Here is a 213,363-nt window from a genome sequence, read left to right on the forward strand (position 1 = left end):
TCTTTTGAAGAAAATTTAGCCATAAAAAATGCACCTCCAATTGTTAATTATGTGTCTAACAATTGGGGTGCACTTCAGTTTAATAGGAGTCTTTTTGTAAAAGTCCACGTTGCTTTTCACAAATTATGCTTTTTTTCCTGCTTCAATTTCTAAAGATTCTTCATGCCACCAAAGTGTTTCTTCCGGATCCTCTTTAGCGATTTGGCGTGCTTCTTTTTTCGATTCTACTGTAGGATATGAACCTTTTAGCGCACGTCCTGATGTTGTAACGAATAGTACACTAAATACGACTAATCCAATTATACTTACACCTGCTAAATAAAATGCTGGTGCGAGCGGATTACCGGTTGCATGAACTAAGTATGAACATACGAGCGGTGTTGTTCCACCGAATATAGATACAGAAATATTAAAGGAGATCGAGAGTGCTCGATAACGTACATCGGTGAAAAAGAGTGATGGTAATAACGAAGGTAGTGTTCCTTCATACACACTTAGGAAGAAACCTAATACGAAAATACCTGCAAATATAGCTGCAATATGTCCGTTACCTATTAGTAAAAATGCTGGAATTGCAAATACGCTTAAACCAAGTAAACCAATTTGCACGACGCGTTTATTACCAATTTTATCACTTAATTTACCGAAATAAAGTGCCAATGGAATCATAAGTGCCATCGTAATCGAAATAATTAATAAGCCAGTTGTTTCTTTGACTTTAAGTACTTGAGTTAAATAAGAAGGAATATACGAAAGAATCATATAATTCGTAATATTAAAGAAGGCGACAATTACTGTGCTTAATAAGAAGTCTTTTTTGTGATATTTAATAATATCCATAAATGAAAATTGTTCATTGTCTTCAGATTCTTCTTGTGCTTTTTCCATCTCTTCAAAGATGGGAGATTCATCTAAATGACGGCGTAAATATAAACCGACCAAGCCTATTGGTGCAGCTATTAAGAAAGGAATACGCCAGCCCCAGCTGAGCATTTGCTCATCTGTTAACAATAACGTTAAAATGGTAACAATTACCGAAGCAGCAATGTAACCTGAGAGTGTTCCAATTTCAAGACCACTACCGAGTATACCACGCTTTTTATCTGGAGAAGATTCTGCGATATAAACCATTGCTCCTGAATATTCGCCGCCTGTAGAGAAGCCTTGAATCATTCGGGCAACTAAAAGTAGTATTGGTGCCCATACACCAATTTGTTCATAGGTTGGTAGTAATGCGATGAATAATGTAGAAAGTGCCATTAAAATAATAGTAGTACTTAATACGATTTTTCGGCCATACTTATCTCCTATTCTACCAAAGAATACACCTCCGATTGGTCGAACGAGAAAGGCCGCTGCAAATGTACCAAATGTAAGTACAAGCTGCAAACCACTATTATTAACACCTGAGAAGAATAATTGACTTAAAATTACCGCTAAATACGCGTATAATCCGAAGTCAAACCACTCCATTGCATTCCCTATACCAGTAGCAACCACTGCTTTCCTGGCTTGTTTAGGATTGACAATATTAACGTCTTGAGGTTCAAAATTTAAATCAGTATTTTGTTGCATATAATAAAACAGCTCCTTGTTTAATTTAACTTCTTTAAGCACACCTTCTCTTATTGAATAAAATTAATTCGAAGCACTTAAGGAAAATTAATGTCTCCTTATCTGTTATTATTGTTTCACATAATTAATTATTTGTCCAATGAGATGCTCTCTATGTTAAGTAATTTACTATTTTAAAAAGCTGAAGAAGGCGCTAAAATAGCGCCTTCTTCAGCTTTTTATATTTTTTTATATTTTTTTAAATACTTGCTGTAGCTGCTATGCTATGAACACAGGAAATAAACTCATAAGTGAATGCGTCAATTTCCTCTTTCGTAATAATATACGGCGGAAGTAATCGAATAATATTCCCTTGTGTTACATCGACTAACATTCCTTTATTCATTAACTCAATCTGTAATTTCTTCACATTTTCATTCGTGTCATTCACACTTATCCCAAACATCATCCCCGCATGACGCACTTCCTGAATATAATAAGAATTTTCTTTCTGAATGTCTTGCAGTTTATCATTCAAATATAGTGACGTTTCATAAGCTTCTTGCATTAACCCATCATCAAGTAATGTATTTAATACCGTTAAACCTAAAGCTGTTCCCATTGATGAATGAGCAAATGTTGTGCCATGATCTCCTGGTGAAAATACATCGCATAGCTTTTCACCTACAATAATTCCCCCTAGCGGTATCCCTCCTCCTGCGCCTTTACCAATTTGAATAATATCCGGTGTAATATTAGAATTTTGATAAGCGAACAATTTCCCCGTTCTACCCATACCACTTTGTACTTCATCAACGATAAGCAGCACATTATACTTATCACAAAGATGTTGAATACCATATAAATATTCACTTGATAAAGGATATATCCCGCCACTTCCTAATACAGGCTCTAACATAATTGCAATAGGCTTTTTATTTAAAATTGTTTCTTCTAATTGCTCTATATTCTCACGCTCTACTTCGTATACAGGAATAGATGTTTTAGGGAAACTTTGATATACATTTTCTTGTCTCGTAAAATGAAGTGCCCCTAACGTTCGCCCGTGGAAACTACCTTTGAGCACAACGACACCTTCTCGCTCTTCATTCGTAATAAATCTATATTTATCAATTAATTTCAACGTTGTTTCTGTCGCTTCCGTACCAGAGTTTGTAAAAAATACTTTGCCGTTTTTTAAAGAGTACTCAACTAATTTCTTTGCATATTCAATCGCAACTGGGTTTAAAAAGTGAAATGGAAGATGCAACGATTTCGTAACTTGCTCCATTGTCGTTTGCACAATTTTAGGATGATTGTATCCTAATACGTTTACTCCTACGCCAGAAAACATATCTAAATACTCTTTTCCATTCACATCATACAGTTGACAACCTTCTCCTCTTTCTATTGCAACCTCCGTACGGCAATACGTAGGCATCATATATTCTTTATCTAATTGAAACCAATCCGACATGTTCATTTCCTCCTAGTTATTTTTACCATTTTTTTAATGACCATTATCTATAAAGTTATTTATCAATTAATTTTTAAGATTAAAATTTTAATAGTGTGTTTTCTCTTTCCGATATTCATTTTTCCATAATTTCTTCTATTTCAACAGGTCCACTCTATATGCGTTTTTTTCATCTAGCGGTATGTTACTACTTTGAACTTTGTATGTAATACATAATCAAGGCTATAGAATCATATTTAGTAACAATCGAAGAAAAAATTTGGAGGCTATATCGATGAATGAAAAATATAATAAAAAGAGGCAACCCTTATTAGGAGAAGACCTTAATCAAAATCGAGAACTTAATGAACAAGCTACACTTCACTCTCAAACAGTCGGTTCACGTGGACCTGTTCTCAAGCAAGATAGTGTACTGCATGAAACGTTACAAGAATTTATACATGAAAAAATTGTAGAAAGACCTGTTCATGTAAAAGGTTTTGGGGCATTCGGTTATTTTCAAACGATCTATCCGATGTTTGAACATACAAAGCTAAGTTTTTTACAACATTCTAATGAGAAAGTTCCTGTTATGGTACGGTTTTCGTTAGCTGTTAGTACGAAAGGAACACCAGATACTTCTAGAAATGTACGCGGCTTTTCCACAAAATTTTATACAAAAGAAGGCGTTTTCGATCTTTTATGTAATCACATTCCTGTCTTTTCCGTTCGTGATCCGATGCATTTCCCTGAAACGATTAAAGCGTTGTTGCCTTCACCTAAAAATAACTTAATAGATCCGGATAGATTTTGGAATTTTGTCGCTAAAGCACCCGAATCCATTCATTTTGTTGTCCGTTTATACTCTAATGTCGGTACGGTAAAAAGTCTTCGTCACATCCCAGGACATAGTGTAAATACATACGTTTGGAGAAATGCTGAAGGCAATCGAAAGTACGTAAAGTATCATTGGTATCCTTTTGAAGGTGTACAATTCATTACTAGTAAGGAAGCTACTAAACTAGCTGCTGAAAATCCAGATTATAGTGGGAAAGATTTATATGATGCAATTGAGGCTGGTAAATCAGTGGAGTATGGTTTATATGTCCAGCTCATGGATCCAAAAGATGAAGTACATCTTTCTTATGATCCGCTAGATGATACAAAAGTATGGGATGAAAAGATGTACCCTCTTATACCAGTCGGTAAAATGGTATTAAATAAAAACCCTGAAAATTATATGGAACAAGTAGAAAAAGTCGCCTTCTCCCCTTCTAATTTACTAGATGGTGCAGAACTATCTGATGATAAAATGTTGCAAGGGCGTGCTAACATTTATAGCGATTCTCAAAGAAGAAGAATTGGACCCGAATTTCGAAAATTAGCGATTAACCAACAGCAAAATTGGACACCTGCTAATCAAATAACAAGCGGTGATGGAAGGTATGTTGAAGGTAAACTTGAAAGAGCTCCTATAACGAAACAGGATGACTTTACGCAGGCTGGTGAATTTTATACGAAGTTACAGCCGATAGAAAAAGAATATCTTGCTGAAAACTTAGCTAATGATTTGAAAGGTATATCTGATGATATTAAAAAGTTGGTTATGGGATATTTCGATAAGGTATCAACTAATTTGAAAGCAAGCATTGAGGCTAAAATGAAAGAGCATTAAGAAGATGAATTCATACATGGTTTACGAGCAGAAATTCAAATTTATATGCATTGTTTTCTTTTCAAAACCAAGTGAAGTTATGAAAATTAAAAAAATCTAAAATACATATACCCCCGTTCTCAAATTAAAACGGGGTATATGTAAAGTAGTTTAATATTTAATATTACATGCTTTACTTCGCTAAAAAATACAACTAGCAGTCTCTTAAACTAGCTATAGTAAACTATTTTACTTCCACTGTATAATTCCCTGTTCCTCCGCCATATTTATATACACTTAAATAATATTTTCCTGGCTTCGCATTATAATTTCCAAGCAATTTGTTTCCATCACGCTTTGTTGCGTAAGTTACGTAATTGTTTAGATCTGATTCAGAATATAATACCCAGTTTAGTCCAAGATTTTGTTCGTTCGTAACAGAAATCTGTAAATCTTTTTGATCCTTTACATCGATAACAAATTTATCTCCCTGATCTTGATCACTTAAGTTTCCTCTTAATAACGTATTTAAAAATAGTGGATTGGCTGTTTCAAATGAATTATTCGGCTCTTTTTCTACAGCCGTACCTTCTTCCGTATTTACTCCGCTAAACACAACATCATATTCAAATTGTCCAGCATGATTAACACGGTAATTTATAAAATAAGCAGTCAATGTTTTATATCCAGTCCACTCTTTTCCTGAAATACGTTTCAACATATCATTTGTTGCTTCATTCATTACTTTCCAATCCTCAATCTCTCCTTTTGCTGAACTTCCAGTATATGTCCCCTGTAGTGTAAATGTATTAAAGAATTGTGATTTATTCTTTGTTACTTTCACATCTTTTAATTTCGCTTCATTCGTAATATCTGAAGTAATGTCCGAAAGCGATTTTGGATCATGCTGCGCTAAGTACTCATCTGATACTTGTGGGATTGTATACTTATCGCGATTATCTATAAGCATTTGCATATAAGATTGATATTCTTCATTTAAGTTATTATCTTTGCTTAATGCAGAACGGTATGCGTCGTAACTTGAAAAATCATTTGCACGAATTAAATCATGCACTTTATCGAACATTTCAGGACGTTTATTATACATATATGATTGCAATGCAAACGAATAGTTATAAAAATCCCACGTTCCATATTTCGCATTTAATGTTTGTGATGCTGTATAACGTTTTGCAGGATCATTAGATAACCCACCAATTATACTTTTTCGCGGTACTACACTATTTAATCGCGTTGAACCTGCAAAGAACTCTGCATTTCCTTCTTCAAACCATGTTAAACGTTCATTTTGATACATTTCCCCTTGGCCCCATAATCCCTGAACCTCGTACCTTCCTTGTAAGTAGTGTGTAAATTCATGGCGGAACAATTCTTCCAAACTATAAATACTTTGCTCTGGTGTACGTTCATATGTAAAGAAAGTTCCCGTTCCTTCAATGTACATTCCACCATTATTCGTTTCATATCCGTACAGTTGACGATTAAATTGATACTCATCTGGACTATTATAAATAACCATCGTTAGCACATCATCCGCATGTCCATTTTCAAGTGGTTTATCGCTACCAACTGTACGATAAAATTGAGAACGTACTTCTTTCGCTGCCCAGTATAGTCGCTTAATTTTCTCTTCACTAACCTTATCCCCAGCTTTAAAGACAATTGCTCCATCATCAAACGTATATGTTTTCGGTAAATATTTCTTTTTACCATCGTCTCGAATTTGATCTAAATTTATTGTTTTTCCGTTCGCATCTACTCCTCCGTAATTTGTAGTAATTTGTTCTGCCGCAACAAAGTATTGCTCTCCTAAATATGGATAAATTCGCATTGCGTCTGTAACAACTTGCTGTCCTTTTGTCGGCGTACTATGAAGCTTGCCCAATCGGCCAGCATAGTAAATTCCGTTATTAATTAACCATCCATTTTTATCTGTTACAGTACCAATTAGTGCGAAACGACTTACTTCATTAATAAAGTTATCGATATTTCGATACCACATCGTATCTTTCGGCTCTTTTCCAGTCGTGTACATATCCGTCTGAATATCAAAATCAATTCCCTTCATCAACTCATATATTGCGTCTCCTTTTGTTCGGTCTTCAATGAAAGTTGCAAGATTATCGTTATATTGTTTAAAAATTTCACCTGCATATAAAACCGTTTCAACATCAGCCGATGCATTTCCAATTAATTTTCCATATGATGAAATAACTTTATTTTGTTCCGATGTACCAAGTTTGAAATTTGGATTTTTTGCAATTGTTTTTAAAGCCGGTAAACATTTATCATGGTAGCTACGCTCATTTAGTTTGCTTAATTCATCATGGTAAAAACCTAAATAAAATGCTGCACGTAGAGCTTCTACTAATGTTTCAATCCCTTTTGAATCATCTTTCGTATAAGCTTGTCCTTGTTCTGCTAGTTTATTAATAATCGCTTGCATTCGACTATCATCTTGATAGAATTTAAGACTATCACTATTAAACTGAAATAATTCTGGAATTTGATACCATTTAATTGTCACAAGAAGATCAGTTAATTGTTTGTTATTTAATTGATTTAACTCAGCCATCGAATACTTTTTTTCTTCAGCTAACGGTTTAATATTATCGGTTGGTGCTAGTGGACGCTGCGATAAATCCGCTAATTTTAACCGTTTTGTAAAAGATGCATTTTCTTGTACTTTTGAAGGATGCGCCAATTCATCAACAGATTTCTGTATTCCTACCGGCTCCATTTGTAATACGTTCTTCACATTTTTCTCTTTTGTCTCTGCTTGAATTTGCAAACCATTACATGTTATTGTCACTAGTCCAACACCAAGAATCCACTTAGAAATTTTCGAATATTTAACCATACCATTGCCCCCTAATAATTTAAAAGAAAATTCTGAATTTTAAAATCAAAAAAACCACTTATTTGTATGTATTTACAGTTCCGCTATAAATACAACTATGATCAATAATGCAATAGTAGCTTGTTTTATACTATTACGAGTACAGATTCCTTACATACAATCTCCCTTCCTTACATGTAATACATGCAAAAACTGTGCCAATCATATTTCTTATGAATAGCCAACATTCTTTTATAAATACTGTAGAATAAAATATACATAGGTGGTTCGACAATGTATAAATCATTTGACACAAAATCTAATTTTTATGAAGAACAAGTTCATTGAATGTTATAAGTTCATTAGCAAGTACATAATTTTCAACTAACAATATCGCAAATTTTTAAATCTCTCAAAAAAGGTAAACAAACATATTCCATAAAGCTAATATGTTTGTTTACCTTTTCCGATTTCAAATCAACAGCAAGATATCGTTGAATAAAAGCAGCATTAATACGTATTTTGTTATTCATTTCTCTTTTTCATATAATCTTTTTCACATTGTAACGGTTTGAATTTCACTTTTTTCCCTTTCTTCTTTTTCGTTTTTATAACGAGCCATTCCCCTTTTTCAACGTCTAGTTTTAGGCGTTTCATTACATTGATATTATCGTTTTCTTTATAAAGTAAAAATGCCTCTTGCGCCCTTACAAATAAGCTCGGCTGCTCGCTAAATCCACCACTATCATAAATTTTAGTTAGCGAATTATAATAAGAATCATTTTCCTTTCCACCATACATCAAATGGGCAGCCTCCAAATCTCTTTTACTTACTTCCCAAAAACTATGTTCATCAATATTTAAATTAAATGTGGATTTAATGTCCTGTATTATATTCTTCACATACTTTTCATCTCGAATTTTCCTTTCTTCGAGACAATCCGAAGATAACCTTGGTGTATCTGATTGGGAATGTACAACGTGTTGTATCGATACACACAGAATAAATATGCTTAAAATGTAAAATATTTTTTTCATATTTACATATCACCTCAAATGATTTAGATACTATATTATTTGAGGCTTACAATATTCTTATGCTAATAATAAGAAAGATCCTATAAAATAAAATTTTTATAGGATCTTTCCTTTTAATATTGCTTTATCAAATTCACGGGCTGGGCAACTACCTTACTACTTTTCACATCATATAATCCTATAGGTGTTACTCGTATAAACGGCAAGTGCGTCGCAGAAAAGAACAAAATGGTAAATGCTGGATCATCATACACGTAGCCACGCTCTTGTAGTAATTTCACCATCTTTTTCTCTTCCTGTATTAATTCACTCATTTTTAAATCGGACATAATCCCGAGCAACGGTAATGCAATTTCGTGTAACACTTCATTGTTTTCTGCTATGACCATTCCACCACCGAGCTCTTTTACTCTACGAAAAGCTGTAAGCATATCTTCTTTCCTTTTTCCGATAAGAATAATGTCACCTGTACCAGAATAAGAACTTGCAAGACCTCCTAATTCATTTACAAAACCTTTCACAACTGTATTCACTCGCCAAGTACCATCGCGGGCAATCATCATTAGGAAACATTCATCATGTTCCATGGAAAGTTCATCACAGTCTAAGTCGATTTCGCTAACATATGGTTTTGTTATAACATTGTTTAACAAGTGTATACCCGTTTTATTAGAAAAAATCATATGTTCTTTTTCTATAGACCAGTCTAATGATAATGGGGTTACTTTAAATTCACTCCAGTTTATATGTAATGATTTATTTTTGTTTACTCCGTCACGCTTCACCCATTTTCCCTTTGCAATTACACTAATTGGCACCGGATTTTCTTTACTTTCCAAAATATTAATATTGGCGATTCTCCCTGTCGCAATGGAGCCATGTAAATGCTCCATATTATAATAACGAGCAATGTTATAACTTGCCATATGGTAAGCATCTATTGCCGGAATTCCTTGCTCAATCGCTATTTCTATCAATCTATTCGTCATTCCGTTTTCATAAAATGACGGATGTGAACCATCTGTTGTAAAAATGAATCTATCAAATTGCTTAACACCTAATTCTAGTAATTCTTTCAATAAAACTTTTAAATCTGGACGAATCGAAGAATTTCTAAGAGAAACAGTGTAGCCTTGCAAAAGGCGCGTGAAAGCTTCCTGTCCTGTCATCGCTTCATGATCACAATCTGTACCTAACAGTTTTAACTTCGCTAAAGTCGTTTCAGATGCCCCCGGAAAATGTCCTTCTACTTTTTTCTGTAACCGCTTCGTTTCCTGCACCCAATTTAACATTTCATCATCGCCATGTAATAGTTTCGGCCATGCTGTTAACTCGCCGCCTTGAAGAACTGCGTCATGCTTTAGCCACTCTATTATTTCTTCACTATTAAATAAAGATTCCCCATTTTGCAGCTCAGTTTGCCCATCAAAACGACACCACCAATACATACTTGCCGGAACCTTTTTAAATTCATCTAATAAACGAAATGCTTCTTCACGTTGTAATGTGAAAAATAAAGTTAAATTATCATTAATAAAAGTTGTCGTCCCAAATTGCATCGCATGATTCGCTAACGTCTCTGGATTATACAATTGATATGGATGCACATGCGGTTCGATGTAACTAGGAACTATATGCTTTCCATCGCAATCAATCACTTCACATTCACTTAGTTGCTCTGGCAATTTTTCTCCTACATATACAATGCGGTCATCATAGATCCAAATATTCGCTTTCATCCACTCACGCATATACGAATTTAAATATGTTGCATTCCTTAATAAAATGTGTGGACTTCTTTTACTATCTAATACTTCAACATGTTCTCGTAATTGCTTGTTAGTCCATTTAAAATGATTTTGTTCCATTGTATTCAACTCCAAATCAACTCATAATTATTTTGATTAAAACGAGAAATATTTAACTAACTAAAGTATTTTCTATGCATAACTCCCCTATTGATGCCCCTATACCCTTCATTATATGGAATGATTCCAAAAATAACAATTTTCAGAATCATACACATATCTCTTTTATCCAAAATAAAAAGAATGTCATGTAACTGACATCCTTTTTATTTTTATCGTAAGCTATACGATTGATTTTCACTTTGAAATACACTTGATGCCCTATCATAAATGCTACTACTGTCCATAGTTGCGCATTTTACAAAGTACCTCTTTTATATACAACTATAACAAAATTCCATTCATTTTCTTTTCATTTATTTATTAAATTCAATTTGCATCATTTTATTAAACTGCGAAACAATATCGACCTCATCTAAAGAGTTAATACTGACAGCCAATGTATGTTTACCACCAATTACTCCGCCAGCAAAAGTTGTAAATCCGGGAATTCCTCCTCCGTGACCCCAAACTGAAACACTGTTTGGAAGTTTAGTCTCATAGATTCCAAGACCATACCCATCACCAACCGCTTTTCCTTCTACAGGAACTGTAGTAAGCATTTCTTTTAGCTCTCGTTCCTTCAATAACTTACCACTGAGTAAAGATGAAAAGAATTTATTTAAATCATCCGCATTAGAAATCATATCTCCAGCTGAATTAGCTAAACTCGGATTATAATACGTAATGTCTTTCAACTCGCTCGTTCCTTCGGTTTTCACATACCCACGAGCATGATTCTTTCCTGGGATGACAGGTGAATTACCTGGTAAAAACGTATTTGACAAGTCCAAAGGTTCAATAATTCGCTTTTCGATTTCTTCCGCATAACTATTACCAGTTATTTTTTCAATAAGCATTCCTAGTATTACGTATCCTGTGTTTGAATACGACCAGCCTTTACCTGGCGAAAAATCCGGAGGCAGCGCAAGTCCTATTTTCACTATTTCTTCTGCTGTATACGTTTTTTTCGAATTCATTATGTCAGCATCTTTTGACTTCAAATATTCAGCTATACCACTTGTATGATTCAAAAGTTGGCGTATCGTAATTTGATTACCATCATACCCATTTCCTTGAATGAGGCCCGGTAGCCACTTTTCAATTGAATCGTCAAGTTGTACGCGATTTTCTCCAACTAATTGCAGAACAGTCGTGGCAGTAAAAGTTTTCGTCACACTACCAATCCGAAAGCGATAATCTGATTTCACCGGTTTCTTTGTACTTAGATCTGCTACGCCAGCAGTATAACTACTCGTTTTTCCGTTGTTAGACGCCTTAGCTAATATTCCTACAGCACCAAGCTGTACTGTTTCCTGCATTACTTGTTTCCAGCCATTACGATTCTTTTGATCATGTACTTGTGACGAACTAGAAATATTTTGAGTTGACTCTGCAGTCACAGTAAAACCAGGTGTGAATAGAGCAGTACCCGCTAATAAAACTGCAAAACTTGCTAACTTAATTGAATTACATTTTTTCATAAGGCTTTCTCTCCTCCATTAATATCGGATTGATTCAAGCTATACTTTCATCCTATATGATAAATCTCTCTTTTTTCTTATCCATTCCTTACGAAATACTTACGTTTAAATTTAAATACGGTAAACTGAGGAAGAGTTATGCATGCAAATAAAAAGAGAACATGTTTTCATTTTTTATGTAAACATGTTCTCTTAAACATTTAAAATTCTATATCAACTTTTCATCCTATTCTTTACACAACTAATTTATATTCCTTTTTACCAGCCCGCACTAGCATTCATACCATTTCCAATAATAGAAAGTAATAGCGGCCATAATACTGGTCCCAATGTAAGAAATACATTTAGAAGTATGAGCATTCTATATCCACCGGTGAAATTATGATTTTTACGATTAACAAATACGAGACTAACTAATGATATTATGGTCGTTAAAAATAACACTAACATTACCAACCAATACCACACCATTAAACTGAGACTCCACGGTGTTAATAGCTCGTGTATGATACAAAACGAGATTCCTAATACAGAAAAACTAAAACTAGTCACCGCTGTTTTTATAAGCCATTTATTTATTTTTTTATCGTATGTATTTTTACAATATAAATCTATTAAAGTATATAAAGATAAATATGCCATTAATACACCTATCCAAGACAATAACCAGTCTCCGTCCCCTTTGAATAATACGTACAGTAACCAACACATACCTACTGCAGAAAAAACAAAGGAAATAAGTATGCTTTTTAATACCGATTTCATTACATTTTCACACCCTTAAAAAACTTAAAAATTAATTATAATTTATAAAAATTAAATATAGGTTAACATGTAATGAAGTATAAGTAAATAAAGTTAATTTTGTTTACCTATTTGAATACGGTTTCATATAAGAAAATAATTCATATTAATCAAATTTCCATATAAAAAAGAAAAGGTGGATATTTATGTATCCACCTTCCCATCTCCCTCTACCCACTTCATTATTTCTTCCACATCTAAATCCGTATAAGTCTTTTCACCATAACGAACAGACTCATATAACGAGATAATATCCCTTGTTCTACAAATTCTTTTTAACCATTGTTGCATCGTTTCATAGGACCTTCTCTGTTCATGAAATGGTAATGTTCTTTCCCATTCAACTAACGTTTTTCTTATCTTATCTGTCGGTAACGGCTGTTCTAACTGATGCCTCACTTTCTCGTTCTTTTCGGTTCTTACAGTATTTTCTTTTGTTACCGTTTGTTTCTCTTGTTCTATTTCTGATTTCGTTAACTTTTTCCTAACTGATTTATAAAGAAAATATATAATTATTACTGCAATAACTACATAAAAAGCTACAGTAATCCATGAATTTGAAAGTACTGAGAATATGGCTCCCCATGAACTTTTCCTTTCGAACTCTTTCATTTTTTTACCCGTTGTTGTTCTTATCCCTTTATCTCCTACTTTTTTATCTTCAATAGGTGTCCCATACTCTTCAATATTTTCATAGTTTATTGTTTCTTTATAATTTTTTTCAGATTTTTTCTCACTAAAAAAACGCTCTTTCACTATGCCTTGTACATGCACAACACCTTGCGATAACGCTATCGCACTAATCGAAAAGAAAAGTATAATTATTACTTTTACACTCCAAAACTTCACTTTCGTATGCTGCTTTTTATTCAACATGACATAAGCCCTTTCTTATTCTTTAATTACAATCCATTTATTCGTTCTACTATATTTCTTTGGTGAAGTACCAAGAATTAAAGGAACCGCATCCAATTCCTTAAGACGAAAGCCAGCAGTGTAAAAATAAGAAGACGATACAGGCGTATCTTGGTCCGATATTGAGGCAAGTACCTTTAATATATTTTGCAAATGTTTCCGATTATCCCCATTTTTTATATGTAGCAAACCATTATCTTTTACACTATTAATCCATACTTCAAATGAACAGTTTTGTATGAGAAGCTGTTTACATATGCCCGCCGTTAATTCAATTAGTTCCTCTGTATCATTTCGCAAAGAAACGCCACTTTTATTTTGTAAGTTGAGATAAATTGCATATTTATCTGACTGTGTTCGTTCGTATTTTTTGGCTGTTATCGTCCCTGTTTTCGCGGTTGCACTCCAGTGGATGGAACGAAAATCTTCATTTTCATAAAACTTTACTCCCATTACTTTCGTTTCATCATATAAGGGTGAAGACATCGCTTTTCGAAATCCTCGTGACCATTCTTGTAATTCAGGAACTTGTATTTTCGGAACAGCTGGTAAGACTAAATACGACGGCGTATCAACTTGTTTATATGTTATATGGTTCGTTATAAATCCAAAGAGATCAGTAATAACAATTTCAACTTCTTCCCATTTCGCGATGCCTCTTTTTAACGCTACAGCTTGCAAATCAAATGAAACTGACTCCTTTCCTTTTAAATTAAAATTCATATAATAATTTGAACCTATACTATGATTTTTGTTTATTTCATCATGATTCCAAGTTAGCTTATTTTCACATTTAAATCGAAATACGATATTAAGAATAGGAAATATCGACTTGTTTGAAATTTTCATTTTGCACATATTCGTTTCACCTATAAAAACGTTCGAATTCCCTTGACTGTATTCCCATTCAACACGAGATACTTTACGTATATATACATGCATAGCACCTATTAAAATTACATATAAAAATACGAGAGATAAAAACAGTAGATTACTTGAAAATACACTTAAAATAACGGCTACAACTGACATAACCCCCATTACGAAAGGCTCCGCTAAAGGTGTATACACAAGCTGTTGATTCATCGTACATTCTCCACTGGCACACTAATCGTATGAAGAATTTCTTTCATAATTTGTTCTTTCGTCGTTTTCATCTCTCCCTCAATCGTTAACGTTAAACGATGAGCACAAACTGATGCAGCGAGCGTCTTAATATCATCTGGCGTACAGTACTCTCTTTCATTTAATATTGCCCGTGCTTGAATCGCCCTCATAAATGCCAACGTTCCCCGAGGGCTTACACCAATTTCAATTAACTCATGGTTACGAGTTGCTTCAATAATTTCAAGGAGATAATCTTGCACATCATTCCCTACTAACACTTCTCTTGCACGCTTTTGCATCGTAATAATTTCTTCACTTGAAATAATAGAATGTAACGTTTCTAACGGATCATTCATTTGAAACCGATTCATCATTTCCTTTTCTGCTTCTCTCGTAGGATAACCTTGACGAATCGTAAGTAAAAAACGATCTAGCTGAGCATCAGGTAAAGGAAATGTACCAGCCGATTCAAGAGGATTTTGCGTTGCAATTACTAAAAAAGGTTCTGGTAATGAATGTGTCTGCTTCGCAATTGTAACAGTACGCTCTTCCATAACTTCAAGTAACGAAGATTGTGTTCTCGGTACAGCCCGATTAATTTCATCCACTAATACGATATTTGCAAAAATAGGACCTAACCTCGTTTTAAATTCCGATTCCTTCACATCAAAATATTCAAGACCAATAACATCTCCAGGTAAAGTATCCGCTGTGAATTGAATTCTTTGGAACTTAGCGTCCACACTTTTAGCCAAACTTTTCGCTAATGTTGTTTTCCCCGTCCCAGGTACATCCTCTAATAAAATGTGCCCTCTTGCTATAAGAGCTATAGCTACCAGTTCAATCGATTCATCTTTTCCTATAATAACTTTCGAAATATTATTAGTAATCTTCTTTAATGTACTCATATAGTATCTACCACCTTTTAATTATCTAAAAATTAAGAATATTTTTTCCGAATTATAACATGTAATTCAAATATGAAATAGAGTGAAAATGAATCTTTTATTTTTTCTTCATTGCACGCAAAAAAGCACCTATTGTCGTATATTGACAATGAGGTGCTTAACTCACGTAATTTTCATATTGGGTATTTAACACCTTATATACATTCACTATCTTTCTATTTCACTCCAAATATCAATATCACTTTCATTTAAAATCGATTTAATTTCGTCTTTCTCAAAAACTACTAAATAATTATAAGGTAAAGCTAGTACTTGAATAATTGCAGGTTTCATTTTTAATAATTCGTAGGCGTATATGGTCTCTAATTCTCCTGATACTTCTTCATTGATAGGACCTATATACCAACCCGAATCATCTTCATCACAACCACTAGATCTTTGTAAATAAAACTCTTCTTGTTGCAACACGTCTTTCGCTATCACAATCTTATCATTAAATTTTATTAATTCCCCCTCCATATTTAATCGGCGTAAGCAATATGATTGCTCAAGTTGTACCCATAATGCAATCGTTAAGTCTTCCGTCTTATCTTTAAAAGGATTTTTAGTATAATCCCGGGTAATAATTTGATAATACTCTTCATACTTATATAAACTATAAACAGACCATCCAATTTGTATTGAAAATCCATCTATTAATTTATCTTCTACTTTAGATAATAAATTAAATAGTGTTTCTACATGAAAAATTAAAGGTTCTTCTACTTTAGCTTTTATATTTTTATTACCTATATTTTTGATTATTGTTTTCAAATAAATGTTCTCCACTTCTATTGAATTTGCTCACTCAATCTACATTCCTCAACTTGCCTTATATAGACTTTCGTTATAAACAACAATAATATTTCTAATATTAAAACTCTTCTCCCCACACTACTGTATTTCCTATTTCTAACTCGACATAATATTCTCGACCTTCAATTGGATTTTCTCCATTCCAACTACCTTTTCTATGTCGTGCCAACTACTACGTTAAAACTTACGAATTTGTACGAGTTCATTAGTTTAATATACATTCCATCTGTTTATATTCATCCCCCAGTAAAATATCATCTTGCCTAAGCTCGTACTTCTTTTTCTTTTCTATCATTGTACATAGTACTCTATAATGGTTCAACCATCATAGAGTACTGACTTTCAAACACCCTTTCACTTTTTTATTCCACTTAAAGACTCTCTTTTTCACTCTTCATCATCATAAGCATCTCCAAGTGATTCAAGTTCACTCTTTAGCCAATACCAATATTGTCCATTGTTCTTAATAAGTTTTTCAAGTAATTCAGTGAATGAAGTTGCGATAACTTGCGTCTCCCCAACTATTCCATGTCGATCAAAGAAACTATCATAACATCTACCTAATCTCTCTTCACTAAGATCTATTGTTAAATATTCACCCTTACCATCATTGCATATAATATACCAATTTGATGAAATATCTTCTTCACATAACTCTCCTACAATTACGGGATTAGCCAAAATAAACTCCTCTGGGGTAACAATATGAATAGGATATTCCTCATTTTCAAATAAAGTTAGACCACCACAAAGACTATAAAATTCTTTTAAATCACCTGGTAGCATATGCTTATTCTTATCAATTATCGGTAATTCTGTAGGCTCCTGAACTCGACAATTAGGTAATGATTTTACTTTTTTAATCAACTGATTAATATTTCCCATCTAAATTACTCCCTAAAATTATATTGATTAAAGGCCCTATAATACTCTTGTCTAGCTAAACGTGGTACATTCGCAGCATCAAACATTTTTTCCGTCAATTCTTGTATTTCTTTTGGTGAAACAGATTTCCAATCTACTTTACCTCCAACCTTTTTCCCTGTTTTTTCAAAGAGTGATTGTCTATAAACAGCTTTAGTAGCATTGTGTTGCTCTTTAGTTAAAGCTAAAGTTGGAGTATTCGCCCCTCTACTAACATAATCAGGGACATTATGTTTAGCCCATACATCCATAACTCCATGATGATTTTCTAATGGTGAATTGCTTGGCCTATACGGTACTATATCGTATGGTTCTGAAGTCTTACCATCTTTAGACTTCGCAAACTTATAATAAGCTTCTATTAATTCGCCTTGGGGTATTTTGGTTACAATAGTTCCACCAACACTAGAGAATGCATAGGAAGCCTCTCTCTTAAATGATTGTAACATTTCAAGCGTTGGCTTCAATTCTTTTGCTAGTTTTACTGCATTAGCAAATGTACTTACTCCACTTGATGCTTTTGCTCCTTTTGCGATATGGCCTATTGAAGATTCAGCTAAACTCCGCTATATGTATATAAACGAATAATATGTTGATGAAGTTACTAACAATCAATTAGATATTATGGATATTTAGATAAAAAAATCCAGTGATAATTCATAATTCGTCTGCGTTTCAACCTCTCGTACATATTTCCTAATTAGTTCTGTATCAATCTTACTTCTAGCTCACTGGATCCATTACCAACATTACCCTTATACCTACTTTAATACAAACTAAAAAATCCACAGTGTAAAAATTTATCACTGTGGATTCCAACATTTATTTTTCTTGGCAATGCACCATATCATAAGGGTAATATGAACTATCTTTCAAGGTTGAGTCATCTAATTTTAAAATTTTAGCGATTGCTCCACTTTCAAAACTCCAGTAACCACTATAAATGTCATGTTTATTTTCATGTGCATCGTACCATGCTTCCTCTAAATGTCCCTTATACCAATACTCCTTTATATATTTCTCTAAATTTTTTATAGAATTCTCTTGTGAAATTTTATTACTCTCAATTACTTCTTTTAATTTGAAATATGGATATTTTACATAAAACTCACTTTGCTCATAAAAATCTGATGGCTCACTATTTCTAAAAGCAATAAAATAATTAATCAAATAATCATTTAATCCTTCTTTCCTTACCATTGCTATTAGTCTATTAAATTCTTTATCTTCAACATTTAGCATTACTGCTATAGATATCATCCATAACATACGTATATATCCACTTTCTTTATTCCACACTTTTTCCATTATATTTATTACTTCAGGTAAAAAATCACGAATAGTTTGAATAGAACAACCCGCAGAGTACATTGCCCTTAATTTATTAAAATGATACCCTTGTAACGCTATATATCCATTCTTTACACCTTTATCATCTTTGCCTCTTTCCTCAATAACCTTTTCAACCAATAATAAAAACTTTTCTATTCTCTTTTCCTCATAATTGATAAATTTGTTAAAATATATATCATTTTTGATTTTATCCCTTAGCATAATTTCTTTTCCACCTTTTATACTTCAAGAATTTTCTTCACAATCGTTCCATCAGGCATAACTTGAATAACAATTCTTTGAACATTTTCTGGATTCAGCAACATCTCTTCCACAATTTGACCAATATCTTTCTCATCTTCACTTATCAAATCATAAACCTACATGAACACCTTCTTTATACAACCAACATAGGTCTGTTCCATAAGGAGCATCAAAAATTTCTAACATAACCGGGGCTATTTTTAATACAGAGTTTGCTCCTAAAACTTGAAAATTTGACAATTTTTATATATCGTGACAGTGACAACTACTATGTTAAAACTTACGAGTTTGTACGATTTCGTTAGTTCCATATACATTCCATGTGTTTATATTCATCGCCTGATAAAATGTCATCTTGCCTAAGCTCGTACTTCTTTTTCAATTCTATCATTGCACATAGTACTCCATGATGGTATTACCATCATGAGTCTTAACTTTTTAACAGCCTATTTTAAATCGCAACGTCTTGATAACCTACTTCAGTTACTTTTTCATTTAACAAACGAATCCCTAGCCCATTTTCTGTATCCCATGTACAATTAAATGTAATTCCAATATCCCGACCGTCAAAAATACCTGCATAGGGAACAACAATCCCATCTAAACTTATCATTTCTAATATTTCATTAGTTGTTTCAACTAATGGATAACTTTCATTTACTTCAATATCATAACCTAGTTCCTGACGCTCTTGTTTGTAATAGTCTAATACTGATTGCAAAAAGCTTTGTTGTAATTGTTCCCAATTTTGCATAAGTGAAGTATATGCTACATATTGTTCTTCATCAAACTTACCATCCTCATCACCTTTTACTATTAGCGCTATCTCGACTTCATGTCCAAAAAAGTTAATGCTAGTATCCTTAGACCACACAAAATCATATTCAAGCTCACCAAAAATCGCATCATTTATTTTCATCTTACTTCTCCTTTTTATTTATTAGCAAATTCTCCCGGCTCAAACGCACCTGCGTTTATCTCACCTACTCCACCAAGATGCCCAAATCTTTTATTTATCTCTGTCGGTACAAGTTGCATTATTTTCACATCATTTACTTCATGCCATGTTAATTGATTTTTTGTTCGATATTTGTCTATGTCTTTCGCGGTAATCCCACCAGGTTCCATTCCAAATTGGCGAGCTAGTTCAACTGAGTCATTTAGCTTATCTGCTAACTTTTGATCTGCTTGAGCAAAATTGTATGTCCTAGCTTATGTACCATAATTACCTTTTCCTCCAAGTATATAGTCAATTTCAATTTGAGCCTTTGATACTGGCGAAAAATCAGGCACTCCATTTTTATATTGAATACCTTTAATGCCAGCCTCATCTAATATACGTTTCAATTTGAGGCCTGGTGGTGGTTTAAGTGTACTTAAAGATTCTCCTCTGATTCCTTCAAATTCAACCTTCGAATTAACTGGTGAAGGTGTCTGATTATACCTTACTTCATAAGAACTAGCAAAATCAGTTTGTCTAAAAACAGGTGGAACTTCAGCCTCTCTATTACCCGTATCCGTACCACCATCTTTAGACTTCGCAAACTTATAATAAGCTTCTATCAATTCGCCTTGAGGTATTTTGGTTACGATAGTTCCACCAACACTAGAGAATGCATAGGAAGCATTTCTCTTAAATAATTGTAACATTTCAAGCGTAGGCTTAAATTCATTTGCTAGTTTTACTGCATTAGCAAATGTACTTACTCCACTTGATACTTTTGCACTGGCCTATTTTATTTAGTGCCTTATCATCCATTAATGAAGTAGCTATTTGCCTTGATCCAAGGAGAGATATAATATTTGTTATTCAAATCCATAAAAAGAAATCAGCACTTATGAATTGTGGTTTCTTTTAACAGATAACTATTTTCCTGTAAGGTTTGTCGCTATATTTGAATATTAATTTACTATCATATTTTTTTGATTCACACATGAAATTTCTCAAAGAATAAAACCTTTTAGTTTACTAAAAAACCTTGAAAGGCACATAGCCAATCAAGGTTAAATAACTACTCAACATTTACTGAAACAAATGTAGTTTCATCACTTGGAAAATCATCAGGAAATGCATTGCATATTAATTTCTTCGTTATTATTTGATATAAAAATTCTATCATCGTAAGTGAGTAAGTATAATTCTTTGGTGATCCCGATTTATATACCACAATTTTCCACTCATCGGGTTTTCCATCTGTTAACCAGTACAATTCGTCACCATTATCAGTGTATGCCCATGGAAGTATCCCCCCACTTGAAGGGTAAACATCATGTTTATAATATTGTGGAAAACTTTTCTTAGATTGTATATATGAATCCATTATTTCCTTCTGCCTACCAAGATAATTTACATTTTCATCGTTTACAAAAGGAGTTAATATCCACAAGAAATTGTCAATACCACCTGTACCATAAGTTTCAATAAATTTTACATAGTCTGTAGGCAGACCCGTACCAAGAATACCGAAAAAATTCCCCATTGTTCTTTATCCCCAGTTTTTTGGCATTGAAAAGCATACTATATAACTGCAATTGAAGCCTATGCGTATGTGAAATACGAGGTACAAAAAAGAATTCGCTTAAATAATAATTTTCAATTGAAATCAACAAAAGAGACCTCAAATGTGAAGTCTCTCTTGTTGATTATTTTCCATAAGTAACTCGCCATTTATTTGTTTATTTTAAGACAGATAACATGGTCCATTCAAATATCTATCCTAAAGAAAACTTTTTCTTCTACAAATTCTTTTCCTGTCGTCATAATCTAGTAGAATAGGTTCAATTAATTCTTATTAATTGCGATAAATTCACTAGGAATCTCATCTACCTCTTATTCTTGCAACCAATTTCGTGCCACTGATGAACACCCTTTACAGGTGTTAAAAACATAGAAAAACCTTGAAAAGCATATATGCCAATCAAGGTCTCAGTTTATATACCACCTATTATTTAGATATTCCACTTTCCCATACTCTTTTTCCGTCAGTTAAAAACACTGCACTTGGCGGATCATCATAGAGAGAAATTTCAACCAATGAACTTTTTTCTTGTATCAACCAATTATATACAATACCTTCGTTAGTAGAAGGTTGAGATAAAATATGATTTACTTGAAATGCTGTTGCATAATATTCTGCGTATGCGGGGTCATCATCATCTAATCCATTGTCTGTCTCATAAAATGTGTCTGTTTTGCCTATAATTCTCAACCCACTGTTCCACTCTAATATGATTTCTACACCTTCATGCTCTGTTAATGTTTTAAATAAAGAATCTGCTTCCATAGACATCCTCTTTCTTAATTTTATTCTGATGGTTTTGCTGGTACTATATGGGCACCATCTTTTCCATAATGTATCATTCCTCTACTAGTCTCTATATATTGTCCGGTCACAGTGTCATAGTATTTACCTATTGGTTTACCAAAGTCCACTCTTTCTTTATTTTTGGTAACAGTGGTTCCTTTTCCTGCAAACTTATCAAGCAATTCTTGCGCTATTTTATTATCGCCATAGAAAATGCTCTTATTTTTTCCATTTGCTAATTCTTGTTTATAGTTCGGTGTATCGGGAATATGCTTTTCTTGAGCTCCTGCTTTCACTTTTATTGGATAACCATTTACTTCACGGTATGGACCTTTAGGTACAGAATCTTTTCCATAAGAAGGTATTCGATTACTCGCACCCTTACCTCCACCAGAAGACTGGATTTTTTGAATAGTATCCTTAGCATTTTGAATCGATTTATTCCAAACAAATCCACCATGCGCAAAAAGACTAGCCCCAGCAGTTGTTGCAGCTATATCTAATGGAATAACAATTGGTGACGCTAACCCGCCAGTTCCTACTTCTGCCACGATAGTTAAGAAATTAGATCCGCCTATGAGCGAGATACCTTCAAACATTTCTACAATGGATCCGACTATTGATATAACATTTCCAGCCAACCTTCCAACTTGGTAAGTTGTCTTACTTTCTAATTTATCATTCTCATGTGGTTGTAGTCCAAAAAAGTTTTCTAGTGCTGCATCACCAGCACCTTGAAAAAATTCGATAACTCCATGCAAAAATGATTGCGCATAAATGGCTGTTTTTTCATGCCATGATCTATTGTCTTCCTGCTCTTGTAAGTTAAATTGTTGTTTTTGCAAAGTAATTTGTTTCATCTCGGTTTGTCGAGCTTGTTCTTCTATAATCCCCTGAATAGAACTCACCCAATCCATATTCAACCCTTGTGTACTAAACGTCCCACTCACAGGACTAAATCCTTTCCCACTTTGCACTTCAGCGAGTCCGGCTGTGATGCTAGCCGCTAATTGGAGAGCAGTGCTGTAGTTGTTGCTGGATGAATGTTCGAATTCTTGTAAACGCTCTAGTTTTTCTTCCAGTTTTTTTCTCATTGCACCTAATACCGTTACAATCGCACTTACTCCGGGCATTGGTGTAAGTACTTCTATTGCTTCTATACTTGTAATCGATTGATTAATTCCCCGTATTTGTTCTCTTATTTCTTGTTCAATCACATCTGTCGAAGCAACTTTCGCTTGGAACTCGTTTGGAAATGCTTCGTTTTGGCGAATTAATTCTTCACATAAGCATATGATTCCTTGCGCTAATGGCCGAAATGTTTGGACAAGGTAGGCTTTTGCACTACTGTATGTTTGTCCTTGTAGTACTGTATCTACCGCAAATGCATCAATAGATTGAATGGCTTGTTCCATACTTTCAATCGTAGCATTACATATAGCGTTCATACTTTGAGTTTGACTTTGTACTTCTCCCAAATACATGTTTAAACTCATGTATTGGCCTCCCTTTGTAGTTGCTGCTGTTCATAGGAAAGGTCGTTTTCTTTCTCACTGAGATGCCGTTTTTCTTTAAGCAACGTCTCTTTTTCAATTTCTAATTCGAATGTAAGTTTTCTTTCATACTGTCCGATTTCTTGCCGCATATTCGTAAAAAGGTGAAACACTTCTTTGTCGCCGTGCCAAGTTTCTAGTATTCGGTTAAATAAACGATTGCTTCTATTTTTCCATTCATGAAAACTAGCCTCTGCTCGTTCTTGATTTTGCAGCGCAATTCGGTTTTCATTTTGTTCTTCAAATATATTTCGTAATTTTTGATTACATTGACTGATTCTCTTTTCAATTTCTTGACTCATCTTTTCGCCCTACCTTTTCCCCTTTACGTAGGTTGTTACATTATTGAAAAGTCTTTTGAAGTCCTGTATCCATTTTCTCAAATTCATTTGCTACGGAATGGATATTATCAATTGTTTGTTGAAAAGCAGTACAAAATTGTTTCGTGATCTGTAAATTTTGTTGATTTGCTTCTTGTGCCTTGAAGTTCACAGATAGTGTAGTATGCGTTGCCTTATTTATAGAGCGACTAGTAGCACTTTGCATTCTATCTGAAGCATTTCTCATTTTCGTTGCAAGTTGCGTTGCCGTATGCAAATTACTTTGAAATTCTCCCATTACTTACTCCCCTCTACCTTTTATTTACAAGAAAATTATAACACGGAAAAATATCCCAATAAACCAAATGTTCGAATTTAACATACAATTCACCACAGTTACTGAGGATACGAGCAACACTTATCAATCAACATAACTGAGTCCAAAATGGATTCTACTTATACAAAAAAGATGACTTCAGCCATATGCTAAAGTCATCTTTTTCTACCTTATTATTTTACTAACTCTCCATTATAAGCTTTTATATCAAGAGGAGCAGTTAAAAATTGTGCTGCTTTACTAACGAAAGATGTGAAGTGTTCACTCGTATTATGGCTCGCAACTGCTGCTTCATCTTTCCATACTTCTACCATCGTATAAACACTTTCTTTTTCTGTATCTTTATATAAGTCATAAGATACATTTCCACTTTCTTCTCTTGAACCATGAATGAGTGGCTGAATTTCTTCTAAAAATGCTTGTTGTTTTGCTGGGTCTACTTGAAATATTGCGTGAATAATAATCATGGTGCTTCCCCTCTCATCTTTCACTTATTGAAGTTCTTTTATAAAATTATTTCCACTCTGCAACTTTTTCAATTGGAAGACGTACTGATTGGTAACCACTGTCTGCAGCTTTCCCGATTGAAATTAACATAACTGGTACGTAGCGTTCTTTATCTAGTCCAAATGCTTCTGCGATTTGGTCTTTTTCAAATCCACCAATTGGACAAGTGTCATAACCGTGCGCACGAGCTGCTAGCATAAATTGCATTGCTACAAGACCACCGTCAATTAATACCGTATCTTTCATTACTTCTGGTGTAACCATTGAGAAGTAAGCTGAAAGTTTTTTCATTTGGTCTTCTTTTACTTCTGCTGGCATTAAGCCACGCTCTACTGCTGTACCGTAAATTTCCTCTGCGTTATCAAAATTGTTTAAATCACCAAATAAAGCAATCATTGCTGAAGATGTTTCTACTTGAGATTGATTGAATTTCGCAAGTGGCGCAAGTGTTGCTTTCGCTTCGTCACTTTCAATCACTACGAATCTCCATGGTTGCATGTTTACTGAAGATGGTGCAAGTGTTGCTTCTGTAAGAATTTCTGTCATTTCTTCTTTGCTAATTTTCACTGAAGGGTCGTACTTACGAATTGAACGACGTCCTGTTAAAATTTCGTTAAAATCATTTGTTTTTACTGAGTTAGTCATAGTTGTATTCTCCCTTTTTTATAATTCTTTTATATTTTCTTGAATGTGATTTAACATATTTAAAAGATTATCGCGTTCTTCCTCACTTAATCCTTTAAATGCAGATGCTGCAAAACGTTCTTTTTCTTCTTGAAACGCCTGAATTTTATTTCGCCCCTCTTCAGTAAGAGAAACTAACGTAATTCTGTTATCATCTGGATTTTTACGTCTTACAATCATTTCATTGGCCTCAAGCTGCTTTAAATGCCTTGTTATCGCAGCATTATCAATATTCACTTCTTGCTGAAGTGCTTTTTGACTAATTTCACCTACTTCAAATAATTGAAGTATAAGCTCTAATCGAGACTGGCTCATACCCGTACACCCTTCAAATTTCGAACTTACTTCTTTATTTAGAAAGTGTAATTTATATAAAATAATCGCTTCTTTTGAGCATGAACTTGTCAAATTAACCCTCCTTTACAATCAAAATAAAAACATTTGATGTATCAATAGTTGATATGTCAATTAATATAATCTATATCGATTTAGAATGCAAGCATTTTGTTTTCATTTTATTTTTTCCAAATTAAGGCGCTTTGTAGCGTTACAAATAATGTTAATTGCACTATAATAGTAATAATTTAAATGACTGGAGAGTGATTGTAATGCGGCAATACACAAATAGAAATGAGGAAATGAAAATGGAAAATGAAATGAGGATATTCATAAATGACAACAATAAATATAGGGATTGTTGCGCACGTAGACGCTGGCAAGACGAGTTTGACTGAGCGTATTCTTTATGAAACGAATGTGATTAAAGAAATTGGCCGAGTAGATAGTGGTAATACACAAACTGACTCAATGGAATTAGAAAGACAACGCGGAATTACGATTAAAGCATCTGTCGTTTCTTTCTTTATTGATGATGTAAAAGTAAATGTCATTGATACACCTGGACACGCTGATTTTATCGCTGAAGTGGAGCGATCATTCCGCGTTCTAGACGGTGCGATTTTAGTTATCTCTGCCGTTGAAGGTGTGCAAGCACAAACAAAAATTTTAATGCGAACATTACAGAAACTAAACATACCGACAATTTTATTCGTTAATAAAATTGATCGTAGTGGAGCAAACACTGAAAAAGTTATGAAACAAATAAAAGAGGTTCTTTCAAATGAAGCATTCCCCTTCTATTCTGTTCTAAACGAAGGAACGAAAGAAGCCCGGATCATTGAATACAAATCATATGACGATTGTATGGAACTGTTAGCACCATTTAATGAATCATTACTTGAATCATATGTAAATAACGAAATAATACCGGACGCACTATTAAGAGAAAAACTAGAACAGCAAATACAGCAAGCAAATGTGTATCCAATCTTTTTCGGCTCAGCAATGACAGGTATAGGAGTAACTGAAATACTTGAAAAACTTCCTGCCCTAATGCCAGCTCTTACATCCGCACAAGAGGAACCATTATCCGGTGTTGTTTTTAAAATTGAACGTGAACCTTCTGGAGAAAAGGTTGCGTATATAAGAGTTTTTTCAGGTAGCTTACACGTTAGAAAATATGTTGATATACAGCGCGATGAGTCTCTACCACATAAAGAAAAGATTAAAAAAATGTGTATGTTTCATAGCGGAAATGCTGTTCAATCTACTATCGTTCCTAGCGGAGAATTTTGCAAAGTGTGGGGACTGAATGATATAAAAATTGGTGATATTATCGGTGAACGTACGGATTATATAAAAGATATTCACTTTGCCGAACCACAAATGGAAGCTTCCATTGACGCAGTACCAAAAGAACGAATTCATGATTTATACGCTGCACTTATGGAACTATGTGAAGAAGATCCACTTATTAAAGTGTGGAAAGATGATGTTCATAATGAACTATACATTCGCCTTTTCGGTGAGGTACAAAAAGAAGTAATTGAAACAACACTTTATGAGAAATATAATTTGCAGGTTACTTTTTCAAATACGCGAGTTGTATGTATCGAGAAACCAATTGGCGTAGGCAATTCTGTTGAAGTAATGGGTGAAAAAGAGAATCCATTTTACGCAACAATCGGTTTCAAAGTTGAACGTGGGAAGCATAACTCTGGCATAACGTACGACTTAGGTATTGAACTTGGATCACTACCTTTAGCATTTCATAAAGCGATTGAAGATACGGTATTTCAAACGTTAAAACAAGGTTTATACGGATGGGAAGTTACGGACATTATCGTCACGTTAACACATACTGGTTATGCAAGCCCTGTTACAACAGCGAGTGACTTTAGAAACTTAACACCGCTCGTTTTAATGGATGCTTTACAGCAAGCTGAAACATGTGTATTTGAGCCATTAAACGAATTTGAATTAACTGTACCGGAGCACGCAATTAGTACCGCGATGTATAAGCTCGCTGCCATTCCAGCGACTTTTGCAGAGCCTATATTGCATAATGATTCTTATCACTTAACTGGATCGTTACCTATTGCGAAAACAGAAAATTTTAAACGAATGCTCCATTCATTTACAGAAGGAGAAGGAATCTTTACAACGAAGCCAGCTGGTTTCACAATGCTTACGGCTCCCTTCCCTACTCGAAAACGCGTTGACTTTAATCCGCTGAATCGAAAGGATTATTTGCTTCATGTGTTGAAGGCTTATTAATCCAAACAACTAATAAGCGCCCTCTAGTATGATACTTTTCCTTACTAAAGGGCGCCTTTTTATATACAAACTTAAGGTAAAGCTGGTTCAAACTCTCCTGTAATTGTTTGAAATCCATTATTTCTCTCATATTCCTGTTTCCGCTCTAACCCGAATTTTTCTAAAATCGGGAGGTCATTTGTGGAAAATACATAACTAGTTTCAAACGCAACGTGTTCGTGCCATGCCCAGTTTGGTACAACAAAGAAGTCTCCTTTAGACCAATCGAAGCGAACACCATTAATAATTGTATATCCTGCCCCTTCATGCACATGGTAGATTGATGCATGTGTATGGCGATGTGCTTTTCCTCTGAATCCCTTCGGCAATTTTTGCATCCAAGCTGCAATCGTTGGACATGCTGTCTCACCGTTTGATGGATTTATATATTCAACAGCATAACCATCGTAAGCATCTGGCTCAAAACGACTTAATCCATTAAGCGCTGCTTCCGTTCCTGCCCATTTGTAGGAACTAAGAGGAGCTTTCTTTGTATATCGGTCCGAAACCGGTCGAACCATTCCACCCTCATAACGCTGAGCAGTATAATTATCTGGCACATTTGGCTGTTCAATTTTCTCTGGATACGGCTCAAAGAACGTACCACCGAGATAATAAATAGTCGGAATATCAAGGCAATCCATCCAAATCATCGGTTTGTCACCAGTGTGGCCATGTCCATGCCACAGTCCATTTGGAGTTGTTAAGAAGTCTCCTCGTTCCATGAAAATACGCTCTCCTTGCACAATTGAGTAAGCCCCTTCTCCTTCCATGACGAAACGTAACGCATTTTGAACGTGCCGATGTGACGGAGCAGTTTCTCCAGGTTGTATTAATTGAACCGCAGCATATAACGTTTGGGTAGTCGATGCCCATCCCCAAGGTTTTCTATAATTAAGTCCTGGATTTTGTAAATAGATGGCCCGGCGTTCTCCGCCACGATCTGGTGTAAATATTTGCGTCGCTTCTGTTAACTTTTTATGGAGTAATTCCGCTTTCCAAAGGTATGCTTGTGCATGAGGTTCTGGTGTATGCTTCATTAAATCTGGAATAGCGTTCCATAGCGGGCCTAGATGGTATTGTTCGATATCACGATTGAAATCTTGTACAAGATCACTTTCATAAAAAGTATTTTTTTCTGCCATTTTATTTTCCTCCTTTATCCTGGTTATACTTCGATACATTCCGCTCGATTTGTTTACAATGCTTTTCTGTATGTTCTACGATGAGGTGATTCACAATAAAGTTAATCGGTTTGTTTTCGAAACGAGGATTGCGACTTGGAGCTTGTATATGTAACTCTTCGTCAGTTAATGTATGAAGTACATTTTCAATCGTGATTGGTATAGAAGAAAGCTGCTCTATGACTTCTTCTACTGTTTTCCTATTTATATTCTCTTCTGAAACTGCTTGCAGGCGCACTTCATCTGTTAAGCCGCGGCCCCATAAGTTTTCATTACTTAATTTAATATTGCTTATTTCCTTTGCCCAATACGGAATTGCTTCTGCTACATGTGTAATAATTTGCATTACTGACCATTCATCTTTTGAAGGTTTCCAACGAATTATTTCCTCTGGTAACGACTTAACAATCGTTTTTATCTTATTGATTGAGTCGTAAATAGATTCGACCGCATAGATTTGCACGTTTTTCGTCATAGTACTGGCACCTCTACTGTTTGTCTTACTCTATTTTCAAGTACGCCTACTCGATCAATTTCAATTCGAACGATGTCTCCATCTTTAAGAAATACTTGCGGATTACGGGCAACACCTACCCCACCCGGTGTCCCAGTTAATATGACATCCCCTGGCTCTAATGTCATTAAACCGGATAAGAATGAAACGAGATATTGTACCGAAAATACTAGATTAGCAGTATTAGACTGTTGACGTTTTTCTCCATTCACTGTTAAGACAATGTTCAGTCCAGATGGATTCGTTAATTCATCTGAAGTAAGTAACCAAGGACCCATTGGAGCGCTACCTTCAACTGTTTTTCCTTGAAGCCATTGAATTGTACGACGCTGAATATCACGGTAAGTAATATCATTCACAATTGTGTAACCTGCTACATAATGAAGGGCGTCTTCTTCTGAAATATTCCGGGCACGCTTTCCGATTACGAAAGCAAATTCAGCTTCGTAATCTAGTTGTTCTGAAATGGGATAATACGGAATATCATCTTCTGGACCGACTACCGTATTCGCAAACTTCGCAAAGATGACCGGAAATGCAGGTAATTCGCGTTTCATTTCCAAAATATGTTCACGATAATTGTGACCTACACATATAATTTTTCCTGGCGCAGGTACTGGAGCTTCTATTTTTACTTCGCCTTCCTCAAATACCAACTTATCTTCATGTTTTTTCATAAGTGCATAAGCGATCGCATCTTTTGCTAGATTCATACTTTCTGTTCCGCCTTGTAAAAATCCATTCATATCCTTTGGTATATACGCCTCTGCAATTTGAGCAGCCCGAAGATTTCCTTCACTTATTAATTTCGCTTTAAAAGCAGCATGCAAATCAATCAATTTCCCATTTTCTAAAGCAGCAATTCTTGTATCTCCATTATGTGTAAAAGTAACAAGTTTCATATTACTCATCCTTTCCTATAAAACAAGTGAAATTCTACCTTCTCAAATAATCGAAAATGATAATAATGTATGACTTTCCGGCCCTACTCTTTGTTATAAAAGATAAAAAGTATTTCCTTCTGGTCCAAGTGGCACATGTCCCATTTCTATTAACTCTATAATTGGGAGACACACATTCTTTTCTTCAGCTAATTCAGCAGCACATGCAAGAACACTTACGTACATCGCATGCCCGACGAGAAATTTCACTATTTTTTCCTCTCCAAAAATTTCGAACGCTTCTTTATAAACACCATGAAAGATTGCTTCTGGTACTTCATCTACTACATCTACAAGAAGTTTTTCGTTACCAGCGCGCTCAATTTTTTCTTTCAATTGATCAGGCACTGCTGCTAGTGCCCCCCATAAATCGTTATCTTCAAATGAAATCCGCTCAATTTTTTCAATTAATTGTTTTCTTGAAATCCATTTGATTTCATATTCACTAATGTTTAGAGAACTCATAAATTGATCAATTTTCTTCTCAGCCTCTACATTTTGCTGTCCAATGTTACAATACCAGTTCATCGTCATTAACCGTTCAATCATTCCATTTGTAGAACGTGCATGTGAACCATACTTTTCTTCATTCATGAATTGAGACAAAGCCATTTCTTATCGCTCCTTTCATATTACCGATCTAACTTTTAATATTTCGTTGTCAGTTCAGGAGGTCCAAATTTCGGTCCGTACGGTCCCTCATCGAGCCACCTTCCAAGCCTTGGAACAATAGATACCATTGATGCTGCAATATCACGTTTCATGTTCATTCCAGGAGAGTTCCCCTGAAGGTGATGGAGTGCAGTAGTTGAAGCATCTCGGTTCCATTTAGCTGCAATTCGGCGTTCGTTTGCAGCTGCTTCAATCGCGTTTATCCGCTCTTCTTCAGAGTTAGATTGTAGTGCTTTCTCGATACCTCTCGCAGCAAGAACAGCATCTGGAATTCCAGAATTTAATCCACGTGCACCAAATGGGGCAAATAAATGCGCAGCTTCTCCAGCGAGAAGGATACGACGTTTTGCATCAGTAAATGAATTTGCCACTACTTGATGGAAACGATAAGAAGACACCCATGTAATCCTCTCCGCATATTTCGCATCCATTACTTTCGGCAACCATTTCTTAACACTTTCAATATTTGTATAATCATCTGGGTTATCTGACTCAAGCAATTGTAAATCCACACGCCATCCACCTTTAAACGGAACAAACATTACATTTCTTCCCTCCATAGCTGGATGTTGATAATAGAATATTCTTTCTAAAGGAAGTGGATTTGTTTCATCTTCTTTTACATCTACGACTATAAAAGTATCTGCTGTACGTGGACCTTCAAACGTTAATCCCGCTTGCTCTCTTACAATTGAACGTGCTCCATCACATCCAATTACATACTGCGCCTTTAAGATTTCGTCATTTGTGATTGTTACTTCTACTTCAGAGTCTGTAATGTGCAACTTCTTAACCGGGGCATCCCAAAGGAATTCCACGCCGGCTTTTATACATGCCTCATACATATGCTTTTCGATCTCATCTTGATGAAGAGCTGTGAAATGAGGCAAGCGGTTTGATTTAAGGTTTTCATCCTTACCATAATCTCGTACATATACTTCTTTTCCTTTATAAAACGTTCGTTTTACTGGCCAAATAATTCCGTTATGAGCAAGTGTAAAACCAAGACCTTCTGCAGTCTCCTCCAGTAATTTTAACGAAGCACTATGCAAATAAATTGCTCTACTTCCCGGACGTGGTCTTCCGAATGAATCTCCCTCTATTACTAATGTTGATATGCCCTTCTTTTGTAATGAAAGTCCTGCTACAAGCCCGACTGGTCCCGCCCCAACTACTATGGCATCATACTTTTTTTCTTTTCCCATCACTATCTCCCCCTTATTAACAATTACTCGTTACGGTATCCTTACTCGTACTTCTTAACTTTCTACAGTTTTTATCTCTGGCATCATCTTCTGCCGAATATATCCAGGTATCGGTTGCGCTTTCACTTTTTCTTTAAAAGAAGTCCATGCACGAGTTTCATAACCTTCTGCCACAACCTGTTCCCTTTTTACAAAAACATGCTGGATTGTAAAAACTTTATTATGCAATTCTTTTACAGTACTTTTCACAACTACTTGATCTTCAAAACGAAGAGGTGACTTAAATTGACATTTTGCTTCTAGTAATGGCAAACCAATTTGTTGTTCTTCGTAAAGTTCAACTGAAGGAAAGCCAATTTTTTTAAAATATTCATGAGTTGCTTCGTCCATCCATTTATAAAAGTTAGGATAGTACACAATGCCCGCAGCATCAGTATCTCCCCACCTTACTTGAAAAGCATACTCTTCCATTATGCCTTCGCCTCCTATCTATTAAACTGTTGGACTACTATTTGAAGATACTTGTTCTTTCAATTTCAATTTTTGAATTTTCCCACTTGCTGTGACAGGAAATTCCTCTGTAAAGATCACTTTCTCTGGTAGTTTATAAATTGCCATTTTCTCTTTAAGATAAAGTTTTATTTCTTCTTCGGAGCTTACTTCTCCATTTTTTAACCGTATGACCGCACATGCGACTTCTCCCAGTACTTTATCTGGAAGACCTACAACTGCTGCTTCTATTACTTTTGGATGTTTCATAATGACTGCTTCAATTTCTTGAGGATAAACGTTTAAGCCTCCTCTTATAATCATCTCTTTCTTTCGTCCTACGAACCTTAAATATCCTTGAGGATCGAGGGTACCTAAATCTCCTGAATAGTACCAACCTTCATTATCTAAAACTTGTTTTGTTTGTTCGGGCATATTGTAGTATCCTTTCATTACACCAAATCCTTTAACTGCTATCTCTCCCACTTCTCCAGGAGGAAGATCCACTCTATTTTCATCTACAATTTTCAATGTTACTCCTGGAATGGCCTTTCCAAGCGTTTCTGTTATATTCTGCTTTGTATCATCATACGAGGTCATCGTAATCGAAACCGTCTCAGTTATCCCAAATGATTGGCAAAGGTTAATGCCCATCCGTTCTCGAATCTCCGTCACTGTTTTTACTGATATAGGTGCTGCACCAACTAACCCGGCACGTAATGAAGATAAATCATATTTATCAAAGTCCTCTAACTCTAGTTCCTTTATAAACATAGTTGGTACACCTTTTTGGATAGTTACCTTTTCTTGTTCAATTAATTGTAAAGTTTCTCGCGGGTGGAATTTTTCTTGTAATATGATCCTTCCTCCCATCGCTACTGCGCAAAGCATATTAATTGCCATACCGAAAATATGAAATAGTGGTGCTGAAATAATGAATACATCCTTTTGTGTACAATACAGCTCTGTTCCTATCGTTCGTGCAGATTGTACAACGGCACGATGTGTAACCATTACACCTTTTGGAGTTCCCGTCGTCCCTGACGTATATAAAATACAAAACAAATCATCGTTCACATTTATATGAACTGGTTCAATATTCATTGTTTCCGTACGCATTAACTGCTCATATGAACAGTAATTTTCTTGCGAAAACCGTACTGTAATAACCTTTCGTGCCTTATTAAAAACTTTTTCAAATCCAAAATTCTTTTCAAATTCCCCTGAAGCTATTAATAGCTTTGGAGCTGAACTTTCCAATATATATTCAATTTCATATGATTTATATTTGGGATTAAATGGAACGATTATCGCTCCTAATTTCGCAGCTGCAAAATAGATAACTACTGTTTCGGACCAATTTGGTAGCGATACGGCGATACGGTCTGCTTTACCTACTCCTAGTCTCTTAAATGCCGTAGCTAAACAATCTACTTCCTGTTTCAATTGTTTGTATGTAATTCGCCTCGTTACGTCATATATTGCTTCTTTTTCACCGTAAGTTGCAGTAACCGTTTCTAACAGCTCATACACCGATAATAAGTTTTTATCCTTTTTCATTGTCTCACTCACTTTCTATCTTCTTACCAACTAGCCCGAATCTCTCATCACATACTGATAACATGAGAAACGATGTAGTTAAAACCAGGAAGGACTCTTCCTGGTTTTTTCTCTAGTACAACGCTTCCCAAATCGCTGCAATTCCTTGACCTCCGCCAATACAAACAGCCGATACTCCATATTTTTTATTTCTTCTTCTTAATTCATAAATTAAGGATAGAGAAATTCTCGTTCCACTCGCAGCAAGTGGATGGCCTATCGCAATTGCCCCACCATTTACATTTGCCTTATCAAGGTCGAATCCTAATTCTTTTTGACAAGCTAAGTACTGCGCAGAGAATGCTTCATTAATTTCAATCAAATCTAAGTCTTTTAAAGTTAAATTCGCTTTTTCTAATGCACTTTGAATTGCAGGAACCGGTCCGATTCCCATATACTTCGGTTCCACTCCAACAACAGCCCAAGAAACGAGCTTAGCAATCGGTTGTAATCCTCTATCCTTTGCAAAGTCACTAGATGCTAAAACAACTGCTGCTGCACCGTCCACCATGCCGCTTGCACTTCCAGGAGTCACTACACCATTCTCCACAAAGCGTGGCTTTAACTTTGCTAATTTTTCTAAACTCGTATGACGGATATGCTCATCTTCTTCAATTACCTGTTCTCCTTTTCTTCCTTTCACCGTTACAGGAACAATTTCTTCTTTTAAATACCCTTTCTCTCTTGCCAAAAGAGCGCGCTCATGACTAGAAAGTGCATGCTGATCTACTTCTTCTCTCGTTAAGTTATATTTTGCAGCCAAGTTTTCTGCTGTTTCTCCCATCGTACATTTTCCGTACGTATCATAAAGACCATCCCATAACCAATCTTCTATAGCTGGACCACCGAGTGGGCTTCCCCATCTCATTCCGGGTATTACGTGTGGCACTTGGCTCATATTCTCCGTTCCACCGGCAAGTACAACTTCTGCTTCTCCGCTTAATATATAACGAGCAGCCGTTAAAATAGATTCAACACCCGTTCCGCAAAGTCGATTGATCGTCAAAGCTGGGACATGAATAGGCGCTCCGGCTTTTAAACCAACATGCCTCGCCAATAAATGTGCGTCTTTACTAGATTGCTGAACGTTACCAAATACAACTTGATCAATATCTTCAACAGATATAGAAGCTTTTCGTATGGCTTCCTTAGCGGCAATTGCCCCTAATTCTCTTGCATTTACGCCTCGGAATGATCCCGAAATTTCAGTGAACGGAGTCCTCGCTCCCTCTAATAAAACAATTTCTTTCATATCCTTTTCACCTCATTATTTCCCTAAATAAACTGGTTTTCTCTTTTCAACGAATGCTTGTAATCCTTCTTTACGATCCTCTGTTGCGAAAGCATTTCCAAAACAAGTACTTTCAATGATTAAGCCTGTTTCAAGATCAGCATTACTTCCTACATTTACTGCCGTTTTTAACATTTGAAGTGCTACTGGTGGTTTTTTTGCCAATTTATATGCCCATTCCTTTGCAAACTCAAACAACTCTTCCGCAGGTACTACTTTGTTAACAATATGTAAATCGAAAGCACGCTCTGCATCAAACATATCTCCGAAGTAAAGTAATTCTTTCGCTATACCTTGGCCGACAATTTTTTGAAGACGCTGTGTACCCCCGCCTCCAGGAATAATTCCGAGCCCTACTTCTGGAAAGGCAAATTTTGCTTGATCCGTACAAATGCGTAAATCACATGCGAGTGCAAGTTCAAAACCACCACCAAGAGCTAATCCATTTATCGCAGCAATAACTGGTTTTGACATATTTTCAATTTTGCTAAATACTGTTCGTGAAGTTTTATTCATTTTGTTTACACCGACAAGATCAAGTGCTGCCATTTCATTAATATCAGCGCCAGCGACAAAAGCTTTCCTTCCGCTTCCTGTAAGAACAATTACTCGCACTTCTTCATTCGCCTCTAATTCGTCAAATAGACTGGAAAGTTCATGAAATACTTGTGTATTTAGTGGATTTACAGGTGGTCGATTAATCGTAACGATCGCAACTTTATTTTCAATTTCACAAATTAAAAACTCATAATTCATAACTTAATCCCCCATTCTTTATTCATAATCATAAAAACCTGCACCTGATTTTTTGCCGTGTCTACCTGCTCTAACTAGCTGTTTTAAAAGAAGCGGCGGAGCGTATTGATCATTATTTAGTTCTTCTTTGAAGTACTCCATCACGTGATACCCAATATCTACACCTGCAAAATCTTGTAGTGTAAATGGCCCCATCGGATAATTGAGGCCGAGTGTAACAGCCTTATCAATATCTTCTGCAGATGCAACCCCATCTTCAAGCAATTTAATTGCTTCAATAAATTGCGGAATCATAATTCGATTTACAATAAATCCAGGTGAATCTTTCTTTACCTCAACTGGTTCTTTCGAAAGTTTTTTAGATAACGCTTTCAATTCTTCGACTGTTTCATCACTCGTTTTATAGCCGCGAACAACTTCTACAAGTTTCATAAGTTGTGCAGGGTTAAAGAAATGCATACCTGCCACACGTTCTGGACGATTCGTTGCTGAAGCAATCTCTGTTATCGACATAGATGAAGTATTTGTTGCAAGTATAACCCCTTCAGGAACGATTCGATCAAGAGCTGCAAACACTTCCCTCTTCAAATCTAATTTTTCTAACACGGCTTCAATAACTACATCTGCATCCTTCATATCTTCTATAGTTGTAGTGAGCCGAATTCGGCCAAGCGCCTTTTCTTTATCTTCTTCCGTCATCTTTCCTCTCGTAACACTTTTAGTCATAAAACCATTCATACGTTGCATTGCATTATCTAAATAACGCTCTTCAATATCATGTAAAATAACTGTAAATCCATGTAATGCAGCTAAATTTGCAATGCCAGAACCCATAGATCCTGCACCGACAATGCCAATTGTTTGAATTGCCATTTTGCTACCTCCTCAAATAACTTTTTAAATGTTCTGTAAATAAATTATATCTATATCCAAAAAGTTTTTGTATATACACAGTGTAGGAAATACATATATTTCTTTCATACATTTTAATGGTATTCATTTCGGTTCAAACCGCTTCATTTTCCATTTAATGAGAAGTACAGTTATTTTTCATACAAAAAGTGCGCACTTCAAAAGAAATAATGTTTTCTTGAAGTACGCACTCTATGATGTGAATTTCGAAACTATATGTTATCGTTCTTTACCATTTGATGAAATAACTTCTTTATACCAATAGAAGCTCTGTTTCTTTATTCTTTTTAAATCTTTTAAATCGTCTTCATCACGATTTATATAAATAAAACCATATCTTTTTCTGAAACCTTGATGCGTAGAAATTAAATCGATTGCAGCCCAAGGACAATAACCAATTACATCTACTCCATCCGCAATTGCCAATTCCATCTGTTCAATATGTTTTTTCAAATAATCAATTCGGTAATGATCTTGTACGGATCCATCTTCATCTACTTTGTCGTAAGCACCTATCCCATTCTCTGTAATGATAATTGGTAAGTGATAACGATCATTCACTTCTCTTAATGTAACTCGGAAGCCGATTGGATCAATCTCCCAACCGAAATCGGTTAATTCTAGAAATTCATTATCGTCACCCATAAAGAATCCTTCTTCACCTACTTCAATTTGTTGATCACCAGCATCATCGATTACAAAGTTTTCATCATACTCACTAACAGTAATAGAAGAATAATAGTTAAAAGCTATATAATCTGGTTTTGAACTAGCTAGAATCTCCATATCTCCCTCTAGAATGACTGGTTCGATATTTTTGCTTTTCATGAAATTCCACGCTATATTATTATATCGTCCATATACAGCCATATCTAGATATAACCAATTACGAATTGCGTTACAATTTTGAGCTGCAATTATATCATTCGGCTTACATGTTTTCGGATACACATAACTAATATTTGGTGCTGGACCAATTTTCGCATCAGGTATCATCTTATGACATAAGTTTGTTACCTTTGCCTCCGCTAACAACATATGATGATTTTGCTGATATAGCTCTTTTTGAGATAATATTGATGTCCCAATCGCCTGTCCATGTAGGATCATCATGTTCTGTTCATTAATCGTTAACCAATTCTTTACTCGATCTCCAAAACGTTCAAAAAGGATTTCACAATACTGAGCAAAAGCATCGATGGTATCACGATTACTCCAGCCACCCTTTTTCTCTAATTCATACGGTAAATCAAAATGATACATCGTTATTAACGGTACGATATCATGCTTCAGCAATTCATCAATAAGATTGCTATAGAATGTAATACCTTTTTCGTTCACTTCTCCCGTACCATTTGGAAGAATACGAGTCCAAGCTATAGAAAAACGATAAACGTTTAATCCTAATTCTGCAAAAAGCTTTACATCTTCTTTAAAATGATGATAATGATCACTACAAACTTTAAAATCTGATGTACCTTCAGGAATAACTTTCACATCTTGAACAGAAAGGCCTTTTCCATCTTCATTATAGGCACCTTCTACTTGATAGGCGCTTGTCGAAGCGCCCCATAAAAAGTCTTTTTTAAATGTAGTATTGAGCATATTTACCTTTCCTTTTCAAAAATAGTATTGTTATCGTTTATTTCTACTAGTTTTGTTTCACTAAAAATGTTTCATAAACACTTATAAGCTCTTCTGCAATGATTTTAAATCCTTCTGCACTCATTAATTGATCTTCTGCATGCGCCAACAATAAGCTTACTTCTATTTTTTCACCAGCTGCTTCTTTACTAATCAATCCAGCATGTGCTCTATGGCCTTCAATAAAAGTTTCACTGCCTTCATTCATCAATTGTCTTGCTTGTTCAAAGTTACCCATTTTTGCTTCTTGAATTGCTTCAATATACGAAGATCGTGCGCTACCTACAGCTGATATAATTTGAAATACTACTAATTCATTTTGTTCCATAACGATTCTCCTAACATTTTTTTATTTTTATAGTCTTATAAATCGAGAATGCAATCAGTGAAGTCCATCCCCACTGATTACTATCCCGCCCAATCAAATTTGTGTGGAATAAATTATTATTGTTGTGATGCTGCTTGTTGTTCTGCCTCGTAAGCTTTCTTATCTCCCATTTTAAAGAACGGATAATATAATAGAATTTGAGAGACAATAATTAATACTGTCATGATGAATAGTAACCAACCACCAGAAATATAAGCTGCAAATGGTGCTGGTGTTACCCATGGTAATTCAATAAGTGGATTAAAGTTAGATAAAATCCCTGTAATGTTAAGGAATACGATACCAATTAATCCGCCTACTATTGAAGATGTTATTAATGGAATAAAGTAGATTGGATTTAGAACAAGCGGTAATCCAAAGACAATTGGCTCATTTATATTAAAGATATTTGGGACGATACCAATTTTTCCAAGTGATTTATATTGCTCTGATTTCGCAAATAATAGATTTATTGCTAATCCTAACGTATTTCCTGTTCCACCAATAACGACTGCAAAATGCATTAAAGTAAATGCTAAGTAAGGAATTTCTGAAAAAGGTGTTCCTGAAGCAAAAGCTGTAATAGCTGCCGTAAATAATGGAGCTGTCGCACTATACCATACATTTATGATTGGTGCTGGGTGTAAACCGAAGAACCAACATATATTCATGAATGTAAAGATAGCAATTACTGACCATACAGACGATCCAATGAATTTTACAGGTAACGCTATAACTTGACTTACAAAGTTAAAAATATTTTCATATGGCGTATAGCCAAATATTACTCTTATAAAGAAGATAAGTGTGAAAATGATGATTGAAATAAACACTGGATTAATTGCATCAGCTACCATAGGGGGTACTGATTCTGGCAATTTCACTCCAATATTTTTTCTTTTCAATGAACAATACAGTTTACTAGTGAAAACACCGACAAACATAGCAACGAATATGCCATCACTACCTAAGTACTGATTTAATATAGCAGGAATTTGTTCTTCTCCTACCTTAATAGACATTGGCATTAAGCATAAGAAACTGCCTAGCGCTATAACAGCAGCTGTCATTCCATTCATGCCTTCCTCTTTTGCATAGGAATAAGCGATAATGACAACCATATATACTGCTAACAAGCTTAATGTCGCACTAATCATGTCTTGCATATGCGTATATATACCAATTTGGATTAAAAATTCTTTCCACCCTTCAAATGGTAGATTACCTAAAATAGCAAATAATGTAACACCGATCGTAACAGGAATTGTCATCATCATCCCTGATGTAATCGCATTGACTACTTTGCTATTTCCGAGATAATTAGTTAGTGGTGTAATGATTCGTTCTAGTCCGTTTTTAGTCCCTTCTAACAGTTTCATAATTACCTCCAACATTTACATATTTTATTAAGTCTATTTTTTACCTTTTTCTACATAGCTCATATCATTTACAGATTGAACTTTATATTTCCCATCTTTATATACAACTTTTGAAACACTTGCATTTCCTAATCCTTCTTCAACCTCATTTAAAGATTCAGGAGATATTGAATATAATAGATCCATTAAAGATATACCATGTGATACAACAAGAACTTTACCGCCGCCATCTTCTGCTACTTCTTCTGCAATTTGATCAACTTCTTTTTTCATTCTCTTTGTAACTGTTTCAGTATCTTCAGCCTGTTTACTCGTATCAATCTTCGCTGTAGTTTTTTGCATAATATCAATGTCGAAATTATTCATAAATTCTTCATAGGTCATATTATTTGTTTGTGCAAGTTTTTCCCTGAACGTATGATTTAACTCCCCTTCAAACTCACCAAAACACACTTCACGTAACTTTTGACTTTGATTAATATTCATATCTTTATTTCCACTTTGATCTAACACAATTTTCGCTGTTTCTATTGCACGTCCACTATCGCTACTATATGCTTTATCAAACTTAGTCCCTTTCAAACCTTTTCCAAGGTATTCTGCTACTGCAACACCATCTTTCGTAAGTGGTGCATCCGCCCAACCTTGTACTCTATCCGTCGTATTTAACATCGTTTTTCCATGTCTTACTAAATAAAACTCAACTGGTTTTTCTTCTTTTTTCTCCTTCCCTTGTTCTGTTTTATTAGGTGAACAACCAAATAGAGAAACGGTCAAAGAAGCTATCAGGCAGAACGACAACATTTTTTTATTCATTATGAACTCTCCTTAAGGGCTTATGGGCTTATAAAAATATGCATACACCACATGAGTAACATAATATTTTTATAATAAAGATATTTAAAAATTATTTTGACTGATTAAACAACCAATTTATCATCTCTTTATCTTGCAAAGCTGGTACCCAAGAAAAGTGTCCCATTGGTTTAACGATTCCAGTTGGATATTCTGTATATTTAACAAAAGAACCACCTAGTTCTTTAATAGCTTGTACAGCATCTCTGCTATATCTCACATCAACTAGCGGATCATTTTCTGCATGGAAAACCCAAATCGGCATATCTTTAATATCCTTGAATACGGAATTATCTTGCAGCGGTTCATATTCACCAACAAGCGTATTTCCTGGCAAATCTCCTATTCCACAAATCGGAACAGCAGCTGCGAAAAGATTCGGGTTCTTCTTAATAACATTCCAAGTCCCAATTCCACCATTGGACATACCAACAACATATATGCGATTTTTATCAATATCATATTTATCGATAGTTTCTTTGAGTAAATTCAACATAGTAGTATAGTTAGGTTCCTCGGTCCAATACGCTGTAAGAGTTTCAGCTGCTTCAACCTGAGGAGCTAACACATAGGCAGGATTTTTCTTTTGCTGTTCTGGATTCGCCCACGCTACAGCGCCCTCATTTCCTACGACTTGCATATAGTTGTCATTTCCTCGTTCACCTGATCCATGTAAAAATAAGACTAATGGATATTTTTTGTTAGATTCTTTTTTAGGCTCAAAAAGTCTGTATTGCATTTTGCTTCCAGATGCATCTTGATATACCCCTTTTTTAAAATCATCTACAACAGGAGTAACTACTTTTGCAATTTTATTTTTCTGTTCGGATGCTTTAAAAGTTGTACCTTCTTTTGTTTTAATTTCTTTCGTAAGAGATAACTTATAATCTAAGTTATCTCTTGTACTTAAAAATTTTTCTTCATTAAACGTTGAGGTAGATGCATGTTTATCGCTTTCATCTAATTCGATCACGACGTATTGTCCGTCTTTTGAAGTCTCTGATACTTCAGCTTTATTATTTGTATACACTTTAGTTATTTTTCTATTTTGAGGTTTCCCATTCACTTCCACCTCAACTTCAAAACTATCTTTTGTTAATTTTGAGCTATCTATTGTATCTCCAAAATCACAAACGACGGTAGTCCCTACTTCTCCATACGGAAGAACATTCGTAATAAGTGTTATATCTGAATCTTTTAAAGCCTTATCTTTGCTTTCTGATGTACATCCTGACAGTACCAAACCACCTACCAGGCTCCCTACTACCATACATAAAATTGGAAATTCCCTTATCTTTTTCAGACGATGACCTCCCTCAGAATATGTACTTTTCAAAACTGACATAAATCGTGTAAGGCTCGTAAATCGTTCCCCATGTATAAACTATTAATCACCTAAAACCTTTTTCACTTGTTCAATTACTTTTTTCCCATCTAACATGCCATAAGCTGCCATATCAATCACTTCAATATGCTTCTCTGGCAATTGACTTTTCACATTATTTAATGCATATCGAACTTGTGGTCCTAATAAAATGATGTCTGCCGCTTGCCCAACATTTTTCGCTTCAGTTAATGCATAAGCATTAATTTCACAGTTATAATTCGCTGATTCTGCATATCCTCTCATTTTGTTCATTAACATACTTGTAGACATACCTGCATTACATAAAAGTACAATGTTTCTCATAATAAAAACCTCCAATATTTATTTTAAGTGCTTTGCATACTCTCTATTTATGCAAGCGCTTTCTTTATAAGTTCAATATAAACTATGGTCTAAGACTAGGGTCAATAGCTTAATTTAATCAATCCATTTATTATGTATAATTTGTATAAAGCTCAACTTCAATCAACGGGATTTTGTTCATTCCCCACTGATTATCAGCCCCTACCAATCGGGCGTTTACAGCCCACAAATAGCTGGATAAACCTAGCTAAACACCGTGTGAAAACTCTTTTGTTTCAAAAAAAATGCATGTAACTGTAGACTGTGTCTAACAATTACATGCATTTTTTTCATGTCCTTCTCTACTTCAAGTCACTTTGTACCGTTTGATTTAATAATAGGAATCATAATAATATAATGTTCAACTGTTTTGTCTTGACTCTTTGTTTCACAAACATATCGACATAAAACATCTCCGTTAAGAGCGTATCCCTGTTCCTGCATAATATGGAATGGTTCATCTAATATCAAAGATGATAACGGTTCATCCACATTTTTTTCATATAAATAATGCAAGCACTCTCCCATAGGTATTTGAATAACCGAATCATCCATAGGTAATTGACATTCTTTCACCTTTGATTCAGAGATTGCCATTACCCAGTAACTATTCTCTATATTTTTCATTTTATATTCTTCAAGTGGAATACATAATGCCGTGGAAACTGTTGGCAAGAAATTTAACCATGTCTTTAATAGAGGATTTACACATAACGTTCCTTCATTTAGATGAACATGTTTGAGAAAATAATAAGTCTCAGCTTGTTTTATAACCCATCTCCTATCTTCCCGCTTATATTCTTGTAATAAGTTCATAAATTCATTTATTTGCTTTGTTTCTAACTCTAACTGTTTTATCGCTTCATTTTTTTCAGCTATTTTATCATTACATTTTTTCATTATGTCATCATATTCTAAACCGTTAAAAACCGATCCAATTTCCTTAACATGAAATCCCATTTGTCTAAAGCTTCTAATTGCTAAAAATACTCCAAAATCCTCATATGTATAAAATCTAAAACCGTTATCTTTGTCTTTTTGTGGTTTTAGGAATCCTTTCTTTTCATAAAACCGTAAAGCATCTATTGAAACTCCAAATTCCTTTCCTACTTCTCCTATTTTATATTTCTTCATACCTATCACCTTCAAATCTATAATTCCTTTACATACTGATATAGTGTAACAAGTTTTGAAAAACAATTGTATAAAAATAAAAAGAGATTTCGTACAAAAGCAAAATCTCCTTTTATCAAATAGAACATCACTGAAAATATAAACTTCTATTACCCTACTACTTCTCCATACATATCATAAAGTTTGAGCGCCATCATTAAATTAAATCTCACTTCTGCATCATTTAAATCGACTGAAATGAGCAATTCAATTTTTTCTAACCTGTACAAAAGAGAACTTCTATGAATAAAAAGTTCTTCTGCAGCACTTTTTACATTTCCATTGTTTTGTAAGAATACATGTAATGTGTTATATAAATCAATATTCTTTCCTTCTGAATATTGAATTAGTGGACCAATTTGTTTCTTTACAAAAAGATCTACAGCGGTTGAATGGTTTAAATGATGTAAAATAGCATACGATCCAAGCCCTTCAAATAATGCAAATCCTTGTTTACGAAAGCGACTATCTAAAATATTTAAAGTCTGTATAGCTTGCTGATAACTAGTATAATAATCTTCCAACTGTTTTGTAACACCGCCAATCCCTAATAAAACACGACAACCTATAGGTGATGAGCCAATCCATTTCTTTATGCTATAAAACATCGATTCCCAAAATGTATCCGTGCCCTTTTTCTGAGTTTCAATTGGAACAATTAACAGTTGTTCATCATTATGGGATACTGCTAAAATGCCTGTCCCTAGTTCTGGAAGACGCGTCTTAATCAAATCCCATATAAGTGACTTTTTCGCTTGTTGTTCGAGTAGGTTTCCTTTCTTTAATTCGTTCTCATCGAGTGAAATTGATAATACCGCCACTCGATGTTTTTTGAAAAGATTCCATTGATATAAGTTAGCATATTGCAAAATATTATCTCGGTCCTCAATTTTTTCAGTTAATAATTTACTAATAAAGCTGTCTTTCATCTGTTCTTTCGTATCTAGAACGAGTTTTTGTTTAATAAACTGGATGGAGCATATATTTCGGGCTAAATCGACCGTTAATTGATCAAATTCATCCATCCCCCCATTCGCTCTTCGTACTGCTAAATATCCTAAAAAGTTACCGCCCCCATTAATAATCCAAAATGAAAAACAATAATCACTATTATTCGGATCATGAATTTGGAACGTATCAGTAAATCTTTTCTTTTTACGTTCTTCTCTTGTTAATTCAGCTAATTGTTCCGCTAAGCGACTATCCTTTTCATCATGAAATGCTATTGGTTGCATAAATCTATCAAAAATAAACACTGTATCTTGAAATAAACTACCGAGCATTGTTGTAATACCTTCAAAATTATTATCATCGACCGTTTCTTTTAATAAAGCTTGCTGATAATCTAATAGAAAATGAAGACGTTGCTTATGTTCTTTCTCACCATTATATAACCTTGCATTATCTAGTATGGTTGCTAAATGATTTGCAATCATTTCAAGTGATTTTGAATCTGCCTCCGTAAAAAACCCTTCGCATTCCTTTTCAATATGTAATACTCCAATTGGTTTCATATCAATAATGATTGGAGCAGTATACTGTTCACCACCAATCGTTTCAAAAAATGGAAAGTGTTCTTTTAATACATATTTATCCTCAACCATAATTTTGTATGGCTTTCTCATTTCTCCATATGCAGGTGCTTGAAAAACAAAACAGTTTTCAGTCTCGTTATATAAATAAACACATGCAAAATTCGAATTTGTTTCATTTCCGGCTTTAGAAGTTACCTCATAAACATGCTTTTCTAACGGAACATCTAACGACAGGTTTTTACTAATCCATCCAAAACCTTCAATCTTTTTCAACTGCGATTCTTTTTGTCTAGCCACAGCAATCGCCACTGCTATATCTCTTCCAAACTCTTCAAATGATATTTCCATATCTAAAAGTGGAACGTAACTTAAAAATGCAACAACACAAAAACCAAAATGCTGGATATCATCTTTTAATGGGACAGTGAACCAAGTCTCTACCCCAGCACTTTTCAATGTTTCAGATAGAAGACACACTTCTGGTAAATCTGCCGTTTGATCTGTCATGCTTTGATATTGTAGTTTGGAGGAACATTCATCAGAATGAAGTGGAAACGCTGAAGCTAAAGAAGTTAAATTACCACTCCAAGCTTTTGGTAAAAACTGTCCACCTTCATTAAAAATTACAGCGACGAAATCACAATGTAATTCTGCACAAAAGGAATGAGTTAAATACTGAAGCGCCTCTTCTTCCGTATCGATTTTAATAAGCTGGCGTGATGTATTTCGCAAATGATATTCTATTCTTTTCATTAATCTCTCTCTCTTATTACTAGACACGCCCCATCCCCCTTTCACCTTTTCTCTCTATTGTATAAGAAACGTTATACAAAAGAAAAGTAAATATTCTAACTATTAACTAAACAAATACGAATCCCGAAGAAATATATCCCCGGGATTGATTATTCACTATTTGGCTGTCGTTACATTGTTATTTCCACTAGCGATTTCTTTTTTCTCTTTATAATAAATTCCATGTTCTTCTTTAACAAATATCAATGTTATGCCACCAATTACAGCAGCAGTCGCAATTGCTGCAAAATTATATTGAGGCAATAAATGCATGGAAAGAAGAATACCTACCAAAGTTGGAGCTACCACACCTCCAAGACGCCCAAAAGCCATTGTACTTCCTACCGCTGTTGAGCGCATATTACTAGGATAATATTGAGAAACAAATGCATTTGACATATTTTGTAGTCCGACAGAAGAAGCACCAATGACTGAAATTAACAAAAATCCAATAAACATATTATTTACAAATCCGATGAGTGATAACGCAATTGCTCCACAGAAAAATAATGGGACAAGTACTTTTTTAAATCCGATTTTATCTACTATTGGACCGAATATGAGTGTTCCAATAATAGCTCCAATTTGCATGACAGCTGTAAATGTGAGACTTGATTTGAGATCGTATCCTGACTGCATCATAAGCCTTGGTAACCATGTACTCATAGAATAAATGAGTACGAAAGCACTAAAACATGAAATCCAAAACATAATTGTACTTACGGCGCGCTTCTCCTCAAATAATTTAACTACAGGAGATCCAGCTTCTTTAGTTGGTGATTTTATAAATTCAATTGTCACATCTTTACTTAATTGTGGATTTATCTTCGCTATTACTTTTTTAGCTTCTTCTATTTTTCCTTTCATTAATAGGAAACTAACAGACTCAGGAATACTTTTCATTAAAAACGGGATAAATAACAATGGAATTCCCGCTAACCAAAAAACAGGCTCCCATCCTGCTGTAGTAAGAAGGGAACGACTTGTAAGCGCCGCTGCCATTGCTCCAATTGAATATCCGCAAAAAACAAAAGATACGATAGCAGTTCGAGCTCGTTTCGGTGAGAATTCTGTTGCTATAGCAATTACATTCGGCATAACTCCACCAAGCCCTATACCTGCGATAACACGGAAAATCGCAAACACTACAGGACCGTTCGCAAAACCAGCTAAACAGGTAAATAGACTAAATAAGATTGTAGTTACTATTATGATATTTTTACGACCTATTTTATCAGCTAATAAACCAAAAAAAGCAGCTCCAATTGCTGTTCCTATAGCTGCATAACTACCAATTGCCCCTGCTGTAACATCTGTTATTCCCCACTCCTTAATGAGCGAAGGTACTGTTGCCCCATAAATAACAGCATCATATCCATCAAATGCAATTACGATAAATAACCAAAATATTAACCAAATATGCATGGAATGAATACGACTCTCGTCTATCACATTCATCGGGTTAATCGATTTCATCTTAATAGCCTCCTTATATGGGAATTTTCCCTTTCTTGTATTTCAATATCGGTAAACGCTTTCAATTGCCTCCTCTTAAGTTCCTAAAAATATTTCTGAATTTTCCGTATTTAAATTGTAATAACTACTATTAAAAATTGTTATCCGTTTTTTATAGGAAATAGAAAAGTAATATTCCTCTTTAATGCGGGCGTTGCTTCATAGGAATTAAAGCTTGAACATAAAAAAAGAGGCGCAATAAGCACCTCTTTTTCATGTATATTACTCATTCAAACTGTAATTGTTTCTTCCAGTTTTCCTATTATTTTCGCTATCGCTGTAATTGTATTTTCTGTTTCAAATTCGCCAACATTTACAGAATGATTTGCATTTTTAACAATAGCAATCTTTAAATTCGTTTTTTGTAACTGATCAATTTGCTCCGCATTGTATTGGTGATCTTTATCCCCAATTACTAAAAGCCCTTCGTGACGACTATGTAAAATAGAATCAAAAACGAAATCAAAAGTTAGTAAAGGTGTAAGTAGTACCATTTTTGACTGTGAAAATTCTTCTCTCTTCATTAAATCATTTGCAATTGGAATTGTTCCGAGTGACTTTCCTAAAAACATTGAATTGCTATATTGCCCACTTCTTAACACTTCAATTATTACGGGATTTATATCATCCATCATTACTTTCGTTATTTCTTCCATTGGTTTTTCCAATAATTGTCCATCGTAGGAATAATGAATATGTACTACATCTATTTTATTTTCAAGCATAAGCATCGTTGCATAATAAAATAACGGCTTGTCATAATTGTAGCCTGAACCTGAGAACATAAAACAGATTGCATTAGAAGCTTTTTCGATATGTGTGTAACGAATAACTTTATCATCTATATGTATCTCTTTTTTAGTCCCCTTCACTCTTTTCCCCTCCGAATACATTTACTTTTGTAAAACGATATGTTCTGTATGAACTGATACATCCTTTACTTTATCTTTTATAAACGCTGGCTGTAAGTTATATGCATGTAACTCTTCTACCGGCACCCACTTAAACATATATGTTCTATCCTCTTCATTCAGAATATATTGATCTGCCCCATTTGCAGGTAATTCTTTCAGCTCTACTTCATAGTAAAAACTAATTTCATGGAGCTTTCGCTCAGAAAGTGTAAAGAAATTTTCTACTGACCATATTAATCTCTTTACTTCAATTGGAACAGCTAGTTCTTCAGCAAGCTCTCGTTTTAACGCATCTTCACTATTTTCTAGCATTTTCACGCGTCCACCCGGTACGTACCAAAAATCTTCACCGTCACCTTGCAGAATGAGTATTTTATTATCATGTTTACAAATTGCTCCAACTCGGTAATTAAAACATGTTTCCTCTACTTTAAACGTAAGGTCCATCCCGAATTCCCCCTATTTATTAAATATCGAATTATTGCAAAACAATTATGTAATTACTGTAAAGATAAGGTTACTAAATTTATCCACTTCATTCAATCATTTTCGAATTTTCCAAACGCTTATTTTTCATCATTACAAGTGTATATACATATGTTACAATCACATTGCATACTAGAAAAATATGATGGGGGTACGAATGGAAACGTTATTAATCCAGCAAACTGAGAAATCAAATAAGTTTTGGAAAATCGTTGTGAAAGAAAGCGACTACGTTGTGTTTTACGGGAAAATTGGCACAGCTGGTAGCGTGAAAGCGAAAGAGTTTGAAACAGAAGAAGAGTGCATAAAAGAAGCTAACAAACTAGTTGCTTCCAAACGTAAAAAAGGATATACAGACCCGTGCCCTGGGGAAGATTATATAAAAGAAAAAACGATAACAGAAGAAGAATTTTGGGGGCTACTCGCTCGCGCTAAAACGAAAGGTGAAGACCAGGAAGAACAAATAGAATGGCTTACTTCTCATCTCTCTAAGCGTACAGTACATGAAATTGTTGCTTTTGATACACATATGCATCATATATTAAAAGCTTCCTATACATCTCGCTTATGGGCAGCAGCCTATATTATTTTAGGCGGTTGTTCGGATGATTGTTTTGATTATTTCCGCGGGTGGTTATTATATCAAGGAAAAGAAACTTACGAAGCGTGTATTGAAGATCCAGAACGGTTAATACATGTATTAGAAAATTTGAGTGAGTATGACGTACCAAACATTGAAGAACTTTCTCTATATTTCGGTTTCACTGTATATGCAGAAAAAACTGGAGATGAAGAAGATACTTACTTTACACTTTACCATGTACTAACTGATGAAAGAGCTCATAATGACGACATTGAATTCGACTGGGATCAAGATGACGAAGAAAGTCTGAAAAAGATGTTTCCTAAGCTGTGGGAACTGTACGGAGAAGAACCGATTGAGTGGTAGATTTACATACGAAAAACGCCTTGTTTTTTTAGTAACAAGGCGTTTTTTATTGATACTATGTTTAAATTGTTATCTTCCCACTCTCCCACCACTCCATAAAAGGCTTTAAAGAAGGAGCAATCCACGTTCTACTATCATTTTCATGATTCCACACATATATATCATCTCTTTGTACCATTCCATTCAAAATAGAATAGCCAAACAAATCACCATTTCCGCCATCAGCAAAAAATAATAAACAGTCAAAAGGCATATATAAATCTTTAAAATCCACTATATTTCTCATATTCATATTTTCAGTATTAATTTTTGAAGCAGACCATATAAAGTCCCCGTACTCACCTTCTATACCGTTTGTTTCCTGTAATAATTGATATAACTCATTAGGTAACTCCACGTGTAACCATTTTTGTATATCAGCAAGTTCATCCTTCGTTGCTGGGTTTTTCATACTTAAGTTTAAAGAAATACTTCGAATGATATTTTTCCACATAACCTTTTATCCTTCCTATAGTCCTTCATGTTCAATCAAGTTTATACCAATAATCAAATTGGGTATGTACTTGGATTATATATGTTATTATCTCTGGATCACTAGGTTGTTTTTCCTTCTTTTTATCTCTAATATCATATTCATTTACATAACGAGTATCTCCTATCTTATCTCGGTAATAATTCCCCTTTTCGGTTTCTACTACTGTACTATCATCTAAAAAATAGAGCTGAATTTCTACACCAGCCTCGTTAGAATTTGGATACTTTAACTTCCCTTTTTTTTGATAGAATGAGATTACTTCTGCCTTCGATTGCTTCGTTTCTATAACACGATTCGCTACTACTTCCCAATATCCGCCATTTGCTAATTCAATCCAATTCTTCTCATCTACTTCATAATCTTTAATTAGCTTACTATCCAAAGGCATCGGCAATTGAAAAAATTCAGAAGAAAAGGAATGAGAGATATACCACGTACTATTTCTTACGAGAATGACCGTTAGCAAGAGCATTATAACTGTTGAAATTATTGTCCTTTTTCTAACCTTTTTTAATTGACGTATCATATTTCTCTCCATTCCTATTATCTATAAAAACTATCCATTCCACTTTTCTAATAATTCTTTCTCCCTTTCAACTGAAATACCTGCCTTTAATCCCCTCTCTTTCATTTCATTCACCCAGTCATACACATCTGTAACAGTATCTTCTAATCTTCTAAAAGTAAGCCCTGCTTTAACAGCATTCTCAATACTAATAGAAAATCCACCTTTCCACGGCTTCGTTTCCCCTTCTAATGGAAAAGTTTCCGGAAGCCATAAAGGCATCTCTGTCCAAGGCTGTGCTTTATGTTCCTTCATAAATGATTCATCGACCCAAACGAATTCAGCATCACTATTCGTAACCCTTTTACACGTATTTAATAGCTCTTCCATCGTCAATTCATCATTTGGACCTGTTATATTGAATGTACCGGCTTTATTATTTTCTGCCATGTTTAGTCCAAAGCTTGCGACGTCTTTTATATCAACTAATTGCACTGGACGATCTTTTCTTCCTGGTACTAACACTTTCCCGCCCTTTGCTACACGCTGAACCCAGTATGGAAGGCGATCTGTATAATCAAACGTTCCCGAAAGAAGTCCTGCTCTTACATGTAAAACACGCCCCGGCCAATACTTCTCTGCTTCTTTTTCACATAATACCTTTAGCACACCATAATGCTCATAAGGCGATATTTCACCATTCTCTACAGCTTTTATCCGATCACTTGTTGGTTCAGGTTGTAATATATAGTCTTCTTTTATATGATGGGGAATCCAATCTTTATATACGGAAAGGCTTGAGATGAATATATATTGCTTTACATTATCTTGTAATACTTCGCCAACATTCCGAATATGGTGCGGAGAAAATCCACATGTATCTATGACAACGTCCCATTTTCGATTTTCTAAACTTGATACATCGTTATTTCTGTCACCGATTAACTTTTTCACTTCAGGAAATAGTTCTTTATTTGATCCGCGATTAAATAATGTAACTTCATGCCCTCTTTTCAACGCCTCTTCTACAAATGCTCTTCCTAAAAATCGTGTACCGCCTAGTATTAGAATTTTCATGGTTCTCCCCCATTCATGATTAAAAATCTATTCTTTTGTTTAACGATTTTTTGTTGTGAAAAGTTACGGGGGATAGTTTAATTGTTTTCTACAAGTTCAATATATGTAATTTCGACACTTTTCCTATTTTTAAAAGCAATAATATGAAAATATTAATTCTGTCGATTTCCATTTCATATATAATTAAAATATCGGATATTCGATTAACCACTTATACATACTTAGGCAGGTGAAAAATATTAATAAACACATAGTTTATCATTCAACATTATGTATTTATTTTCTCACATCACTTGTATATATCATCTTGCTGAACATAGAAAATGGTCGTAATTATTTGGGGTTTACAATGGTTCTTCCGCTTTTAGCAGTTATTTTATATCAAAAATTATTTAAGAAACAAAAAATAGTTCATACATTTGGAATTTCACGTCCAAAAATAAAAACACTAATTTTCTCCATATTATTTCCACTACTTCTAGGACTATGTCTCCATTTTTATTTTCATATTTATGATATAAAGTTCTTATATCATGATTGGAATGAATTAGGATTTCTCTTGCTCGTTGGTCTTACAATTGGATCTTTATCTGCATTATTAGAAGAAATTATATGGCGAGGGAATTTTCATTACTATTTACGAAAAAAATATTCATTCATGCAAACAGCTATTATTATAGCTTCGCTTTGGTCTTCATGGCATTTACCAGTAGCTATCTTTTATAAAAATTATGAGTTTCAGTTTGTAGGAATATTAAGTTATCTCTCTTTATTATTTATATTGTCTTTAATTTTGACGTACACGAGAGAATATGGTGGTTCTGCAATATCACCCGCAATTTTACATGGTATGTTTAATGTATTTTATTTAGCAGATGTAGCGCAAAACAAATGGGATGCCAGCCTAATAGAATTAATTAAATTTATAATACTAGCAATCATACTCGGCATGATGTATCTTATACATCACAAAGTTAGAAAATAGTTAAAAAGCAAAGAAAAAAGGTGTTTCCGCTTTTATTTGAAAGTACCTTTAATAGATTATGAAGTACTTCAACACCTTGCAATTATTTAAAAATCGTATAGGTGTTGAAGTTTTATAACCTTAGTTGTACAACTTTGTTATCACAACACTTTTTTCTATCATGAAAAACAAAGCAAATTTAACTAAACCCTTTAATTCTCATTTCCAAAATTAACCACATTAATCTTTTAAATAAGGAAGTATGCACTCTTTAATTAACTCCCATTTATCCACCGCATTTGGTATAACCTCAGAAGCAATCACCACTACCAATTCTCTCTCTGGAATACAACAAACCATATTCCCACCATCGCCCATTGCGCAGTATGAAAAGCTTCCATTTTCTTCTCGTAACCACCATAAGTACCCATATTGATTTGGATTCATCACCGTTGATTCTTTTACCCATGATTTTGAAATGATTCGCTTTTCATTATGAATGCCTTCGTTCAAATACAATTGTCCAAACTTAGCCATATCTTTAACTGTTAGCGTAAGTCCCCAGCCGCCCGTCGAAATACCATTTGGATCGTGAACCCATCCTTTTACATCTTTTCCGAATAAGTCATCGAATCCAAATGCTTTCATATTGTAGTTTGGAATTTCTCTCATACCGAGTAGCTGAAATAGCTGTTCATTCGCAAATTCACGCGCACTTTTCCCTGTTGCACTCGAAATAATTGCTGATAGTACATGTGCTCCTGCAGATGAATATTTAAAAGATCCAATTTCTCCGCCGTGCCCCATTCTATTAAGTGTATACTGTACCCAATTCTGTTGTGTACATAGTTCTTCTAACGGTTCCTGCCAATCTGTAAAAGGGTATGGTGCTGTCATTGTAAGTAGGTGTCGCACTGTTACTTCAGATGCCTTAAGTTTATATTCAGGGAAAAACTCTATTACTTTTTGATTAACGCTTTTTATATAGCCCTTACCTATACATATCCCAATTAGCGCAGAGATTATCGTTTTTGTGACAGATGCTACATGAAATGCATCATCTGGACCGTGGCCGTTATAATATTTTTCAAAAATAATGTTATCCTTCTGCACTACTAACATACCGTTTATATTTTTATAGTCTTCTTTTATCTTGTAATCCAACTCTTCAAAAGTTTTCATTATTCTTCCCCCTTAATCTATGATTAAAAAGGTTCGATCGGTACATATATATCCACTATATGTTTATGTTCTGGATGCTTTCTTGGATCATTTCTATACACTTCAAAAGGATACGAATCTCTCGGCTTATATCCGCTATTTGGGAGCCATTCGCCGTATAAAAAATCCCATGCACCTTTATATTCATTTTGACGTATTTCAAAATGGCCTACCGCATATTTTCCTGAAGGTATTACCATTATTCCAATATCACTCGTTCCTACTGCGGATTCATCGGGAATTGTTATACATAAACTTGTTCTTAAATGATAGTCCTCAGTAAATTCATGATGATCGTGGTAAATGGTTAATACTTTCGTATCCCCAAATATATGATAGTTTTGCTCCGTTGCATAACGAAATAATTTCTCTATCATTTTCGGAAAAGCTATAGCTAACTCTTCATATGTACCGATATGTCTTATGTATGCGACATTTCTATCGTCCGCTGTTACAATTTCAACATTTCCCCGAACCTTCTTACATTCATTGTATTGAGAAGGTTCACTTACGTCTTTGCAATTCTTGCTATTGTAGTTTCGATATTGAGACGGACTTACTCCGTAATAATTTTTAAATGTACGGGAGAAAACAGCTGAATCTGTGAACCCGAAGTGATACGCAATGTCTGTAATCGTCATATCCGGACGATATGTAATAAGGTGAGTTGCCCTTTCTAGTTTCAATCGGTTTACATACCGAGATAAAGGCTCATCTACTATCCCTTTAAAAATTCTATGAAAATGAAACTTTGAAAATCCTGCTACATTGGCTAACTCTTCAATTGAAAGTGAATCATTTATGTTTGATTCTATATAATCTTGCACTTTATATATGCGTCTTATGTACTCATTTCTACTTTGAGAACTCTCCATATCCTTGCCTCCTCACAACAAAAAGGCTAACTTCATGTTAGCCTACTTTATACATTTTTTAAAAATAAAACTCTACTCCCGCCATTCCCGTCATAATTTGTATGTACGGATACACCTTCTATTTCATCATCCCCAGCCTCAATTCGAAAGCCAATTTCTTGATGAAATTGTATCGATTTTTTATTAACTGGTGATGTGATTGCTTTTACAACTTTACGGTTATTTGTACGAGCAATATCAAAGAAATAAGAATACAATGTCGATGCAATTCCTCTTCTTCTATACTTCGGATTGACACCGATAAAATGAACGTACGCTTCCTCTTTATGCGTTTGTGAGAAGAATCCGCATAAGAAACCTAACGTTTCTCCCTCTTCTTCAATGATAAAACTCGTTTCTTGAAAGTGAATGAAGAACAATTTTGGCAACATATGAGCCATATCTCTCCCGCCCCACCAATCATTTAATACAGAATGAATCTTTACATAATCTTCCCCTTGAATGTTTCTTACTCGCATGTATTTCTCCCTCTCACTCACTTCATTTTTTCATATATTTTAATAACCGTTTCTACTAATAGAATGAATACCCAAATACCAGAAAATACAAGCACCGACTGGAATATCGATCCAAGTATCATAATACCAATCGCACCTGATATTGAAAATGATACGCCACCAAACCCTGGATCTTGTATAAGTGATCCAGCAGAAAAAGCTGTTATAATAGATACGATTAAATAAATAACACTCATTATTTTTAATATTTTTATAGAAAGATACGAAGTTTGTTCTTTCTCCACTTGTGATAATTCGATTTCCCCACTCGCAATTCCTTTTTGAAGACAATCTTCACACAAAAATTCTTCCTTAATTTTTTTACCACCATGTATTGTACCCGTTATTTCTTTACACCTTGAACATTTTCGATTTATCATTTTGATATCACTCCAATCACCAAGGATTATCTTAAATATAATTCAAAATTTACCTTATTATCCCTTTTATGTATTTTATAGAGAAAGATCGTGTTTTATGATTTCAAAACTCACATTTGGTTCTAAAAATCCCACCGTTCATTATGTATTACGGCCGAGTTGCTATGCGGTTATTTTTAACAATACTTGCTCAAAAATAGCTATCATCGAAAAAGGAGACCGTTATTTTTTACCAGGTGGCGGTATGGAAGGTAATGAAACAAAAGAAGAATGTTTGCATCGTGAAATACTAGAGGAATTAGGATGGGCAATTGAAATTGATCAATATATCGGTAATGCAGCGCGATATTTTTATGCAGAAAAAGAAGGGACATATTATTTAAACGATGGGTTCTTTTACATTGCGAACATAGTACATAAACAAACTGAAACCTCTGAAAAAGATCATGTTTTAAAGTGGTTACCTCCACTACTTGCTATAGAATATTTACTTCATGATCATCAAAATTGGGCTGTTGAACACGCGCTTTTAGTACGAAACAAAAAATGATCTCCTTCTATATGAAAGAGATCATTTTTTATTGTTAGCTTACCTTTTTTAAATTGAGAGCTGGCTTTTTGATTCCGCCTTTTTTTACAACATATAAACCCACAAAGATTATAAGTCCGCCAACGAGTTGCATCATATTGATTTGCTCTCCAATTGTTACAGCTGCAAAGATCACTGCGAATAATGGTACGAGATACATATAAACCATTACTTTCGTTGAACCGATTTGACTAATACCGACATACCACATTGCTAGTCCAAATATTGTCGCAAAGATGATTGAATATGCTAGTGAACCCCAGCTTGGCATGTCTACTGGCCACGTTAATGTGTTTACGTTGAATAAACAGTATATAACTAGTGGTACAATTCCAATTAAAGTAGACCATGACGTGACTCTCATTGCGGAGTATTTTGTAATAAGAGGTTGCGCTAATATTGGATACCATCCCCATGCAATTGCTGCGACTAATCCAATTATATTTCCGAGCCACGCATATTCGTAAGTAGCTCCTCCTGTATGCCCTGTTAATAAAACGAATGCTGCACCAATAAACGCTACTATTGAACCAATTTGTACTTTCATCGAAAAACGTTCTTGTTTGTGTAATACTGCTAATATCCCTGTAAAAATAGGTGACATCGCAATTAATAATGAGGCGTTCGTTGCTGAAGTATATTTCACAGATAACATAAACATCGTTTGATACATTGTCGTTCCAACGATGCCGACTGCTACTAATCGTAACCAATCTTTTCTTTCAATACGTAATGAGCGTTCCATAAAAAATGTAATAAGTAATAATACCGGTGATGCTACTAAAAATCGTAAACTATTAAATTGAATGGATGACATAAATGCCACGCCATACTTTCCAATTGTATAATTTGCTCCCCATACTAATGCTACTGATACTAGGAGCCATTCCATTTGCCATCGTTTCATCCGAATCTCCCCTTCCCTATTTAGCATAGTAAAATTGGCTGGATATAACACCGTCCAATTGGCTGTTTTTTTACCCAGCCAATTTGCTATACTTAATGTATTGAAAAGATACGGAGGCGTTTTTTATGGAATGGAAGCTAGATAACGACAGTAAAATCCCTATTTATCAGCAAGTTGTTGACTTTATTGAAAAACGTATTACATATGGAGAACTTCCTCCAGGTAGCTTCCTCCCTTCCGAACGGAAATTAGCTACACAGTTAAATGTAAACCGAAGTACAGTAACGACTGCTTATAATGAACTACGTGCTATGGGAATTGTAGAAAGTACAACTGGTAAAGGTACACGTGTAAGTACACATATGTGGGGTGTTTCTCCAACATTAACACCAAACTGGAGAAACTTCGTAGAAGGTGGTACGTTTTTACCAAACTTACCGTTACTTCGCCATATTCGGGCAGAAGTACAACAAAATGAAAATATTATAGATTTTGCAAACGGAGAACTCGGTTGTAATCTCTATCCTCATGATCAACTACAAGCGATTTTGCGAGAACAACCGTTAACGCATTCATTAAGTTACGATCACCCGCAAGGTTATCTCCCATTAAGACAAGCGGTAGTAAAATATATGAAGGAATATTTAAAAGTGGAAGCGACTGAACAATCCATTATGATTACATCCGGCGCTCAGCAAGCACTTCATCTTATCGTACAATGTTTATTAAATCCAGGTGATGCTGTTGCTTTCGAAAGTCCTTCACACTGTTATTCCCTGCCTCTATTCCAATCAGCAGGTATTCGTATTTTCCCATTACCTGTCGATGAACATGGGATTAATCCAGATGATGTACAGGAGTTATATAGAAAACACCGTATTAAAATGATCTTTTTAAATCCAAATTTCCAAAACCCTACGGGAACGATGCTTCATCCAAACCGTAGAAAAAAACTATTATCACTTTGCGCAGATTTACGAATTGCAATCGTTGAAGATGATCCATCCAGCTTGCTTACGTTAGAAAAGAAACAACCTTGCCCTACTTTGAAATCGATTGATGAAAATGGAACAGTCATTTATGTACATTCCTTATCAAAGATGATTGCACCAGGATTACGAGTCGGCTGGCTCGTCGCCCCGCAGTCTGTAGTAGAAAGGTTATCCGACGCAAGGCATCAAATGGAATTAGGTATGAGCATTTTCCCGCAGTGGCTTATGCAACAATTTTTCGAAACTGTACCATTTCAGTCTCATATCGTACCGTTACGAAAACAATTAGCGGAAAAAAGAGACGTTATCGTTCGCGCCTTAAATGAGCAACTTCACGACAAAATCTCTTTTTCAAACCCGACCGGCGGTATATACATATGGGGAAAATTAAACGAACCGATAAACGAAAAACAACTCATTATGCAAAGTTTAAAACAAGAAATCGCCTTTATGCCAGGCAGTATTTTCGGCGCGAAAGATGGTTATATTCGTTTATCTTATGGAAAAGTGAATATTAATCAAATTGAGGAAGGGATTTCTCGTTTACGTGAGGCTATTTTGGTTTGCGGGAAATAAAATAACTTTTTAATACATTTAAAACTTCTTTATTCATTAACTCCAGATAATAAGTTAGCAAAAAATAATGAAAAGAAGCTTCATTCCAAAATTAAATTATAAGAAAGCTCCTGATGATTGATACAGGGGGCTTTCTTTTCCAGATTTTTCGTTTTTCTCTATATTTCTTTCCTACTTCTAAGAATGATTCTTATAAATTGTAACTCATTATGATTAATTCACCTTTCCGCCCATCCTTAATAGTCCTCTTTCATATTCCTAACTACACATTTATTATAAATAGAGAAAATCAACTCTCCATTCTCACAATCTAGCTGTATACTTAATAAATACTATGGGATTTGAAGTTTTTATCTCCGCATTCTCACCCTCAAATATATATATTTGTTTATTTTCAATATCAATAAATGCCATAAGTCCATTCTCATTATATGCTTCTGAATATTCACCATCTATTTTTATTCTTTCAAAAGAAGAAAAAGAAGAATGTACTACTTGATATTCGGAAAGCTTCATCATTCGCTTTCCTTCCGGTACATGCACAATTTTCGGATCATCATCGGGTAAATATTCTAGTCCGATTTTATTCGGCGCAACGAAAATTAATAGATGCAATGGTTCCATTTCATTATTTTTATAGCCATGTATATGGTTCTTCCATCCAAACACTACCTCTCCTTTTGATGCACGAATTATTTTTTTATTTGAAATATAATAATCCAAATGACCTGACAACACAACGGCACAATCTTCTCCAAACGGATGGCTATGAGGTGGTATTCCTTCTTGCAATTGAAAAATCACTTCATACACCCAATACTTATCATCATTCGTTTTATAAATAAGATCATTTTTTGATATATTAATAGTTGTTTGTGATAAATCTAAACTCCTCATTCGGCCCTCCTGATTAATTTCAGACTTACTTATCTTTTGAAACCATTGCATAGAGCAGTAACATGAAATGATCCTCTAATTTAAAATACATTTTATTTATATATATTCAATCGCTATTTTATCCAAATAAACGCTATTAAAAATCAATCCGCAGAATGAAATTCAAATAAAACTTCCTAATACTTTCGTATTAAGAAATTTTCACATCACTACATATAACCACTTATTAAAATCTATAGTACATTCGTTATTTAGTTCGAAATATTCGTTTATCTTATAAAAATACATACGTATTAAATTGCGGAAGATATTACTCGTTTGACAAAACCTAATTCTACCATTATTATCAACACGAACCTATTTATAGGAGTGATAATAATGAAAATTTACGTTGATGCAGATGCTTGTCCTGTAAAAGATGTAATTATTTTTGAAGCTACGAATGCAGAAATCCCTGTAACCCTCGTTACTAGCTTTTCTCATTATTCTAATGCTAAGCAGCCAGCAGGTGTGGAAACAATTTATGTTGATTCCGGAGCAGATGCTGCGGATTACCGGATTATGCAGTTAGCAAAAAAAGAAGATTTAATCGTAACGCAAGATTACGGTCTTGCTTCGCTCGCTTTAGCAAAAGGCTGTATCGTTCTACACCATAAAGGTTACAAGTATACGAATGAAAACATTGACCAATTGTTACAAACACGTTATTTAAGTGCAATGGTTCGAAAAAGCGGCAAGCGCACAAAGGGGCCAAAACCATTTACAGCAGAAGATAAAGAGAAATTTAGAGAGCTCTTTAAAAGTATAATTTCACTTTAGAAATGAACCTTCTATTTGTAGGGAAAGCTTTGTAAAAAAAAGAAGAGAATATCAAAATGAACATTCTCTTCTTGGAGTTTACCCGTTTAAAATGATGGTAAATTATCTAAGTTATTTTCCTTTAGACCATCCGGTTCACTACGTATAATATCTCTACCATACTTATGAAATACGTCCACATGAGCTAGCTTTCCTGATTTTGCTTCATCAAGAGCAGTAATATAATCTAACTCTCTCCCGCTACTTGTTTTAAAGGCAATTAAATCCCCATCATCATTTTTACGAACGGCAACAATTTGTTCTGCTCCTGAATCAACTTCCTGAGCTACTTCTAATTGAGCTTGCTCTTCCCCTTGGTGTAAGTATTCATTATAAACTTTTTCAAAGTCTTTTTTATCCATAAAACTCACCTCCAACACATTTTATTAGTATGGTTGGGAAGTATTGGTTTTATGTAATTTGTTTTAAACTTAAGTGTTTTCAAATGAAAACATAGTCCCCTCACTATTTGATTGTAAAGTGTATTTTATATCGAACATCTTTGATATATCTTCAATATTTTTCAAACCGAGTCCCGTTCCTTTACTATTCATATCAAACCCAACCCCGTTATCTCTAAAGGAAACAATATCATTGTCTATGAGGATCTCAAGTTTTTTAGCTTGTGAATGTTTAAGGACATTTTGAAAAATGTTATCAAATAGCCTTTGAATCCATAACTCATTACTATTCCATGTCAACTCTTTATCTTGTGAATTATATACTAATTCAATTTTATGAATGCTATACAAATAGCTCCATTTTTTAATCATATTTTCTATTAAATTATGTATATTCACTTCATCATTCACAATATAAGTATTCTCTAAGGTCTCTGTAGATTGAATATTAAATTCGTTAGTTAAATCACTTATATATTGTATCTGCTCATACAGTGATTCAAGTACTGGCGCTTGTGCTTCGTATTCGCCTTCTAAATAATATAATTGTAATCTAACTGCAGTTAAGGGTGTATTAATATCATGCCGTAATTTATTTAATAGCTCTTTTTTTATTTGTTCCTGTTGTTGTAGTTCTAATTCTCGATAAGTTGTTCTTTCTATAAGCAGGTTTACTGACCTAATCAGTTCTCCCATCTCATCATCACTTTTGACATCTATTATATTAGGGATTTTTTTATCACTAGCTAAATCTCGAATCGTTTGATTTAATACATTAATTTTATTTAATAATGAGTTTATCGATTTTGAAAATACAAAAGCTAATACTAATAGTGATAATAAAAATATGATTAACATAGTAGGATATGCAAAGGATTCGTGAAAAGGAATGTTCTTATTTTTAGTTTTAAAGGCAACATTATAAATAACTGATACAAAAATACTAATCGACAACAATAACAGAGGTACGCTAACAATAGCGGAGAATAGTAGTAACTGATATTTTTTCTTTAAGTTCATTTCTTCATATAGGTATTTAGTCTATACCCTTCTCCATAAATATTTTGAATAATATCACCTGTTTTATCATCGATTTTGGCCCTAATTTTTTTTATATGTACGTTCATGATATTTTGATTTCTATCTTCAAGTTGCCATAAGTAATCAAAGAAATGTTCTTTTGTTAGAATTCTATCTCTATTTTCATATAAATAGAAGAATATTTTACGCTCAATTGCAGTAAAAGCAACTTCATCACGCAAACCATTTATGAAAACTCTTTTATATTCTGCATCTATAAATAAATGGTTAATTTGCGCGAAAGTACCATATTGATTATCTAACATTTTCTGAATCCTTAACAGCAACTCTCTAGGATCAAAAGGTTTTATCATGTATTCTTCTCCAATAGTCAAACCTTTTAGTTTACTATCCATATCATTCCTAGCTGATAGAAATATAATTGGAATATTTAGTCCTAGATTTTTTATTTTCTTTGTAATTTGATAACCATCTTCGCCTGGTAACATAACATCCATTATGACTAAATCTATGTCATGAATTACATCAAGAACTTTCCTTCCCTCTTTCTCCCAATACACATTATACTTCTCGCGTTGCAAAATTTTTTGTAATAAATCTCCTATAATCAAATCGTCTTCAACAATTAATATGTTATATACTTTCATTATGTATAGACCTTTCGTCGCTAAAATAACAATAGCTTAGTTCTTCACTACTTTATTATTAATAAAATCCATAGCAAATTTGTATATTTCATCAGGAGCGTATAAATAAATACTATGCGTACCTTCAATTATTTTTACATCAGCTATTAATAACTTGCTAGCAAACTCCTTATAATCTTCGTTTTTTTGCTTTGTATACTTCGAATCTTTATATTGCCTAGCAATCGCATCTATAAATAAAATAGGTGTTTCTTTTGGGATTGATAAGGAATTTGATTTTTTACCGTTATTGTAGCTTTGTAAAAGCTCTTGCTTCATATCATCATTAAAAGCCCTCTTGTATGTAAGCGCTTTATAAATATCTTTTTCCTGTTCGTTTAAAAAGGATTGCCTAATGACTTCAGGATTATAAGTGATAGAGGGAACTAATCTCTGAAAACCAATTTTCGTTAAAATATTTATTCCTTTTATTTTTAATGAATCAACCATGCCTATTTTATGAGTTACGTACTGTTTAGGTAAACCAATATCTAACGCAATAATCCCTTTTACTTCATTTGGATATTTTTGTGCCCAATAAATAGCCTCTATTCCCGATAGAGAGTGTGGTACTAAAATGTATGGTGGTTTATTTCCACTTCGAATAAGCGCTTCTCTCGTTTGTTCTAGTATCATATCAATATCTCTATCATCTTGAAAAACATCACTGTATCCATAACCAGCTCTCTCAATTACAGAAATCTTGTTTTCTTTTGAAAATTCACTATATAAGCCTTTCAATTCATACACAGGAGCGGCAATTCCAGATCCGGCCATAAATACAAACGTCTCCTCCCCGCTCCCCTCATAATAAACATTCACTTTTTTATTATTGAAATTAATAAGTTCACCTTTATTGTTCATTAATTTCGATTCCATTTTTAATTGATAGTTATGATATATGAATACAGCGCCAGTTCCAAGAAAAATCATACTAATACAAACAAAAAATATTATCTTTCCTATCTTCAATATTTTTTTCATTTAACACCCCTTTCAGCCTATACTGAAAGGGTACAATGTAAAAATAAAGTTCTAATAAATTTTTCAATATTAATATCTACTTATTTTTTCTAAGTATGGACCTTTTTAATACCTACGTGCTTCCTTTAAAGTCTCCAATATATCATCTGTAAAGGCAGTGCTTCCCTCTTTCTCTAAAGCTATGAAATATAAACTTCTTAAGAAAGCTCTAATATTTTGTACTAAAATAGCATGCTGCGGATGTCGGATGTCTTCAACAGTTGCTATACTATGTAACCAGTTGCTCCACTCTTCTTCAGTTAAAAGATTTTGGTTACGTAACGACATAATTGGTGCTACTAATCTCTCATCCTCAAAGTGAATGTATACGTAGTCATGTAAGCGTACCTTCTGACGAACGGCAGCTAGTATTGCATATGAGAACTCACGATTTTGGATTGTACGCGCTAAAGCATCGAGCGCATCTGCTGCATGTGCAGTAGAGTGTGCCCAGCCTTTTCCTTCTACGTAGCCTCTTACATCTTCTTCTAAATATACATATTCCAGCACTTGTTCTGCCACACTGTACAGTTGTTCTTCAGATAACAGTGGTTCTCTTTCATGAACAGATAAAATAAGTGGTGGAATTAATACGGAGAATGCTCGTTTAAAAACAGAGTCTGTTCCCTTTTCACCAATTTTATAAAATAAATAATCAGGGCTAATTGCTTGCAGCATTAATCCCCGTAATTCTTTTTGTCTAAACACATCATTTGTAATCCATTTGTGAAGCGTACTATATATCAAATCATCGCGCAGTTCAGCATCCTGTGATCCGATATAATCTAGCATCCACTGTGCATATGGATATGCATCTACGTCTTCTGGTACAGCATAATTGTTATTTTTAATTTGTAGTAGTTCTTCTTTTAGTTCTAGTACTTCATTCATTATATTTCTTGTCCCCTTTTTGCGTTTTTTATTGTCTTATCCCCTTTTATTTGCTTCATAAAATTAATTTAATTATAACAATAAACAAAAGACTATACATATATTTCTGATTATGTATTACGCTCTTTCATGAAATATAATTTCTGGATTTCCTAAATCACTATTCTGAAATATAACATCCGCACACTCTTTCGGATTATGCTCATCTATATACATTTTACAAGCTGCATGATACCTGTTCAAAAACATTTTCTCTGCTTCTTCATAACTTCCAAAAGCTTCAGTTTCCCACTTAGCACCACGTTTTCTCGCAATCTCAAAATCTGTATCTATAAAAATTGTATAATCAAATAGATGTTCAACGTCTTTTTTCAATAAAAATGTTCCATCTACTATTAACACCATATTTGGCGGGGCCACTAGCGGCGCGTTTTGTACAGGTAGGTCCGTTTTTAAATTATGAGAAATCGTTTCATACTGTAAATTCCCGTTAGGTCCTAAAGGCATTAATAATCTTTCTTTGAAAGCTGTATAATCGTGTGCATCTTCATAATACCCTCTTGCAGATTCTTTTCCTTTTGCATAACGAATCACTCTTGGATTATGAAAATCATCAATGCTGGCGCGTGTTACTGGTAATCCTCGTTTTTTTATTTCTTCCGCTAGTTCGTTTGCAAATGTTGTTTTTCCTGATGCTGTAATACCACTTACTCCAACTCTTATTGGATGAGTTAAGTTTAGCTTTAATATGTGATCTGCAATTTCTGTGATTCGTTGTTTTCGGTTCATGATATCTCCTCCTGCAATTTGTTTACATAACATAATTACGAGTAACAATTCATGTCACTTTTTTGTCGGTAAGTCGATATCCTTTCTCGAATCGTTGATATATGATGATTGGCTTACTTTCCCTTAAACCCTCGATACAAAGCAGTCCGTAACTCCTGTTTATATTCTTCAAGGTCTGGCATATCGAGTTCTTCTGCTAGCCTGATAGCTAATTCAATATCATACGGTACACGTACGAGTTGAATAGAAAAGCTTGCGGCTTCTTTTTCATTGTACGTTCCTTCAAAGATTAAATAGGATGCTTGTGTAATTTCAAGAGGATTTCCTACACTACCAGCGTTACATAACGTTTTCCCTCTGAAATTTTGAACGAACGCTTGGTGAACGTCACCATAGCAAACGACATCTGGTTTTCTTTCCCCTTCTATATTTTCCGTCAGATCACTATTTTCGAACATACTAATACGTTCTTCTCTTGAAGCGTGTGGTTGAATTCTTTCATATAAACTTCTCGGTGAAGCGTGAAACATACGAATGAGTTTTCCGCTCATAAAAAATTCGATCGAAAATGGTAAGCTTCTTAAATAGTCATTTTGTTCTTCTGATAATTGTTTTTGATGCCATTTTAATGCTTCAAATTCAGTCGGTTTTGTAATGAAATCATCCCAATTCCCCATTACAACGCCTTCGCATTCTTTACGAATGATTTCAATTACTTCGCTTGAATGAGGGCCTTTTCCTACTAAATCTCCAAGACAAATAATGCGCTCGATTCCTCTTAATTTAATATCTTTCAGCACAGATTCTAATGCCGGAATATTACCATGAATATCTGAAATTACCGCTATTTTATCCAAATGAATCCCTCCGTTATTTATTTTTCATTATATCCATATGATAGGATTGATACCATCTTGGAACATAGGACGAAAAATGATTATGTTCTTCTAAAATTCCATTTAGTCTTTCCTTCATATCATCTACTAGGTGCGGTGTGCTTCGGTTTGTCCAAACGATATCAGCTGGGAATGTCATTGCTGCATATAAGGAGTACAGCTGCCAAAAGTGAAGTGACGGTTCGCCTCCGCAATAACCGTGAACTTGTCCAACCGCAAATGGTTTGCTTATTCTTGTAGTAAAAATCGCTACATTATAAAAATCGTGTATTGGATCGCCAAAATCATATCCACCAAAATCGATAACGATAAACTCCTTGTTATGAATCATACTATTTGCTGGATGGAAATCATCGTGTAAAAGTGTGATTAGACGATTTTTTAATAAGTCTTTATGGTTTTCTACAAAGGTTAATACTGGCTTCAAATCCAGAAAATTCACCTCGTAGTCTGCTAGTGCCTCTATGTATCTTTCGTATTTATTCCATCTAAATGTTTCCCATTTATTACTTGCACTTTCTCTTTCAATTGAGTGAATTCTCCTTAATACTTCTCCTGCTTTTCTTCCTACATCATACTGTTCTTCCACCGATAACTTCCGTAAGCTCTCTTCACCATTTACTCCGTCAATCCATTCAAATACTTGAACACATTTATTTAATTCTTCAAGTTTTATAAAATGAATTAACTTGGGCGTTGGAATATGTAATAACTCTATTTGTTTCATATACGTATATTCTTCTAGTTTTCGTTCATAATTAGCAGAATCACACACTTTTACAAAATACGTTTCACGATTCTCTAGTTCAATTTTATATTTCTCCTCATGCGAAAAACCTTTTGTAATGGCTATACATTTTACAATACAGGGCCATTCTAGTTTTCTTTCTATCTCTCTTACTATTTCTTCCAAAACATCCCCTCTATTCATATATGTACAAACTACCTAACACTTCATACTCTCGTTTATTCTCCCCTTTAAACTCCACTGCAAAAGGATATTCACCATTCCTAATCAACTGTTCTTTCACTAGCCCTTCCCCAATCGGTTCACAAAACTGTACATGAATGTCACCAAACGCTACACTTTGGCACTCAGCATTCCATTTTTCATTTTTTGTGACTGAACTTGCAGTTAGCCCCATTACTTCTTTCCACTTTCGCACTGTGTCTCGAACATTTTTCACTGCATAATGGATCACTTCAATGTGTTGCACTTTGTTTTTATGTTCCGTGATCGTCCCTATGTTGCGTAAGTCGTTTCTTCTTTCTTCATCGGTTTCATTCCACTGTATAAAAAAAGGTAATCTCGGCCCGCTTTCTTCTTGCTTTACAAATAACATTTTCCATTCTAAAAGCCGGCCATCTTTTCTCATACGTTTCCCTTCAAATGGCCCTATCGTATGTAAGCCATGCTTACTAAACTTAACTGCTAGTTCTTCAATTGCATCTGTTCGAATTGCAATTTGTAGCATTCCTTCTCCATTTTGTAATTTCACCACCGTTTCTTGTACTAATGGATTTTCTGCTTCTTTCGCTTTTTCTTCATGCTGCACAGCTAAAAATTCTATGTATGATAAATCAAAATAACATAAACTATTCCAAGTTCCCCAAGTAGTATGCTCTCCGCCTAATACAGTATGAAATCCACGCTCTTGCATTTGTTTTGCTGCTTCCTCCGGTGTACAAGGCACTGCGTGAACAAGATGATCAAATCGTAACATGTCTTTCTCCCCTTTCTCTCCATCCTTTTATTGTATATTTTATTTTTCTTTCATTCAATTCAAAAAACTTAAAAACCTAGTTGATTTATATGATTAATATGTATTATAATGAAACAAATTTAATTATTGCTGATTGGAAAAACCAAAGGCACTTTTCTCATACGGGAAAAGTGCTTTTTTCATTTATTATTACAGGGGGATTATTTATGCAGAAATTAATTGTCTTTGCTATTATTGGATTTTTCGCTCAATTGATTGATGGGGCACTTGGAATGGCGTATGGGGTAACATCTACCTCACTATTATTAATGTTTGGTATTGCACCAGCTGTAGCATCCGCATCTGTTCACTTAGCTGAAGTCGTTACAACCGCAGCTTCTGGTGCATCGCACATCAAATTTGGAAACGTTGATAAATATACAGTTTCCAGATTAACATTACCCGGAGCAATTGGGGCATTTGTTGGGGCATGTTTTTTAAGTAATTTACCTGGCGATGTGATTAAACCGTACATTTCAATATTTTTATTCACTTTAGGCGTTTATATTTTATTACGATTCATTATTCAAAAACAAATTGTTACTTCCAAAAAGCGCATGTCTGCCAAACAACTTGTGCCACTCGGCTTATTCGCTGGATTCGTCGATTCAACTGGTGGCGGTGGCTGGGGTCCAATTACGACACCTGTACTGCTAGCAAGAGGAAATGAAGCTAGAAAAGTTATTGGATCTGTAGATACGAGTGAGTTTCCTGTTTCGCTCGCTGCAACAATTGGTTTCTTCATCTCACTTGGCTGGGAACAAGTAAGCTGGGTTTGGGTATTCGCCTTAATGCTTGGCGGTATTGTCGCAGCTCCAATTGCCGCATGGTTAGTACGTATCGTTCCACCTCATTTACTTGGGGTATTAGTTGGTGGCCTTATTATCTTTACGAATATTCGTACACTACTTACAACATTTAAAGTGGATCCAACTATTATTTCACTTTCTTACGTGGCAGTTGGTCTTGTCGTTATTATTTCTATTTTCATTGCTGTCCGTAATCATTCCAATCGTTCTAACGCATCAACAGGCGGCTATCCGAAAGATCAAAAACAAATGCTACCATAATGATAAAAAATACCGCTCGAACTATATCGAGCGGTATTTTTTATTTTTCTATTTTCCAATTAATCATCGTATCTGTTGTATCTACTCTCTTCATATGTAATTTCTCTAATACACGAATCGAACTACCATTTTCAAAGAGTGTCTCCGCAATAATTGTATCTACCTTTCCTGTCTGGAAAGCCCACTTTATTAATTCATCTACAGATTCTGTAGCATACCCTTTATTCCAATATTTCTCAATAAAACCGTAACCAATTTCTACTGTACGTTTCTCGTTCGGTTTCCCTTTAAATCCTATATCCCCTAGTACGATGTTATCTTCTTTTCGAATGACATACCACGCACCCCACGGTAATAAATCCTTATCTTGTTTTATATTTTCTACATGCCCTGCAATATGCGGGCCGCTATTGTATCCTTGATTCTTCGCAATCTGAACCCATTCTTCCGTACACGGGATAATATGTAATCTTTCTGTTTCTAATTTCATAACGATGTCCCCTTTTTAATTAAACAGTACTTCAATTTTACTACAAAAAGAAAGAATATTCACTCTTTTTATTTGCACATATGTTTTTTCTTTAGAACAAAATAAAAGAAGTGATACCCTTCAATCGTTATGTCGAATTATATTTTCTGAATTTTCTTTTAATTTTAAAGGGTTTTTCATTATTTTTTGCGAAACATTTGTATAACAATTTTTTCTTTGTTTATTGCTACATAATAGTAGGTTCGGGTGGAGTTATGCAAGCGTTTCCTATACAATAACCGATATTTTTTGACTTTTCCTAACAAAATTCCTTGCAATATATTCAGAAACTCATTACAATTGCCATATATTAAATATCTTAGCAATATATAAATCCTCATCAATCCGATGAGGTAGAGGTTGCGACTTTTAAAAGTAAAACGGACGAGACACAGAGAATGTCACTGACTCCGTTTGAAAGGAAAAGTTGCCGAAGTTTGTATTTCTTCTCTGGAAGTATGAGCTGGGGCTGTCTCCGAAAGGAACAGAACTGTCACGTTTACAAAATTACCGTGTAAACGTGGGGTGCTATCTTAACGGAAGGGTATGATGGGGTGGTTATTTGTGAAACGTTCCGCCTAATTCCTTTGGCGGTTTTTTGTATTTTTCTCCCCCGCTCCTTCCTAACCTACAAGAAAAGGAGTGTTGAACATGAATAGCGCAACAAATCAATCTACCTCTAAAACGCAAACTACACAAGGACAAGGTGAATTAAAACGCGGATTAAAATCTCGTCACCTTACGATGATTTCTCTCGGTGGTACAATCGGTACCGGACTATTTCTTGCCAGCGGTGGTGTAATCCATTCAGCTGGTCCTGGCGGTGCACTAATCGCATACGCCGCAATTGGAATTATGGTGTATTTCTTAATGACAAGCTTAGCTGAACTTGCAGCTTACATGCCTGTTACTGGATCTTTTAGCACGTATGCAACAAAATTTGTTGATCCATCACTTGGCTTTGCACTTGGATGGAACTATTGGTATAACTGGGCGATTACAATTGCGGCAGAACTAGCGGCCGTAACATTAATTATGAAATTTTGGTTCCCTGATACCCCTTCCCTCATTTGGAGTGGATTATGCTTAGCTATTATTTTTCTCTTAAACTATTTATCTGTTAAAGGTTTTGGTGAATCTGAATATTGGTTCGCACTTATTAAAGTAGTTACTATTATTATCTTCTTAGTTGTCGGCTTCATGATGATTTTTGGAATTATGGGCGGCGAATCTGTCGGCTTTAAAAACTTCACTGTTGCAGATGCTCCATTTAACGGCGGTATCATGGCAATTATCGGTGTATTTATGGCTGCTGGTTTCTCCTTCCAAGGAACTGAATTATTAGGTGTAGCTGCTGGTGAAACGTCTGATCCAGAACGCAATATCCCAAAAGCAATTCGTTCGATCTTTTGGCGCATTCTTTTATTCTATATCCTTGCAATTCTCGTTATCGGTTTATTAATTCCTTATACAACTGAAAGTCTTGCAGCAAGTGATGTTACAGTAAGTCCATTTACACTTGTATTTGAAAAAGCGGGCGTTGCCTTTGCTGCTTCTGTTATGAACGCTGTTATTTTAACGGCAGTTTTATCTGCTGGTAACTCTGGCATGTACGCATCAACTCGTATGCTTTGGGATTTAGCTCGTCAAGGAAAAGCACCGAAGTTTTTAGGCAAATTAGATAGCCGTGGTGTACCTGTTAACGCTCTAATCGCAACATCAGTAGTTGGTAGCGTCGCTTTCATCGCTTCTTTATTCGGTGACGGTGTTGTATATATTTGGTTATTAAACGCTTCTGGTATGTCTGGCTTTATCGCATGGGTTGGTATTGCAATTAGTCATTACCGCTTCCGTAAAGCATATATCGCACAAGGAAAAGATTTAAAAGACTTACCATATAGAGCAAAATGGTTCCCATTCGGTCCAATCTTCGCATTTACACTTTGCGTCATCGTAATTTTAGGACAAAACTACGGCGCATTTATGGGTGAATCAATCGATTGGAACGGCGTACTCGTTTCTTACATCGGTTTACCGCTCTTCTTAGTACTATGGTTAGGATATAAATTTACAAAGAAAACAAAAGTGATTCCACTTGATAAATGTGAACTAAAATAAAGTAGAGCGAGCAAACAATTTTGTTTGCTCGTTTTTTTTACAATTCTCTTTACTTCCCTATTTCTTTTGTTTTTGCAATAATAAAAGAAATAAAAATAAAGGTTGGGATACAATGAACATTCGTATTACTGATGAAGCAAAGGCAGCTATACATAGATTAGAACGTGAAGATAAAAAGATCATTCGCATTAGAGGAACAATGACAAACTCTTGTAGCATTTTCGTTGATGTTGATTTAGTTTGGGATACATACAATGCAGATGATATTGTATATGAGGATGAAATGCTTATTGTACAAATGGACTCATTCATGAAAGATTACACTGGTGATACAGTGAAACTTGATTATAAGACGACTGGTTTTAGTATTACGACTCCTAGTGAGACGTTAGTTTATGGATTGTCGATTAAAAAATAAAAATTATTTTCAACTGATCAATGAGGTGGAAAAATGGGTAAATACGTTCCATTAAAATTTTTATTTAATGATGAATTAGCAGAAAAAATGGCTGATTCTATTTGTAAACACGATTCTACTTTCTCTAAAAAAAACTTTATAGCCTCCGTAACATGTAAAGTTGAAGGTTTAGAGTTAAAGCAACGGATTGAAGTAATAGCAGATGAATTACACAATGCTTTACAAAAAGATTTTAATGAAGCAATACATATATTACTGAAAACATTGGGACCAGAAAATACAACAGAAGTAGGTACATTTACAAACGGCTATATGTACATGCCTATCGCAAAATACGTTGAAAAATATGGGCTTAACGATTTTGACTCCTCATTCCATGCAATGTATGAAATAACAAAAAGGAATACTGCTGAATATGCCATTCGGCCTTTTCTTGAAACGTACCATGAAGACACACTAAATATTTTACAACAGTGGATTCATGACGAAAACAGCCACATTAGGAGACTAATTTCTGAAGGTACAAGACCAAGACTTCCTTGGGCAAAAAAAACAGGAGCTCTAAAAGGTAACTTTAAGAACAATTTACAGCTTCTTGAACCATTAATGAATGACCCTTCTAAGTATGTTCAAAAATCTGTAGCCAATCATATTAACGATATTACGAAGGAAGATAAAGAACTCGTTTTTCAATGGTTGCAGCAATTACGTGATAAACAGCATCCTGTTAACCCTTGGATTATAAAACATGGGTTAAGAACGGTGATAAAAAATGGTACTTTACCAAAAGATTTTTATTTTTAAGTATTTTTAAATGAAAACGGCCAAAACAAAAACGCTTATGCTTCAAGAATGAAGTATAAGCGTTTTTTCTCTTTAAAACATTATCCCTGCCTTAAAATATTTTGAAACATTTCCGGTTTATTTTGTTTAAAACTCTCTATTATTTCTTTTCCAAATATCGTTATACTCTTCTCCCAAGGATGGCCTAAATACCCCCACTTAAAGTCTTTCTGAATAAAGAAATAGTAATCACCATTCGGAAATATTGGTATACGCCACTCATAAAATTCATTTCTTTCAAACTCTAAGTGTGGATTTACCCAATAACACTCATGTTGCCAATCTAGTGCCATCATATATTCATTCAATGCTGTATTCTCTTTGAAAACTTTTAATGCTTTTTCTTCAAGTTCATCATATACATTTAAATCTACCGATTCTCCAAAATAATGAGAGATGTCATATGTGATAAACGGTCCTGGTACTTTAAACGATGGAAATATTGAAACACTTGGTGAAAATTCATAGTCACTATATACTTTATCCCAAATTCGATCGTACTCTTTATCTGTAAACTCAATCCAATTTTTCATTAAATATCTACCTTCTCTTTATATTTCAAAGGAATTCCACTCAAAAATCCCGAATATATAAATAATCATTCTCGCAAGGAGCGAATTTATATGCATCTATTCGAACACGAAACGTAAATCCGTTTCACTTTTATAAGAGGTCCTCCTTTTTACTTTTCTCATCATATCATTCATTTACAAAATAGGAGGGTACAATTATGAAACGTGATCCATTATTTTTAACTTTATTAGACAGTGCAAATACAAATTTTAGCGGCTGGGATTTTTCTTTCATTTCAGAAACGGGTCGAATGAAAAGTGAGCCTTTATCGTGGTCGTACGGTAGCACTGCTTTCCAGCTTATACAACACGCAAAATCAATGCTAGATATGGGCACTGGCGGTGGAGAGCTTTTATCTATGTTACAACCGTTCCCGCCAACTATTTATGCTACTGAGGGCTACGCTCCAAACGTGCCAATTTCCCGAAAGAAATTAGAGCCTTTAGGGGTTATTGTTGTAGAAGTAAAGGATGATGATGCCCTACCGCTTCAAGATGCTCAATTTGATTTAATTGTGAACCAACATGAATCCTATGCTGCTTCTGAGGTAAACCGAATCCTTTCTCCTAATGGAATATTTCTTACACAACAAGCTGGTGGTCTTGATTGCGCAGAACTTAATAAGCAGTTTGGCACACCACTAAATAGCGAATTTGCAAGTTGGTCACTCGAAACTGCCTGTAATGAGCTAAAGGAAAATGGATTTACTATTTTAGATGCAAAGGAAGAATTCCCTCTTCAACGCTTTTATGATATTGGCGCTATCGTCTATTATTTAAAAGCGATTCCGTGGCAAATTCCTGATTTTACTGTCGAAAGGTATTATGAGGAATTATATCGCATACATGAGATTATGTTGCAAAAAGGCTATTTTGATGTGAAGCAACATCGCTTTATCATTAAAGCGATTCGCAACTAATCATGGAGCATACGAAAACAAAAAAGAGATGGATATGCCATCTCTTTTTTGTTTTAATTTAAGTAACGAAAGTTTGTGTTACAACTTTGGCTAATAAAGTATATTTTTTCAGCATGTAATCACCTAACATATATATTTTTTCAACTAAAGTATAAGTGTAGTTTTTCATCCTATCTTCTATTGAGAAACGAGTTGTTTTTCATATCGTTTGTTCGCATCATCTTCTGTCAAAAATGCAGTTGTGTAATTAATAATATTCCGGTTATCGTACGTGAATATATGCTCTAACATATTTTCTTCTGTTAATATTAGCGGTAAGTATTTTGGTAAATTACTAACTACACCTCTATTATTCTCATCTAATATCCATCCAATTTCCTTCCACTCTAATATACCTTCATCAGTACTTAACGGTGTATCCATTTGTACTCCCTCTGGCAAATCAGCAAGGAATACGTACATCCCTTCACTACCTCGAGGCTCGTCCTTACTTTTAAAAATCACATTCCCTTTATACGTTACACTTGGAAGACCTATGCCTGTTTCCTCAAGCGTTTCTCTAATTATTCCTTCATATGGCGTTTCATTATCTTCAATTTTTCCCCCAACACCATTCCACATTCCCATATTCGGCTTTTTATTTCTATTTAGTAAGAGTATTTTATTTCCTTTTCTAATGAAGCAAATTGTGTATGTATACATACTATCATTTCCTTTCAATTACACCTTCTTTTGTAAGCAATTGATTTTCCACATGAGTTATTTGGCTTATTTTCAAGTGAAAACACTCGCCTTACAATTCCTTATCACATAATATATAGTACAACTTTCATACGTAAATACTTTACGTCAAACGAAAGAATCCTTTTTAGAAAGGAGCATTTAAAATCGATACTACAAGCAGTGAATTTTTAAAACAGTATTACGACAGCCACGTTTGGTTAAAAGATACCTACTGGTTCGGTGTTCCCATCTGCAAACTTCCCTCTGATCTCTTTTTGTATCAAGAAATCATTTATGAATTAAAGCCCGATTTAATTATTGAATGCGGGACTTTTCATGGTGGTAGTGCACTGTATTTAGCTTCTATGTTAGATTTAATCGGAAAAGGTCACGTACTTACTATCGATATAACTCCGCAGCCAAATCGGCCATCACATAATCGGATTACGTATTTAACAGCATCTTCTGTTTCTGTGCAGGCCGTCCAAACAATAGTAAGTATGCGCAAACCTGATGATGTGATTTTAGTTATTTTAGATTCTGATCATAGTAAAGAACATGTATCAAAAGAACTCTTACTTTATAAATCTATTGTAACCACTGGTAGTTACATTATTGTAGAGGATACATGTATTAACGGAAATCCTCTCCTTCCAGATTGGGGCCCTGGCCCGATGGAAGCCGTGGAAGAGTTTTTAGCTAAAAATAACAATTTCATAATCGATGAATCTAAACATAAATTTTTCATATCTTTTAATCCAAAAGGTTTTTTAAAGAAAATAAAGTGAAACTTTAATAAGTGGGGCTTTATGAATTCCCCACTTATTCTATAATTTTCATTTTTGAAAAAGGATAATACACAAATTCTACTTTTCCTATCACGTTATCTTCTTCAATATATCCTAAGCCATTGCGACTATCCCTACTAAGTTCACGGTTATCTCCCATGACAAATAGCTTATTTGGTGGAATCTTTGTCTTTTGGAAATTGTAAAATACTTGTGTATTGTTGAATAAATCTTTATTTGTATACGGCTCTACTTGTTTTTTATCATTTACATATACAGTTCCATTCGTTATGTTAATTACGTCACCAGGTAGCCCTATTACCCTTTTCACATAATATTTCGATTCGTCCTCTTCTTTAATAATGACAATTTCCCCGTGCTGTATGTTAGAAAAATGTACTGCTGCTTTATTTACAAATACGTAGTCTTCTTCATTTAAAGTCGGCTGCATGGATTTCCCTTCTACCTTACATAACGTAAAAGAATGATAGGCTATTACCATAACAAGTATAAATAGTATGTACTTCCCCCAACCTCTCTTAATCTCCTCTTTCATATCCATTCCCACCTTATAAAATAACTCAAAAAATATATCACTGCACAATATATTCCTGTGCAGTGATATTATTTTTACTGGGCCTTGTTCGGCTGTTCTACCGGGACTGAATTTGCATTTGATCTTTTCGCTTTCAAGTCAAAATACGCATCCAAAATTTCTTTACCAATCGCGGAATTAACCCCTGATTTATCATTATTCACCCATGGTACAACAACTGAAAAAGCTACTTCCGGATCAGCATCATATGGCGCATAGCCGGCAAGAGTTAAATTATAACATTTTTTTCGGTTATAGTTCTCATCTCTTCCAATATCACTTTCTCCACCATATACCGTCTCAGCTGTTCCTGTTTTTCCAGCTGGTTTATACGGTAAGCCTTTAAACGTTCCTGTACCTGTTCCGTCAGCTTCTTGAAAAACTCTTCTAAACCCTTCTTTTACATGATTAATGTATGACGTGTCCATATCCACTCGATTTAAAACAACCGGTTCAATTGATCGAATAACTTTTCCGACATCCTCTGGGCGGTTTGGCTGCTCTCTAATTTCTTGCACAATTTGTGGTTTCATTCGGTAACCGCCATTTGCAATTGTTGAAATATATTGAGCAAGCTGTAGCGGTGTATATGTATCATATTGTCCAATTGCATAATCAAGTAAAAAGCCTGGTATATTATCAGTTCTACCCATTTGACCAATTGATTCATTTGGCAAGTCAATACCAGTCGATACACCTAAACCAAATTGTCTAAAATAGTAACGCATTTTATTAAATGTCTCTTGTTTAATATCTAACGGATTGTTTGGCACATAATTAATCCCCGCCATTTTTAATGCTGTATTAAACATATAAACGTTCGACGAAACTTGTAAAGCTCTTAAATCATCAATATCACCAAAATCTTTCCATGATTTTTTCGGCTTAGTACTTCCTTTAAAGTACATTGGCGCATCAAAGAAATGCGTAAACGGTTTAATCGCTTCTGCTTGGTATCCAGATAATAAAGTAGCCCCTTTCACAGTTGATCCTAACTCATAGGAACTTGTCATCGTCCCTAATGCGTAGTCTTCTATTTGCATCACGCCATCTTTATTTACAATTTTCTTTCCTGCCATTGATAAAATTTGACCGTTTTTCGGATTCATCATTACAACGAAAGCACGATCCATCATCGGTTCTGAAGAATGAAACGCTCGTAAATTTTTTTCAAGACTTTCCTCTACCTTTTTTTGCAAATCCATATCAACCGTTAACATTAAGTTATTTCCACTTTTTCCTTCAGTCACTTTTTCAGTCCGAATAATATTCCCTGCTTTATCTGTAATATTTCTAGATTGTTCTTTCATTCCATGTAATGCATCTTCGTATTGCTTTTCGATGTAACTCTTACCAATACGATCATTTCGGTTGTAATCACGAACTAAATAATACTCTAATTGTTCTCTTGGCAATCCCTCATTTTCATTAGAAACGCTACCAAGTATAGAACGAAGGATTTTATCATTTGGATATTCACGTTCCCAATCTACTGTCGTATCTACCCCCGGCAAGCTTGCTAATCTTTCACTAACGATTGCATATTCATTTTGACTTACATCTTTTTTAACGATTTGCGGCGTCATTTTATATCCCGTATTCATTTTACTTTTAATTGCTAATACTTCTAAATCATCTTTTGAAAGCTCCTTTAATTCTTCTTGTGTAATTCTCTCCCGACGCAACTCTTCTACTTTTTTATCTAATTCTTTCCCTTCTATTTCCTGCTTCCTAAATTTACTCTCATCTGCTTTCGTTACTTTTTCTGCAGCCCTTTTTTCATTTAACTGCATCCAAAAATCTTTTTTATCTGTCTCTGTTAACTTATCCATATCCTCTTGCGACATTTCAATTAGCCCTGCTAACTCTCTCGCTACTTTTAAAACTTCTTTCGAGTCTACTCCTTTCATTTTCGTATATGTAACGGTTCGTAGTGGTTTGTTATTTACAATTACTTTGCCTTCTCGATCAAACATTTTCCCTCTAGGAACAGGCGTACTCACCGTCACATCTTCCTTTTTATTCACTTCATTTCGATACGTTTCTCCATCAATGATTTGCACTTTACCTAGTTGAATAATAATAGCTGAAAATAAAAGAAAGACGATAAAAAATAGTACATTTAACCGAAATGGAATATGAGTCTTTTTCTTTTTCGGTTGTTTCTTTTTCTCCTTGTTCTGTCTCATTTCGCTCCCTCGCTTCATTCTATTAACTTCTACGCATAAATTGAAACTTTAAACAGAGTGGTCCTCTGTTTATTAGCCCACAACAATCGGGCTTTTACAAGCGGTTAATCTTCCACCTAATTTCTTCGCCTGTGCCGAATTTTTCAGATGGGAGTCTTACTGCTCGCAAATAACGGGATAACTCATTATGTATCAAATTTATTTATATGATATATATAGAATTTTATATTAGTTACAAAAGAAAGAAAAGATTTAATTTTCAGTTTTCGGATTTCGCATCCTATTTATTACCATTCCCCTTACAATACAATATCATGAATACAAAAAACTGAGGTAGATACATTGCACCTCAGTTTTTTTACGATAACTTATTTATTTGAAGATAACCCTTCAACAAATTCACCAATCTTTTGTCGAAAAACAAAATCAAAGTTATATTCCTGCCCTGTTAACTCTTCATTTACTAAAATGGTTGTTGCTCCAATTTCCCTCTTTGCAATTTCCGGGAAAGATGCGACAGGCTGTACTTTTAATGACGTTCCCATAACGAGAAACACATCTGTTTCATATAAACGTGTAATCGCATTTTGATATTGCGGCAGTGTATCTCCGTATAAAACAACATCTGGATTTAAAATGAAATTACACTTCTCGCAGCGCGGTACTTCATGATCAATCATATATTGTAAATCATAACCCGTTTTACACTTCGGACAATGTGCTGTTTGAAGTGTTCCGTGTAAATCAATGACATGTTTACTACCACCTAATTGATGTAAACCGTCGATATTTTGCGTTAAAATTGTTATATCTTTCCCTTGTTCTTCTAGCTCAGCTAAAAAGCGATGTCCACGATTAGCTTTATATTGATGAAACGTATTAATTTGAAATATTTCTTTATAATGCTTCCAAAACTCTTTCGGACTTCTGTTATAGTACCCTCTCGATAAGTACATCTCCACATTCGCATCAGCATACAACCCATTTGCTGAACGGAAATCTGGGATGCCACTTTCTGTACTGGCTCCTGCGCCTGTTAATACAGTAATTTTCTTCGCTTTTTCTAAAATTGAACGAACTTCTTCAAATTGCACAAAAATCACCTCTATGTATATTCCTATACTTATTATACCAGTTGTTTACAGGAGGTGTTGTACATTTCATTTTACTTAATGCGTCGCGCCCCCAATTTCTACAATATCTACTTCTACTTCCGTTGTTACCTCGATTGCCAACTCTATCCCTTTACTAATAGTAGAAAGTGACATACTCGGTTGCCCTGGATAGCTACTCGCTTGTTCTGGTAAGAACGGAATATGAATGAATCCGCCTTTTATTTGCATATCATATTTTTCTAGTTCATGCATAAGTCCATAGAATAAGTGATTACAAACGAATGTACCTGCCGTTTGTGAAACAGATGACGGTATGCCTTCTTCGCGAAGTTTTTTTACGATTGCTTTCATTGGGAGCGTGGACCAATAGGCAGCAGGTCCTTCCTCAACAACCGGTACATCCACCGGCTGATTCCCTTCATTGTCAGCAATTCTTGCATCATCAATATTAATTGCGACACGCTCTATCGTAATATCTGGTCTACCCCCAGCTTGTCCGATACATATAATCATTTCCGGCGACAGTTCTTCTATATATTCTTTTAAAACTTTTATTGATTTATGAAATACAGTTGGAACTTGTTTACTTATAATCTTGTATTCTCCAATTGTTTTTTCATGCAAACTTTTTGCGACTTCCCAAGCTGGATTGATACTTTCTCCGCCGAACGGATCGAACCCTGTTAATAATACTGTTTTCATCGTTTTCCCTCCTAATTAGAAACGATATACTAAGCCGTACATAATAAACATATTTATGATAAAGATTGAAAGCGCGATGGGTACTTGCGCTTTAATAACAGCATTTTTATCTTTTAACTCTAAAAGCATTGCTGGAACGATATTAAAGTTTGCTGCCATTGGCGTAAGCAGTGTTCCGCAATATCCAGCAAACATGCCGAGTGCGGCCATAATCGCTGGATTCCCGCCGTGCATTTGAACAATTAAAGGTAATCCGATTCCGCCAGTGATTACTGCAAACGCTGCGAATGCATTCCCCATTACAACTGTGAAAAGCATCATTCCTAAACAGTACGCCATAACAGCAACGAATGGATATTCTGTCGGTAACACTTTTCCAACTAAATCAGAAACGACTTGTCCAACACCAGACTTCGCAAAAATGCCGCCAAGTGCTGCTAACATTTGTGGTAAAATAACTGCCCAACCAACAGCTTGTAATAATCTACTTCCTTCTTGAACAGGCGTCGTTATTTTCGATTTTGTAATACGCATCGCCGCAACGAATGCGAGTAATGCTCCTAACGCTAATGCAACTAACGTTACTTTATCTGGATCTACAAGGGATACATTTCCCCATTTGATTTTCCCTAACGTTAACGTACCGATAATTGTAAAAATAGGAATTAAAAGTGCAGGCATGAAAATTTTATTTTTTAATTTCTCAGCATGTTTCACACGTTCTTGTACAGGTACTTCTTTCTCCTGAGATTTTGTTACTTTATTCAATGAAGCTAACACGACCATAGCGAGCACGATACACCCAACGTAAAACGAAGGTATTACATTTCCGAATAAAAATGTAACTGCGAATAATGCCCAAAATAAGCTAGAACCGAATCGGTTTGGATGTTCACGATCGAATGCGATACGCACAGCGATAAAGGCAACGATTATACCTAATACATAATAAATTGTATCCATAGTTATGATGTTCATCTTATATAGCCTCCTTCTCTTGTTTTCCTTCTGCCTTCATTGTTTTCGCTATATATTTATCAAACCTTCTGAATCTAATCCAACTTACGATTAGTGCGGATATTGCTGTTGGAATACCCCAAAGCGCCATATCCCATACTCCGACATGCATACCTACTGAATCGAAGAATCCTTTCATTAATAAAATCGCACCAGTTGCGATAAAAATATCTTCTCCGAAAAACCAAGCTGTATTTTCCGCAGCAGCTGCGTTTGCTTTAATCTTTTCTCTTAATTTTTCCGGAAGTTTACCGTATTTACCTTGTGCCGCTCCTTCTGCCATTGGTGCAACGAGCGGTCTTACTGTTTGCGCATGACCACCAATATTCAGCCCTAGTGCCGCTGATGATTCTCTTATTGTAAAATATGACATTAATACTCTTCCAGTTGTTGCCCCTTTTGATTTCGTTATAAGTGCTTCTGCTCTTTCTTTTAAACCATAACGCTCTAAAATTCCGATTACAGGTAAAGTTAGTATAATAGGCATAGACATATATCTATTTTCTATAAAAAATTTACCGAACATGCTGATGACGTCATAAAAACTTAATCCTGAAACCATACCAGTAACAATTCCTGCAACCATTACTACTAATAGTGTATTTAACCTAAATAGAAAGCCAACTGCAACAAGTAGTATCCCAATTAATTTAATCATTTCCAGCACTTCCCCTCATTTTTTATTTCGGTGCACATATAGAAACACCATTAAGTTCGAATGTTCTGTATATTCTCTCCGCAAATTGTACCGCTTTCTCTCCATCGCCATGCAAACAAATTGTTTGCGCCTGAACTGTTACTTTCTCTCCATTCACCGTTTCTACATATCCTTCTTTTACCATTTGAAGCACTTGTTTTATCGCTTCGCCTTCATCTGTTATAAGTGCATTTTTTTCTGTACGACTTGTTAATGTCCCATCTTGCTTATACGTACGATCAGCAAAAACTTCTTGCATGAATGTTACTTTATATTTTTCTGCAGCTTGTATAAACGCCTCGCTATTTGCTAATCCGTAAAGTAATAGATCCGGGTTCATATGAGAAATTGCCTTTACGATTGCATCTGCAATTGCTGGGTCAGTTGCCGCCATATTATATAGGGCACCGTGCGGTTTCACATGATGCATCTTCGCCCCTGCCGCTTTCACAAACCCGTCTAATGCACCAATTTGATATAAAACGTAATCATATACTTCACTTGCTGAAACATTCATGTTTCTTCTTCCAAATCCAATTAAATCAGGAAATCCAGGATGCGCCCCTATTGCTACGTTATGTTTCAAAGCTTTTTCAACTGTTTGACGCATAACGATCGGATCACCCGCATGAAAACCACAAGCAACATTTATAGAGGAAACGAACGGAAGAATCTCATCATCATTCCCCATTTTATAAGCTCCAAAACTTTCTCCTAGATCACAATTCAAATCGATTGTCGTCACGATATTTCCCTCCTACTCTCAGCTTCGTAAAGCGATGAACTTCTTTAATAGTTTCATATTTTCTTCCTGCTCTATGTACAATCGCTCCGCTTCTTCTATAGAAACTTTTTCAAAAGTTACATAGTCCCCTGGTTTCAGCTGGGCAAGCAGAGGTAAATCTACTGAAATGACATTTCCGATTCTCGGATAGCCACCTGTCGTTTGCCTATCTGCCATTAATATAATAGGCTGCCCACCATTTGGAACTTGAATGGTTCCAAATGTAACAGGACTTGATAGAATTTCTTGTTCTATTTCTCTATTTAAAACTTCCCCATCAAACCTATATCCCATGCGATCAGCATAATTGGACACTTTATACTCTTTCATAAAAAATGACTCTTTACTTTTTTCTGTAAACTGATTATATTCAAAATCTGTTATGACGCGAAGCGTAGGATGCTTCTTATATTTTGGTAAGACGTTATTTCGAATTGCCCATTTTGTTTTTATTCGCTCTTCCTTTTGTAAGTTCTGAATGAAACGACTCGCCATTTCTGCGTGCGTACCAATTTGAAAATAGTCACCCTTTTTGAGCATCCTTCCTTCAATCCCGCCAATAGCAGCTCGCATATATGTACTTTTACTTCCCATTGTATGATCAATATGAATACCACCAGCAAATGTTACATATGCTCTGCACCCACGTTTCGCTTTTCCAAAACAAAGCATGCTGCCTTCTTCTGCTAAAATAGGACGCCATAACGGAATTCGTTCTCCATTCAATAACGGTTCCAAATTCGCTCCGCCAATCGCGAGCAAAGTCGTTTTCTTTAGTAACAATTTAGGTCCCATTATCGTCATTTCTAAACCTGCTTCATTTTCTTCATTACCGACTAACATATTGATTAGCCTAAGTGCATTTTTATCCATCGCACCGCCAACTGGTACACCATACTGTTGATAATGAAATCGTCCTAAATCTTGGACTGTTGTAAGCATCCCCGCATGTAAAACCTCTACATCCATTCTTTAGCCCCCTCTAGCGATACGTATTCTTCCCTTGTTACCGGGATAAAACGTAAATACATACCACTTTGAATATAGGTAGGTGATTCTTCTCTTGGATTAAATAATGAAATCGGTGTTCGGCCGATAATATTCCATCCACCCGGTGTTTCAAGCGGATAAATACCTGTTTGCTTTCCACCAATCCCTACCGAACCAGGAGCAATTTGTAACCGTGGTGTTTCTTTTCTAGGTGTTTCTAATTGTTTTGATAATCCCCCTAAATATGGGAATCCTGGTGTGAAACCTAACATATACACAAAATATGTTGTTTCGCTATGTATACGAATAACATCCTCTACTTGCAAACCTTGATAATGTGCGACCTCTTCTAAATCCGGCCCATATTCGCCTCCGTAGCAAACTGGTATAGAAATATGTTTCACATTCTCGTTCACTTCTTCTTTATATGAATCACACAGCTCCTGTATATATTGGCAAACGTAATCATATGACCTTTCACTTCTCTCATTTTGCATCCATACTTCGTACAAATTATAATAAATTGCTAATGAAGTAAACGATGGCACACATTCAACCATTCCTGTAAATGGATGTTGTTTCAACGCTTGAAATAATCGCTGCACTTTTCCGTATATATCCATCCTAATTTCTTCACCAAACGTAACAATAATTGCTTGATCCCCTAACGCAGAAAATTTCATCCCATTCCCTCTTTCTATGCCAAAAAGCCGAGTTCTTTCGAAATGCGGTATGCTGTTTCTTTCACTTTCGCAGTAAAATATGAAATGTTACTTTCGCCATACTCAATTGCTAAACCTGAAATACTAATACCTGCTACAACCGTTCCATTATTTGCAAAAATCGGAGCTGCTATAGCCGCTGTATGATTTTCTAATTCAGAATAACTAATTGTGTAACCTTCCTTTTTCGCTAGTTGTAATACTTCTAGCAAATGTTCCTTATTCACGATTGTTCCATCCGCAAACTGTTTTAAATCGGTTTTCTCTACGTACTTCCTTTTCTCTTCCTCAGAAAAATAAGATAGTAAAATTCTCGGACATGCCCCCGCATAAAGAGGTGCTCTTCTTCCAACCGCTGTATAAACACGTACCGGCTGAACTCCTTCCATCTTTTCAACGTAAATTGCATCATTACCATCTTGAATAATTAAATTAACTGCCTGCCCTAAACTATCTCTAAGCTCTTTCATATATGGAATCGCAATATTTCTTACTGATAATCTTTGTGAAACAAGTTGCCCAAACCGTAAAAAAACGACTCCAAGGCGATATTTCCCCTTCTCATTTTTTTGTAAAAGCTCCATTTCTTCTAGCGAACCGATTAAACGATAAACAGATGTTTTCGGCATATTTGTAAGCTGAACCATCTCTGTTAAACTTAACTCTTCATGCTCATAAAATAACTCTAAAATATCCATTGTCTTCACTGCCGTTTTATTTATACTCATCCTATCTCCTTTTTGTTCCGAATTTCGGAACTTTAATTCCATTTTTCGAAACAAAGATATAATTTAAAATTATAAAATATTCTTTCAATTCTATCAATATTTTTTTCACGTACATAATCCGATATATTTTGTCCGCTATTAAAAAAACACAAATAATAAGTGATTTATATAAAATGAAAGGCTCTTGAATGATTGACAAAACTTTAACACGTGAAGAACGAACTATTAGAATAAAAGTTACAATAAAAAGTACGGAAGTTTAGATTTGAAATAAAATTTGATCACTTTTCATTAATAACACTGCTATAAAAGAAAATATAAAGAGCATGTTTGAATCAATTTTTGATCAAAACATGCTCTTCTCATAGTTATTCAAAGTATTCTTTTTTAACATGATTGATTGTTCCTTCGTTCAACTAACAAGTCTATTAGTTACATATTACTTATTTTTTAAAATCGTTCTTTTAGCTTTTTTAATAATTCTACTAGTTGATTTTATGTCAGTATCTTTTTCCCATTCTTCACACAGGTCCATTACCCAATCCGGTTTCGTTTTACTTGCATCATTTAACCAGTTTCCAACCGAATCTTGGACATATTTTGATGGATCTGATTTAAGTAAATTAAGAATAGGAAGTGCTTTTTCAGGTTCTTGTTTTAATATTTCAATATGTTTACTCCATACACCTCGAGGACGAATAGATTCTACAGAGAACCTACGAATATTCTCATCTTCACTTTTTGCCCATTCTACTAACAACTCCACACTTTTTTCTATATTCTGTGAAAGATCTTCTCTAATAGACATCCAAGCAATTTCTCGAACACCAAAATGATGATCCGCTGCAAAAGGTCGAATGTACGTTAATGTATCTTTTAATGTGTTATTTGATTTTTTATTCATAAACGCTGCCCAACATCGTACACTATCTGAAATATGATTAGATAATTTTAACAATACATCTTCCTTGTTTCCTTCATTCTCTTTGAGTATAATTTCATCCAATAAAGTTCCTGTTATTCGTATGACTTTCATTCCTGTTTCCACGTTCTGTTTTTCTAATTCAGCTACTATGCTTTCCAAACTATTCTTGAGTCCTATTAAAGGTAAGACATTTTTGAGTAGTTCAATATGATTTATAGCTAGCCATTCTGTTAGATTAACACTTTCTACTTTCCCTTGCTGTAGTAATTGTAAGACCTCTTTAGGAATTTCGTTTACTTTCCTGGCTCCTTTCCTGTTTAAGATAACTTCTGATTCTTTCGTTATCATTTAAATTCCCTCCTTGCAATACTATCTTCAAATAAACAGAGGCCATTTTGAAAAATAATAATCAAAATGACCTCTGTCTGTCTTTCTTAAATGAACATTCAGTTTCACAAAAAATGTGATTTAAATCCACCGGAAGAATATTTCTCCCATACTTTTTCTTTATAACGCTCTTACTTGTTTCAACGGCCAGAAAACAGCTTGTCCTTTTCCGACAATTTCATCTTCTGAAATAAAGCCAAACATGCGACCGTCCTTAGAAACTTCACGATTATCTCCTAAAACAAATACTTGGCCTTCTGGCACTTTCGTTTTTCCTGTGATTTGTTCTAACGTAAAGTCTGGAGTTAATACTCGGCCTACTGCTTTTTCTTTAAACTCTTTTAAATATGGTTCTTCCATCACTTTTCCGTTTACGTATAAAACATCGTTTTTATACTCAACTGTATCACCTGGTAAACCAATTACTCGTTTTACTAAGTCGTACCCTTCTTTTCCGTGGAAGACGATAACATCGAAGCGATCTAATCCACTTATACTATAACCAATCTTATTCACGAGAACGCGCTCATTATTTTCTAAAGTAGGCATCATTGATTCACCTTGCACTAAAGAAGGTGTAAATAAAACACCGCGAATAATTGCGATTAATACAAGGGTAAATCCTATCGTTTTAGCCCATGAGAATAATTCTTTCTTCGTATTTTCCTTCATCGTTTCTCCTCTTTCTTATGCAATTATTTTATTATTTCAACTAATTCTCGCACTAAACTTCGATCAATTTCAGAAAAACATGATTTACCTTCTCTTACCGCTGTACCGACATGAGCTTGCGAAATTCCAGTTTCATCTAATAACTGCTTTATATTTTCTTTCGTTACACCACTTCCAGCTACAAGTTGAATTTGACCATCGCTTACCTTTTGCATATCTTTAAGCACTGGAATATTATCTACTATATTTCCTTGTCCACCTGAAGTTAACACGTGAGTCACTTTATGGAATTCCTTTAAAGTTCTCATCGCTTCTACTAGGTTTTCTATATCATCTATCGCACGGTGATACGTTACATTTATTCCATCTACAACAGATAACAAATCTGCTAGCTTCTCTTTATCAACTTCTTTTTGTTCGTTTAATACGCCTAATACAACGCCTGCTGCACCTAACTTCTGCGCAACGCTAATGTCTTCTTTCATCATTTCAATTTCTTCTTCCGTATATGTAAAAGACTTCGCATGCGGACGAATCATAACGTGAATCGGTATATTTACTGCTTCTACCGCTTTTTTAATAAATGCATAACTCGGCGTTAATCCACCTTCTGTATAAGATGAAATTAATTCAATCCGCTTCCCACCCGCGCTTTCAATTCGTTTCACATCTTCTAAACATGTTGCAATAACCTCTAGCATGAGATAACCTCTTTTCGTGCTTTTTTCTTATTATACATTAGTAAAAATAAGAAGCCTAGCTTTCTCCTATAAAACTATAAAAAGAAGAATGAAAAGAAAGATTTTTTCAATTGATAACACTTATTTGTAATGTGCTATTTTTCATGAACAATACTACTAAAAAGAGAAAAAGATATACATCTTACAAAAAAACATTCCATTATCTCTCGTTCAGATGTATTATTTAGAATTGAGTTCTTCGAAGCTATTCAAGGGATGCTGCCTATTGCTATCAAGCTAATATTTTGGCGCATCCTCAAAACAAAAAATTGTACATCCTCATCTGGAGATGTCAATTTTCTCGCTTTGGAGTATTTGCTCTTCTTAGTTTGATGAGCATAGGGTAGCTCAGGAAAATACGAATTTACAACGTTAAAGAAATTCCAAAATTAAAAGCCTAATTTCTCAATATTAAAATTAAGGAATTTGGCTTTTTTGTCGCTCTGGAGAAGAGCCCTTTTATTGAATAATAAATTTCTTCAAATTGAGAGGAATGAGCATATAACGTTTTCACAGAGATGTTGCCTGAATCTCTTCCCTGCTTCTTCCCCGGCGACCAAGTGGTTCGGAGAGTCCTTTCGCTTGCATGTTATGTTATATGACGTACCCTACTTCTTAAAGTTACTTTCACACTACTATTCTGTTTCAATTTTCACTTCAGTAATATATTTCAGTAAAGTTTTTTTATAAAACGTCACTTTCTTATTTGTTACCGAGTTGTTCCGCCAAACCAATTAGAAGCCCTTCGGTTCCACGAATGTAACAGAGTCGATACGAGTCCTCGTACTGAACCACTTCGCCAACGAGCTGAGCACCACACTTAGTCGTGAGTCTGTATACCATTTCGTCAATGTCTTCAACAGTGAACATGACGCGTAAATAACCGAGGGCGTTTACAGGAGCAGTCCGGTGATCTGATATAGTAGGTGGGGTGAGAAATCGCGAAAGTTCAATTCGGCTGTGACCATCTGGCGTAACCATCATAGCAATCTCTACGCACTGGGAGCCCAGTCCGGTTACGCGACCAGCCCATTCACCTTCGACAGTAGCTCGCCCTTCGAGTTTCAAGCCAATCTCCTCGAAGAAAGAGATTGCGTCATCAAGAGATTCTACAACGATACTGACATTGTCCATTCTTAGTAATTTGTTCTTTTCCATAGTTTTATCTCCTTATGTGTAAACATTTATTATCTAATCATCTTCATAAATTATTCTATTAAAAGTTACAAATTCCTTCCCAACAAAAAACACCTTATCACCGTTTACATTCAAACTGGCATTACAATAAATATTTTTCATCCAGGAACATTCATCAAATCATGATAATCATTTATATGAAAACACTACATTTCAAACTAGGATGGCAAACAAATAAAAAGCACGTGTTCGATTACTAATCAAACACGTGCTTTCAAAACAACTATATTGTCCATAAACAATAACATTTAAATTCATAAGATCTACTCCTAAAACATCACGACCGAAATGCTGCATCCGCCAGTATAGACAATGTTGCATCATCCATCGGCGGATTGTGTAAACCCGCTCTGACATTTAAGTAATAACGATGAAGTGGATTTTTTTCTGATAAACTTTTTGCCCCTACGATACGCATTGCTTTATCTACTATAGATATCGCCGCATTTGTTACTGCGTATTTCACTGCCGCTAGTACTGCTTGTAGTGATAGTTTATCTTCTGCCTCATCGTACTTTTTCGCAATTTGATATAAAAAGACGCGAGCTTGCATAAGCTCAAGCTCTATTTCTCCAACTAATCTTCTAACACTCGGTAATAAACTAATAGAATGGTTTAAACTATTTGGCTTGTATGATTCCGCAAAATGAACTGCATAATTTCTTGCTGATTGTGCGATTCCTAAATAACATGCTGGTATATGTAGCAACCAGCCAATACCCTTTTGTTTCACTTTCCCGCCCAATACATTCGTAAAGAAGCGGTTTTCTATCTCCACATTTTGTAAGACAAGGTCGTGGCTAGCAGTTCCTCGCATCGCAACGCTATCCCATGTTTCTTCAATTGATACACCGAGCGTATTTCTTGGAATGACAAACTCACCAACTTCTTCTCGGCCTTCCATACTTGCTGAAATAATAAAATAATCAAGTACTGGTGCCATCGTTGTAAAAGTTTTCCTTCCATTTATAATCCACTTCTCGCCTTGTTGCACCGCGATTGTTTCTGGTTTACCACCACGCGTCGGACTTCCTGTTTTCGGTTCTGTTGCTGCCCGATTAAAGAGTGCACCATTACGCACTTCTTCGCAAAACCATTTGAACATTCCATCATTCCAAGAGCGATTTTCAGCTAGCTCTTTTACAATACCGATATGCCATCCAATCGATAATGCAGTAGCTCCACAGCCTTCTGCAATTTTCCCTTGAAATAAAACGAAGTCATATAAAGAAATCGCACTACCACCAAATTCCTTCGGTAACGTTAATTTCGTATATCCGATATCTTTTAAATTATTAATATTTTCATGCGGAAATGATCCTAACTCACTTAATTGATGCTCCCTTTCCATGAACTTCGGAATCAATTTATTTATTTGTTCAATAATGAAAGATTGTTCTTCTGTTTCAACAAATGAGAGTGCCATACTATAATCTCCTTTATCCCGCTATTTGCGGGCAGTAAAACTCCCACCTCAAAATTCAGGTGGAGCAAAGAAGTTCAGTGGGAGTCGGGCTGCCCGTAAATGCTCGATTCATAAACCGTTCATTTTGTCATTATGATTATATGAAGCTACCTCTCTATTGTTTCACTATTCCGATAAAAATACAATGTTTTTGGATTATAAGAAAAATCCCTATAGAAAAACAGGTCCTTTTCTTATATTAATCCCCCTTCAATGCCTTTAGCGGCAAAGAGGTTACATATCCGATATACGAGAATAATTCTTTAAAAAAGAATGGAATTTCTGTATCTAACGTTTTATATGCTGATGTTGGAGTCGGTGAAGCATATGCCTCAATGTTAATATGTTTTGCGATTCTCATTGCGCGTTTCATATGAAGTGGATCACTTACAATCGTGTATGAGTGTATTCCGTTCTCTATTCCAACTTCCTTCGCATTCTTTAAATTTTCTTCAGTGAAAAGGGATTTTGTTTCAATTAAAATATCCTCCTCTTTTACACCTTGTTTCAATGCATATACTCTAGCAGTGCGAGCTTCCTCAAGCTCTGCTTCAAACTTTGTACCACCTGTAAAAATAATTTTCTTAATGTTTCCGTTTTTATATAGAGAAATCGCGTGATTAATTCTTTCCTTAAATACAGGAGATGGTTTTCCGTTCCATGAAGCTGCTCCTAGCACGATACCAGCATCTGTCTTCACATCATCATCCGTTTTAAAGCGATAACTCCAAATATCGTAAGCTGCATAGCTCACATACAAAATAGCAGAACAAATCATTAATAAAAACACTTGAAAGATTCGTCTTTTTTTACTCTTCTTATTTTCTTTCATTTGTAATTGCCTCCGTACATCATCCATACTTCTATAAAAAAACATTTATATCAAATCGTTTTGTTTGAGTTTGTTTAAAAGAAGGTATTTTACTTATTATATATAAAAGGGTTTTCATTTAAAATTGAGGATTATCAATTCATTTTTCATTTGCGGTTTTCATTACAATTTTAATTCATTAGTTTATTACCATACAACTACATTGTAACGAATTTTTTCTCAGAAGGGAATGATGAAACAAAAGTAAATTAAATAAGTTAGTGTTTTGTAAGAAAAAAAGGTATATTATTCGCAAATTACGATCATATACCTTACAAAATACGAATTATAGCTTTTCTTTGTATAACTCTAATTTTTCTAACAATTCTCCTTTCACGCCTGACCATTCACTCGCAATAATACTGTACACAACTGCATCTCTCACATGACCGCTCGGCAATCTTCTTTCATTTCTTAGCACACCTTCTTTTACCGCGCCTAACCTTTCAATTGCTCGTTGTGCTTTTTCATTTCTTACATCCGTCTTAATTTGCACTCGTAGCATATGCAGTTTTTCAAAAGCATACTGGAGAAGCATATACTTACATTCTGTATTTATACTCGTACGTTGCACACTTGGATGGTACCACGTCTGCCCTAACTCCACTGTTTTATCTTCTACTGAAATATTATATAAACGTGTACTCCCTACAATCTTGTTCGTCTGTTGATCCACTACAGCGAAAGGGATTTGTGTACCCTTTCCATAACTCTTTATCGCTTTTTGAACATATTGCTGCATATCTTGAACAGTTTCCATTTTAGAGATTAAATACGCCCAAATTTGCCTATTTCCTTCTACAATCAAAAACAAAGTTTCGACATCACCACTATCCATTAACCGTAACTTCGCTCTTTCGTGAATGATTTCCATTTGTAAGCCCCCTTCTTTTGTTACTATAACATATGAATAAAAATGTCAAAATTTATATATAATGATTTTAACAACAAAAATCCTCGCTCACATAGAAAGCGAGGGTTTCCTATTAAAGCACCAAATAAGCAATCGGCGTAATAATAAGCAACGTTAATATGGTTCTCTGCACGTACAAAATAATAAGTTCAGATACTTTTAACGGAATATCTGTCGATAATATACAAGGGATTGAAGCGGAGAAAAACAAAATAGATGATACCGAAACAACCGCAATGACAAACTTTGTCACGAGCGGCGCACTTACAACTAATAATGATGGTAAAAACATTTCTGCAATACCAACTGATACCGCTTTAGCAGCTAAGTCTGCTTCTGGTAATTGTAAAACCCATGTAAATGGATAAAAAATATAACTGATCCAATCAAATATTGGCGTGAACTTCGCTAAGACGATACCAATTAACCCTACTGACATAATAGATGGTAAAATTCCCATCGTCATAATAAAACCGTCTTTTAAGTTCACTGCAATATTTTTCATAATGCTCGGTGCAGATTTTGATACTTCTAATGCATCTTCCCAAGCACGTTCTAACATTTTTTCCTTATAAACGGGCTCTGGGAACCCTTCTTTCGTAATATATGTATCGGGTTTTCTACTAAGAGGTGGGATTCTTACGGTGATAGCAGTCACGATGAATGTTACTACAAGTGTAGTCCAAAAATAAACATTCCATAAATGCATAATGTCTAATGTTTTTGCGATGATGATCATAAATGTTGCGGATACTGTAGAAAATCCTGTAGCGATAATGGCTGCTTCTTTTGTCGTATACTTTCCTTCTTTATATACACGGTTCGTAATTAATAAGGCTAGTGAATAACTTCCAACGAAGGAGGCAACCGCATCAATTGCCGATCGTCCCGGCGTATTCCATAAAGGTCTCATAATCGGACGGCAAAATGTACCGATAAATTCAAGCAACCCATATCCGACTAATAACGCTAAAAACGCCGAACCAATTGGAACGAGTAAACTTACCGATATAACTAGTTTCTCATACAAAAACGGCCCAACATCTGGTGCAAAAAACCAAGCTGGTCCCACTTTAAAACAATATAATACGCCAAAAACAACACCAACTACTTTTAAAATAGAAAAGCAAATGTCTACGATAGATGCATTCCATTTCTTCGTATAAAATGGATAAATCGCACCAATCACCATAACAAACAATGCATAATAAGGTACTACGCCAGGAACTGAAGTACGGATCCACGATACGATATGATCAATCATAATAGAAGAAGCTCCATTTATCGTAACAGGTACGAAAAACATAAACATCCCAACGAGACTAGCAAGTATAAACCGAAGAATCATACTCCTCTCTCGTCCTGTCTTAATTACATTACTTTTTAATTCAATTTCACTCAAAATTCGACACCTCCCATTATCTAAATATTCTGTATAATATAGTTTTATTCCTTCTTTTGATCTTGAATATTTAATCATATAAAAAAGCCTAATTTGAAACATTTAGATCAAATTAGGCTTTTTATATACTTTTTAGATATTCTCACTTAAAGCACAAAGTAGAGTTTAAAATCATTGCTCGAAGTACGAGTCTTTCTTACTATTCTTCAATATAAAACTCCCCATCTCAATCGCTAAATCTTCACTTTGAGGATAGACACCTACATTATCTCCATACGCGTGCCCTAAACCACGATAGAGAATCGTTTCAGTATCCACTCCTTGTTTCGTCAATTTAGCTGCATACGCTAAACATTCAATCATTAAAAAATCATGTTCTCCTACCGTAATAAATGTACTTGGATAATCTGAAGATACATCAACGTATGGACTTAAATACTTCGAATGAATGTCTTCCGTACCAAGTATTTCTGCCATCCCTCCGACCATTGCATGCATCATATTAAGCATTTTTTCTAATCCTTTTTTATATTTCGGAGCAATCTCATATTTATCTATACTCCAAGAATAAAACTCGTCTTCATAGTCACACATGTTAAGTGTAGGATACAGAAGTAATTGCCCTTTAACGAAGTTTCTACCATCTTCCATATCTCTCGTTGTACAATACTGTGTTAAGTTCCCTCCAGCACTATCACCCGCAACAAAAATATTATTCTTATCACCGCCGAATGCTTCAGCATTCTCATAAATCCATTTTAAAGTAGTGTAACAATCTGTATGTCCAGTTGGAAAAGGATGTTCTGGAGCTAATCGATAATCTATAGAAAAGGCTAATATATCTGTTTTTTCTACTATTAATTTCACAAGTTCTTCTACCACATCTGGTGATCCTGCCATAAATCCGCCACCATGAATAAAATATAAAATTGGCGCGTTTTCTCGTTTTGAAATACTATTATAAATCCTTATCGGAATGTCATATCCATCTTCCGCTTTAACCGTTTCATTCGTAATATTTATATTTTTCGTTACGATTGGAACGCTTTTAATACCATTAAACTGCTTTCTCATATTCTTTACCGATTTTTCAGAAGCGTCCATTTTCATCATATTTTTAGGCATAAACCTCATTATATTCATTTGAACCTTCATATCTTTATAAAGACGTGGATCCATTGCTCCCTTTTCATCGCAATCTGGTATGTTTTTCACTATTACTTCTGCGCCTTGTACATTGATGGTTTCTTGTTTTTCTTGAATCTTTTCTAATAAATCTAAGCTATATTTCCTAGACATTCACTATTCCCCCATCTCTTTTTTAACGCTTTCGTTTTCCGAAAAATTATATAACCGTATACCTTTCCATTTACTAAATAAAAATACGTTCCATGTACAAAATGTAACATGGAACGTATTTTTATTGTTGTTCATATTTGATTCAATTATTGTCATTTTTTGATATGATATTTTTTCTATACTGTAATGGTGTATCCCCATATTTCCCTTTAAACTGCGAAATGAATGACTTCACATTGGGAAATCCATGTTTCACTGCTATATCTTGTATAGAATTCGTACTGCTAATAATATCTTCATACGCTTTATGAAGCCTGTATCTCGTTAAAAAAGAGGTGAAATTTGATCCGAAAGATTTTTTGAACATCCGAGAAAAATGTTCCTCACTTACAAAAAAGTGTTTCGCTACATCTTTCATTTTAAGCTTTTCATCATAATATTCATACATATATGTAATTATCTCTTTTTGTTTATTTCCAAATTGAAAATCATTATCTTCTTTTTTTCTATCTTTACAGTGGCGCAATAGAATATAAACAATCTCATAAATTAAACTATTCATTTTTATATAACTTAACTCATCAAAATTTGTGACTAACTCCTTTAATTCATAAAATATTTGTTGGAGCTTTTCTTTCTGCACAAATGATGCTTGTAGAGTAAATCTATATTTATCAAAATCAGCATTTAGCTCTTTAAGAAATTCATACGAAACTATTAACATCATTACTGCACAACTTGCATTCTCAACTTTTTCAAATTCGTGCACATCTCCACTGTTTACAAAAATAAACTCGCCAGCTGATACTTTCTTTTTTTGCCCATTTACATACAAAGAAACGTCTCCATATATTACCAAACTAATTTCAATACTTCTATGCCAGTGTGGAGGGATATAGTAGTGAAAATCAGCCGGAAGTCTTGTGCTATCTATATATTCAACCATACCTGGAATTCTATCACGCAATTTTATCTCTTCATATTTCCCTTGCCTGACTTTCAATTATGTTCCCTCCTTTTTATTGCATAGTAAACGTCAAATAACTTCAATCAAAACTTGTGCTACACATTACTATTTTCATCTCATTTTATAATCATCCACAATCACTTGGATTACACGATATGCTTCCTCAGCTACTTTTTCATTACTATCTCTATTCGCATCATATGTAATTAACGCCTTCCAAAGCGTCCATCCTCTCGCTCTATCCCACGTTTCCTCATCCATCCTCAACACTTCTTTAAATACGTTTCTACTATTTTCATCAAAAAATGTCCATGCCATCGCCGCGTCACACGAAGGATCACCTACTCCTAGTATACCAAAATCAATTACGGCACAAAGCTTTCCATCTTTAACGAGTAAATTCCCTGGCGCAACATCTCCATGAATCCAAACTGGTGTGGGTTCCCATTTTGATTGGAGCGCTAAATCCCAAAGGTGCTTTAACAATGCCTCATCAAAAGCGTCTTTATTGTTTTCAATAGCTACTCTCGCTTCTTCATCGTATACAGATATAAACCCGCCTCGGTAAAAGTTATGCGCTCCAGCTATTGGTCCGTTACTAGAATCAATGGATTGCAATTCTAGTAGAAATGATCCTAAGTCCGCTGCGAATTCATGTAAGTCACGAACATTTTCTTTCGTAACTGCCTCTCCCTCTATCCACTTATTAATAGACCATGGCCACGGATACTCTTCCGACGGATGCCCTTTTGCAATTGGTGCAGAAATTGGTAAAGAAAGTTCCTTATTTAATATAGGAAGCCACTTGTTTTCTTTCTCTACTTGCGGTGCATATGCTGCATCACTTGGTAATCTAACACTCATCTGATCTCCTAAGTGAAACGTTCTATTATCATGTCCACTAAACTTTACAGGTTTCACTTCTAAATGTGCCCATTCAGGAAACTGTTTCTGTATTAACTTCTCAACTAAACTTACGTTAATTGGATTCATTTATTTTCTCCTTTTCTTTTGAAACTTACTAAGCCCATCCGTACTGCCCACATACTCAAAATCATTTTTCTTATAAAAATCATTCAACGTACGATTATGTCCCACACAATCTAACTTCAAGTACTCTTTATCACACTGTACATTTTCTTCTACCCACTGCAAAATCGATTCTCCTATTCCATTCCCCTTATACTTCCGTCTCACCGCAAATCTATGAATATATACTGAATCCGAAACTTCCTCTTTACCAAAAATATGTTCATCCCATTCATTTTGTTTAGGAGATGCTGTAATCGTACCAACAATTTCATCTTCTTTCATAACAATATACGTATATTTATTTCTTATACATTCTAATATTTCAGCTGTAGCCTCTCCTCCTAACAGATACTGCCATTGATCTACTTCTTTATGTTGTAACCACTCTGCTACTTCTCTTAATAGAGTAATAATGCTATCGCTCTCCTCTTCAGTAGCAGTTCGTATTGTATATCCTTTAACTGTATTTCTCTCCATATTGCCGTTCCCCTTTCAAATTACTACTATACTGACAAACGCGTTCTACCGTCATTTTCGTCTGTAACGTATTCAACATAAAAACCTTGATTCAGTGCGTTTTCATACATCAATTCAATCACTTTTTGATCTTTAGCGTAAATGTGTATATAATCACCGTCCGCTACTAATACGACTACTTCATACTTGCTCTCTGTGAACTCTTCATATGTTTCAATCTCTTCTAATACTTCTCCTTTTGGATACGCTTTTAAATCTGCAAAAATGAGATAATATATGTTGTCTTTTATTAATTTTTTCAATTCTAATCCACTCATTACCTTGTTATCTTCTGAAAATAATTCTGATCCTAATCCATCAGGTAATCTGAAATAAGATTCCTCATTTTCCACTCGCCAATCAAATAACGTAATATCGATCGGCTTTAACACTTTCCAAAGTAGATTATCATATTCATTTGGAATATCTACAATAATTCCTCTTTTCATTTATTTGCTCCTAGCTTATTTATTTTCGTTTTCATTTCATACATTATATACCAAATTCAACTACTATATTTTGTCGATACCTATGTAACTTGTATTTCACCGCGAAAAACCGTCCCACTACTTATGAAACGGTTTCTTTCTGCTTATATTTAGGTTTTTCATTCAATTGTTGCACTGCGCTTTAAAATAATTTCTAATATATTCATCACATCAGCCATCATTCTTTATATTTACTTCGTCTTCACAAAATAATATAAAAACCACACCGCATGGTTTTGTTCATCAGCAGCTATTCTGCGCAATAACTCTTTCAAATGTGCATCCGATGTTTCATCTGAAATTTCTAAGTAAAAATCTACTGTCTTCTGTTCATCTTGTATAGCGAATTCTAATCCTTGTAAGTACCTATTTGGACATTCTTCGGTAATCTGTGGTTTAGGCTGCCTGCCAGTTAAGTTCGTATAAATTTGGACAAAGTTTTGGAAATGCTTTATTTCATCATTACGAATTTCAAGAATCTGATTTCGTTCTACTTGATTTGGAGCCATGTTAGCTAACTTTGCGTAGCAGCTTATAGCGCTATATTCTCCGTTTATAGCTTTTTCAATATCACTTATCAACTTATCATTTTGCCTATACCAATCATGATAATTCGAATTATACATCGTATCCCCTCCATAATTTCGCATAACATTTTATGCACTTTGAAATAGTAGGAGCATGTATACAAAAAAATTACTGCAAACACGAATACTTCAATCACGTATAACATATTGTAAAACCCTATCTATCGCTGCTTAATTTCCTTAACGATTCCTAATGATTTCATCAAAAAACGCTTCACTACGAGTGAAACGTTTTTTATCTTTTAAGCATTCAATTCCATTTTATGTCCCTTTACTGCACTACGCTTCAATGCAGTTGCTAGTATAACAACCATACTTACCACACCAATCCAAACGAGCACAGTAACAGGTGTATTCCAGCTTACCCCTTTTCCGAAGAAGAAGATCTCCCTTAGTCCTTCGATCATAAATTTCATTGGTAACCAAGAATAAACCCAATCTTGATAAAATGGCGACAACATTTCAGGCGCTAATGATAATAACGGTGCCCCGAAGAATAGTAAGAGTGCGAATAAACCGATACCTTTTAGCCCAACTAATGAAAGTACCGCCGATATCATTAAGAAGAAGCTAAAAGATGTGATGGATAAGAACAACGCTGTATCCGTGAAATTCGAAATATTTAACCCTACCATCCCATCTGCAATCCACGTAAGGCCAAATCCAATTACAAGTGTCGCAACTGCTCCAGCTACTATTTGTTTTAGTTTTAATCCAAAGTTTTCTTTTCTTGTACGTACCGGCATTTTACTAATCGCAATAAAGATAATCGCTGCACTAGCTAAACTTGCAATCCATAACGGCTGGAATAATGCCATTGGTGAGTTACCGTTCGCACTATTTTTTCCGACCTCATTCACATTTTTCACGTTCTTTACAATAGGTGTTACTAATTTCGAAGCTTGATCTGTTGTTAAAGTAGCTCCCCTTGCTTTCAATCCATCTAATATTTGTGTACGGACATTGTTGTTTATATTATCCACTACACCATTTAATATTTGCCCTGCCATAGTTGATGCACCTGTATTCATTCCTTGATTAATTAATATTTCTACTTCTGGTGAAGATGGCTGCGGTGTTCGTAATGAAGCCTGTTTCATACTAAATTCTTTCGGAATGACGAATGCTGCATAATACTCTTGATTATTTAAACCTTTTTGAACTGCTTCCTTATTTTTCACTTCTACCCACTTCACCGCAGGTTCTTCATCTGATTTCGCTGTTTTTTTCACCGTATCAACAATTGTTTGCCCCATATTCATTTTCGGTTGATTTGGAACTTCTACACCTTGATCCTCATTTACAATTGCAATTGGCAAGTTTTTTGGCTTTGGTTGAACAGTTGGGAATAATGTTAATGAAAAAATAAAAACAACAAGTAGTACAATAACTGGTGCTAACAATAAAAGTTTGTTTTTAAACATTTTCTTTTCTCCTCCTTTAATTTTCGTTACAATAAATGAACAACGTGTTGTTTATTTATATTTTGAATTATATGTTTGAGCTAAATCTTATTCAATAATCAAAAATCGTGAATGTGTCGGTTATAAGACACTTTTTCTAAATGTGTTGAGTAAAATTAAGGAGGGACATGCTTTGCGTGATAGTAATTTAGATTTACGTGTTATTCGTACGAAAACGGCCATACGAAATGCACTAGTGGAGCTTATTGAAGAAAAAGGTTTTGACGCCATTACAGTAAAAGATATTACAACGAAAGCAAACATAAATCGCGGTACATTTTATGCGCACTATCAAGATAAATTTGATTTAATGACGAAATGCCAAGAAGAAATTATGCATGAGTTTTCTAGCATTTCCAAACAAAAATTCCCTGAAGTGATTGCCGATCTTGGCTCAAACCCTTCCCCAACGACGCCATTTGTACTTATCGCTTCTATTCTTGAATTTCTAAATGAAAATAGTGATTTTATGAAAGCTGTGTTAAGTCCAAAAGGAGATTTATCTTTCCAAACAAAACTGAAAGACTTTATGTGGAAAACACTATTTGAAGATACGAATGGGGCTCTTATTGATAAAGAGAGTTTGCTTGTTCCAAGCGAATACCTAACTTCTTATATGGCATCTGCTCATATAGGTGTCATTCAGCAATGGCTAAATAATGGCCAAAAAGAAACACCTAAGGAAATTGCTCGTATTTTATCAACTATCGCAGTTCACGGCCCGTTTTATGCGGCTGGTTTAAAGAAGTAAGCCAACCTGCATAGAAATATATTTTAATCAATCTGGACATCAACTAATTGCTTAATGAAATTTATGTTTCTATGAAAAAAGCTGTTGAAAGGAATCCCCTTCAACAGCTTCTCCATTATTAACGATATAAACGAACTGCACCTGCAGAATTATCATCTGCTTGTCCAACTACTTCAAATTTCAATCCAAACTTCGGTAATTTACGTCCTGCATCTGGGATTAAATCATTTATATACAATTTAGAATCATCAAACTTCGTTACACCTGGTAATCCTTTGTAATCATATGTTCCGCGTGTTGGAGATACAACTTTCCATGCTGGCGTCTGGTTAAAGGAGAATGCAGCATCTGCGATTTGGTATCGTGTACTACCTTGAACAGTTGGTTTGCCGTTTAGCGTTCCAACAATTGCCTCTGGGTGAGAGTCAACAACCCCTAAGAAACCTTCGCCTGGATGAATACCAACCCAATTATCTGTAAAGCTAGAGTCTGCATACCATACAACAAGACCTGTATTATACGGTACACCGCTGCTATATTTTAATGCTTGGTCAGCACCAGCGTAGTTTCTCCACTCTAAATAGTAGTTATGTTTCTTCTTATCAAAACCGTTTGCTACAACGAAACCATTTAATTTTAATTTCGATTCGCCTTCTGCATCATCAGAGAAGACAACATTTCCATCTACAGTTAATGTAGCGTTATCAAAAGTAAAACCGTTCGGTGCTAAGCCACCATCTGTAATGTATTCAAATACTAGTTTTACTTTTTGACCTTTAAATTTGCTTAAGTCATATGACTTATCTACCCATTTACCATCCGTTGTATCTAGACCATTTTTCACATTCTTTTCGCCAATTCGATCGACTAACGTTTTCTTATTATCCTCTGTTACTGCATATACTTCAAGGAAGTCATAATCTGTTTCAATTTCATACAATGACTTGTAATCAAACTTCGCCAGTGTTGCATTTGTTAAATCAAACACTGGTGTTTCTAATGTTGTATGAAGATTATCGCCTTTTGTACTATAGTAATATTTCTTACCGAATGCAGGCTGAATGCCTTTCACTTCTTTATCTGGTAAGTTAACGCGAATTAGACCCGGACGAGCTGATTTCGTTACACTTTGGTCTAAGTACGTTGCAAAACCGATACCACGATTTAATTTATCATAGTCTACCTCTACAATATTTGCCCAGTTTCCACCCATGTTCTTTTGAAAGAACTCTTTGTTTTGCGGAGAGAAACTCGGTGGCGTTGTACCTGCAATTTTACCAGCCCAGCTGCCGCCGCTCATAACAGACCAAGAGTTAATTGGCTCCCCTGCTCCTGAATACTTCGTATCATACTCATCCGGAAGGCCTAAATCATGACCAAATTCATGTGCGAATACACCAACTGCTCCGTCTTCTGGCTCAATTGTGTAATCGTACGCTGCCATTTTACCGCCCCAGTTATCAACTTTTGCTTTTGTTCCTTCAATTGGATATGGTGTTCCAAGGTGCCAACGATGCGACCAAATTGCATCATCACCTAGTCTACCACCGCCTCCATCTTGCCCAACTCCAGCGTGAATGACCATTAAGTGATCAATCAGACCATCTGGTTCATTTTTATTGCCATCACCATTATTGTCATATTGATCGTATTCGTCAAATTCAGATAAATCAATACCACTTTCTACAGCCGCATTTAATGCTTCTTTTACAAAATCACGAGGTCCTTTTGGTCCTTTATTATCATGGCCGCCATCTCCTGCATCTGCGCCATAATCTGCCGCATTACCAGGAACTGTCAACCACTTTGTTACTGTGCCATCTACTGTATAACTACCACCAGATTGCTCTTCATAATATTGTTTAAATGTTGGTACTTTTGAACCATCAAAGAGTGTAAATGGCTCATTACCAAATAACATTTTTTGATAATGTTCTGGATTAAAATCATTTGAATACATATAACCTGGTACTTGATCAATATTGTTATGCTTAAAGTCAGCAAACTCCACCAACAATACAAGCACTTTATCTTTACGGACATCACCATTATATTGTTTTTGCTTCGCTGAAGTAGTTGGTACTTTGCCGTTTAATCCCCCTTTAACCGGCTCTTGTCCAACTACCGGGCCACTAGCAGGTTGATCAGCTTTTTCTTTCGCATCTGCTTTTGCATCTTTCACTTTTTTCAAAAAGTCAAACGCTTCTCTCGAGACACTATCCCCTGTTGCTGGTTCTTTCCCAGCATTTTCGCCTTTTTTCTTCTCTACGTATTTTTCAACAGCTTTTAATGTGTCTTCTTTCGACGCAGAATTATTAATTACACCGCGTTTCTTGAGCGCATCTGCTAGACGGTCCTCTTGAATTAAATTTTCATCAATTGGACTTAAAGATCCTACATTAGACGGCGTTGCCGCATAAACAGATTGACTACCTACCCCAAATGTGCAACTAAGCACTGCTGCCGCCGCAAGCGTAGACAGCACTTTAAAAGGCTTTTTCTTCATCCCTATTCCTCCCCAATATTAAATACGTTATAACGCTTATATAATAATGAAAATTCAGACAATTTACAATATGTTGTCTGAATTTGTAATATTTTTGAAAATATTCTTTGTTTTAGATTGATGTACATTCTAATTCATCAATGTTCATGGTTGCTTCTTGCATGTGAATGAGTATCGTAGCATGTATGTCTCCTTCTACGACAGGGGCATTCAAAGAAATCCAATTCATATGCTCATTTTTATTTTAATTTTCAGTTTCAGATGGGTGATAGCAGCAAGCTTAAAATCATAAAAAAATCGTCCGCTATATTTAGTGGACGATTTTTTTATTTAAAATATAACTACACTATCTCAATATACCCTTCTGTTCCATGTACCCGAATTCGTTGCCCGTCTTTTATTCGTTTCGTAGCATTCTCTACCCCGACGACTGCTGGTAATCCATATTCACGCGCAATCACTGCCCCGTGTGTCATGAGTCCGCCAACTTCCGTAACTAACCCTTTTATAGACACAAACAATGGCGTCCAGCCAGGATCAGTAAATGCCGTAACTAATATATCTCCATCTTCTAAACTTGCATCTTCCATGTTTAAAATAACACGAGCTCTCCCTTCTACCACTCCAGAAGAAACAGGCAAACCTACTATTGCTTCGATAGGGAGATTTTCTCGTTTATATTTACCTATAATAATTTCACCATCAGAAGTAATAACACGCGGAGGCGTTAGTTTTTCATATAATTTGTACTCATTTTTTCGTTTATGAATAACCTTATAATCCAGTTTATTCGTGCGGACGACTTCGTGAAGTTCTTCAAAAGTAAGATAGTATATATCTTCTATTTCAGTAATAACGTTATTTCGCACGAGTTGCTCGGCTTCTTTTAGTAATGCCTGCTTATATATGAAATAGCGATTAATCATTCCGTATTTTGGGTATTCACGATAGCCAGCGAAATTCCGAATTATACTGATCATTCGCTTCGTCTCTTCTACTTTTTGTTTGCCATCTGCTAAATACTGCAATTTGTCTAATAACTCTTCTTCTCTTTTTAAAGCCTCCTGCAGCCCTTCTTCAAACTTCCGCTTACTAGCACCAGCTTCAAAATCTCTTATATTATTTAAAATCATCGGGATAATTGTAGTTGGTTTTTCACTCCAGCGCGTTTTCGTAATATCGATTTCGCCGCTGCATCTCATTCCGTATTTATTTAGAAACGCCCCGATTGCATCTCGAACTTTTTCCCCGTCTTTAAACTGAACTAGTTCATCTAAAAAGCTGTCATCTTCTATATGCTGTAAATACGCAATGACTTCTGGATACGGACGAATCACATCTGCGACATCCAATAATGCTAAACCCATTTCTGAAGTAATATTATTTTGTACAGATTGAGAAAGTGTGTCTGCTGCATTTTTTTCTCCTAGCCATTGCTCCATCTTTTCATTGATCCATGATAAAGCATTCATACCTGCCATAATGACAGCCATACTTTGCGGGTGAAATAATATTTTCTTTAATTGCTGAATATCTTCTAAAATAAAATCAAGTACATCTGATCCTGATTTCGTTTGAATACTTTGTTTTAACTCTTCTATCGATGCTTGACTGTTCTTGATTAAATCCGTAACGATTGCTGGGTCGTTTTCGATTTGTGGTTGCGAGCTTGCAGGTGGCATACTTTTACCAAGACTTTTTTCTTCTTCATCCGGTAACAATTTAATAAAATTATCTCGCTCTATTACAGTCATTAATGCATCTTTAATAAGCGGCTCTGATTCTCCTATTGTATTTAATAAAAATTCTCTACTAGCAGGTGAGGCCAATCTTTGTGCAACATCAACAAACAGCCTTCCCCCAGCTTGAAACCTCGGTCCAAAGGATGTTAACTGGAATAAAGACATTCCTAATGGCTTCAAAGGATCCGTCATCATTTGCTGGTGACCGACCGATACATACACATGATTTTCCTGATCATTCGCTTCTGGAATTGGATACAAAGTCGTTATCGGCCTACTTTGAACAATATAAAATGTATCATCAACTAAACACCATTCAATATCTTGCGGACAACCAAAATAAGCCTCAATCTGTCTTCCGATGCGTGCTAGTTGTAAAATTTGTTGTTCAATAAGTGTTTGAACTTTTTGCTGATTAGGAGCAATTTTCTTTGTCTCTGTTCCGCCTTCTTTTCGTCCATAGATGGCTAATTTTTTCGTTGCGATGACCTTTTCGACGATTTCGTCTTCTTTTACCTTATAATTATCGGCAGAAACCAATCCAGATACTAGCGCCTCGCCAAGTCCAAAGCTGGCATCGATTGATAACACCTTCCTATTAGAAGTAATCGGATCCGCAGTAAATAAAATCCCTGAAGCCACAGGGAAAACCATTTTTTGAACGACAACACATATAGAAACTTGATTATGATCAAAGCCGTTTTGCATTCGGTATATAACCGCTCGATCTGTAAATAAAGAAGCCCAACACTTTCTTACATGCTGCAAAACCGCTTCTTTTCCGATGATATTTAAATACGTATCTTGCTGACCAGCAAACGAGGCATACGGTAAATCTTCAGCAGTAGCACTAGAACGCACTGCATATGCATGTTCATTTCCAAAACGCGAGAGATAATGAGCTACTGATTCCACTACATCAACTGGAATTTCCACTGCCATAATGGCTTCTCTAATTTTCTTACTAATTTCACTAATTTGATCTCGGTCCTCAATTTTTAGTACGGCTAGTTGATTCAACAAATTATGAAACACTTCAGTTTGTTCGATGGCCTTTTCATACCCTACTGTTGTAACACAAAATCCTTCTGGCACTTGTATACCTTGAATGTTTGATAACTCCCCTAAATTCAATCCTTTTCCACCAACGAGAAAAAGCTGCGTTTTTTCTATTTCCTGAAAATCGAGAACGAAAGAACTCATTTAACATCTCTCCTTACTAGTCATGTGTTCTTGATTTTAGCAGTAGTAAATAAGAATAAACAGTCTATTTCGAACGTTAATTACATGATATAATTAAGTTAGGAAGAGATATAGAAAATAAAAATGGATTCACCTAAGCTGACTTACTATTATTGATTTAAGAAGCTTCTTATTAAAATATAAAGTTACTAAAAGAAAAAAGACAATCCAGACAGATTGATAATGTAAAAATATCTATTGAAATAAAAATAAGAACAGCCTTCTTCGTTGAATGGCTGTTCTTATTTTTGTTACCATTATTAAAAATTCAGGATAACACATCTAATTTTGCTCAAAGAAAGAATCCTATATTTAGGCTAATCCCTTCAAATAACTGTGTCGCACAGTTTACTTCGATTTTTCAATTCATTAGTTAGCAAAAAGGTTTTTATTTTAGTTAACTCTCTTTAACCTTCTATATAAATAAGCTCCTATCAACATTAATCCCCCACCAAAAACGGATAACCAATTCGTATCATGTCCTGTAGCAGGTAATATCTGTTCCTTCTTAACAATTTGTTTATTCAATGCGTTATTTTTAGTAATTTGCGAATTCACTCGATCTATTCCTTCTCCTTTTGGATCTGTCACTTCACTTTTTCGATCTGTCACTTCTCCTTTTGGTTCTGTCACTTCTCCTTTTGGTTCTGTCACTTCTCCTGATACTTTATCCACAACCTTTTGTATTACTGTACCAGTGTAAAAGATGCCTGTATCAGCAAATGGATCTTTTACTCCAAACTCATATGCTTTCTCACCTAACGTATTCCATGTAATTACACCATTATTGTAAGTGCCGCCATCACTTTTTAAACGGATTTTTGTAGAGATTTCACCGTCTTTTTCATAAATAGGTACTTTCACTTCTTTATGTACTTCTACGTCCTCTAAAAAGACTTTTTGATTTTGAATATTAATGTATGCTTGCTTACTTAATTCGATAACAGGTCTAACGTCACGAATTTCATTCGCTACAAGGCTTAAAAACGTTAGTTTTTTCAACTGACTAATTGGTGATAAATCAGAAATATAATTTGCCTCTAAATCAAGTTTTTGCAAGTTTACTAAATTTGATAATGGAGTAATATCCTTTAACTCATTATTAGGTACATCTAATACTTTAAGATGAGTCATTTTAGTAAGTGGTGTCACGTCTTCAATTTGATTTTTCCCAATCCATAATTCATCTAATTGATTCAATTGGTCAATGCCCGATACATCTTTAACCTTATTACGCGTTAATACTAAATCTTTTAAAGGTAATGCATATAACGGTGTAATATCTTCAACTTGATTACCCGCTAAAGTTAAGTATGTTACATTTTTTAACGAGCTTAATGGAGCAACGTTCGTAATTTTATTATTTGCTAAATTCAAGTAATCTAGTTGTCCCATTTTTGCTAATGCTGTTACATCTTCAATTTGATTGCCTGCTACATATAAACTTTTCACATTCTTCATTTCAGTTAGTGGTGCAACGTTCGTAATTTTATTATTACTTAAATCAAGAGATTCTAAATTATCCATTTTAATAAGCGGTGTTACATCTACAATTTCATTACCGCGCAAAGCTAAATGGTTCAATTGTTTTAAGTTCGCAAAGAACGACGGATCTGTTATCTTTGCATTAGCAACTGTTAAGGACTTTAAATTAGGCATATATTTCAATCCACTATAGTCGAGAATCTCATTCGTATTTAAAAATAAGTTTTTTACTTGTAATAACTCTTCTTTCGTAATTGGTGTATGTAAATCTTTTCTATTAAATACTTTTTTATTAACAAGTTCCCTTAATTTTTTGTCCGTTATCATATTTTGACTATCAATTTGATGATCTGTTTCCTTATCACCTGCATTAGAATTATCATCTGGTTTCTCAGTTTCTTTGTTATTTGCTGTCGGATCTGAAATTTCAAATTGAACTTGATATTTATGATCATATCCAATAGCAGGAATGAGAATATGCATTTGCATATTATATCTCTTTGAAAATTCTCCTATTTCAAACTGAATCACTTTCGTCCCATTTTTCCGCTTATCTTCTGACAATACTTTCACATCGTGAAATACACCTGGTTGATTTTTATCTTCTATTCTAAGATATTGGAAATAATCGCTATCTTGTACTGTTGCAGTAACAACTTTTTTCCCATTTTCAATCTTAACTTTGGGATCTTTTATGTATTGAGACACCATGGATGGCTCATCTTTTTGATCTTTATATATTTTGATTTCAACATTATATACACGATCTGTTACCATAACTCCTGCTTTATTTTCTGCTATTTTTTCCGCTGCTTGCACTGGGCTAGAATAAACAGCAAAAGGAATCGCTAATGTTGTAGCTACTACTAACGCTCTCATATTATTTTTTTTCAAAGCAATATCTCCCTTTATACAAATAAATTATCTCTCAAACAAATGACAATGATTTTCATTATCATTGTCAATGATATCTTTTCTTTTTATTTCTTGAAGCCCATACTCTTAATCGTATAACATACATTACTTTGTTCTAAAGCATTCGATGAGTTATTTCATTCCAGCCTTAATTTTTTCATAATTAGCCTCGGCGCATGCCAAAATTTTTCCTTCCGTTATAAAAATGCCGTTATTTTTTATTTTAGTGGAATTGATTATGGCTTTCCTCAAAAAAATAGTAGCAACTGCGACTTTAAAATCAATAAACTTTTAGTTTTACTTTATATAAGGTGATATATATTTGTTAAAGTCTCTCCTCTTATTCTAAAACCAAAATAATTGGCTTTTGTAATACTAAATCCCTTTTACCAAATCCCCACAAATGGATTTTCAAAATTAGGGAACTATAATGTGGTATTAAAATAACTTTAGGGGGATAACAAGTGGATAATGAAATGAATTATGGAAGTGATTACAAGTTTATTCCGGCAACTTCAATTGGAAGTGGTCATGGCATCGAGGTATTACCTGATTTATTTTGTTACACTACTCAAATCGTCAACATCTGCTTATTCGGAAGTCCGCAAGCAAATGATTTTGTTTTAGTAGATGCTGGAATGCCTAAATCTGCAGATGAAATTATCTCTGTCGCTGAAGATCGCTTTGGTGCAAATAGCCGCCCAAAAGCAATTATTTTAACTCATGGACATTTTGATCATGTTGGAGGAATAATTGAACTCGTCAAACATTGGGATGTTCCAGTCTATGCTCATCAAATGGAGATACCGTTCCTGACTGGGCAACAAAGCTACCCTGAACCAGATCCTACAGTTGAAGGTGGTATGATAGCGAAAATATCCCCTCTGTTCCCTAACGAACCAATCGATTTAGGGAATAACGTAAAAACGCTACCTGCTGATGGAACTGTTCCACATATGCCAGGGTTTAAATGGATTCATACACCAGGTCATACCCCTGGGCATATTTCGTTATTCCGCGAAAAAGACCGAATTTTAATTGCTGGCGATGCTTTTGTTACAGTGAAACAGGAATATCTATATAAGGTAATTACTCAGGAACAGGAAATAAGCGGTCCGCCTCGTTATTTAACAACAGACTGGACAGCTGCTAAAGAATCCGTCATTAAATTAGAAGAATTAAAGCCTCTGGTCGCTGTTACTGGACATGGGCTACCGATGTCAGGTGAAGTGCTATCAACAAACCTCAAAACACTCGTTCAAGAATTTGATAAAATTGCTGTACCTGATTACGGAAAATATGTGGACCGAAAGATGTATTAAACAAAGAAATATTTTGTATACTTTTCACATTCAAGAACTAAAATGTAATAAAAAATCAAAATCTTGTTCTTTGAAAAATTGCAACCTGTATATAGATGTTGACTCATCCTACCTTTGTGAATAAAACTCGATACTCTACAAATAATATCCGTAGTATAATCTGCTTCTTACCCAGGTTGTACTTCTTACCAGTAAAGAGCGGTCATTATAAATAACTGCTCTTTTTTAATTTTTTTACATAAAATTAGTTTCTTTATTCATACTATATTTAACCCATGAAATGGTTATACTCCTTAAATTCATGGATGTAACTTTCTCATTGCAGTTAGCTTTTGCTAACTGCTTTTTATTTATAATTCTTAAAACTTATACAACACTATATATCTTTAACCATGTACTAAAATTCATTTTTTTAAATGAGCTTCTAGTTTCATAAAAGATTTAATCCTCTTCAGTTAAATATTTAAGGCATCATAGCTAAAAGTAGTACCTATATAAATAAGATTTCAGATTTTCAAATTCTAATATTTTATAGTTGTAAATATTAAATATAAATTGAAAAAGAAATGTATGAAAAAGGAGAGGCCATATGCCTCTCCTCTATATCCATTCAACATATAAAATTAACGAGTAACCCCACCGCCAAGTTGTTGCTCAGCTAATGATACTAGACGTTTTGTAATTTCACCACCGACAGATCCGTTTGCACGAGCTGTTGCATCTGCACCAAGTTGTACACCAAATTCTTGAGCAATCTCATATTTCATTTGATCAAGAGCTTGTTCAGCGCCACGTACTAATAATTGATTGTTGCTTCCACTATTATTGTTTGACATGTTAATTCACCTCCTTCTTTCTTTAATATGTTAAATTACATGCCAAAATATATATCTAATTAACTGGTAATTATGACCACGTATTTGAAGGTATAATTCATGCACTTTTATCCAAAAATAGTAGTGTGTAGGAGACCGAAATGCAACATACGTGCCATGGGATATCATAAATATGCCTCCATCACAAAATGAAACGGGTTACGCTATATAAAAGCATAACCCGTTTTCAATGAAATATTTTATTCTATATACCTTTAAACAATGGAGGAAAATGATGAAACATATTGTTGCTTTATTAATTAAATATACAGCTATAACTGCAGTATTATTAATCATACTCGGTATTTTTCAAGATATTTCAATTCCTAGAATATTACTGATTTCTCTTCTTCTTACAGGAGCTGCCTATTTAATTGGAGATCTCTTTATTTTACCTAAATACGGAAATATGATTGCCACCATTGCAGATTTTGGCTTAACCTTCTTTGGAATTTGGTTGCTAACATCGTTGTTTACTGATTTAGATTCCACTCGTAACATTGGATTTTCTTCATTTATAGCCGCTTTAATTATTGGCGGAATAGAAGTTTTTTTCCACATTTATATGCAGAAGTTAGTACTGCATAAAGCCAATGAATTAAGAGAACATAATCCTATTCACCATGATAAATATGCTATGGAGATGTCAGATGAATATATAAATTCTTCCACAATAAATAAATCCAAACTTGAGGATAAATCTGGTAAACAAAAATAAAAAGTGGCGTTGGCCACTTTTTATTTTTGTTTATTAAGCTTGATCAGAATTTCTTACATGTAATGGCGGTGGAACTACCCAGCCTTTTTTCTTACTTAAACGTAGCAACGTTACACCTGCCTGCGCTTTTTTCATATGGAATTGTCCGAATAGCATGCCTACATCTTCTCGAAGACATTTTCCCATTACTTGACTACATGTCACAAGGCCAGCTGCTAACCCTGTAGAAACAGCAGCTGCAATTTCAACATCATTAATACGTGCTCCCGGAGGAATGTCTTCAATAGATGCAACTGGTCGTTCTGGAGGAGCAGGCGGTAAAGCGACCCCATTAACTTTTAAAAGCGCCTTTAATTCTTCTATTTCCGAATTCATATCATTTTCAATTAGGCTTTCTAAAAACTTCTTCAAGTCTTCATCACCTGTATGATTCATAAATACTTGATGACTTGCAATGGCACCTTGTGCAGCAAGAAGATAGCTCCAAATGTCAAATACCTCTCCGTAATGTAAAGGCTCATTTTGAGGATTTCCACTTAATATACCCATTTTTAAATTCCTCCCTTTCGAAAATATCATAATGAATATTGATTTCAATATTGAAATCAAATTTTTAAGTATGCTTTTTCCTGCAAAAGATTTTCTACTATGCATGGAAAACACCTTTCCAACACTGCGTGTTTATTGTTTAGGAAAGTAGTTTACAAATAAAATACCCAAAGATTATGAAAGAAAATTATCGATAATCTTTGAGTGAGAATCCACTTACTATAAGGGTTTATTTTTTATAAATATACAAAAGAAATTGATTTAAAGATTTGCTATATTTTTCACTAATTCACTTAGCGGTTAGCTCTACCACCAAGTTGTTGTTCAGCCATTGCTACTAAACGTTTTGTAATTTCACCACCAACAGATCCATTTGAACGAGCTGTTGCATCTGCACCAAGTTGTACACCAAACTCTTGTGCAATTTCATATTTCATTTGATCAAGAGCTTGTTCAGCTCCTCGAACTAATAATTCATTACGACTTCCACTATTACTGTTTGCCATATTTTCACCTCCGATGTTTTTAATATGCTACGAACTATGAAATAATAGTTATCCTTTTTATGGAAAGTAGATTATGTATAAATGTTGATTTTCTTCTTAAAATAGGACAAAAGACTTAAGAAAGAAAAGCTGCTATAACGTACTTTCATAACAACACTAGGTATAGACCGCCGTTTAATAAAGATTTCTGTTTTGCCAAAGGATAAATATACAGTATGTTTTGAGAAATGATTCAAAAGGAGATATGAAATTATGAAAGCTGTGACCTATCAAGGACCAAACCAAGTACAGGTTAAACAAGTTGATGATGCAAAATTAGAAAAAAAAGATGATATTATTGTAAAAATTACTTCAACCGCTATTTGTGGTTCTGATTTACATTTATATCAAGGTAACATGCCTTTACCTCCAGGATACATTATCGGCCATGAACCAATGGGAATCGTTGAAGAGGTCGGGCCAGATGTCACTAAAGTGAAAAAAGGCGATCGTGTTGTGATTCCCTTTAACGTTGCTTGTGGACATTGTTTCTATTGCCAACATGAAATGGAGAGCCAATGTGACAACTCCAATCCTCATTATGATTCTGGTGGATACTTTGGTTATACAGAAAAATTTGGTAACCATCCTGGTGGACAAGCTGAATATTTAAAAGTTCCTTTTGGAAATTTCACTCCATTTGTTATACCAGAATCCTGCGAACTTGAAGATGAATCCCTACTGTTTTTATCAGATGTTTTACCAACAGCCTATTGGAGTGTAATAAATGCAGGTGTCAAGCGAGGTGATACTGTTATCGTCCTCGGTTGTGGACCTGTTGGATTAATGACACAAAAATTTGCTTGGATGCAAGGCGCTAAGCGCGTAATCGCAGTCGATTACTTAGATTACCGAATAAATTATGCAAAAAAGATTAACAATGTTGAGGTGTTTGAGTTTACAAAATTTCCTGATATGGGAGAACATTTAAAGGAAATTACACATGGTGGTGCCGATGTAGTCATTGATTGCGTAGGAATGGATGGAAAAAAATCACCTTTAGAGTTTTTGGAACAAAAATTAAAATTACAAGGTGGAACCCTCGGCCCTATTCAAATCGCTACGAAAGCAGTAAGAAAATATGGAACGGTTCAAATGACAGGCGTTTATGGTGGCAACTATAATGCATTTCCACTCGGTGCATTTTGGGTTAGAAATATTAATCTTAAAATGGGACAAGCACCTGTCATTCATTTTATGCCAGAACTATTTGAAAAAATAACAAATAAAGAATTTGATCCAAAAGAGATTATTACACACAAAATTCCCCTTGAAGAAGCGAGCTATGGTTATCAGATTTTTAATAATCGTGAAGATGATTGTATTAAAGTCATTCTGAAGCCTTGAAGCTACAATTCATGATTCTTAATGAAAAGATAAGATTACATTTCGTAATCTTATCTTTTTTTATTAAATGCTAAGTATCTATCCCCCATTTTCATCTTACATCAAAAATAGTTATTTCCAAAAAACTTTGTATTTTGAGGTAATACTTTATTGGTAAAAAAATGAATTACAGTATTAAGTAACCAACTAACGGACACGATAACAATGTTAACTAACCTAAAAGAGGTGTACTTCATGTTTTATTATAAGGAAGAACTGATTAATATTATCAAGCCGGACAAGCCAGATCCAGCTGCCGCAAAAGTTTTACAAGAAATATTAGGTGGGCATTATGGCGAAATGCGTACAATGATGCAATACTTCTTCCAAAGTTCAAATTTCAGAGGGAAAGAGAAGCAATATCGTGATTTACTTCGAGGTGTTTTTTTAGAGGAAATAAGCCATGTAGAACTTGTACAACATACAATTAATCAACTATTAACTGGATCTGGTGAACCTACGCCAGGAAATGCTGGTGTTGACAACGCACCACTTGACGAAGCGGTTAAACATGCAAATCCTCACCACTTTATTGTAGGTGCTCAAAGTTCATTGCCTGTTGATGCAGCTGGCAACCCATGGAATGGATCTTGGGTATATAGTCCTGGAAACTTAATTAGCGATTTACTAGATAATGTCGTACTTGAATCTACAGGTGTACTTCAAAAAACTAGAATTTATGAAATGAGTTCAAATCAAACATTTAGAGAAACACTTGCATTTTTAATTGTGCGTGATAATGCACATCAAAATGCTTTCGCAAAAGCTTTAGAGACATTGGGTGTTGAATGGGGGAAACTCTTCCCTGTGCCGAACTATGATATTAATAAATACCCAGAGTGCAGAAAGTATGTAGACATGGGATTCCATAACGCACAATTTAATTTTAGCTTAGATCCAACAAGAATGGGAGAAATATTCCAAGGTGAATCACCAAGTAGAAACAAAGGAACATTAGCAGTAACTGACCCGCCAAAAGGTTTTCCTGTACCAGAACTTCCTGAAATGCCAAATGAGCATAGTCCTGGATTAAAAGATATGGGTCTTTGAGATAATTGTAACCAATTATTTATTAATAGTTGGTTACAAACCTTTACATAGATTCAAGTAAATTTGATTTTAAGAGGAGGATATTCATTTGAGTACAATAAATGATAAACTATCTATTTTTGCTTTAGGTGGTGTTAATGAAATTGGTAAAAATATGTATGTCATACAATATTCAGATGACATTGTAATCATTGATTGTGGTTCTAAGTTTCCCGACGAGAGTTTATTAGGCATAGATTTAATAATACCTGATGTTACATATTTACAAGAAAATAAAGATAAAATTAGAGGTTTAATTGTTACACATGGACACGAAGATCACATTGGAGGTATTCCGTATTTTTTAAAACAATTGAATGTACCAATTTATGCAACAAAATTAACCTTAGGCTTAATCGGCATTAAATTAAAAGAACATAAACTTCAAGATTCGACACAGTTAATTGTTATTGACTCTGAGTCTTTAATTGAGTTTGGACAGATAAACCTATCTTTTTTCAAAACAAATCATAGTATTCCCGATTGCCTCGGGATTGCTTTTCATACACCAGAAGGTACAGTAGTCCATACAGGTGATTTTAAATTTGATTTGACTCCCATAAACAATCAATATCCAGACATTCACAAAATGGCTAATATCGGAAGTAACGGGGTTTTAGCTCTCCTCTCAGAAAGTACGAATGCCGAACGTTCTGGATTTACTCCATCAGAACGGTTAGTAGGCGAAAAAATTGAAGAAACCTTTGTAAAGGCTCACAGAAAAGTTATTATATCTACCTTTGCTTCTAATGTGAATCGTGTCCAGCAAATAGTAGATGCCGCTTTAAAAACAAATAGAAAGCTTGCCCTCCTCGGAAGAAGTATGGTGAACGTAGTTTCTGTCGCCTTAGAACAAGGCTATTTGAATATACCTGAAGGAATGTTAATCGAAGCGAATGAGATTAATCAAATGGAACCCGAAAAAGTCGCTATACTTTGCACTGGTAGTCAAGGTGAACCTATGGCTGCCCTGTCTCGATTGTCTAGTGGCAACTATCGACAAGTTGATATTTTACCAGGTGACACAGTCATTTTGTCTGCATCCCCCATACCAGGAAATGAGCGTAATGTTTCACGTATTATAGATAACTTATTTCTATTAGGAGCAAATGTTATTTATGGATCTGGAAGTTCAACAGGAATGCACGTTTCTGGACATGCATATCAAGAGGAATTAAAATTGATGCTTACTTTAATGAAGCCTAAATACTTCATTCCCATACACGGTGAATTTAGAATGCTACATCATCACCGTCAATTGGCCGAATCCGTTGGTGTCAAGAAAGATAATATTTATGTTATCGGCAATGGAGATGTTGTTGATATTAAAAATCAAACCGCCATGCAAACTAGGCGTATACCTGCCGGTAATATATATGTAGATGGATTAGGTATTGGAGATGTTGGGAACGCCTTATTGCGCGATCGTAAACAACTTTCTGAAGATGGCATGCTTGTAATAGTTATCACCTTAAGTAAAACGGAAGAAAAAATAATTTCTGGCCCAGACACAATTTCTCGTGGGTTTGTATATGTTCGCGATTCAGAAGATTTCTTAAAGAAAATTAATCAATTAGTTGTGGAAACTATCAACACATTACAAAAAGCACATATTTACCAATGGAATGTTCTAAAAAGAGAAATAAGAGAAACACTTGGCCATTTTATATACTCACATACAAAAAGAAAGCCAATGATCCTTCCTATCATAATTGAAGTTTAAATTACTTATTTTCTTTAGTTATTAAGTATTGCCTTGATTATGTCTACTATTATTTAAAACGGCTTTTTCTAAATAAATATAGTACTACCTAACAGCTCGTATTCGTAATTTCAAGAAACCCTTTAACTTCTGGTAGTACTAATTCTATCGTTTAGAGAGTTCATCATTTTTCCACATTATCGTATCATCCTTAACGGTAATAAAGTGAAACTTTAATCAGTGGGGTTTTGTTCATCCCCCACTGATTATTAGCCTTCACCAATCGGGCGTTTACGGGATAAAAGCAGTAGGAAGTTAAGGATAAGATATTTTAGTATAAGTGTAGTACTGTAACTGACCTTTCTATGCAGTAGGCTAAAAAATAATCCTACTGCATAGAAACATACTTTAATTAATCTCAATTACATCAACAAACTTAAAAGTACGCTTAGTACTAAAAGCATCAGTACACACAATCACCTCTCTTAATGGATTAATATCAACTACTGTTATGTAATTTTTATATAAGTAGCCACCTTTATAATATGTAAGTAAAATCTCTTCCTCACCTAAATAGGAACATAACAACTTATTTTCAAGCACTTCTTTTGCATCCTCTGTTAAGATCGGACGCGTGACTTTCGTTTTCGCATGTATCATTTCTTTAATAACTGCGAATTGCTCTGGCATACTAGAGAACGGTTGCCACTTTACCATCCCTCTTCCTTTTGGCATATTAGCATTCTTCACGATTTATGTCCTCCTAATAATGTGTTTCTATATCTTGCTGTTGCGACGCTTGTGTAGGAAATCCCACGTAAAATACTGTTCTTACCAAACCGTGTTCGAATTTCATCCATAACTTTCGTTAATCGGATTTCTTTTTCCCTTTGTACAATGTTATCGAAAAGCGAAATTTGCTCTTCACCTTCATTAATAAGGTTTGTTAATGAGACACTTAACGATCTAATCGGTTCTCCTGTATAGCGCTCATATAAAAAATATGTACAAACATTGTACATATCCATCGTTACATTTGTTGCCCGATTTAACGTATGTGCCTTTTTTATTCCCCCTCCATATTCCTTGCTATACCCAATTGAAAAATGAATTGTTTGTGCATATTTCTTTTCTCTTCTCAACCTATAACAAACTTCTTCTATATGCTCTAATAAAATAACTACGAACTCTCCTATCGAATAATCCCGTAATAATATTTGGCTTTTCGCTATAGATGTTGTCGCTGGAACGTATTTCTCTGCTATTCTGCTAAAATCAATCCCGTTACTATGTAAATGTAATTCTTCCCCTATTACACCGAAAGATTGCTTTAAATATTTCAAAGGATACTGAGCTAATTCTCCAATTGTATGTATACCTTTTCGATTCAATTTCATTTCAGTTTTGTACGATATACCCCAAAATTTACTGAGTGGTCTAATACTCCATAACTTCTCGGGTATATCGTCATACGTCCAGTGCGCTATTCCATCTTTACTCTTTTTCGCTTCAATATCCATCGCTACTTTACTCAATAATAAATTAGGCCCTATACCAATCGTACTTTCAATCCGTGTACGTTCATATATTTCTCGCTTGAGCTTTAATGCGAATTCGCACGGATTACTCGCAAACAAATGAATACTTGCAGTCATATCCATGAAAAACTCATCGATACTATATTGATGAAAATCTTCCGGCGCAACATACTGCAAAGCCAAACTAGTTATGAAAGTTGAACATTTCATATACGTATGCATAATCGGATTTACAATAATAATATCTGGCCGCTTCGGTATTTCGTACAACCTTGCCATTTTCTTAATCCCTAACGCTTTTAATGGCGGTGTTGCTGCTAATACGATTGATCCACTCCGATTTACATCTCCTACGACAGCCAATTTTGTATAACGTGGATCCAGTCCTTTTTTAATACATGACACACTTGCATAGAAGCTACGAAGGTCTACACAAAGAATAATACGATTCGGTAAAAGAGAATAATCATACAAGGTTATCACCCCTAACAAGGAACACTTGTTCTTATTATATGCGAACTAACGTTCTTTTAAAAGGTATTTCTATGAAAATTTTGGTTAAAATAACCGTAATTTAATAATTTGTTTAAGAAAAACATAAGGAATTCCCTTCTATATTCATAAGAGGTTTTTTCTATACTTAAAAATATAAATAGATACAAGGAGAAACAACTGAATTCTTCGTGAATAAGCAAGGTATTTTAGAACCCATTCTTTTGTATTCAAAAAAGTCTTGTTTTTAAATAGATATGTTCATAGTAGCAATATACTTATATAAGAAAGACTTATTTCGAAAAAAATACTATTTAGCAGTACTTTTTATAGAAAATAAAATATTATTGGTTATTTTCTCACCGTTGTTTTTCTAGTTTTATCATTCAAATTTAGACACATATTTATCTAACCTACATAGACTAAAAGCGTATAATTACATACTTTATAGATTTTTTATAACAATATCTCGAACGGACTATCATGAATCATAAATTTAATAACTCGAATATACTAATCATTTTCGATTGAATTCTAAATATTTAAATAATATAACGTGCATTTCTTTTAAAATAAACATTAAATAAATTAAAATTACATCCTGTTTTTTGAATGTTGAAGAAAGATTGTTTATCTGTATTTCATCAATCAAATCTCTAATTACATAATTTTGTACGAGAAAGGGATTGAATTTATGCAAAATTTTAATTTCATTTGTGAACAATTTGCTACAATACTTAAAGGGAAAAGTAAAATAAGTCAAGGTGGTTGTTCGGTGTCTTTTCACCGCGATTTTAGGGTGCTTGTTCAAGGAAAACCGAGTACCTATGTAGTACCCGTCGGAGTAAGTTTTGAATCGTTGGATCAAAATGGTAATGCATTAAATTTAGGCGAAATCGCTATTCTACAAGAAGAGACTCCTGCATTTATGAAATCAATTGTACAACAAGGAATTATTGTAAGTGCTTTACATAATCACTGGCTTTACATGAATCCCTTAATTATGTATATTCATATCCAATCTGTAGAGCCTCCATTACATTTTGCACAAAAGTTAGCCAATTCTTTTTTGTCCTTAAGTAGCTATCCTATCGCCAATAATGAGGGGCAATAATTGGTGTTTAGGATATATTTATACATTACACTTTTCATATGTGTGAACATAATAAAATCATTTCACTTTTTACTCAAAAGAAAACAACTGCCTATCAAATTTTTAGATAGGCAATTGTTCAATCTATTAAAATAAAGTACCCTACTATTTTATAAAATACTATTCTCCAAACAAAAAATACAGATTTCCAATTCACTTTAGCCTTCTTATCTCATATATTCCCCTAAAGTTAGTTTTTCCTTGTATATTTTTTCAGCATCATCCCCTACATAGCGAATAATAAATCCTGCACGATGCGCATTTTCTTTCAGCCATTTCCCCTTCCTTCGTCTTAGCAAATGATAACTCTAGTTCATTATTTATACTTTTAACATCCATCGTTAAGCCGTTTGATGTTCGCTATGTCCCGTTTTTTCAAAAAAAGACTCCCTGTACGTCCAGGATATCGACTTTTGTTTATTTCATTTTTTTTCGGCACTCTGCATCTAGACGGTATACCCATTGGCCACAGTTAGACTATTTCAAATCAAAAAACTAGATTACCTGCACACTAAAAAGTATAGCGCACAGGTAATCTAGTTGTTTTTGAGATTAATAAAAAACTAATTTATTTTTTGAATTCTTCCATCAATAATAGACTGAATTGGTTCTTTTGATTTTTTTATATAATCTACTAGTGCTTCAAAATCGGTTGGTCCTGTTTCAGCATCTTTACCGTTTTTAAAGGATACAAATCCATCTCCACCTGAAGCTAGAAATGCGTTCGCAACGACGCTGTAAGTTTTAGAAGGAATGATTTCTTCTCCATTTGTTAAGCGAATACTTGTTACTTTTTCTCCATTAGGCTTATTCGCATCCCAAGTGTATTGGATCCCTGAAATTTGAAGCATTCTTGTTATGTCTTTTTGCCATTGTTGATTTAAAATATCACGAATGTCTTGACCTGTTAAATTTACCTTTATTAATTGATTTCCGAATGGTTGAATACCATATATCTCTCCCCATGTAATATCACCAGCATCTAAGTCATTACGAATACCACCAGGATTCATAAGTGCAATTTGGGATTGCATTGTTGTACGCTGGGCATCAGCAACTAAATTTCCAAGAGTAGATTCACCAGCCGTATTGAGTTTGCGATCTAGTGGAGCAATAGACTTACCTACAACTTCATTAACAAGAGGTGCGATTTTTGCTTGATATTTCTCCATCTTCTTCTTGATGTTTTTATCAGGCTCTATGCCTTCATGATAAGTTGTAACAATTTCTGCTTTTTTCTCAACAATATCTTGTGTCTTACGATCAATCTTTACATCAACATCAGCAAAAGCCATACCATAAGAATTTGCTTGTACGACAAGTTTATTATTGACAGTTCCATTTACATAGGTGTGGCTGTGCCCACCAAAAATAACATCGACTTCTGGATCAGTCTCATTTGCTAATCGGACGATATCACCATTTGTTACGCCGTTCCCATCTGTTGTACCTCCGTTATGTGCAAGAACAACGATAGATTTAACGCCTAGTTTTTTTAATTGCTTTACGGATTTGTTAATAGCTTCAACTTCATCTGTAATTTCTACATTCTTTAGCATAGTAGGCATAACAAGATTAGGAACATCCGTTGTTACGACTCCGATAAATCCAACAGGAACTCCTTGTACCTTTTTTATAGTGAATGGTGGTAAAAATAAACGACCGGTGGATTTATTATAGAAATTTGCAGCAACATATGGGAATTTTGCTCCTTTAAAATTTCCTGTTTTCTCATGGTATCCACCATAAATAAGGCGGTTCATTTCTTCAACACCTTCATCAAATTCATGATTTCCTATCGTTCCAACATCGAATTTCAAATCATTTAGAAATTCAATTGTAGGTTCGTCTTGTAATAATGCTGAAACAGGAGTACTTGCTCCAACAGCATCGCCAGCATGTACCTTTAATGTATTCGGATTTTGTTTTTCACGATCACGTAAATAAGCCCCTAAGTACTCGATTCCCCCTGCATCTTTATTGTTAATTTTTTTTACAGTGTCTAGTTGCCCATGAAAATCGTTAATACCGAGCATTTGCACATCTATGTAGCGGTTTTGTTCTGTACTTGCTTGGGCTGAAGGCGTAGCAAATACACTAGTAAAAGTAACTGTACTTAATGCTAAAGCAACTGGAATGATTTTTTTCAACATAAAATTTCTCTCCCCTAATTAAAATCTGACATAATACGATGTTATTTTAATATATTAAGAGGATTATTTCCACAAAAATTCTACCAATTATAAAAATTAATAAGATTTTATTGTTTTCTGACAAGATATTTCTTCCTCAAAAAAATGTACATTTCTTTGTTTTGAGGATTATTCAAAATATTATCTTGATAGTAATATAACAATACTTCTAAGAAATCTAAAAAACTCTAATCAATACATTTTAGCTGTTAAGAAGAATATTCAATCCAAAATTAATGGAGATTTATCAACCTAACATCTCAATATCACCATTAAAAAATGAATAGGAATTTCGTTATAGAAGATTTCTATTCTTTGAATTGATTACGGTGGTGCACTACTCCGCATTTAAAAAAGATGCTCCTGGATTTATCCAAGAGCATCTTTTTTTAGATTTATTTTTACTTGTTTATAATTTATCAATTAACAATTATATAGTTGTAATCAGTCATTTAAAAATAATAGGAGTGCTTCATTAAATTCTTTAGCATGAGTTGCATTTAGCCCATGTGGACCGCCCTGTATTAAAGCGAGTTTACTACCAGGAATGGCATCATATGTACGTTTTCCACTTAATTCAAAAGGTACAGTTGCATCAGAGTCACCGTGAATAATAAGAGTAGGTATATTAAACTTCTCCAGGTCTTTTCTAAAATCTGTCTTACTAAAGGCGGTAATACAATCAAGCGTTCCTTTAGGTGATGCACCGGCTGCAATATCCCAATTATATAAACGGAATGGTTCACTAACTAAATCTGTTCGATTACCAGCCGCGAAAAATCCCTTAGTAAATTCATCAAGAAATGCAAGGCGGTCATTTATCACACCACTTTTGAATGCTTCAATTGTTTCATCATCTAATGCCCCTTCAGGATGATCCTCTGATTTGTATAAATATGGAGGAACTGCTCCAGCAAAAACAGCCTTTTCAATACGATCTGTTCCATACGTACTAATATACCGGGCTACCTCGCCTCCACCCATAGAAAAACCAACAAGTGTGACATTTTGAAGCTCTAACTGTTCTAATAGTTGATGTAAATCAGAAGTAAAGGTATCATATTCATACCCTTCCCACGGCTGAGATGATTTTCCAAAACCTCGACGATCATATGTTATAACTCTGTATCCATCCTCAACAAGAGCGGGAACTTGATATTCCCAAGATCGACCGCTTAACGGCCAACCATGAATTAGTACAACTGGTTTTCCTGTGCCATGATCCTCATAATATATCTCAATTGGTGCTTGGTTTTCGGTTCCTACAGTAATTTTAGCCATGCTTCTACCTCCAAAAAATATTCTAATATGTATCCTTTTCTTCAATAATCCGGATGAATCTCATAACTTATTCATGCACGTTTATGTTGTGAACTCTAAGTATGAAACTCTATTGTTCCAATGCATTCATTTTCTCCTTTTGGAACAATCCCCCCTCTAATATCTTTTTCATCATAAAATACTTACTGAACATTACTCATATTCAATTGTAATAACAAAAATAGGTGACTATCAATATCGTTCTATCTATAGAATGTATAGGTAAAATCAATCTATTTTATAGTGAAAACAACTATAGTTACGACCTATACGAATTATAGATAATTTAGAATTGATTAACGAATCAGTTTTCAAATACTATAAATTTGTATAGCACTTCATGTTCTATGAATGCTGCTATAACTAATATTATTGGTCAGCTTAGTTATAAACGAATCGTAACAAACGAAGAAACTTATGATAGTATTCGACTATTTAACTTTTCTTCGATTACTTAATTTTTAGGAGGAATACATAATGACTGATCTCTATTCTCGTATTAACAAAGATGATGCTGTCGTGCTTTTAGTAGATCATCAAACTGGTCTTATGTCCGGACTAGTACGTGACTATGGTGTTGATGAATTTAAGAACAATGTTTTAGCTCTTGCTCACACTGCTAAGTTTTTTGATTTACCAGTTATTTTAACAACAAGTTTTGAAAACGGACCTAACGGACCTTTAATGCAAGAATTGGTTGATCTCTTTCCTCACGCACAAAAAATAGCTCGCCCTGGACAAATTAACGCATGGGATAATGATGATTTTGTAAAAGCAATCGAAGAAACTGGAAAGAAGCAACTTATCATCGCGGGCGTAGTTACGGACGTTTGTGTTACTTTCCCAGCACTTTCCGCTATAAAAGCTGGATATGAAGTATTTGCTGTTACTGATGCTTCGGGAACTTTCAGTAAACAAGTTGCAGATGCTGCAAATACTCGCATGGCACATAGTGGCGTGCAACTTATGAACTGGTTTAGCGTAGCTTGCGAATTACAACGCGATTGGCGCAACGATGTCGAAGGTTTTGGTAATTTGCTTGCTAGTAATCTTCCAGGCTATCAAAATATAATTGGAAGCTATATGGGCGCGCAGCGAGATCTTAGTAAACAAAATGCATAAATGTATTTCAAAGAAATGACTTTAAATCACTTTCAAAAAAATGGATAGTATACATTTAGTGCTGATTAAATCAGCACTCTCTTTTAAATTAAAAGGTATAGCAAAATTTTTTTTTACGATTACAGTTTTAATTGTTGAAAATATATTATTTTCAACAATTAAAAAAAGGAGCGTTTTATTATGAGTAATTTAGAATTGTTAAATCCAGAGAACAGTGCCTTAATTTTAATTGATTTTCAGCCTCAAATGACTTTTGGAGTTGCAAGTATTGATAGACAAACATTGATTAATAACGTTATGTTGCTTGCTAAATCAGCAAAAACTTTTAACGTACCTACTATTCTTACTACAGTTGAGACACGTAGCTTTTCTGGTTATTTTTGGCCACAAATTCTTGACATATTCCCAAACCATGAAATTATAGAACGCAGTTCAATGAACTCTTGGGAAGATCCAAAATTTGTTGAAGCAGTTAAAGCAACAGGTAGAAAGAAATTAATATTTGCAGCACTTTGGACTGAAGTTTGCCTTGCATTCCCTGTGCTTGAAGCAATGAAAGCTGGCTATGAGGTGTATGCAGTTGATGATGCTTCAGGTGGTACTAGTTTGACAGCACATAACGCTGCTATGCGCCGTGTAGAACAAGCTGGTGCAATTCCAGTGACAGCAATTCAAGTTTTACTTGAATACCAACGTGACTGGGCACACAAAGATACTTATGATGCTGTAATGGAGATTGTAAAGGAACACACTGGTGCTTATGGTCAAGGTGTAGAATACGCATATACTATGGTGCATGGTGCGCTTCCAAGCAGGAAAATATGAAACAAGAAGGAGTAGCTGTCGAAGAGACTTATACAGGGAACGCGATGGATGCTGCCGATCCAGTAACAACGATTGTTACATGGGAAATTCAACAGGGTAAAGAAAAACAGTTTGAAACATGGAGACACGAAATTGAAGCTGCCGCTACTAAATTCCCAGGACATTTAGGTGTAAATCTAATAGTCCCAAATAACGAATTCAGAGAGTATACTGTTATTTTTCGCTTTGATACGTATGAGCATCTACGTGCTTGGCAAGAATCAGATGTTCGCCGAGATTTGTTAAAAACGGCCGAACAATTTCAAGTTACTAATCCAAGTTATAAAACTGAAAGCAGTTTGGCTTATTGGTTTGTTACTCCGAAAACGCCAGTCCCACCTCAAAAATGGAAAATGTCTATCGTTACCCTTCTGGGTGTATGGCCTCTTAGCATGTTAGTTCCTAAATTGATAGGACCTATCATAAAACATATGAATCCTATTATGTCCGCTTTTTTTGTTTCTGTATGTATAGTGTCCTTGCTATCATGGGTAGTTATGCCGATTTTCGGTAAATTATTTCATCCATGGTTACAAAATAATAGGAAGTAGACGAGGTGTGAATATGAATTTACCTGATATGATCTTATATAACGGAAAAATTACTACCCTTGATCCCTCTCAACCTGAGGTATCTGCTATCGCCATAACTGATGGTTTAATAACTGCAATAGGTGGAGATGAGCTTCTTGATAGCGCCACAGAAAAAACAAAAAAAATAGACCTTAAAAGAAAAAGAGCTATTCCAGGTCTGAATGACTCTCATATACACGTTATTCGTGGCGGTCTTCATTATAATATGGAATTACGATGGGAAGGTGTGCCTTCAATTGCCATTGCTCTCGAAATGCTCAAAGAACAGGCAAGGCGTACACCTGCTCCTCAGTGGGTAAGAGTAGTTGGAGGTTGGTCTGAATTTCAATTTAAAGAGAGACGGATGCCAACTTTGGAAGAGATTAATGCTGTTTCTGAAGACACACCTGTCTTTGTGCTACATCTTTACGATAGAGCACTTGTAAATCGTGCAGGGCTGCGTGCACTGGGATACACAAAAGATACCCCAGACCCTCCAGGTTGTTTAATTGAACGGGATAAACGAGGTAATCCAACGGGCCTTTTAATTGCAAATCCTAACGCTTCTATTCTTTATTCAAGTTTGGGTAAAGCTCCAATACTTAATTTTGACGACCAGATTAATTCAACTCGCCATTTTATGCGCGAATTAAATAGATTAGGTATTACAAGTGCCATTGACGCAGGTGGCGGTTTCCAAAATTATCCTGATGACTACAAAGTTGTTGAACATTTAGCTGAGAAGGAACAATTAACTTTGCGTATTGCTTATAATCTATTTACACAAAATCCAAATCATGAATATGAAGACTTTGCTTCATGGGCAAAAATTGTTTCTCCAGGTCAAGGAAATGATAAGTATAAAATGAATGGTGCCGGAGAAATGTTAGTATTCTCGGCAGCCGATTTTGAAAAATTTCAAATGCCACAGCCCGAACTAGCTACGATGATGGAAGCTGACTTAAAGAAAGTAATTTCTCTATTGGTAGAAAACCGTTGGCCATTCCGTTTACATGCAACTTATGACGAGTCAATCACACGATTCTTAAATGTATTTGAGGAAGTCAACAAAGAAATTCCTTTTAATGGTCTACGATGGTGGTTTGACCATGCAGAAACAATCTCAGATCGTAGTATGGAACGTGTTAAGGCTTTAAATGGCGGTATTGCTATCCAAGACCGCATGGCTTTTCAAGGTGAATACTTTGTTAATTTATACGGAAAGGAAGCTGCAAAGCGTACTCCTCCGATTTATCGTATGTTAGACCTAGGTATACCTGTTGGCGCAGGTAGTGATGCAACTAGGGTTTCCAGCTATAACCCTTGGGTCGCTCTTTACTGGATGGTTGCCGGAAAAACCATTGGTGGTCTTTCGATATACGACGAAAAAAATAAACTTGATAGAAAAGTAGCCCTGGAATTATATTCAAAAGGAAGTGCGTGGTTCTCTGGTGATGAAGGTAAAAAGGGAATCCTTGCAGTAGGTCAATTTGCTGATATTGCTGTATTGTCTGCTGACTACTTTACTGTGCCAGAAGAAGAAATCAAGAACCTTGAATCATTACTCACTATTATGGGTGGGCAGGTTGTTTATGGAAATGATGAATTTAAAAGGCTATCACCTGAATTGCCGCCAGCATCACCTAATTGGTCACCGACGGGAGTTTATGGTTATGGTGGTGCTAACCTAGCCCACACTATACTTTCTCACGATGCCCATGATCACAAGTTACATAGTTGCAGTAACCCTCTCCATCAACACACTCATACCATAATAGGAAAAGATGGAACTAAATGGGGTATTGGTTGTACTTGCTTTGCTTTCTAAGTCAAAACCACCGGTATAATGCCCGGTGGTTTTCTTTATGCAATAAGAATATGTAAAAAGAAATAGCAGTATATCCCTAATGGAATCTATTACTATGCGATAAGACCGAAGAGTTAATTGATTAACTTGACTTGTTTTTAACAGCCTTCTCCCCTTAAGTAAAATTCCATGGTATTCCCTTTTGAAGCGACTACACCACACATATAAATCTACTTGCCCTTTAACTGTAATTTAGGTCTTATCCTAAGAATTATGTATCATTTTTAATTCCCACACTATAATCATTATTATTTCTATTATACTAATACTTTTTTAGGTTCATTTAACTTCTGCATAAAGATACGTGCTGCAAAACTTAAAAATTTATCATCAAAGTGAATAAGATTAATATCTTGACTTGGTGTTGGTTCAATAATACGAACTATGCTCAAAGTATCATTATTAACGAAGTTAACCAGTGAAAGAGGTATTATGGCAACCCCATGTCCATTGTATACAAGACTCAATAGAGAAATAGAAGATTTTGTTTCTATATTTGCTTCGGATAAAGATAACCCTAAACTCTCACAATATATTTTAATAGATTCACGACAACTACATGAAACCATTATTCTACTCAGTCCTACTAATTCTCGAAAAGAAACAAATGATGTTTCATTCAAAGGATGATTTTTTGGAATGGCAAGGACAAGCTCTTCGCTATACAAAAGGGTGCTTGTTAATGTGTCTGGAATTTGAGCACTACGCGTGATGCCTATATCAATATTTTTATCAACGATTTGATTTACAGCAACTTCAGATTCTATAATTTTTACTACGATGTTAGGATAATGTTGTTGAAACTTCATAATATAAGGTGTTAAATAAGTGAGATCCTCTAATAAACCTCCTATAGTAATTACCCCTCTTTTTACCCCCTTTAATTCAAAAATTTCATTATAAACGTCATCAAATTGTTGCATGATAAATTTTCCTTTATCAAATAGCAACTTACCCGCTTCTGTCATTTTGATACCTCTTCCAACTCGATGAAACAAGGGTGTATCAAGTTCACCTTCTAACACACGGATTTGTTGGCTTAAAGTCGGCTGTGAAATACCTAGAACTTCCGCAGCTTTAGTAAAACTATTATTATTACAAACTTGAATAAAATACTCTAAATGACGTAATTCCATTCTTGATACCCACTCTCCGCTTTATGAAAGATTTATAATGAAAAGGACGATATGTATACGTTAATATAACAACTTTATTCCCTACTGTACTGATTTAAATAATATGATTTATTGATTTTGTATTATAATACATTTACTACCACTTATTAATTTTTCCTCCTATTTATTTAATTTATATGTAATTAGGATATTACTAAACAGAAATAGCCTCTACAAACTTACAATTTCTGTGCGTAATATCCTAACTTTTTCAACCGTTTCATTATCATTTTTTTCTCAATATAGTCCAAACTACCAAATATTTGCCGAATCTCCTCTTTATGCTGAGGAAAAATAATATCATCGATTCAATACCTTCTGAAGTAATTGACGCATACATGACACGGCAGTCTTTAGGACATGGTTTTCACCTCTTCTTTTCCAACCTATTCACTACATACGTGATACTACTACTTGCAAGTAATGTTTTGTCTTCAAGTTTTTGTATAGGCTGATCGCCTTTACTGTATAATAGCTTAAGCACTGCAAATTCTGTTGGATTAAGTCCATAAATTTTTATATCCTTTTCAATACGTTTAGTGATTGACTGTAATTCCCTTGATAATATAACAAATAACTTTAAAGATAGGCTCTCATCGTTAATCACCCTCGTAATTACCAATCCTTTACAAGTTATCTTGAATTCGAGATTCATTATATTATCGTCAAAATATTATGTCAATCATTCATTTTAGCTTTATCAAGCCACTTATAATTTATTTCTCAACATAAGACATATGGAATTAGAAGAAAACAATTGTTACTATATAAGTATCTCAATTACGTTATTTCTTTTAAAGAGAGCTTGTTTTCTAACGCAAGTTCTCTTTTGTCGTATTCTAAATTGAATCGGGACAAATTTCAGATAATGATTCTGCCTATGTGTATGATATAGTTTTTAAACAAAGATTAGAGCCCTCCTACAAGAAGAAGAGCTCTAATCTTTCATATAAATATTCACCATTTTTATCATTGCGTGAACATCAAAACTTTAACTTGATGGGGATATGATACTACCTCAATTAATAAATATTCCTAACCATATATCTAGGTTAATATCTATCATATTTTTTATAAAAAGGATTAATTGGATTTAAAAAAAGATTTCTTTTTCTTTACTCGTAATAAATCACCTGTCCATCCTTTCAATCGCATATACAAATACATACCCACTGTTGTGAAAATAATAAATAAGAGAGCGATTAAATAGCTATATTTCCATTCTAGTTCAGGCATATATTTAAAATTCATCCCCCACAATGCTCCTAAGGCCGTCAAAGGCGTACTTACAGCAGTTAATACAGTAAGAGCTTTCATAATTTCATTCCCACGATGAGAAGAAACAACTTCTTGTAAATGAATCATCGTGTCTAATTCTTCTTGGTACTCTTTAACAAGTTGTAATCCACGCTCTAATTTTACGTGTGTTTGTTTATAACAAAGGGTGTTTGTTAGGTTTTCTAACCAAGCTTCTTTCAGGCCTTGTAACACTTCTTGTATTAAGCGAAACACATGTGTGTTCATAAATAATTCATGACGAATATGATAAATTCTTTCTAAAACTGCTATGTTATTATGATGATAAAAATCCCATAATACATTTCTGAAATTGTTTTCGAAATAGTCAACCTTTCTCAAGTAGTGAGATATAAACATTGATAAGATAGCACATAATCCTTCAGCGGAACTATTACAATTTTTTACACTAAAAGAGGAATTATGTATTAATTTTTGAAAATCCTCTTCCTCTTTTTCTTGGACCGTTATCAGTATTCCATGAGCTACGAAATAATGAAGAAAGTTTTGAATTTTGGCGTCCTTTTTATCTTGATCATATAAAAACGAACCATATACACAAGTTTGACTTGGTGATAACGTATAAACATATAATCCATTTTCACAAGGAGAACTTATTTTCTTTACAAATTGAGAGAAATAAGATGTTACATCACGAGGGATTATAGAAGAAAGTTTTTCAAGCTCACTAGTTTTCACATGATACCAACTCCATTTCGGCATTTTTATGCATTCCATATTATTCTTCCTTTCTGAATAGTTTTATGTTTGATCGAATCATATCCGTAATATGAAATTTGTATGTAGGTATTCATGTCTTGGAGGAAAAGTTTTTAGATCATCTAAATTACAAAATAAATGGCATAGGAGGTCTTATTCTTTTAAAAGGAAGACCCCCTATATATTAGCTATTTTTATTCTCAATTTTAAACATTTCCTCTATACAAGCACTTTTTATCCCGCTTTAATGGGCAGTAAGACCCCCGCCTCAAAATTCAGCGAAAGCAAAGAAGTTAGGTGGGGGTCGGGCTGCCCATAAAAGTCCGATTGGTGAGGGCTGATAATCAGTGGGGGATGAAGAACCCCCCCACTGATTAAAGTTTCACTTTATCTTTTCTTATAAAGAATTTATTATATGTGAAAAAGAAGCAACATAATTTGGCACGTCCATTCAACGAACTCCATTTCGGTCGTTATTATAATTTAGATTCATATGCAGATTGATTGGTGATGTCCTCAAATACTTGACTTCCAATAATATAGTATCCATGAAGTGCAGCCTCTTTCGAAGCGTCTACCATACGGAAAGAAGAAATTTCACCTTGCATTTTTTCAATTCGTTTTTTGTGGAGATCTACTATTCCTCCTGTCCAAATAATAGTATCGTACTGTTCTAACTTAAATTGTTCTTGTAATACACGCATGACGTCTTGGAAGTGTGCATCCAACTCTTTTTGAATCAAAGTATGAACCTGTTTTGTCTGAGGATTTTCTTCTCGACATTCATATCTTTTTTCTAATATTTTTGGCATGTCGTTAATATGCAAGTGATTACTTTCACCCCCATGATTCTGCATGATATTCTTAATATTTTTCAAAGGCTTGTTACATCCTAGTTCTGTCTCATAATGATTTAAAATGACATTCTGTTTCATATCTGTCATTTCTAATGTACGAAATCCACCATCAATAATTAAGATACGATCTCGTTCCTGAATGATTCCCTCTTTTAAGAAATAGGCATGTAAAGCGACTGGTTGCTGAAGAATCAAAGCATTTTCCACCGTAATATTAATAAATTTCCCATCAATTTGCACGGAAGTTTCTTTTTTTAGTGCACGTTGTAATTGCTCATGCTGACTACCAAAACAAGTAACGGGAAGCCCAGTAACAACTAAAGGTAACACGACATTTTCTTTATAATCCTTTGCAATGCAACCAAATATTTGTTGTTTAAACCGTTCGCTTTCATAATAATTTTCTATTTCTTCGTCAAATGGAGGAAGAAATGATGCGTCAGATTGATGTGCTTCATTTCCCATGTAGTATGCAAAGTCTAAGTCTATAAAACTTACCTTTGTTAAATCTTCACTTTCAGCATGATTAGGTACAGGGGCTAGTGTGGAAGCTTCACTCTTAATCGTCACCTCAGAATCTACATCCTGTCGATATGCCCGCTTGGTAAAACCAATTCCTACATCAATCGCATACAGAGATCTCATACTTTTTTCCTCACTTTCTCTTTTTAGAATTAAATCTAAGCACTCTCTTCTTTCCCTTCTTTCATATATTTCTTTTCATTTTTCGTTTTTTCTCCATCTATGTCCTTACTATTTTCATTTATTTCGTAATCCTTTTCATCTTTTTTCTTTTTGTTATTTTCGTTTTCTGTTAAATCTTTAATTGTAGAAATGACAACCGGTGTGGCTGTAAGCATTTGTGGTAATGTTTGTTTTGCAACATTAGCTGCAGTTACAGAGAATTGTTTACTTGTCTCAGTTACCTTCTCTAATGTTTCCTTTATGTTTCCTTCTTGTAGTTTGTCTTTTACGCTTTTTCCTGTTGTTTGTATAGCTTTCCGGTTTTCTTTTTTTAATAGGGAGACCATGACTCCGGTCGTAATCCCAATCACAGCATATTTAAATATCGTATGTTTCATTTTCCTCATCCTTCTCTACTTTTATTTTTTTCAATGCTACAACCTAAAATAATTACCTTACCTATTTATCAGATGTTGCAATCTATTAGAGAGAATGATAGTTTTGCGGCTGCCTATCACTCGCCGTTGGTGTTTCAGCTGTTACTAGGAGTAAAATTCTCCCTTGATCTAGTTTTTCTTCATATAAGTTAACTTCCTCCTTCGACAACCCTATTTCCTCCATTTGATTTCGGAGTTCGTCCCCTTTTTGGGAGAAAAAGTTAATAATACTTGTGCCCAATCCTTGTTCTTTTACTCCAATCGTATTTGTGTTTGTATCATCCGCAATCTTTTTTGTTAGATGTTTTTCATGTGTTAAGACGTAAATATCATCTTGGCGAATCCCTTGCAATTCTAGCTCTTTTACTTTCATAACTACTTCCTGTTCATTTTCATATTCATGAACCACCGGTTTTCGTTCATTCTTATGCATGGTATTTTTCCTCCTTTAGATTTTTATTTTTTTATTTAGTTGTTATGTAATATGTAATACACCTATTTTAAAGATGTTAAACCTAAATTTTCGAAAAATTCCATACAATAGGTTATTAATGTTTTTGAATATCAAAGTGATGTCACGAGAACTTTGCTTTGATAAAAGTGTTACAAATAACGATTTATTTGGAAGGCAAGCCCTTTATTTTATAGAAAATTTCTATATAGAAAAAGTTACAAAAGGAGTACAAGATACTTTTTTCGGTAATTAAATCAAAAGAAAAATAAAAAACCAAATAACCTACCATCAAAAAATAAAGAAAACAGGTTATTTGGTTATTCATTCCGTAAGCTTAATGCTCAAGTTAGTCTTTTTTCACACGGTCAAACTTTATTAAGAAAATATTAAGGAATTTCCCTCTATATTCATAAGAATTTTTTCCTATACTTAAAAATAAGTAAATTAACAAAAGGAGAAACAATCATGAAGAAATTTTTACTTTGCATATTAGGAATAGGCCTCCTTATATACTTACTACCGTTCATATTACGCGGGGATTTGGACCGATTTAATCCACTTGCTGAAGAAAAACATGTATATGCCGTTGCGAAAGGGTATGGTGTTCCCGATTATCATACGAACGGTAGAGCTATGTACTCGTTAAAAGGCATTGATGAATCTGGCAATGAAGAAGAGTATACAGTAGGAACGAATACTCCTAATGATTTTATAAGAAAAACTTACTTGAAAATTCATGTGAAAGGTAGGTATGTTTACTCGTACGAGGCTATTTCTGACAAGGATATTCCGGAGAAAATAAGAGGGAAATTGGAGATAGAAGTTAAATAAAAGAGCCCACTCGTATGAGTTGGCTCTTTATTACCTCTCCCGTCTATCATTGTTTTAACAACCATTCTTCCATTACTTTCACTGTTTCATCTTGTTGTGCTTTTGACGTAATTAAGCTAGCATTATCACCTTTTCGCTCGCCATACATGCCGAAATTAGCATGATTCCCCCCTTTTATCATGTGCATAGTTGTATTCTTTGACATTAACTTTTTATTGTTCTCTATTTTTTCTACAGTTGCTAAAGCATCTACTTCTCCATAAATAGATAACATTGGAATCGATTTGGTAGAGAAATCATCTGCGGGATAAGAACCTAAGAAAATGATTCCGTCTACCTTTTCTTCATGCTGAAAAGCATATTTAGAAATCATAGCTCCGCCCATTGAATGCCCTGCAACATACCATTTCTGAACTTCAGGATACTGTTCCATTACACTGTCTACTGCATTGATTCCAAGTATCGCTAAATTTAATGGTAACTTAGGCATTACTACAAAATGCCCATCTTTTGCAAGAGCTTCTCCTAAATAACTATAAGCTTCAGCTTCTACTTTAGCTCCTTGATAAAAAATAACTCCTATTTTAGCATCTTTCTCTCCAAAAACTATATTCTCTTCATCTTTTTTATTATCTACTAGAGACAAAGCCTCTTTCGTTGGTTTATAAGTAAACTGAGACCAAGTCAAAAAAGTAATACTTCCGATAATTAAAATACTTAATACAGAGTACAGAACAATTTTTATCCATTTCTTCACATATATGACCTCCCTAAGATGTGTATATTCTATACTTTAGATTATCATTAATAAAGTGAAATTGTAATCAGCCCTCACCAATCGGGCTTTTACGGGCAGCCCGACCCCCACCTAACTTCTTTGCTTTCGCTGAATTTTGAGGTGGAGGTCTTACTGCCCGTTAATGCGAGATAAACATAAAAACTCGAGCATTTTTATTATGCTCAAGTTTTTATTTACGTCTTTAATTTATACTATAAATTGTCCAAGATAAATATGTAGCAAATGCAGCCCATAAAAAATATGGAATTAGCAACCATGTCGATACTTTAGATAAATTGGAAGAAACCGCTATGAGAAGTAACGTAGTAATAGTGACTAGTAAACAATCTATTGTTGCTAAAAACAAATTTTTTTGACTGAATTGAAAGTAGCTGAACGCTTGATTGCACATATAATTTAAAAGGAATACAAACCAAAATGTTTTTGGCTTACATCCATATTTGTTGTAAATAATTGCAACGGATAATGCAATAAGTCCATATAATACAGCCCAAATCATTCCGATTGTCATGCCAGAAGGCGTCCAAGACGGCTTTTCTAGCGCATCGTACCACATACGATCAATAGGAAATAAAATACTAGAAACATAAAACAAACCATATGTTAGTAAAAATACTATAATACTAGATTTTTTCATAAACATTCTCCTTTTTACTAGAAGATTATAGAAACTTTATATGATTAGTATGTCCTTGTAATGGATAAAATTCTAATATTTAAATTTTGAATACATATTGTTTAATCTATTTTATACGAACTCTTTCATACTTTTATATGCACAAAGTGCTCTCTCCCGCGCTGCCTTATGATCAACAACTGGCAAAGGATATGTATGACCAAGCTGTATATTGGCCTTTTGTAAAATATGCTCAGGTGCTTCCCACGGCTTATGTATATATTTATTCGGTATATCTCTTAATTCTGGCACCCATCTTCTTATATACTCCCCATTTTTATCAAACTTTTCTCCTTGTGTAATCGGGTTAAAAATACGAAAGTATGGTGATGCATCCGCTCCACTTCCAGCAACCCATTGCCACCCCATTGTATTATTTGCAATATCAGCATCTAATAGTGTATCCATAAACCATTTTGCTCCTTCTTGCCATGGGATTAATAAATGCTTTACAAGAAAAGAAGCTACAGCCATTCTTGCTCGGTTATGCATAAAACCTGTTTGCCATAGTTCCCGCATTCCCGCATCAATAAACGGATAACCAGTTTCACCTTTCTGCCATACTCTTAATAACTCCTCTTCATTATTCCACGGAAAATGTTCAAAGTTCTTATTAAGAGGTTTATATACTGTAAATGGATAATGATATAGTAAATAATAAGAAAACTCTCGCCAAATTAATTGACGTATAAAGCTATTCACTTGTTTTTCAAAAAGACTACATTGTCTTTCGGTACTTTTATTTATTAAGTAATGATACATCAACCTCACTGATATTTGACCAAATGAAAGATACGGTGCCAACATCGAATGGACATTTTGATTTGGAAAATCTCTTCCTTCACTATAAGAGGCTAATTTGCTAGAGAAAAATTCCTTAAATATTTTGTATGCCCCTTCTTCTGTAGGCTCCCATATTGATTCCATATGAGATGTCCACGGTATAGTCGACAGCAAGTGTAATTCTGAAACAGATAAGCTTGCTGGTAAAGAGTTTCCTCCCTTTATACTCTGCACTTTACTAATAGGCTTATGTATTACCTGCTTTTGAAATGCATTGTAAAAAGGCGTAAACACCTTATATTCAGTGTTATCTTTCTTTTTAATAATCCACGGTTCTAATAATAAATGCGAATTAAATTCCTTACAGATAATACCTTTATCTTCTAACATCATTTTCATTTTTTGATTAGATTGTAATCTGTCCGGATCATAACAAACATTCCAATATACAGCCGTTATACCTAACTGTTCTATGAGAGAAAATATTTCTTCCTGTGTATTTCCTTTGCGAATTATTAAAGTAGAGCCTAATGTCTCAAGTTGCTTCTTTACATCTATTATTGCATGGTGTAACCACCACTTTGACGCACTTCCCATTGAAAAAGTTTCGTCATGTACATATACCGGAACAACCTCACCAGACTGAGCAGCTTCAAATAAAGCTGGGTTATCATATAAGCGAAAATCTTTTTGAAACATAACAATAATTTTGTTTTGCATAACTATCCCTTCTAATTCTTAAAACATATTAAATTTTATTATATAACAGTAATTTCTACCTAAGAATTTATTTGTCCCTAATAGATTAAATGTATTCAACTACTTTATTAGCAGAAACTTTTGCAACCGTTTCTTTTCCACCTGTTCTATCAATCATGAAACCATGAACTTTAATATCAGAAGGTACTAACGGATGCTGACGAATCATATCTATACTCTTCTTAATATTTTCACTAACATTTTCTTGTCCACTTAGCCATGCATTCAGGCTACCACTTGAAAATTCAGGCATGCAATTTTTAAAGAGATAGTCTAATTTTATATTATCTTTTATGAAATCATGTTGAGTTTGTAGATTAACTGAAGAAGTTTCTTTATCCTCTATTCCGACAACAAAAATTTCTTCAACGTTTTCTTGATAAATAGCAATAATAACAGATCTCATTATATCTCCATAAGGATGTACAATTACAGAATCGTAGCTGTGTATAGTCAACATGTTTTCTTGTTGACTGTTAGTTACTTGTTGGATAATAGGCTCTATTCCGTGTTCAATGTCTGTTAACAATAAAACTTTTTTATTCTTTGAATTCATATGGAGCACTCCTTCTTCATTATTGTACTTATGAAACTTTTAAGCTAGTAACAATAGTTGATTCTGCATTACATGATTGTTACCAGTTTGTCCATTGTCCTTCTGGATCAACACTTGCAAGTCTAACCCATCCATTTTGAACTTTTTCTCGAAATGTGAAATCATTATTTAGCAAACGTTCTATATATTTAATAGGCGCTTGAATTACAATTAGTAAACGAAGTGGTGAATGATACGTCTCACTATCTGACTGCATAACGGATTGCCAAGGTAAGCCTGGTAACAAATCACTTGCATTTCCCTGCATAACACCGAGACCTGCCGTTACGGTTTGTGTTGTTTTGTTTCCACTACCATAATAATGTGGAACTACAGTTGAAGCGTAATATTGTAGATTTATCCACTGAGCTACTGTTCCTGGTCCTGCAATAATGTTAGCTAATATATCGCCACTTTCATCCTGTTTCCAATCATAATTATGGAGGAAAGCCCTACCTTCTAAGTCACAATCCTGAGTTAATTCTCGTTGCCCGATAATAAAAGATGCATTACGGGCTAATCCCCATTCTGGACGTATTTCACTCCAATCTTCTGCAAATCGATGTGCCTCTTTACTCGCATTTTTTATTTTCGTTTTAAAATTTGGTAATTGCGTTAAACGCTCTCTATTTGCATGTTGGCTCACATTTGGCATAATCGACTCGATACAATCAAATGCTTCTTGTGCAGTTTCCGAAAGTTCTGGGACGTAAATCCATTCCAATTCGTCCACTGTTGTTTTATGTTCAGCTGCTGCAAAAATGGTATCCTCAGGAATTTCAATACCTTCAGCAAACAACGCCTCTCGCACTTCTGACAGATTGCATAAAGTAGCAAAAACTCTTGCATTGAATCCTCCTGCTGCTCCGCCACAAGCACCACACTCAAGTGCTGCAGCATAAGGGTTGTTCGTACTTTGACTACTGTGTCCGCACATTACAACTAAAGGAGCAAATTTTTCTGTCAGTCCCACCATTTTTAAAGCTTGACGCACATAGTTCACTTTTTCTTCTTTCGTAAAACCGATAGGTATCTCACCTTTTGTGTCATGAACATGATTAAGCGAGAATGTTGTATCAGGTTTTTGTAACATAGTTTTACGAAGGTTACGAATGAAACCACCAACTCCTCTTGGGACAAAGCTTCTTGTCACCATCTGTAGACCAAGTAAAGGACCACTTAACTCAGGTAGCGCCATACTTGTTAGTACGTTCTGTTTCATCGTTTTAAATGTATAACGCACCGAACTGCCTACCCCCTTACGTTGCTCATAAGATTTCAGTTCATTTTCTTCTGTAAGCTCTTTTATTTGATGTTTCGGTTTGAGTATAACTGGCAAAGAAGGATGGTTGTTATTACTACCTAGTTCACTAGTTGCAATTGGTAATCCAAAGAAACCAGCTATTCCGAATGTTTCAAACGGACCTAATTTTTCAAGGTGGCGACGAAACGGTTCTGAACGTACATCAATACAGAATGCTAATTGAGCTAATACACGCTTTTTATCATTAGTTGCACGTTGTTTAGAAGCAATCTTCTCTCTTAATTGCTCTGCATGCGTCTGTTCCCAAGCTTCGAGCCAAAGTTTCCTGCGAATATTTTCACCAAAACGATAAGCGAATACTAATAATTCACTTTGTTCAGCAGCAGGCATTTGTAACCATTCCTCTATTGAAATATTCCCCCAATAGATCCAAGAAGCTATAAGTGGAACGATCGAAACTTTTTTCTCAACCTTTTGATTTTTTAAAGGTAAATAAGGTTTTGCAATAGCCAGCTCCATAGAAATTCGAACTGCTAAATATTCTATGAGAAGTTCCTGTTCCTGAATTGATTGTTGTGAGCGCCATCGTATCATTCCTGCCCACCCAGGCAAAGAAAGTAAGTGCCCTTCAAGGTAAGCTTGTATATTAGATTCAGAAATTCCTAGTTCAGATAATGCTCTCGCTAAAGCTACTTCGGCATCTTGTGGCCAATCTTTTACAACTTTACGCTCATTTTTACTGAGCGCTGGATCAAATGTAATAAGGTGGTGCCATGCACGATAAAAACCTTTCTCTCGATTTGGCATCGTCCAACTTGATCCGGAGTCATCAAGATATAATTTACACCATTTAATGATATGATAATTAAGAACATCAGATAGGTTTTCACTATTTAGATTCTCTATAAGCGAACTTATTGGCTGCATAACAGAGGCTTTCATACTTGCTGTATTTATATAACTCATTTCTTCTGCCAATTTATTTACTTCTGGCGATGATAATAGACTAGAAGGTAATTTTTCTAACTTTAAAGCGGCTTGGCAAAATCGCTCTGCTTTCTCTCGCGGGATATGAAAAGATTGTGAATCCAGCCAACGAGACAAACTCATTTGTAAAAAAGATTCCTCAATCTCACCTTTCGCTTTTGCCGAATGAATCATGGAGGCACTAGGATAAATATCCACATTACGAGCTTCTTTTAACCAATTCGCGACTTGTTCAAATGATTGCTTTTCAAGTCCCATCCAAGGGTGATGAGCTGCAAATGTAGAGATAGGCCAAAGTGGCGCAATAACATGGCTAGCAGATGCAACTAAATCATTTATAGTATTTTCTTGCATATCAATGTTTGTATCTTTCTTTAATATTGACGGTATGCTCATCACGAATTACCTCCCTTTGATACATAATGTTTCAGATAGCTTGGGTGACTTTCTACTGACTTTCGCCTCGCCTCACCTACTCGAACTAACCAAAGATAAAGTACAGCGAATAAAGTAGAAGATTGATGACGAGTAACGAAAGTACTAATAACACTACTAAATAGTAAAATACATATAACAAAGATAACGGCTGGAGCTGAAGGTTGAACACTTTGATAAATATCAGTATGCAACCATTTATAAAGAGAATTATGAACAGTAAAGTAAATGAGCGAGAATCCAATCAAAACAATTAAGCCAGCAATTCGTCCCATTCTTCCCTCTCCAAAAACAACAAGCTGTTTCCATGAAAAGTATAGTGACCACCCTAATATTAACGCACTAACTAGTTGATACCCCTCTCCAGAAGCCATAAACCAGAAAGTAATTGCTATAAATAATCCTAAAACACGCCCGACTATCATCCATAAATTGGACATCTTTTCATTAGACTGCTTCACTACCCCAAAACGTTCTACTGAAGAACCAGCTTGTAAAAACAGTGTAGCTTTAAACAAACCATGTAAAATTAAATGAATAACAGCCGCTAAATAGGCGCCTAATGCACATTGAATAAGCATAAATCCCATTTGCGCAATAGTTGAACCTACTAGCTGACGTTTATAATCAACTTGGACTAAACTAATTCCTGTACCTATTAAGACAGAAATACTAGAGAAAATTAGTAAAATGATTTGTGCAATATCATCATGAAAAAGAGGTGAAAATCTAGTTAACATGATACCGCCAGCATTTACTAAACCCGCATGCATAATAGCAGAAACAGGAGTTGGAGCAACAGCAGACTCAATTAACCACCTTTGAAAAGGCCATTGTGCTGCTGGAATCATCACAGCCAATATAATTAATAAATTGATTGCTGTTCTTTCCAATGTTCCATGTTGCACTACATTTTCATTCGCTAAAACTGATGTTAACTGCCACTGTCCAGTTATTTGAAACAGCCAGATGATAGCTGATAGTAAGGCAATCCAACTTATTGTAAATAAATAGCCAGAGATTTTTGTTGCTTCACTAACTACTTTCCACCCTTTATTTAGCCCTATGAGTAGAACCAATCCTATAAGCGTTGCGCCCCAACAAATAATCATGAAGCGAAGATCATCACTTAACCATGCAACAGAAGATACACCTGTAGTAAATGTAAAAAGTGCAAAGTATTTTCGATATGAGCGATCCCCCATTAAGTAACGTACAGAAAAGCGCTGAATGATTAAACCAATTGTAAGAACAAAGAAAGCCATTAACCAAGCTAAAGTATCTAGACGCCAAGGCCCCACAACTCTATCTCCATTGTTATTAACAAGTGCAAGCAAAGAAACCAATGAAGGCACAGCAGCGATACCCATATGGATATGAACAAAACGTAAAGGCATCCTTGCATTTAAAAACAATAATCCACTTAGCCAAGAAGCACTAAGCGCGATAAAAAATAATGTTAACAGTGTTGATGAACTTAGCGAAATTAACATGTAAAATACTCCCTTCCAAACGAAAATAACCTATAAAAATTCCTTTTAATTACGATAGTTTTTTTAATTTCAATTTTTATTCACTCTTTTTAGTACATCGTTTTTTCCATAAAAAAAACCGACAACTTCCATAATTCAATGATTTTATATCATCATTGAATTATGGAGATTGTCGGTTTCACTTCAACTAACTTCAATAAAGTTTTTTGAAGAGCTCCCATTTTATAGAGGATAGTAATGTATGTATTACTCCTATTAAAAATAACAGTATATCTCTGATCTCCTAGATTATGCAATCAATATATCAATTTATGTTATGCGCTATCTTTCAATTAAGAAACTTTTTCATTTAGTCAATATTACATATTAAAAAAATGCTAAAGCCTTAATTATAGCAAACAGTTAAAATAAGCATCTATTAATTTTTTAAAACAATTATAAGATAAACTATATTAAGCAGGTTGTCAATTTATTTATCAGTTTTTTTGAACGTTATTCGAATCAGAATTCATTATATCTAAATAATTTCAAATTTTCTTTTCTCTAATTATTACTATATCAATAAAGTTAAATAAAGTGCACAACTTGTATTTTTCTTAATTATTTCACTGCATTTTCAGTTTATCTTCCACTAACCTTATGGTGGTTTTAATTTTTAAAATTTTCCCTCAAGATTATTAAACAATTTAAAAATCATTACTCGTTCACCTGTACGGGAGCTTATATCTGTATGAAAACTCCTCACTTGTTCTCCAGTTAATTCCAGTATAATCTCTTTAAGATCTTCAATTCCAGATTCAACTAGCTCTGAACGATTTTTCTTTATAGTTAGCATACCTTCTTTTGTTTCGCAAACAGTATATTCAGCCGGCGTTAAAATACCTTGTAAATTTACGATAATCATATCCCGTAATATATCTGTCTTAACGGATATAGACCCGCGTCCTAAGTAGTCCTTTTCCCAGTGAGTAATTGCTTTGCTTATCTCTGATTCAATAGAGCCTTTTGAGTTTTTCATCTATGTATCCTCCTTAAATAAAATAAATTTACAATAACAATATAATAATCTGGATTGATTTTATTTTCAATTACTGAGAAGAATTTATTGGGATTATTGTAAGGTATCCTTTCATATCATAATGATTTTTTATATTACAATATAGATTTCCTTAATCATTCCCAACAAGATCATCTTACTATAAAAGCTCTGATACATAACTTTCTAAAAAGGAAATTCCGGAGAAAATAAGAAAACTCTTGTAACGTAATACATAAAAGAAAGAGCCGATTTCTTTATAAAATAGTAAATCGACTTTTGTCTTAGGTATTGATTTAGTAATAAAAACACTTTTTAAAAGAAATAAGCTTATACTATAGACGTTGATCATTCTGGAAGTTTAAACGAAAATGACCCTCATCACTGTATATCCCAAATTCATACCCTTGCTCTTTATACAATTTAATAATTTCAGGAAGAGCTTGTAATGATAGCCTTACTATTGAAATTCTATTATAATTTTGTAATTGAAATAGATTTGAATTAAATAAAAAACCAGAAGAAATTCTATTATTTGGAGGTATCCCAATGAGCCTTTTAATTAGAGAGTTAGAAACAAATGATTTAGACAATTTGCCTGAGATTGATGACAGTTTTATAGTGAATGCTCGGTTAATTCTTTCTCTTTCAAAAGTAAATAGACGCATAGAATATACAGTAGAAGACGTTCCGAGTTATGAAAAAAGTTATTTACAAAATGATAATGAAGAACTGGCGTACAATGAATATATAAATAAGCCCCATCAAATAATTTACATAGCACTGTTACATAACCAAATCATTGGATTCATAGTATTGAAAAAGAATTGGAATAACTATGCTTACATAGAAGATATAACGGTGGATAAAAAATATCGTACACTCGGGGTTGGTAAAAGATTAGTTGCTCAAGCAAAGAAGTGGACAAAAGAAGGCAATATGCCAGGTATCATGCTTGAAACGCAAAATAATAATGTCGCAGCATGTAAATTTTATGAAAAATGTGGATTTGTAATTGGTGGGTTTGATTTTCTTGTTTATACAGGTTTGGATAAGACAAGTGATGAAGTTGCAATTTATTGGTATTTGCATTTCGAATGAAACTGTTTTTAACATGAAACAAAGTCAAAATAAAAACCCCAATCTCTCTCTATATAAAAATTGAGAAATTGGGGTTAAGTTACTTAACAAGATTTTTTATCTAAAACAGATAACTAATTAATAATCCTGCTGATAATAAGAAGCCGAAAATCGTATTTGTCATCGCTGTTGATTTCATTGCAATGCGCATATACCCGGGATCCTTTGCCCCTTTTTGGAAACTTTGAATTGCAGAGATTGGCTTTCTCAAACCTAGGAACATCACTAATGCCCAAGGGCTTATATAACCCATCAATACAATCACCGCGATCCATAAATAAGCAACGAAAAAGGCTACCGCTAGTGTTACTACAGCTTTCTCTCTCCCAAGGAGGATTACCAATGTCTTTCTTCCCCCTTTAATATCTTCTTCGATATCTCGGATGTTATTGGACATGTTGATTGCACCGACTAAAATTCCAATTGGAATGGAAATCAATATACTTTCAACTGTTACAGTATTCGTTTGAATAAAGAAAGCAATTAGTACAAAGCATGTCCCCATTAATAACCCAGAAACTAATTCTCCAAACGGAGTGTACGCAATAGGTAATGGACCACCTGTATATAAATAGCCAACCGCCATTCCAATTAAACCGATGACGACTAACCACCAGCTACTATTCATACAAATATAAATGCCAATTAATGCTGCTACTACATACAATAAAAGCGCAACTGTTAAAACATTTTTTGGCTTCAATCCATGACGGACAATTCCGCCACCAATTCCAACGGATTCAGCAGTGTCTAATCCACGTTTAAAATCATAGTACTCATTAAATAAGTTCGTTGCTATTTGCAATGCTAAACATGCAGCCATCATCGCAATAAATAACAGCCAATCAATTTTGGCAACATAAAGTGATGCCACTGTTCCTAAAATTACAGGAGAAAACGTCGCCGTTAACGTATGCGGGCGCGTCATCTTCCATATTAATTTAGCGGAACTAATTTCTTTTTCTGTCCCCATAACTCTGTTCAATCTCCCAACATTTTAAGTATAAATTACTAGCAGTATCTTTCTATCTATTTCCTGCTTCACATCCATTCATTATATCAATTAATGATTATCCTTTCTAACAAATCTACTATTAATAAAGTAAAAAGTTATAAAATGAAACTTTAATCAGTATGAGTTTTGTCATCCCCACTGATTATTAGTACATATCCATTGGGCTTTTACGGGCAGCCCTCCCTCCCATTCGCTGAATTTTGAGGTGGGAGTCTTACTACCATTTAAAATAGGATAAAAAAGAAGTCAAATTACTTCCAAACAACGCCTCGCCTCTCATATTCCATTCTATATTCAACGGCAGCTGCAATTTTAGGATTTGCGAATCTTTCCGTGATCCAAAGTCCCAAATCAACTCCTGAAGTGACCCCTCTTGCAGTAATCGTATCGCCCTGATCCACAATTCTGTAAGGAAGAAGTTCTGCTCCATATTTATTAATTTCACTCTGCGCCAAATGATGCATTGTTGCCTTTTTATCATTCAACATACCGGATTCAGCTAGTAGCATCCCTCCTGTACAAACGCCAGCAACAATCGTTCCTTCATTGTGCATCGCCCTAATCATTTTGGTTAAAGTACCAAGCTCTGCTTGTTTTCGTGCCCCATGTTCAGCTTTATGATTCCAGCCACCACCAGGTACAATTAACAAATCTGGACGATTATCCATCCGTAAAAAATCATGTACTTTAACTGTAACTCCAAACGAAGTAGTAACTTCTTGCTTTCGTTCACTTGATACGAGTTCAACCGTAAACGGAGCTCCTTCTTCTATGGCTCTGTTTAATACTTCAAAAGGTGCAAAGGAGACAAGCTCTCCAAAACCATCAAACAATACAATTTGTATTTTCATTTTTAGAACACCTCATATGTTTTGTTTTATAAATCCCAAAGGTGAAGAAAGGTTATCTACAAATTAATAATGAAGACAACCTCTCTCCCCTTACTCTATAAACTTTCAAATGCTCCTCTAACCGCCTCGCATCATCTAATACACTTAGCGTTTTCTTTACAAAATTCCAATTCAAACTACCGGATAACCATAACAATGAAGAAAGTCTCTCATAATCATTTGGTGTTAAAATATTATGAGCCTTATATCCTTCTAAAAATGAACTAGTAACACTTGAACACACTTCATGTGACTGTATTCCTTCTGTTCGAGAATACCATTTTATTAAAAAGGCTAGTCCTTCAATGCGATCTACATATCCAATTGATTCAAAATCTACAATTCCTTTTACCTGTTGATTTGAGTCCCATAAAACATTCAAAGGATTTAAGTCTGTTTGTACGATAAACTCTAATTCACTCGTATATGCGCACTCTATATGATATTTAGCTAGATTTATATACTCCCGTACGTCTTTACATGCGCTTGCCTTACTTTCTAACATACTTTTAAACTGGGCATACCCATCCAAATGAGATTTCTTTTGAAAAATCGAGCTTTGAAATGTACTAGAACTATCATGAATCTTTCTTGCCGTCTTTCCAAACGATTCTGCAATAGATTCTGTGCCGTGTGTAAGATGCTCTCCTTCAATCCAATTTGCCAATACAAATCGGTACTGTTCATCATTCCAAGTGACTACTGTAAATGAATCCCCTGACCTATTCTTGTTAATTTTCATAAAAGGAATTCCATGCTCACGTAAATAATATGTAAAGCGTACTTGCTCTTTCAATTGTTCATTTGATAACGTTCCAAAAGCTGGATTGATTGTTCGTTTGCTATTTATAAACCTTGCGGAATATCGCTTTCCATTCACCTTAATTTTATAGTGTAAATCTGTATTCCAACTATTATTATGTAATTCTTCTTCGAGTACTAATGAGTCGATTTCTTTAAAATAATTTATTAAAACATTCCTAATTATGTGTTTCACCCCGTTCTCTCCTTCCATACAAAAAATTAGGGTACAAGCAATTCATCCTATTCCCCATAGCAAAATTTATTTCACTTAATTAAGCATAGCTAGGATATTTCAAATAGGAAATAGAATTATAGAAAATAGTAGATGGGAGGCATATTATTGAAGACCTTAACATTCGGTATAATTGGAGCATTAAGTATCACCTTATTAATTGGATGTACAAGTAATTCAAATGAAACGAAAGCTTCCAATAAAGAAGCATCCACAGCAGTGAAAGAAAAAGAAATTGTATATGAAAACGTTATGTTTGAACAAAAAGAAGTGAGAAAACTTGAGATTAGTCCTGTGAATTCAAAAAGTAGTAATCCAGTAGTAAATAAAGAAAATATGAAAAAAATTTTTACAAGTATGGAAAGCGCAGAGAAAAAAACACTCCTTCTAGATCAAGAGGCCAAAAACTATATACATTCAAAAATGAAGGTTACTTATCAAGATAATTCTATACAAGAATTCTTTGTTTGGATAGAGTCTGATGGTGACATCGTAATAGCAAAAGCGAGCGATGAAACGCACGGCGAAGGTTATGATCTACGTGAGGATAATTCTAAAAAAATCATTCAGTTTTTCAAAAAAGAATCCTAAAACTAATTACGACACAAATAAAAAAGCCGCATTTGCGGCTCATAAACTTATAGAACTAACTCATGCCTATCGTTTCATCGCATCAACAAATTATTCATCAAATAGAAAATAATATCCTACATAGTTACATACATTTGTAAACCCTACATTTTCCACAACTGCGACAGAAGGCTTGTTCAATTCCATACAGTCCCAATATGGAGTAATGTTATTCTCTAAACAATCTTTCACAAAACTATGAGCTATCTTTTGAGCTAATTTTTTCCCTTGGTGCCCTTCTATTGTTTCAATATCTATGCAGTGTATATTTTCAAATACAAACCCTGAAAAACAAACACTCACAATTAGATCATCATAGACAATGCAATAACCGATTCCTTCATTGAAAAAACGATCCGGTGAAGACCAAAACTCTAAAATTTTTGATTGTAAAAATTCAATATTCTTCAATATGTTTCCTTTATTTTCATAGAGAGCTTTACTCATTTTTAGCACTGTATATCCTTCTTCAATTTTAGGTCCATAATGATCTTCATAATCTTCTTTTTTTTGCGTATACACTCTTTGATTCCAACTCTTTAAGTTACTGTGCTGAAATATTCTTTCAATTGTTTTGTTCCACTTTGAATGATTACCAATTGCTTCAAAACAATTTAGTCCAACCTTTCTCGCCTCAGGCTCTATCACATTATCAATAAAACTATTAATTTCATTATTAAACTTTTCATTTTCTACACTTCCTATAAAAAAGAAGCCATCATTATTGCCTAACCAAATAAGACCCGAATTAGGAGAAGATATGTTATCTACAAATATACGACCAGGATTCATCCCTGCAATTACAGCTTTGACTTCTACTTGGCCTTGTTCATTTATTAAACTACTACATTTATAAAAATCATTCTTGCTTAATTCAGAAATCATAAGTTAAACCACCTTTATGAAACCACTTTATTCTAACTTTACCACCATGACAGAATATTCTATATTCTTTTTAATAGTTGTTTTAAACCAATGAAATATATAATAAAGAAAAGAGCCAATCTCCAACACAATAGAAGATTGACTCTTTTCTTTATTTACTCCCCTGTTTCAGAAAATCGTTTTATACGTTCTCCAATTTCATCGCGAACACGTTGAAATTCAGACCATTCTTTTCCTGCTGGATCATCAAATCCCCAGTGAACACGATTCACATGCGGCGGAGTAGATGGACATACAGCATCTGCATGACTACAAAGCGTAACAACTAAATCAGCACTATTTAAAATGTTTGCATCAATTATATCTGATGTTTGATTTGTTATGTCTATATTTACTTCATTCATTGCTTTAATTGCGTTTGGATTTACTCCATAATACGCAAGCAGTTATGCATAAAAACTTGCATATTTTAGGCTATTTAATTGTATTCCTTATTTTGTTAAAGTTACCCGTTAGTTCCATTCCAAAGGCCTCAGCTGATGATTAACTCAAGTACCGATTTCGGATGACCCCCATGTGATGAAGTTCGTGTCCTGCGATGCCGTACGCGAGGGCGCGCGCCGTAATGCTTAGGTTGTTGGCTGTGCCCTTGCGGGTCCACGCCTCCGCCGGTAGCCCGCGCAGCAATGTGATCGTTGATTGCCGTACGGCCCGGTAGTCTTCGGCCAATTGTGCGGTTGTCCAGCTTCCGAAAGGAGGCATGAACAATTCCTGATCGAAACCGGTCAGAGACGTCTGGTCCCCTCTTGCGAACCGGAGCAGGCGGTAGGTCATGACGCGTTCCGCGTCTGCGATGTGGCCCACGACTTCTTTCAGCGTCCATTTTCCTTCCGCATACCGATATGCGGCCTGGCTTTCGGTCAACGATGCCAGGAGCTCGGTCATTTGCTTTTCCTGGGCGAGCAGAATGTCGATGATGTTACCGTCCGGCACCAAACGGATATATTCGCCGGAGCTCCCGGCGTATTCTTCTTCTGACGGTCTTTGATTCATGCGTAGTCACCTCTTTATGTAGATATAGAAAATTATAGCACTCGTCTATGTCTAATCAATTCGCGAAATAATAGAACTTCCCTTCTAATACTTGAGGATAAGCAACTATTTAGTCGGTCGCCACACTATCCTGATTCGTTAACACAATAAGCAATGCTAATCATAATGCATAAAAATTATCTGTTATACAATATTTCGAAGTTATTAATATATAAAGGTAACACCTTCTTTTTTTAATTTAAAGATGAATTTTCAATTATATTTTGAAATGAACCAAAGTAAAACACACTAGTCTAACTACTTTTCTATACAAGATTTTATGCAGAGATCCCTAGAATCCCCGCTATATCAATGATGTATAAAATCTTGTATAAGAGATAGATAGACATAGAGACAAAAAATTTTGTAAAAACAAGGATGCTATGAAAAACTTGCTACCGATAATAGGACGTTATGTTAACCTTGTATGTATACGATATTCACTGTTTTTTAAATAGGGTCTTATGAAAGCTATAACGAAATAAAATAATATATAAGGAGGAGACTATTCTGTTTAGAATGTTATTTAAAAAGTTTATCAAGAAAAAATATGTTTGTTTAGTTTGTGGCTACGATCAGTTGCCGGGACCACTCTATAATGAAAAAGGAATCCCCGATGTAAGTTTAATATGTGCTTGTTGTGCTTTTCAACCAGGGTATGACGATGAAGAAATTGTATGCACTATTGAAACATATCGTGAGAATTGGCTTCAAGAAGGATCTCCTTGGCTAGATACTAAAGAGAAACCAAAACATTGGGATTTAAAGCAACAATTAACCAATGTTAATATAAAAGAGTAACTACCAATAACGAGAATTATGTAAATAAGCTGGCCATGTGGACAGCTTATTTTTTTGCTTAGCGTGCAAAATTCGTGTCTCGTTGGCGGTACCCCATGCCCATCAACTTAAGGGATTTATTAAATAAAAACATAAGCTTTCTGGTTTGGGTTTAAATAGAAACCTGTCAATAAGATTAGGATTGCATTGGAAATGTATCTCTGTTGTTTTTTGTTATATATTTGGACCAGTATACAGTTATGCCAAATCCAATAGTAAGAATTAATCCTGCAAAAATATATGGTAGATTAACATTTACATTAAGTAAAATGCCTCCCGTTGCTGGCCCTATTATATTCCCGAGACTTGTATAAGTAGAATTCATCCCTCCGATAAATCCTTGATTTTCTCCAGCTATTTTAGAAAGTAATGTTGTAATTGCTGGTCGAATTAAATCAAATGCCAAAAAGATGATAAACGTTAAAATCGCGACCATCCAATAATTACCGACAAATGTAGATACAACTATAATTATAGCGGCTATGAATAAGCTATATTTAATGATTCCTTTTTCACCAAATTTTTTTACTAATTTTTCAAAGAACATGATTTGTGCTATTACTCCTAATATGGCGCTTACTGAAATAATTATTGATATATCTTTAGGTGTAAAACCAAACTTTTTATCAACAACAAAGCTAAACATATGTTCATAAGCTGATAAACCACATCCTAAAACAAAAACAAGTAATAGTGGGATAAAATATAAAGGGTGAAAAGATTGTTTAATTTCTTTTAAAAAACTAACTTGTATTTTGTTATCTTGCATTTTAATTCGTTGTTCTTTAGATACAGGTTCTTTCAAAATGAATACTGAAAAACACGCAGCGATACCAGAAATTACTGCTGCAAAAAAGAACGGTGCACGTATGCCAAAATCAGATATAAAGCCACCAATACCAGGTCCAATAATGAATCCTGTACTAATAGCTGCTGATAAATACCCTAATGCTTTTGCTCTGTTTTCTAATGATGTTGTATCAGCTATAAAAGCAGTGACTGCCGGCATCATACATGCAGCACTAACACCTCCTAGTGCTCTAGAAAGAAATAATACCCATATTTGATTTCCAACTCCAAATAAAAATTCAGAAAAGGAAAATAGAATTAACCCTGCTATGATCATTTTTTTTCGACCAAATATATCTACCCATATTCCGGCAATAGGAGATGTTAATAGTTGAAAAAATGCAAACATAGCAATTAAATATCCCATAGTGTCAGTGCCTAAATGTAATACCCTCATATAAGATGGCATTACAGGAACTACAAGACCAATTCCTAAAAATACAATAAATACATTAAATAATGCTAAAACTAAAGCTAAATTTTTCCTATTGTATATACCCATATGACTTTCCTCACCTTATGATTAATTATATATAGACATAAAAAAGCTTTTTTATGTAATTGTCTTTAGCATAAACCTTAAAGTAACTTTAAGGTCAATACAAAAATTAAAGACGTAAAAATATCTATAAGGCGTACGACCAGATCAGGTTGCCCCAAAACGATAAAATGAACTTTATTGCTATAAAAGACTCAAATTTTTCGTTTTGAAGCATTATAAAATTTTAACTTGATGGTGATGGGGTGGGACCCCAAACAGTACGATTTTATTTCAAAGACACAACAATCTTACTACACACTTTTTATTTATCCCACACTCTCATCTGCTAGTATTACTATTTTTTATTACTAATGTTGCCGTTTCACTCGGGTGGCTAAGAGGAAAATGATGGCCATATGGAACAAAATCAACCTTACCAAGATGCGATGGAGCAGAATAGCCTCTGTCATAATCCCCCCAAATAATGTGAAGATTATACTTTGTTACTTCATTGAAATCACCTTGATCGTTTTTCAGTAATAAACTGTTAAGCTGAACCGTAGTATTTAAAATTCTAGGGGAAGTAAAACTTTTACTTATTTTTTCAATATACTGTTCAGGGATGCTCTCCATACTTTCAAACAAACCATTACTTAATAAATAACGCCCTATCAAATTAGTAGTTGCCAATTTTAATGTCCATTTGTTCATAAATTGAGGAACATTTAGCGATTTAGCATTTTTTTTAGCAACAGGTGGCTGAAGTAAAGTGATTGAATACTTCTTATCTATGTACTCTTGTACCAATGCTTCCAGAAGAATAAATGCACCGAATGAATGACCAATTAGATGTGCACCATTCGTAGCTTTCTCCAATAACTTTTTCACTACATTCAAATAGATATCTAGAAGATTTTTCTCTTGTTTAAAAGGAGAACGTCCCAAACCTGGAAGATCCAAGATCCATACAGGTTGACCAGTTTTTTCATGAAGCTCTTGTGCTAAAGGAAATAAATCCTCTCCATCACTCAATAAACCATGTAATAAAATAAACGGTTTACCCTCTCCTTGTAATTGGTAAAGGGTAGTGTTATCGCATAATGTTCGTTTAAATAAATGATTATGCTGGCCATTTTGATACATCATTCGATAATCCAGATCAGCTACTACGGCAGGGAAAAATTTCATTACACTCGCCTTCTTAAACCAATCTCCTCCCATAATTTTTTTCGCTGAAACATTCGAAAAATTTCGTTTTGTAATAAAATTCAGTCCATCAGAAGGAATTTTTGTTATTTTACTTACTCCACTATTCATAATTGCTTTCATAAGTGGCATTGGGACAGAGATTTTTGGTGCCCTCATATTCATACTTTCCGACATAATACTTAATAATTCAGCAATGTTCTGATCGTGCTGTTTGTCTTCAACAAGTGTATATGTTTGAATAGTCGGTTGCTCCAATCTGAAAACCTGCACAATAAACTTCGCAAGCTCATCGTTTGAAATAAGTGGTAACCTATATCCCTTACCTCCAGGAATCATTGGCATGAGCCCTCTTCGCATACTCATCACAAGCAAACCTAATCCTGCTATCTGCTCTGTACTCCCTGTTTTACTACTACCGACTACAGTTGGCGGATTAATTACAGAAAGCGGATAACCTACTGCTGATGCCTGGTGACGGATATAAAGATCTGCTAAAAATTTTGTTCTCTCATATGGATTTTTTATTTTCAAATAATTATTTCCTTCTTTAAACACATCAATTGCAATCTTACTATTTTTATCATCAAAGGGACTCATATAACCTACAACATGAATAAATTGTTGCAAGCCCTTCAATTGATGAATACTTTTAGCTAATTCACTAATATGTTTGGCGCCATTTAAAAATACGGAAGCTGCCTCTTTACTTGTCGCTTGAATATCCATGGGGCCTCCTGCGTGAATAATCACATCCGTTTTCAATACCCTCTCCTTATCTTCAGCACTTAGACCTAAATCTATTTTCGTCAAATCACCTTCAATAAAGTGCATAACTGCCTTTTTTAAGATGCCTCTTTCTTGAAAAATGCGTATTGCTTTACTTTTCGACCTTACTAAAAGAAGAATTTTAACATCCTCTTTGGCTAATTCTTTTACTAATTGCTTTCCAATAAAGCCTGTTCCACCAGTTAAAAATACTGTTCTCATATAAAATCCCCCTTTTTAGTACTACTCAGTACTAATTTGATGTAAAAAAAATGCTTCTTTTATCGAAGCAATTTTAAAAAATGATCTGCTGTTTTCGTGATTACAGTTGCATCTTTCAATGTTTCTGAAATAAATAACGCTCCTTCAAGATTTGTAATAAACAGTGATGCAACCTCATCAATATGAATCGTATTTCTGAATTCTCCATTCTCTACCCCTTGTTTAAGTAATAGAGAAACTTTCTTTTGTAATCCTGTAAAAAAAAGACCTATTTTTTCTTTTATTTGCGTGGCCTGTTTAGGACTTTGAATATAAAGAGTAATAAATGGACAGCTCCCCTTATACTCTCTCGATTGAACTCCTTGTGATAATTGCTTTAAAAACAGTTGGATACGATCTTCAACTAAAAATTGGTTCTGAGAAAGTACGTCATCAATTGCAGATTGATACATTTCAATCCAATAATCAACGACCCCTTCTAATAATACTTCCTTATTAGAAAAGTGATAATACACATTAGACTTTGAAACTTTGCTTACACGTACTAATTCATCCATACTTGTATAAGCAAACCCTTTTTCTAAAAATAATGTTGCAGCTACTTCAATCACACGTTTTTGATTCATTAATTTTACCTTTGTCATAACTAGAACTATATAGTACTAATTTAATTATTGCAAGTATTTATGTTAATTTAGAAAAAAGTTTGATTAAAAAGTTCCACTAACATTAATTTTACTGCAAAAAAATCTTATTTTGAATAAAGTTGAACTGAACCCCGAAATTATTAATTCACTATCGTCTAATAGAGGTCACCATACATGCCCATCAACTTAAGAAAAAGAAATGCCCCCAAAACGAAAAAATGAGCGGCTTCTCAGAATAGCTATATGTAGAGAAAGAAAATTTTAATTTAGGGGGATATGAAAGCATTAGCTTGATGGTGATGTGGTGCTCCCCCATCGCTATCAAGCTAATATTCTGAAGTACGCCCAAAATGGAAATTTTATATTTCTATGGTTAATTAGATCTTAGTTATTTTAGGAATCCTAAATTTTCTCAGTCCAATTTAGAAGTTCTTTTCAAAAAATAGGGTTCTTAGGATACTTATCTTAAGAACCCTATTTTTTGATTTAGCATGGAAAGTATAATCTTTTCTAATTCAGCTTTATTTAAAACATCCTCAATAATTACAACTTGATAGGCATTGTCCTACAGGAACAATCATTTTCATCCCCTTTATATTCCTTCCAGTTCATAATTTTCTATCTTGCCATTGGCATTAATCATAAATAAAACGGATCTTCTCCTCGTTCTATAGTGATGGTTTTTTCCTTTTTCTAAAATAGCGGATTGATAAATAAATTTTCTTAAAATTAAAGAAGTTGAGTGCGAAAGCAATGAAAATAAACTATTCTTTTCATAGAAATATATAGAAAGTTCGACAATCCTAATTATAAAAATTCACTCCTTTACCATTGACAGAAAATTCAAATTTATTATATAATTTTGGTATTACCAATGTCTTGAACATGTATTACCATAAAATAAAGGAGACGATGACTTGAAAGAAAAGGAACGCACCTCAGATAGAATTGTGAACGAATTAATTAAATCCATATTGGCCGGTGTTTATTCTATAGGAAGCACTTTACCACCGGAAAGAGAGCTTGCGAAAGAATTTGGTGTTGGTCGCCCAACTATTCGTGAGGCGCTTCAACGTTTAGGAAGAAGTGGGTGGATAACAGGAAGAAAAGGAATGCCATCGATTATTAATGATTATTGGAGCAATGGTAATCTAACGACTCTTATTAATATTGTTGAGAATCATCATACCATTACAGATGAATTTATTATGTATTTATTAGAATTTAGAAGTTCGTTGACTCCGACTTATATTCGTAATGCTGTTACGTTTAATCAACCTAAAGTGGTTGCTCTCCTTGCTAATCTTGAGCAACTTGAAGATAGTGCAGAAAGCTATGCAGCATTTGATTGGGATTTGCAAAAAAGGTGTGCTGGGCTTGCTGCCAATCCAATCTTTCTACTCATTTTAAATAGCTTTGATTCCATTTATGTAGATATGGCAAAAAGGTATTTTTCTGTAAAAGATCATCGTGAGTTATCCTTCAACTATTATCACGATTTATTAAAAGCTGCATTAAAGGGAGATGCGATTGAAGCAGAAAGATTGTGTAAGACAACATTGGAGAAAAGCTTGGCTCTTTGGAAAGATAGAAAAAAAACAAAGAAAGCTGGAGGCGTGATAAATGAAACTAAAATATTTTAAAGAATATTTTTCCTATCCTGATATTTTGATTATGAGCTGTCTTTTCCTCACTAGCTTTGGATTTATGATTTTACATTTAACCTCTATCGGAATTTGGGGTGCTTTTATTTTGGGAATGATTATGTATTCCTTAGCTGAGTACGCTACTCACAGGTTTATTTTTCATCTAAAGCCACCAAAGAATGCATTTTTATTAAAAACGCTTAAGCGCCTACATTATGACCATCATACAAATCCGAATGAATTACATTTATTATTTTTACCCTTATGGTATAGTGTGCCAAACATTGCAATTTCAGGAGCGATTTTTTATTTTCTTTCATCCAGCTTTGTCATGACAAACGCATTTATTGCAGGTATTATGCTCTTTTTATTATTTTATGAGTGGAAGCATTATATCGCGCATCGCCCCCTTCAACCAATATCACCATGGGGGCGATGGATGAAAAAAGTTCATTTATGGCATCACTTCAAAAATGAAAATTACTGGTATGGTGTTACGAATCCAGCCTATGATTTTCTCATGGGAACCTTTAAAGACCAAAAAGATGTTGCCCAAAGTAAAACTGCTAAAAACCTAGAGAAACGTGGTGACCAGAAAATAGAATTATAAAAATAATCCATTGTCATCATCCTGGAAATGTTGAATGAATTTTGCAGATTCGACATTTCTCAGGGAGTGGCAGGCATTTTTTCCTATTGAGTAGTACGCATGGTAATAGATTGCGTAAGGATTTTTTGGAAGTTTGTTCTGATCATTTACGAATTTATGTTCTTTTTAGAGTTATTTGTCGGAATGTCTATTGATCAATGAAAGATGAATGTGAAAATAAAAAAGAACTCTTTCATCTGTTGAGGAGTTCTTTTCATATAAATTACGATTGGGGTACCGTCACATCACCATCAAGCTAAGAAATGCAAATACCCCCAAAACGAAAAATAAGCTGCCTTCTGTCAAAAATACACGAAATTTTTAGGTTGAGGTGTTATAAAATTTTTAAGTTGATAGGTAGGGTCAATACCCCATCGCCATCACCTTAAGAATTCAGAATTACCCCAAGACGAAAAAATGAGCGTTTTTGTTACAAGTTAACACAAACTTTCGTTCTGGGGGTACTATAAAATTTAAGGTTCATAGCGATGTGACGGTACTCCTGCTAAAGACATTTCTCCTTCTAAAGTAGACAGTACTTGCAATCTTAGTACGAATCACAGTTGAATTCATGTTACTTAATCGTACCCATTCCGGCAATTTTAATGTTAACCTTGACGTTTACATCGCCTTTTGCTAATTCGTCACCCCAATTATTTTGTATTTTTTTCCATTCAGTATATGTGTATGTTCTTGCATATCCTCCAAGCCCAATAGGATCAATTTTGGCGGTTTGTATTTTTTGTATTAATTGCTTGAAATCAGCTTCCAACTTAGTTTCAATCGCCTTTTGTAATTTTGCTGCGTCCTTTCTTGTATTAAAGGTAAAAAGTCGTTCTGTAATACCGATTCTCATCTTTACATTTACATTAAATATAAAATGCTCATCATATCTTGCCTTTGTCTTTACTTCAATACCATAGGCAGTAAAACTTATTAAATCTTTATCTTGACCATCCGAATTTATCTTAATTGGAACTGTAAATGGTAACTCCCCTGCAGTTCCTTGTTGCAAAATGCGTAAAAGCTTGTTTTCATCATGTTTTAGCGTTAATTTATATTTTCCTTTTTCATCCAACAAAGCTGTACCTGTCACCCATATTTTATTCTTTTTTTTCACTTCAGTAATATTTGCTGTTAGCCCTTTGTCTGCTCTTTGCTCATATAGTTCTTGAAGAGTTGTTTTTACTGTGATATTTCTTAAAAAAGCCGTATCAACTAGTTTTGTTAAATATATAGGAAGTCGTGGCTTATCCTTTGGGCTATAGAAGATAACGTCCGAAACAGGTCCATCTACAGCGAGAACCCTTGCAGTAACTGTATTTTTTGGATCACGGTAAAATGGATCGAGGTAATTTTCCCAGTTTTTTTGTTTCAGTAACCTTTTTCCAACTAAAATAACCTGTGTTTTACTTCCCGCAGTAAGCGCCATAACCGTAGCATCAAATTGGTCTCTAGCTTTTCGGACCGTAGCAGATTTCACACCAGTTGTTTCTTCTTTTATTTTTGCTTCTTTATTGAAAACAGGGCTTGATATATACACTAATAAATTATCATTACGATCTAAATCGATACCAAGAATAAGAGTAAGAGAAACATCTTCAACATTTCTTTGATCGAAGCATCCAGTCATCATGAACACCAATAACAAAATACAATATAGTACTTTTCTTTTCAATGTACCCTCCCCTGGCGAAACTTCTCATATAGACAGCAATACAGCCATAAAATAATAGGTGATATATATGTTACCCCTAATCCAACATTCGATAATACCTGTTGCCAAATTTCAGATTCATTCCAACTAGGATGACTCCAACATGTGAATCCGATAATAAGTAATAAGAGAACAACTACATGAGAGCTGTGATTTTGTTTTCCAAGTAATTGGCTTGAACAAAATACAGAACAGTATAGGGCAGGAATCCATGATGTGGAAACAATGGTTAAGTAAACAGCCAATAAAATCATGTCAAAACGTTCTAAAAAACGAAACTCAATTACTTTCAGTAAATTTAGTACCGGTTGATTATATTGCGTAATGCTATCAGGGCTAAAATAGGCAAAGCAAACAATAGTAGCAAATAAATAAAATAACATCGTTAAGGTGTTTGCTATAACCATTCCATGGACTGCATACTGTTTTTTTTGTAAAAATGGATATAAAAAGAAAGCAATATCAAATCCTAAATAAGCATAAACAGTGCTTGGTACAGCGGTTAATATAGGTTTCCATCCTTCTTTTAAAAGCGGAAAGAAGGGCATCCAACTTCCATTCCCTATAAGAGGGATTAAAAAAAATATCGGAATCCAAAGCGCCATATAAAAAAAAAGTTCGGCGTATCGTCCTAAAATACTAGGACCGTTACGTGCAACAAAATAGGTAGGAATCGAAAACAAAAAGATAACGATATAGTCAGGCGTTTTCGGGAGAAGCCATCCCTTAAGGTAAAGCATAGCGTTTATAAGAACGATACAAGAATAAAAAGCGAAGTACATCATGTAAATAACAACCAATGCTTTCCCTACTATTTTTCCAAACAATCGTATAAGAATATCATAAATCGTATCCTCAGGATATCTTGCAGCTGTTTTCACTATAAACACACCTGATATTGTGGAGAAAATCCAACCAATCAATATAGCTATCCATCCATCTGTTCCAGCCTTTTCTGCAAGCACACGTGGAAGCGATAAAACGCCAGTGCCCACCTGCACTCCATTAATTAAAATAATATACTGCATAAGAGTGATTTCATTATAGGCATACTTTTTCATAATTTCACCTTTTATTACGATTCTTTCCTTGTCGAATAGTTTGATTGGTTCCATTCCCCTTAGGACGCCTTCTTATTGTCCATAAAGGAAAGCGTACAAAAACATCTTTCATATCTGCAAAACGAAAGGGTGCTAATGGTGTTCCGTAAGAAGTACCTAGCGATTTAAGACTACTTAGATGCCCAATTAAAGTCATCCACCCGATAACAAGTCCTACAATTCCAAATAAGGCAGCTGCTAGCATCATTGGAAAACGTAAAAGTCTTACTGACGCTCCCATATCATAGTTAGGAATAACAAAAGAAGAGATCGCGGTAACAGCGACAACAATAATCATAATGTTGCTTACAATTCCTGCCTGAACAGCCGCCTGACCAATGACAATACCACCTACAATTCCAACTGTCTGACCAATCGGAGTAGGTATCCGTAAAGCCCCTTCTCTCATCGTTTCCAATGTTATTTCCATAAGTAATGCTTCCATAACTGGAGAAAAGGGTACGCGCGTTCTTGATTCAGCAATAGATAAATATAGCTCTACAGGAATAACTTCAAAATTAAAGGAAATAAACGCAACATAACTCGCCGGCAGAAATAAAGCAACCATAAAAGCGATAAAACGAAGCAACCGAATAGACGAAGCAACTAACCACCTTGTACCGTAATCATCAACTCCTTGAAAAAAGGAAATAAAATTTGTTGGAGTAATTAATACATTAGGTGAATGATCCATTACAGTTACAAATCTGCCCTGTAAAATGTGAGATACAGCCAAATCAGGTCTTTCAGTTAATATAAATTGCGGAAACGGCGAGTAAGGGTGATCTTCAATGAATTCTATAAGTTCGCCATTACTAGTCACAGCGTCGATTGTAATATTTTGAATTCGTGTTTCTAATTCCTTCAGCACATCTTCAGAAGCTACATCTTTCAAATATAAAATAGAAATTTTGGTTTTGCTTCGTACACCAATTACTATTTCTTTTATCGCTAATTCACGATGAGGAATATATCTTCGAATCATTGCGATATTTTGACTTCCAGTTTCTATGAATGCTTGATGTGCACCCTTTAGAGCTATTTCGTTATGTGCATCTTCAACACTTCTTTGTGGCCATCCTTTTGTATCCAATTGATGTGCTGTTGTTCGACTGTGGATTAATAAAACACTATCTCCCCCAAAAATAGCATTTTCAATCTGACTCAATGTATTAATAATCTTAATTTGTCCTAATGGAATTGGAAGTTCTGTATTGGTATTAAAATCACTATTCATCAAAGGACTTAGAACATGATTTTGAATCAATTCTTTATCTGTTAATCCAGACAAATATACTAAAGCTGCTTCTAATCCATCTACTGTTATTTGAAACCGCCGAATTACTAAATCAGGCGCTTGACGAAATATATTCTGAATATTAGCTATGTTTTTGGTTAAATCAGCGTCTAAGAGGGCGTCTTCAATATTTTTTTCCTGAAAATGAGTATTGTCTCGTATTGGAAATGACTTAGGATTATCTCTATATTTTAAACGCCTCAAAAATTTAGCCATGATTCTCTCACTTTCTATGTACTTTTTATAGTATGTTTAGTATGCATATATTAAGAAAAAATATCCTACTAACTAGAGAGGTAACATTAGAATTATTACTATAAATTTTCGGGTGCATATTTCATAAATATCAAGTTCAAAAATAGTCCTTTATGTTGATGGATATGTGGTACTACCAAGCTAGTAATGTGGTGCTCCCCCATATAAAGAAATTTTAAACATCTTAATCTGCCTTTCCTTTATGTAAATATGGGAATAATGAAATTATCCCAAGGATAGCTAAACAAGCTCCAATCCATAGCGGAGATACAAAACCATATCCTTTACTGATCCCAAGACCACCTAGTGACGAACCAATAACAATACCTAGCGTAATAAAAGAACTATGAACGGTATTTATCATTATTCCATTACTAGCTGTTTTCATCACCCTCGCAACCATAGCTGGATTCAATGCTACACCAGTTAAACCAATAAAAATCGTAGAAATAACTGCAATGTATTTATTCTCTGCACTTAAAGCAAATAAAGACAACGCTATGATTAATATAATTAATCCACCCATAAGTATTTTCATTGTAAATTTATCAGCGAACTTGCCAATTATTATATTCCCAATTACCGTCGCACTACCATAGAGAGCAAGTAAATATGGAATACTTGCACTTGAAAAGCCTGTGATATTTGTAAAGATTGGAGTGAAATAACTAAATGCTGCAAACGTACCACCAATAATGAACATACTTGTTACGTACGCTGCCCAAAGATGAATATTCTTAAATCGCAGAAGTTCATCTTTCCAACTTAATTGCTCTTTATTTGAAGATGATGGTAACAACCGTTGAATCATAATCCCTGATACTAGCACAAGAACAGAAACAGCCCCAAAACTAATACGCCAGCCAAAATAGTGCGAAATAACGGTTGTTATAGGTAAACCTAATACAGTTGCGAACATTAAACCTGCAAGTACAATTGATGCAGCTTTTCCCCTTGAATCAGAGTGAACCAATGTTGCAGAAAAGGAAATCGCAACTCCAAAAGCTGAAGCTGAAGCAATACCAGTTATAATACGTGAAATCATCATAATATTATAGTTCCAAGCAATGGCTCCGAGCGATTGACCAATTAAAAATACGAACATTAAAAACAATAATGCTTGTTTGCTGCGTATTCGTAAGAGGATTGCAGTTAAAATGGGGCCTCCTATTACCATTGCTCCTGCATAAGCTGAAATTAAATACCCAATAGATGATACAGAAACCTGGAATGCAAGAGCAAGTTCATTCATCATACCTGCAACCATAAATTCTGATGTAGTCATACAAAAGATTGCTAAAGCTAATAAATAAATAATCGATGGCATAAAAACACTCCTTATTCATTATTGTAATGATCGGTACAAAAATAGTGCGAAAAAAGAGCGCACTAAGCGCCACAAATAGACTCTACTGTTCCTTTGATAACTTGTTCAGACAACAACCGATTTTGCATCGATACATTAAGAACACGGAATCCGTAATAACTGCTTAAAAGCAGACTAGCTAATTCCTCAGCTGATTGCTTCTTTAAAATTTCACCTGTTTGCAATCCTTCCTCCATCACTGTTTCAATAGCTTGTTTAAGAAGTTCAACATGCTTCGAGAAAATTTCTTGTACCATTAAATTGTTTTTAGCACGTTCTATACTGGCATTAATCAATAAACATCCTTTTTGATCAATATTCTCAAAATCTTCTTTCAATGCCCATTCAAAAAAATTACTTAATCGTTCTTTAACTGGAATTGGAGTATCTAACAATTTCCTTTGTTCCCTAATCCCAATTTCATGGTAGCGTTCTAATACTTGTTTATACAGTTCATGTTTACTACCGAAAGTATTGTATAAACTTCCTTTTCCAAGTCCTGTATCACTGCATAAATCTTGTGTAGAACACCCTTCATATCCTCTTAACCAAAATGTTTTCATTGCAACATCTACAATTGAGGAATAATTAAACTCTCGAGGTCTGCCGCGTTTATTCAATCGTATCCTCCTCTCATTTTAAAGATAACATGAATAGAATACTCTTTTTTGTACCGCGTGGTCAATAACTTTATTTTATTGTTACTGTAAAATAAAATTTGATTATTTTAGATTACGAATAATTAAAAATAGCTCCCTTATTCAAGTTGCCTAGCGAAAAAATCACGTTTTAATAGGCTTCTTTAGCATGCCTACCTTTCTATAAATTACTAGTTATGAAACAAGAATCGTTTCATATCTAGTAATTTGCTTGATTAGCTTGATGGGTATGGAGTAGTGCCCCTATAAACAAAACCCTCCAGAAACATCTATAATCTGCCCCGTTACCCAGCGGCTATCAGAAGAAGCAAGGAATGCTACTGCATCTGCAATATCTTCAACTTGCCCTATTCGTCCAAACACAGATGAATTCGTAGCAAAATTTCGTATTTCCGGATTATCTAGCAATTTCACATTCATATCAGTCTTCGTATATCCAGGCATAATTGTATTCACTGTTATACCTCTTTCTCCAAGATGTTTAGCTAGAGGCAGTGTCATCGTATTGAGTGCACCTTTACTTAAACCGTATGCAATGGATCCTGTAAAACCAAGTCTTACTTCAGCTGATGAAATGTTAATAATGCGCCCCTCTGCTCGTAGTAACGGTAATGTTTGCTGAATTAAAAAGAATGGCGCCTTAATATTTACGGCCATAATTTCATCAAAAAATTCTTCTGTCGTATTTTCAATCGTTCCTTGTGTACCTATCCCTGCATTGTTTACTAAAATATCAATCCCTGATGTACCAACTCTTATTTGTAATTCATTTTTTAATTGTTCTACTAGCTTTTTGACACCATCCATTGAATTGAGCTCAGCTTCAATTAAGAACGCTTTTCCTCCATTAGATTCAATCTCACTAATCGTTTCATCTGCAGCTATTTTATTTCGGCCGTAGTGAATCGCAACTAATGCACCATCTTTCGCCAATCTCATTGCAATGGCACGGCCAATGCCGCGACTCGCTCCTGTTACTAACGCTACTTTTCCATCAAGATTCTTCATTTTTTCCATCCTTCCTAAATTTCCGTTTGATAAAAACCTATACTTATATTTTCATGCAAACACCAATCATTTTAAATATAGATTTATAGGTAATTTAGTTCATTCACTTATGATATTATAGTTATAATTTGTGATTCACTTAAAAAACAAAATAAGGAGGCTACACAATGCAAAACGCAGTAAAATTGGATGAAATTGACCATAAAATTATGAACTTGTTGTATGAAAATGCAAGAATTTCTGTTTCAGAAATAGGACGGATTATATCCATGACGCAGCCTGCTGTAAAGGAACGTATGAATAAACTTGAAGATCAAGGAGTTATCGCAGCTTACCGAACAAAATTTGAGCCTTCCAAAATTAATAAAAACATTCAAGCATTCATCATGTTTAAAACGAGCCAATGCTCTGATTTTATCCAATATTGTAATGCCGCTCCTGAAGTAACAGATTTATACCGAATTAGCGGGGAATTTAATTATATGATGAAGGTCATGAGCGATTCGATGGATTCTCTCGCTACATTTTTAGACTCGTTAATGCAATTCGGATTATCATCTCCTTTAATTGTTTTAAAGAGTGAGTTTGAGGAGAAATTGTCGTTCTGATAAAGGGATACGTATTATCTCCTGCTAACAGTAAAAGTTTTTCATTTATGAGAAAAACCAACAAAATCAATGATTAGTAAACAAAAAAGAACATTGATATTTCAATGTTCTTTTTTGTTATCTCTACTTATTAATTAGATTGCTATTCGAAAAGAGCACCTTAATTCCCTTATCCCTGATTCCTCTGCGCCTCTCTAAACTCTTCCTTCACCTTCTCTAACAACCCTTCTTCCGTAATTAATCGATACGCCGTATTTGCTAATGCTTTTGCCGATGTAATTAACGCTTTGTCTCCTAATTCTGAACGGGCTGCTTCTCTAAATTCATTCGTATGCGCAATTAAGTCATCTGGACCTATTTTAATGTACGGGTGAATGGTCGGTACGACTTGGCTGACGTTTCCGGCGTCGGTTGAGCCGATGCCGATTCTTTCTTTACGATTTACTTCTTCACCTAGTAGTTCTAGTTCTTCCGCTACGATGTCGTTATATGTTTTAGTTACGAGTAGTTCATCGATTTCATTTTGGAATTGATGAATTTTTACTTTTGCACCTGTTGCTAACGCTGCTCCTTGTGCTATATTTCTTACTTTTTCTGTTACTTCCGCACATCTTTTTCGCGTAGCTGCACGGATGAAGAACCTTGCTGCGGCGTAGTCAGGAATAATGTTAGGTGCTTTTCCGCCTTCTGTAATGACGCCATGAATTTTCACGTCTGAGGGAAGTTGTTGGCGAAGCGCATTAATACTGTTGTATAGCTGAATCACCGCATCTAATGCGTTAATCCCTTCTTCAGGTGAAGCTGCGGCATGAGCTGTTTTTCCGTAAAAATGAAAATCAAGTGGATCGACTGCTAGTGAAGGGCTCGTCGTCGCTGTCTTTCCGCTCGGATGAATCATAAGCGCCGCATCAATGTTTTTAAATAACCCAGCTTTTACATAACTCGACTTTGCGCTACCATTAGGCCCGCCCTCTTCTGCTGGTGTTCCAAACACGACAACTTCTCCGCCGATTTCTTCAAGCGTTTCTGATAATGCGATTGCTGCTGCAACGCTAATTGTGCCAATTAAATTGTGACCACACGCATGACCGAGTCCTGGTAAAGCATCATATTCCGCTAAAAATGCGATAACTGGTCCTTGTTTTCCTGAACTTTTTCGTGCGATAAAACCTGTTTCATGCCCAGCTATATTATGCTGCAGCTGAAAACCAGCACTACCTAGTAATAAACTTAACGTTCTTGATGCATAAAATTCTTGATTACCAATCTCTGGATTCGCATGAATATCATGACTTGTTTTTATGTACTTTTCCTTATTTCTTTCTATGCTCTCTTCAATTGTTTTTCTTTGTGACGTTACTCCTGTCGCTCCCATTTTTCTTCCTCCTTTTATTTTCACGTAAAAAAGCCTCTTTCTAAAAGATAGAAAGAGGCTTCTGTATATACAGTCAAAATGAGCTTCTTTCTTATCTTTCAAGTTACCTTGCTGGAATTGGCACAGTATTCGTAAAGAATCCGCTGCCGAGGTGTCATAGGGCCAGTCCCTCAACCTCTCGTGATAAGAATTTTCATAAAATTGTATTAAATTATTTTCATTCTAAGTTCATTCCAAACAAAAGTCAAGGAATTCCTATCCGAATTTACCGAATATCTAAAAATCCTTTTAATACACCCATTGTCTCAGGTGCTTGTAGTCTTGCACATATGTACGGAAATTCCGTACTACCTTCAAACATCATTTGAGATGTGAGTGGTGCCCCTGCCCAAAAGATTTCATCATCGATTAATACAAATGGGAATGCTTTATTTTGTCTTTGTAACTTTATGTTTTTTAATGGAACTGGTCCATCACTATAAACCGTTATTTGTGCATTTGTACGCATTAACGCTTGCCATACTCGTTTATCTACTTGCTTCGTACTTGGAAGTGAAATAATGATTTTTCGTTTTGCGGCTAAAATATCTTTTAATAGCCCTTTCGTTTCCTCCGGATTCATTTCCATAAACCAGCGTAATCGTTTCGATATTTTCCGCTCCCATAATTGTCTGGATGTCGTGCGATCATACACATCCCCGTGACGTTCTATATGAGCTGTTAATTGTGATAACGCTTGTTTTCTCGAAAGATTTTTACGCATATAATGGCAATCCGATAATTGAATGAACTTCCCTCTCGCTCTCGTTACTGCTACATTGACGAGGCGATGGTTTTTATGGTCAAAGAATAACACGCCAGGTCGTTCTTGTGGATAACTATCAACTGTATCAAAGATCATCATATCTCTTTCAGAACCTTGAAACTTATGAACTGTCGCCGCTAAAACTGGTATGTTTTGATATTTCGTTCTCTGCAACATTTCCCTGATACATGTTGATAAAAAGCGTGACTGCGCCCTGTAAGGCGTAACCACACCGATCGATTGCACACCATCTAACAGTCCGATTAACATCATTTGCATCGCTACTAAACCAGACATAATGTTAAATCGAGAACCAGAAGCAGCGTCCTTTAACGAAAAGGCTCCCATTAAGCTCGTATCAAATAAAACACTTGCCTCATTTGCGAACGGTTGTAGCTGTGCCAGTTCTTTACGCTCTGAAACAGACGGATGATCGTATACTCTATTTTTATAAATAAATGAATTCGTAAACTTCGATATATCCGCATGCATACGTCTTTGTTCCTGCAACATAAAAAGGTTGGGATGTGCTTCTGATTTATTTACAGAATCAACAATGCCGGCATGATAAAACATATCTTCGCCGAGCCATTTGCGAACGAGTTCATGGTTCGCCATCGCAATCGGAGGTAACTGTAAAAAGTCACCACAAACGACGATACGTTTTCCGAGTGAAGCAGCTAATGCGATTTGCGGAACGAACGCCATACTCACTTCATCTACGACAACTAAATCAAATGTACGCTCATAAATAAGTGAATCAATTGCACATTTTGATAAAGTCGCACCAATTACTTTCGCATTTTCAATATATTCTTTTTCTACTTCTTTAATTTTCGCTTTTTGCTTTCGAAGATCACTTTCAATCTCTTGTATACGCTTCTTATCAGCAGATGTTGCTTTATACGATAAAATTTTTTCACGAAGTTCTTGGCGTGTTTCTTCTAAGTAGAGTCTTTCCTCACCCCATGATCCGTTCGTCGTTTCAACTAACTTCGACGCAAGTAACGTTTCATGATTTCGTATATGTTCATGTTGACTATAACCGTAACGAACAATTTCGCCAGGCGTCCATTTCTTTTTCTTTTCAATTTGCTTCGTTACTTCACTCATTAATACGTCCACTGCCGCATTACTATGAGCTAACACAAGTACCGATTTTCCTTTTTGGTAATGAGCCGAAATAATACGTGATAAATTGTACGACTTCCCTGTTCCAGGCGGTCCCCATACGTACGTTGTCGGATTGTAAAATGAACGATACGCCAATTCATTTTTCGGATTTTTCATCTTCTCAATATGTTTCGGACTGCTCGTCCCATCAACAAGACGCTTTATACGATTACGTTTTAGCTTATCTTTATGTGCCTCTTTCAATCGCTCTTGCAGTTGCTCTAACAATTGCCACGGTTCACTATATAAAACCGCTTCTCTTATTTCACCTTGTATATAATCATTTAATTTCAGTTCTATTTCTAATCCATGTACAGATAATACTTCCCCTGTCGCTTCCTCACCATCGAACTCAATTCGAATTGGTGAACCTTCAGGTAAGCTTACTTCCGAAATAAGCTGAAATACATACACTGTATTTTCATAATCTGTATATAAAAAACGACCGTTCATGATAGAAATTTTACTACCACCTATCGTTTTCCAATGTTTAATTTCATATGCTAATGCATAATGCCACTCTTTCATCGTTGCCGATAATGAAGGAGTTTGAGTAGGTGTATTCATCGTATAATCTCCTTCCTTCTCCCCAAACATACTTTCTCACTATACCATATAACACGCTAAAATTTGTAAGGTTTTTATCTTGCTTATTTTCTTAATTTTCAATATCATTTTACATATAAAATTTTCAGAAAGAAGGAATCTACATGCCAGTTAGAAGAATAGAACACGTTGGACTTATGGTTGCAAACTTAGAAACATCTATTACTTTTTATGAAAAAGTAGTCGGCTTACAGCTCATTAAACGTATGGGGCACCCGAATCCAGATTTAAAACTCGCCTTTTTAGGTGTGGAAGAATCGAAGGAAACGATACTGGAACTCATCGAAGGTTATAACTCTTCTCTTCCAGCAGAAGGAAAAGTACATCATATTTGCTTTAAAGTGGATTCATTAGAAGATGAAATTGAAAGAATTCAAAAACACGGCGTAACATTTTTACTAGGAGAAGAAATCGAAACATTACCAGATGGAACACGTTACATATTCTTCGCTGGCCCTGATGGGGAGTGGATTGAGTTTTTTGAGACGGAGAGATAGAAAAGGAAAAGGAGCCGGAATTCTGTCTCCTTTTTTCCCAAGTGCAGAAACGGTTTGAACACCATTAACTTTCACCCTGAAAATTCACCAAGATTAAGAAAAAATCGTTTTGTTAGGAGTATAGAGAATGATCAATGCTGTTTACATTCTTATTTTTTGGGTGCTTATACTATTTCCAACCCTTTATATAATAAAGATAAAGAAGTGGACTATAAAAGCAACTGCCTTATTTCTTGGAAGAATCCTATTAAGCATTGTCTATTTCATAAATGGAATGGTGTTAGGACTGCAACGAAATTGGGTAGAGCCTCCCTATGAAACAGAATGGGATTTCTTTGTAAAGTCTTTACTAAACGGAAAAACTGATGCACTTATACACTTGTTACTTCTAATTATTATCATTACTTTGGATCTATTCATTACATTTTATTATATTAATAAAAAGAAATAGGATATTCTCTCCTATTTCTTTTTTTATGAGTAGCGCCATATCGCTATCAAACTAAGGTTTTATGCTGCCCCTAAACAATAATTTTTTACATTTTTACTCTGGGGATGTCAATTTTACTATTTTTGGGGTATTTATTTTTACTAGCTTGATGGACATGGGGTTGATTTATTTTCTTAGGTTGATAGACATGTGGTGCTATCCCATTGCTATTAAGCTAAGAATTTAAATGTAATATTATTTAAGGTAATACTTAAGATACAAATAAAATATCTTTTCCATGTCGCACTGTTTTATTGAAGTCTATCCCGAGTTGTAGCTAGTTCAATGCAACTGTAAATTCGGAGTTCGGTGCGCCAGCAAATACAACCGTTCCGTTCTCTGGTAGTTTCACTTTGTTATTGTCACTAACGACGGTAAAATTGACGCATACTCCATTCTCATCATACACCGCGAATGAACTTCCTGATGGCAACTTCACAGTCATCGTTTTCCCTGCTGCCGTTTGCGGAATCGTAAACCATTTGGCATGCCCATTTTCTTGCAGTGTAACTTTCGATAATGGACCTGCATCAAGGGATTTTACGTTAGATTCACTGACGTATAAAAAGCTGGCCATCTCCATATATTCATTACCATTCTCTGTATAGAAATGAGCTTCCGTCGTATCCCGCCCATTTATCACGGGAATCTGAATTTGATGCGTCGCCGAATTTGGACCTGTAATTTTTTTGCCGTCCCAATACCCATCCTTGAGCGTAATTTGTGTGTTTAGAGGCATTAGTAGTCCTAGATAGTTCATTGAATTAAATTTTTCGTTAACGAGGTAGAACTTGCTCCCCTCACGCTTCGCCCATGCAGCTGCTGTTTTCTTCGGTAACACATTGCTTTCTAATTTTTGGGCTAAATATTGAGTCAACACATTTTGCCCCAATCCCGGCGATAATTCATATGTGCTCTCTCTCAAATAAACTTTTCCATTCTTCTCAGTAACGAAGTTAAGCTTGGAGGTACCCTTCTCATTTATAAAGCTTCCATCCGCCGTATATACATATTTTTCTTTCGGTTTAGTTGGTAAAAACAGTTCTCCCTTCTTCGTAATTTCTATTTTGAAATGGCTTTGGATATTTCCATAAAAACCCGCTTTTTTTACCACGTCTTGAGGTACTTTAGCCTTGACTGGCTTGCCGAAGGATTTATCTGGTTTTATATCCTTAATTGTCCCTTTCTCTTTAAGCCTAGCTAACAGTAATTTGTTTGCCAACAGTTGATTTGTCGTGCTGGAGCCGCCGGAGGACAATACAACTGCTGCCATCTTCTGTTCTGGAAGCACGACCAATGTGGCATGTTGCAGTACCGTATCCCCACCCTTAGTCAACGCTTTTATCCCATATTCACTGAATGGGTATAGTTTCACACTATCCCAGCCAAGACCATAGTTGAACATGTTTTCGCTATCTTCCGGCCACATGCCTCTTTTATATTCTTCTTGTTCCATCGCCTTGACTGCTCTATTAGAGAGAATTTCTTTTCCCTGTCCCATAAATATTTGTGAGAATCGCACCACATCTTCTGCAGTAGAAGAGATTCCTCCCGTACCAATCGCATTTACCATTTCACTCGGAAGCTGTCCCTGGTATTTTGGAGAATACTGTCCAGCCCGCTTTTCGTCTTCCCATTTGTCTTGCGATGTTATCGTATGATTCAGTTTTAATGGCTCTGTAAACTTTTGATGTAGAAATTCAGTAAAACTCATACCACTGACTCTCTCTACCAAGATCTCAGCTAGCGTAAAACCATCATTACAGTATACTGAGAACGCACCAGGGTCTGCCTTCAAGTTTTGGTTGGACAATTGCTGCAACAAGATATCATGGGCATAAGCATCATTATCTTTAAATAAAAATACATTATTGTACGAGGAACCTTGCAAACCCGAGGAGTGATTCAACAGCATACGCGGTGTGATGCGCTTATATCGTTTATCTTTCATTTTGAACTCAGGAATATAGCGGGCAACAGGGGCATCCAAATCAACTTTTCCTTCGTCTACTAGTTTCATAACAGCCGCAGCTGTATATACTTTACTGGTTGAACCAATTCCGTATAGAGTATCTTTGGTTAGTGGCTCTTTCCCTTCTATGTCATTCTTGCCTGTCTGCCCCGACAAAATAAGTTTACCATTATCAATCAGCGCATACTGCACGCTAGTCGTCTCATAGGACTTCGTGAGTAGTTCAGCGTTCTCTGCAGCAATCTTCTCCAAATCTTGGCTAGCAACTTCTTGACTAGATACAACTGGAGTCTTACTGCTAGAAGACGCTAGCGCTCCTGTTGGTAGGCTCATCGTTAGAGCCAAGGTAGCGGCTAACACCCCAGATAATTTATTTTCCATAAGAAAAATACCTCCTTAGATAAATGATCGATTTCATCTTTTATTTGTACAATTACAAACATCACATAAACTACTATTCCGCCTTTATCCCTACTGTCTAAATTCAACAAGTAAAATACTTTTAAAAAGACCAGGATTCTCGGCTCTACCCATACTGTTCAAATTGCCGTCAACATATGCCTCCCTCCATGTGTCCCTCCAGCAAAAGTATTAAATCCTGGAATAACACCTGTATGTCCCCCTATCGAGACAACGTTAGGAAGTTTAATTTCATAGATTCCTAGACCATATCCATTGATTCCTCCCTTTCCTGTAGAAACTGTAGTGAATATTTGTTTTAGTTGCTGTTCTTTCAGTAATTGCCACCAAGCAAATAAGAAAAAAATTTGTTTAAGTCGTTACACTTCCAATGCGAAAGTAAAAATCTGTTTTCATCGGTTCTTAGTTCTTATATCCTATATACCAGCTGCATACCCCTACGTTTTTCTACCCTGGGAAGTTTTAGCGAGTACCCCGGGGGTATCCAAGTTGCAATGTATCTCGCATTACTTGTTCGACGGAAGTACGATCTAGTTGAGTACTTATTTGTAATGAACTAAGTATATTTTGAGTGGAGCCTGTTTTTATCATTGCGGTTGGTGTTAGGTATAATAAAGAGTTCCGGCAATGAAAAGTGCTGAATCTGCAAATGGGAGTTAATTATATATTTTCATAAGACACTCTTCCCCTCTATTCATATAGTATCGGCGGTTGTATATTATTTCTTACTAATTACACAGAAATCATCTTCATATTGTTTATTTTTACAAGCACCATACTGTCGTAATAAACGGTAAAACCTCTCTTTTTCACATGTATGTTAGTACCATAAATGATTTTTTTATTTAGAATGTGCTTATTACTAGTTTGGTTTTCGTATAAATAAATCCTATTTATCCTCCCTCTTTTGTGCTTCTCTATATTTGTATCCTACATAATAAAAATTTCTTTTTTCTTATGCATTTCTTACAATTTCCTTACGTTCAAATCACTTCTATAATTAGGTAGGTTTTATTTTAAAATCTCCAGGATAATAAATGCTTATATAATCCCACGATTTCATAGAAGATGGATTAATAACCCTGCGCCAAATGATCATGCACATCTCTGATATTCCCTTGGATTCCCCCCTCAACCTTTACAACAGTTCCAACCGGCAATCAACACTTCTTCACGTTCTTATAACTAGTAATAACTAATCAACTCCTTACCTGAAAATAAATTAATATAGAAAAAGAGAGATAAGGTTAAAATACCTTTATCTCTCCTTTTCTCTCACAAATTTTGCGAAGGATTTTTTTGTTTTTGGGTTCATCTGTTTTCTTAGCTTGATGGGCATGAGACGTTAAGGAAAAGCAGACTGAAAGAATTAAAGGAGAAGAAATTATTTCAATAAAATTTCTTTAAAGTACTTTTACGTCACTTTCACAAATATAAGAACTCTCATATATTACACTTCATACATCCTTTTCCAAGGAACAATATACCGATACCCAAATCCCTATTTATATAGGGATTTTTTTGTGCAAGTCCCCTCACCATCAATTTAAGAATTTAAAAAAGAGGGGATTATCCCCCTCCTTTTACGCTTGCTCCGATTGTCGAAATTATTTAATATACCCACGATTCAGTTCCGTTAACTTTTCATTGATGTTAAAAATTCTTACTCTAATATCTTTAACACCAACTGCTTCAAGTCTGTTCTTGTGCATTTCAGCGTATTTTTCAGCATCTTGTTTTTCCTCAAATACATAAATGCCTCCAGCTTCTTTTGTTTCTTCATTCTCAGTCCATATTTTCCAGTGGAATCCTCCTTCTTCGTTAATACTATTTGCTAAATCCCAAAATGCTTTTTCCATTTCTTCACCAAAAGGACCTTCAAACGGAAAATCAACTTGTAATAAATACGCCATTTTCACTCACTCCTATTTTTAATATAAAATTCATCAGGAATTCCTTTGTATAAAAATCCTTCCCATTCTTTTACTGATTATGATTCGAATGATAGTAATGTCTAAATTCGTATTGCTATTATTATTCAAGCATTAATTTGAGAATCCCCCTATTTGTAAAAAAACTACAAAATGTTAGCAACTTGAACGCATACAGTTTAACGGCTTCAGGTTATGTTTAAAAAATATGATAACAACTTACCCCTAAACTAAGGACAAACAAAACAAGCGCAGGTATTGCTTTCTTAAAAGGATCTCTCGCTAATACAATAAGAGTTAATGCAGCTGCAAGCATCGTACCACCTAACAACAATCCTGCTAATAAAGCTACTATTGGAATCCAAATTCCTATCAACATTCCAATTGCTCCTACAATCTCAAAAGCTCCAGTTAAGAAATTAAAAAACGAAGGTAAACCAAATCGTTTGAACTCCTCTGCCATTTTCCCAGATATAATTTTCGTACCTGTCATTAAAAAGAACACAAACAACAAAACTTTTACAATATTGATGAAAATTAAAATAGTAATCACACCTTTCTTATTATTTGATAAAAACTCAGTATTGTTCAGGTAGTAGTCACTACCTATACCCTATTTCCTGAGATTGATCATAGGGAAATTGCTTCAATATTTAAAGGGGTAAAAATTATATGCTATAGCATATACAATGCAGAAATTCGACTGGTACTAGGTAAAAAAGTGATCCTGAATCAGATATCATAGAAAATAAAGCTACCTTCTCCTTCCTCTAAACAAACGAAATTATATGCTATAGCATATATAATACATAAAACAAAGTTTGTTCCTTATGAATAGCATAGTATTAATAAGGAACAAGTATTAATAGCGTGTATCATACAATTTGTTTAATAATGATTGTAATACTTTAATCTCTTCCTTGCTCAAATTACTCGTAACGAAATGGTGAGCGTCTTTCACTACAGGCAAGATGGTTTTCTTTAACTCGTCACCTTTTTCAGTTAAAAAAAGGTTATGTGAACGCCTATCTTGGTCATTCAAAGCCTTCTTTACAATCCCTTTTCTCTCCATTGACTGTATCATTCTTACGACAGTAGTTTGATCTTTATCAATAGCTTCTGCTAACTCTTTTTGAGTAGTGCCCCTTTGGCTACAAAGAACACTAATAATTCCCCACTGCTCTGGTGTAACTCCATACGGCTTTAATTTCTTTGTAAAATAATTAGTCATTTTCACATCAGTACGATGAACAAGATAGCCTATTAAATCATGTAAGTTCATGGATCACCTCTATAAATTAAGATATAAAAGGATATAGCATACCAGTCAATTATTCACAGTGAATGTATTTGTTTCACTATTTATATGCTATGACATATATATTAAATTAGGTCATTTTAATTGTCAAATGAATTACCTATTGTTTTCAAAATCAAAATCTATTCCATACATTCCTCCGGTGTGATTTCTGCTGACTATTTCTTCTCCATTCTACAGAAGTTCCGTAGATCTCCCCGCTTAATATGATCACAGTAATTTTTAGCGCTTCATCCTCTTTCTTTTTATGATGTTCTTATAACATTTTATAAAATTTGATATCTACAGGCAGCCACACATTTTCCACCGACGAATCCTTCTTGTCCGCCGATAATTTTTGCAAACTGTTGACAAATTGATTCCTCATTAATCGCCATACCTTTCATCATCACCCCTTTCACTGTTAGGTTATGAATGAATACATAGGTCTGAAACGGTAATGAATCTATGCTATTATAAAAAAGATGATGGGAATCTAACGAAATCTATTAGCTCAATTATTCTTGATCATTTGTATTGTTACCAGAGTTTAAATGGTGCAGAATTTTTATTTTATCCCGCAGTAACGGGCCGTAACAGCCCGATTGGTGAGTGTTAATAATCAGTGAGGGATAAACACCCCACTGATTAAACTTTCACTTTATGAGGGGTTTTTCCTTTTATGCTTGCTGGGCGACTGAAGGTAAAACTCGGCTATTATATGTTAAGATATTTTTAGAGGGCATAAAAAAACACCCTAAGGTGCCATCCTCTGACTTGAGAATCATATCTATGTATGGAAAAAATCAGAAAAGACAAATACAAAAGAGAAGCTTCTAACTATAATTTATAAAGTTCTTATGGCATTAATTACTTACATACATATTTCATTATTTACCGGAAGAAGAATCCCCGTTATATTACTTTCTAATCAGTCTCGTTAAAGCCATCCCAAGAAATCCAGTACCCATCCCTATTAGCCATCCAGTTTGAGTACTTCCTAACATAGATCCCACTCCTCCACCAAGAAACATGCAGCCAACGAATACTAATCCTCCAATTCCCCAATTCGGCCTTTCCATAATTCAAACACACCCTTTCAATAAAACATATGCTATTAGCTACCTAAACTTTCTTGCATAGGATATGTTAATTATTTCTCTAGAGAGGGTATAGTTATTTAGCTTAAGTTTAGCAACTTTCAGGGAATTCAAAAGACGCGGAGATTGACCGATTTGAAGGGATTACAGGAGAAGAATTTTTTGTATGATAATAACTTAATGGTTGTGGAACAAATTCTTCTTCAACTAACCAGCTAATAGAAATCTGGAGATTTTCTACAATCGGGGCTCATCGCCATCAAGTTAACATACCTCCCCCAGTTCTTGTTGTTACAAAATAAGCAGCATATAATCAATTAAAATAATATAACAACCCAAATTAGCAGCAAAAACATCAAGAAAAGACATTCCAAATATGGAACGCCTTCTTTTTTATAAAATCATTCACTTAAATCTATTCCAAAAAATTCTAATTAATAAAATCAAACATTTAACGAAAGAAATTTGTTACTTGCATAACGCTCTTCTAACTTTTTTTGCAAAATTTAGTGGATCATCAACGTCTTCGATATTAACGTAAATCAAATTCGGATCATCACATAACCATTCATTGTGTATAGACGAAACAATTATACCTTGTTTAATAATTGTAGCAACAAATTCAGTAACTTCCTTTTGCAAGAGTGCTACTCGGCCTAGACATAATGCCCGTCCAGTTTTATGATCTCTTGATTCAAATGAGAAGGAAGTTGTTACTCTAAAACGCTTTCCTAAGATGGTTGCTCGTATTTCCTCCCGATTTATTGTTGCTACACATTTTCCACCGGCGAATCCTTCTTGTCCACCGATAATTCTGGCAAACTGTCGACAAATTGATTCCTCATTACTCGCCATATTTTCAATCATCCCCCTTTTACTGTTAGGTTATGAATTCATACATAAGTCTGAAACGGTAATGAATCTATTCGGTTACAAAAAGATGATGGCACTCTAATAAAATCTGTTAGCCCAAGTATTCTTGGTTATATGAATTATTACTAGATTGTAAATGATGGGAGTTTTACTACCCGCAAATAGCGGGATGAATTTCCAAAAGTAAAACCCCAGAAATCCAAAGGTCTCTGGGGCTTCATTATATATTTAGCTCTTTTTGCTTTTTATTTTGTTTATGTCTATAAAGCAATTTTCGACTTATGAGAGAAATCAGTAATAAGATCAGTACTAGTACGAAAAGTTGCATATATGATAAATTAAAATATTTAGCACCTGTAACAAGTAAAAGTGTAGAAATCGTACCTTTTACAATGAAAAAAATAATAATCCATAATCCGCCTTTTTTCCAGTTCATTTTTACTTACCCTTTCCTACGTTTAAATTCATAAAAAAATTAGTGATAGTTCTTGAAAGTGACATTTTAATTGAAATCTATTACATTAATAAAAAAGTAGACTTTTTTTCACAAAAATCATATCCAATTACATGGGACGATTCCATAATAAATGCAAATGATATTCATTGTCAATTTTATTCAACATTTTTAATTCCGATCGTCTACATTGTTCTTTCAGATAGTGACATTTCTTTTTTGTTTCTACAACCGCGACACATCTTTGCAGAAGGAAATCACTTATCTATTTTCACAAGCTGTTTGCCTTGTTCTTGTAGCTTATATGCTAATTATACTTCATTACATTGCTTGGAAATATTAAAAATCACAAGGAAAAGAAGCTAACAATAAATTGTTAACTTCTCAGCTTAAGGAAAAATAGTATCTTTCCTTATTTTTTAATATCTAGGTTGTGATTTAATATTGGTAAGATGAGCATCAAACATATCAATGATTTCAAGAAATCTATCCGCTTCACGAAATACATGATCTGCTAATAATGGATGAATGATACTCTTTATTTTACATTGCTCAATTAAATCACGTGCCGTTTTCTTAAAATCCCGAAGAGATGTGACTGACACACGATTTTGATCTAAAAATTGATCTAAAAGAGGAACTGTTTGAGATTGTGGTTTCATAGATTCTAAGTCAATTGCTTGATACATTAATTCATCAAAATCATTGCTAAAATTCCGTGCTGTATCTACAAGCTTTCTTTCAGATGGATCAAGAAGATGACCAATAAATTTAGCATGGTCTGCCATAATCCTTAAAAAGAAAACATTTTCTTTAATAATAGCATCCGGAAGGGCATCTAATTTACCTTCATTTAATTCAATTAAACGTTTTCTAAAATAATCAGCTTCCCTACTTGTATGGTCAACTAACAGTGGGAAATTATTTTGCCCTGGCAATTTACATGTGAGAATTAATCCTAAAATTTTTCTTTTAAATCCCCAAATATTAGTTGCAGCTTGTTGTACTTCTGAATTAAATCTTTTTATTTGCTCAGGATCTGTTTCATTTGTATAGGAATACGCTATTTGTTCAATATGTTCAAACAATCGATAAAATTGATTAGCTTCTTCGATTAGTTGGGTATCCTCACATCTAAACCCCAATCGAAGAAAAAAAGAATGTTCCTTCATGATTCTAGACCAAAAACGAATTTCATTTAATGATCGTTCAACAAACATGACAGACGTAACACCCGTATCAGGATGTAATGAGGTCTCATCCCTATTCATTCTTAATCCCCCCAGTAAATACTCAGCTAGTTCTATTCTTATGAGTAAGTATATATATAAATGCCATCAATAAAAATCCATGATGATATTGAGAAAGTCCTTTTGGAAATAAAGAAAAGATACCATCAGATGCCTTTCTCTGAATTGATAACCACATGTTATGTTTAAATGTACCTAGTTAACAGTTCCCCCCGCACACGAGAAGTACATAGTATACATAATAAAAAAGAAGCAGAAAATCACTCACGATTTTCTGCTTCTTTTTTTAATTTAAGTTCTTCATACATCGCTTCACGCAAGATTGCTATTTTCTAGTACACGATAACTGGATCATACGTGTTCAAATTATCATACACAGTTTTTGCAACATTAGGAAGAAGGTTAACACACCCACCTGATCCCCCTGTTAAATAGGCATTATTCGCCCAATTTGTTCGCCAGCCAGCATCATGGAATCCTTGACCGCTATTTGTGAATGGTACCCAGTAATCTACTTTAACTGCATAATCAGCTTTACCTACTGCGCTTCCTTTCAACGTGTATGGTGTTCGTTTATACAGAACGTACCACACACCTGGTGATGTATCTTCACTCGTGCTATGTTTACCAGTTACTACATTTGTTGTGACTGCTAATTTGCCATCTTTATAAATCCAAATTTGTTGATCTGCAATTGAAACTTCCGCATACGTGTCTCCAATACCGTTATTCGCTGTTGTTTCATAACCGATACCTTCCTTCTCCCAACCATTTCCGTGAATATTAGAAGCAGATAGCGATTTTTCACCCTTTTCAAAAGCTTGTTGAACTTGTTTTGTTTCTTTTTCAACATCTAGTGCCCAGCCGTAGCCTTGTCCTTTTACTGATATAACCGAACCGGAATGGGTTTTAAAGCTGAAATTTTTATTTAATGTTGATTTAGCATTATTAATTTCAGTAATCTTTTTCTTAATGTCACTCGCATCGATTGTCACTTTCATATCCTTTGACATAGAGGCATTTTGAATTAAATCTTTCGCTTTTAAAGGATACACTTCATTCTGTACTTTATATTCAACGGACTGCCCAAGAAGATTCTGTAGTGCTTGCTCCTCTTTTTTGATAATTGGATCGTCTTCTTTAATAGGCTGTATGTATGTAGACTTCAGATGAATTTCGCTTTTATATTTCTGCTTGTCGTAATCTTTCAATAGACTAGTAACGTCATACTGTTTTCCATCAACGCTCTTCGAAATAACAATTTTTCCTTGTTCAAGCTTCGCCATAGCATCTTGAGGTGCTTTTAATTCTTTATTCATAGAAACGAGCTTTTCTTCTACAAGTTTTTTCATCGTTTCACTACGATACTGATCCGCCTTTTCCGGTAGCACTGAATAATTTTTTTCCTTTGAGGAAGGGAAAAATGTCCACTGGCTTTTTAATAGCTTCTTAACTTGAGGCAAATCTTTTTCCGTAAGTTCTGTTTTTGTCTCTTTTTCATCTAAAATTTGTTGTTGATCGACATAGACTTTATTTGCTAGTCCAGATGTTTTTAATTTCTGTATTGCCTGATCAGCACTCATACCACCAACTTTGGTGTCATTAATCGTAACATTCGAATTGAAGTGAGTTGCCTGATAATAACTCACTCCCCCAACGAGAAGCGCAATTATACCAACACCCGCTGCGATAAATTTCCAATTTGGAAAACGTTTTCTTGATCTTACTCGTTTTTTATGAACTTCTTCAACTGATTCATTTACTGTATTGTTGTTCATCAATTTTTCCCCCATAGACATTAACGTCAATCGATTTTAAACCAAAACCATTGACTAGTGTACCTTATTTTTCCTGAAATTTCATTATTTTTGACAAGATTTTATCGCATTTATTTAATCAAACTTAGTTTTTTAATAGAACGGCCCTACTCTATGTGTAACACTCTAATTTAGTTTCATATGAGATTTTTTCTTTTTCTACAATATCAGTCCAGCTTATTAAAAAATAGAAAAATCCCGTATTCCATAAAAAATACGGGATTTTTATCCATACGTTTATTTTGTAAAGTAACATTTAGTCGAAAAAAGTTCATTCGTTACAGATTACTTATCTAATTAAGGATCATTTATATTCCAGTCCAAACATCTTTCCCGTATCGTCCTTCATGTTGCAAATGATCCAACCAATTCCTTGCTTCTTGTTCACTAACTTCATGAATTTCTTCATATGCTTGACAAAGGGTATCTTCTACATCCGGAGCCATTTTACTTCCATCACCACATATATAAAGATGAGCTCCATTATCTAATAACGAAATTAAATTGATTCTATCCTGTTTTATTAAATGCTGTACATATGTTTTTGGCTCTCCCTCTAGACGAGAAAAAGCTGTGTGTAAAGAGATTAATCCATCTCTTTCATCATTTTCTAGTTCTGTACGATAAAGATAATCTTTTTCAGGATGACGACAACCAAAATATAGATGCGCTTGTCCTAAGTTAATACCTTTTTGCTTTTGAACACGACGCGCTTGCAAGAATCCACGGAATGGTGCAATTCCAGTACCTGGTCCCACCATGATAATTGGTGTTTCTGGATTTTCAGGCAATTGAAAGTTTGATTGTGGCGTTCGAATGAAACAGATAATTTCATCTTTATTATGACGCTGAGCTAAATAATTAGAAGCGACGCCTTCATATGTCCCTTCCCCACTCCATGCAGGTGCATTAACAACACCAACCGTAATGCTCAGACGATCCTGTGCAACGAGTGGCGAGCTTGAAATAGAATAGTAACGCGGTTTGAGCGCAGGAAGAAGTTCTAAAAATCGTTCAAATCGGATTTCACAAGCCTCATACTTTTCAAGCAGATCCAACATTGAAATACGTTTCTTTAATATTCTTTCATGATAAACTCCTTCTTCCAATAATGATTCCAATTCCTTTTTATGAGGAGGGCATGCTGTGAATGTCACCATTTCTCGTATTTGTGCTCGAGTGGCTGCTTCTTGCACTTCGACACTATAACTAATAAGGTCAAACAAACTAACAGGACTGTCTAAAGGTATGTGATTTACACTGCGCCCACTTGCGCTCAGTATGACTTGATCCTTCCCATTTAATCCAAAGCGTTTTAAAATTCGGTTAACATTTTTCTCGCTATTAATTGGTAGCACTCCAAGGTGGTCTCCTTCTTGATACGTAGCACCTTCTGGCAAGGATACCTCGATATGCCGCGTACTTCTATCACTGCTGGATGATTGGAGTTCATGATTTTCTAGTATAGATGCATAAACTGCTTCATATGTTCGGGCAAGAGGAGATCCTCCAAGACGACTAACAAATTGCAGACTCAAAGTACTGCGCTCTTTTTCCATATTTTTGTTAAGTTCTAGTCCAAATGCCCTCATCGCATCAGACCACATGCTTTGTTTCCATTGCTCGAGTTGTTCCTCGAAATCACCACTTGCATCCGCTTCTCCGCGTTTAGAGAATCTCGTTGCTCCTTTTTGAGCCATTTGCTCATCAATGTATCTTGGAATCCGCTGATAAGTACTAGCCCAATTGTGATCTCCACAACCAAAAACTGCGTATTGAACACCTTTTAGCTCATCCGGTTTTAATTCCTCCAACCACTGCACAAACTGCCCTGCATTACTTGGTGGCTTTCCATTATAAGATGAAGTTACAATAAGAACTGCTCCTTCTTTTGGCAGAATTCCAATTCGCTCGTTAAGAGCTACTACTTCCGTTTGAACACCTTCTAAACTAGCTGTATCTGCTAGTTCTCTTGCAATACCTTCTGCTACCCCTGTATCCGAGCCATACAGAACAAGCAGCGAAAGATTATCAGCTCCAATAATAGAAGGAGTCTTCTGAACTTGCTGTTCGATTTCATGGTTTTTCAGTTTCTCCTCTGTAGGCGCAAGAACAGTAGTATGACTGATAGTTTGATTTCGGGGTAGAATCCTAATTTTAAAATCACCGGGCTTTAGCGTTAATGTTTGTTTTACGTCCAGCTGATAGTTTTGATAATCGATTAATTCAAAATGTTGAAGAAGCATTCCCATTACGAGAGTGGCTTCATGAAGTGCAAACTGCATACCGATACATGCTCGTTGACCATTTCCAAATGGCTTATAAGCATGATGAGGAACCTTATCCGGCTCTTCAAATCGTTCAGGTTGGAATTCTTCCACATTGTCTCCCCATGCATCTTTATCCCTATGTAGCTGTGGAATAAGAACAGAAATGCGATCTTCTCCTTTCTTAATTGGATATTTCCCACCAATTACTGTATCTTCTTTTGCATAGAGACTGAATGCTGGAGCAGTAGGCCATAGACGTAGCGATTCATTTAAAATCATCCGTATGTACTTAAGTTTCATAACTTGTTGATATGTTGGAGTAGGATCTGTCAATACCCGATCTACTTCTTCATAGGCTTTTTTCAACTTATCCGGATTCTTTAATAAAAAATAGATTGCAAAAGATAACAATCCACTTGTTGTCTCATGCCCAGCTATTAAAAAAGTGATAATTTGAAAACGAATATTTTCATCATCTAATTTTTCACCAGTTTCCGGATCCTGCACATTTAACATACGGGCAAGTAAATCATTTTCTTCTTGATTTCCATTACTTTTACGTTCAGCAATAATATTATCTACTAAAGAAAACATGGATTGGATATCATGCTGAAATTGACGTTTCGTTCTCCACATGAGTTTGTCTTCTATATCCAGTCGCTGTAATTGGTGCATCGCTTCATCTAGAGCACGGCTCATGCTAGTGATAAAAGGATGAGAGGTCTCACGATAAAAGCTATTAAATCGGTAATTAAAACCACATAGACCAATTGTATCCAATGTAAGGCGGGTCATATCCTCCGGAACATCTACGTTTTCATTCGGATTCAGTCTTGCCCATTTTTGAACGAGTTGTACAGCAATATCGACCATCATGGCATGGTAATCTTTCATTGCCCGTTGGCTGAATGTAGGCATCAAAATATTATGAGCTTTTTTCCAGTTAGGCTCGTCAGTCTCGCTTGTAAATAATCCGTCTCCAGCAAAGGCACGAACTTTCGCTAAAGCACCATCTATACTTTTATCGAACCTTGTTTCATCACAGACTTCTGCTACCAGTTCATGTCCAGAAACGACAATGATAGTATCACTTAAAGTTTGAATTTGAAAAATAGGACCATACTCTTCCGCTATCTTGATAAAAGATAAGGTCGGTTTATCTTTGTCGATTAATGGGAGATTCCCCAGCGGTCCATATGTTTTCGGCTGAGGAATGGCAGATACTTTTTTATCCATTAAAAACACCCTTTCAAAAAGCATGAAATAAAGTGAAACTTTAATCAGCCCTCACCAATCGGGCTTTTACGGGCAGCAGGGCCCCTACCTAACTTCTTTGCTTCCGCTGAATTTTGAGGTGGAGGTCTTACTGTCCGGCAAATAGCGGGATAAAATATCCCATTCAATAAAGAGAAGATAGCAAGCAATCGTCTGAGATAAAGATATGTAATTGATTACCTTACTTTATCTTTTCCCTAACTATTCATGATTATGATATTGCTTATAAGGTTGGTAATCTAAGTTGTTTGTTGACATTAGATTTATAATTTGCAGAAAAAAATACTAACTTACAATGAAGCGAATTATTATAATTGGAGCATTATGATGTTGGTGTTAAAAGATAATCTAAAAACTCCCCACATATTTTGATCACACTTTATTTTACAGCTACAGTTGCACTACATATCCGTCAAGCTAAGAAAAGCGAACACCCAAAACAAAGAAGTTGATGAGCTTAAGATTGTAGTATTTGGAAAGCCCATAGTTTTTAATGTCCAGTCAAACAAATACGATAAGTAAGTAATGTTTGACTAGTGAAACTATTTCCAGAGAGTTCCGATGCTAAAAAATAGTTTGTCTCTTGCTTTATAGTAAATTTATCCAACAACATTTATACGTAGTGCTTTCCATGTTACAATTTACTATAAGTGAGGAAGGTGTCTTATGAAAATATCTGTTTATGTTGCAAGTGCATTTAGCAAGGATCATAAAGGCGGAAATAAAGCAGGAGTGGTATTTATGGAGAATACATTGACCACTACTCAAAAAATGGCAATAGCCAAACAACTGGGCTATGCGGAAACCGCATTTATATCAGAATCTGAAATTGCTGATTATAAAATTGAGTATTTTACACCAAAAGAAGAAGTTGATTTATGTGGGCATGCCACAATTGGCTCTTTCACGATACTGATGCATTTAAATAAACTTTTCAAGAATCGCTATACGATTGAAACGAACAGCGGTGTTCTTACTATTACCATAAAAGAGGACATCATATTCATGGAACAAAACGAACCGATATTCTATGATGTTATATCTCCAAATGAGTTTATCGACTGCTTTGACATTAAAGATATAGACAATAAATACCCAATTCAAATTGTCTCCACGGGCTTAAAAGATATTTTAATTCCTATAAAAAGCGAAACACAATTACATACAATGCAACCTAATTTTGAAAAAATTAAAAAAATCAGCAAGTATTATAATGTTGTCGGGATGCATCTATATACTTTTAATGACAATCGAATTATATGCAGAAACTTTGCTCCACTATACGATATCAATGAAGAAGCAGCGACTGGAACTTCAAACGGTGCATTAGCTTGCTACCTTTATGAACAGCACTACTTACAAAAAGAAGTCTATGTATTTGAACAAGGTTATTCTTTACACTCGCCTTCCGAAATATTAGTTAAATTAGCAACCAATAGCAAGAATGAAATAGAAAAAGTTTATGTTGGTGGCAAAGGCTATTACTGTGAAACTAAGTGTTTACATGTAGAAAATATTGAGTAAAAATAAAAAAACACCGAATAAAAAGGTTGAGAAGGATAGAGAAATAGATAAAAAACAAACACATTATTTAATTGAACAATGTGTTTGTCTTCAATCTGAAAGGATCTGATATGAATATCAGATCCTTTTTACTATATATAATTATTTCACTGGTTCTTTTCCAACTTTAAATACCGACGCCTTAGCAACAAAAAATTGTATTTCTTCACAGCCTAACTAATCAGCAAGAAACTTATAGGAATCATTATCAAGAGTTTTTTTGCTTTAACGATTTAACCTCTCGACAGCTTCCGCACTTGTATCTACACGTTTAACGAAAAAAACTAATAGTAGTGCTACAACATTCATGCCAAGCGCTACATAGAATGAATGCTGAATTCCGGATAATAAAGCCTTCTGCGTTAACATTGCCTTCGTAGCTTCTGTGAAGGTTGTTGGATCTACATCAGACATTAAACTTTCAGCTTTTGTTGTTGTTACAGAATTCATAATCGTAACAAGAATAGCAGTACCAATCGAACCGGATACTTGTTGAGCTGTATTATTAACAGCTGTACCGTGCGGATTTAAGCGAGTTGGCAATTGATTAAGACCATTTGTCATAAGCGGCATCATCACCATCGCCATCCCAAACATCCGCAGTGTATAAATAAGAATAATATGCGTGTGACTAGAGTCGAGTTGCAGGTTTGCCAGCATATAAGTTGAAACAGCTGTAATGGAAAGTCCTACTATGCCAAGAATCCGAGGGCCATATTTATCAAATAGTTTACCTGTAATTGGTGACATAACCCCCATTATTACCGCACCCGGAAGCATCATCAGCCCAGAGTTCAGCGGCGAAATGCCACGGACGTTTTGTACATAAGCTGGTGTTAAAATCATACCTGAAAACATGGCCACCGCATTGACAATTGCAATTACAGATGCAAGTGCAAACATTGGGTACTTGTAAACACGTAAATCCAATAACGGTTCATTCATTTTTAATTGACGGATAATGAAAGCAGTTAGGGCAATAGCGCCTATGGTTAAAGTTGTTACGACAACTGTATCCGTCCAACCATCTGAGCTTGCAGAACTGAACCCATATAACAAACCGCCAAAACCGATAGAAGATAATAATAATGAGAGATAATCAAGTTTTGCATTTTTGTTTTGTTTCATGACATTTTCAGATTTCCAAATCCCTAATAGTAAGCTAATGATTGCTAACGGTAAAATCATTTCAAAAAGCAAACGCCAGTCATAATACTCTACAATATAACCTGATAGTGTCGGTCCAATTGCTGGAGCTGTAATCATAACTAGTCCAAAAATCCCCATTGCTGTTCCCCTTTTTTCTCTCGGAAAGCTTACTAGCATAATATTCATTAACAAAGGTCCCATAACTGAAGAGCCTGCCGCTTGAACCATCCGACCAGTAAGTAATAAGCCAAAGTTCGGTGCTACAGCCGCTAAGGCAGTACCAAGAATAAAAATCACCATGGATGTAATAAATAAGCTCCTATTTGAGAAGCGGGTTATTAAAAATGCTGAGGCCGGAATTAATATACCACTAACAAGCATATATCCTGTAGAAAGCCACTGGATTGTTGAATAATCTTGAATGTCTAAATCTTTCATTATTGATGGCAAAGCTACATTTAAAAGCGAGTTATTTAGAAATGAAACAAAGGCCCCAATAAAAAGAATTACAAGCATTAAATATGGTGGTTTTCTTTTATGTAATGTTTCACTCATATATTTGTTTGCTCCCTCATTATAAATTTCATTGATTCGTTTAAATCGTTTGCATATCTGCACAAGAATACTTTATCCTTGCAGTATTTTGCCAAACTCTTCGAATAGATATTCTCTTTTTAACAATTCCCTTTTCTCACCATAACATTTTAAATCTTCTTTATTGACTAAATCCTTTATACACATGTAAATAAGATTTTGAAGGAATATATAAATGAACTTTTTTTAAAAATGACAAAATATTTAAGTAGGCCACATAAAACGATCAATCTTTTTTATAAAAATGTAAAGAATCTAAAATTAAAACCCAAACATTTTGATTAAATTGTTTGGGTTTCTTCTATTTATAAAGTCAATATTTGTAGCAATACTTTAATCAAACTAACACCTATAACTTTTTAAAACTTATTGAATTTATCACTTGCTAATCTAGTAATAAAATACTGAACATCAAACAAAACAGTAGCAAACAGAACGAACTTTATACATACTAAGGCCCATCTCATAACATTTTTAAACAATCGATTATAACGATATCTGAATTACTTTACATTTGAACCCATGTAATCCACTTCTCACCTTCTAACAATTTCGCTATATAACAAAAAAAGCATTGGATACCCAATGCTTTTTACACTTTCGCAAATAGAGATGTATTCGCATATAAAGCTGGCGAGCCACCTGAATGTACGAATAAAATGTTATCTTCTTTATTAAATGTACCTTTCCTAATTAAGTCAATGAGTCCCGCCACTGCTTTACCTGTATACACTGGATCAAGTAAAATACCTTCAGTTTTCGCAAGTAACTGAACTGCTTCAACCATTTCTGGTGTTGGTAAAGCGTATCCTGGTCCTACATATTCATCAAAGCATGTAACGGCTTCGCGCGGGATAAAGTTTGGGATACCAACGTGAGCTGAAGTTTCAGCTACAAGTTTTGCAACTTTCTCTTCTTGCTCAGCTTTTCCTCTACTTACGTTAATTCCGATTACAGGAATCTGGCTTTGCGTTCCAGAAAAGCCAGTAATTAAACCAGCATGCATACCCGCGCTACCACTTACACAAACAACTGTACTGAAATCAATTCCTTGCTCGAATGATTGCGCCATAATTTCTTGCGCACAAGCAACGTATCCCATTGCGCCAGTAGGGTTTGATCCACCAACTGGTATTACATATGGTGTACTACCTTTTTCACCTACTTCTTTTGCTACCTTCTGCATCTCTTCCATAAGATCTGCTCCGTTTGGTACAACAATTACGTTTTCAGCACCTAATAAGTGATATAAGAAATAGTTTCCGTTAAAGTCTGGCTTCTCTTCTGGCTCAAGCCCTTCCTCTAATACAAGGATACATTTCATTTTTTCTTTTACCGCAGCTGCCAGTGTCAGACGGCAATGATTTGACTGAATACCACCAGCTGTAATTAACGTATCTGCACCCTTTTCCTGTGCATCCGCAACTAGAAACTCTAACTTTCTTGTCTTATTACCACCAGCTGTTAAACCAAGTAAATCATCTCGTTTAAAATAAATAGTCGGCCCACCAAGTACTTCAGAAAAATTGTTTAACTTTTCAATCGGTGTATATGATTCTGTATATTTTTTTCTCGGGAATTTAGCTAAATTCATTGTAACGCTCCTTTTGTACTTCTTTCACAATATATGTAACGATACTATTATTACATGTAAAAATGATGAAGTCATCTTTCTGGATTAAAAATGTATTAGAATTTCATTTTGATAAGTAAAACCGTATTAATGATTTTAACTTAATTACGGTACATGAAATTTATATCAACGATTTTCTTAATATATCGATCTATCGACAAAAAACGACAGACAAGCACCCATTTCTCATCAACAAAAAAAGAGCCCACACATTCAAATGTGGACTCCCTCCAATCACTTATTTACCGAAAAACGAAGTAACTGCGTTAATCCCGGCTCTAAATTCATTTCACCTTTATGACGTACGTATACAGTTTTATCTCCATCAAATTTCGGAGGATTTGCTTTATTATACGTATACCACTCATTCGTTCCTTCTATAGAGTACTCCATGTATTCAGTTGCACCGGCAATTACGTTTTTACTATCGTCAGCTGTTACATTTGGTGCCATTTGCGCAACTTTTGAATCACTAACTAATAATTTCTTAATATCCTTATCACGTTTATAATCGTAAGCCGTTACGACAACATCGTTACCGTATGCTTTCACTTGCAGTCCTTGTTTAAATGAATATCCATCAGGAGCAGTTTTCTCTCCACCATTTGGTCCTGCTGACATCCAGCCTGTTTCAATCCCGCCCGTATTTACAACAGTGAAACCTTTTTCATCTCCGCCTTTAATTTTCTTTTTACCAGCCCAGTCAGGTAAGTTTAAATCCCAATGCGTATGACTCGTGAAGAAAACAACTTGCGAATAGTCTTTTAATATATCGTACAATTTATCCACGTTTAAATAATCTTGTAAATATGGTGATTGTCTTGATCCAGATACTGTATCAGGTAAAACGTGATGAGAGAAAATAAAGATTGGCTTATTTTTATCTTTTTGACTATACTCTTCTAAATTTTGTTTAAGCCAACCTAATTGTTCATCACTCATATATACTTCGTCCCACATTTTTGAATCGTGGTATTTCATATATTTTTCAGTTCCTAAAAATAAAAGCGGATAACCGTCTAATTCTTTTTTATGATATACCTTTTCTTGCCCACTGAATTTCAGATAACGGTTAAATAGCGTTTCCTCAGTTACACCATTTGGCCATGTATTTTGAGAAAGTTTCCCGTCAGCTGTCCATTTCCCAGCATAAAACTCATGATTCCCAACAGTTGACCATACATTTTCCGGATGTTTATTTTTGTTTAACACACGCTTCACATCATCATATTGTGACTGCTGTCCAGTTGGCGTTATATCCCCATTCATAATAAGCGCTCTAGAAAGTGGCGTCACTTTGTTCATATCTTTTAACACGTGATCAAAGTCCCCTAAATCCCCTTGAATATCACTAATAACGTTAAAAGTTGTAGCTGATTTTCGGACTTGCTCTTTCCCTTCCGCATGTGCTGAAAATGTCGGTAATAATGCCGCCATAACAGCTAATGAAGCAACTGTCTTTTTCATACAAATTCTCCCCCTACTAATAGAATGTGCAAACTGACATGTTCTGCTTTCTCTTAGGTGCTTGTCCAATTCATATTATAGGGAGAGATTGTAAAGGCTAATGGAGTGAAAAATTAATTGTTTTTTAAGAGATTTTGTCTTTTCATTGCACTCCACAATTCGAGATTCGCGCCAATCTAGCTTTCTAGCCTTTAACATTACATACATGTAAATTTTGATGTTAAATCTTTTCGTTTCATACGTTGTTTTTTATTACTTTTAATTTTCGGGAAAAATCCACTAATTAATAATGTTATAATCCATACCATTATTAGAATAAAATTTATTGTATTACCGGAATTCAAGCTGAAAACTCTCCACAAATAGGCAGCACAAAATACGAGGATAGCAGTAATAATAAGTAAAAATGTCCTAACTACTAATCCGATGTAGGATCTCTTCTCTTGCTTAAAAATGAAAGTTCTTCTACCTTTGTACAATCTAATCACAAATAGCAGCAAATATAAACCAAGTGTGGCTCCAATAACAATTGATGTAATAGAGTTGTTTTTTCTCTGCTCAGCTAGAGAGAAGTAACTTTCAGGTAATTTTCCCGTTTCATATTCAATCCATGCGTGGTAAATATCCTGTCGTAAGTCTATACCACCTTCACCATTTGTAAGGATTACCAATCCATCCTTTGTATTAGGAATGAAACCATAAAAAGAATGCCAGCCTCGATTGTCACCAGAATGATAAAGTAATTTCCATTGATTAGATAGTTTTTTTTCAAATATACCTAAACCATTCTCCCCTAATACTAGCTTTTGCATTTCTTCAACATGTTCACTTTTGATGACACCATTCCCTTTATTATTTGCATCCATGCTTGCAAGTATCAATGTCATCATATCCGTAACATTTGTCTTAAGACCTGCAGCAGCCTGTTCGGTAAATTGGTAACTAGGGAGCTCCTCTCCAAAATATCCATAAGCTTTCGAAAGGTTATGGTTTTCAGGACGTTGTAAGAATGAACTAGATTTTATTCCTAAAGGTTTCATAATTTGTTCTTCCATATAACGATCAAACGGTATTCCGGTAACCTCTTCAATTACAAGTTGTAAAATTGTATATCCGCCACCAGAGTAAATTGTTTCTGAACCTGGTTTATTGGTAACCTCCACTGGTTCATTAAGCCATCCTTTTCCAGACAGAGATTCCTCAATAGAGTCAAGATGTTTCCCTGGTACAACCCCGAGGTATCCTTTATGTGCAGACAGCCCTGCTGTATGACTTAACAATCTTCTTATCGTGACTTCATTATTATTAAACTCTGAATTAGGTAATTTCCATTTGGTCAGATATTTTCCAACGGGATCATCTAGTGATAAACGACCTTCATCTACAAGATGCAAGATTCCCCACGCTGTAAGGCTTTTAGATATAGAACCAGCTTGAAACAATGTATCATCACTCACCGCTTTTTTTGTCTTTTTGTCTACATAACCGTAGTTAAGTGTATAAGCAATACGCCCCTCATGTACGATACCTATTGCAACCCCTGGTACCTCATAATTCTCCTGCCATTTTGGTACCTGTTCATCCATCTTTTTTTTGAAATTCTCTATACTTCTATTAGTCAACGTGCCCGATTCTGCCCTCACCACATTTGTAAACCATACTTCATTCGTAATGAATATACAAATCATTAAACATAAAATACTTTTGCATATTATCAATGCTTTTTGCCTATTCTTCATTTGCTTCACCCTCTTTTCAGAATATTCTATCCATAAATCAGAGTATCCCATTCTAATATCCCGTTCTATCGATTTTTATTACTTAACCTTACAAAATTGTAATAAAAATCAAAGTTCTACATGCTTAGGGGTTTTACTGTTCTTTATTCGAGGGCAGGAAATTTAATACAAAAAAGACACAGAGATTCCTCCCCATGCCTACTAATTTCTTACCTTTTCACCGCATGTACATAATGCACCGTCTCAAAAGCTTTCAAATAATCATTTCTTCCTTCAAAATATAATGTATTTATGTCCTCTGGTGATAAATGCTCATAAATGAGTAAGCCCGCCTTCTCTAACAGTGCTTCCATTTCGGCATAAGAAAAACATGATTTCATCGGTTCTCCGCCTACCGCAGCCATTTTCACCATGTTTTCAACTCGATTGGACAGTCCCTTTTCCGTAAACAAGTTTTCATCGGGATAATCAAAAACGATAGAACTGCCTGCCGGAACCATCTCGAATAAACATTCTAATAAACTAGTAAGTTCCTCTTTCGTTAAATAGTACGTAACACCTAAAAGGCTAAAGAAAGTCTTTTTATTTTCAAATCCTTCATTGCGTAACTGTTCATAGGAAAATCCTTTCGTAAAGTCCATTGAAACAAAATGAAGGTTATTTGGAACTTCAAGTTCTGCTTCTTTTATTCTTTCCTTCTTAGACGCTTGCGTAGAAGGATGATCTACTTCAAATATTTCTATTTTATTTTCTAATTCTCGGCGTCTAAAACTGAACGTATCTAAGCCTGCACCGAGTATGACGTATTGTTTTGCTCCTAATGTAATTTCATGTAGTAATACCTTTTCACAATATGCTGCACGTGCTAAAGGTGTTGGTGATAACTGAACTTGTGTAATCCATTTTAATATTTCTTTCGGATTATCTTGAAACTGCTCTGCAATATCTTTATTGAAAAAATGTATCCCTTGAACCATATTCGTTTCAATATTGTTAAGTTCTTTTTGTGAAATGAAATCTTTAGCTACATAATCATCAAAGATTTTAGGACTATCAAATTCACTATGATATGCCCTTCCAAAAGCTGATACTAACGACGTTACACTTGCTTCACCTTGTTTCACGCACATACACTCTCCTTCATTTTCACAACAAAAATAGGGTCCCCCTGGCCAGGAGAACCCTATTATACACTTTATTTTTATATTGGTAAATTATATCATAAATAAGTTTTTTTGTCAAGTTTTCAGCTCACCTTCACTCTAGCAATATGTGTATTTTCAAGCAGGAATACTCCTTCTTGCATAGAATATTCCAGTTTATAACAACACCAACGGAGGCTGTCATGAAAAGATTAGTTATCATTACAGTAGGAAAAACCCACAGCGGAAAAACTACATTTGCAAAAGTATTAGAAAAAGAGTTACCCCATTCTTTCGTTATGGACCAAGATAACCAAGCAGAATTTATTAACACACATTATGAGAAATTACAACCAACTGAAGGCCCCAATACATTTAAGCACGGTCTTTCGAAATTCATTGTTGATTATGCGAGAGAACATACAAGTTTACACCTTATTATTTGTAACTCTAATCGCAGTAAAAACGGAAGGTTCTATTTATTAAACGAATTATTCCACAAAATGAATGTGTATGCATACTCGTTCACTTTGACATTCCAGATGATGTGCTTTATGAAAGAGTAGCTCGAAGCACGCGAAGTACCAATATTTTTAGAGGTGGTTATTCTAATTTCAAAGAAGTACTCGATCGATAACAGGTTGAATCACTACATGAAGATGTGGTGGATCCTATAGAAAATAAGGCTGATTATTTGTTTGTTATTCACGATAGTAAAGATATGAACACTACTATAGTAGAAATTGTTCATCTAGCTAAAGATTTGTCCCCTATCCCAAAATAAGAGATTATTATGCAAATCCTTCCTCTAAGCGCCTAACATGGTATATAATAATAAAATAATCTACTTCTATATGCTCAATTTTACACAAAATTGCTCATGCATATGAAAGAAAAGAGGTACAAAAATATGAAAACAAAACAAACAATTGCTGCGTCTACACTAGCTTTAGCAATGATTGCTGGCGCAAACTCAGCTCATGCGGAAGTAACTGATGCTACTCCTCAGCAAAGTACGGGAGATCGATTAGCTGAAATTAAGCAACATAGACAAGAATTAGATGCGAAATTGCAGCAACACAAAGAAAACGTTGATCAAACATTGAATGAACTTAACCAAGTTAAGGAAAATGTTGATACGAAGGTGAATGAACTACATGAGCGTAAACAAGTTGCTGATGAAAAAATTAACGAAATGAAACAACGTAAACAAGAGTTAGATGCAAAACTTCAGCAAGACAAACAAATCGCCGAGGATAAAATCGCTGAAATTAAAGAGCATAAAAAACAAGTAGATGACAAAGTTGCTGAAATAAAAGAACATAAGGAAAATATTGATACAAAGGTTAATGAGATTAAAGAACATAAACAAACTGTCGATGAAACAGTAAATGAAATTAAGCAACATAAAGAAAACATCGATCAGAAGGTTAATGAACTTAAGGAAGTTAAAAAACAAGTAGATGAAAAATTAGCTGAGTTAAAGAAAGCGAAACAAACTGCTGAGGATAAACTTGCTGAGCTAAAAGAAAATAAGCCGAATACTGGTAACACGTTAGAAGAACTTAAGAAAATTAAAGGAAACTTAGATAGTCTTTCTGCTAACTTAGAACTAGCTAAACAAGATGTGAAAAATAAGCTAGCTGAATTACAAAAGGCTAGACAAGACTTACTAAATAAAATTAACGAAATTAAACAAGCGAAACAAACTGTTTCAGACGATTTAACAAAGAAAAAACAAGACTTAGATATTAAAATCAACGACTTTAAACATACTGAGAAAAAAATAGACGACAAATTAGCTGAGTTACATACAACGAAGCAAAATGTTGATAACAAAATTAATGAAATATCACAATCGAAACAAACGCAAGCAGATAATAGCACTAAAAACAATAACGCTAGAGAACTTCCTAACGCTGGTAGTGAGCAATCAAATAATATGGCTTTAGGTATGTTATCTGTATTAGGCGGCGTTTTATTAGTAACACGAAATAAAATTAAAACGTTATTCTCAAAATAAAGCCATTATACTTATTAAAAACAATTATACAAAGGCCAACCGCATGTGCGGTTGGCCTTTTTCTTTATATTAACTGTCCATCTCTAAGCGTCAATATACGATCACATACATCAAGCATTCTTTCATCATGCGTAATCATAATGGCTGCTTTTTGACTTTCTTTCACTTCGCGTTTCATCATTTCAACGACTTCACGCGCACGTTTTGAATCTAAGCTTGCCGTTGGTTCATCTGCTAGTATTAAATCTGGGTTGTTCATGAACGCACGAGCGATTGCCACCCTTTGTTTTTCTCCACCAGATAGTTGATTTGGATAATGATTTTTTCTTTCTCCTAATCCAAATGCCGCTAATAGGTGATCCGCACGCTTTTCAGACTCTTGTTTATTGTCTTTTTTCAGCTTTGCAATATAGAGTAACTGTTCTTTCACATTTAAATACGGAACAAGGTTTGCGAACTGGAAAATGAAACCGATCTTTTTCAAACGTATATCTGTCATTTCCTTTTCGGATAACTGCGTAATATTTTGTTCACGAATGTATATACCCCCTTTTGACGGCGATAATAAAGCACCCGCAATTGATAATAACGTACTTTTCCCTGATCCAGAAGGACCGACGATTCCGATAAATTCTCCAGCTTTCACATCAAGCGATATCGGATGAAGAGCTGTTACTTCTGTATTCCCTTCTCCGTACACTTTACTTACTTTGTCTAATTTTAATAATGAAGTCATTACATCCCGCCTCCAATCGCTTCTAATGCATCAACTTTTAATACTTGATATAACGAAATAAGTGTTCCTAAAATACTAATGACGATAAAGATTGCTGCATATTGTGCAATCATCGGTGTTGTTAATAAGAACGGCATACCTGCTGGTAAAATTTGTTCTAATCCTTGTACAAGAACAATACTGATTACCATCGCAACGACTGATAAGAATAACGCCTGCACGACTAAGCTATTTGCTAAATACGAGTTCTTAGTACCAATTGCTTTTAATACGCCTAATTGCTGTGTTTTTTGCAACGTAATGACGTAGAAGAATACACCGATTAATAACGCAGCGATAACAAGTAAGAATGCAATGATCATCGTTAATGTTCCTTGCTCTTCTTTAAATCCTGGAATACTTTGCAGTACTTCTTTCTTATCAATAACATGGGCATTTTTAATCTCTTTATCTGTATTAAGTGCAATTGCACTATAATCTTTTTGATTTGGTTGTGAAATAGCGCCCCATACATCTTCGTTTACATATACAACTGGTGTATGGCTAAACATTTGGTCTTTCGTAAATCCAACGATTGTAAATTCTTTCTTTGAAACAGGATCGATAATTGTATCCCCAATATCGATTCCTTTTTCTTTAATGGATTCGTCAGCAACCATTTCATTGTTCGCTGTACCTAATTTCTCCCCCTCTACAATGTTCGGTTCTAAAAATGTATCACGTTCACTTGAGAAAATGGCGATATCAACCTTTTTCGAACTATCTTTCTTTTCATACGTTGAAACTTTCACACGAAACGGAACTGCCTCTTTCTCGCCTACTTGATTTACTACGTTATCTACATCATCTTTCTTAATTTGTGAACGAAGTAATTTATTTTCCGCATCATCTGCTAAAACGAACTTATTTGCCTCCATATTTTGAATCGATGACGCATTATCATATGATAATCCATTTGCTAATCCTGAAATAACAAGGACTAAAAATGATAATAACACCATAATAAGTCCGATTAATCCGTATCTTAATTTTGATTGTTTCAATTCACGCAGAGCTAAAAACATTTCGCCCGCTCCTTCCTCTTTCTTTCTATGCACTTATCATAAAAAAGAAATATGAACGGAATATGAACAGAAGATTACAGAGGATACTTTTGAGCTTCGGTTTAAGGAAGAACAGGTGAAAGATACTGCCTTATAGCAAATAAAGAAAATATTTTCTTTTTGCTATAAAGCGCAAACAAGCATAACCCCGTCCTAAATTTAGGACGGGGTTATGCTTGTTTACTTTTGGATGTAAGATACTAAAATAAACATATAACAATAAATTCATTTAAAAAATCTAAATTCCATTCAACAATAGCGCCCTTTAATGGAATAACTAATACGTTCAGTTAACGTTTTGATGGCCATGCCCCCTGCATTTTCCTTAATTGAATAATTTGGCCAGTATGATAAGCATCGTGAAGCATAATATCCAGTAACTTACCCTCAAGTGAATTTTGTTCAAGTTCTTTTTCAGAAATTGCACTTAATACCTGCCTTAAATTACGCTGAGCATTTTCAGAACGTTCAACGACTTCCTTCCATTCTGTGTCATCATTAGATTGCTTAGTAAGATAAAAGGTGTCATCACCGTCAAGATTATGTGTCCATTCATGGCCTTCCAATTTTGCAGCAAGCCTCTCTTTGTAATAAATGAGATGATTAACGTTCTCCCAAATGGTATTCGTTGCCTCACCAGATGGTTTCCACATAGCCTGTTCGGCTGTAAGTCCTTCTATAGCATGTTTAAACGGTGCATACCAACTCTCTTTATCGAATGTTGAATCTAGTACGTTTAATAACACGTCAACTCGTTTCAAAGTAATTTCCTCCCTAAATAGTTAAAGTTTCAATAAAATCCTTATAACTATGCAGAGATTCTACATTTTCAAATAAACTTCCTCCTAATCTTATTCCACAAACAAGTCCAATTATAGAATAGGATTACTCGTATTTTTTCACTTTACATGTAGAATAACGGACAAAAAAAGAAGAGGCGTTCGCAAACAGCCTCTTCCATCTATTTCGGAAGTTCAACCCGAACAGTCGTCCCTTCCCCTTTCGTACTATACACCGAAACTGCCCCTTTATGCAGTTCAACAATTTTCTGCACGATTGATAATCCTAAGCCACTACCTTCTACATTTCTTGCCCTTGCCGTATCTACTTTATAAAAACGATCAAAAATACGTTCCATTTCTTCTTTTTCCATACCGATCCCGTTATCGGATATAGAGATAATGACACTAGATTCTAACTCTTCGACAAAAAACTCAATCGTCCCACCATCATTTGAAAACTTAATGCTATTCGTAAAAATGTTACTCCACACTTGATGTAGTAAATTTTCATCACCTTTTATAGTAATGTCCGGCACATCAAATTCAACAGCGATATCTTTCTCACGCCATTTCCATTCGAGCATAAAAATGACGTCTTTAATTTGCTTTTGTAGATTGAATTCTTTTATTTGTAATACTTTTTCTTCTTTATCTAAAGAAGCTAGCGTAAGTAACTGTTTACATAAACTAGACATTCGCTTACTTTCGCCCTCGATAATTTGTAAGTAATGGTTTCTTTCTTCTTCACTCATCTTTTCTGTTTGCAATGTTTTCGAAAATCCTTGTATGGAAGAAAGCGGCGATTGAAATTCATGCGAAACGTTAGAAACAAATTCTTGTCTCATCTCATCTAATTCTTTAATACTTTTCGTCATCTTTTGAAAGCTTGTAGACAACGTTCCTATTTCATCTTTTCGTTTTACGTCTAATTCAATTTCATATTCACCACTTGCAATTTTTTGCGTAGCTTTCGTAAATTTACGAATTGGGCGAACGATGTAACCTGCTGCAATCGCAATAAAAATAATACTTAATAACACGATAAAACCAAGTAAAACCGCTAAGAAAATTCTCATTTCACCAAATTGTTGCTGAATGTCAGGACGAATAAATAAAGCGTACTGTTTATCACCGTGTTTTAACGGTACACCGACACTATTAATTAATTCATTATCGAAGAATCCTGTAATAAAGAGCCTCGTTGGATATGTGGAAACACCATTAAACGTTTCCCCCTGCAATACTTTACGAACCGTATCATCACTTATCGTTATTTTACGAAACGCGTTGCCGATACGCTTTCCATTCATTTGGTCGTCTACAATATAAATTTCATATCCTAACTTCGCAATAGATTGTAAATAATCATATTTATTTTCTTCACTTTGCTTTTCATATAACGATTTAACTTCCTCAGCATAGTTTAAAATCTTTTCACTATTATACGGTTTTAACTTCACTTGATAATATACGTTCGTTAATAAAAAACCGATAATACTACTAAGAAGCATAATACCGACTGTCATAAAAACAAATCTAGAATATAGTGATTTCATCTTATCTCAGCTCCAACTTATAGCCGAGTCCGCGCACTGTCGTAATTTGAAAATCATCTGTTCTTTTTGAGAAACGATCTCGTAGTCTCTTCACATGAACGTCAACCGTTCGTTCGTCCCCTTCGAAATCCATTCCCCATACTAATTCAATTAACTCTTCTCTTGAAAATGTTCTTCCAGGATAACTAGCTAATTGCGATAATAATTCAAATTCCTTCAGCGGAAGCAAAATCGTTTGACCGTTACACTTTACTTCAACACCTTTACGATCAATTGTCGTCCCGTGAAGTGTAATAATGTCTGCACTCAGCATTTGATAACGGCGCAACAAAGCTTTCATACGAAAAATGACTTCAGCTGGCTCAAACGGTTTTACAATATAATCGTCCGTACCAGAAATGAATCCTTTTTCTTTATCAACTAACTGATCTTTCGCAGTTAATAAAATAACCGGTATATCATGATACTTCCGGATTTCTTCACATAACGTATAGCCATCAACAAACGGCATCATAATGTCCACTATCGCAAGATGAATATTTTCCTTCTCTAATACTTCTTGCGCTACCTTTCCATCTTCCGCTTCAAAAACTTTAAACCCCTCTTTTTGTAAATGGTAATGTAATAACTCTCTAATATGCTTATCATCATCAGCTAATAAAATATGTATCATCTTCATTAAACCCTCTCTCGTTCATCCTTCTACATCCTTACATTAAGAAACAATTGGATTTTTTGCAAGAAAAAGAAAAACAAACCAACATTTTAAGATAAATAAAAAAGAATCTATTTTGAAAAAAGATTATTCAAAATAAATTCTTACGTTTTAGTATTAAGATTATTTTAATGAAAAGTAATTTCTATGCTTTAGAAATATCAACGAATCCTTCTCCAAATACGTCACGAACATCGTGGATAGCGATGAACGCAGCCGGATCTGTAGTTTGAACAATCCGTTTTAGCTTCACTACTTCTTGCTTATTAATAACAACATAAAGAATTTCCTTCGGAGTTTTCGTGTAATAGCCATGACCTGAGTACACAGTAACCCCTCTGCCCATTAAGGTAGTTACCTTCCCGGCAATTTCATTCGGGTTATCAGAAATAATCGTAATGGCTTTCTTCGGATTTAAACCTTCAATTACAAACTCCATCACTTTCGTTGCTACATATAGCATAATAATTGTTATCATCAGTTTTTCTGCACCAATGATGAAATAAGATGAAAACGCAACAATTAAATCGAAGAACAGTAAACCATAACTAATGCTCCATCCTAAATATTTATGCGTCATCCTTGCTAAGATGGTAGTACCTGCTGTTGTTCCGCCAACGCGAATAATAAGACCAATCCCGCACCCAATAAATATTCCACCGAAAATAGCATTTACGAGCATTTCATCAGAAGTAATCGTCCAACCTTCTGTCAAATGAAGAAATAGCGAGTTCGTAACTACAGCGATAATCGTATAAATTGTTGTGATCTTGTTTAAAAATTTATAACCAGCTATTAACAAAATCGCATTTAATATTAAGTTGACTAAACCTGGTGACCACTCAAATAAATAGTACGTAATAATCGTGATACCTGTTACCCCGCCTTCACCGAACTCATTCGGGATAACAAACAAATTGACACCTAACGCAAATAGAAATGCACCAATAATAATAAAAATAATGTCTGTCGTTCTTTTTTTCATACAGTACCTCACTTCTTATGTAAATATTTCTTCAGATATAAACTCTCACCATTATATCGTGGAATATTCAAATCGAACAGTGGTCTTTCTTTATTTTAATATAAGATAATAAACAACCTTTATTCTTTGTCCACATGTAAACTTTCTTCGTGAAATGTATCATACATATATATGATTTATTTCCTTTTATCCTAATGGTAGTGTAAATAAAAAATACCCATCTAATTGTTATACACATGATAATTAGATGGGTACTTTTTATTTTGTTCTTACTCTACATATATATTCGGTTTATACATTTGTTGTTTAGAGAAAATTGCAAATAACGACTTATACTCGCCTTATTAAGACCAGATCCATACATCATCATTATTTTGCGTATTGTTCTTTGCTTCATGAACTTTTTCGATATGATCAACTGTGTTCCAGTTAATAGAACTTCCGCCCCATCCTACAAACTTCATATCAATTTTTACTTTCTCACCAGTATGAAATACTTGTCCCTTTGTTAAGAAAACGTCAATACTATCTTTCTTCCCATTTAGTGATGGATACTCAACTACGACATACTTAGTAGAACCGTCTCCCTCATCTTCCATCGTTCCTATTTTTGATACTTCGCCAATTACATAATCAGGTGAGCCATCTTCTTTCATGTGCATACCTAACTTGTTTGTTGTATTTTCAACTGCAGTTGCAACCATATATTCTGTAAAATTACGCATCATAGATCCAGTCGCTTTTACTTCGTCTCCTACTTTCACATTTGAAAGTGAATCCATATACACACTAACAGGCTCCTCATATTGCTTAGATTTCACAACAATTACACCGTTATCTACTTCTACTACTCGCCCTTCTAACGTCGAGAAATTCGATTCAATAGAAGCCGCACTCGCTTTCGTTACTTCTAATCCTGGTACATTCGTTCCTGATAATGCTGCGATACCTAAAGCACCTGCTAAAATTATTTTTTTCATACCCATTATGTACATCTCCATTCATGATGATTTTATTTGTTTGATTGGCTACGACCAGTCTGTAACTATTATAGTTACAAGTTATAGAAAATAGCAAACATCTTTCTTATGCAATGTTGCATACTGTAATTTTTAAATATAAATCGATTATTCCTATATTCAACACTACTGCTAAATTCTTGAATATCAGCAGGTAAACGGATTGATGATGAAGAAACTACTGTCATGCAGCATATTTTTCAATGCTACGGTTTGTATAATCGTAGTTCATTACATTATGTAGGGGCGGAATTCATATGTTAATAAAACCAAAGAGATTACAGGCAGAAGATATCGTAGCAACAGTAAGTGCTTCATGGGGAGGAGCGGGTGATTCTAAGCTAAGATGGCGTTATGAGCAAGGAGTAAAGAGATTAGAAGAAGTATTCGGGCTTACAGTTATCCCAATGCCAAATAGTTTAAAAGGTAGCGAATACCTTTATAACAATCCAGGGGCTCGTGCGGAAGATTTAATGACAGCATTTAAAGATACGCGTGTTAAAGCAATTATTACGAATATTGGTGGCGAAGATAGTATCCGCTTACTACCTTATATTGATTTTAATGTGATACGTGAAAATCCGAAAATCTTTATGGGGTACTCTGACGATACCGTTTCACATTTATTTTGTCATAAAGCAGGAATTTCCTCTTTTTACGGTCCAGCAATCTTAACCGATTTTGCTGAAAATATAGAGATGGATTCATATACGATTGAAACAGTGAATCGAACTCTCTTTTCAAATGAGATTATTGGTGAAATTCAACCAGCTAACGAATGGACGAGTGAGCGTTTAGAATGGATAGAAATAAATAAGGATACAAGACGTACGATGCAGCAAAACAACGGATATGAGGTCCTTCAAGGATCTAGGACTGTACGAGGGCGTTTAATTGGTGGTTGTATTGAAGTATTGGAATTCGTAAAAGGAACGGAACTTTGGCCTGAGAAAAAGCATTGGGAGAATAGTATTCTATTCTTTGAAACATCTGAAGAACATCCAGAACCAAATTATATAAAGTATTGGTTGCGAAATTATGCAGCGCAAGGCATTCTGCAAAAAGCAAAGGGAATCATCTTCGGTAAACCGAAAGACGAAACATATTATGAAGAATATAAACAGGTAATACTTAAGATTATGAAGGAAAATAATTTAGAAGATTTGCCGATTCTTTATAATTTAAATTTTGGCCATACTGAACCGAAGTTTATTTTACCTTACGGTGCGATGGCAGAAATTGATTGTGAAAATGGATCTTTCTCTATTTTGGAAAATGGAGTGGAGTGAAACTTTCAATAAGTAAAGCCATAAGTTTTATAATTATGTTTTCCTGATCCTAGCGTATTTTTATTTTATTAGCTTGATAGCGATATGGCAGGACTCAAATCAATAAAAACACTCCTATGAGATATGACCGTGAATTGTTACTTTTTAAATGATATGGAGATTACTTATCTAATGATAAAGGGGGATTTACGTGTATGGAAGTAACATTTACAGTAAGGAAATGGAATGAAAAACCAATTGATGATACTAGAAAAGATTTCCCTATTAATATTGCCCATGTTGAATATGATATTGATGGGGAATTAAAAGGAAAAGCTTTTGTTGAATACTTATTATATTATTTAGACTCAAATATAAATGATGGTCACTTGGCTACTGCTAAAATTTCTGGATTTTTACACTTTGAAGGAATTTATAAGGGGCAACAAGGAACATTTACAGCTATAGAGCAAGGAATATTTGATAAAGGAAATTTAGATTCCCCAGGAACAATTATTAAAGCTACCGGTAACTTAGAAAGTCTGAGAGGGTCCTATAACTATCAGTTTACAGGTCAAACCAGTAAACTAATTTTAGAATTTGAAATTTAGCAAAATACCCTATAATTTAGTGGAAAGGACATTTCTTGTAATACTAAGAATGTCCTTTTTATTGACGAGCTTATTCAACTATTTTCTAATCGTTAAGAAAAGAACAGAGTATAATACATAAAATTTTCGTTATGGGTGGGAATTAAAACTCTAAGCCTGAGAGGCATGGGCCCCCACTTATTCATTACTTCTCCTACCAATTAAAGAATAATCCCTGAAAAACTCCCCTTCAATACTTCTTTTTCAAGTTGATTCATACATGTAAACATCGCAATAATATTCGTACGATTTTTTTCATCGGGTTCAAATTTTTCAATTGTTACGTCACATCGAATCGTATCCCCACTAAAAACGGGACGTAAAAATTCAAAATCCATCTTGCGAGCTAATACGTTATAATCACCGCCAACTTTCGTAGGCAGTGTTGATGTTAAAAGTCCTTGTACAACAAATCGTCCTTGTTCATCAGGTGTAACATGATGAACTCCCTCATCCTTAGATACCTCTGTAAATAAAACAACATCTTCTCTTGTAAACGTTCGCTCAAAGGTGATTTTTTCGCCTACTTGCAATTTCATTGATACCCCTCCTCGAAAACACTTTTAAAATAAGAAAAACCGAAACTAAAAATCATTTCGGTTTTTCAATCTAAAGAAGTCTATATTTACTTTAAAGAATGTACAAACAACCCACTGCGCAGTTTCGGTTCAAACCACGTTGATTTTGGCGGCATGACTTCCCCAGCGTCTGCGATTGCTAATAAATCTTCCATTGACGTTGGATATAATGAGAACGCTGCTTTATATGCACCGCTGTTCACAAGGCGCTCTAGTTCTTCTAACCCGCGTATTCCGCCTACAAAATCGACGCGTGAATCAGATCGCGGATCATGTATTTCAAGTACTTGGCTTAATAGATGGTCTTGCAGAATAGACACATCTAAACCTTTCACAAGATCGTTCGCATCAAACGTTTCCTCTTTCACAGTGAGCTTATACCACTTCTCGTTTATATACATACCAAATGTTTTCGGCTCATTCGGTTTATACGGAGAAACATTTGCTTCTTCTACATAAAAATACTGCGTAATTTGCTTTAAAAACTGTTCCTCTGATAAGCCGTTTAAATCTTTCACAACTCGGTTATAGTCCCAAATTGATAATTCATCGTGAGGGAATAGAACGGATAAGAAGAAATTAAATTCCTCTTCTCCTGTATAATTCGGATTTTGTTCTCTTCGCATAAGCCCTACTTTTGCTGCTGATGCAGAGCGATGATGTCCATCTGCAATGTACAAGTTCGGAATATCTTCAAATGCGTTTACTAAAGTGGCAATTACACCTTCATCTGCAACCTTCCAAGCAACATGCTCAACGCCATCTTCTGCTGTAAATGTATAAATTGGCGCATGTTCTTCTTTCCAGCTGCTAATGAAACGTTTCACTTCATCTTTTGTACGGTACGTTAAAAAGATAGGGCCCGTATTTGCATCACACACATCAACGTGACGGATGCGATCTAATTCTTTTTCATGACGCGTTCTTTCGTGTTTTTTAATTGTATCATCATCATACTCATCAATAGATGTACAAACGACAAGTCCTGACTGCGTTCTTCCTTGCATCGTCAGCTCATAAATGTATAATGCTGGCTCCTCATCTTGAATGAACACTTCTTCTCGTATAAATTGCTTTAAATTTTCACCCGCTTTTTCATATACGCGATCATCGTACGGTGAAAGTGCCGGATCTAAATCGATTTCTGCTTTATCAACGTGTAAGAAAGAATACGGATTGCCTTTTACAACTTCTCTTGCCTCTTCACTATTTAATACGTCATACGGTAAAGCCGCAACTTGTGCTGCTTTTTCTTCTACTGGACGAATGGCCCGAAACGGTCGGATTTTTGCCAACTTCCTCTCTCCTTTACACAATCATTCGAACGGCTACAACACCTGAAATTTTGCTTATATTTTCCACTACATTCTCTTTAATTATATCATCAATTCCGTTATCAATATCAATCATTGTATACGCCCAAGAATGTTTACTACGATTAATCATATCCGCAATATTTATATGATGTTCTGCTAAACATCCTGTAATTTGTCCTACCATGTTCGGAACGTTTTGATGCATAATTGTAATACGTTTCTTTCCGATATACGGAAGTTCTACGTTAGGATAGTTGACTGAATTACGAATATTTCCTGTCTCTAAATATTCACGTAATTGACGTGCAGCCATTACTGCACAATTTTCTTCCGATTCTGATGTAGATGCACCAAGATGGGGCGTCGCTGTTACATTTTTCATCTTAATCACATTTTCATTCGGGAAATCCGTTACGTAATGTGTAATAACATCTTCTTCTAACGCTTTTTGAAGAACATTTTCATCTACAAGTTCCCCTCTTGAGAAATTGAATAGACGCATTCCTTTTTTCATCGTCTCTATAGCATGTTCACCAATAATCCCCTTCGTTTGATTCGTAAGAGGAATATGAAGTGTAATATAATCACACGTTGCAAAAATTTCATCTAGGCTAAACGCTCTTTGCACATGTGTAGAAAGGCGCCAAGCTGTTTCAACTGAAATGTAAGGATCATATCCGACAACGTCCATTCCTAAAGCTAGCGCATCATTCGCGACTAAAGCACCAATTGCACCAAGACCAATAACCCCTAGACGTTTCCCCGCAATTTCTGATCCAACAAATTGTTTTTTCCCTGATTCAACAAGCTGAGGTACTTCTTCACCCTCTAAATTTTTCGTCCAGCTTACTCCATTAATAATGTTACGTGAAGACATAATAAGACTTGCGATAATAAGTTCCTTTACGGCATTCGCATTAGCCCCTGGCGTGTTAAATACTACAATTCCCTTTTCCGTACATCGATCGACAGGAATATTATTTACACCCGCACCAGCTCTTGCAATCGCCTTTAAATCTTTTGAAAACTCTTCTTGATGTAAAGAATAGCTGCGAAGTAAAATGCCGTCTGGATGATCCATTCTATCCCCTACTTCATAGCGCTCTCCGCCAAGAACTTGCAAACCTTTTTCTGCAATTTGATTTAACGTTTGAACACGAAACATATCCCCATCTCCCTATCTATTTTCAAGCTCAAATTCTTTCATATAATCTACTAATTGCTGCACACCTTCCACTGACATCGCATTGTAAATACTAGCGCGCATGCCACCTACTGAACGATGTCCTTTTAACGTAACGAACCCGCGTTCCTTCGCTTTTTGTAAAAACTGATTATTTAATTCTTCTGACGGTGTTGTAAACGGAATGTTCATAAGTGATCGATACGTAGGATCAACTGGTGAAGTAAACAATTTAGATTCATCTAAGAAATGATAAAGAAGTGACGATTTCATTCTATTTTGTTCTTCAATCGCAGATACCCCGCCTTGTTCTTTTAACCACTCTAGTACAAGCTTCGTTACGTAAATACTAAAGGATGGCGGTGTATTATATAAGGAGTTATTTTTACTATAAGTTTCATAGTTTAGCATTGTAGGACAAGAGCGATCTGCCCCGCCAATTAAATCTTTTTTTATAATAGCAATCGTTAAGCCCGCTGGCCCTAAATTCTTTTGTGCTCCCGCATATATGAGGCCAAACTTCGTAACATCATATCGTTCTGATAAAATATTTGAGGACATATCCGCAACTAGCGGCACTTCTTCGAGATGTGGAATATCCACATATTTTGTCCCCTCAATTGTATTATTCGTTGTTATATGTACATAATCTAGTTTTTCATTACCGAGTAAACCATCCAATTTAGGAATCGTAGTAAACTTCTCTTGTTCAGAAGAAGCAATCACTTGTACTTCCCCTACTTTTTCTGCTTCTTGCAGTGCCTTTTTAGACCATGAGCCAGTCAGTACATAACCTGCTTTTTTGTACGTATTCATTATATTTAACGGTATCATAGAAAATTGTAATGATGCACCGCCCTGTAAAAATAAAACTTCATACCCATCAGGAATGTTCATTAATTCACGAAGCAGGCTACTCGCTTCATCAATAATACTTTGAAAATAAGAAGATCGATGACTCATTTCCATAATAGACATGCCTGTCCCGTTATAATTTAAAAGCTCCTTTTGCACCTTCTCTAAAACTGGCAAAGGGAGTATTGATGGTCCTGCAGAAAAATTATACACTCTCTCCATCACCCGGATGACCTCCCTATTTCTCATTTTATTATTTTTTAAACTTTCTGAATTATAACCCACAATACAATATACGGTCAATTTCTTTTCTATTATTATGTCTCAAGACGCGATGGAATCGCTTGCACGTGCATACTATATGTAAACATATAAAAAAGTGTTAAGTACATAATCGTACTTAACACTTTAATAATAGAAGAATAATAGCTAATTGTCCGTAAAGAACCGATCAAAAATTTGATAAATAGCAGAAAGACCAAAGAGCCAATAAATAGTGTCCACAAGCGCCGGCATAGAACCAAACCATTTCTCAACTACATTGTAATCTAACGCTACAAACAACCAATTCAAACCGCCAAGAATCACCAAAATTACTGTAAGGTAAGACAAAAATTTCATTATGATTGCCCCCTAGGTGATAAGATGGTGAAAGGCCTTTCACTAGAAATATATGTAGGAAACTTCAAAACTTACCTATTTTATAAAATTTATTTTCGATACCATCCGTTAATAACTGCCTCTGCTTCTTTACTATGTATTTGATACGCATGTGTACTATCATTAGAGCCAATAAACCAAATTGAAAAACCTTTAAAATATGGTTTCGGTTCTAATACATCTCGGTAAGCGCGCCAGCCATTTAATTGTACATCCTTTGAAAATACATTTGAAACATCTGGATTCCATGGATTTTGTAGTCCTAGTTCACGCGCTGGTACGTTAAATCCACCAAAATAAACTGGCTTTCCTGTTGCATTATGTAATTGTTCCAGTTGTTGAACAACATTTTGTCCACGATTATATACTGTTGTCGCGAATAAACTTTGCTTCACTTCTTCGTATGGTGGATTCCTTTTTCCTGAAACTTCAAACCAACTATCGATACTAACAATATCCACCTTTTTTAAATACGTACGATTTATTTTCTCTTTAAACTTCGCTTCATAAGAAGGGTCCCAGCTTGCTGTTAACCACCAGTTCATTTGATACAAAACATTTCCTTTATACTGCTGACGGACAAAATTAATCGTATCGTTCCAATATCCTTCTGCATATTCCATATTAACGAAATTAGAAGCAATCTTTAGTCCATACACATTGTATTTACTTGTAATAGAATTAAAAATATCTTGTAGAATAACCGTTTTCCAATTCCAGAAGAAATCATTAATATTACTTGGATTCCATTCTGTTTCTCCAACATTCCCCTGCTGAATATATGGGAACGGTTCCACTATAACTTGAATATTACGCTTTAATAATTCTTGAATTAAAATGATAGCCTGTTTCTTTTGCGCCTGATTAATTACCATGTTAGTAGAAGTCACATTCGGAATATCTACTTGAATCGGTACATTTACTGTATTTAAATTTAAGCGCTCTACATCAGCTAACACTTTCGCTACATTTCCAACTTCCCATACCGTTACGTTTCCTGATTTTATTTTTCCAGGTTGAACAGTATTTACATCTGCCTGTACGTTTCCTTGAAAACAAAAAGAAAACAACATAATAAACACTCCTAAAAAACTTATTAAACTCTTATTTTTCTTCACAACTTTCCCCCTATAATTTTTGGCTTTCTTGATTATTTTATACAATGTTTCACATATATTCCAGAAAAAATTACATGAAGTTTTCATTAATAAAAGCATTATTCATATAATTCTCCTGAAAATAGTAAGATAAATAAAAAAGAGCGGATTTTGAACTGCACCCCAATTGTTAGACACCGTCTAACAATTGGAGGTGCAGTTTTTCTATGGTTAAATTTACAGCTGATGAAAAAATACACATCGTTCAACGTTATTTGAACGGAAATGAAAGTTACCGAGAAATTAGTAAAGCGGTTGGTATAAGAGACACCGTAATTTTGAATTGGGTAAACCAATATAAACAAAATGGTGTGGAAGCTTTTCTAAAACGGTATACAAATTACACGCAACAATTTAAACTAGACGTACTAAATTTTATGATTGAAAACGGTACGTCCTTATTTGAAACGGCAGCTATTTTTAATATTCCTGCCCCTTCAACGATTATTGTTTGGAAAAA

194 protein-coding genes, 12 pseudogenes and 2 riboswitches are annotated in these 213,363 nt (G+C 34.8%); of the genes and pseudogenes, 40 read left to right on the plus strand and 166 right to left on the minus strand.

Annotated features, from left to right (window positions below; genetic code table 11):
* Positions 1-123: 123 nt before the first annotated feature.
* Both JDS92_RS00005 and JDS92_RS00010 read right to left on the minus strand, forming a co-directional pair.
* Positions 124-1,575 carry an MFS transporter gene (locus JDS92_RS00005; RefSeq protein ID WP_097959906.1) on the minus strand — a complete coding sequence of 484 codons (1,452 nt, stop codon included), beginning with the start codon at positions 1,573-1,575 and terminating at the stop codon, positions 124-126.
* 238 nt (positions 1,576-1,813) lie between these two features.
* On the minus strand, positions 1,814-3,031 hold the full coding sequence (locus JDS92_RS00010) for an aspartate aminotransferase family protein (protein ID WP_098711501.1): 1,218 nt from the start codon (positions 3,029-3,031) through the stop codon (positions 1,814-1,816).
* Positions 3,032-3,305: 274 nt separating this feature from the next.
* Here JDS92_RS00010 and JDS92_RS00015 point away from each other — a divergent pair, with 274 nt between their 5' ends.
* On the plus strand, positions 3,306-4,685 hold the full coding sequence (locus JDS92_RS00015; RefSeq protein ID WP_097959904.1) for a catalase: 1,380 nt from the start codon (positions 3,306-3,308) through the stop codon (positions 4,683-4,685).
* A gap of 223 nt (positions 4,686-4,908) precedes the next feature.
* Here the strand turns inward: JDS92_RS00015 and colA are convergent, their stop codons facing one another.
* From colA to JDS92_RS00135, 23 genes and pseudogenes are all read right to left on the minus strand, one after another.
* Positions 4,909-7,545 (minus strand): collagenase ColA, encoded by a 2,637-nt coding sequence (gene colA / locus JDS92_RS00020; protein WP_199631311.1) that lies wholly within the window; start codon positions 7,543-7,545, stop codon positions 4,909-4,911.
* Positions 7,546-8,049: 504 nt separating this feature from the next.
* Positions 8,050-8,562 (minus strand): hypothetical protein, encoded by a 513-nt coding sequence (locus JDS92_RS00025; RefSeq protein ID WP_098711499.1) that lies wholly within the window; start codon positions 8,560-8,562, stop codon positions 8,050-8,052.
* Between the two features lie 113 nt (positions 8,563-8,675).
* Entirely contained in the window at positions 8,676-10,430 is a 1,755-nt protein-coding gene (locus JDS92_RS00030; RefSeq protein WP_098711498.1) for an adenine deaminase C-terminal domain-containing protein, read from the minus strand.
* A 356-nt stretch (positions 10,431-10,786) separates the two neighbouring features.
* The gene (locus tag JDS92_RS00035; RefSeq protein WP_199631312.1) at positions 10,787-11,953 is read right to left on the minus strand and encodes a serine hydrolase domain-containing protein; all 1,167 of its coding nucleotides are present in this window, start codon (positions 11,951-11,953) and stop codon (positions 10,787-10,789) included.
* Positions 11,954-12,211: 258 nt separating this feature from the next.
* On the minus strand, positions 12,212-12,718 hold the full coding sequence (locus JDS92_RS00040) for a DUF3902 family protein (protein ID WP_097959900.1): 507 nt from the start codon (positions 12,716-12,718) through the stop codon (positions 12,212-12,214).
* Between the two features lie 183 nt (positions 12,719-12,901).
* Positions 12,902-13,633, minus strand: coding sequence for a signal peptidase II (locus JDS92_RS00045; RefSeq protein ID WP_199631313.1), 732 nt, complete (start codon positions 13,631-13,633; stop codon positions 12,902-12,904).
* A 15-nt stretch (positions 13,634-13,648) separates the two neighbouring features.
* Positions 13,649-14,758 carry a DUF58 domain-containing protein gene (locus tag JDS92_RS00050; protein ID WP_098911292.1) on the minus strand — a complete coding sequence of 370 codons (1,110 nt, stop codon included), beginning with the start codon at positions 14,756-14,758 and terminating at the stop codon, positions 13,649-13,651.
* Positions 14,755-15,687 carry an AAA family ATPase gene (locus JDS92_RS00055; RefSeq protein WP_199631314.1) on the minus strand — a complete coding sequence of 311 codons (933 nt, stop codon included), beginning with the start codon at positions 15,685-15,687 and terminating at the stop codon, positions 14,755-14,757. Before JDS92_RS00055 ends, JDS92_RS00050 begins: the two co-directional genes overlap by 4 nt.
* Before the next feature lie 207 nt (positions 15,688-15,894).
* A complete protein-coding gene (locus tag JDS92_RS00060; RefSeq protein WP_142345840.1) occupies positions 15,895-16,500 on the minus strand; it encodes an immunity protein Imm33 domain-containing protein in 606 nt (201 codons plus the stop codon).
* A 429-nt stretch (positions 16,501-16,929) separates the two neighbouring features.
* Positions 16,930-17,427 carry an SMI1/KNR4 family protein gene (locus JDS92_RS00065; protein ID WP_199631315.1) on the minus strand — a complete coding sequence of 166 codons (498 nt, stop codon included), beginning with the start codon at positions 17,425-17,427 and terminating at the stop codon, positions 16,930-16,932.
* 5 nt (positions 17,428-17,432) lie between these two features.
* Positions 17,433-17,813 (minus strand): annotated as a pseudogene (locus tag JDS92_RS00070) (sugar-binding protein); the annotation flags it as partial.
* A gap of 475 nt (positions 17,814-18,288) precedes the next feature.
* A complete protein-coding gene (locus JDS92_RS00075; RefSeq protein WP_079245693.1) occupies positions 18,289-19,020 on the minus strand; it encodes a PoNe immunity protein domain-containing protein in 732 nt (243 codons plus the stop codon).
* Between the two features lie 107 nt (positions 19,021-19,127).
* Positions 19,128-19,299 (minus strand): annotated as a pseudogene (locus JDS92_RS31325) (DUF2185 domain-containing protein); the annotation flags it as partial.
* Positions 19,300-19,513: 214 nt separating this feature from the next.
* The gene (locus JDS92_RS00085) at positions 19,514-19,981 is read right to left on the minus strand and encodes a DUF6985 domain-containing protein (protein ID WP_098911287.1); all 468 of its coding nucleotides are present in this window, start codon (positions 19,979-19,981) and stop codon (positions 19,514-19,516) included.
* Between the two features lie 14 nt (positions 19,982-19,995).
* Positions 19,996-20,848, minus strand: a pseudogene (locus JDS92_RS30735) (HNH endonuclease); the annotation flags it as partial.
* Between the two features lie 226 nt (positions 20,849-21,074).
* Complete coding sequence (locus JDS92_RS00100) at positions 21,075-21,542, minus strand: SMI1/KNR4 family protein (RefSeq protein WP_242475974.1); 468 nt, start codon at positions 21,540-21,542, stop codon at positions 21,075-21,077.
* Positions 21,543-22,007: 465 nt separating this feature from the next.
* Complete coding sequence (locus tag JDS92_RS00105; protein ID WP_142345838.1) at positions 22,008-22,346, minus strand: hypothetical protein; 339 nt, start codon at positions 22,344-22,346, stop codon at positions 22,008-22,010.
* 20 nt (positions 22,347-22,366) lie between these two features.
* Positions 22,367-23,863, minus strand: coding sequence for a polymorphic toxin type 50 domain-containing protein (locus JDS92_RS00110; protein WP_199631316.1), 1,497 nt, complete (start codon positions 23,861-23,863; stop codon positions 22,367-22,369).
* Positions 23,860-24,222 carry a DUF3958 family protein gene (locus JDS92_RS00115; RefSeq protein ID WP_000076582.1) on the minus strand — a complete coding sequence of 121 codons (363 nt, stop codon included), beginning with the start codon at positions 24,220-24,222 and terminating at the stop codon, positions 23,860-23,862. Before JDS92_RS00115 ends, JDS92_RS00110 begins: the two co-directional genes overlap by 4 nt.
* Positions 24,223-24,262: 40 nt before the next feature.
* Positions 24,263-24,538, minus strand: coding sequence for a TIGR04197 family type VII secretion effector (locus JDS92_RS00120; RefSeq protein WP_199631317.1), 276 nt, complete (start codon positions 24,536-24,538; stop codon positions 24,263-24,265).
* A 212-nt stretch (positions 24,539-24,750) separates the two neighbouring features.
* Complete coding sequence (locus JDS92_RS00125) at positions 24,751-25,044, minus strand: putative quinol monooxygenase (protein ID WP_000583804.1); 294 nt, start codon at positions 25,042-25,044, stop codon at positions 24,751-24,753.
* A gap of 46 nt (positions 25,045-25,090) precedes the next feature.
* Positions 25,091-25,729, minus strand: coding sequence for a nitroreductase family protein (locus tag JDS92_RS00130; protein ID WP_000185391.1), 639 nt, complete (start codon positions 25,727-25,729; stop codon positions 25,091-25,093).
* An 18-nt stretch (positions 25,730-25,747) separates the two neighbouring features.
* The gene (locus tag JDS92_RS00135; protein ID WP_000204162.1) at positions 25,748-26,176 is read right to left on the minus strand and encodes a MarR family winged helix-turn-helix transcriptional regulator; all 429 of its coding nucleotides are present in this window, start codon (positions 26,174-26,176) and stop codon (positions 25,748-25,750) included.
* Positions 26,177-26,440: 264 nt separating this feature from the next.
* Here JDS92_RS00135 and JDS92_RS00140 point away from each other — a divergent pair, with 264 nt between their 5' ends.
* Positions 26,441-28,384: an elongation factor G gene (locus tag JDS92_RS00140; RefSeq protein WP_199631318.1), complete on the plus strand. Its 1,944-nt coding sequence runs from the start codon at positions 26,441-26,443 to the stop codon at positions 28,382-28,384.
* 71 nt (positions 28,385-28,455) lie between these two features.
* Here JDS92_RS00140 and JDS92_RS00145 read toward each other — a convergent pair whose 3' ends face one another.
* The 21 genes from JDS92_RS00145 to JDS92_RS00245 form a co-directional block, all read right to left on the minus strand.
* On the minus strand, positions 28,456-29,568 hold the full coding sequence (locus JDS92_RS00145; protein ID WP_199631319.1) for a cupin domain-containing protein: 1,113 nt from the start codon (positions 29,566-29,568) through the stop codon (positions 28,456-28,458).
* Position 29,569: 1 nt separating this feature from the next.
* On the minus strand, positions 29,570-30,082 hold the full coding sequence (locus JDS92_RS00150) for a DinB family protein (protein WP_098711492.1): 513 nt from the start codon (positions 30,080-30,082) through the stop codon (positions 29,570-29,572).
* Positions 30,079-31,023 carry a fumarylacetoacetate hydrolase family protein gene (locus JDS92_RS00155; RefSeq protein WP_087970856.1) on the minus strand — a complete coding sequence of 315 codons (945 nt, stop codon included), beginning with the start codon at positions 31,021-31,023 and terminating at the stop codon, positions 30,079-30,081. The genes JDS92_RS00150 and JDS92_RS00155 overlap by 4 nt, the downstream gene beginning before the upstream one ends.
* A 93-nt stretch (positions 31,024-31,116) precedes the next feature.
* Complete coding sequence (locus tag JDS92_RS00160; RefSeq protein WP_199631320.1) at positions 31,117-31,674, minus strand: hypothetical protein; 558 nt, start codon at positions 31,672-31,674, stop codon at positions 31,117-31,119.
* Between the two features lie 35 nt (positions 31,675-31,709).
* Complete coding sequence (locus tag JDS92_RS00165; RefSeq protein WP_199631321.1) at positions 31,710-32,939, minus strand: FAD-dependent oxidoreductase; 1,230 nt, start codon at positions 32,937-32,939, stop codon at positions 31,710-31,712.
* A 54-nt stretch (positions 32,940-32,993) separates the two neighbouring features.
* Positions 32,994-33,410 carry an acyl-CoA thioesterase gene (locus tag JDS92_RS00170; RefSeq protein WP_098711489.1) on the minus strand — a complete coding sequence of 139 codons (417 nt, stop codon included), beginning with the start codon at positions 33,408-33,410 and terminating at the stop codon, positions 32,994-32,996.
* Between the two features lie 21 nt (positions 33,411-33,431).
* Complete coding sequence (locus JDS92_RS00175; RefSeq protein WP_098711488.1) at positions 33,432-34,988, minus strand: class I adenylate-forming enzyme family protein; 1,557 nt, start codon at positions 34,986-34,988, stop codon at positions 33,432-33,434.
* Between the two features lie 112 nt (positions 34,989-35,100).
* Positions 35,101-36,279, minus strand: coding sequence for an acetyl-CoA C-acetyltransferase (locus JDS92_RS00180; RefSeq protein WP_199631322.1), 1,179 nt, complete (start codon positions 36,277-36,279; stop codon positions 35,101-35,103).
* A 15-nt stretch (positions 36,280-36,294) separates the two neighbouring features.
* On the minus strand, positions 36,295-37,074 hold the full coding sequence (locus JDS92_RS00185; protein WP_098821267.1) for an enoyl-CoA hydratase/isomerase family protein: 780 nt from the start codon (positions 37,072-37,074) through the stop codon (positions 36,295-36,297).
* Positions 37,075-37,092: 18 nt separating this feature from the next.
* Complete coding sequence (locus JDS92_RS00190) at positions 37,093-37,947, minus strand: 3-hydroxyacyl-CoA dehydrogenase family protein (RefSeq protein ID WP_098711485.1); 855 nt, start codon at positions 37,945-37,947, stop codon at positions 37,093-37,095.
* 258 nt (positions 37,948-38,205) lie between these two features.
* Positions 38,206-39,591: a glycoside hydrolase family 1 protein gene (locus tag JDS92_RS00195; protein WP_098911281.1), complete on the minus strand. Its 1,386-nt coding sequence runs from the start codon at positions 39,589-39,591 to the stop codon at positions 38,206-38,208.
* A 46-nt stretch (positions 39,592-39,637) separates the two neighbouring features.
* On the minus strand, positions 39,638-39,958 hold the full coding sequence (locus tag JDS92_RS00200) for a PTS sugar transporter subunit IIA (protein WP_199631323.1): 321 nt from the start codon (positions 39,956-39,958) through the stop codon (positions 39,638-39,640).
* Positions 39,959-40,074: 116 nt separating this feature from the next.
* Positions 40,075-41,376, minus strand: coding sequence for a PTS sugar transporter subunit IIC (locus JDS92_RS00205; RefSeq protein WP_016091166.1), 1,302 nt, complete (start codon positions 41,374-41,376; stop codon positions 40,075-40,077).
* Positions 41,377-41,409: 33 nt separating this feature from the next.
* The gene (locus tag JDS92_RS00210; RefSeq protein WP_199631324.1) at positions 41,410-42,192 is read right to left on the minus strand and encodes a histidine phosphatase family protein; all 783 of its coding nucleotides are present in this window, start codon (positions 42,190-42,192) and stop codon (positions 41,410-41,412) included.
* A gap of 91 nt (positions 42,193-42,283) precedes the next feature.
* Positions 42,284-43,576: a prolyl oligopeptidase family serine peptidase gene (locus JDS92_RS00215; protein WP_199631325.1), complete on the minus strand. Its 1,293-nt coding sequence runs from the start codon at positions 43,574-43,576 to the stop codon at positions 42,284-42,286.
* Between the two features lie 42 nt (positions 43,577-43,618).
* Positions 43,619-43,921 (minus strand): PTS sugar transporter subunit IIB, encoded by a 303-nt coding sequence (locus JDS92_RS00220; RefSeq protein ID WP_001244593.1) that lies wholly within the window; start codon positions 43,919-43,921, stop codon positions 43,619-43,621.
* 351 nt (positions 43,922-44,272) lie between these two features.
* Positions 44,273-45,094: a MerR family transcriptional regulator gene (locus tag JDS92_RS00225; protein WP_098137961.1), complete on the minus strand. Its 822-nt coding sequence runs from the start codon at positions 45,092-45,094 to the stop codon at positions 44,273-44,275.
* Positions 45,095-45,243: 149 nt separating this feature from the next.
* Positions 45,244-47,448 (minus strand): helix-turn-helix domain-containing protein, encoded by a 2,205-nt coding sequence (locus JDS92_RS00230; RefSeq protein WP_199631326.1) that lies wholly within the window; start codon positions 47,446-47,448, stop codon positions 45,244-45,246.
* Positions 47,449-47,577: 129 nt separating this feature from the next.
* A complete protein-coding gene (locus tag JDS92_RS00235; RefSeq protein ID WP_199631327.1) occupies positions 47,578-48,936 on the minus strand; it encodes an MFS transporter in 1,359 nt (452 codons plus the stop codon).
* A 269-nt stretch (positions 48,937-49,205) separates the two neighbouring features.
* The gene (locus tag JDS92_RS00240; protein WP_016091171.1) at positions 49,206-49,847 is read right to left on the minus strand and encodes a hypothetical protein; all 642 of its coding nucleotides are present in this window, start codon (positions 49,845-49,847) and stop codon (positions 49,206-49,208) included.
* A gap of 21 nt (positions 49,848-49,868) precedes the next feature.
* Positions 49,869-50,336 carry an NUDIX hydrolase gene (locus JDS92_RS00245; protein ID WP_199631328.1) on the minus strand — a complete coding sequence of 156 codons (468 nt, stop codon included), beginning with the start codon at positions 50,334-50,336 and terminating at the stop codon, positions 49,869-49,871.
* 196 nt (positions 50,337-50,532) lie between these two features.
* Between JDS92_RS00245 and JDS92_RS00250 the strand changes: the two genes are divergently transcribed.
* Complete coding sequence (locus JDS92_RS00250; protein WP_000449135.1) at positions 50,533-51,324, plus strand: DUF4240 domain-containing protein; 792 nt, start codon at positions 50,533-50,535, stop codon at positions 51,322-51,324.
* Between the two features lie 61 nt (positions 51,325-51,385).
* Here JDS92_RS00250 and JDS92_RS00255 read toward each other — a convergent pair whose 3' ends face one another.
* Genes JDS92_RS00255 through JDS92_RS00265 form a run of 3 tightly spaced genes read right to left on the minus strand, consistent with a single transcriptional unit; the run spans position 51,386 to position 53,441 of the window.
* Entirely contained in the window at positions 51,386-51,817 is a 432-nt protein-coding gene (locus tag JDS92_RS00255; RefSeq protein ID WP_199631329.1) for an SMI1/KNR4 family protein, read from the minus strand.
* 31 nt (positions 51,818-51,848) lie between these two features.
* Complete coding sequence (locus JDS92_RS00260) at positions 51,849-52,385, minus strand: hypothetical protein (RefSeq protein ID WP_199631330.1); 537 nt, start codon at positions 52,383-52,385, stop codon at positions 51,849-51,851.
* Between the two features lie 30 nt (positions 52,386-52,415).
* Positions 52,416-53,441: an SDR family oxidoreductase gene (locus JDS92_RS00265; protein WP_199631331.1), complete on the minus strand. Its 1,026-nt coding sequence runs from the start codon at positions 53,439-53,441 to the stop codon at positions 52,416-52,418.
* Between the two features lie 229 nt (positions 53,442-53,670).
* On the opposite strand from JDS92_RS00265, the gene JDS92_RS00270 reads away from it, so the two are divergent.
* Complete coding sequence (locus JDS92_RS00270; RefSeq protein WP_085450339.1) at positions 53,671-54,426, plus strand: CPBP family intramembrane glutamic endopeptidase; 756 nt, start codon at positions 53,671-53,673, stop codon at positions 54,424-54,426.
* 219 nt (positions 54,427-54,645) lie between these two features.
* On the opposite strand, the gene JDS92_RS00275 is transcribed toward JDS92_RS00270, so the two are convergent.
* From JDS92_RS00275 to JDS92_RS00290, 4 genes are read right to left on the minus strand one after another with little or no spacing between them, the layout of a single operon-like run.
* Entirely contained in the window at positions 54,646-55,587 is a 942-nt protein-coding gene (locus JDS92_RS00275; protein ID WP_000846448.1) for a serine hydrolase domain-containing protein, read from the minus strand.
* Between the two features lie 23 nt (positions 55,588-55,610).
* The gene (locus JDS92_RS00280) at positions 55,611-56,501 is read right to left on the minus strand and encodes an AraC family transcriptional regulator (protein WP_087970873.1); all 891 of its coding nucleotides are present in this window, start codon (positions 56,499-56,501) and stop codon (positions 55,611-55,613) included.
* A 47-nt stretch (positions 56,502-56,548) separates the two neighbouring features.
* Complete coding sequence (locus JDS92_RS00285; protein ID WP_199631332.1) at positions 56,549-57,019, minus strand: GNAT family N-acetyltransferase; 471 nt, start codon at positions 57,017-57,019, stop codon at positions 56,549-56,551.
* 17 nt (positions 57,020-57,036) lie between these two features.
* Positions 57,037-57,438 (minus strand): DUF3980 domain-containing protein, encoded by a 402-nt coding sequence (locus JDS92_RS00290; protein ID WP_085450492.1) that lies wholly within the window; start codon positions 57,436-57,438, stop codon positions 57,037-57,039.
* A 97-nt stretch (positions 57,439-57,535) separates the two neighbouring features.
* Here JDS92_RS00290 and JDS92_RS00295 point away from each other — a divergent pair, with 97 nt between their 5' ends.
* Positions 57,536-57,988 carry an NUDIX hydrolase gene (locus tag JDS92_RS00295; protein WP_098911275.1) on the plus strand — a complete coding sequence of 151 codons (453 nt, stop codon included), beginning with the start codon at positions 57,536-57,538 and terminating at the stop codon, positions 57,986-57,988.
* 34 nt (positions 57,989-58,022) lie between these two features.
* Here the strand turns inward: JDS92_RS00295 and JDS92_RS00300 are convergent, their stop codons facing one another.
* Positions 58,023-58,934 carry a DMT family transporter gene (locus JDS92_RS00300; RefSeq protein ID WP_098711470.1) on the minus strand — a complete coding sequence of 304 codons (912 nt, stop codon included), beginning with the start codon at positions 58,932-58,934 and terminating at the stop codon, positions 58,023-58,025.
* A gap of 125 nt (positions 58,935-59,059) precedes the next feature.
* Between JDS92_RS00300 and pdxR the strand changes: the two genes are divergently transcribed.
* Complete coding sequence (gene pdxR, locus JDS92_RS00305; protein ID WP_098711469.1) at positions 59,060-60,502, plus strand: MocR-like pyridoxine biosynthesis transcription factor PdxR; 1,443 nt, start codon at positions 59,060-59,062, stop codon at positions 60,500-60,502.
* Between the two features lie 303 nt (positions 60,503-60,805).
* Here pdxR and JDS92_RS00310 read toward each other — a convergent pair whose 3' ends face one another.
* Complete coding sequence (locus JDS92_RS00310; protein ID WP_097980563.1) at positions 60,806-61,399, minus strand: cupin domain-containing protein; 594 nt, start codon at positions 61,397-61,399, stop codon at positions 60,806-60,808.
* 378 nt (positions 61,400-61,777) lie between these two features.
* On the opposite strand from JDS92_RS00310, the gene JDS92_RS00315 reads away from it, so the two are divergent.
* Positions 61,778-62,218, plus strand: a complete 441-nt coding sequence (locus tag JDS92_RS00315) for a YaiI/YqxD family protein (RefSeq protein WP_000708767.1) — start codon at positions 61,778-61,780, stop codon at positions 62,216-62,218.
* A gap of 86 nt (positions 62,219-62,304) precedes the next feature.
* Here the strand turns inward: JDS92_RS00315 and JDS92_RS00320 are convergent, their stop codons facing one another.
* The 9 genes from JDS92_RS00320 to JDS92_RS00360 form a co-directional block, all read right to left on the minus strand.
* Positions 62,305-62,619 carry a DUF3892 domain-containing protein gene (locus JDS92_RS00320; RefSeq protein ID WP_098711468.1) on the minus strand — a complete coding sequence of 105 codons (315 nt, stop codon included), beginning with the start codon at positions 62,617-62,619 and terminating at the stop codon, positions 62,305-62,307.
* 69 nt (positions 62,620-62,688) lie between these two features.
* The gene (locus JDS92_RS00325; RefSeq protein WP_098711467.1) at positions 62,689-63,678 is read right to left on the minus strand and encodes a sensor histidine kinase; all 990 of its coding nucleotides are present in this window, start codon (positions 63,676-63,678) and stop codon (positions 62,689-62,691) included.
* Entirely contained in the window at positions 63,675-64,346 is a 672-nt protein-coding gene (locus JDS92_RS00330; RefSeq protein ID WP_098711466.1) for a response regulator transcription factor, read from the minus strand. Before JDS92_RS00330 ends, JDS92_RS00325 begins: the two co-directional genes overlap by 4 nt.
* A gap of 36 nt (positions 64,347-64,382) precedes the next feature.
* Entirely contained in the window at positions 64,383-65,369 is a 987-nt protein-coding gene (locus JDS92_RS00335) for an alpha/beta fold hydrolase (RefSeq protein ID WP_199631333.1), read from the minus strand.
* Between the two features lie 105 nt (positions 65,370-65,474).
* Positions 65,475-66,299 carry a DUF2785 domain-containing protein gene (locus JDS92_RS00340; protein ID WP_098911271.1) on the minus strand — a complete coding sequence of 275 codons (825 nt, stop codon included), beginning with the start codon at positions 66,297-66,299 and terminating at the stop codon, positions 65,475-65,477.
* A 117-nt stretch (positions 66,300-66,416) separates the two neighbouring features.
* Entirely contained in the window at positions 66,417-67,088 is a 672-nt protein-coding gene (locus JDS92_RS00345) for a nucleoside/nucleotide kinase family protein (protein WP_098911270.1), read from the minus strand.
* A gap of 113 nt (positions 67,089-67,201) precedes the next feature.
* Complete coding sequence (locus tag JDS92_RS00350) at positions 67,202-67,945, minus strand: metallophosphoesterase family protein (protein ID WP_098711463.1); 744 nt, start codon at positions 67,943-67,945, stop codon at positions 67,202-67,204.
* Between the two features lie 13 nt (positions 67,946-67,958).
* A complete protein-coding gene (locus JDS92_RS00355) occupies positions 67,959-68,897 on the minus strand; it encodes an aminoglycoside phosphotransferase family protein (RefSeq protein WP_098911299.1) in 939 nt (312 codons plus the stop codon).
* Between the two features lie 10 nt (positions 68,898-68,907).
* Entirely contained in the window at positions 68,908-69,708 is an 801-nt protein-coding gene (locus tag JDS92_RS00360) for a VOC family protein (RefSeq protein ID WP_098911269.1), read from the minus strand.
* 98 nt (positions 69,709-69,806) lie between these two features.
* On the opposite strand from JDS92_RS00360, the gene JDS92_RS00365 reads away from it, so the two are divergent.
* Positions 69,807-70,817, plus strand: coding sequence for a sulfite exporter TauE/SafE family protein (locus tag JDS92_RS00365; protein WP_043323018.1), 1,011 nt, complete (start codon positions 69,807-69,809; stop codon positions 70,815-70,817).
* A gap of 40 nt (positions 70,818-70,857) precedes the next feature.
* Here the strand turns inward: JDS92_RS00365 and JDS92_RS00370 are convergent, their stop codons facing one another.
* Complete coding sequence (locus tag JDS92_RS00370) at positions 70,858-71,307, minus strand: GNAT family N-acetyltransferase (protein WP_000764584.1); 450 nt, start codon at positions 71,305-71,307, stop codon at positions 70,858-70,860.
* Between the two features lie 385 nt (positions 71,308-71,692).
* Positions 71,693-71,885, plus strand: a riboswitch (Lysine riboswitch).
* A gap of 112 nt (positions 71,886-71,997) precedes the next feature.
* On the opposite strand from JDS92_RS00370, the gene JDS92_RS00375 reads away from it, so the two are divergent.
* The 3 genes from JDS92_RS00375 (at position 71,998) to JDS92_RS00385 (ending at position 74,686) form a co-directional block, all read left to right on the plus strand.
* Positions 71,998-73,464 carry an amino acid permease gene (locus tag JDS92_RS00375; RefSeq protein ID WP_001083390.1) on the plus strand — a complete coding sequence of 489 codons (1,467 nt, stop codon included), beginning with the start codon at positions 71,998-72,000 and terminating at the stop codon, positions 73,462-73,464.
* A gap of 112 nt (positions 73,465-73,576) precedes the next feature.
* Entirely contained in the window at positions 73,577-73,882 is a 306-nt protein-coding gene (locus JDS92_RS00380) for an iron-sulfur cluster biosynthesis family protein (protein WP_097959355.1), read from the plus strand.
* Positions 73,883-73,915: 33 nt separating this feature from the next.
* Positions 73,916-74,686 (plus strand): DNA alkylation repair protein, encoded by a 771-nt coding sequence (locus tag JDS92_RS00385; RefSeq protein WP_000521685.1) that lies wholly within the window; start codon positions 73,916-73,918, stop codon positions 74,684-74,686.
* A gap of 80 nt (positions 74,687-74,766) precedes the next feature.
* On the opposite strand, the gene JDS92_RS00390 is transcribed toward JDS92_RS00385, so the two are convergent.
* On the minus strand, positions 74,767-75,258 hold the full coding sequence (locus JDS92_RS00390) for a DUF2716 domain-containing protein (protein WP_000800378.1): 492 nt from the start codon (positions 75,256-75,258) through the stop codon (positions 74,767-74,769).
* Positions 75,259-75,455: 197 nt separating this feature from the next.
* On the opposite strand from JDS92_RS00390, the gene JDS92_RS00395 reads away from it, so the two are divergent.
* On the plus strand, positions 75,456-76,217 hold the full coding sequence (locus tag JDS92_RS00395) for a class I SAM-dependent methyltransferase (RefSeq protein ID WP_000817560.1): 762 nt from the start codon (positions 75,456-75,458) through the stop codon (positions 76,215-76,217).
* 177 nt (positions 76,218-76,394) lie between these two features.
* On the opposite strand, the gene JDS92_RS00400 is transcribed toward JDS92_RS00395, so the two are convergent.
* On the minus strand, positions 76,395-76,937 hold the full coding sequence (locus tag JDS92_RS00400; protein WP_140154104.1) for an NUDIX hydrolase: 543 nt from the start codon (positions 76,935-76,937) through the stop codon (positions 76,395-76,397).
* Positions 76,938-77,104: 167 nt separating this feature from the next.
* Here JDS92_RS00400 and JDS92_RS00405 point away from each other — a divergent pair, with 167 nt between their 5' ends.
* Positions 77,105-77,728 carry a cephalosporin hydroxylase family protein gene (locus JDS92_RS00405; RefSeq protein ID WP_073990597.1) on the plus strand — a complete coding sequence of 208 codons (624 nt, stop codon included), beginning with the start codon at positions 77,105-77,107 and terminating at the stop codon, positions 77,726-77,728.
* 34 nt (positions 77,729-77,762) lie between these two features.
* Here the strand turns inward: JDS92_RS00405 and lepB (JDS92_RS00410) are convergent, their stop codons facing one another.
* From lepB (JDS92_RS00410) to JDS92_RS00530, 25 genes are all read right to left on the minus strand, one after another.
* Complete coding sequence (gene lepB / locus JDS92_RS00410) at positions 77,763-78,284, minus strand: signal peptidase I (RefSeq protein WP_000656825.1); 522 nt, start codon at positions 78,282-78,284, stop codon at positions 77,763-77,765.
* A gap of 74 nt (positions 78,285-78,358) precedes the next feature.
* Complete coding sequence (locus JDS92_RS00415; protein WP_002093621.1) at positions 78,359-80,512, minus strand: peptidoglycan D,D-transpeptidase FtsI family protein; 2,154 nt, start codon at positions 80,510-80,512, stop codon at positions 78,359-78,361.
* A 368-nt stretch (positions 80,513-80,880) separates the two neighbouring features.
* The gene (locus JDS92_RS00420; protein ID WP_001159146.1) at positions 80,881-81,606 is read right to left on the minus strand and encodes an NAD-dependent protein deacylase; all 726 of its coding nucleotides are present in this window, start codon (positions 81,604-81,606) and stop codon (positions 80,881-80,883) included.
* 75 nt (positions 81,607-81,681) lie between these two features.
* Positions 81,682-82,329, minus strand: a complete 648-nt coding sequence (gene pcp, locus JDS92_RS00425) for a pyroglutamyl-peptidase I (protein ID WP_097959353.1) — start codon at positions 82,327-82,329, stop codon at positions 81,682-81,684.
* A 15-nt stretch (positions 82,330-82,344) separates the two neighbouring features.
* Complete coding sequence (locus JDS92_RS00430) at positions 82,345-83,307, minus strand: DUF979 domain-containing protein (RefSeq protein WP_001021667.1); 963 nt, start codon at positions 83,305-83,307, stop codon at positions 82,345-82,347.
* 1 nt (position 83,308) lies between these two features.
* Positions 83,309-84,004 (minus strand): DUF969 domain-containing protein, encoded by a 696-nt coding sequence (locus JDS92_RS00435; RefSeq protein ID WP_000593386.1) that lies wholly within the window; start codon positions 84,002-84,004, stop codon positions 83,309-83,311.
* Between the two features lie 22 nt (positions 84,005-84,026).
* Complete coding sequence (gene pxpA / locus JDS92_RS00440; RefSeq protein ID WP_070173412.1) at positions 84,027-84,788, minus strand: 5-oxoprolinase subunit PxpA; 762 nt, start codon at positions 84,786-84,788, stop codon at positions 84,027-84,029.
* Between the two features lie 18 nt (positions 84,789-84,806).
* On the minus strand, positions 84,807-85,796 hold the full coding sequence (locus JDS92_RS00445) for a 5-oxoprolinase subunit C family protein (protein WP_097959351.1): 990 nt from the start codon (positions 85,794-85,796) through the stop codon (positions 84,807-84,809).
* On the minus strand, positions 85,787-86,500 hold the full coding sequence (gene pxpB, locus JDS92_RS00450) for a 5-oxoprolinase subunit PxpB (protein WP_087970891.1): 714 nt from the start codon (positions 86,498-86,500) through the stop codon (positions 85,787-85,789). The genes JDS92_RS00445 and pxpB overlap by 10 nt, the downstream gene beginning before the upstream one ends.
* Before the next feature lie 14 nt (positions 86,501-86,514).
* Entirely contained in the window at positions 86,515-87,267 is a 753-nt protein-coding gene (locus JDS92_RS00455) for an IclR family transcriptional regulator (protein ID WP_097959349.1), read from the minus strand.
* A 439-nt stretch (positions 87,268-87,706) separates the two neighbouring features.
* The gene (locus JDS92_RS00460; RefSeq protein WP_097959348.1) at positions 87,707-88,540 is read right to left on the minus strand and encodes a DNA alkylation repair protein; all 834 of its coding nucleotides are present in this window, start codon (positions 88,538-88,540) and stop codon (positions 87,707-87,709) included.
* Positions 88,541-88,699: 159 nt separating this feature from the next.
* A complete protein-coding gene (lepB, locus tag JDS92_RS00465; RefSeq protein ID WP_097954340.1) occupies positions 88,700-89,251 on the minus strand; it encodes a signal peptidase I in 552 nt (183 codons plus the stop codon).
* 23 nt (positions 89,252-89,274) lie between these two features.
* Positions 89,275-89,952 (minus strand): copper homeostasis protein CutC, encoded by a 678-nt coding sequence (locus JDS92_RS00470; protein ID WP_000895104.1) that lies wholly within the window; start codon positions 89,950-89,952, stop codon positions 89,275-89,277.
* 741 nt (positions 89,953-90,693) lie between these two features.
* Positions 90,694-91,149 carry a VOC family protein gene (locus JDS92_RS00475; RefSeq protein WP_000414361.1) on the minus strand — a complete coding sequence of 152 codons (456 nt, stop codon included), beginning with the start codon at positions 91,147-91,149 and terminating at the stop codon, positions 90,694-90,696.
* A 316-nt stretch (positions 91,150-91,465) separates the two neighbouring features.
* The gene (locus tag JDS92_RS00480; protein ID WP_199631334.1) at positions 91,466-92,614 is read right to left on the minus strand and encodes an acyl-CoA dehydrogenase family protein; all 1,149 of its coding nucleotides are present in this window, start codon (positions 92,612-92,614) and stop codon (positions 91,466-91,468) included.
* 238 nt (positions 92,615-92,852) lie between these two features.
* Positions 92,853-93,485 (minus strand): YdcF family protein, encoded by a 633-nt coding sequence (locus JDS92_RS00485; RefSeq protein WP_000662220.1) that lies wholly within the window; start codon positions 93,483-93,485, stop codon positions 92,853-92,855.
* A gap of 325 nt (positions 93,486-93,810) precedes the next feature.
* On the minus strand, positions 93,811-94,398 hold the full coding sequence (locus tag JDS92_RS00490) for a GNAT family N-acetyltransferase (protein ID WP_097959344.1): 588 nt from the start codon (positions 94,396-94,398) through the stop codon (positions 93,811-93,813).
* A 112-nt stretch (positions 94,399-94,510) separates the two neighbouring features.
* A complete protein-coding gene (locus JDS92_RS00495; RefSeq protein ID WP_097855333.1) occupies positions 94,511-95,839 on the minus strand; it encodes a YjiH family protein in 1,329 nt (442 codons plus the stop codon).
* A gap of 171 nt (positions 95,840-96,010) precedes the next feature.
* The gene (locus JDS92_RS00500) at positions 96,011-97,138 is read right to left on the minus strand and encodes an alpha/beta hydrolase (protein ID WP_097959343.1); all 1,128 of its coding nucleotides are present in this window, start codon (positions 97,136-97,138) and stop codon (positions 96,011-96,013) included.
* A 142-nt stretch (positions 97,139-97,280) separates the two neighbouring features.
* Positions 97,281-98,141 (minus strand): AraC family transcriptional regulator, encoded by an 861-nt coding sequence (locus JDS92_RS00505; protein ID WP_097959342.1) that lies wholly within the window; start codon positions 98,139-98,141, stop codon positions 97,281-97,283.
* A 75-nt stretch (positions 98,142-98,216) separates the two neighbouring features.
* Positions 98,217-99,098 carry an aminoglycoside phosphotransferase family protein gene (locus tag JDS92_RS00510; protein ID WP_199631335.1) on the minus strand — a complete coding sequence of 294 codons (882 nt, stop codon included), beginning with the start codon at positions 99,096-99,098 and terminating at the stop codon, positions 98,217-98,219.
* On the minus strand, positions 99,099-99,614 hold the full coding sequence (locus tag JDS92_RS00515; RefSeq protein ID WP_097959340.1) for a GNAT family N-acetyltransferase: 516 nt from the start codon (positions 99,612-99,614) through the stop codon (positions 99,099-99,101). It lies immediately after the preceding gene.
* Between the two features lie 26 nt (positions 99,615-99,640).
* Positions 99,641-100,102: a DUF2691 family protein gene (locus JDS92_RS00520; RefSeq protein ID WP_016108708.1), complete on the minus strand. Its 462-nt coding sequence runs from the start codon at positions 100,100-100,102 to the stop codon at positions 99,641-99,643.
* 230 nt (positions 100,103-100,332) lie between these two features.
* The gene (locus JDS92_RS00525; RefSeq protein ID WP_016108709.1) at positions 100,333-100,767 is read right to left on the minus strand and encodes a ferritin-like domain-containing protein; all 435 of its coding nucleotides are present in this window, start codon (positions 100,765-100,767) and stop codon (positions 100,333-100,335) included.
* 203 nt (positions 100,768-100,970) lie between these two features.
* On the minus strand, positions 100,971-102,152 hold the full coding sequence (locus JDS92_RS00530; RefSeq protein WP_097959339.1) for a YhgE/Pip domain-containing protein: 1,182 nt from the start codon (positions 102,150-102,152) through the stop codon (positions 100,971-100,973).
* A gap of 172 nt (positions 102,153-102,324) precedes the next feature.
* Here JDS92_RS00530 and JDS92_RS00535 point away from each other — a divergent pair, with 172 nt between their 5' ends.
* On the plus strand, positions 102,325-102,942 hold the full coding sequence (locus JDS92_RS00535) for a TetR/AcrR family transcriptional regulator (RefSeq protein ID WP_206772922.1): 618 nt from the start codon (positions 102,325-102,327) through the stop codon (positions 102,940-102,942).
* Between the two features lie 118 nt (positions 102,943-103,060).
* Here JDS92_RS00535 and JDS92_RS00540 read toward each other — a convergent pair whose 3' ends face one another.
* From JDS92_RS00540 to JDS92_RS00550, 4 genes and pseudogenes are all read right to left on the minus strand, one after another.
* Positions 103,061-105,448, minus strand: a complete 2,388-nt coding sequence (locus JDS92_RS00540) for an immune inhibitor A domain-containing protein (RefSeq protein WP_000728984.1) — start codon at positions 105,446-105,448, stop codon at positions 103,061-103,063.
* A gap of 341 nt (positions 105,449-105,789) precedes the next feature.
* The gene (ppsA, locus tag JDS92_RS00545) at positions 105,790-108,393 is read right to left on the minus strand and encodes a phosphoenolpyruvate synthase (RefSeq protein ID WP_097959338.1); all 2,604 of its coding nucleotides are present in this window, start codon (positions 108,391-108,393) and stop codon (positions 105,790-105,792) included.
* A gap of 432 nt (positions 108,394-108,825) precedes the next feature.
* Complete coding sequence (locus tag JDS92_RS31335) at positions 108,826-109,065, minus strand: LPXTG cell wall anchor domain-containing protein (protein ID WP_472926307.1); 240 nt, start codon at positions 109,063-109,065, stop codon at positions 108,826-108,828.
* A pseudogene (locus JDS92_RS00550) lies at positions 109,048-110,811 on the minus strand (leucine-rich repeat domain-containing protein); the annotation flags it as partial. The pseudogene JDS92_RS00550 and the gene JDS92_RS31335, both read right to left, overlap by 18 nt.
* Before the next feature lie 485 nt (positions 110,812-111,296).
* Between JDS92_RS00550 and JDS92_RS00555 the strand changes: the two are divergent.
* Positions 111,297-112,154, plus strand: a complete 858-nt coding sequence (locus JDS92_RS00555; RefSeq protein WP_000368296.1) for an MBL fold metallo-hydrolase — start codon at positions 111,297-111,299, stop codon at positions 112,152-112,154.
* A 623-nt stretch (positions 112,155-112,777) separates the two neighbouring features.
* On the opposite strand, the gene JDS92_RS00560 is transcribed toward JDS92_RS00555, so the two are convergent.
* Positions 112,778-112,990 (minus strand): alpha/beta-type small acid-soluble spore protein, encoded by a 213-nt coding sequence (locus JDS92_RS00560; protein ID WP_000069658.1) that lies wholly within the window; start codon positions 112,988-112,990, stop codon positions 112,778-112,780.
* 274 nt (positions 112,991-113,264) lie between these two features.
* Between JDS92_RS00560 and JDS92_RS00565 the strand changes: the two genes are divergently transcribed.
* Positions 113,265-113,747 (plus strand): YndM family protein, encoded by a 483-nt coding sequence (locus tag JDS92_RS00565; RefSeq protein ID WP_142345888.1) that lies wholly within the window; start codon positions 113,265-113,267, stop codon positions 113,745-113,747.
* Positions 113,748-113,780: 33 nt separating this feature from the next.
* On the opposite strand, the gene JDS92_RS00570 is transcribed toward JDS92_RS00565, so the two are convergent.
* Positions 113,781-114,296, minus strand: coding sequence for a DUF3231 family protein (locus tag JDS92_RS00570; protein ID WP_000512128.1), 516 nt, complete (start codon positions 114,294-114,296; stop codon positions 113,781-113,783).
* A gap of 293 nt (positions 114,297-114,589) precedes the next feature.
* The gene (sasP, locus tag JDS92_RS00575; protein WP_016108716.1) at positions 114,590-114,802 is read right to left on the minus strand and encodes a small acid-soluble spore protein, SasP family; all 213 of its coding nucleotides are present in this window, start codon (positions 114,800-114,802) and stop codon (positions 114,590-114,592) included.
* Between the two features lie 252 nt (positions 114,803-115,054).
* Here sasP and JDS92_RS00580 point away from each other — a divergent pair, with 252 nt between their 5' ends.
* From JDS92_RS00580 to JDS92_RS00590, 3 genes are all read left to right on the plus strand, one after another.
* Positions 115,055-116,188 (plus strand): zinc-dependent alcohol dehydrogenase, encoded by a 1,134-nt coding sequence (locus tag JDS92_RS00580; RefSeq protein WP_000649070.1) that lies wholly within the window; start codon positions 115,055-115,057, stop codon positions 116,186-116,188.
* A 234-nt stretch (positions 116,189-116,422) separates the two neighbouring features.
* Positions 116,423-117,277, plus strand: coding sequence for a manganese catalase family protein (locus tag JDS92_RS00585; RefSeq protein ID WP_374191280.1), 855 nt, complete (start codon positions 116,423-116,425; stop codon positions 117,275-117,277).
* A gap of 88 nt (positions 117,278-117,365) precedes the next feature.
* The gene (locus tag JDS92_RS00590) at positions 117,366-119,039 is read left to right on the plus strand and encodes a ribonuclease J (RefSeq protein ID WP_199631339.1); all 1,674 of its coding nucleotides are present in this window, start codon (positions 117,366-117,368) and stop codon (positions 119,037-119,039) included.
* Positions 119,040-119,426: 387 nt separating this feature from the next.
* Here JDS92_RS00590 and JDS92_RS00595 read toward each other — a convergent pair whose 3' ends face one another.
* Entirely contained in the window at positions 119,427-119,768 is a 342-nt protein-coding gene (locus JDS92_RS00595) for a YolD-like family protein (protein WP_098911759.1), read from the minus strand.
* Complete coding sequence (locus tag JDS92_RS00600) at positions 119,765-121,030, minus strand: Y-family DNA polymerase (protein ID WP_199631340.1); 1,266 nt, start codon at positions 121,028-121,030, stop codon at positions 119,765-119,767. The genes JDS92_RS00595 and JDS92_RS00600 overlap by 4 nt, the downstream gene beginning before the upstream one ends.
* Positions 121,031-121,742: 712 nt before the next feature.
* On the opposite strand from JDS92_RS00600, the gene JDS92_RS00605 reads away from it, so the two are divergent.
* Positions 121,743-122,162, plus strand: coding sequence for a DUF1259 domain-containing protein (locus JDS92_RS00605; protein WP_001178952.1), 420 nt, complete (start codon positions 121,743-121,745; stop codon positions 122,160-122,162).
* Between the two features lie 206 nt (positions 122,163-122,368).
* Here the strand turns inward: JDS92_RS00605 and JDS92_RS00610 are convergent.
* The 3 genes and pseudogenes from JDS92_RS00610 to JDS92_RS00620 form a co-directional block, all read right to left on the minus strand.
* Positions 122,369-122,623, minus strand: a pseudogene (locus JDS92_RS00610) (D-alanyl-D-alanine carboxypeptidase family protein); the annotation flags it as partial.
* Between the two features lie 141 nt (positions 122,624-122,764).
* Positions 122,765-124,354, minus strand: a complete 1,590-nt coding sequence (locus tag JDS92_RS00615) for a bifunctional metallophosphatase/5'-nucleotidase (RefSeq protein ID WP_199631341.1) — start codon at positions 124,352-124,354, stop codon at positions 122,765-122,767.
* 483 nt (positions 124,355-124,837) lie between these two features.
* Entirely contained in the window at positions 124,838-125,674 is an 837-nt protein-coding gene (locus JDS92_RS00620; protein ID WP_098711655.1) for a bromoperoxidase, read from the minus strand.
* 516 nt (positions 125,675-126,190) lie between these two features.
* Here JDS92_RS00620 and ycaC point away from each other — a divergent pair.
* From ycaC to JDS92_RS00640, 4 genes are all read left to right on the plus strand, one after another.
* Positions 126,191-126,835, plus strand: coding sequence for an isochorismate family cysteine hydrolase YcaC (gene ycaC, locus JDS92_RS00625; RefSeq protein ID WP_000131223.1), 645 nt, complete (start codon positions 126,191-126,193; stop codon positions 126,833-126,835).
* Positions 126,836-127,015: 180 nt separating this feature from the next.
* Positions 127,016-127,660, plus strand: coding sequence for a hydrolase (locus JDS92_RS00630; protein WP_000067163.1), 645 nt, complete (start codon positions 127,016-127,018; stop codon positions 127,658-127,660).
* Positions 127,657-128,250: an antibiotic biosynthesis monooxygenase gene (locus JDS92_RS00635; RefSeq protein WP_000806845.1), complete on the plus strand. Its 594-nt coding sequence runs from the start codon at positions 127,657-127,659 to the stop codon at positions 128,248-128,250. Before JDS92_RS00630 ends, JDS92_RS00635 begins: the two co-directional genes overlap by 4 nt.
* 13 nt (positions 128,251-128,263) lie before the next feature.
* Positions 128,264-130,099: an amidohydrolase gene (locus JDS92_RS00640; RefSeq protein ID WP_199631342.1), complete on the plus strand. Its 1,836-nt coding sequence runs from the start codon at positions 128,264-128,266 to the stop codon at positions 130,097-130,099.
* A gap of 296 nt (positions 130,100-130,395) precedes the next feature.
* On the opposite strand, the gene JDS92_RS00645 is transcribed toward JDS92_RS00640, so the two are convergent.
* From JDS92_RS00645 to JDS92_RS00670, 6 genes and pseudogenes are all read right to left on the minus strand, one after another.
* Positions 130,396-131,274 carry a LysR family transcriptional regulator gene (locus JDS92_RS00645; protein WP_016108724.1) on the minus strand — a complete coding sequence of 293 codons (879 nt, stop codon included), beginning with the start codon at positions 131,272-131,274 and terminating at the stop codon, positions 130,396-130,398.
* A gap of 218 nt (positions 131,275-131,492) precedes the next feature.
* A pseudogene (locus JDS92_RS30740) lies at positions 131,493-131,968 on the minus strand (MarR family winged helix-turn-helix transcriptional regulator).
* Positions 131,969-132,396: 428 nt separating this feature from the next.
* Positions 132,397-133,347, minus strand: coding sequence for a magnesium transporter CorA family protein (locus JDS92_RS00655; protein ID WP_199631343.1), 951 nt, complete (start codon positions 133,345-133,347; stop codon positions 132,397-132,399).
* 458 nt (positions 133,348-133,805) lie between these two features.
* Positions 133,806-134,831 (minus strand): ParM/StbA family protein, encoded by a 1,026-nt coding sequence (locus tag JDS92_RS00660; protein WP_199631344.1) that lies wholly within the window; start codon positions 134,829-134,831, stop codon positions 133,806-133,808.
* Between the two features lie 35 nt (positions 134,832-134,866).
* A complete protein-coding gene (locus tag JDS92_RS00665; protein WP_199631345.1) occupies positions 134,867-135,268 on the minus strand; it encodes a peptidase U61 in 402 nt (133 codons plus the stop codon).
* Between the two features lie 85 nt (positions 135,269-135,353).
* On the minus strand, positions 135,354-135,740 hold the full coding sequence (locus JDS92_RS00670; RefSeq protein WP_097959827.1) for a YflT domain-containing protein: 387 nt from the start codon (positions 135,738-135,740) through the stop codon (positions 135,354-135,356).
* Between the two features lie 118 nt (positions 135,741-135,858).
* Here JDS92_RS00670 and JDS92_RS30745 point away from each other — a divergent pair, with 118 nt between their 5' ends.
* Together JDS92_RS30745 and JDS92_RS00675 are read left to right on the plus strand one after the other, a co-directional pair.
* The gene (locus JDS92_RS30745) at positions 135,859-136,014 is read left to right on the plus strand and encodes a hypothetical protein (RefSeq protein ID WP_002093610.1); all 156 of its coding nucleotides are present in this window, start codon (positions 135,859-135,861) and stop codon (positions 136,012-136,014) included.
* 212 nt (positions 136,015-136,226) lie between these two features.
* Positions 136,227-136,592: a YxeA family protein gene (locus JDS92_RS00675; RefSeq protein WP_098710901.1), complete on the plus strand. Its 366-nt coding sequence runs from the start codon at positions 136,227-136,229 to the stop codon at positions 136,590-136,592.
* A gap of 46 nt (positions 136,593-136,638) precedes the next feature.
* On the opposite strand, the gene JDS92_RS00680 is transcribed toward JDS92_RS00675, so the two are convergent.
* The 8 genes and pseudogenes from JDS92_RS00680 to JDS92_RS30750 all read right to left on the minus strand — a co-directional run.
* Positions 136,639-137,349 carry an alpha/beta hydrolase gene (locus tag JDS92_RS00680; protein ID WP_199631346.1) on the minus strand — a complete coding sequence of 237 codons (711 nt, stop codon included), beginning with the start codon at positions 137,347-137,349 and terminating at the stop codon, positions 136,639-136,641.
* Between the two features lie 223 nt (positions 137,350-137,572).
* A complete protein-coding gene (locus JDS92_RS00685) occupies positions 137,573-138,028 on the minus strand; it encodes a TspO/MBR family protein (protein ID WP_140158617.1) in 456 nt (151 codons plus the stop codon).
* A gap of 111 nt (positions 138,029-138,139) precedes the next feature.
* Positions 138,140-139,570 (minus strand): cryptochrome/photolyase family protein, encoded by a 1,431-nt coding sequence (locus JDS92_RS00690; protein WP_199631347.1) that lies wholly within the window; start codon positions 139,568-139,570, stop codon positions 138,140-138,142.
* A gap of 85 nt (positions 139,571-139,655) precedes the next feature.
* Positions 139,656-140,165 carry a carbonic anhydrase gene (locus JDS92_RS00695; RefSeq protein WP_097959823.1) on the minus strand — a complete coding sequence of 170 codons (510 nt, stop codon included), beginning with the start codon at positions 140,163-140,165 and terminating at the stop codon, positions 139,656-139,658.
* 79 nt (positions 140,166-140,244) lie between these two features.
* Entirely contained in the window at positions 140,245-142,851 is a 2,607-nt protein-coding gene (locus JDS92_RS00700; RefSeq protein WP_199631348.1) for a DUF2309 domain-containing protein, read from the minus strand.
* On the minus strand, positions 142,851-144,383 hold the full coding sequence (locus JDS92_RS00705) for an NADH dehydrogenase subunit 5 (protein ID WP_199631349.1): 1,533 nt from the start codon (positions 144,381-144,383) through the stop codon (positions 142,851-142,853). Before JDS92_RS00705 ends, JDS92_RS00700 begins: the two co-directional genes overlap by 1 nt.
* Positions 144,384-145,038: 655 nt before the next feature.
* Positions 145,039-145,401, minus strand: a complete 363-nt coding sequence (locus JDS92_RS00710; protein WP_199631350.1) for a Na-translocating system protein MpsC family protein — start codon at positions 145,399-145,401, stop codon at positions 145,039-145,041.
* A 353-nt stretch (positions 145,402-145,754) separates the two neighbouring features.
* A pseudogene (locus JDS92_RS30750) lies at positions 145,755-145,871 on the minus strand (polysaccharide deacetylase family protein); the annotation flags it as partial.
* Between the two features lie 97 nt (positions 145,872-145,968).
* On the opposite strand from JDS92_RS30750, the gene satA reads away from it, so the two are divergent.
* On the plus strand, positions 145,969-146,520 hold the full coding sequence (gene satA, locus JDS92_RS00720; RefSeq protein ID WP_199631351.1) for a streptothricin N-acetyltransferase SatA: 552 nt from the start codon (positions 145,969-145,971) through the stop codon (positions 146,518-146,520).
* A gap of 100 nt (positions 146,521-146,620) precedes the next feature.
* On the opposite strand, the gene menA is transcribed toward satA, so the two are convergent.
* The 3 genes from menA to JDS92_RS00735 form a co-directional block, all read right to left on the minus strand.
* Positions 146,621-147,532: a 1,4-dihydroxy-2-naphthoate polyprenyltransferase gene (gene menA, locus JDS92_RS00725; RefSeq protein WP_199631352.1), complete on the minus strand. Its 912-nt coding sequence runs from the start codon at positions 147,530-147,532 to the stop codon at positions 146,621-146,623.
* Positions 147,533-147,825: 293 nt separating this feature from the next.
* Positions 147,826-148,425: a DJ-1/PfpI family protein gene (locus JDS92_RS00730; RefSeq protein WP_016108735.1), complete on the minus strand. Its 600-nt coding sequence runs from the start codon at positions 148,423-148,425 to the stop codon at positions 147,826-147,828.
* 52 nt (positions 148,426-148,477) lie between these two features.
* Positions 148,478-149,479 (minus strand): phosphotransferase enzyme family protein, encoded by a 1,002-nt coding sequence (locus JDS92_RS00735; protein WP_199631353.1) that lies wholly within the window; start codon positions 149,477-149,479, stop codon positions 148,478-148,480.
* Positions 149,480-149,608: 129 nt separating this feature from the next.
* Here JDS92_RS00735 and JDS92_RS00740 point away from each other — a divergent pair, with 129 nt between their 5' ends.
* Positions 149,609-150,091: a YhfM domain-containing protein gene (locus JDS92_RS00740; protein WP_016108737.1), complete on the plus strand. Its 483-nt coding sequence runs from the start codon at positions 149,609-149,611 to the stop codon at positions 150,089-150,091.
* A 90-nt stretch (positions 150,092-150,181) separates the two neighbouring features.
* Here the strand turns inward: JDS92_RS00740 and JDS92_RS00745 are convergent, their stop codons facing one another.
* From JDS92_RS00745 to JDS92_RS00755, 3 genes and pseudogenes are all read right to left on the minus strand, one after another.
* Positions 150,182-151,015 carry a GNAT family N-acetyltransferase gene (locus JDS92_RS00745; protein ID WP_098644484.1) on the minus strand — a complete coding sequence of 278 codons (834 nt, stop codon included), beginning with the start codon at positions 151,013-151,015 and terminating at the stop codon, positions 150,182-150,184.
* Between the two features lie 155 nt (positions 151,016-151,170).
* Positions 151,171-151,449 (minus strand): annotated as a pseudogene (locus JDS92_RS00750) (arsenate reductase/protein-tyrosine-phosphatase family protein); the annotation flags it as partial.
* Between the two features lie 109 nt (positions 151,450-151,558).
* Positions 151,559-152,068: a DinB family protein gene (locus tag JDS92_RS00755; protein WP_199631354.1), complete on the minus strand. Its 510-nt coding sequence runs from the start codon at positions 152,066-152,068 to the stop codon at positions 151,559-151,561.
* A 558-nt stretch (positions 152,069-152,626) separates the two neighbouring features.
* Between JDS92_RS00755 and JDS92_RS00760 the strand changes: the two genes are divergently transcribed.
* On the plus strand, positions 152,627-152,908 hold the full coding sequence (locus JDS92_RS00760) for a hypothetical protein (RefSeq protein ID WP_087988155.1): 282 nt from the start codon (positions 152,627-152,629) through the stop codon (positions 152,906-152,908).
* A 175-nt stretch (positions 152,909-153,083) separates the two neighbouring features.
* Here the strand turns inward: JDS92_RS00760 and JDS92_RS00765 are convergent, their stop codons facing one another.
* The 3 genes from JDS92_RS00765 to JDS92_RS00775 form a co-directional block, all read right to left on the minus strand.
* The gene (locus JDS92_RS00765; protein ID WP_199631355.1) at positions 153,084-154,298 is read right to left on the minus strand and encodes an MFS transporter; all 1,215 of its coding nucleotides are present in this window, start codon (positions 154,296-154,298) and stop codon (positions 153,084-153,086) included.
* A 318-nt stretch (positions 154,299-154,616) separates the two neighbouring features.
* Complete coding sequence (locus tag JDS92_RS00770) at positions 154,617-156,473, minus strand: alpha/beta fold hydrolase (RefSeq protein WP_199631356.1); 1,857 nt, start codon at positions 156,471-156,473, stop codon at positions 154,617-154,619.
* A 59-nt stretch (positions 156,474-156,532) separates the two neighbouring features.
* Entirely contained in the window at positions 156,533-157,099 is a 567-nt protein-coding gene (locus tag JDS92_RS00775; RefSeq protein ID WP_001072318.1) for a TetR/AcrR family transcriptional regulator, read from the minus strand.
* A 938-nt stretch (positions 157,100-158,037) separates the two neighbouring features.
* Here JDS92_RS00775 and JDS92_RS00780 point away from each other — a divergent pair.
* A complete protein-coding gene (locus JDS92_RS00780; RefSeq protein ID WP_199631357.1) occupies positions 158,038-158,763 on the plus strand; it encodes a GntR family transcriptional regulator in 726 nt (241 codons plus the stop codon).
* A complete protein-coding gene (locus JDS92_RS00785; RefSeq protein WP_061530651.1) occupies positions 158,744-159,376 on the plus strand; it encodes a sterol desaturase family protein in 633 nt (210 codons plus the stop codon). Before JDS92_RS00780 ends, JDS92_RS00785 begins: the two co-directional genes overlap by 20 nt.
* A 613-nt stretch (positions 159,377-159,989) precedes the next feature.
* Here JDS92_RS00785 and JDS92_RS00790 read toward each other — a convergent pair.
* From JDS92_RS00790 to JDS92_RS00815, 6 genes are all read right to left on the minus strand, one after another.
* Positions 159,990-161,093: a Ger(x)C family spore germination protein gene (locus JDS92_RS00790; RefSeq protein WP_195755293.1), complete on the minus strand. Its 1,104-nt coding sequence runs from the start codon at positions 161,091-161,093 to the stop codon at positions 159,990-159,992.
* Entirely contained in the window at positions 161,090-162,193 is a 1,104-nt protein-coding gene (locus JDS92_RS00795) for a GerAB/ArcD/ProY family transporter (RefSeq protein ID WP_098001556.1), read from the minus strand. The genes JDS92_RS00790 and JDS92_RS00795 overlap by 4 nt, the downstream gene beginning before the upstream one ends.
* Positions 162,194-162,197: 4 nt before the next feature.
* Positions 162,198-163,745 carry a spore germination protein gene (locus tag JDS92_RS00800; RefSeq protein ID WP_098710886.1) on the minus strand — a complete coding sequence of 516 codons (1,548 nt, stop codon included), beginning with the start codon at positions 163,743-163,745 and terminating at the stop codon, positions 162,198-162,200.
* A 223-nt stretch (positions 163,746-163,968) separates the two neighbouring features.
* On the minus strand, positions 163,969-165,111 hold the full coding sequence (locus JDS92_RS00805; RefSeq protein WP_087969171.1) for an MFS transporter: 1,143 nt from the start codon (positions 165,109-165,111) through the stop codon (positions 163,969-163,971).
* A 62-nt stretch (positions 165,112-165,173) separates the two neighbouring features.
* The gene (locus JDS92_RS00810; protein WP_199631358.1) at positions 165,174-165,770 is read right to left on the minus strand and encodes a TetR/AcrR family transcriptional regulator; all 597 of its coding nucleotides are present in this window, start codon (positions 165,768-165,770) and stop codon (positions 165,174-165,176) included.
* 282 nt (positions 165,771-166,052) lie between these two features.
* Positions 166,053-166,817: an SDR family oxidoreductase gene (locus tag JDS92_RS00815; protein ID WP_199631359.1), complete on the minus strand. Its 765-nt coding sequence runs from the start codon at positions 166,815-166,817 to the stop codon at positions 166,053-166,055.
* A gap of 167 nt (positions 166,818-166,984) precedes the next feature.
* Here JDS92_RS00815 and JDS92_RS00820 point away from each other — a divergent pair, with 167 nt between their 5' ends.
* On the plus strand, positions 166,985-167,425 hold the full coding sequence (locus JDS92_RS00820; RefSeq protein WP_001178574.1) for an Lrp/AsnC family transcriptional regulator: 441 nt from the start codon (positions 166,985-166,987) through the stop codon (positions 167,423-167,425).
* Between the two features lie 169 nt (positions 167,426-167,594).
* On the opposite strand, the gene JDS92_RS00825 is transcribed toward JDS92_RS00820, so the two are convergent.
* Complete coding sequence (locus JDS92_RS00825) at positions 167,595-168,800, minus strand: M20 family metallopeptidase (RefSeq protein ID WP_000501381.1); 1,206 nt, start codon at positions 168,798-168,800, stop codon at positions 167,595-167,597.
* An 88-nt stretch (positions 168,801-168,888) separates the two neighbouring features.
* Positions 168,889-168,990: riboswitch (SAM riboswitch) on the minus strand.
* Positions 168,991-169,065: 75 nt separating this feature from the next.
* Positions 169,066-171,375 carry an AAA domain-containing protein gene (locus JDS92_RS00830; RefSeq protein ID WP_141555948.1) on the minus strand — a complete coding sequence of 770 codons (2,310 nt, stop codon included), beginning with the start codon at positions 171,373-171,375 and terminating at the stop codon, positions 169,066-169,068.
* A gap of 113 nt (positions 171,376-171,488) precedes the next feature.
* Here JDS92_RS00830 and JDS92_RS00835 point away from each other — a divergent pair, with 113 nt between their 5' ends.
* Together JDS92_RS00835 and JDS92_RS00840 are read left to right on the plus strand one after the other, a co-directional pair.
* A complete protein-coding gene (locus tag JDS92_RS00835; protein ID WP_001145291.1) occupies positions 171,489-171,881 on the plus strand; it encodes a VOC family protein in 393 nt (130 codons plus the stop codon).
* Between the two features lie 127 nt (positions 171,882-172,008).
* Positions 172,009-172,332, plus strand: coding sequence for a hypothetical protein (locus JDS92_RS00840; RefSeq protein ID WP_000606340.1), 324 nt, complete (start codon positions 172,009-172,011; stop codon positions 172,330-172,332).
* Between the two features lie 316 nt (positions 172,333-172,648).
* Here JDS92_RS00840 and JDS92_RS00845 read toward each other — a convergent pair whose 3' ends face one another.
* From JDS92_RS00845 to cypD, 13 genes and pseudogenes are all read right to left on the minus strand, one after another.
* Positions 172,649-174,724, minus strand: a complete 2,076-nt coding sequence (locus JDS92_RS00845) for a serine hydrolase domain-containing protein (protein WP_098911778.1) — start codon at positions 174,722-174,724, stop codon at positions 172,649-172,651.
* A gap of 90 nt (positions 174,725-174,814) precedes the next feature.
* Positions 174,815-175,124 (minus strand): annotated as a pseudogene (locus JDS92_RS31680) (serine hydrolase domain-containing protein); the annotation flags it as partial.
* Positions 175,125-176,370: 1,246 nt separating this feature from the next.
* Positions 176,371-176,676: a monooxygenase gene (locus JDS92_RS00855; RefSeq protein WP_097959581.1), complete on the minus strand. Its 306-nt coding sequence runs from the start codon at positions 176,674-176,676 to the stop codon at positions 176,371-176,373.
* 217 nt (positions 176,677-176,893) lie between these two features.
* A complete protein-coding gene (locus tag JDS92_RS00860; RefSeq protein WP_097959585.1) occupies positions 176,894-177,244 on the minus strand; it encodes a DoxX family protein in 351 nt (116 codons plus the stop codon).
* Positions 177,245-177,556: 312 nt separating this feature from the next.
* A complete protein-coding gene (locus tag JDS92_RS00865) occupies positions 177,557-177,976 on the minus strand; it encodes a MarR family winged helix-turn-helix transcriptional regulator (protein WP_097952191.1) in 420 nt (139 codons plus the stop codon).
* A gap of 326 nt (positions 177,977-178,302) precedes the next feature.
* A pseudogene (locus JDS92_RS00870) lies at positions 178,303-178,428 on the minus strand (DUF1259 domain-containing protein); the annotation flags it as partial.
* 483 nt (positions 178,429-178,911) lie between these two features.
* Positions 178,912-179,073: a hypothetical protein gene (locus JDS92_RS00875; protein WP_000441014.1), complete on the minus strand. Its 162-nt coding sequence runs from the start codon at positions 179,071-179,073 to the stop codon at positions 178,912-178,914.
* A 486-nt stretch (positions 179,074-179,559) separates the two neighbouring features.
* Positions 179,560-179,946: a DUF1259 domain-containing protein gene (locus JDS92_RS00880; protein WP_142307101.1), complete on the minus strand. Its 387-nt coding sequence runs from the start codon at positions 179,944-179,946 to the stop codon at positions 179,560-179,562.
* A 238-nt stretch (positions 179,947-180,184) separates the two neighbouring features.
* Positions 180,185-180,400 carry a hypothetical protein gene (locus tag JDS92_RS00885; protein ID WP_001104095.1) on the minus strand — a complete coding sequence of 72 codons (216 nt, stop codon included), beginning with the start codon at positions 180,398-180,400 and terminating at the stop codon, positions 180,185-180,187.
* 209 nt (positions 180,401-180,609) lie between these two features.
* A pseudogene (locus JDS92_RS00890) lies at positions 180,610-180,729 on the minus strand (RNA-guided endonuclease TnpB family protein); the annotation flags it as partial.
* Positions 180,730-180,837: 108 nt separating this feature from the next.
* A complete protein-coding gene (locus tag JDS92_RS00895) occupies positions 180,838-181,689 on the minus strand; it encodes a DUF2935 domain-containing protein (RefSeq protein ID WP_001078035.1) in 852 nt (283 codons plus the stop codon).
* A 311-nt stretch (positions 181,690-182,000) separates the two neighbouring features.
* Positions 182,001-183,446, minus strand: a complete 1,446-nt coding sequence (locus JDS92_RS00900; RefSeq protein ID WP_097952197.1) for a L,D-transpeptidase family protein — start codon at positions 183,444-183,446, stop codon at positions 182,001-182,003.
* A gap of 347 nt (positions 183,447-183,793) precedes the next feature.
* Complete coding sequence (gene cypD / locus JDS92_RS00905; protein WP_199631361.1) at positions 183,794-186,991, minus strand: bifunctional P-450/NADPH--P450 reductase; 3,198 nt, start codon at positions 186,989-186,991, stop codon at positions 183,794-183,796.
* A 705-nt stretch (positions 186,992-187,696) separates the two neighbouring features.
* On the opposite strand from cypD, the gene JDS92_RS00910 reads away from it, so the two are divergent.
* The gene (locus JDS92_RS00910; protein ID WP_000704338.1) at positions 187,697-188,554 is read left to right on the plus strand and encodes a PhzF family phenazine biosynthesis protein; all 858 of its coding nucleotides are present in this window, start codon (positions 187,697-187,699) and stop codon (positions 188,552-188,554) included.
* A gap of 264 nt (positions 188,555-188,818) precedes the next feature.
* Here JDS92_RS00910 and JDS92_RS00915 read toward each other — a convergent pair whose 3' ends face one another.
* The 5 genes from JDS92_RS00915 to JDS92_RS00935 all read right to left on the minus strand — a co-directional run bounded on the left by JDS92_RS00915 (position 188,819) and on the right by JDS92_RS00935 (position 196,305).
* Entirely contained in the window at positions 188,819-190,297 is a 1,479-nt protein-coding gene (locus tag JDS92_RS00915; protein ID WP_016108761.1) for an MDR family MFS transporter, read from the minus strand.
* 631 nt (positions 190,298-190,928) lie between these two features.
* Positions 190,929-191,930 (minus strand): D-cysteate sulfo-lyase, encoded by a 1,002-nt coding sequence (gene cuyA / locus JDS92_RS00920; RefSeq protein ID WP_199631362.1) that lies wholly within the window; start codon positions 191,928-191,930, stop codon positions 190,929-190,931.
* A 273-nt stretch (positions 191,931-192,203) separates the two neighbouring features.
* Positions 192,204-193,436: a DUF4073 domain-containing protein gene (locus JDS92_RS00925; protein ID WP_199631363.1), complete on the minus strand. Its 1,233-nt coding sequence runs from the start codon at positions 193,434-193,436 to the stop codon at positions 192,204-192,206.
* A 197-nt stretch (positions 193,437-193,633) separates the two neighbouring features.
* Entirely contained in the window at positions 193,634-195,175 is a 1,542-nt protein-coding gene (locus tag JDS92_RS00930) for a serine hydrolase domain-containing protein (RefSeq protein ID WP_199631364.1), read from the minus strand.
* Positions 195,176-195,384: 209 nt separating this feature from the next.
* Positions 195,385-196,305, minus strand: coding sequence for a class I SAM-dependent methyltransferase (locus JDS92_RS00935; protein WP_097959506.1), 921 nt, complete (start codon positions 196,303-196,305; stop codon positions 195,385-195,387).
* Between the two features lie 215 nt (positions 196,306-196,520).
* Between JDS92_RS00935 and JDS92_RS30665 the strand changes: the two are divergent.
* Both JDS92_RS30665 and JDS92_RS00950 read left to right on the plus strand, forming a co-directional pair.
* Positions 196,521-197,101, plus strand: a pseudogene (locus tag JDS92_RS30665) (AAA family ATPase).
* Positions 197,102-197,227: 126 nt separating this feature from the next.
* Positions 197,228-198,340 carry an LPXTG cell wall anchor domain-containing protein gene (locus tag JDS92_RS00950; protein WP_000851028.1) on the plus strand — a complete coding sequence of 371 codons (1,113 nt, stop codon included), beginning with the start codon at positions 197,228-197,230 and terminating at the stop codon, positions 198,338-198,340.
* Between the two features lie 64 nt (positions 198,341-198,404).
* Here the strand turns inward: JDS92_RS00950 and JDS92_RS00955 are convergent, their stop codons facing one another.
* The 7 genes from JDS92_RS00955 to JDS92_RS00985 form a co-directional block, all read right to left on the minus strand.
* Positions 198,405-199,076 (minus strand): ABC transporter ATP-binding protein, encoded by a 672-nt coding sequence (locus tag JDS92_RS00955; RefSeq protein WP_098911785.1) that lies wholly within the window; start codon positions 199,074-199,076, stop codon positions 198,405-198,407.
* On the minus strand, positions 199,076-200,140 hold the full coding sequence (locus JDS92_RS00960; protein WP_097952216.1) for an ABC transporter permease: 1,065 nt from the start codon (positions 200,138-200,140) through the stop codon (positions 199,076-199,078). Before JDS92_RS00960 ends, JDS92_RS00955 begins: the two co-directional genes overlap by 1 nt.
* 329 nt (positions 200,141-200,469) lie before the next feature.
* A complete protein-coding gene (locus JDS92_RS00965) occupies positions 200,470-200,940 on the minus strand; it encodes a DinB family protein (protein WP_098710876.1) in 471 nt (156 codons plus the stop codon).
* Between the two features lie 200 nt (positions 200,941-201,140).
* Positions 201,141-202,517, minus strand: coding sequence for a sensor histidine kinase (locus JDS92_RS00970; protein ID WP_199631366.1), 1,377 nt, complete (start codon positions 202,515-202,517; stop codon positions 201,141-201,143).
* Between the two features lies 1 nt (position 202,518).
* Positions 202,519-203,196 carry a response regulator transcription factor gene (locus JDS92_RS00975; protein WP_097926824.1) on the minus strand — a complete coding sequence of 226 codons (678 nt, stop codon included), beginning with the start codon at positions 203,194-203,196 and terminating at the stop codon, positions 202,519-202,521.
* A gap of 181 nt (positions 203,197-203,377) precedes the next feature.
* On the minus strand, positions 203,378-204,217 hold the full coding sequence (locus tag JDS92_RS00980) for a YitT family protein (protein WP_000747489.1): 840 nt from the start codon (positions 204,215-204,217) through the stop codon (positions 203,378-203,380).
* A 344-nt stretch (positions 204,218-204,561) separates the two neighbouring features.
* Positions 204,562-205,203, minus strand: coding sequence for a F0F1 ATP synthase subunit alpha (locus JDS92_RS00985; protein ID WP_016108783.1), 642 nt, complete (start codon positions 205,201-205,203; stop codon positions 204,562-204,564).
* A gap of 290 nt (positions 205,204-205,493) precedes the next feature.
* Between JDS92_RS00985 and JDS92_RS00990 the strand changes: the two genes are divergently transcribed.
* Together JDS92_RS00990 and JDS92_RS00995 are read left to right on the plus strand one after the other, a co-directional pair.
* Entirely contained in the window at positions 205,494-206,525 is a 1,032-nt protein-coding gene (locus JDS92_RS00990) for a S66 family peptidase (protein WP_199631367.1), read from the plus strand.
* Positions 206,526-206,719: 194 nt separating this feature from the next.
* Positions 206,720-207,115 carry a DUF3224 domain-containing protein gene (locus tag JDS92_RS00995; RefSeq protein WP_195755276.1) on the plus strand — a complete coding sequence of 132 codons (396 nt, stop codon included), beginning with the start codon at positions 206,720-206,722 and terminating at the stop codon, positions 207,113-207,115.
* Between the two features lie 200 nt (positions 207,116-207,315).
* On the opposite strand, the gene JDS92_RS01000 is transcribed toward JDS92_RS00995, so the two are convergent.
* The 6 genes from JDS92_RS01000 to JDS92_RS01025 form a co-directional block, all read right to left on the minus strand.
* Entirely contained in the window at positions 207,316-207,693 is a 378-nt protein-coding gene (locus tag JDS92_RS01000) for a hotdog family protein (RefSeq protein ID WP_199631368.1), read from the minus strand.
* An 86-nt stretch (positions 207,694-207,779) separates the two neighbouring features.
* Complete coding sequence (locus JDS92_RS01005; protein WP_001063058.1) at positions 207,780-209,027, minus strand: DUF1015 domain-containing protein; 1,248 nt, start codon at positions 209,025-209,027, stop codon at positions 207,780-207,782.
* Positions 209,028-209,040: 13 nt separating this feature from the next.
* Complete coding sequence (locus JDS92_RS01010) at positions 209,041-210,213, minus strand: 3-phosphoglycerate dehydrogenase family protein (RefSeq protein WP_000490241.1); 1,173 nt, start codon at positions 210,211-210,213, stop codon at positions 209,041-209,043.
* 12 nt (positions 210,214-210,225) lie between these two features.
* On the minus strand, positions 210,226-211,308 hold the full coding sequence (gene serC, locus JDS92_RS01015) for a 3-phosphoserine/phosphohydroxythreonine transaminase (protein ID WP_097959498.1): 1,083 nt from the start codon (positions 211,306-211,308) through the stop codon (positions 210,226-210,228).
* Between the two features lie 207 nt (positions 211,309-211,515).
* Positions 211,516-211,707, minus strand: coding sequence for a DUF378 domain-containing protein (locus JDS92_RS01020; protein WP_000670800.1), 192 nt, complete (start codon positions 211,705-211,707; stop codon positions 211,516-211,518).
* Between the two features lie 89 nt (positions 211,708-211,796).
* Entirely contained in the window at positions 211,797-212,864 is a 1,068-nt protein-coding gene (locus tag JDS92_RS01025) for a glycoside hydrolase family 113 (protein WP_199631369.1), read from the minus strand.
* A 206-nt stretch (positions 212,865-213,070) separates the two neighbouring features.
* Here JDS92_RS01025 and JDS92_RS01030 point away from each other — a divergent pair.
* On the plus strand, positions 213,071-213,363 hold a 293-nt coding region (locus JDS92_RS01030), incomplete at its 3' end, for a helix-turn-helix domain-containing protein (protein WP_199631370.1).

Origin of the sequence: Bacillus cereus group sp. N12 (assembly GCF_016483575.1) — a bacterium.
In the GTDB taxonomy this organism is placed as follows: domain Bacteria; phylum Bacillota; class Bacilli; order Bacillales; family Bacillaceae_G; genus Bacillus_A; species Bacillus_A toyonensis.

Excerpts from the sequence above, each read along its gene's own strand:
- JDS92_RS00775 (WP_001072318.1), bottom strand. The coding sequence starts at position 157,099 with ATGAATCAAAAACGTGTGATTGAAGTAGCTGCAACATTATTTTTAGAA.
- JDS92_RS00335 (WP_199631333.1), bottom strand. The coding sequence starts at position 65,369 with ATGAAAAAAATATTGAAGATAGGAAAGATAATATTTTTTGTTTGTATT.
- JDS92_RS00910 (WP_000704338.1), top strand. The coding sequence starts at position 187,697 with ATGAAAATATCTGTTTATGTTGCAAGTGCATTTAGCAAGGATCATAAA.
- JDS92_RS00310 (WP_097980563.1), bottom strand. The coding sequence starts at position 61,399 with ATGAGGAGTTTAGATTTATCACAAACAACTATTAATATATCAAAAAAT.
- JDS92_RS00980 (WP_000747489.1), bottom strand. The coding sequence starts at position 204,217 with ATGAAAAAAAGAACGACAGACATTATTTTTATTATTATTGGTGCATTT.
- JDS92_RS00520 (WP_016108708.1), bottom strand. The coding sequence starts at position 100,102 with ATGAAAAGAGGAATTATTGTAGATATTCCAAATGAATATGATAATCTA.
- JDS92_RS00960 (WP_097952216.1), bottom strand. The coding sequence starts at position 200,140 with ATGTTTTTAGCTCTGCGTGAATTGAAACAATCAAAATTAAGATACGGA.
- JDS92_RS00125 (WP_000583804.1), bottom strand. The coding sequence starts at position 25,044 with ATGATTATTATTCACGCAATATTTCAAGTAGACCCAGCAAAACAACAA.
- JDS92_RS00475 (WP_000414361.1), bottom strand. The coding sequence starts at position 91,149 with ATGGAAAAGAACAAATTACTAAGAATGGACAATGTCAGTATCGTTGTA.
- JDS92_RS00390 (WP_000800378.1), bottom strand. The coding sequence starts at position 75,258 with ATGAAAAATTGGATTGAGTTTACAGATAAAGAGTACGATCGAATTTGG.
- JDS92_RS00855 (WP_097959581.1), bottom strand. The coding sequence starts at position 176,676 with ATGGCGTATTTATTACAAGTTGATTTTCCGTTTGAAGGTCCTTTTGGT.
- JDS92_RS00970 (WP_199631366.1), bottom strand. The coding sequence starts at position 202,517 with ATGAAATCACTATATTCTAGATTTGTTTTTATGACAGTCGGTATTATG.
- JDS92_RS00075 (WP_079245693.1), bottom strand. The coding sequence starts at position 19,020 with ATGCTAAGGGATAAAATCAAAAATGATATATATTTTAACAAATTTATC.
- JDS92_RS00705 (WP_199631349.1), bottom strand. The coding sequence starts at position 144,383 with ATGTTAATTTCGCTAAGTTCATCAACACTGTTAACATTATTTTTTATC.
- JDS92_RS00825 (WP_000501381.1), bottom strand. The coding sequence starts at position 168,800 with ATGGGAGCGACAGGAGTAACGTCACAAAGAAAAACAATTGAAGAGAGC.
- JDS92_RS00250 (WP_000449135.1), top strand. The coding sequence starts at position 50,533 with ATGGAAACGTTATTAATCCAGCAAACTGAGAAATCAAATAAGTTTTGG.
- JDS92_RS00265 (WP_199631331.1), bottom strand. The coding sequence starts at position 53,441 with ATGAAAATTCTAATACTAGGCGGTACACGATTTTTAGGAAGAGCATTT.
- JDS92_RS00130 (WP_000185391.1), bottom strand. The coding sequence starts at position 25,729 with ATGACTAACTCAGTAAAAACAAATGATTTTAACGAAATTTTAACAGGA.
- JDS92_RS00105 (WP_142345838.1), bottom strand. The coding sequence starts at position 22,346 with ATGGAAGCAGATTCTTTATTTAAAACATTAACAGAGCATGAAGGTGTA.
- JDS92_RS00395 (WP_000817560.1), top strand. The coding sequence starts at position 75,456 with ATGAAACGTGATCCATTATTTTTAACTTTATTAGACAGTGCAAATACA.
- JDS92_RS00280 (WP_087970873.1), bottom strand. The coding sequence starts at position 56,501 with ATGGAGAGTTCTCAAAGTAGAAATGAGTACATAAGACGCATATATAAA.
- JDS92_RS00365 (WP_043323018.1), top strand. The coding sequence starts at position 69,807 with ATGTATTATAATGAAACAAATTTAATTATTGCTGATTGGAAAAACCAA.
- ycaC (WP_000131223.1), top strand. The coding sequence starts at position 126,191 with ATGACTGATCTCTATTCTCGTATTAACAAAGATGATGCTGTCGTGCTT.
- JDS92_RS00025 (WP_098711499.1), bottom strand. The coding sequence starts at position 8,562 with ATGAAAAAAATATTTTACATTTTAAGCATATTTATTCTGTGTGTATCG.
- JDS92_RS00530 (WP_097959339.1), bottom strand. The coding sequence starts at position 102,152 with ATGTTTAAAAACAAACTTTTATTGTTAGCACCAGTTATTGTACTACTT.
- JDS92_RS00030 (WP_098711498.1), bottom strand. The coding sequence starts at position 10,430 with ATGGAACAAAATCATTTTAAATGGACTAACAAGCAATTACGAGAACAT.
- JDS92_RS00730 (WP_016108735.1), bottom strand. The coding sequence starts at position 148,425 with ATGAAAATACAAATTGTATTGTTTGATGGTTTTGGAGAGCTTGTCTCC.
- JDS92_RS00770 (WP_199631356.1), bottom strand. The coding sequence starts at position 156,473 with ATGAGAACAGTATTTTTAACTGGTGGAACAGGCTTTATTGGAAAGCAA.
- lepB (WP_097954340.1), bottom strand. The coding sequence starts at position 89,251 with ATGAAGGAAAATACGAAGAAAGAATTATTCTCATGGGCTAAAACGATA.
- JDS92_RS00655 (WP_199631343.1), bottom strand. The coding sequence starts at position 133,347 with ATGGAATGCATAAAAATGCCGAAATGGAGTTGGTATCATGTGAAAACT.
- JDS92_RS00875 (WP_000441014.1), bottom strand. The coding sequence starts at position 179,073 with ATGGAAAGGCCGAATTGGGGAATTGGAGGATTAGTATTCGTTGGCTGC.
- JDS92_RS00165 (WP_199631321.1), bottom strand. The coding sequence starts at position 32,939 with ATGGGAAAAGAAAAAAAGTATGATGCCATAGTAGTTGGGGCGGGACCA.
- JDS92_RS00955 (WP_098911785.1), bottom strand. The coding sequence starts at position 199,076 with ATGACTTCATTATTAAAATTAGACAAAGTAAGTAAAGTGTACGGAGAA.
- JDS92_RS00635 (WP_000806845.1), top strand. The coding sequence starts at position 127,657 with ATGAAACAAGAAGGAGTAGCTGTCGAAGAGACTTATACAGGGAACGCG.
- JDS92_RS00180 (WP_199631322.1), bottom strand. The coding sequence starts at position 36,279 with ATGAAAGAAATTGTTTTATTAGAGGGAGCGAGGACTCCGTTCACTGAA.
- JDS92_RS00120 (WP_199631317.1), bottom strand. The coding sequence starts at position 24,538 with ATGGGAGAATTTCAAAGTAATTTGCATACGGCAACGCAACTTGCAACG.
- JDS92_RS00015 (WP_097959904.1), top strand. The coding sequence starts at position 3,306 with ATGAATGAAAAATATAATAAAAAGAGGCAACCCTTATTAGGAGAAGAC.
- JDS92_RS00100 (WP_242475974.1), bottom strand. The coding sequence starts at position 21,542 with ATGGGGAATTTTTTCGGTATTCTTGGTACGGGTCTGCCTACAGACTAT.
- cuyA (WP_199631362.1), bottom strand. The coding sequence starts at position 191,930 with ATGAATTTAGCTAAATTCCCGAGAAAAAAATATACAGAATCATATACA.
- JDS92_RS00035 (WP_199631312.1), bottom strand. The coding sequence starts at position 11,953 with ATGAAAAAATGTAATTCAATTAAGTTAGCAAGTTTTGCAGTTTTATTA.
- JDS92_RS00820 (WP_001178574.1), top strand. The coding sequence starts at position 166,985 with ATGCAAAACGCAGTAAAATTGGATGAAATTGACCATAAAATTATGAAC.
- JDS92_RS00560 (WP_000069658.1), bottom strand. The coding sequence starts at position 112,990 with ATGTCAAACAATAATAGTGGAAGCAACAATCAATTATTAGTACGTGGC.
- JDS92_RS00895 (WP_001078035.1), bottom strand. The coding sequence starts at position 181,689 with ATGAATAGGGATGAGACCTCATTACATCCTGATACGGGTGTTACGTCT.
- JDS92_RS00115 (WP_000076582.1), bottom strand. The coding sequence starts at position 24,222 with ATGAGTCAAGAAATTGAAAAGAGAATCAGTCAATGTAATCAAAAATTA.
- JDS92_RS00925 (WP_199631363.1), bottom strand. The coding sequence starts at position 193,436 with ATGAAAAAGACAGTTGCTTCATTAGCTGTTATGGCGGCATTATTACCG.
- JDS92_RS00995 (WP_195755276.1), top strand. The coding sequence starts at position 206,720 with ATGGAAGTAACATTTACAGTAAGGAAATGGAATGAAAAACCAATTGAT.
- JDS92_RS01000 (WP_199631368.1), bottom strand. The coding sequence starts at position 207,693 with ATGAAATTGCAAGTAGGCGAAAAAATCACCTTTGAGCGAACGTTTACA.
- JDS92_RS00455 (WP_097959349.1), bottom strand. The coding sequence starts at position 87,267 with ATGAGTATAAATAAAACGGCAGTGAAGACAATGGATATTTTAGAGTTA.
- JDS92_RS00290 (WP_085450492.1), bottom strand. The coding sequence starts at position 57,438 with ATGATAAATCGAAAATGTTCAAGGTGTAAAGAAATAACGGGTACAATA.
- JDS92_RS00300 (WP_098711470.1), bottom strand. The coding sequence starts at position 58,934 with ATGAAACGATGGCAAATGGAATGGCTCCTAGTATCAGTAGCATTAGTA.
- JDS92_RS00215 (WP_199631325.1), bottom strand. The coding sequence starts at position 43,576 with ATGTCAGTTTTGAAAAGTACATATTCTGAGGGAGGTCATCGTCTGAAA.
- JDS92_RS00195 (WP_098911281.1), bottom strand. The coding sequence starts at position 39,591 with ATGCTCAATACTACATTTAAAAAAGACTTTTTATGGGGCGCTTCGACA.
- JDS92_RS00005 (WP_097959906.1), bottom strand. The coding sequence starts at position 1,575 with ATGCAACAAAATACTGATTTAAATTTTGAACCTCAAGACGTTAATATT.
- JDS92_RS00490 (WP_097959344.1), bottom strand. The coding sequence starts at position 94,398 with ATGGAAATCATTCACGAAAGAGCGAAGTTACGGTTAATGGATAGTGGT.
- JDS92_RS00605 (WP_001178952.1), top strand. The coding sequence starts at position 121,743 with ATGCAAAATTTTAATTTCATTTGTGAACAATTTGCTACAATACTTAAA.
- JDS92_RS00990 (WP_199631367.1), top strand. The coding sequence starts at position 205,494 with ATGTTAATAAAACCAAAGAGATTACAGGCAGAAGATATCGTAGCAACA.
- JDS92_RS00745 (WP_098644484.1), bottom strand. The coding sequence starts at position 151,015 with ATGATTTCTGAATTAAGCAAGAATGATTTTTATAAATGTAGTAGTTTA.
- JDS92_RS01020 (WP_000670800.1), bottom strand. The coding sequence starts at position 211,707 with ATGAAATTTTTGTCTTACCTTACAGTAATTTTGGTGATTCTTGGCGGT.
- JDS92_RS00085 (WP_098911287.1), bottom strand. The coding sequence starts at position 19,981 with ATGAAAATAAATGATGCGATTTTTGGTGAGCTTGAATATGATTTTGTG.
- JDS92_RS00930 (WP_199631364.1), bottom strand. The coding sequence starts at position 195,175 with ATGAAGAATAGGCAAAAAGCATTGATAATATGCAAAAGTATTTTATGT.
- JDS92_RS00345 (WP_098911270.1), bottom strand. The coding sequence starts at position 67,088 with ATGAACCGAAAACAACGAATCACAGAAATTGCAGATCACATATTAAAG.
- JDS92_RS00915 (WP_016108761.1), bottom strand. The coding sequence starts at position 190,297 with ATGAGTGAAACATTACATAAAAGAAAACCACCATATTTAATGCTTGTA.
- JDS92_RS00150 (WP_098711492.1), bottom strand. The coding sequence starts at position 30,082 with ATGACGAAAAACGTGCAAATCTATGCGGTCGAATCTATTTACGACTCA.
- JDS92_RS00045 (WP_199631313.1), bottom strand. The coding sequence starts at position 13,633 with ATGTTGAATAAAAAGCAGCATACGAAAGTGAAGTTTTGGAGTGTAAAA.
- JDS92_RS00840 (WP_000606340.1), top strand. The coding sequence starts at position 172,009 with ATGATCAATGCTGTTTACATTCTTATTTTTTGGGTGCTTATACTATTT.
- JDS92_RS00570 (WP_000512128.1), bottom strand. The coding sequence starts at position 114,296 with ATGGGTATATTAAGTGGAAATCCTCAAAATGAGCCTTTACATTACGGA.
- JDS92_RS00385 (WP_000521685.1), top strand. The coding sequence starts at position 73,916 with ATGGGTAAATACGTTCCATTAAAATTTTTATTTAATGATGAATTAGCA.
- JDS92_RS00460 (WP_097959348.1), bottom strand. The coding sequence starts at position 88,540 with ATGATAACGAAAGAATCAGAAGTTATCTTAAACAGGAAAGGAGCCAGG.
- JDS92_RS00615 (WP_199631341.1), bottom strand. The coding sequence starts at position 124,354 with ATGTTGAAAAAAATCATTCCAGTTGCTTTAGCATTAAGTACAGTTACT.
- JDS92_RS00640 (WP_199631342.1), top strand. The coding sequence starts at position 128,264 with ATGAATTTACCTGATATGATCTTATATAACGGAAAAATTACTACCCTT.
- serC (WP_097959498.1), bottom strand. The coding sequence starts at position 211,308 with ATGGAGAGAGTGTATAATTTTTCTGCAGGACCATCAATACTCCCTTTG.
- JDS92_RS00380 (WP_097959355.1), top strand. The coding sequence starts at position 73,577 with ATGAACATTCGTATTACTGATGAAGCAAAGGCAGCTATACATAGATTA.
- JDS92_RS00330 (WP_098711466.1), bottom strand. The coding sequence starts at position 64,346 with ATGAAAGTATATAACATATTAATTGTTGAAGACGATTTGATTATAGGA.
- pdxR (WP_098711469.1), top strand. The coding sequence starts at position 59,060 with ATGGAATGGAAGCTAGATAACGACAGTAAAATCCCTATTTATCAGCAA.
- JDS92_RS00485 (WP_000662220.1), bottom strand. The coding sequence starts at position 93,485 with ATGAAAGAAAATAAGAAGAGTAAAAAAAGACGAATCTTTCAAGTGTTT.
- JDS92_RS00565 (WP_142345888.1), top strand. The coding sequence starts at position 113,265 with ATGAAACATATTGTTGCTTTATTAATTAAATATACAGCTATAACTGCA.
- JDS92_RS30745 (WP_002093610.1), top strand. The coding sequence starts at position 135,859 with ATGTTTTTGAATATCAAAGTGATGTCACGAGAACTTTGCTTTGATAAA.
- JDS92_RS00620 (WP_098711655.1), bottom strand. The coding sequence starts at position 125,674 with ATGGCTAAAATTACTGTAGGAACCGAAAACCAAGCACCAATTGAGATA.
- JDS92_RS00050 (WP_098911292.1), bottom strand. The coding sequence starts at position 14,758 with ATGAATCAACAGCTTGTGTATACACCTTTAGCGGAGCCTTTCGTAATG.
- JDS92_RS00160 (WP_199631320.1), bottom strand. The coding sequence starts at position 31,674 with ATGGCTTTGTCTCAATTCATGAATGAAGAAAAGTATGGTTCACATGCA.
- JDS92_RS00845 (WP_098911778.1), bottom strand. The coding sequence starts at position 174,724 with ATGGAAAATAAATTATCTGGGGTGTTAGCCGCTACCTTGGCTCTAACG.
- JDS92_RS00145 (WP_199631319.1), bottom strand. The coding sequence starts at position 29,568 with ATGGCAGAAAAAAATACTTTTTATGAAAGTGATCTTGTACAAGATTTC.
- JDS92_RS00900 (WP_097952197.1), bottom strand. The coding sequence starts at position 183,446 with ATGAACAACAATACAGTAAATGAATCAGTTGAAGAAGTTCATAAAAAA.
- menA (WP_199631352.1), bottom strand. The coding sequence starts at position 147,532 with ATGGGGACAGAAAAAGAAATTAGTTCCGCTAAATTAATATGGAAGATG.
- JDS92_RS00205 (WP_016091166.1), bottom strand. The coding sequence starts at position 41,376 with ATGAAACTGTTAGAAGGGACTAAAAACGGACTAGAACGAATCATTACA.
- JDS92_RS00540 (WP_000728984.1), bottom strand. The coding sequence starts at position 105,448 with ATGAAGAAAAAGCCTTTTAAAGTGCTGTCTACGCTTGCGGCGGCAGCA.
- sasP (WP_016108716.1), bottom strand. The coding sequence starts at position 114,802 with ATGGCAAACAGTAATAGTGGAAGTCGTAATGAATTATTAGTTCGAGGA.
- JDS92_RS00190 (WP_098711485.1), bottom strand. The coding sequence starts at position 37,947 with ATGGCAATTCAAACAATTGGCATTGTCGGTGCAGGATCTATGGGTTCT.
- colA (WP_199631311.1), bottom strand. The coding sequence starts at position 7,545 with ATGGTTAAATATTCGAAAATTTCTAAGTGGATTCTTGGTGTTGGACTA.
- pxpB (WP_087970891.1), bottom strand. The coding sequence starts at position 86,500 with ATGAAATTTTCTGCGTTAGGGGATCAAGCAATTATTGTTACGTTTGGT.
- JDS92_RS00445 (WP_097959351.1), bottom strand. The coding sequence starts at position 85,796 with ATGGATGTAGAGGTTTTACATGCGGGGATGCTTACAACAGTCCAAGAT.
- JDS92_RS00320 (WP_098711468.1), bottom strand. The coding sequence starts at position 62,619 with ATGGATAAAAAAGACTTTGAAAAAGTTTATAATGAATACTTACACCAA.
- JDS92_RS00755 (WP_199631354.1), bottom strand. The coding sequence starts at position 152,068 with ATGAATCAAAGACCGTCAGAAGAAGAATACGCCGGGAGCTCCGGCGAA.
- JDS92_RS00700 (WP_199631348.1), bottom strand. The coding sequence starts at position 142,851 with ATGAGCATACCGTCAATATTAAAGAAAGATACAAACATTGATATGCAA.
- JDS92_RS00690 (WP_199631347.1), bottom strand. The coding sequence starts at position 139,570 with ATGCAAAACAAAATTATTGTTATGTTTCAAAAAGATTTTCGCTTATAT.
- JDS92_RS00710 (WP_199631350.1), bottom strand. The coding sequence starts at position 145,401 with ATGAAAAACTCAAAAGGCTCTATTGAATCAGAGATAAGCAAAGCAATT.
- JDS92_RS00260 (WP_199631330.1), bottom strand. The coding sequence starts at position 52,385 with ATGATACGTCAATTAAAAAAGGTTAGAAAAAGGACAATAATTTCAACA.
- JDS92_RS00985 (WP_016108783.1), bottom strand. The coding sequence starts at position 205,203 with ATGGGTATGAAAAAAATAATTTTAGCAGGTGCTTTAGGTATCGCAGCA.
- JDS92_RS00525 (WP_016108709.1), bottom strand. The coding sequence starts at position 100,767 with ATGTATAATTCGAATTATCATGATTGGTATAGGCAAAATGATAAGTTG.
- JDS92_RS00010 (WP_098711501.1), bottom strand. The coding sequence starts at position 3,031 with ATGTCGGATTGGTTTCAATTAGATAAAGAATATATGATGCCTACGTAT.
- JDS92_RS00170 (WP_098711489.1), bottom strand. The coding sequence starts at position 33,410 with ATGGAAGAGTATGCTTTTCAAGTAAGGTGGGGAGATACTGATGCTGCG.
- JDS92_RS00285 (WP_199631332.1), bottom strand. The coding sequence starts at position 57,019 with ATGCGAGTAAGAAACATTCAAGGGGAAGATTATGTAAAGATTCATTCT.
- JDS92_RS00630 (WP_000067163.1), top strand. The coding sequence starts at position 127,016 with ATGAGTAATTTAGAATTGTTAAATCCAGAGAACAGTGCCTTAATTTTA.
- JDS92_RS00805 (WP_087969171.1), bottom strand. The coding sequence starts at position 165,111 with ATGCCATCGATTATTTATTTATTAGCTTTAGCAATCTTTTGTATGACT.
- JDS92_RS00695 (WP_097959823.1), bottom strand. The coding sequence starts at position 140,165 with ATGAATTCAAAGAATAAAAAAGTTTTATTGTTAACAGACATTGAACAC.
- JDS92_RS00760 (WP_087988155.1), top strand. The coding sequence starts at position 152,627 with ATGTTATTTAAAAAGTTTATCAAGAAAAAATATGTTTGTTTAGTTTGT.
- JDS92_RS00370 (WP_000764584.1), bottom strand. The coding sequence starts at position 71,307 with ATGAAATTAGAAACAGAAAGATTACATATTATCCCGTGTACGGAAGAA.
- JDS92_RS00975 (WP_097926824.1), bottom strand. The coding sequence starts at position 203,196 with ATGAAGATGATACATATTTTATTAGCTGATGATGATAAGCATATTAGA.
- JDS92_RS00155 (WP_087970856.1), bottom strand. The coding sequence starts at position 31,023 with ATGAAACTTGTTACTTTTACACATAATGGAGATACAAGAATTGCTGCT.
- JDS92_RS00255 (WP_199631329.1), bottom strand. The coding sequence starts at position 51,817 with ATGTGGAAAAATATCATTCGAAGTATTTCTTTAAACTTAAGTATGAAA.
- JDS92_RS00225 (WP_098137961.1), bottom strand. The coding sequence starts at position 45,094 with ATGAAGAAATATAAAATAGGAGAAGTAGGAAAGGAATTTGGAGTTTCA.
- ppsA (WP_097959338.1), bottom strand. The coding sequence starts at position 108,393 with ATGAGTTCTTTCGTTCTCGATTTTCAGGAAATAGAAAAAACGCAGCTT.
- JDS92_RS00415 (WP_002093621.1), bottom strand. The coding sequence starts at position 80,512 with ATGAGACAGAACAAGGAGAAAAAGAAACAACCGAAAAAGAAAAAGACT.
- satA (WP_199631351.1), top strand. The coding sequence starts at position 145,969 with ATGAGCCTTTTAATTAGAGAGTTAGAAACAAATGATTTAGACAATTTG.
- JDS92_RS00675 (WP_098710901.1), top strand. The coding sequence starts at position 136,227 with ATGAAGAAATTTTTACTTTGCATATTAGGAATAGGCCTCCTTATATAC.
- JDS92_RS00670 (WP_097959827.1), bottom strand. The coding sequence starts at position 135,740 with ATGCATAAGAATGAACGAAAACCGGTGGTTCATGAATATGAAAATGAA.
- JDS92_RS00185 (WP_098821267.1), bottom strand. The coding sequence starts at position 37,074 with ATGAATTATGAGTTTTTAATTTGTGAAATTGAAAATAAAGTTGCGATC.
- JDS92_RS00245 (WP_199631328.1), bottom strand. The coding sequence starts at position 50,336 with ATGGACCTTACGTTTAAAGTAGAGGAAACATGTTTTAATTACCGAGTT.
- JDS92_RS00815 (WP_199631359.1), bottom strand. The coding sequence starts at position 166,817 with ATGAAGAATCTTGATGGAAAAGTAGCGTTAGTAACAGGAGCGAGTCGC.
- JDS92_RS00055 (WP_199631314.1), bottom strand. The coding sequence starts at position 15,687 with ATGAGTACATTAAAGAAGATTACTAATAATATTTCGAAAGTTATTATA.
- JDS92_RS00515 (WP_097959340.1), bottom strand. The coding sequence starts at position 99,614 with ATGGAGAGAAATACAGTTAAAGGATATACAATACGAACTGCTACTGAA.
- JDS92_RS00340 (WP_098911271.1), bottom strand. The coding sequence starts at position 66,299 with ATGAATGAAGTACTAGAACTAAAAGAAGAACTACTACAAATTAAAAAT.
- pcp (WP_097959353.1), bottom strand. The coding sequence starts at position 82,329 with ATGAAAACAGTATTATTAACAGGGTTCGATCCGTTCGGCGGAGAAAGT.
- JDS92_RS00835 (WP_001145291.1), top strand. The coding sequence starts at position 171,489 with ATGCCAGTTAGAAGAATAGAACACGTTGGACTTATGGTTGCAAACTTA.
- JDS92_RS00935 (WP_097959506.1), bottom strand. The coding sequence starts at position 196,305 with ATGTGCGTGAAACAAGGTGAAGCAAGTGTAACGTCGTTAGTATCAGCT.
- JDS92_RS00685 (WP_140158617.1), bottom strand. The coding sequence starts at position 138,028 with ATGAAAAAATCTAGTATTATAGTATTTTTACTAACATATGGTTTGTTT.
- JDS92_RS00765 (WP_199631355.1), bottom strand. The coding sequence starts at position 154,298 with ATGGGTATATACAATAGGAAAAATTTAGCTTTAGTTTTAGCATTATTT.
- JDS92_RS00470 (WP_000895104.1), bottom strand. The coding sequence starts at position 89,952 with ATGCTAGAGGTTATTGCAACATGTTTAGAAGATGTGAAACGAATTGAA.
- cypD (WP_199631361.1), bottom strand. The coding sequence starts at position 186,991 with ATGGATAAAAAAGTATCTGCCATTCCTCAGCCGAAAACATATGGACCG.
- lepB (WP_000656825.1), bottom strand. The coding sequence starts at position 78,284 with ATGAAAGAGGAGATTAAGAGAGGTTGGGGGAAGTACATACTATTTATA.
- JDS92_RS00885 (WP_001104095.1), bottom strand. The coding sequence starts at position 180,400 with ATGAACTGGAAAAAAGGCGGATTATGGATTATTATTTTTTTCATTGTA.
- JDS92_RS00795 (WP_098001556.1), bottom strand. The coding sequence starts at position 162,193 with ATGAAAAAGTATGCCTATAATGAAATCACTCTTATGCAGTATATTATT.
- JDS92_RS00880 (WP_142307101.1), bottom strand. The coding sequence starts at position 179,946 with ATGGCGAGTAATGAGGAATCAATTTGTCGACAGTTTGCCAGAATTATC.
- JDS92_RS00735 (WP_199631353.1), bottom strand. The coding sequence starts at position 149,479 with ATGGAAGGAGAGAACGGGGTGAAACACATAATTAGGAATGTTTTAATA.
- JDS92_RS00785 (WP_061530651.1), top strand. The coding sequence starts at position 158,744 with ATGAAACTAAAATATTTTAAAGAATATTTTTCCTATCCTGATATTTTG.
- JDS92_RS00660 (WP_199631344.1), bottom strand. The coding sequence starts at position 134,831 with ATGAGATCTCTGTATGCGATTGATGTAGGAATTGGTTTTACCAAGCGG.
- JDS92_RS00585 (WP_374191280.1), top strand. The coding sequence starts at position 116,423 with ATGTTTTATTATAAGGAAGAACTGATTAATATTATCAAGCCGGACAAG.
- JDS92_RS00140 (WP_199631318.1), top strand. The coding sequence starts at position 26,441 with ATGACAACAATAAATATAGGGATTGTTGCGCACGTAGACGCTGGCAAG.
- JDS92_RS00435 (WP_000593386.1), bottom strand. The coding sequence starts at position 84,004 with ATGATTAAATTAATTGGGATACTACTTGTTGCAGTTGGCTTTCTATTT.
- JDS92_RS00800 (WP_098710886.1), bottom strand. The coding sequence starts at position 163,745 with ATGGCTAAATTTTTGAGGCGTTTAAAATATAGAGATAATCCTAAGTCA.
- JDS92_RS00360 (WP_098911269.1), bottom strand. The coding sequence starts at position 69,708 with ATGTTACGATTTGATCATCTTGTTCACGCAGTGCCTTGTACACCGGAG.
- JDS92_RS00665 (WP_199631345.1), bottom strand. The coding sequence starts at position 135,268 with ATGAAACATACGATATTTAAATATGCTGTGATTGGGATTACGACCGGA.
- JDS92_RS00235 (WP_199631327.1), bottom strand. The coding sequence starts at position 48,936 with ATGAAATCGATTAACCCGATGAATGTGATAGACGAGAGTCGTATTCAT.
- JDS92_RS00275 (WP_000846448.1), bottom strand. The coding sequence starts at position 55,587 with ATGAAAACTTTTGAAGAGTTGGATTACAAGATAAAAGAAGACTATAAA.
- JDS92_RS01010 (WP_000490241.1), bottom strand. The coding sequence starts at position 210,213 with ATGTTTCGTGTTCAAACGTTAAATCAAATTGCAGAAAAAGGTTTGCAA.
- JDS92_RS00500 (WP_097959343.1), bottom strand. The coding sequence starts at position 97,138 with ATGTCTAGGAAATATAGCTTAGATTTATTAGAAAAGATTCAAGAAAAA.
- JDS92_RS00580 (WP_000649070.1), top strand. The coding sequence starts at position 115,055 with ATGAAAGCTGTGACCTATCAAGGACCAAACCAAGTACAGGTTAAACAA.
- JDS92_RS00210 (WP_199631324.1), bottom strand. The coding sequence starts at position 42,192 with ATGAATAAAAAAATGTTGTCGTTCTGCCTGATAGCTTCTTTGACCGTT.
- JDS92_RS00220 (WP_001244593.1), bottom strand. The coding sequence starts at position 43,921 with ATGAGAAACATTGTACTTTTATGTAATGCAGGTATGTCTACAAGTATG.
- JDS92_RS00295 (WP_098911275.1), top strand. The coding sequence starts at position 57,536 with ATGATTTCAAAACTCACATTTGGTTCTAAAAATCCCACCGTTCATTAT.
- JDS92_RS00830 (WP_141555948.1), bottom strand. The coding sequence starts at position 171,375 with ATGTTTGGGGAGAAGGAAGGAGATTATACGATGAATACACCTACTCAA.
- JDS92_RS00040 (WP_097959900.1), bottom strand. The coding sequence starts at position 12,718 with ATGAAATCGGTATTAAAAAGCATACTTATTTCCTTTGTTTTTTCTGCA.
- JDS92_RS00200 (WP_199631323.1), bottom strand. The coding sequence starts at position 39,958 with ATGGAACAAAATGAATTAGTAGTATTTCAAATTATATCAGCTGTAGGT.
- JDS92_RS00175 (WP_098711488.1), bottom strand. The coding sequence starts at position 34,988 with ATGAAAAAGGATAAAAACTTATTATCGGTGTATGAGCTGTTAGAAACG.
- JDS92_RS00510 (WP_199631335.1), bottom strand. The coding sequence starts at position 99,098 with ATGAATCCAATTAACGTAAGTTTAGTTGAGAAGTTAATACAGAAACAG.
- JDS92_RS00480 (WP_199631334.1), bottom strand. The coding sequence starts at position 92,614 with ATGGCACTCTCATTTGTTGAAACAGAAGAACAATCTTTCATTATTGAA.
- JDS92_RS00375 (WP_001083390.1), top strand. The coding sequence starts at position 71,998 with ATGAATAGCGCAACAAATCAATCTACCTCTAAAACGCAAACTACACAA.
- JDS92_RS00315 (WP_000708767.1), top strand. The coding sequence starts at position 61,778 with ATGAAAATTTACGTTGATGCAGATGCTTGTCCTGTAAAAGATGTAATT.
- JDS92_RS00430 (WP_001021667.1), bottom strand. The coding sequence starts at position 83,307 with ATGAACATCATAACTATGGATACAATTTATTATGTATTAGGTATAATC.
- JDS92_RS00065 (WP_199631315.1), bottom strand. The coding sequence starts at position 17,427 with ATGGGAAATATTAATCAGTTGATTAAAAAAGTAAAATCATTACCTAAT.
- JDS92_RS00110 (WP_199631316.1), bottom strand. The coding sequence starts at position 23,863 with ATGAGTTTAAACATGTATTTGGGAGAAGTACAAAGTCAAACTCAAAGT.
- JDS92_RS00950 (WP_000851028.1), top strand. The coding sequence starts at position 197,228 with ATGAAAACAAAACAAACAATTGCTGCGTCTACACTAGCTTTAGCAATG.
- JDS92_RS00325 (WP_098711467.1), bottom strand. The coding sequence starts at position 63,678 with ATGAACTTAAAGAAAAAATATCAGTTACTACTATTCTCCGCTATTGTT.
- JDS92_RS00865 (WP_097952191.1), bottom strand. The coding sequence starts at position 177,976 with ATGAACTTACATGATTTAATAGGCTATCTTGTTCATCGTACTGATGTG.
- JDS92_RS00645 (WP_016108724.1), bottom strand. The coding sequence starts at position 131,274 with ATGGAATTACGTCATTTAGAGTATTTTATTCAAGTTTGTAATAATAAT.